Source organism: Paenibacillus sp. B-A-8 (assembly GCF_048572915.1).
GTDB lineage: Bacteria > Bacillota > Bacilli > Paenibacillales > Paenibacillaceae > Paenibacillus_AQ.
This window is the reverse complement of the sequence record NZ_CP183882.1, coordinates 3,748,651-3,979,336: the sequence shown is the minus strand read 5'-3', so window position 1 is coordinate 3,979,336 and position 230,686 is coordinate 3,748,651. Positions and strand designations below refer to the sequence as shown.

Genomic DNA, 230,686 nt, shown 5'->3' with positions numbered 1-230,686 from the left:
CACCGTCATTCGCTGCTGGAATCACCGAATATACTGTTACGGTAGATCACTCCGTCGAGTCTATTGAGCTTATGGCGAAGGCTACCGATGCTAAAGCGGAGTTAACTGCTCAAGGACAATCCTATGCCAACGGAACCGGAATATCCTTTGAGCTGTCAGTTGGAGCAAATGAAATACCGTTTGCGGTGACGGCACGAGACGGCTCTACCAAGACCTATACCGTGATCGTGACAAGATCTGCCGCAGAAGAAGCGAGCGGCAGTACAGATTTGAGTGCATTGACATTGTCTAGCGGCACGCTGAGCCCTGCCTTTGGGTCGGAAATCACCGAGTATTCTGCGCATGTGGACAATGAAATAGCAAGCATTACAGTAACAGCAAGTGTATATGACAGCTCGGCCACACTTACGGTGAAGGGTAATCAGTCCATCAGCAGCCAACCAAGCGACATGATCAATCTGAAGGTTGGTAGTAACAAAATTCCAGTTGTGGTAACTGCGGTCGATGGGACCAGTAAAACTTATACAGTTGACGTTATCAGAGGTGCTGAGGAAGCAGCTAATCATGACCAGGATTTAAGCGCGCTGACATTGTCTAACGGCACACTGAACCCGGCTTTTAACCCTGAGGTAACCGACTATACTTCTAAAGTGGATAATGAAGTGTCAAGCATTACAGTAACAGCAAGTGTATATGACAGCTCTGCTTCCTTCACCGTAAACGGTACTCCGGCAGTGAATGGGCAAGCAAGCGGGACGATTAGTTTGAATGTTGGCAGCAATGTCATTCCGATTGTAGTGACCTCATCAGACGGTATCAGCAATACGTACACTGTGATTGTGACCAGAGCTGAAGCTGCTACAACGCAACCAACGGAGCCCTCTAATCCATCGACTTCGACAGGAGGGACGGATCAGGTTAATCCTTCGGTCAATAGCGGAAGAGTTCCGGCAAACGGTGGTGTACTAACTTTGAACGGAGTCAAAATTAATGTTCCGGCTGGAGCTATGGATAACGGGATTACGATAACTGTAACTAAACTAGAAGACACCGCTAACCTATTCTCCGGATCTGACTTGAAATTGCTGGGTGATATTTATGAGATCATCAAGAACAAGGAAGGGGATTTTGCTAAAGCGATTACGATCACACTGCCTTTTGACAAGACAAAAGTGGACTTTAACAAATCCATTGTAGGTTTGTACTGGTTGAACGAGCAAACGAAAAAATGGGTTCATCTGGACAATCTGCAAGTGGATCAGGAAAGTGGAACAGTGTCGGGAACGGTAACTCATTTCACAAAATTTGCCGTTCTGGTCTCTGAAAAAACAGTGGCTCCGAGCCCTTCACCGGATGTGGATTTCGTAGATATCAAAGGACATTGGGCTGAAATAAGCATCAGAGACCTGGTTAAACTAGGTGCGATCAATGGCTACCCGGACAATACATTTAAACCGGATAGCAAGATTACAAGAGCCGAATTCGTATCGATAATTGTCAAAGCCTTCGGGCTTCAGGCCGATGTTGGTAAAGTGTTTGGCGACACGAAGACGCATTGGGCTAATGAAGCCATTGCAACAGCGGCAGCACTGGGCGTTGTTAATGGCTATAACAATGGCAACTTTGGACCAGATGAGATCGTAACTCGTGAACAGGTTGCGACAATAGTCGTTCGCGCAGCGCAGCTCGTAGAAACAGATATGAGTATGAACTTCTCAGATAGTGCAAAGGTCTCCACCTGGGCTCGACCTGCGCTAGGAGCAGCTATTGCCGAGGGACTTCTCGAGGGTTATACAGATGGTACATTGAAACCGCAAGGCAGTACTACTCGTGCTGAAGCCGCAACCATCATTCTGAGAGCACTAACTTTAAAAAAGTAAATTCAGATTAGAAAAAGGCTGTTTCCCTGCAGGTATTCACCTGTAAGGAAACAGCCTTTATTAATGATTTGAGTCTTCACGAAGAGAAGAGCAGCTTATTGAATAGAGGCTGCATAAATTGCTTCTACAGATTTAGATAGGAGCGCGTTAAACTCATCGTTTGACTGCCCGGCACTTAGTCCTTGCGATAAAGCACGTGAGAAGCTGGCGATTAATCCTTGATTGTGGGCGAGCTTATCGTTGGCCTCAGCCTGTGTGTATCCGCCGGACAATGCGACAATTCTCAAAACATGAGGATCCTCCATTAATTCGCGGTAGAAGTTATTTTCTGTGGGTATGGAGAGCTTCAGCATGACCTTCACATCTTTGCCCAGCTTAGACAATTGAGCTGAAAGTTCTGCTTTTAACAGCTTTTCCGAAGCTGTTTTATCAGCGGTGTGGATATCGACCTCCGGTTCGATAATCGGAACCAGCCCCGCTTCTAAAATTTGCTTACCGACTTCAAACTGTTGCTCAACCACTTTTTTGATGCCGGAAGGATTCGCCTCTTTGATCACCGAGCGCATTTTCGTCCCGAAAATATTACGTTCGTTGGCCCGCTGTAAAAGGTCACTTAAGCCAGGAATTGGCTTCATGAGCTGTACCCCGTCTTCTGGATCGGCGAGTCCTTTATCGATTTTTAGAAAGGGTACAATGCCTTTGTCCTCCCAGAGATAATCAGCAGTATATTTCCCGTCAATGAGACGATCCATAGTGTTCTCAAATAAGATGGCACCCAGTATATACTTTGAATCAAATGCAGGGCTCTTGATAATGCGCGTTCTCATCTCGTGAACCAATTCGTACATTTGATCTTCATTGGAGTAACTGTCTTCTGTAACACCGTATTGCAGCAGCGCTTTTGGTGTGCTACCACCACTTTGGTCCAAGGCCGCTATAAAACCCTGTCCCGTCCGAATCCGATCCCATTGCTTCATATTCATGAAAAAATCTCCTTCCTTTCGTGAACTGAATGGATATTCATATGCTCTTTAATTATAACACCTAATATACTGGCCCTAAACAAGAGGCGAGTGAACCAGTGTGGTTACCTTCTAACATGAGCTGGACTCAATCATTGAAATTAGGTCATCTGAGTCCGATCCAATCTCGGCTTGGCTATGCGGGAATATAATGTTACGCCAAGATCATTCAAAGTGCTTACAAAGTGGCAGATACTCGAAATTGTGATGACGCCAACGTGGTAAACTTCGATCTGCATTAATCCACTAGTCTCTTCGAAGCATTCTCTGATAATGTTCCTCGAAACGTTCTCTTTTTATGCTCATTTCCCAAAATCGAGAACAAATAGCAATTCCCTTTCACGATGTCATTCATCCCAAAATGATTAAATACTTTAAGTTAGTTTGGAAATACGAGGGAGATTGAGTAAATGTAGCGACTGGAAATTTTATTCTTGTTACAAAGCGGCTGTGGTGATGGTTTTCGAAATTGTAAAGCGTGAGTTCAGATTCGCTAAAGCCGCGTTGGGCTTAAGATTTTCCTTTAATGAATGAGAATACCCGAGTAATTTAATACGAATAATCCAATAAGATTTTCTTTGTGACATAAATCATAATTACCATTTCTTAGCTTTGTGAAAATAATAACTTTTCGTAAATGTCAAAATGAGGTTGACGTATGAAAATATCAGTCGTATGATTGATTCTACTGAGTATGTTAGTAATTAAAAGTAAGTATATAAATAATATATAACAACAGGAGGAATGAAAGTGGAATCATCAACATTTGTGCTATTCGGCGCTACAGGAGATTTGGCAAAACGTAAAATCTATCCTGCACTATATAACCTCTTTTTAGATGGTCAAATTTCAGGTCCTCTTTCCGTGATTGGATTAGGAAGAAGAGAAGTTTCAAACGAAGCCTTCCGTAAGCAAGTACTGCAATCCTTACAGACGTTTTCTAGACAACCAGCGGTTGATTCACCGCAATTGCAGGTGTTCTTGGAGGCTTTTGAATATAGCGTTCTAGATGTAGGGAATACAGAAGATTACTTGAAGCTGCTGGAGCATGTACAACGTCGTGAGCAGCTATTCAATATTCCGGAGAACCGGATGTTCTATTTGTCAGTGGGGCCTGAGTTTTTCAAGGAAATCGCAGCTAATATTCACTCAAGTGGTCTGGGTTCTACGAAAGGCTGGAAACGTCTGATCATTGAGAAGCCTTTTGGTACAGATTTGAAATCAGCTAGAGAGCTGAATGATAGCTTGAATGCTGTATTTACTGAAGAAGAAATCTTCCGGATTGACCACTTCCTAGGTAAACCGATGGTTCAGAACTTGGAAGTCCTGAAGTATTCTAATCCAGTGCTAAGAGCGCTGTGGAAAAATAGATATATTGCGAATGTTCAAATTACGGCGAGTGAGACTGTCGGTGTTGAAGAACGGGCAGGCTATTATGATAAAGCTGGCGCACTTCGTGATATGTTCCAGAATCATATGCTGCAGTTGATGATGATGATGGCGATGCAGCTTCCTAAGGGCAGTACACCTGAAGAAATCCGCGGGAAGAAAATTTACGTCATGGAGCATCTCATTCCAATTAGCAAAGATGAGGTTAATAAACATGTTGTCCGTGGACAATATACAGAAGGTGAAATTAAAGGGAATGCTGTGGCAGGTTATCTGAATGAGCCGGGAATTAATCAATCCTCGCAAAATGAAACATTTATCGCAGCGCGTCTATTTATAGATGATCCGCTATGGAATGATGTACCCTTCTACGTTCGTACTGGGAAGAGAATGAAGGAGAAATCCACACGAATTGTTATTGAGTTTAAAGAACCGTTTAATGATAGTAATAACTTGAATAAAGGAAATGACGTACCGAATTTACTGATTATCGAGATTGGACCGAATGAAGCCATTACGCTACAACTTAACACGAAAGATCAGCTGCAAAAAGGAAAGCTTGAGCCTGTCCGCGCTACTTATGAAGCGGGTACCTCTGATGTTCCGGAAGCCTACGAGAATCTAATCTTCGATGCGCTTCGTGGAGATGCTACCTTCTTTGCGCACTGGAGAGAAGTTGAACTGTCTTGGCAATGGGTTACACCTATCCAAGAGGCAATGGAAGAGGGGCTTATGCCACTTCACACATATGCTTCAGGTTCTTATGGTCCAGATGCGGCTATGGAGCTATTAGGTGAAGATCGCTGGTGGTTCGATGAGGCAGCTGAGCAGTCAGAAGAACTCACAGCTCAGGCTGAAGTTGCAGCAACGCAGGAATCTATACGGCCAGGGGCGTAAGCCCCTGCCTGTTTTTTTTGAGAAAAATAGCTAATTTACATCACAAGAATCTATATATCGGAGGGGAATTATATGAAAGTAGGATTAGTTGGATTAGGAAAAATGGGCTTCAATTTGGGCCAGAATTTGCTGGATCATGGACATGAGGTTGTCGCATTTGATTTGAATGCACCTGCTGTGGAGGAAATGAAAGCTAAAGGTGCTAAAGGGGCAGTAACGCTTCCTGAGTTAGTACAACAATTGGAAACACCTAGGATTATTTGGATCATGGTTCCACATCAGGTTGTGGATTCAGTCATTGCTGAGCTTACACCTTTGTTATCTAAAGGGGATATTGTCATTGAAGCGGGGAATTCACATTATAAAGAGTCAATTCGCCGATATGAGCAATTGAAGGAATACGGAATCAGCTTTATGGATGCAGGTACATCCGGAGGGATGGAAGGTGCGCGTAACGGAGCTTGTTACATGGTTGGCGGAGATCCAGAAGCTTGGGAGGTTGTGGAGCCCATTTTCCGTGATACGGCTGTAGAAAGCGGCTTTTTATATGCCGGTAAGGCTGGTAGCGGCCATTTCCTAAAAATGGTGCATAACGGTATCGAATACGGCATGATGGCTGCCATAGGTGAAGGCTTTGAGGTATTGGAGAAGAGTGAGTTTGATTACAACTTTGAGGAAGTCGCTCGGGTATGGAATCATGGCTCCGTCATCCGGTCTTGGCTGATGGAACTGGTTGAACGTGCGTTCTCGAAAGATGCTAAATTGGATGAGATCAAAGGGATTATGCACTCCTCCGGTGAAGGCAGATGGACGCTCGAAACTGCATTTGATTTGCAAGCTGCAACGCCCGTAATCGCGATGGCGTTATTAATGCGCTACCGTTCTCTTGAGACGGATACCTTTACTGGCAAAGTAGTGGCTGCTCTTCGGAATGAATTTGGCGGACATGCCGTTGAAACGAAGTAACTAATGTTAATCATTAGCCCGAATTTTCTCGCAATTGATTTTGCGGTGAGATTTGGGCTTTTGTTTTGCGAAAATTAATAAATGGAGAGAATAGATCGAGTACGACTTTAATGTTAATAACATATTTTAGAATTAGATGGGGAATTTAATGATACAAGGGGGAATGAACATGCGAAGCGGAATTCATGAGAGACTTCATTTTCTGTATAAATTTCTGCATGCGCCCCGACAATTAGGAAGCGTTACTCCCAGTTCGCGCTGGCTGGCAAAAACGATGCTCAACGCCATTCCATGGCAACAGATGAGTAATATAGCTGAGCTGGGTGCGGGTACTGGAGCGATCACTAGGTTTATTCCAAACGGGGAAAAGACCGAGATGAACGTGCTTCTGTTTGAAAAGGATACGGATTTTCGTCAACAACTACGACTTGATTACCCTGACCGAATTTTCCATAATGATTGTTTGCGATTAAGGCTTGCGCTTCATAATAGCAGGTTGGAGAAGTTAGACTGCATTGTAAGCAGTTTGTCTTTTCGAAATTTTTCAGCCTCAGATCGGACGCTTTACATTGAACAAATTACATCCTCTTTAAAAGAGGGCGGGTGGTTTATCGCGTTTGAATATTTTCCTCAAATGAAGAAGGAATTAATGCAGCATTTTGAAATTGTGAGTGCTAAATGGGTGATGCTGAATTTCCCGCCGGCTCTTGTATATATTTGTAGGAAAAAGGCTTCTACACAAGTAAAGCAGGCTGATCATACTACTTCTTCAAGGGATGTAATTTCAGTTCCCCAGGTTTATACAGAAAGATAAGGATGAGAATTCGACAAATGCCGTTACCTATAAATCGCTAGGGAACGGCATTTTTAAATTAGGCTAAGTATGTTCTTACCCTCAGTTAATAGAGAACCTCAATATTCTCCTCGTTCAGACGTTTCAGCCAAGCTTCAGAAGGCTTACGGTCTGTGATTAAAAAATCAATATGGCCAAGCTCAACCAGCTTTGTAAAAGCCGTCTTATCGAATTTGGTGTGATCCGCCAGGAGAACGACCTTATTGGCTTGCCGCAGCATGTACTTCTTGAGCTCGCACTCAGGTTCGTTGGAATCTGTGATCCCTCGCTCCATATCAATTCCTTTGCAACTGATCACCGCAGTATCCACATTGTATCTTTGAATGGTGTCATGGGCTACCGGTCCTACCAGTGACAACGAACGGTAACGAAGTGAACCGCCAGTAGAGATAATATCCATCCCTGAATTCGAGAACTCATGCAAAATATTAATGGAGTTTGTGATGATGGTTAGATTGTTTTTGTTGCCGAGTAATTTTAGAAATTCAAAAGCTGTTGAGCTTGGATCTACCATAAGTGTATCTCCATCATTGATTAAGTCGAGCGCTTTCAGGGCAATCCCACGTTTAATATCTGTATTCAGCGCATTACGTGTCACAAAAGGTAAGTCCTCATTCGTATGACGATTCAGCATAGCACCGCCATAGGTACGACTAAGGATGCCATCCTTCTCAAGCTTCTCTAAATCTCTGCGAATCGTCTCTTCTGTGACCTCAAACATTTTGCTTAGATCGGAGACTAGTACTCGTTTATCTTGATGGACAAGATCGATTATTTTTTTACGTCTTTCGGCTGCAAGCATAGGAATCACCTTTCCAAAGCTATATTTAACAATCATAACGTTAAATATCTGTGTTTTGCAATAAAAACAACGTATATATATCTGTATTTGCCAAAAATATTCACAAAACAGATATAAAACAAACAAAAACAACATAAATAATATTTAATATGTTGACAACAAAGATTTCTGAGCATACGATGAAAGAGGAAAAGAAATCCTTTAAGAGTAGTCGAGTTAGGGAGATTCCAGAGCCGGCCGGGTTACGATTCAGGGGCCAGCCAGAGGCGTTATAGACGAGAAAATATACTCTAGCTTGCAGAGTAAGTGAATTAATTTGATGTTGATGAATTCACATTAGGAGGCTGGTCATAAAATGAGCACACATGTGTTTTACGTTCCATCAATCAATATTATGGGCAAGGGATGTTTGCAGGAAATTGGTCCTTACATTCAAGAACTGAATTTGAAGAAGGCACTTGTAGTCACAGACAAATTCCTAATGAAGAGCGGCATTGCCGGTAAGTTGCTGGCAGTATTGGATGAAGCGGGGATTGAATATGCCGTCTATGATGAAGTGAAACCTAATCCGACCTGTAATAATGTTCATAACGGGGTGGATTATCTCCAAGCACAGAATTGTGACTATCTGATCTCCATCGGCGGTGGTTCGCCACAGGATACGGCCAAGGCGATTGGGATTATTGCCACGAATGGCGGTCACATCAAAGAATATGAGGGCGTACACAAGTCGAAGCATAAGTCGTTGCCGATCGTTGCAGTTAATACTACCGCTGGCACTTCAGCAGAAGTAACGATTAACTATGTAATTACAGACGAAGAACGTAAAGTGAAGATGGTAATGGTAGATAAGAACAGCATTGCTACCATCTCAGTTAATGATCCAGAGCTTATGGTAGATAAACCCGCTGCACTTACGGCAGCAACAGGAATGGACGCTTTGACGCATGCAATTGAGGCATTAGTAACGCCAGGAGCATATCCGGTAACTGACGCTACGGCACTAGCCGCAGTGGAGATTATTTTCGCTAACTTGGCCCGTACCGTGAAGAATGGCCATGATATTGAGGCTCGTGAGCAAATGGTGTATGCGATTTTCTTAGGCGGTCTTGCTTTCAATAATGCAGGTCTTGGATATGTACATGCGATGGCGCATCAGCTTGGCGGTGTATATGATCTGCCACATGGCGTATGTAACGCAATGTTGCTTCCTTATGTGGAAGAAGAGAATGCCAAATATGTACCCGAGAAATTCAGAGCTATTGCAAAAGCGATTGGATTAAACGTTGAGGATCAAACCGATAAGCAGTGCGCTGACTTTGTCATCGAGTCGATCAAAGCGTTGTCTACAGAAGTTGGAATTCCATCTAAACTATCCGAGCTTGGAGTGGAAGAGGTCGATCTTGATCTTTTAGCAGAGAACTCCATGAAGGATGCTTGTGCACCAGGTAATCCTTTTATTCCTACGAAAGAAGAAGTCATTGCACTTTTCAAAAAAATACTATAAATCATCCCTTACTATAGGAGATTCTTTATGAATAATCATATCGCCGTCGATATTGGAGCCTCTAGTGGGCGGCTAGTACGCGGAATACTTCAAGAGGGTGTTCTCACCTTAGAGGAAATTCATCGGTTTAGCAATCGTTTTACAGAACAGGAGGATTCCTGTTTCTGGGACATCGATTATTTATTCGAGCAGATCATTATAGGGCTTCAGAAAGCCAAGGCTCAAGGCATCACAGCGTGTACGCTGGGTATAGATACTTGGGCTGTAGATTATGTACTTGTGGATGCAGAGGGAAACCGTGTTCAGGAAGTTTTCGCTTATCGTGATCGTAGAACCGATCTGGCTATGGATGAGGTGGAAAAGTACATTTCAGCACAAGCCATATATGAAAAGACTGGAATCCAGAAATTATCTATCAATACGTTGTACCAGCTATATGTTCATAGTAAAGAAGAATTAGCTGAGGCAGATCAAATTCTACTCGTGCCTGATTATATGTATTACAGACTAACCGGTCGCAAAATCAATGAGGTTACTAATGCATCAACAACACAGCTGTTGAATCTGGACAGTCGAGATTTCGACGATGATCTGTTGAAATTTCTAAATATTAAGAGAGAACAGTTTGCTACATTGACTGAACCGGGAGTGGTTCTTGGTCCTCTCGACGAAGCTCTAGTACAGACTTATGATCTTCCAGATTGCCAACTGATCTGTGTAGCCACACATGATACAGCGTCTGCAGTGCTGGGTGCGCCTCTCCAAAAGGACTCCGCGTATATTAGCAGCGGTACATGGTCTTTACTGGGAGTAGAACGAACTCTGCCTCTTAATTCTATGAAGGCCATGCAGGCTAACTACACCAATGAATGGGGCGCCTACGGCTCCTACCGTTTCCTCAAAAATATTATGGGCCTTTGGCTCATCCAAGAGGTTCGCAGGCTGATGGACGGACGTTACAGTTTTGCGGAGCTAGCAGAACTTGCACAAGGAGAGGAAGGCTTCCAAAGCCTGATCTCTTGTAATGATCCAAGATTTCTCAATCCGGTAAATATGATAGATGAAATCCGTAGTGCTTGCTCAGAGAGTGGGCAGCGCGTTCCAGAAACACCGGGCCAGTTGGCCCGCTGCATTTTTGATAGCTTAGCATTATCGTACTTTACTTCCTTGGAAGGATTAGAAGAGCTGATAGAAAGCCGTATCGAGGTTCTGCAGATTGTTGGGGGAGGTGCTAACAACAGTCTGTTATGCCAACTGACTGCTGATGTTATAGGCAGAGAAGTGAAGGCTGGCCCAACGGAATCCACAGCGCTTGGAAATATAGTGGTGCAGATGATTAGCACGGAAAGCATTTCGGATATTCATGAAGCAAGAGAAATTATCGGTCAATCCTTTGAGATAAAGTCGTATACACCGCGCCCGACCGCTCATCTTGAAGACATTCTAAGTCGGTGGAAAGAGCTTCAGTTGTCCACAATACAATATCAAATCTAATTAAATTAAACATACGTTATATGATTTTAGGAGGAACTACAGCATGGACCAGAGTATTATCACTAGTTATAATGAAGCCAAAAAATTATACGCAGCCCATGGGATTGATGTGGAGAAAGTGCTGGAGCGGCTCGCGCAAATTAAGATTTCCATCCATTGCTGGCAGGGCGATGATGTACAAGGGTTTCTTTTTAAAGATAAAGAACTAAGCGGGGGAATAGCAGTAACAGGAAGTTATCCCGGTCGAGCTGGCACGCCAGATCAATTGCGCCAAGATTTAGAAAAGGCATTATCCCTCATTCCAGGCAAGCACAAAGTAAATTTACATGCGATCTATGCAGATACAGATGAAAAAGTTGATTTAGATGAATTGGAGCCACGCCATTTCCAATCTTGGGTAGACTGGGCGAAGGAGCGGGGGCTGGGACTTGATTTTAACCCTACTTGTTTCTCACATCCTAAAGCTGCAGACGGTTTTACGCTAAGTCACTCGGACGATGAGATTCGTAACTTCTGGATTAAGCATTGTAAGGCTTCTCGCACGATTGCCGAGCATTTTGGTAAAGAACTGGGTCAACCTTGCGTGACTAATTTTTGGGTACCAGATGGATTTAAAGATACACCAGTCGATCGTTTAGCTCCAAGAGTGCGGTTAAAAGAGTCACTGGATGAGATTTTTAGTGTGGAAATAGATCCTCTCTATAATATTGATGCTGTAGAAAGTAAATTGTTCGGAATCGGTTCTGAGAGTTATGTGGTTGGTTCACATGAGTTCTATATGGGCTATGGTTTAACTCGCGGCAAAGCTATCTGTTTGGATGCCGGACATTTCCATCCTACTGAGATGATCTCAAATAAGCTATCTTCGATTCTTATGTTTAGTGAGCAGCTGCTGCTGCATGTAAGCAGACCCGTCCGCTGGGACAGTGACCACGTTGTAACTATGGACGACGAGCTGCTAGAAATCGCCCGTGAATTGGTACGTGGGGATTTACTCTCCCGAACGAATATAGGATTGGATTTCTTTGATGGGAGCATTAATCATATTGCTGCTTGGGTGATTGGAACACGCAATACTATTAAGGCGTTACTTCGCGCAATGCTCGAACCTGTGGAAGAACTGAAGCGAATCGAGTGGTCTGGCGATTACACTTCACGACTAGCTTTGGTGGAAGAATTCAAATCGTATCCGTTTGGAGCCGTGTGGGATTACTACTGTGCTTCCCAAGATACACCCGTTCGGGAGCAATGGCTGGCTGAAGTGAAGAGTTATGAACAGGAAGTTCTGTTTACAAGATAGAGCGTTAGAGTGGATATGAGAGCAACATATACAAAGGAGAGATTGACATGAGTACATCCGTATTAGAATCCAAAGGGTATATTGCAAGCAGTGAGGCTCCGTTTATTCAGGAAATGTCAGAGATTACTCGTCATATGTGGGAGCTAGGCTGGGATGAGCTAAATGGTGGTAATGTCAGCTATCTGCTGGATGAGAATGAGGTTGCAAAATATATTAATGTGTTGGAGCCGCTTCGTACCATTAAGCTTACCTTTCCGGTAAAGGAATTAGCGGGCAAATACTTCATCGTGACGGGGTCAGGCAAATATTTCAGAAATGTGATCAAAGACCCGGAAGCGAATCTTGGTGTGCTTCGTGTTAGCGCTAATGGGGAAAGCGTAGAAGTGTTATGGGGATTACGGAACGGAGCTGTACCTACTAGTGAATTGGCATCTCATTTCATGAGTCATATTGAACGACTAAAGGTGGACCCTACACATCGCATCGTATTGCACACACATGCTACGAATGTTATCGCAATGACTTTCACCCATGATCTGGACGAATTAAAGTTTACAAAGACGCTGTGGGAAATGTGTACAGAGTGCCTTGTTGTTTTCCCTGATGGCGTCAGTGTTATTCCGTGGATCGTTCCTGGAAGCAGTGAAATCGGCCGCGAAACCGCTAAGAAAATGAAGGATCACCGCTTAGTGATCTGGCCGCAGCACGGGATTTTCGGCACTGGCTCCACTATGGATGCTACCTTCGGTCTTGTGGAGACTGTTGAAAAGGCCGCAACGATCTACAACCTGATTGGCGGGAGAGAAATTAAACAAAAGATCACGGACCAACAGCTGTGGGATTTAGCTAAGGCGTTCGGAGTAACACCTAAAGCTGGTATTCTTGAGGTTTAAGCATTTCATAGATATAAGAACCGGGCATTCGCAGATTTTGCGAGGTCCGGTTTTTTATGATTTTTTCTTAAAATTACGCATTGAATTTATGAACAGAATTTAGTAGCGTTAATCGTACAAATTGTCACAAGGCTTAATAAGGAGATCATATGAACAAAGTTCTTATCATTGGTATTGTAGCTAGTGGTAAAACCACATTGGCAAAGCGATTATCTAACAAAACAAATATTCCTTGGTATGAATTGGATGCCATTGTTCATCATCAGACACCGGAAGGAAGGAGGAAACGCTCACCAGAAGAACAGGTTGCGGTGATTATGGAGATTGATCAGGATGGAGCTTGGATTTTTGAAGGCACGGATCGGGAATCCTATCAATGTCTATATGAAATGGCAGATACAATAATTTTTCTTGATACACCGTTGTGGAAGCGTAAAATTAGAATTTTCGTTCGGTTTCTTAAGCAGAAAATGGGCATTGAGAAGTGTCATTATAAATCGGATATTAGGATGTTAAAAAAGATGTATCAATGGACACAGGATTTAGAAAATAATCGATATGAGTTTGAAGCGAAGTTGCTGTTATATCAGAAGAAAGTTATCAGATTATACGAAAATAAGGAACTTTAAAATTTGTGTTTTCCATCTTTTGGGTACATAATTAAACTTACTTTAAGTAATCAATTAATCAAATGGAGGTAATTTATGAATACTGAACTTTTATTCACATCTTTGCAAGTGGGGAATCTTTTATTAGCGAACCGAATCGTCATGGCACCAATGACACGCGTGTACTCACCGGATGGTGTACCGGGAAGTAATGTTGCGGCATATTACCGCAGACGGGCAGAGGGTGGAGTAGGATTGATCGTTACCGAGGGTACAGCCATTAATCATCCTTCGGCAGTCAGCCACGCCAATATCCCCAATCTACATGAAGAAGCAGCGTTAGAGGGCTGGAAGCAGGTTGTAGAAGAGGTTCATGCAGCTGGAGGTAAGATCATTCCCCAATTATGGCATGTGGGAATGACACGTACGAAAGGGGAAGGACCAAATGTTGAAGCCCTTCCTCTAGGTCCTTCAGGTCTGGATTTAGCAGGAGAACCTGTAACAGAGCCACTGACTGCAGCTGAAGTAGAAAGCTTAGTCTCAGCATTCGCACAAGCGGCTACGAACGCCAAAAAAGTGGGTTTTGACGGGATTGAGATTCACGGCGCCCATGGTTATCTGATTGACCAGTTCTTCTGGGAAAGAACTAACAAACGGACGGATCGTTACGGTGGCGATTTGGTAGGCAGAACTACATTTGCTGTAGAGATTATTGAAGCGTGCCGTAAAGCGGTTGGACCAGATTTTCCGATCGTGCTACGCTTCTCTCAATGGAAATTGGGCGCATATGATGAGAAGCTGGCAAAGAATGCAGATGAGCTTGAAAGCTTCTTAACACCGCTAAGTAACGCAGGTGTAGATATCTTTCATTGCTCCACTCGACGCTTCAGCCAACCTGAATTTGAAGGATCTGAGCTTAATCTTGCTGGCTGGACTAAGAAGATCACAGGAAAACCGTGTATTACGGTGGGTTCTATCGGTCTTCATAGTGATTTTTTCGCAGAAGACAAAGCTCAGCAGTCTGGAGATAATATAGAAGAACTGCTGGAAAGAATGGGACGTGAGGAGTTTGATTTGGTTGCTGTTGGTAGGGCGCTGATAAGCGATCCAGCTTGGCCTGCCAAAGTTCAAAGCGGTGCTATAGATGAGATCATACCATTTACGGCGGAATCGACAAAAACTTTATTATAAAGTTAGAAATTTAACATTGGTTTCTTTGTATGGTTAGTGGAGAAAGGCCGCCCTTTTGATAAAATCACTAGAGTCACACAAACATTGCAAAAGAGGCGGCCTAATAATAAAATATAATCGTTTTAAAGGTTCGGAATAATGCTTGTTATGTACAGCCCTTTTTATAGAATAATTTTCATTAAGGCTTAATATGATCATAGATATTAAAAAGCATTATAGGTTAGGAGGATATAGGTTGATAGATATCACAGAAGTCTTCATTGATACTCTAGCACCTAACAGTGCTGCGATTAAGAACGGGCAAGGGCTAGTTAAGAAGAAACGATTCGTCCAATTGAATCAGTCGGAAGACGGAGTGGTTCTGTTTGGTGAATGCGGAGGCAGCGGTAGCAGCAACTATTTTCCATCTGCTGATTTTGTTGTTTCTGACAGACCGGTAATGCGCTGTACTTGTCCAAGTAGGCAGATCCCATGTAAGCATGTTCTCGGATTGCTTTATGCCTATGTAGGCAAGGAGATCTTCGTATCTGCAATGATTCCTGAGGAGCTTGCCGCTAAACGGGAGAAGATGAGTAAGCGTGAGGAACGTAAGTCTGAACTTGTTGCAGAAGGAGCTACTCCTAAGCCTAAGAAAGTGAATAAGTCCGCACTCAAGAAGAAGATTGGAGCTCAACTGGAGGGCTTAGCTGTACTTGAGAAACTGACTCTATCGCTTATACGCGCAGGTCTCGGAACTCTAGACACTAAACGTGTTAAAGAAATTCAGGAGCATGTGAAGATGATGGGCAACTTTTACTTAACCGGAGCACAGATTGAGTTAAGACGATTAGCCTTATTACTATCCTCTCCTGACAACCGTGAGAAGACCTATACATTAGCTATTGAGCAACTAACAAGAATTCATGCGTTTATCAAGAAAGGTCGCGCACACCTAACGATGAAGCTTGAGGACACGGATATGGCTTTGAATTATGACTCTACGATAGAAGAATGGCTTGGACATGCTTGGCAGTTAACGGAGCTTAAGGAATTCGGTCTAATGAGTCAGGATGCGGAGTTGATCCAGCTTTCATTTGTCAGCTATGATGATGCAGCCAGACAGGAATATGTAGACTTAGGCTTTTGGATAGAAAAGTCAACGGGTGATATACATCGTACCCTACAATATCGTCCTTATAAAGCAGCTAAGTATATTCATGAAGAAGATAGCTTTACCGAAGTTGCAGTCATTCCTTCCTTATATTATTACCCCGGTGACCGTAATCGACGGGTCCGATTTGAGAATATGTCAACGCGCCCGTTAAGCAATCAGGATTTGGAATGGATTGCCGCTACGGCATCTCGTTCTTTTTCTGAAAGCTTCAAACAAATTAAGAATCAGTTAAAGAATCCGCTAGCAGACAAGAACCCAGTGTTGTTGCTACATGTGAATAAAATAAGTAAGTCTCAGCAAGATCAGTTCGTTATTACGGACGTAGCGGGTCAGCATCTAGTGTTAGATCAAGTAGCAGCACTCGACCAGGACACACTGCCGCTGCTTCAATACTTTGCATCTGATCAATTATCGGACACGACGATGCTACTTATGTTTGAACACCAACTGGATACAGGACGATTGAAAGCGCAGCCTTTAACACTTATCAAAGGGAAGGAAATGATTCGACTCTTATATTAAAAAATAGGGTTAGCGCTATACATAATGGGGGGAATGTCCATGAGTACAGCATTACTACAAGAGCTTCATCAAGAAGTAAAGCGGCTTTATATCGCTGGAAGTGAGCTCGCTGCTGAGGATTTCCGCTTAAAGCGGCTATTGCCACAGTTTCAACAGTTAGGCGAACGTGCTCCCATATTCAAAAGATTAGGTGAGGGAATCGCTTTAGTCATTGCATCGGAACCTTCCGAAGGATTTTCATCGGCTCAGCAGCTGCAAGACCTAAGTGTGCTACTCAGCTCGGTGCTGCATACTCAGGGAGTAACTTCTCCTGACGGCGAATTGTTGGAAGTACAAGTTCATCCATTAAGATTACCTACCCAGTTCTCATATCGCAAGTTGTCAGCCGTACAGTTGGCACTAAGTACTCGTGGCGGAGGACGATATGAGATTATAAAGGAAGCTTATGAGGCTGGACTATTTCAAGATCTCCGCATGATTCATCCCACGATAGCAGCTCTCCAAGATCCATATGTTGAGATTGCAGAGCTAGTGATGAAGCAGATACTGCCGGCCTATGGACCTCAGATTATTCCCATCCTCAGGGATCAATTTGATCTGACAGGAGGAATAGTAGAGACGAGAAAGCTGTACGTAATTGCTACATTAGGTGGTGATAGCGTTCAGGATCTGGTCTATCAAGCTGCAGGTTCAGGATCAGAGGATGTTCGGGCCATGGCTATTTCTCTGCTTGCGGGCAAGGAACGATATGAAGAAGATTTGCTAGCTTGGAGTAAAGATAAGAAGAAAAAGATTCGTGAAGCTGCCTATAATGCGCTGGCTAAGAGTGAATCGGCGAGTGTGCTGAATCGGTTATATGAGGCATTTACCGGAAAAGATAGTGAACTGGTCGTCCCTGCACTGAGGCAGTGTCAAGCCCAAGAGCTCACGAACCGACTTGTTGAAGAGGTCTCAGGTATGCTTCAAACTGTCCCGGAAATGAAGGACGATAAGAAAAAAATAGATGGATTATGGAACAGGGTAGTCCATTATATTAGGGTACTATCTTATAAAAGTAGTCCTGAACTAGAAAAATTATATTTAAATGTACTTGAGCAGTATCCATTATATATGAACCAGTTGAGCTGGAATGCATTGATCGAAGAGGCGACCTCCTATTTAAGACAGATTGACTCTGCGGAAGCTAAAGGTGCATTACAACGAACACTTGAGCGGAATCTTATCTACTTTAGAAACAACAGACGATACGTAAATGATGTTTTCAAAGACGCTTATCTCTTGTTTCCACCGGAACGAGTGTATGAACAATACGTTGATGTTTTAAGGCATTATGCGCCATCTTCAACTAACCATGCTTCTTCTATGGCGCAGCAATTGCTGCGCACAATATCTGAAATTGCAGTTCAGCGATATCATGGAACCTATGATGCAGTTTGGAACTCACCTGCAGACCAGATTCAATATATGTATAAGATCGAAATGCAGTCGTCTGAGGTACTGGCTATTCAATGGGATTCACGCTGGCTTGATCTTTTTATAGAGCTGGATCAATACGAGCTGGTAAGTGCCTTTGCACGGCCGGGACATCCTAAAGCAATGCAGTATTTGCTTCGTAAATTGACTGATAATCCTGAATTTCGCCATCGGTTTGCCAATATTCTCTTGATGGGTTTAGAGCGTTCGGGGATAAGTAAACAACGCCTGCAAGAGGCTCTCCTAGTAGCTTTGGAAGATGACAGAAATACAGAATGTCGATTAATTGAACCGTATACGTTTGAGCAGCTATGTCAGCTTCCAGCAAGTTTTGCGAGTCGAATAATAACTGTTCTACCTCGATTCAGTGAGGTTGCAGAAGACCAACTTGAGTATGTCATTCGCCTCATGCAAGGACCATCAATCCCAATAGAAGAGGTGTAGCTAACGATGAGTCAAGAACTATTACAAGATATTATGAGGCTTCCAGCAGAAAGATTGTATGCACAGGAGTTGGAAGCGCTTCGTAAAGCGGACACTGGTAAGATACCGGCAGGATGGCAGATGTCGCCTCAATCTGTCCTGAAGTTTATAGTTGGCGGTAAAGCAGGGAGTACCGAGATTACACCTAAGTACATTGGTAACAAGCGATTAATAGAGATGGCGATAGCAACACTGGTAACCGATCGTGCATTGTTATTAATTGGTGAGCCGGGTACAGCCAAGTCATGGTTATCTGAGAATTTATCAGCAGCTATCTATGGACAATCAGGACTGGTCGTGCAAGGTACTGCGGGTACGAGTGAAGAGCAGGTCCGTTATTCTTGGAACTACGCGATGCTGCTTGCACAAGGCCCAACTCCGGAAGCGTTAGTAAAAAGTCCCATCATGCGAGCAATGGAGGATGGGGGCATCGCACGTTTCGAGGAAATTTCTCGGTGTGCATCGGAGGTACAGGATGCGTTGATCTCTATCTTATCAGAGAAGACAATTTCAGTGCCTGAGCTAGGCAAGGAGATGAGTGCTCGTAAAGGCTTCTCAATTATTGCAACAGCTAACACAAGAGACCGTGGTGTCAATGATATGTCAACTGCCTTGAAGAGACGGTTTAATATTATTGTTCTTCCGGCGCCTGCGGATTTGTATACTGAAGTAGAGATTGTGAAGAAACGGGTCCGTGAAATTGCTTCCTCCTACGATTTACAAGCTGCACTTCCTGCAGATGAGGCTTTACATAAGGTCGTGACGATCTTCCGTGAGCTGCGCAGCGGGATGACCTTGGATAAGAAGGAGAAGGTGAAGTCTCCAGCAGGTGTAATTTCCACAGCTGAAGCGATCTCACTCTTAACGAATAGTATGGCGCTGGCCGCAAGCTTCGGTAATGGAGAACTGACAGACGAGGATCTGGCCGCCGGACTGCAAGGTGCCATTGTGAAGGATGATGATAAGGATCAGCTTGTCTGGAGAGAGTATCTCGACAATATAATGAAGAAACGCGGCGCAGATTGGCGGGGGTTATATACGGCTTGTAAGGAGATGAACTAGTGGAGAGCGAAACTACTGGAGCTGGCGTACATTTTTTTGGGGTGCGGCATTTGTCTCCTGGTGGTGCGCAGCATCTATTAAGCTACCTTGATGAGATAGAGCCCACAGCTGTTTTAATTGAAGGGCCAGCAGATGCTACTACTGAGATTCGCCATATCCTCAACACGACAACCAAACCTCCGATAGCTATTTTAGCGTTTACGGAAGAAGTTCCTGTTCGTACAGCCTTATGGCCGCTTGCGGTATATTCCCCCGAATATCAAGCGATGAAATGGGCGGAGCAGCAGGGAGCTCATACAGCTTTTATAGATTTACCCTCTTCAGTAGTTATCGCGTTGCAGGATATACGAACCCGCAACAGAGCTTCTGCTAAACAGAGCGAGGGATCCGAAGTTAACGATTCAGAAGAGAAGGATCCGGAGGATGTTTCTCTCTATGAAAGAATAGCAGAGCTGGCTGGCGAGCTAGATTATGATATGTATTGGGAGCGCAATTTCGAACACAACACCAACAAGGGTGCATATCAGGAAGCGATCATTTCTTTCTCATCCCAAATGCGCCAGATGTCGGAAGAGAATGAAAGACATAACAACGTAATAGAATATGCGCACAACACGATTCGTGAAGCTTATATGCGTCGTCAGATTCAGGATACAATCACCGCCGGTCATCAACCACATAAGATCGTTGTTGTATGTGGAGCTTACCATACAGCGGCACTTTCTGATCTGGCCACCGGTATGACAGATGAGGAGATAGATGATCTTCCTTCACTAAATACCAAGCTAACTCTTATGCCCTATACTTATTATAAACTATCTTCCTTGTCAGGCTATGGAGCAGGGAACCTGGCACCTCATTATTATCAAATGATGTGGGAACGTATGATGAACGGTTCACTTGATGACTTACCGCATCACTATCTGTCTACTGTAGCTAGATACTTGCGCAATAGCGGGACACATCGCTCTACAGCAGAAATTATTGAAGCTGTGCGCTTAGCAGAGTCATTAGCTGCCCTTCACGGTGGAAGTGCGCCGACGTTAAGAGATTTGCGAGATGCGGCACTGACCTTGCTGGGGCGTGGAGAGCTTAGCGTAATCGCTGAAGCACTTGCTCGTACAGATATCGGTACTGCTATTGGTGAGCTGGCAGAGGGGATTAGTCAGACGCCAATTCAGGATGATCTGAATCGGCAATTAAAACGCTTGAAGCTTGAGAAGTATAAGACCCCTGTAGCAAATGATCTTGAATTAGATCTCCGGGAGAATCGAAGAGTGTCTTCTGAGGAAGCGGCTTATCTGGATTTAAACCGTTCTTTTCTTTTTCATAGGCTCAGAACACTTGGAATCGATCTAGTGAACATAAGAGCAAGTGGTCAGACTGGCGCAACATGGGCAGAGCATTGGGTCATGAGGTGGTCTCCTGAAGTCGAGATTCAAGTCGTTGAATCTACGCTGCTTGGAGAAACGATTGAGATTGCTTCAGCCTATGTATTGCAGCAAAAATTAGATCACAGCAGTACAATTGCGGAAGCGTCGGCACTTATTCGAACGGCTTATGAGTGCGGGATGCTGAACCAGATGGAAGCAGGACGGCAAACACTTCAGCGCTTAGCTGTTGATACCAGAGATGTAGTGCAAATCGCTGCGTCCATTCATGAGTTATCCCTTCTGATTCAGTATGGCGACGTTCGCCGGATAGATACCAAGCCGCTTATTCCGCTGCTAAAACAATTGTACAGACGAGCGTGTCTGTTCTTGCTGGATGCGAGTCAATGTAATGATGAAGCATCAGGTGAGATGCTAAAAGCTATGAACATACTGAATCAGACAGCTATGGAGCATAGTGAGGAAGTCGATGAGCTGTTGTGGATACAAGAGCTGAAGCATTTATCGGAAAGAGATGACTGCAATCCGCGCTTGTCTGGAGTAGCATGTTCCATACTGTTAGAACGTAATGCGATAACTGCACAGCAATGTTCAGAAGAAGTATCGAGACGACTGTCACCGGGTATTCCTGCAGATCTTGGAGCAGGCTGGTTCGAAGGCATGTCTATGCGTAATCGATATGTACTTTTATCCCGATTAAGTCTGTGGGAACAATTGAACGAGTATATTAATTCTTTGGATGATGATGAATTTGTGCGTGCTTTAGTGTTTTTGCGGCGAGCCTTCAGTACCTTTGAGCCAAGAGAAAAGACTATGATCGCTGAGTTGCTAGGTGAATTGTGGGGCGTGAACACTGAGCAAGCTGCTGAGATTCTGACGGGCGAGCTGAAGGAGGCCGAAGCAAAAATGATTGAGGATTTGAATGATTTTGACTTTGGAGATATATGACAATGAGTACTTCAGTAGATTCAAGTGTTGTAGCTCGCTGGCGGCTTATTCTTGGCCAATCCGCAGAAGAACAGTTGACCGTTTCTAGCGGAAACACAAGTATTCACCTGTCCGAAGATGAACTCATCATGGATCAGGCGCTGGCCGCTATATATGATGAGACGAGTGAGATTGGAAATAGCGGCACTGCTAACACTGCTGCCTCCGGACAAAGAGGAGCAGGATCAGGTAAATCTGCACCTCGGTTGGCGAAATGGTTTGGAGATGTTCGCAATTTTTTCCCTGAGGATATCGTCTCGGTTATTCAACATGATGCAATGGAACGGAAGGGCTGGAAGCAGCTATTGTTTGAACCGGAAGTTCTTGCAACAGTGAAACCGGATATACAGTTAGTAGGTACACTCCTCTCCCTTAAAGGAAAGATTCCTGAGAAGACAAAAGACACTGCTCGCCTGTTAGTGAAGGCAGTTGTAGATGATCTTGTTAAGCGAATGGAGGAGGACCTTCGTCGGGCGGTGACGGGTGCACTGAATCGCAGACAGCATTCTCCATTGCCTTCACTTAGTGGCATAGATTGGACACGGACGATAAAACGCAATCTGAAGCATTATGATGCAAAACGGCGGCAGATTATCCCTGAGAAATTCTACTATTATGATCGGGCTAGACGCAGCAAGGAATGGACAGTCATTGTGGATATCGATCAGAGTGGTTCTATGGCAGAATCTATTATTTGGGCTTCAGTTGTGGGTTCGATCTTTACAAGCATCCCTTCATTAAGTACTCGAGTAGTTGTATTTGATACAGAGGTCGTTGATCTGACTGAGCAATGTGCGAATGATCCTGTTGACATGTTGTTTGGGATTCAGCTAGGCGGTGGTACAGATATACAAAAATCTGTTGCTTATTGTGAACAATTTATTGAGCAGCCGAAGAAGACCTTATTTATTATCATCTCTGATCTGTACGAAGGCGGGAACCAAGCGGGTTTAATCCGTCGTATGCGTCATCTGAAGGAATCAGGTGTCAGAACGATGTGTTTACTCGCTTTATCTGATGAAGGCAAGCCTTTCTACGATGAGCATGTGGCTAGATCCTTGACTCGCGATGGAACGCCTTGTTTTGCGTGTACACCTGCATTGCTGCCACAGTTAGTAGAAGGTGCGCTAAAAGGACAAGATCTTTCTGAATTAGCCAAGAAACTTGGAACGAAAGGAATTTAACTGGAGATATCATTTTACAAGTTCATAAAAAGTGTTCTTCAGACAAGAACTGTGTTTCATTACAGCTTTTGTGGCGTATATAGAATCATACCCCCCTTTATACAATAGAATTTGGCCCTGTCGCTCGCCGGCAGGGTATTTTTTTATGGGAGTCATAAGGATAGCTATTACTTGACCTATTTGAAATTTTCTTTTAGAGTATGCTCTGCACTCTCCCTGTGGTAAAATAGACCTGATTTTTCGAAAATATAGGAAAGTTAAGCTTCACGCTTACATTATCCTTATATTCTTGCATAAACGGTACCGTCTCTTTAGGGAGGTCAAAGGCGTTTATGCTTGATAAACCTAGATCAGTGCATATAGGGATTGACATCTAAGATGGAAGTAATGTTACAGGATGTGCTATAATTTTATATTGGGTTAAAACATCAATGAGCTACATTTTAAATAGAGGACGTGAAAACAGCATGACTAAGGGGAACCACAACTCACCGGACTTAAAATCCGGCAAGGGTTCGAAGGATTATTCGAAATATTTTGATTTTAGTGACGCGAAGGTAATTAGTCAAGAAGAAGGTAAGATTACTTACCGGATTAAAGGAAGAAATGTACAAATTAATAGTCAGCCTGATTACAAAGAAGGAAAACGGCGTGGCAAGGAAGAAATAGAAGTGCATTATGATTTCGAGATTCCAGAAGAAATGCACAATTTCGGAGTAGACAAATATTATCATATAACGACTTACGGCTGCCAAATGAATGAGCATGACACGGAAACGATGAAAGGCCTTTTGGAACAGATGGGCTACAAAAGTGTCGATGACCGGAATGATGCGGATATCATTCTCTTAAATACTTGCGCGATTCGCGAGAACGCCGAGGATAAGGTATTTGGAGAGCTTGGTCATCTTAAGAACTTGAAGATTGAGAAGCCAGGTCTTTTGCTGGGCGTGTGTGGCTGCATGTCGCAGGAGGAAGGCGTAGTCAATCGAATTATGTCTAAGCATGGATTCGTGGATATGATCTTCGGTACGCATAATATTCACCGACTGCCACACCTCATTAAAGAAGCTGTATTCAGCAAAGAGCTTGTGGTGGAGGTATGGTCTAAGGAAGGCGATATTATTGAGAATTTACCGAAGAAACGCGAGGGTATGCGGGCTTGGGTAAATATTATGTATGGCTGCGATAAGTTCTGTACGTACTGTATCGTACCCTTTACACGGGGAAAAGAACGCAGTCGCCGTCCGGAAGACGTCATTGCTGAAGTAAGAGAGCTTGCGCGTCAAGGCTTTAAGGAAGTCACTTTACTGGGGCAGAACGTAAACGCATACGGTAAGGATTTTACAGACATTGATTACACCTTCGGTGACCTGATGGATGACATGCGTTTGATTGATATTCCGCGCATTCGCTTTATGACATCGCATCCGCGTGATTTTGACGATAAATTAATTGAAGTACTAGGCAAAGGCGGCAATCTGGTGGAACATATCCATCTACCGGTTCAATCGGGAAGCACTGCTGTACTTAAGAAAATGAGTCGCAAATATACTCGTGAAGCTTATCTGGAGTTAGTTCGCAAGATCAAGATAAGTGTGCCTAATGCAGTGTTGAGTACCGATATTATCGTTGGTTTCCCTGGAGAGACGGATGAGCAATTTGAAGATACTCTTTCGCTAGTGCGCGAGGTTGGGTATGATATGGCATATACGTTCATTTATTCACCTCGTGAGGGTACTCCTGCAGCTGCTATGGAGGATAATGTACCTATGTCGGTGAAGAGCGAACGTCTACAAAGACTCAATGATCTCATTAAAGAGAACAGTCGGATCATTAATGACCGTATGTTAGGTGAAGTCGTTGAGGTGCTGGTTGAAGGGGAGAGTAAGAATAACTTTGAAGTCCTTTCCGGCCGTTCCCGTGCGAACAAGCTGGTCCATTTTGAAGGTCCGAAGGAGCTTATTGGCACATTTGTAAAAGTGAGAATTACAGATACCAAAACATGGTACATTAAAGGGGATATTGTGGCAGAAGCTGCAGCTGTTCATTAATCATCACATACGAATGGGGAGATGGCTTGTGAGTACAGAGGAACAACGTTTGAATAAATATGGAATGAAGACTTATAATACCCGTGACTTAATTGTACGCGAGGATATTATGGGCAAAGCTAAAGAACTAGCTACATTAATTTCAACTAGTGAAGAGGTAAAGCATTTTCAACAGGCGGAACAAAAAATCTTGAACCACGAGCGGGTACAAAGCCTGATCGCCACGATTAAGAAAAAGCAGAAGGAGATTGTTGCCTTCGAAAGCTTTAATAATAAAGATATGGTAGCTAAGATCGAGCGTGAAATTGAAGTGTTGCAGGATGAAATTGACGGCATTCCAGTCGTGAACGAATTTCAGCAGAGCCAGAGTGACATCAATTATCTACTCCAGCTTGTAATTTCCGTGATTAGAGATACTGTTTCGGAAAAAATTAATGTGGAAGCCGGCACCGAAGCGCCTCCGACCACATGCGGATAACCCACACTCAGTTAAGGGGGCGGATGCAGATCCGCCCCCTTAAGTTTCACACTATACATAATCCTTATCTTTCTATGTCCAGCTGTTGATTTTAGAAGTTAAGGTTTGGTACATTTAAAGATACGAATCAGTAAAATTATAGCTTCGGAAAAGGATGGGGCAAATATGAGCGAAAATGGGGAACAAACCTATAACGCCAAAAAATATCGTACACCGGACGGAGTTCCGGCCGACATCGTAATGTTTACACTGACCAAACGCGAACGTAAGACGGTCACGAAGACGCTTCCCTTACGTGAGCTTAAGGTAATGTTAATTAGACGAAAGAAATGGCCATGTGCTGGAATGTGGGCTCTCCCTGGCGGTTTCTGTCAGGAGGATGAGTCCATTTATGCTGCCGCTACCCGTGAGCTCAAAGAAGAGACTGGTGTAGATGGCGGTCATTTGGAATATCTGGGCGTTTACAGTACACCTGGTCGCGACCCTCGCGGTTGGATTATCAGTCATGCCTTTTTCGCCTTGGTGGAGGAATGGATGCTGGAGCAAAGACAAGCTTCGGATGATGCTGGCGAGGTAGGGTTATTTACGTTGCAGGAAGCGCTTGAAGAGCTGGAGCTCGCTTTTGACCACCATGATATCATCAAGGATGCATATTTGCGTATTCAACAACAAATGCTGCAAACTACGATTGCAAGACAGTTTTTGCCTAGGCATTTTACCCTTAGTGAGCTCTATCAGGTGATACAAACGGTAGTGCCGGAATTTAAGGAACCGAATTTTATCCGTAAAATCACTTCAACACGTAGTCGTCAGGGTATATTAAAAGAAGTAAGAGACGAAGAGGGAAATGCGCTTAGTTCAAATCAATACTCCCAGCGTCCAGCTCAGCTCTATATGTTCACAGATCATGAGCCTTTGTTATCCATTTATACGTAGTGGCTTAAATCAGGAGAGGGGATTAATCTCATGAGAGCACTAATAGTGATCGACTTTACTAATGATTTTGTTAATGGAAATCTACCTGTTGGTCAGCCAGCCGTAGATATCGAGCCTAGGATCAGCCAGTTAACTTCAGCGTTTGTACACAGTGGCGATTATGTTGTTATGGCCGTGGATTTGCATGAAGAGAATGACACTTACCATCCGGAGAGCAAGCTATTCCCTCCTCATAATGTACGCGGGAGTGACGGACGAGAGTTGTTCGGAAGCTTGAAGTCTGTATATGAGCAGAATCGCGAATCCATCTATTGGATGGACAAAACGCGCTATAGCGCCTTTAGTGGAACAGATCTGGAGATCAAGCTGCGGGAACGAGGCATTACTGAACTTCATTTAATTGGGGTCTGCACAGATATTTGTGTACTGCACACAGCAGTGGATGCCTATAACAAAGGGTTTGCTATTACAGTGCACGAGGATGCGGTAGCCAGCTTTAATCCCGGTGGACATACTTGGGCATTAGAACATTTCCGGGGAAGTTTAGGAGCAGACGTTGTTAAGGCATAATACTAGAACAGAACATACACATATAGCAGCGTAGATATTAGGAGATGAGGACTTGAGAAGAGAACTTGCGCTACATACGGATAAATATCAGATCAATATGATGTACGCTCACTGGGTGAATGGAACTCATAAACGGAAGGCTGTATTTGAGGCTTATTTCCGTAAGCTACCTTTCGGTAACGGCTATGCTGTATTCGCAGGGTTAGAGCGTATTGTTGGTTATATCGGCGGCTTGCGGTTCACCGAAGATGATATCCGTTATTTGTCGGAGCAAGAAGAGAACTATGCTCCCGCTTTTTTGGAGGAACTGTTACAGTTTCATTTTCAGGGAACCGTTCATTCGATGAAAGAAGGCGCATTGATTTTTCCGGATGAGCCATTAATCCGTGTGGAAGGGACAATTATGGAGGCTCAGCTGGTGGAGACAGCCATCCTGAACTTCATGAACTACCAGACGTTGATCGCTACTAAGGCTTCACGAATTAAGCAGGTGGCTCCGAATGACATCTTGCTGGAGTTCGGTACCAGGCGTGCGCAAGAAGCCGATGCAGCGGTGTGGGGGGCTAGAGCGGCCTATATTGGCGGCTTTGATGCTACTTCCAACATGCTGGCAGGCAAAATGTTTAGTATTCCGACTAAGGGAACACATGCACATTCCTGGGTTCAGAGCTTTGGCAGCGAGCAGGAGGCTTTTGATGCCTATGCTAAGGTGATGCCGGACGAAGTTACGCTATTGGTCGACACCTTCGATACACTCCGTAGTGGGGTGCCTAATGCAATCAATACAGCCAAGAAGCTGGAGGCACAAGGTAAGAAGATGGTCGGTATCCGTTTGGATAGCGGTGACTTGGCATATCTATCCCGTCAAGCGCGTAAGATGTTGGATGATGCTGGCCTGGATTATGTGAAGATAGTCGCTTCCAACGATTTGGATGAGAACACGATCATGGATCTGAAGCTGCAAGGCGCAGCGATTGATACGTGGGGTGTGGGTACACAACTAATCACCGCCTCTGACCAGCCCTCTCTGGGTGGCGTCTATAAGCTGGTGGAAATTGAGTCCGCTACTGGAGAAATGATCCCGACGATCAAGATTTCTTCCAATCCTGAGAAAGTATCTACGCCTGGCAAGAAGGACGTATTCCGGATTATCGGTAAAAATGGCAAAGCGCTTGCGGATTATATCTGCTTTCCAGAAGAGGAAGCTCCACGTAACGGTGCGCGGTTGAAGCTGTTTAATCCGCTGCATCCATACATGCATAAGTATGTCGAGCGTTACGAGGCATTGCCTATGCTAGAACCGATATACGTTAACGGATTCCAAGTGTATACTTTGCCGGATTTGAATGAGGTTCGACGTTATCATCGGGAGCAAAAGGACCTATTCTGGCCGGAGTATCAACGTAAGCTGAATCCCGAAGTATATCGGGTGAATTTGAGTGAAAAGGTCTGGACTAGCAAGCAGCAATTAATCGCTGAGCATATACGACCGGATATTGAATAGATTTTGCAGGATTAATTCTGTCAACAATGTTAACGCGGGAGAGTGATATACCCGCGTTTTTTTTGTTTTTTCAGAGGCTTGTAAATAAGGAGGAGAACTTAATGGAAAAGGGGAAGCTTGCTTTAGCGCTGAACAGAAACGTTAAACTAGGCCAAATCATTACTTTCGGCACGTATTCACAATCAAAGGATGGTAAAGCACTGCCGATTGAATGGCGTGTTCTCCATAACTCTGGTAGTGAACTGATTGTTTTGAGTGAATATATTTTGGACTGCAAGAGATATCAAGGCAAGAGCGCAGATATTAAATGGCGTGATTGCGTGGATATTACGTGGCACGACTGTGATTTGCGTGAGTGGCTGAACGATGAATTCTATAACAGCGCATTCAATGCTGCCGAGAAGGAATTAATAAAGACGACCCTTTGCTCAGATAACGGAGAGGGTACCCCAGATACAGAGGACGACGTTTTTTTGCTTAGCGTTGATGAGATAAAGGCATTCTCAGTGATACACGGAAAAGAACTACGGCGTGCGGTTGGCACGGAATTTGCTAAAATGAAAAAGCACGATGGATGCAGCTTATACGTATATGATAAAACGGATAAAGATAACTATATAATCAAAGACGGCGAAGAGCTTGGCTGCTCTTGGTGGTGGCTGCGAACACAGGGAAACAAACCTTCGCGTGCATTTTTTGTCGGACCGAGTTACAGTATTCGCAGCTATGCGAATGTCAGTGTAGCCCGTGACGGTGTGCGCCCAGCAATAGTAATTAATCTTCCATGATTAAGGATAACTGCCCTAGAGTGGCATCAATAAAAAGGTGTATCCCTTGATCTTCACATTAGTGAAGAGAAGGGATACACCTTTTTGTGATAAATCAGTCCGAGTTAAAAATTTTAGTTCTTTTTCTTGAATTTTAAGAACGACCAAATCGTAAGCATCAACACGACTGCCAGACACGTACCTATACTGATACGGTTCTGAGCATCGAAGAGGAAGGAAACCGCGATTACCGCTAAACAAGCAAGTGTTAGAACGGTTATATAAGGGAATCCCCATACCTTAAAGGTGGGTTCTTTCGGATAGGACTTTCTCAGTTTAAGTTGTGACATACAAATGCTGATCCATACGAGAATAACCACAAAGCCTGGAACAGCCATTAGTAAACGGAACAGGCCATCTTGCGCGAAGTACGCTAGCATGGATCCAATAACAAGAACAACAGCACAGAGCTTCAGACTGTTGATCGGTACACCTTTTGCAGAGGTTTTAGCTAAGCTGCGTGGTGCTTCGCCCTGTGATGCCATAGAGTGTAGCATCCGGGTGGCGCCATAGATACCAGAATTGGCAGCAGAGAGCACTGCTGTAATCAGAATGAAGTTCATGACGTGATCGGCACCCTTAAGTCCTGTAGCGGCTAACACTTGAACAAACGGGCTTGTATGCTCATTCAGTTGATTCCAGGGTATTAAGCCACAGATGACTAAAATCGGTAATGTATAGAACAGAATAACGCGTAGAATGAAGCTTTTAACAACCTTAGGTAAGACCTTTTCTGCATCCTGTGTCTCCGTCAGGGTAAGTCCGATTAACTCAGACCCGCCGTATGAGAACATAACGACAAGAAGGGCAGAGAAGATGGGGGCCCAGCCTCTTGGGAGAAATCCACCATAATCCGTAAAGTTGTGTAAGTAAGGAGTAGCCTCAGACATTGGTAACAGTCCGAAAATTAATGAGCTTCCTAAGATAATGAAGATGATGATCATAGCGATTTTGATTCCGGCTAACCAAAACTCCGTCTCTCCATAACCACCTACACTCATCATGTTGATGCCGATAATCAAAGCTCCACTTGCAAGACTAAGCAGCCATAATGGAACATCTGGTAACCAGTATTGCAAGAAGCTGCCTGCTGCCAGCACTTCAATCACACAGACGGTCAACCACATGAAGCAATATAACCAGCCCACGATAAAGGAGAGTCGTTCTCCAAAAGCCTCACGAATGAAGTCCTTCATGTTCCTATTCGGGTAAACCGTAGCCATTTCCGCTATGGCCCCCATGACCACTAAAAGTAGCAAACCTGCTAAAACATAAGTAAGAATAACCGCAGGTCCAGCAATACTTATGGTCTCAGAACTTCCTTTAAAAATCCCCGTACCGATTACTCCGCCCATCGCCATAAAGCTGATATGCCGAGGAAGCAATTTCTTCTGTAATGATGCTTCGTTTGACTTCACAATTAATGCCTCCTAAGCTGTCTTCGAAAAATTACACCAAGCATCAGTTTATCCTGAAACGGACTAGTTGAAAAGTAAAAATAACACATATTTTTTTGCATAAGGGTGACTTTTCACTCGAGTGTGATATTTAACATGTAGAATATGATAAATATTCGTTATAAAATAAGAAGAAATTTTAAGTTTTACACTCTTTACCCCATATTTAATCCATTCATGAATAAATCGATTTTTTCTGAAGCTTCTTTTCTTCCTTTCATGGTCACGTGTAAATAAGCCTTTTTACTAATGCATTGCTATGTCCAAAACGTTTATGAATCATTTCTATGTCAACTCCGATTTCTGCTAATAGAGAAACGTGTGTGCTATAGAATACATATACATAATGTTCCAAATGAATTAATCTATTCACATGACTAATGAAAACTATCAGTACAGAAATACATACTTTTCTGTGGGGAATCCAGCAATTCTATGGATCACAATACTGGGCTTGTTGCTACTAGGATTTGTTTTGCTTTATTTGATTCAGAAATATCGAAAGAAGAGAAAATGAGAAGTCATGAGTAGTTATTCAAAGTATTGGAGAATGATAGAGAACATACAATGAGTAACCAGACTAGTGTCGGAGGTGTGCTTGTTCACCTTGAAATATACTTAACCAATTAATAATTTGGGAGGGTATTATGATGAATTATGGATTTCAATTTTCGTTGAAAGGCTTTTTATTGTACGCATTACAGCTGCTTCCTAATATAATCTGGATGTTAATGCCTCCAGCAAATAATGTGCTTACTGAAAACAGTTCCGTCTATAAAATATTGAATATTATAGAAGGAATGTTTGGAGTCTTGACGGTTATTCTTATGATTGTTCTGATAAACAAAGGCGAAGGAAGTAACAGCAACCTTTACATCGGACTGGCGATAATGTTTTTGGCAGCTTATTATATTTCTTAGGTTTTCTATTATAATGGGGTGGTTGCTCCATGGTTACTGATATTAGGAATTGCATGCATGCCGCCTTTGTATTTCTTTTTCGTCGGACTTTGGATGAAAAACTATGTTCTCCTCGTTCCTTGTGCTATTTTTGGAATCACCCATATTTTGATTACTACCATGAATTATTTGAGACCGTAAATTATACTTATGAAAACTGTGACCATACCTGATTCGTCAGGAATTAGTTTGAAATAAAGCATACATAAAATAACCCGCTGGGCTTTTGCCTGACGGGTTTCTTCTTGTTTATACATTGAACTCCGTAATTTAGATTTCGTAGATGGTAGTGTTTTTTTCTTGCACTATGGAAAGACTTTAAAGCAGGATATACTATCTTGTAGATTTGCAATAAGGTTGCTGTAGACCCACACGATATCCGTCTGCTAAGTTATTATTTATATCAGAAAAAAGGTTGTGAAGCTCTTGAATGGTTCGAAAGTTGCTTTCCTATCTGTACTTAGCAACACATTTGTCGTTCTTCTAAAACTCATTGTAGGCATTGTTACAGGTTCTGTGGCAGTTATTTCGGAAGCGATCCATTCTACCTTAGATTTAGTAGCCTCGTTAATAGCATTCTTTTCGGTCCGAATATCGAGCCGTTCTGCGGATAAAACACACCCTTATGGGCACGGCAAGGTGGAGAATATTTCAGGGACGATTGAAACCTTACTTATTTTTGTAGCAGGAATATGGATTATTTATGAGTGCATCCATAAAATATTGAATCCAACCGACATCGAGCTTCCCTATTTGGGAATCATTGTGATGGTGGTCGGGGCAGGACTCAATTATGTCGTTTCCCGAAAGGTTAAGAAGAAGGCAGATGAACTCCATTCTGTTGCAATGAAATCTAATGCCCTGCATCTTCTGACTGATGTTTTCACATCTTTGGGCGTAGCGGCTAGTTTATTATTGGTCACCATTACTGGATGGACAATATTGGACCCAATTATCGGAATTATTTTAGCTTGTTATATTATGAGTGAAGCCTACAAGCTCCTCAAGGAATCCTTTCCGCCTTTGCTGGACGCACGACTAACTGATGAAGAGGAAATCGAGATCTTACGTATCATTGAAGTATTTAAAGAAAGATTTATTGAAATTCATGATTTTCGTACCCGTCGATCTGGTCCGGAAGAATATGTGGATTTCCACCTTGTCATCCCTTCCTCGATGGATATCAGTACGGCTCATAAAATATGCGATGAAATTGAACATGCCATTAAAATAGCTTTCAAACATGCTCAGGTGTTGATACATGTTGAACCAGAGGAAGAGCTGTTAAAAAATCAACCGCAGACTCATTAAGAAGGTGATAAAAATCTTGTGAGCATTAAGAGAGCTAGTCCAGGATCGTCTGAGTGACTGAGATAGAAGCGTCCTGTCAACCTTAGAAGGATGAGGTGTATGAAAGGGCTGTTTAGATCCTCTGGTGGATAGACATCTTGTTACCCATTTACCCAAGCGCTATAGGGGGGATTGCATATCCTAAGATGTACTCAAATGCAGAGGAGGAATTATAATGAGCGAAAATGTTGCTGGTGTTGGATATGGAGGCGGTATCGGAGGTGCCTTTACATCTACTGGTGCAATCTTAGTATTGTTTATCCTCCTTGTAATTATTTCTAAGACAATCCTGCTATAAGATGTTAGCGGAAGTCTGAGGTGTTTAATCCGTCAGCCCAAACTGCTGACGGATTTTTTTTACATTGATTTAAGAACGTATGTTTGGTTATGATGAAAACGAATGTTCTTATTCTGGAGGCTGAATATGCTCAGTAACACGGCACGGAAGACTCCTGAGACAGCGATTATAGTTGAAGGTAGGGAAAGGCTGAACCCGTGATTCAAAAGGGTCCAGACAGTGACATATTAGATACAGTGAGGCATGGACGGCAGTAGCACTGATTACTGGACGATGAAATAGGGGAGTTTCATGGCTGGAAAACTCGAAGATAATGGACTAAGGGAGGGGAGCCGAATGATTATACCAGAGCATAAACAGTGTATTCTTTCTGATTCGCGGAATGAGATTCGTAGCGAACTTAATCTAGATCCTCAAGTGTTAGCTGAGATATCTCAGGTACTAGCTCAATCAATGGAGGATCATAGTCCGATAACACTCACACTATTTGACCAAGTTAAAGATAAAGAAATACGTGGTATTGTAATGCGAGTAGATCAAAAATTACAGCAGATTAAATTGAGAACAAGTGATGATGGTTGGGAATGGGTTGAAATAGTTGATGTTATAGGAGCTTTTACATAGTAAAGCCTCAGGGTAATCCTGAGGCTTTTTCTTATTTAAGAATGTACTTACCCTAACCCGGAAACTATATCCCATCCACCGTTTTAAGGGAGAGAATCTTTTCATTAGAATATTTCCTGTAATTCTGAACGGCTCTTTTGATACTCAGGAAAACTTCCTTTACCATAAACGGGAAGAGGTTATTGATAGTTTCAAATGTGGAATGTGATGAATTTAACATCTTAATTTTTAATTTTATTGCTAAATATAAGTAGCTAAATATGCTTAGGTAACACATGGAAAATGCAAGATTTGTCACTTCGCAACTTGCAAAATCAAGATACAATCGTTGAAAAAGTCAAAAGGATATTATACTGATGACATTCTGAAAGGGGCTATGTCGGTGGTACAGTTACCAAAAGTGAACGAACTCGGTTTTTTTGAGATTCGTCTGGAATCAATTGGAGGGCTAGGCGCGAACTTAGCTGGTAAAATGCTTGCAGAAGCAGGCGTTGTCGGTGCTGGAATGAATGGAGTGAGCTTTTCATCCTATGGTTCTGAGAAAAAGGGATCAGCGGTAAAAGCGCATATCCGTTTTTGTGATTTGAATACGCATATTCGTGACACTTCACCGGTAGAACGACCTCATGTCGTAGGTATATTCCACGAAGCGTTGGCAAAGACCGTCAACGTAACTAGCGGAATTTATGATCATAGCACAGTGCTAGTGAACTCAGCCAAGTCACCGGAGGATTTGAAGGCTTCTTTAAATATGATGGCAGGAACCATAGCTGTTGTTGATGCCACAACGATCGCATTAGATGAGAAGAACCGTGTAAACATGGCAATGTTAGGCGCATTGTTCCGGATGTGTGATTTCTTGGATCCTGAAATTATGAAGGGTGTTATCGAGAAATCTCTTGGAAAAAAATATCCGCAGGCTGTTCAATCTGCACTAACTACTTTCGAACGTGGATTTAATGAAGTTACTTTCATGCATTTCCCTTTGCCTGAAGGTGCGGTTATGCCTGAGTTCGTCCGGTCCGATATTTCGGCCTTAGGTTATGAGACACAGCCTATTGGCGGTACCATTACGAATCCTGGCAGCAGCTTTTTAAAGAATCTCAGCATTTCAAGATCCGGTTTATTACCTCATTTTAAATTAGATGATTGTATTCATTGTGCACAGTGCGATACGGTATGCCCTGATTTATGTTTTGTTTGGGAGGAGCAGCCTGATAAGAAGGGGCGTCCGCAAATGTTCCTGCAAGGCATTGATTATCAATACTGTAAAGGCTGTTTAAAATGCGTAGAAGCTTGTCCTACAACGGCTTTGTCTGGCGAACGCGAGGAAGATGGCTATGCAGAAAGTCATACTGTCCGGCATATTTTTGATCTCGTTACCGAGGCCTAATTAACGATGGAAAGGTGGAACACACGTGGCTATAGATTATGAAAAAGAAGTAGGCTCAAAGAAAGTAGAGCAGAAATTCCTATATGAATCCGGCAATGAAATGGCGGCTTATGCTGCCCATCAAATAAATTATCATGTCATGGGTTATTTTCCGATCTCCCCATCGACAGAAGTGGCTCAATTTCTAGATACGATGAAAGCGAACGGTCAGCATGATATTATGCTCATTCCATCAGATGGTGAACATAGCTCTGCAGGAATCTGTTATGGAGCTTCGACGGCTGGTGGACGTGTATTTAATGCAACCAGCGCCCAAGGCTATATGTTCATGCTAGAGCAATTGCCGGTACAAGCTGGTACTCGGATGCCTATGGTTATGAATTTGATCTGCCGCTCGATTTCCGGTCCGCTTAATATTCACGGTGACCATTCTGATTTGTATTTTGCGCTAAATACGGGCTGGCCGATTCTAATGTGCCGTGATCCACAATCCGTTTATGATATGAACCTGATGGCATTAAAGCTAGCTGAGCACGCCAAAGTGAGACTTCCAGTAATGGTAGCATCAGACGGATATTTTACTTCTCACCAGAAACGCCGCGTACAAGCATTTACTCACCGTGAGGATGTTCACAAATTTGTCGGACCACAACCTCCGGCAGGCTTTACGGATACACTGGACCGCAATAATCCGGTTACCGTAGGTCCTTACATGAACGAACCTGATTATATCAACAACCGTTATCAGCAGTCGGTAGCGATGTACAATGCGGGTGAAGTCTTCGAAGAAATTGCTAAAGAATTCGCTGAATTGACCGGACGCCACTATCCAATGATCGAAGAGTATCGGATGGAAGATGCAGAAGTAGCGGTATTCTTGATGAACTCAGCGTCAGAGATCATTAAAGATGTGGTAGATCAGCTTCGTTTGCAAGGGATCAAAGCAGGTGCGATTTCACCGAATATGATTCGACCTTTCCCGCAGAAGCAAATGGCTGAAGCGCTGAAGCATGTTAAGGCAATCACTGTAGGAGATCGCGCGGATTCGGTTGGCGGTCACGGCGGTAATATGGTAAATGAGATTAAGGCAGCCTTGTTCACCTACGGTAACACTACTACAAAGGTTATTAGCCGTATTTACGGGTTGGGCGGTAAGGACTTCTATGCAGAAGATGGTCATGCGTTCTTCCAATTGGCAATAGATGCCGTTGCAGCAGATCGTGTTGAAGTTCCGTTTGACTACTATGGTCACAATCCAGGTACTCCGGACAAAGCGCCACAGCGTCTATTGAAGCCGATGAATTTTGATTCACTGAAGACAGGATTAATTACGGTAAAACAAGATGAAGCAACAGGAAAATTAAGTGTGCGGATACCCCCACTGCGGAGCTTGACGAAGAAACCTAAGCGGCTGGCACCAGGTCATGGCGCATGTCCGGGCTGTGGGATTTTCTCAGGTCTGGAGACGTTCTTCAAAGGCATTGAAGGGGATATCGTAGCGCTTTATCACACAGGTTGTGCGATGGTAACGACTACGGGCTATCCATATTCTTCTCATAAATCTACCTTTATTCATAACCTGTTCCAAAACGGTGCAGCTACCTTATCCGGTGTCGTAGAAATGTTCTGGGAACGCAAACGCCGTGGTGAATTGGACGGACTGGGGCTTCAAGACGACTTTACCTTTGTAATGGTAACTGGTGATGGCGGTATGGACATCGGAATGGGGCCGGCGATTGGGGCTGCACTACGCGGTCACAAAATGATTATCGTAGAGTACGATAACGAAGGTTACATGAACACAGGTGCTCAGCAGTCCTATTCCACACCACTGGGTCACCGTACCTCTACATCCAGCATAGGTAAGAATCAGCAAGGTAAAGTTACGCAGCATAAGGATACTGCACAAATCATGGCAGCTACTAACATTCCATATGTCTTTACAGGTTCTGAAGCTTACCCACAGGATCTTGTGAAGAAAGCGGCAAAAGCACAATGGTATGCTCAGAACGAAGGACTTGTGTACGGAAAAATATTGATCGCATGCCCGCTGAACTGGATGTCTGAAGATAAAGAAGGCACCAACATCGTTTCGTTGGCTGTTGAATCTTGCTTCTTCCCTCTATATGAAGTGGAGCACGGTTCTACGAATATTACGTACAATCCAGAGGATAAAGGCAAACGCGTTGAGCTCTCAGCTTGGTTGAAGACAATGGGTAAAACCCGTCATTTACTGAAGCCTGAGAATGAACCAGCTTTACGCAGCTTTGAGGCAGAAGTGGAGCGTCGCTGGAATCGTCTGAAAGCAAAACATGAGCATCCTGATTTGTAAGAGATAATGATAAATAACCCGGCAGATTCGTCTGCCGGGTTATTTGTATATAATGGTAGTAGGGAGGGATGATTCTATTGAGCTGGATTCTATGGATATGCTTTTTTGTTTCATTACTATTGTCTTATGTTGATCAGCGAAAGGCATTGAAGTTAAAAGACTGGATGATCATAATAGGGGCGTTTTTACTTTGTGAGTTCTACGTCAATTTATTTGGGTTGCTGATTCCTGTTGGTTTTATCATTGGATTGATTGTTATGAATAAAAAGAAAACATTTCTTTACTCAAAAGCACTACTATTTGGTTTGATTAGTGTTTGTGTTATTTTTTATGGCCCTAAGATTAGTTTGAATGAAATCCATGAGCTAACGAAGGCTAATAAATATACTGAGCAATTTAATAAGATTAAATCCGTCTCACAATTTTCCGTCGAATCAGATATAAATGATGTACTCTCGACGTCAGCAAATCATCTAAAAGATAAAAATCCAAACTCAGAAATTCCTGTAGACGACCCTCATGTAGCCTTTAGTATATGGGTTCTCCAGCATAGAAATGTAGCTCTTAAAGATTTAGATTGGTTATGGTATAAAGCTCCTTTAGAATTACATTATTATTGGCAAATTAATCGTCCCGATCCATTGGTTACTCTTGAATATGTTGTTTTTAATGAGGTTGGATACATGGGTGTTTTTGAAAGAGAGAATACGACTAGTCCTTACTATTTACGTATGATTTTTGAGTTTGATCGGTTGAAAACAAATAACCCACAAATCCCTTGATCATATAAAATGGAGGTTTATCACTAAATTACGTCTAATGAATGGATATTTGCGCGTACAAAGTGGTTATCGGACTCCAGGGCAGTTAGTTATTAGCTTGGAAAACAACAAAAAAGGCTGTGAGATTGGAATAATCCAAACTCTCCTGTCACTTGATAGGTTAGAACAAATTCCAGTTCCCTTTAACCCTAGCATGTTGTTCTGCCCTAAGCAAAAGATAGCGGGTACAAATAACAAGCCCTACACTACCCACAATTAATGCTCCTAGAGCCAACCACCAGGTGAACCCTATATTATCGTACAAAGCTCCCCGCACGAGAACTAGGCTATAGGTAACCGGAAAGAGAAGTGATAAACCGGTCGCCCATATTGGAAATACCGCTGGAGGAATCCGAACCCCGCCGAACAACTCCATAGGCGCTTGAAAGATGTAATATAACAGACCCGAATCTCGTGAAAATAGCGATATCGCACAGAGCAAAGCTCCCCAAATGACCGCAGAAATCATAATCAATGCTAATATAGGAAGTAAGACCCCCCAATGAATAGATGATACATCCGTTATAAAAAGGAAGGTTAGGCAGGAGAAGGCTGCAAACATCCATATACCGTGAAAAAGAGAGTATAAGGAACGCCCGTACAGAAATGCCATTTTGGAAGCAGGTGTTAAGAATATCATCTCCAATGTGCCGCCTTTGCGTTCCTGTTCGAATAGCCAGGCTGCCTGAACAACCGTCCAATATAATTGGAAGACGAGATAACCACTAAGCAGAAATAACGGAATTCGCCCGTCTGGAATTACCCTGGAGAGCGTGGAGCCTGCTCCGTTTCTAAAGGGCTGCATCGTAAAGTAGGAGGTCAGAAAGGTAAGCGCCGGCCAGAGAAGGAGTGAAAAAAATACTGCATGCCCCTTAACTCGGTTTCGATGCTGCTTCGTGACCTCGGCGCTAAGAGTTAGCCATAAACTGCTTAAGTTCATGAGACCCTTCCTTCCGAAAGAAGGATGATAGCATCTTCCAATGTAGGCTTCTCAGTAGCGAATCCAGTAATGCTTAAGCCGTGCTCAGTAGTCCAAGGTAGTAGTTCAGTAATCATGCGATCTGCGGAGGGAGTCATTACTGAGATTCGATGTGGCTCATCTGTACGTAGAGCTATTACTCCTTCAGCTTCAGCTTTGATAAGCTCTGCAGGGTGTATAAGCGTTCTTAGATGCTTCAAAAGCTTGGGACGTAGTGATTCACTCCAACCCGTTACATCCAAATGTGCAGTTTGTGAACCAGCGACTTGACGGACAATATGTTCCGGCTTGTCACAGAGCAGCAGTTCTCCACGATTTAGTACATAGACACGGTCACACAGCTCTTCGACCTCCTGCAAATAATGGCTGGTGAGTAGGATGCCTTTACCACTGTCAGATGCAAGTTTCCTCACAGTACTGCGAAGCTGCCTAGCGATTGGTGCATCTAGACCGAGTGTAGGCTCATCAAGGAATAAATATTGTGGATCGTTAATAAGTCCTCTGGCGATTTGCAGACGTTGTTTCATCCCTTTAGAATATTGTTCAACAGGCTGGTCAGCCGCTTCAGTTAGTCCAACTTCTTCTAGTAAACGATTCGATTCTCGTTCGATGTGAGAGGTGCTCATCCCATATAGTTTTCCGAAGTACTGTAAATTTTCTCTACCGGTGAGCCGCCAATATAACATTCGTTCCCCACCAGCAATCATATTTACTTTTTGTTGAATCACTTGTCTATTCTTCGTCATGGCCATTCCATCTACTTCTATATTACCTGAAGTCGGTTCAAGTAGAGTAGAGAGCATGCGGATCGTAGTGGTTTTTCCAGCACCATTTAGGCCAAGAAGACCCACAATTTCTCCAGGGACAATATTCAGAGACAGAGATTTTACTGCGGAGACGGATCTCTTCTCGGAACGGAACCAGCCTTGTCTATGCTTCGTTTCATAAATTTTAGTGACCTCATTCATAGTAATCACTTTGGTTTCACTCCTTCTCATACTAGAATCGTTCGAATAAGCCCCGTTCAACGCGATGATTCGTCCATAGTCCAATGGTTATGTACAGAATGCTTAACAATAAAATCGGGTAAAAATCATGAAGTCGGATCAATTCTCCAGTAAGCAACGTCCCCCGGAGGAGTTGAAGCGCATGGGTCAGCGGGAATATTTCACCTACAGTCTGTAATATCTCAGGTAAATACTGCCTTGGAAATTGAAATCCGCATAACAGAGCGGTAATCGTAAATAACGTATTTTGCACAATGAATGTGTCCCGTGTATAGAGCATTATGCTTCCTAGTACTAGAGCCATGGCAAAACAAGATAGTAAATATAGTAAACTTCCCAAGAGGATAGAAAACACATGTACAGAAGGTAAATGTAATCCGGCTAGAAGACCGAATGAGAGGACCACCAGCAACTCGAACCCACTCCGATATAACTGCTGAACTGCATTCCCTAGAAAATAACCGCTCCGACTAGAAGGGGAGAGTAGGAGTGCCTCTAGTGTACCTTCCCGCCATTCGGTAATGAGCGCTCTTGATACATTCATCATCATGCTGACGGAAAAGATGCTGAGTAAACCACCAATGATTACGAAGGTTAAATAGTCATTACTGCCAGCGTAGATTGCGAATTTTGAATCGACATCTCCTTTAATTAAGTAGACATATGAAAAATATGAGATTAGTACGAGATAGGCCCCTTCAATGATGTGTCCGAATGTAAAGGTCCAGGGAAAGGCTCTAAGATTGGCCTTTTGGTTCCTTTTTAGGGTTGCGATAGCGGTATGCCACAAACGAATCTACTCCTTTCAAATATATCATTGTTCCAGATATTGCCTTTGCAGAACGATTAGACTATCAAAGGATTCTTTATGGACTGAATAGAATAAATAGTTTCCCTTACGCTCAGACTTGGTGAATCCAGCTTCAGTAAGCTGCTTTAATTGTTTGGATACTGCAGCCTCAGAGATCCCCAATACTGGCGCAAGCTGTTTCGTACAATGAGGACCTTTCCACAGAATCTTCAAAATACGCATTCGTGTATCATCACTTAAGGCTTTGAGTTGACGCAGCAGGTCGCTTGGTGGACCGTCATTATAAGCTTGACCTGGAATATCGACGGTTAGAGGTAAGAATAAAGTATCCTCGTTCCAGCCAATAAGCAGGTGTGGGAATATAAATGAAGAAGGAAACACAAACACCTGCTGCAAAGTTTCATATGGAAAATAATAAGTATGTGCTTTTTGTGCGGTTAGTGTCCCATTCTCAGCTGAGAGGCGAGGGTGCAGCGTACGTAATGCTTTTTCCGGAGTGCGACTGGCTGAATCTTGAAAATGAGCGGCAGTGGTATTCATCCAAGGCTGGATATAGTCCCATTCCTGACGAAAATAATCTTGTTCATAAGTAATTAATGTTTCGATCAGTAGATTTCGTACACTGCCTAAATTCTCGATCAAAATCTGCATAGGTGCATTGATTAAAGCTCCGGAATTACTGCTATCCGAACCACACAGGGCTTCCACAATCGTACTTAATGTGACTTTTTGGTTCATCATTAGATACACAAATTCCGCATCTGGAAGTTTACACAGCATAGTGATCCCTTGCTTGCAAGAAATGGGGGCACCTGTTTGATCTGGAAGATCTAAGAGTGCTATCCAGCCGTCAGACAACTCTCCTAAGGACAGGATGTCCTGTTGGAGTGCGATAGGCATTGTTTTCTTGAGAGATAGCGCCCACTGCAATCGTTTCGGATGGTGCTCCGGTTGATACAAGACATGCAGACTGCATAATAATTCGTGAAAAGGGCTGACAATCGTTTTAATTTTTCGATTTAATGTTGGGAGTGAGCTCATCTCGTTCCTTTCCGATTAACCGTTTGGTTAATCAAAAACCACTTTCGCGTAAAGTGTTCAAAATTATAGGGGCAATGGTCGATATTGTCAAATATTTTCTGCAAAAAAAAGCGAGAGAAGACCCATTGCATTTAGCACGGGGCTGTCTCTCACTTATTGGGGACTTTTAATAGTGTTGTGAAGTAGAGTTATCTTCCGCCTCTTGGCATCATGGAGTTGTCAACAAATACATCTTTAACGGAATAGGTGTAGCAATGACGTGGTACGGGTACACAATGGTGACGTCTAACGATTTCAACAGGATGAATCACATTTACTACTTGTGGGTGGAAGTGATCTTGATAAATGACCTTAGGTGGGTCAGTAACGGTTTGGGCCGGGCATTTTGGACAATCAGACATTTCCTTCAGCTCCTTTTGTGTGTGGACTTACCGTATTATACGCACAGAACAAAAGCCTGCTTGGTTGTTTGTCTATTGTATTTAAAAATGGGTATTAGCTTAACGCTTGTAAATTTCACGCATGACATGGCGAAGTTCGGGGATAATTAACCGTTCCATAGCCAGCTTTACGGCTCCAGTAGAGCCAGGCATCGAGAAGATTGCGGTCTTTCCCATGGTGCCGGCAATGGCTCGACTAAGAATGGCAGCTGAACCGATGTCCTCTGTGAAGCTTAGCATCCGGAAAATCTCACCGAAGCCAGGTAATGTTTTATCTAGCAAAGAGGCAACAGCTTCATAGGTCGTATCCCGTGGAGAAATCCCTGTTCCACCAGTCAGGAGTACCGTTTCTATTCCGGCATGGTCGACACATTTATACAATAGCTCACGAATATCCTGATAATTGTCTTTTGTAATGGTGCTGCCTATCACTTCATACCCGGCTTCTACGAGCAAAGATTTAATCAAAGCTCCTCCGGTATCTGTTTCGGTAGTCCTGGTGTCCGAGACAGTAATGATATAGCAGGAAACGGTTTGTGGCGCTTCTTTCCGATGTTCTTCAACAGATGACAAATGGCTCAACTCCTAAATTAGAGATGTTTTCATGATAGGGTATGGCTGAAATAAAGACAAGCTGACTTAGACTTACAAAAAGCACCTGGAATTTTCGGTACCGCTTGCGTGCTTCGCGCGCATGTAGTACACTCGCTACACATAACTGTAATTTGCTGGGGAGCGATGAAACATGGAACAGGTCGTACCTGTGTATATATTGTCAGGATTTCTGGGAAGCGGCAAAACAACACTGCTGCAGCGTCTACTAGATCATTGGAAAAATCAAGGTTCACGTCCTGCAGTAGTGATGAATGAACTGGGTGAAGTGAATTTGGATGGATTGCTAGTTGAGCAAACTGTCCCTATGGCAGAACTGCTTGGTGGATGCATATGCTGTTCTTTCCGAAGTGATCTCAGTACAGAGCTGGCTACTCTGATCAAGAAGGAGTCTCCAGATGTCGTAGTGATTGAGGCAACAGGCGCCGCGAATCCGCTGGAAATTGTGGATGGCGTAACCGAGATTTCGTTATATCAAAAAGTAGAGCTGAAAAGCTTGATCACCGTCGTTGACGCCGCGCATCTTCTGGAACTGTATCGCGCGCAGCAGGGGCAAACGTATCGTTTGATGCAGGAGCAGATTCGCTGCGCTTCTGTCTTGTTATTAAATAAAATTGACCGTGTAACCGCAGAAGAGGCGGAGGAGGTTAACGCTGTACTGCGGAAATGGAACGCTTATGCACCCATTCTGCCAACTGTACGTTGTGAGGTGGATACGGAGGAACTGCTGCGTGATGCAGGTGGAGTTCTTACAGATGCACAATTGGAAGAGACTGAGGACGCGAGTGTAAGCTCATCACATCATGAAGATGAACACACTACTAGTGGCACACATGCTACTCACGATCATGTTATGGCGTACACACATTATTTTAAACGTCCAGTAAACAGTGAGGAATTCGAACAGTTTGTTAAGGAACTGCCGCGTGATGTTTATCGAGCTAAAGGTATTGTGACCTTTAATGACACTTCCAGCCGGTTTCTTTTCCAATATGCCTATCGTGAAGCTGATTTTATGAAAATTACACCACAAGGCGAAGTGCCTGACGTAGCGGTATTTATCGGTGAACATTTCTCATCTAGCGAGCTGCGCACTAGGCTTCTGGAGATGGAAGGACGTAACTACGTTCGTCCTAGTACAGTTAAGAGAAGCCTATAATCAGATCTCCTTGTCAGAAGTTGTAATGGTTCATTCCTAATCTTGTAGGTTAATAGTATCGCATACCCTATAAAAATACAGGAGGTTTAAGGCTATGACCCGAATTCAATATCAGGAGTGCATTGACGCTTGTTTGGAAAGTATGAATGCCTGTAATTATAGCTATGTCTCAAGCCTAAAAGAATATGATCTTGCTTCTCTACGTGAAAGCATGCGGTTAGATCGTGAATGTGCGGATATTTGTTCTTATGCCGTACAAGCGATGACTCGCCAAAGTCCGTTTGTAGCCGGAATTCTTCGTCTGTGTGCCGAAATTTGTGAAGCCTGTGCAGATGAAAGCAGCAAGCATATACATACACATTGTCAGGAATGTATCGATGCCTGCCGTAGATGTGCTGAGGCGTGCCGTTTGATTAGCGATGCGGTTGAAGTATACGCGTAAGATTGTATACTCAAACTAACTATATATAAGCAAATGACCAGACCATTGCTGTGGATGTACAGCATGGTCTGTTTTTCTTTTTAGCACAAGGTTAGATTTATTTTTGTTTCTTGAAGAGGAAATATGTAGTGAACTGGAGAATTAACAGTAGATGTGAAGCGAACATAAACTTCTCCAAATCACCTGGATAATATCAGTTTATTATAGCTCTGGCAGACCGTACAGAAGTGGAGGGGAAAGATGAAGCATACACAAGTACCAGAGAGTGAACAATCAAAGGAGTTATTTGCATATTTTGGACTGGCAGTTTATTATGGTCAAGCCCTAGAACAACAGTTGACCAATTTGTTATTGCTCACCAAATTATCTCAAGGCAAAGCGCCCACAGAAGCAGACCTGACGGATCTGTATCAGCGAAAACTCAGCAATTCACTCGGTCAACTCATCAAAGAAATCCAGCATCACTTTCCTTTCTCAGAGCAAGAAACCGCTCAGCTAGAAGAAGTGTGGAAACAGCGAAACCATATTGTTCACGATTATTTCAAGGAACGGATACAAGAAACGTTTACCCCCGCTGGAAGGGCAAAAATGATCGAGGAGTTAAAACGATTCAAAAATAAAGCTAGAAGGCTTGAAATCAAATTACAAGGTTATTGCACAGAAATGTTCACGAAGCTGGGGTTAGAAGAGGAGAAGTTGTTCTAATAACCCTTCTAATCCGCAGCCCTCTACAACCTCCGGTCTAAATTGAATCTTAGAAGCTCTAACGCAGCGTGAGAGTGCAGATAAAGCTTCGCCTAATGCCGGAAGCATCTCTGGCGTTAGGTGCTCACCCGGTTCCCACCACCAATTCACAATGTTCAATGTTTGGCTCTTCTTATCCATCACCGGTTCAAATCTCCCAATTAAACGATCATTATACAATAAAGGCAGTACATAATAACCATACTCCCGTTCCAAGGCGGGTTTATAGACTTCCCAGCGGTAATGAAATCCGAATAATTGGCGGATTAATTCTCGATCCCATAACAAGTTATCCAGTGGTGCTAATACCGCCGCAAACGAATAATTTGATTGACGCGCATCTTCTTCAGATTCCTGTAGTAATACAGCTTCTAAAGATGGCGCGTCTATGCTACGGATGTAGAGTGGAAGCTTAATACCTTCCACTAGAACTTCCCTGAGACTATCCGCTATTAACAGCCTTTGAATCGCGGCAGTACGTTCTTTGCTCTTCAGACCGGAAATCCCTAGCCAGCCGTCTCCGGATTTATTCCATAACAGTCCGATGCTGCCTATTCTACGCAGCACATACCAATCATGAAATTGTTCATCAGTGGGGTTAGGATCTTCAGTGTTTAAAAGATGATGAGGAAGCAAGCGTTCTGAGAAATCGTAATAACGGCGGGTATGAACACGATGATGAACGACTACTTCACCCCAAAAGTACATACTTTCCAACGCGGCCCGAGTTAACCTAGCTGGAGCCCAAGCCCAATCTACCTTGTCCTTACCATCTAGATCCAGAGAGGAGAGAGGCCCGCGCTTCAATAACTCTTCACGAACCTGCGCTACTGTAACCATTACAGGTTCATTTGCCTGATGGTACGAGGCTGATGCATCTCTTCTGCGTTTAAAAAAAGGCCAGTCCTCTGTACAATAAATGGACATGTTCTTGTCCCAGCCATCTAATAATAGTCTGTCCTGATACAGAAGCTCCTGGGCTTGTTCGGGTATGAACCCGGGAACTCGTGCTTGGAGAACAAGCTCATGGTTATGGCCTGCGATGTTAAGTGGATCATATTGAATACAACCTACGTGACGGACATAATCATAAATGCTAAGTTTACCGGCAGGAAGTGCACCTTTAGTTAACTTTTGGTGAGCCAGGAGAAAAAGTCGAGCTTGCTTCTTAGATACTGTGTATGTACGCATCAAATGCCCCCTTGACCTTTATGTATTATTTTTCATTTTACAGAACAAATGTTCTAATATCAAGTATATAAAAACCCTGAATCACTGGATGTGACTCAGGGCATATTTTACATTTTCTCTAACGATGGTTGCAAGCTACCTAATGAAGGTCTTGAGGGTGCACCATTATTATTGTCTATACTGTTAGAACCAGCACCTACTTGTAGCTGGTACATTCGGAAGTATCTACCGCCGAGTGCCATTAGCTCATCGTGACTACCCCGTTCGACGATCTCTCCGTGATGCAGAACAAGAATCTGATCTGCACTGCGAATGGTCGATAGACGGTGTGCGATGATGAATGTGGTGCGACCTTTTTTAAGAACTTCTAGTGCATCTTGAATGACGCTTTCTGTCTCCGTATCGATATTGGAGGTGGCTTCATCAAGAATTAGAATAGCTGGGTCGAAGGAGAGCGCTCTGGCAAAAGAAATTAATTGCCGCTGTCCTGCGGATAAGGTACTCCCTTTTTCAATAACGGGTTCATCAAAACCTTGAGGAAGGTGAGCTAACAATTTATCAGCTCCGACTTCCCGTAAAGCCCGTTCTACCCGTTCGCGTGAGATTCGTTCATCTCCTAGGCTGACATTGGAAGCAATGGTACCAGTGAAGAGGTAAGGGTCTTGAAGAACAATCCCCATGTGATTGCGCAGCCACTGTTTCGGAATATCCGTAACCTTCTGGCCATCAATCGTGATTTCCCCTTTTTGCGGATCATAGAACCGGAATAACAAGTTGATAATCGAGCTTTTACCAGATCCGGTGTGACCTACTAGAGCAACAGTTTCTCCCGGGCGTGCTTCAAAGGAAATATCGCGAAGGACGAAGTCTTTTTTGTAGGCAAAAGATACATTCTTAAACTCCACTTTTCCTTTATAACGCGGCATGGAACCATCGGTAACATTCTCCCCGGGCTCATCCATAAGTGTAAAGACACGACCCGCAGATACCATAGAAGTGTCGAGGTTTGCGAGTTGATTCACCATACCCGTAATCGGTTGGAACAAACGTCCAAGCACATCGACGAAGGCGTACAGCACACCTAAAGATACAAATGTAGAACCCGTAATACTGCCATGTCCGAAATACCAAAGCACCATCACAAAAGAGAGACTGCGTAGAGAGTTCACCAGGTTGTGGGAGGTAAAGGCATTCAGATTCAACATTTTATTCTGATATTTCAAGTAGTCATCGTTCAGATTCTCAAATTCTTCACCAAGCTGCTTTTGACGGCGGAATATGCGAACGATGGACATTCCTTGAATCGATTCATTAATGATAGCGTTGATCTCACTCAGGCGTGAGCGGATGATCGTATTGTATTTTGTTGCGATTTTACGATAAAGCACGATCCAAAGAATAAGAATCGGGATGATGAACAAGCTGATCAGACCTAGTCGAACGTCAAGCAAGAACAAGGCGATGTATACGCCAGTAATATTAATAATACCGGTACTGAAATTGGAGAGAACCGCAATAAAGAGATCCTTAATCGCCTCGGTATCATTAGTAACACGTGACACTACCTTACCTGCTGGCAGGTTGTCAAAAAAGTAAACCGGAAGTCGCTGAATATGCGCATACACATCGGTTCGCAGCTTTCGGATTACCTGATTCGCCGAAGATTGCAGCCAATAAGTCTTGCCGAATTCGGCAAAGATCGAGATGACTAGGAAGATAGCGTACAAACCGACCAGCTGATAAATTCCTGGAAGCTCAGGTTTGTAAAAATCGAACAGCTCATCTGCTGATAGTTTAACCGCAGGATAGATGGCTTCATCTTCACCGCGCGTGATATGCATTTCACCATTGCTGAACTTTCGCTCACCATCAGGCTGTGTTACAGCTTCATTAATAAAGTAAAAGGTTCTTCCCTCTTGCAGAATGCGAATTTCTTGACCCTTAGCTTCCCCGGGTTCAAAACGGTCTCCGCGTTTGTAATAAGTGTTGTTATACTGAACCGCCTCATCTGGAGACGTAGTACTAAAATAAGGCTTTTCGATGGCCAACATATGATTGTCAATCATACTTTTGGCGATAAATGGGCCTGCCAGTTCCGCCGCTACCCCGATGGAAAGGAGCAGAAGAGCTGCGATAAAGGTTTTTTTCGCAGTCAATGCGTATTCAAGCAGGCGTTTGCCTGTACTCTTTGTCAACGGTGACACCTCCTAAATGTTTTGCATAATCATAGCTAGTATGTCTTTTAATCATTCGATAAATTATTCTCTACTTGCTGCCGGTCATACTGCTCACGATACCAACCATTCATATCCAGCAGCTCTTGGTGCGTGCCACGTTCCACGATATGTCCGTTATCCAGTACGACGATAATGTCGGCATGTTGAACAGCTGAGAGGCGGTGCGTAGAGATTAATGTAGTCTTTCCTGCACGCTCTTGTCGGATGTTCTCGATAATCTGAGCTTCGGTACGAGCGTCAACAGCGGATAAGGCATCGTCAAGAATCAGAACATCTGGATTTGCGATAAAGGCTCTGGATAAGGATACACGTTGCTTTTGTCCACCGGATAAGGATACTCCACGTTCACCCACCAATGTATCTAAACCATCGGATAATGTTCCTAAGTCATTTTGGAAGGCGGCAGCTGTGATAGCTTTCATGATCGTATCGTCATCCGCGTTGTCTAGACCAAATTGAATATTCTGACGTACTGATTTGGAGAAAAGGATCTGCTCTTGAGGAACATAACCCATCCAGCTGTGTAGCTGATCCAATGAAATCTGTTGAATCGGAACTCCAGAGATGAGGATTTCACCATTACCTGTCGGATATTCACGAAGCAGCTGTTTGAGGAGCGTTGATTTACCGCTTCCCGTACGACCGACTACACCTAGTGTTTGCCCTTGGTTCAAGGTCAGACTGACATTGGTTAGATTGTCAATCGTCGATGAGGGATAACGGAATGTCACATCGTTTAGTTCAATTCGGGTAGGATTGGCAACATGAACCGGTTGTGCAGCACTCTGAACATCCGCTTTGGAGTTTAGGGTCTCATCAATACGTTCGAGAGAGGCACCACCACGTTGCATGATGTTAATTAGCTCTCCAATGGCGAACATCGGCCACACAATCATCCCGAGGTACATATTGAAGGAGACAAGATCACCTAGCGTGATCTGATTTCGGAACACAAGATAAATCCCATAGGTAAGACCGATAATGTAGCTGAGCCCTACGCAGAACCGAATCGTCGGTTCGAAGAAGGCATCGACACGGGCGACAGCCATGTTCTTGTTGTATACATCTTCAGTAATATCTGAGAAACGTTTCTCATCGAGTCTTTCTTGTACATAAGCTCGGATAACTCGAACACCTGAGACAGATTCGAGAACCTGATCATTCATATCCCCGAATGCATCTTGTGCTAAACTGTAGCGATCATGGATAGCCTTACCATAAAAAATCATAGCTATTGCAATTAATGGTAATGGCAATACTGCTGCAAGAGTCAGCTTCCAGCTGACAAGAAAACCCATTGCGAACAATACGACTGTGAGGTAGATCGTAGAATCCACCAGTGTGAGCATCCCAAATCCAACGGTAGCTGAGACAGCTCTGATATCGTTGGTTGCCCGGGCCATCAGGTCGCCGGTTCTATTGCGTTCGAAAAACGATGGGGTCATGGTCATCAAATGATTCATAAATCTCGAGCGCAGTAGGCGCTCTACGAGGTTGGAGCCTCCGAATAATTTGTGCATCCATATGTAGGTAATCCAATAAATGACTAGCAGCAAAAGGAGGATCATACCGATATATTTGGCTAATGATGCTGTAGTTATCGAACCGCGTACTATGTCGTCAATGGCATTGCCTAGTAGGCGTGGGGGGAGTAATTCAAGAACACCAACACCAATTAGTAAGATCAGGCCAATCAGGTAACGCTTTTTTTCTCGGCGAAAGAACCAGCCAAGATTGCGGAGAACGGAGAACAAGTAAATCCCTTCCTTTCGAGTTGAAGTAATAGCTGTGACGTTGAAAAAAGCAGAAGTGGTTATCTCTACAGCCAAGAAAAAAACGACGGTGCCGTCCTTTAAAGATGACAACCGACAAAAAAGGCATATCATCCGAAAACGGACGATATGCCTGTAATTTACAGCTATCATGCGCACGGTGCTATACAGCACCAGGCATGCGAGAGACCTTCAAGAACTAAAGTTATACGATCAATTACACTCGCAGGGAACTTCAGGATGGTTTCACCACTTGGGCTGCTTCGGTATTCGGTTGATTGGAAATTCCAACAATAGTGATATGATATGGCTGTAACTTCGTAAACACCGCGCTCACCCCTTTCAATGATTTAATAATAACTACTGGTAATAACTAGTAGACCGTTAGTTATGTTCAGAGTTTATCACTCGCTTCGCAAAGTTGTCAAACTAATTTTTGAGGAGCTTGGGAAAACATTAATTGTATAAAGGTATTTGAATATCGATTCATTTTCAGTATGATTAGACTATACAAAGGAGCTGAGAGAGATGAACATGGAAATTAGTCAAGCAGCGGCAGCTTGGTTTAAAAGAGAACTGGATCTTAACAATGGAGACTATATTCGTTTATTTCCCCGTTATAGCTCGGGAGGCGGACTTCACCCTGGCTTCTCACTGGGTATCGCAACAGAGGCGCCTGGACGTCCGGCTATTCAAGTTGAACAAGAGGGTATTGTGTTCTACATGGAGGAGCAGGACTTATGGTATATGGAAGGTTATGGTTTAACTATTGTGTATTCTGAGGCAGAGGATGACATTGAATATAAGTATGAAGCCAAGTCAGTGCCTGATAGTGTACAGATTTAACTGACTTAATTTTGTTTATTAACTAATGATGAAAAGCCCTTGCCAAAAGGCAGGGGCTTTTTCTACGTTGATATAATCAGTGCGAATTGCGGAACGTTTCTTCCTCCATAGCAAAATCAAAATCGTCAATGTCGTATACTTGAACTGGGACTCCACCTTCAATAATGCGTTGAATCAGCTCGAATTGGTCAGTAAGAATAGGCACCTTCTCACGTTGAGAGGACAATAGCAGCTCTGTTTCGATTGGATCGAACGTTTCTCCATAAACTGCGGTATCCATGCTGTTAATGATGGTGATTTTTGATTGTCCACCGAGAAGAATTCCAGAGCTTTTTGCCCAAGGAACGGCCAGACAACGGTTGATTTTTTTAGCATTAAGCGGCTCTTCGAAATAGGCTATCAGCTCACCAATTTTGAGTTTGACATGCTTGTCATCATCTGGACGGTTCATTAACGGATCATCACTGTCCCGCAGTTCGTATAATTCCATTACGGTCGTATAAGGCACTATATATTCTACAGGGCTGCTCGATATGAGAAGCTGGCCGTAAATCGCCATCATGACGGCTTCCGTCACAAATTGTCTAGACATCTTTATCCTCCTGAAGTTCGGGTACTGCTATCGTACTTATGGACTTAAAAATATAAAAACACTGTAGAGCGCAAAAGTCAACTGTACTTAAGCAACTCAGTAAAGAGAAAGGACAGAATATTCCTGTGAAGCAATGGAAATCATATTTTACTTTCGTACGTCCTTACATGAAATTGATTGTGTTTACGCTATTTATAGGTATGATCAAGTTCAGCATTCCATTAACACTGCCAATGATTCTGAAATATGTAGTCGATGACCTGCTGATGAACCCTGCCATGAGCGTCGAAGAGCGGGTATCCCAATTGATGCTCATCCTCGGAGGCGCATTTGTTCTATTTATAATCGTGAGAGGACCGGTGGAGTATTACCGTCAGTATTTTGCTCAGCTGATTACAAGCAAGGTATTGTTCGACATGCGGAATAAGCTATACAGTCACTTACAGCGATTATCACTCCGGTATTATCAGAATACAAAAGTGGGCGAAGCGATTTCAAGATTTATAAATGATGTGGAACAGACCAAAAATTTAGTAGAAGTCGGAATGATGAATGTATGGCTGGATTTATTTACGCTAGTGTTTGCGCTTGGTTTTATGTTTTATTTGAATCCAGTGCTGGCGCTAGTATCTATCGCTGTCCTTCCGTTCTACGCCTTTGCGGTAAGCAAACTATATAAACGACTTAAGAAGTTAACCAAAGACCGTTCACAAGCTCTGGCAGGTATTCAAGGCTATCTTCATGAACGGATTCAAGGCATATCGATCATTCGCAGCTTCACCATGGAAAAAGTGGATCAGAAGCAGTTTGAGGATATTAACGGTAACTTTCTCAAAAAAGCGATGGCTCAAACTCGTTGGAATGCGATGACCTTCGCGATTATCAACACACTAACGGATATTGCACCACTGCTAGTCATCGGGTACGGCGGTTATCAAGTGATTCACGGCAATTTGACAGTGGGAACCTTTGTTGCTTTCTTTGGCTATCTTGACCGGATGTATGCGCCGCTACGGCGATTGATTAATTCTTCGACAGTGCTAACACAAGCTTCAGCTTCTCTTGAACGGGTGCTTGAGCTGCTGGAAGAGCCTTATGATATCGTGGATAAACCGGGAGCGAGACCTCTCACGAATGCACGAGGTGAAATTGATTTTCATAATGTATGGTTCAAATACAACGAAGAGAATGATTGGGTACTGAAGGATATCAATTTAAGTATCAAACCTGGGCAGACCGTCGCTTTTGTCGGAATGAGTGGTGGTGGGAAGTCCTCTCTCATCAGCTTGATCCCGCGATTCTATGACATCAGCAAGGGTAGCCTTAAGATGGATGGCCAGGATATACAAGATTTGACGCAAGAGAGTTTGCGAAGAACTGTTGGGATGGTGCTTCAAGATAATTTCTTATTTAGCGGATCTGTACGAGATAATATTTTGTTTGGTAATCCTAATGCAACAGAGGAAGAAGTCCTCTCGGCGGCAAAAACTGCCAATGCGCATGATTTTATTGAGCAGCTGCCGCTAGGCTATGACACAGAAGTGGGAGAACGTGGAGTGAAGCTGTCCGGTGGGCAAAAGCAACGGGTGGCCATTGCAAGGGTGTTTCTTAAAGACCCGAAGGTTCTCATCTTAGACGAAGCTACATCAGCGCTGGATCTGGAATCAGAGCATTTAATTCAACAAGCGCTGCAATCCCTCTCGTCGGAACGGACCACACTAATTGTTGCGCATAGACTGTCTACCATTACACATGCTGATCAGATCGTAGTACTTGAGAACGGTGAAATCACAGAGCGTGGTACACATGAAGAACTAATGGGGATAGATGGGAGTTATGCGAGATTGTTTAACGTACAGCATTTGGATACATGATAAGATATATCATTATAATAAATTACTTAGGTGGTCTTCTCGGGAGAGAGGGCCACTTTTTTTAAACTCTATTGAGTCTTTTTGGATATCACATGCGTCTAAAAAATATAAGCAACATGAAAGGTAGTGAGAACTTGAATACAACAGAGCTGGAGGAAAAGGCGATAGCGGGTGATGAAGACAGCTTTACTGCATTGATAGAGGGGATGCAAGAGCGTCTTTACCGTATGGCATACTCCTATGTGAGGAATAAGGATGATGCGCTAGAGATTGTGCAGGAGACCGTCTATAAAGCGTATATCTCTGTTCATAAACTACAGCAACCTCAATATTTTAAAACTTGGCTGACAAAAATAGCCGTCAATTGTGCCTTAGACTTTATCCGGAAATCTAAAAAAATCGTGTATATGGAGAAAAATCCCGAAGGCAGCTACGCTTCAGAACCCATAGAGGATGTCATTGATCTTCAGGAGGCGTTAAGAGTCCTTGATAAAAGATCAAGAATGATTATTGTGATGAGATATTTTGAAGACTTGCCCATAAAAGAAATTGCCGGGGTATTAGACATGCCAGAGAGTTCAGTGAAAACCGTCATCTATCGGGGATTAGGAAAATTGAAAATTAATATGAAGGGGAGTGAGTACTTTGGATAATCAAATGGAACGTTTACAGAAAGCATACAACGATATTGAAATCCCTGAAGAACTATCACAAGCCTCTCGTAAAGGTATTGAAAGAGGAAAACTTCATAAACAACAGAAAAGAGGAATAAAAATGAATGGATTAAAATGGACAGGGTCAGTTGCAGCAGCAGTTATTATTTCTTTTACAGTGGGCGTAAATACGGTGCCAGCCTTCGCTGATAGTATGAATGATGTGCCAGTGCTCGGTAAGCTGGTAAGTGTTTTGAAATTTACGGATGGAAGTGCAGGAGGCGGCACGATTCAGGATGGAGTAGATGTTAATTTCATTTCGTTGAAACATCAGAAGAACAGTGATCAAATGATTTTAAACTTCGCGAATTCGGACAATACACAAGATCTTGCAAGCTCTTATAACGTAAAATTCACTGACAATCCTTATACAATGACCGTAACCGTGAGTGGGGCAAGGAACTTCTCAGCTGTTAAAGATCTTGAGACATTAAAAGAAAGCAAGTATGTTCAAGATGCTTATCCTTTAATTACATTGGATGACTCGATGATACGTTTCAATGTGACCTTCAAAGAGCCAGTTGCTTATGAGGTAAAGGAATATAAGGACCCGGCACAGGTGGCGATTACATTGATGGATAAGAAGGGTGACGTGGGGGAAGGAGCTTCTATCTATTCACTTAGAACGGTCTCAGCGCCTTCTGGCGAGAGTCAAGGCATGGCTGAAGAGATGTTATTCGGGTTAAAAGACGTGCGCGTATTAAAGGATCAGAAGGGATTATTCCTAGTGGAAGCTGGCTATTTCAATTCTGAAGCAGAGGCGTTGGCCCAGCTGGAAAAAATACAAACAGAGTATGGTATTAGTGATTTATTGTTTGTAGAAAAACGATCATCTCAGGAAATTCCACAGTCCATTTCTCAGGCTGAATAAAAAGAAAGTAGAGCAGCGATTCTCTCGTAGTGGAGAATCGCTGCTCTACTTTTGTGTTCAATCGTTGATCACCTTTTACATTTTGCCAATCAAGAGCGATAATATACCGGCTGCGATAAGCGGTCCTACAGGGACACCCTTGAACAATGCAACGCCTATCACTGTTCCGATCAGGAGACCCGCAACAACTGTGGGCTGGTTGGTCATAAGGATAGCTCCTCGCCCTCCAAGATAAGCGACGAGAATACCGATCGCAATTGCAAGAAGTGACTTCCAGTGAAGGAAGGATTGACCGACCATTTGTAGCGATATTTTTCCGCTGGCCAAAGGTGTCATGACCCCGATCGTAAGAATGATAATCCCGAGGGTTAAACCATATTTTTCAAGCCAAGGGAAGGTCTGCTGCAGCCCAAGAACTCTTAGCAGTAATAGGACGACCATTGCTATTGTTACAGGGGAATTACTGCTTATAATACCTAGCGCAGCAAGTCCAAGCAAAAGCAAAGAGGTCATGTCCATCTTAAACGTTCAACTCCTTATTGTGAGAACTTCGCTTCGAAAGAATATGATCAGCGATAAGTTTACCATGCCCACGTCCTGTCTCAATAAATACTTCATTCGCATTCCGACCTGATGCGATTACTCCTGCAACATAAAGACCTGGAATATTACTTTCCATACTGGAGGGGTTAAAAGCTGGCTTATCCATATCGTCATCCATAACTACTCCCGCTGAAGTGAGAAGCACCCGGCTAGGGCGGAAGCCTGTCAAAGCAAGGACGAAATCATTATCTATGGATTTCTTATCTCCATTGTGACTTGTAACGATGACCGAATTAGCCGTAATTTCAGTCACACGTGATTCCAAATGAAGGGTGATCCTTCCCTTTTGTACCATCCCTTCAAAGATTGGCCGAACCCAAGGTTTAATATTCGAGGAAATGCTCTCACCACGATAGACCATATCTACTGTAGCTCCAACACGCATAAGCTCCAGCGCTGCATCTACGGCGGAATTACTTCCACCTATTACTGTAACCTTCATCCCTGTATATGGATGGGCTTCGCCGAAATAGTGGGTAACCTTAGGAAGCTCTTCACCTGGAATACCGATCATATTCGGTTGATCAAAATAACCTGTAGCTATTACTACATTCGCGGTAATCCGTGTTTGATGCTCACCCCGCATATTGGACGTATGTACAGCAAAGGTTCCATCCTCCAAAGGCTCAATGGACGTCGCTTCTTCGTAAGCGGCTATATCTAGACCATACTGTTTCGCAGCCCGGCGGTAATAGACAAGTGCTTCATGACGGTACGGTTTATCATTAGTCGAGGTGAAAGGAACGTCTCCGATCTCCAATAGCTCAGCTGTACTGAAGAATTGCATATTTGTTGGATACAAATAAATGGAGTGAACAATAAAGCTTTTTTCAATAATGAGACTGGACAGTCCTTGGCGTTGGCATTCAATAGCTGCCGAGAGGCCGCAAGGACCTGCACCGATAATAATTACATCTTTCATACAGCGGGTTACCTCCTGATTGTTACTATCTTTTCTTTAAATCCTACCCTAAATTCATTCATTTTGCCATAAGCGTAGGATTAAACATAATAACCATTGCAACCGTAATGTTGATTGTTATATAATTAGATATATATCTAATGAGAATATAGCTTACGAAAGTGAGGAGTGTGATTCCGATGCAGTTGGAAAAAATAGTGAACTATCATAAAGCTTTGGCTGACCCAACACGTTTGCGTTTATTGCTGCTTCTGTCACAAGGAGAAATGCATGGACAAGCGCTGGCTGAAAAATTGAATTTATCGCAACCGACAGTAACTCATCATGCTGCGAAATTGCGGGAAGCGGCTTTAATTAAGGAGCGGCGCGACAAGAATACCGTTTATTTTAAGTTGAATCCGGAGTTCATTAGTAGTGGCGCTGAGGCTTCACTTCAGTTTATTTTTTCGAAAGGAGCGAGAAATATGGAGGAGAAATCACCTGAGAATAGTCTAAAAGAGTCTGTGCTTCGTAATTTTTTCTCGAAGGATGGACGGCTACGGCAAATCCCGGCACAGTATAAAAAGAAATTGATCGCCCTTCAGTACATGGTTGAGAAGCTAGAACCTAGGGTAGTTTATACTGAAAAGGAAATTAACGAGTTTATTAAGCAGTTTCATGAGGATTTTGCTACCATTCGGCGTGAATTTATTATGCATCAGTTTATGTATCGAGAGAATGATAAATATGAGCTTAATCCCCGAGAAATATGGACTCGTTGGGAAGATGTCAAATAATGATCATATAATTGTTAACAATTTGTGTCGATTGGAAATATGCTGATTAAGAAGGAGGAATTCGAATATAATAGAATTGTAAGCGTTAACAAAGATAGTTTTTCGAAAGGAGACTTGTCTTATGTTTTTCAAACGCATAAAAAAACAACCCCAATCCGATCACATTACCGTTACCTTGAATCAAGTCAAACAGGCAATCAGACAATTTGAAGAAGATATGCCTGCGCTCATTAATAGAACAGCCTTAATCCTTGACGACAAAAGAATAGATTTGAGTCGACTAAAACGATATTTAGGTGGAGTTCCAGACCAGAATTTCTATATGTCACGTGAGACATATGAAGTTTTCGAGGAAGAAGATAAGCTGGTTCCCTATTATCTTGATATGGTTCAGTCTGCTGTCGATAATTACATCAGTGATACAGGTCAGCTGCCTCTTGTTGAAGATTCTTGGTTGCCAGAGGTTCATTATCGATTGCTGGCCACAGAAAGTTATCTCAAAGAAACCCCTCCTTTCCCACTGTATATCACAGAAGAGGAAATGATGCTGACACATCGAGCGGAGCATTTTGAGTAAATGAATAAATCTAATATAAATCTTATAAAGACTGTTCGGTAGAAGGGGAGACAGCTAATCCTTTTTACAGAATGGTCTTTTCATTGTCTTAAAAGGCATAGTACAATAGATTACTGAAAGTTCAATTCTTAAAATCAACAGCATATAAGGGGAATCGCTTGATGAAAGAAGTACAAGCCATATTATTTGATTTGGATAATACTTTAATGGATCGTGACAATACATTTCGCAGTTTTTGTACTCAGTTTGTGCAAGATTTTCTAGGACATTTGGAACCTGCGGAAGCGCAGGATGTAATAGAGGATATGATCTATAGAGATGCTGATGGATACCGTGATAAAGACGGATTTTTCATTGAGCTAAGCGAGATACTGCCATGGGAAACGCCAGTTACAGCTGAGCATATTCGTGCGTATTACGATGCGAGCTATATCAATCATGGCGCAACGATGAAAGATGCTGTAGATATTCTGAAGTACTGCAAAGACCGTGGTTATATTCTTGGTCTCGTTACCAACGGCAAAGTAGAAATTCAGAATACCAAAATTGATACACTTGGCCTACGAGAGTACTTTAAGGTTATTGTCATATCCGGAGAAGTAGGAATTGCTAAGCCCGATCCTAAGATTTATCAACTTGCATTAGACAGACTGGGGGTTACTGCTGATCAGACATTGTTTATTGGAGATCATCCAGTGAATGACATCTGGGGTGCTGGCAAAGCAGGACTTCAAGGGATTTGGCTGCAAAGGAAACATGCCTGGGATGATCAATTAGACATTCAACCTTGGAAGATGATTCGTGAGTTGAATGAGCTTAGGTCTATTTTGTAATCATATAGAAATTTGTAGTTGACATTATAAGGCAGAACCGATTATGATAACAACATCTTATTTCGGAAGGAGACGATGTTTTATGACAGTTTTAAATGTAATGAACTCAACTGTTGTGGATACGTGTCTTCCGGGAACAGCGGCTGCCGAATAAGTTATTCGTGCAGTTTAGCAGATAAGCTCTATTACGCTTATTAGAGTCGCGGGAACCGTATTGGGTCCGGCGGCTTTTTTGCGTGTATAGAACCGATAGGATTTTGTAGTTAAATGCCTATTTGTCTATATATCGCACGGGAAAATGAACTTATCCTAGCCTTTACGATAAGACACTTTTCTGATTGTGTATGCACTTCCTGTCCTTTTCGTCCTAGAAGAGTACAAGAAGTGTGGACCGCCGCCGGATTCTTAAATTCCGGCGGCTTTTTGTGTTCTCGGAAAATGCTGGTAGGACAAAAAAATAAACCTTTAACAGATCTTTAGGAGGATTCAAATGACTAACATACAGCAATATGGTTGGAATGAAAATTGGAGTTCAAAATGGGATGAAAGATGGAAAGAGTCGGAGAATAATAAACAGTTAGTTCCCGGACGAATTGTAGGTGATTTCGGAAGTAAGTATAGAGTAATGACTGATATGGGAGAGACATGGGGTGAACTATCAGGAAAGCTGAGACATACATTTGTGGCTTCAGGTGACTTTCCTGCGATCGGTGATTGGGTAGCACTTTCAATGCAGGATGGGGGGGAGCATGGGATTATACATGGGTTATTGCCTCGACATAGTGTCATCTCACGTAAGGTAGCAGGTAACACACAAGAGGAACAAATTGTTGCTTCGAATGTAGATACCTTATTTCTGGTCAGTGCTTTGAATGATGACTTTAATGTTCGGCGGATGGAGAGATACCTGATTATGGCGTGGAATAGTGGGGCAAATCCAGTCATTCTGCTGACCAAAGCGGATCTTTGTTCAGATGCAGATCGTAAAATCGCGGAAATGGAAAGCGCCGCCCCAGGTGTATCAGTTCATGCAGTTAGTGCACTGCAGGATAATGGCCGTGAGAAACTGCTGCCTTACATCGGGAGTGGACAGACAGTGGCTCTAACGGGCTCATCAGGCTGTGGTAAATCAACGATGGTCAACTGGCTATGCGGAAAGAACCTTCAGCTTACACAGGATGTTAGAGAAGGAGATAGCCGCGGACGCCATACCACTACTCACCGTGAATTGTTTGTTATGCCGGACGGAGGAATTATTGTGGACACACCAGGGATGCGTGAGCTACAGCTCTGGGAAGATGAAGGTGGATTAGATCTGGCGTTCAGTGATATTAGCAGTTATGCTGCAGCCTGTCGGTTTAGTAATTGCAGCCATGAACGTGAAGAGGGCTGTGCAGTGCTTGAAGCGGTTCGAACTGGTGAGCTGGAAGAGAAGAGACTGCTAAACTACCGAAAGACTCAGCGGGAGCTGTTGTACCAAAGCACCAAAGAAGTGAAGTTTAAGAGAAAAAGTGCTGCTTCCTCAAAAGTTAGTTCTTCAAGAACCAGAGGATACGGGTGGCGCAAAGAATTGGATGAGTATTAGAAGAATTGCTAAAGACAGTAACATTGACAGTAGTAATTTACTAATAGGAAAAAAATTCAAAAAGGGTGACCCTGTGCTCAGGGTCACCCTTTATATTGAATTTGCTCTTATAGGCTTGTATTAGAACGATGCAGCAGTTTCCTTAGCCAATTGTAATCCGTTCTCAATGATTTCAGCGGATTGTGCAGGAAGTTGGTTGTGACCTTCGATGATTACTTGTGTAATATCTTTGATACCCCAAAGGTTAAGGTTACCAACGATGAAGTTTACAGCCATTTCAGCACTTGCTGCAGGGCCTTCGGAATAAATGCCACCTCTAGCGTTCAGAACGATTGCTTTTTTACCTGTCAAAAGACCAACTGGACCTTCAGCAGTGTAAGAGAATGTTTTACCAGCTTGGCAAAGGTAATCGACATAAGTATGCAATACAGCTGGTACGGTCATGTTCCACAGTGGGAAACCGAATACTACTTTATCAGCAGCAATAAACTGTTCCAAATATTTATTTACTACAGCAGCACCTGCAGCTTCTTCAGCGGTTAGTTCGTAACCTTGAGCAGCTTTGTACATACCAGTGATCAGGGTATTGTCGTAGTAAGGAAGTTGTTCTGCGAACAGATCAAGTTCAGTGATTTCATCTTCTGGATTGTTAAGTTTGTAGTTCTCCAAGAATTCATTGTAGAGCTTAACACTTACGGATTGTTCTGCTGGACGGTTGTTTGCTTTAATAAATAGAACTTTAGACATTATGATTGCTCCCTTGGATGTGTGTATTTAATATTAACTATAAATAATATAGCATGTATTCTTTTGTTTGTAAATTATTTTTTTGTAATAGTTTTTTGGGAATTGAGGAGTTTAATAAAAGTGCTAAAGTTTAAAAAAAAGAATTTCCGGTTAATAAACATACAAGGAAACAGGAAAAATTTCCCTATATCCATGAGTATCTGAATGAATTAAAAGGAGCGATGGACATGTCCATTGATCGGTTTATCATTAAGAAATTGGATAGCTGTCACGAAGAGCATACACGCCAAAATTTAGTGAGCCTCTTTAAGCTTCGAATACAGAAGGCTGAAAAAGCAGAAGATAAGAACTATAAGATTAGCTGAAATTGACTTATACTCGTAATTCACTAAATCTGCAAAATTAAAAACAGCAAGTCTCATTCAGAGACTTGCTGTTTAGTCTGCTAAAAGGTGAAAAAACTTTACAAAAAAACTACCCCTCTATTAATAGAGGGATAGCGCCAATGAATCATTCTCACTATAACTGTGCAATATAGCCTCAGAGCCTTTAATTTCGATACTAATCAGAGAATTCAGGCATTTCTGGATGGCATTTTTGCCCTTTTGAATTTTGAGCTCCAACGTACTGTTAAGTAATCTAAGTACTTTCTGAGTGGGCTGTTTATTTTCTGTTGTGAAATACACAGGTACAAGTTTGTTCTGAAAAGTGATGAGCATTCTCATTTTGAAGACACCTCGCTAAAAGTATTTCATGTTAATGATAATACCCTTTGTTTCTTAATTTTACCTTAAAATTAGCTTATGATAACATAAAGATTGTTATATTAATATACATATATATGTAATACAGGAAGGATACAATGATGTGAATGACAATGGAGTAACGGATTTAACGCATTTTTTATTTCCAGATGGGATAGAGGGGGAAGTAATAAGGGATCAGTTACATAAAGCTTCTACCGCAGACCGGATCTGTAGATTGAAATATAAAGAAAAGGAGAAGATGAAGGACCTTTGTCTCCAAGTACATAAAGATCGAATATTAGTAATCTGCAATAGTAAACCAGAATCCCTGCCCTATGAATTAAAGGACGAAAGTGAAACGGTGAGCTTTTGTCTTCAGCTGTTCGAATGTGTGAACACGAAGGAGCTCTACAATCATGGGATTCCGGCATTACTAATGTCAAAAAAAAGATTTGAAGAGCTGAGAAGAAGCTCTTGCTCATCCACGTTGCAAATGCTTTCAGATTGTTTAGCCGCAGAGACAGGGGATGATGTACATTCCATCCAACTAGCACGGGTGATGAAGTGCTTCATGGCAGAAGGAGAATTACGACTCTGCACATCCAGTGATAGTGGATGGATGTTTCAAAAAGCTCGCTTCATGGGTGATCATTCCAGTGGCTGGTTGCTACGAATGAGCAGCGATCCATCCAAAGACTGGCTTATAGCCCTCCCGATTACAAAAGCTCAATTATGCGGTTCAGTAACAAAATGGGTGTTGCATGCCTCCTCATTTCTTACTCCACAATAGCTGTTGAATAAGGAGGGAGGGTGAGTTGATCTGAATTCAAGGTCGACTTGATAGTAATGGTCTTTAGGATCTTGGAATAAGAGAAACCCTCGACATTGGGATGTAGAACAATGGTTTGTTCTTTTCCAGTAAGGTTATGAACGACGAGCACCTGATTCTGTGTTGTTAGTCGTTCGTAAGCCATAACCCCGGTATTGCCAGATGCATAGTCACGGATACCTCCATCCCGGAGCGCTGGGACCTCATTTCTTAATGCAATGAGTTCGCGATATCTTCCAAGCAGTGAGCTACTGTCATTTAACTGGCTCTCAACATCAACGTTGATCGCACCCGCATTATTACTTCCCGGCTCCCACGTAGTCTGCCCCTCTCCTTGATCGGCTGCCACCCATCTCATAGGCTCTCTAAGGCCTTCATCTGGTTTCACACCTAGCATTCCAATTTCTTCACCATAATAGATAAAAGGATTTCCGGGCAAAGTTAACAGTAGGGCTGCTGCCATTTTTGCATGATTTGGGTTGTTGTCTAATTGACTCATGACTCTGTTTTGATCATGATTCGTTAAGAAAGTAGCATCGGTAAAATGATTGTCGGATATTTTGGAGTACAATTTATACGTTCGCTCTAGCGTAAAGGCAGTCCCGCTGTCTTTTTCAGTTTTTACAGAATTGACTAGTGTTTCTGCTAAACCAAAGTTAAAGCTTGAGTCAAAGGCTTGATCTAAATAAGCCCCGACGGTGACAGCAGAATTTTCCCATACCTCACCCACTATATATGCCTCAGGATTAACTTCATTCATGGCTTTGCGGAACTCCTGCCACCAGGATACATTTTTAGCCGTAGTAGCCTCAGTTTTGTCACTCAACAGATCTTCATAGATATGCTTCGCAGCATCCAGTCGGAATCCGTCCACACCTTGCTCGAGCCAAAACTTTCCGATGTCCTTCATTTCCGTACGAACCTCAGCATTATCGAAATTTAGATCTGGCATGCCTTCCCAAAAGCCGCCCAGATAATGACTGCCAAGTAAAGGATGCCACGCATTGCCTCCGCCCGAAGCGCTGGCTCCGCTTGCGGCACGGCCTTGATCTTCAGCCCAGACGTACCAATCTCGATATTTGCTATCTGTGTTTTTAGCCGAATCTACGAACCATGGGTGTTCTTTGGAGGTATGATTCACAACCAGATCCATAATGATTTTAATTCCTCGTTTATGCGCTTCTGTAATAAGCTCTTGAAAATCCTCAAGTGTCCCATAATCAGGATTTATCGAACGATAATCGGTTACATCATAGCCATGATAGCTTGGCGATGGGTTGATGGGCATAAGCCAAATCCCACCGATTCCCAAATCGTTGTTGGTCTCAGGATTCCCGTCATTTAAGTAATCTAACTTTTGGGTGATTCCTTTGAGATCTCCGATGCCATCCCCGTCTGAATCATAGAAGGAACGAACAAATAATTCATAATAAACCGTAGAGGGCTGTTCGTCCACCGTAGCTATGACTTTTGTAGCTTGAGGGGTAGCGGGGGGGTGAACTGAGTCTGTTTTAGGGGAAGGAGAAGCAATGGATGCTTTGTTGCCTGCATCTCCAGAACAACTGGTCAGCAGTAATGCGGTTAGGCTAATGCCTACCAGACTAAATATTATGTTTTTTTTGGTTATGGATGTAGCACCTTTATACATATGAACTAACCCCTTTTACCGCAATTTTCCGATACAAAAAATAGAAAGCGTTTTATTTCCTATAGTACTCGAATGCATCCCTTTTGGTAAAACGTTTGCACAGATACAAAAACAGCAAATTAATCGATATTTATCCATTATTCCAATGAAAATTGCTAATATCATGGTTATTCTTGGATTTCCCTATGTTATTGGAGGTTTTAACCTTTTTGTAGGCATCTGCATATGCTTTAAGCAAGGGCGAAGGACCCGGTAAGAAAGGAGAATGAAGAATGAAGATTAGGAAAAAGCTGTCATTGTCGCTCATGATCATTACTTTATGCTTTTCAGTGCTTGCCGGTTGCGGCGGAAAGTCAGAGATGGTGAAGGTAAAGATTGGTGAAGTCACACGTTCTGTCTTTTATGCACCCGAATATGTTGCTTTATCACAAAATTTCTTTAAAGATGAAGGACTTGACGTAGAACTACAGACGATCCCCGGTGGAGATAAAACTATGACTGCACTCCTCTCTGGCGCCATCGATGTGGCATTGGTAGGTTCTGAAACCTCTATTTATGTGTATCAGCAGGGCTCAGATGATCCAGTCATTAATTTTGCACAGCTGACTCAGAGGGATGGAACGTTCCTGTTTGCCCGTAAAGCTGACGGTGAGTTTAACTGGGATAAAGTGAAGGGGTCTACCTTCCTTGGTCAAAGAAAAGGCGGAATGCCACAAATGGCAGGCGCGTTTACTTTATCGAAAAAAGGAATAGATCCTGCCAAAGACATCACCTTGATCCAAAATATTGACTTTGCCAATATTGCAGGTGCTTTTGCTTCAGGTACTGGCGATTATGTGCAGTTGTTTGAACCTCAGGCTTCAATCTTTGAACGTGAGGGACGAGGGGAAGTAGTGGCTTCGTTTGGAGTCGAGAGCGGCTATTTACCGTACACCGTGTTTATGTCTAAGAATAGCTATATTAGTAAAAATGGAGACACGGTACAGAAGTTCACGAATGCGATCCAGCGTGCTCAGCTTTGGGTGAAAGAACATAGCCCTGAAGAAATTGCAGATGCGATTATGACTTATTTTGATAAAACAGATAGAGACATCGTGGTTTCTGCAGTCAAACGATATAAGGAACAGGATACCTATGCGGTTAATCCAATTATAGATAATGAAGAATGGAACAATTTGCTTGATGTCATCGATCTTGCTGGCGAGCTTAAAGAACGCGTTCCCGCTGACAAAATAGTGAATAACAGTTTTGCTGAGAAAGCTGAGAAGAATATAAAGAGTAGCACTTCAAAATAAGAGAGAACCAAAGATCCTAAATAAGATGTGTAAACATGAAGGAGGGGCTGACAATGCTTCCAGTAGTGCAATTAAAGGGAGTAACGCATGCCTATCTTGGCGACCGTGAAGCTTCACTGGCCGTTGAGGACCTGAACCTTAATGTCGAGCAGGGAGAGTTCGTTAGCCTAGTAGGTCCAAGTGGTTGCGGCAAGACGACTCTCCTATCGATTATTGCAGGACTGCTGCAGCCATCTCAAGGCGAAGTATTCGTAAACGGTCAAACCATTACGGGGCCTTCACCAGAGGTTGGGTATATGCTGCAGCAGGATTATCTTTTTCCTTGGCGGAGTATACTGGACAATGCGATTTTGGGTCTGGAGCTGACTGGAAGCTTGAACGAGGAGAGCAGAAAGCGGACCTTGGAGCTGCTTAGGGAGATGGGCTTAGAGGGAAAAGAGCACGCTTATCCTTCTCAGTTATCAGGTGGAATGCGGCAAAGAGTGGCTCTGGTGCGTACCTTGGCTACAAATCCTGGACTACTTCTACTAGACGAGCCGTTCTCGGCGCTGGATTATCAGATTAAATTACAACTGGAAGATTTGGTCTCTGAGACCTTACGCAGCAGAGGAACGACTGCAATATTAGTTACGCATGATCTATCTGAGGCTATTGCAGTAAGCAGCAGTGTTATTCTTCTACAACGAAATCCGGGGAAGATCCGCAAAGTATTCTCAGTGCCAGAGCAAATCCGAACAGCACCTCCGCTGTTTGCACGTGATCAGCCAGGCTTTTCGGAGCTTTTTCATGAGATATGGCAAGAGATGGAGATTGCAGGGAGGGAAGGCTAATGAAGCATACGAAGCAATCGGGGTTATTAGCTTCCCGTGAACAGTGGCTACAGCAAATGCATGGCGATTATAAGAAAACGAAGCACCGGTGGCGCAATCGAGTGAATGTTGTAAGGGGCAGCCTGTTACTATTGTTTTTTGTTCTCTGGGAAGCAGGAGCAAGAATGGGCTGGATTGATGAGCTACTGTTTAGCTATCCTACAAAAGTCTTTCGCCAAATCTGGGAAGATATGGTTAGTGGGAGCTTGTGGCCGCATCTGGGGATGACGGTAGGTGAGACTGCGGTAGGCTTTGTACTGGGAACGCTGTTAGGGACACTGCTGGCTGTGATTATTTGGTGGTCTCCTTTTTTATCAGCAGTACTTGATCCGTATATGGTCGTATTTAACAGTATGCCGAAGGTGGCGCTGGGGCCGATTTTTATCGTCATGTTCGGGGCCGGATTCACTGCTATCGTTGTTACCACTTTATCTATAACGGTGATTATTACGACGCTTGTTGTTTACAACAGCTTTTGCAGTGTAGATCCGAATCTGGTCAAGGTGGTTCGTTCCTTTGGAGCTTCCAGAGTTCAGGTGTTCTTTAAAGTGATTCTGCCTGCTTCATTCCCAACGGTGGTGTCCACCCTCAAGGTGAATGTGGGGATGTCATGGGTAGGGGTTATTGTAGGGGAATTTCTAGTCGCGAAATCTGGTCTGGGCTATCTGATTATTTATGGCTTCCAGGTATTTAACTTCACTCTCGTGATGTCCAGTCTTTTGATTATCGCGGCAGTGGCAACGGCAATGTATCAAATAGTGGTATATCTAGAGAAACGATTGCTATCAAGACGATGATCCTTATGTAATATTGTGTCCGTACACAAAATCTTGTAACATGTCTATATCTTTACCTATATATTGGATAGTGTTTGTAAGGAGAGATAGGGTTATGGGATTTCGTGTGATTAAAACAGCAGCAGCTACTTTATTATCCGTACTAGTTGCTTCTGCAGTGGGTATACCTAATGCACAGAGTGCAGGCTTGTTGGCAATTTTAGGTGTAGAGGTTACTTTGAAAAGGAGTTTCCGAACGATAACGGCTCGTTTTTTAGCCTCGCTCGTGGGACTCTTTTTTGGCTGCATCCTATTCTGGCTTCTAGGGTTCCATTACTGGGTACTTGGGCTGTATGTACTCGTAGGCTTTCCGATGATCGTGAAGTCTGGCTACAAAGAGGGGATCGTCACCAGCTCGGTTATCGTATTTCGCGTGTTTGGACAAGCTGAACTGTCGCTCCATGTCCTGCTGCAGCAAATTGAGCTTTTGGCTATAGGACTAGGTTCAGCAGGATTGGTAAACTTGGTTTACATGCCTCAGACGGGTGGAGTTATTTATGGGATCCGTAAGGAAGTGGATCGTTATTTCTCAGTTATTTTTACTCAGATGGCCCGTACGCTTCGTGACCCTTTGTATATTTGGGACGGTAAAGAATTAATTGATGCAGATAATGCAGTGCAGCGGGGACTAACGGCAGCTACCCGTGAGATGGAGAATCATGTTATTCATCCTGATGAAGCATGGAATGTCTATTTCTATATGCGGAAGGAGCAACTGGAATCGATTCAAAGTATGATGCAGCTGCTGTCTCAAGTGTATCGCCACTTACCACATGGGGAGATGGTTGCCGAATTGTTCGACCAGCTTAGTGGGGATGTGCTTGCAGAGGAATATACTGGACGAACTGAACATCTGCTGGACGAGCTAACACGAGAATTCGAAGAAATGGATCTGCCAGAGACACGTGAGGAATTTGAAGTACGGTCAGCTATTCTTCAGTTATGTAGGGAATTGGCACTTTATTTAAAGATCGCTAAGCGGCATAAAATACCGGTCAGTTACAAGCCGGAGAAACGTCTTAGCATACGAAAAAAAGCTTAAACTGAGGCTTTAATAAAGTGAAGTATTAACTATCTCTGTCAAAATCACGATAAGATATGTATGAACTAAAAGTTAATCACAAGATAGGATTAACGATTTTATGGTGAGTTCAAATAATAGCAGGAAGTTCGGTAGTCGAATTTTCCGCATTGGCAGGTGAGGCGTATGGACAAAGTTATGGAATCATTTATCGGAAAACAACTTATAGCTAACCTTTTTAATGACAAAGGTGTATTTGTTTTACCCGCATTGACTTTATTAAGTGCTGAGCATATACGATTAATCAGTCAACATAAGATCACGTTAGAGTCACATGACGTCGTGCAGCTGGACAGCGCGGAGTTTTTCCAACTAGCCATTGATGATTGCACAGCTGCAATAGAGAATATTTTTGAACAGATTCGACATAACAAAAACAAAAGAATTCCTATGCTTGAAGTTAGAAATGAAGTCATTCCGTTTATACAGCAGGTAAGTGAAAAAAATGATTTTTATGGCGTATTGGCTGCATTGCAGTCCAAGGATGATTATACATATAGACATAATGTAGCGGTTGGCATTTTATCTACTTTGCTAGGGAAATGGCTAAAATTAAAGCCTGAGGATTTGAGTATGCTGACGATCGCTGCGACTCTGCACGATATCGGCAAAATGAGGATTCCGGATGAATTACTAACTAGACCGGGCCCGTTGACCAATGAAGAGTATCAGCTTATGAAAAAGCATACGACTTATGGTTACGAGATGATCCGTGACACTATTGGAACCAATCATATGCAAGCGCTCGTCGCCCTGCAGCATCATGAAAGAATGGACGGCAGCGGTTACCCGTTCGGCGTTCTTGGAAATCGGATCACTGATTTCAGTAAAATTGTTGCTGTCGCAGACGTGTTCCATGCAATGACATCCGACCGTTTTTATCGTAAAGCATCCCCTCTATATGAAGTATTGTTGCAAATGGAGGAAAATGTGTTTGGTAAGCTTGACCCTTATATTTGTAGAGTCTTTATTAATAAGTTAATGCAGTCAATGATAGGGAATGAAGTGGAATTGACAGATGGACGGACAGGAAAAATCATAATGATTCTTGCTACGGATCCACTGCGCCCGCTCGTGAATATTGATGAGGACTTTATTGACTTAAGCAAACATAGATCACTTGGTATTGTACGCGTAATCCCGCAATAGCGCGCTTTATAAGGCTTTTTTAACATTCAGGATAGATATGTAATAGGCTGGACCATTTTTATAATCTACTCATATCTGTACAAATTTTGAAATAAAATGAACTATGAGTCTTCTGATAAGACCTTTTGGAGGGCTTACTCAAATAAATTTATAGACTAACAATCAACAAATGCCTAGAACCTGCATACACTTGATAGTGAATGATTGTATGGAGGAGGTTTAAAGATGTCATTAAGCCATAAACGTCAAACAAGGGAGATCATTACGAAGGCAATTTGCGGCAAAGGTCGTAAGTTCTCTACAGCAACCCATACCGTGACTCCGCCACATCATCCGACTAGTATTCTGGGGGCTTGGATTATCAACCACCAGTACGAAGCGGTTGCCGCCGGGAACGGAATCGAAGTAATTGGTACTTACGATGTAAACATCTGGTACTCGTACGACAAGAACAAGCAGACCGAGGTAGCTAAAGAAACGGTCTCCTATGTGGAGCTCATTCCGCTCTCGTACCTGGACACGAGACACCGCACTTCTACCGTTGAGGTCTCTGCGGAGGCAACGCAGGAACCCAACTGTGTAGAAGCGGGCGTATCGCCAGGCGGAGGCAGTGTGACACTTCGCGTAGAGCGCGAATTCGAAGTGGAGTTGGTGGCTGAGACCAAAGTCCGTGTGTATGTTACTGAGCAAAGTGATGATCCGGAAGACAAGGATTATGATTTTGACGGTGATAGCTTCGATTACGATGATCTGGACCCTGACAATCTGGATGATGAACTGTAAGGAAGGATGCGCCGCCGCTAACTGAGTATCGATGGGTTATGGTCCATTATATGTAGGAGGGGCGGCGGCGTAGAGGGCGAATGCCCTCCTTTTTTTTATTTATTTTTAGGAAATCGGATGCATTTAGTGAGAATCGGTTCGAATTCAGGGAAGTAAGATGTGAAGGAGTTAGTGCTGAGCTTTCAATCTCGGGTGGAAGGGATGGAGGGGCGAGAAAAATGAATGAAGGCTATAAAGTGTATTCGGGATTGTCAGCAGCGCAGAGAGAGTCTAGGTTACTTAGGAGTGGTATTGAAGCGACGTTGTCGTCTGCAAAACAGATCCTGTCGCGAAAAAAAGGCACAAAAACATCTATACAGACGCAGAGAAACCAGACCTCTGATGAAAGAACTCGTTTAGCCGATACATATGGTGCTCCGTCTTTCGAAAAGTCTCATAAACAGTGCTATAACATACTCGTATATAATCTGAACGTTCTTCAGATCACTCCACTTGGAGCAGGTTTAGGGATGCGAGCAGCCTTAGATGTGTTTTCCGGGGCATTAAATGAGGATCGCTTGGATAACAGTGAATCAATGAGCAGTGCCTCAGGAGAGTGGCGCGGGGTGATGAAATTGCTTCAGCGTATTGCTGTTCGAACTTTATACAGCTTGGGGCTGGATAGTGGTGAAGTACTATTGAGGGCAATGGGGAACCGGAGGTATGTTGTGGAGAGAGTTACTCCACTTTTACAGAGTTCCGGCAAATCATTGCCTGAGCCATATCGTTCCGCGGCATTAGCGCTGGAACGGAACCTTGCTCTGGAGCAGCCAGGCCGCAGCGGCCTGCTCATGGGCATGGACCCGGAGTTCATCATCCTCCGGGAATCCACCGGCCGCGTCGTGCCTGCGTCGCGGTACTTGCCCACGGACGGCGTCGCTGGCTGCGACGCCGGACCTCCGGGAACGCGGGGCGTGTTCCCGGTCGCCGAGCTGCGCCCCCAGCCGCGCGGGGAACCGCGCGCGCTGCTGGCGCAGCTGATGTCCGCCGCGGCCACGGCGGACCGGCTCATCGCTGACCGCACGCTGCGCTGGCGGGCGGGAGGCATGCCGCTGACGGGCTGGGCCCTCGGCGGCCATTTGCACTTCAGCGGCGTGACGCTGACAGCGCCGCTGCTGCGCGCGCTCGATAACTATCTCGCGCTGCCCATGCTTTTGCTTGAGGACGTCCGCGCGGGAGCGCGTCGTCCTCGTTACGGCGTGCTCGGCGATTTCCGGACTCAGCCGCATGGCGGCTTTGAGTACCGGACCTTGCCGAGCTTCCTGGTATCCCCGGTCATCGCTAAAGGCGCGGTCTATCTGGCTCATCTTATCGTGAGCCATTATGAAGACCTGACGCTGCGCCCGCTCGACCGGGAAGACCTGCATATCGCCTACTACGTCGGCGATAAATCCCCGCTGCGCGACGCAGTACCCCCTCTGCTGGCGCAGCTACGCGCTCTAGGCGGCTACGAGATGGCCGCCCAACACATAGAGCCTTTGTTTCAATATATCGCCGCTGAACGAACGTGGGATGAATCTCGCGATATCCGTGAGCTTTGGTGCAGCAAAGTTAAAGGTTGAGCTTATTTATCAAAATATCAGTAAGTATCAGTTTTTCACATATCCCTTATATCTAATATTTCTCGCATGAACGTCTTGGGCGCCTAATAAGGGCGCCCAAGGCGTTCATGCTTGTCTACATGTACATGATGCTCCAAGAACCGATATCCTGAAATCCAAGACGTTTGTAAATAACCCCGGCATGAGGGTTGTCATAAAAGAGGCATAAAGATTTCCCTTCATGGAGCAAGTCTGTACATAGCTGTGCAACTACGCTTGTAGCTAATCCTTGCTCTCTGAATGCTTGATGCGTGGCAACCCCTACGATCATAGCCGACATGGAATTTTCTGCCGATGTTGAGGCTGTTGCAATTACCTGATCTTCACGTTTCATATAATACGTGCGGCCTGTACCACTCGCCAGTGTTTTACGTAGGCTAGTTCTCGATCCGTCCCGACTGCTTTCAAACTCTTCAATAGTATCCGTAAGCGAGCAAATCGCTTCTACATCCTGAACGGTTGCCTTTTTTATGTTTTCAGTAGATGAATTGGATGCTTTAATTTTCGGATTCATTTCCTTTAGCTCAGAAAAGTACAATTGCTTTTCTTGTTTAAAGTCAACCACTCCGTCAAAGGCTTTTACCACTTCGGTTACACCGGAAATCATATGAATATCGTTATCTTTTCGCATGATTGTAGCAAATCCCTCGACATCAAACGGCCCATCTGCATAGGGAAGATAGCTTCTATAAAAACGCAAAAGAACGGCTTTCATTCGACCATTCGTTGAATCTATCTCCCCCCATAATGTCATGAAATCCTGTTCAAACCCGAAATTCTCTACATCTCCGATGATAAATAAATTAAGAGCCGGCTCTTTCCGCAGCAATGCCATTAGTAGTTCCCGATCATCCTCCGTGAGTCTTCGTATCATCTGATATTCTCCTTTGATTTTCTTATGAGTTGACACTCTGTGTTAAGATTTTACAATATTAAAATGCAGAAGAATATACCTCTTTCTAAGGAACAATGGATGCTTGAAAAATAAACAAACGGTAATACCCATTATGCCTTAGTAATTGTGTGAGATTTCTTAATTTTTTACCTGAGGATTGAATAGGATGAGCTTCCATGAGGTCGCAGGGTGACTTTGTACGCCGACTTTCTGTTATAATGGAGGACAGCAATAAATAGGCATGGAGGTTGACCATGGCACAATATACGCCGATGATTGAGCAATATTTGAAAGTAAAGGAAGGGGCAAAGGATGCCTTCCTATTTTTTAGACTGGGCGATTTTTATGAAATGTTCTTTGAAGATGCCATTTTGGCTTCCAAGGAGCTTGAAATTACGTTGACAGGTCGCGAAGGCGGGGGCGCAGAGAAGATCCCGATGTGTGGAGTACCTTATCACGCCGCCGAGGGTTATATTCAGCGTCTGATTGAAAAAGGATATAAAGTCGCCATTTGTGAGCAGTTAGAGGATGCTTCCGTCACTAAGGGAATGGTGAAGCGGGATATCGTACGTGTCGTGACACCGGGAACGGTTATGGATGGAAAAATCATTGCCGACAAAAGTAACAATTATCTCGTTTGTGTAACCGAAAGTGATGGGATGATGGCGTTAGCCGCTTGTGATTTAACAACAGGTGAATTGTATGTTACTTCAGTTTTATCTGGTGGAGAGTGGCTGCGCGATGAGATTGGTATTTATGAACCGGCCGAGATCATCGGAGACCCAGCTTTATTGGAACTTTTACGCAGTGAAACGCCTCTGTTAGCGAAGCCTGTGGTGTACACACCTTGGGAGAAACGCGAGGAGGAACTGGCACGCCGTCAATTTGGTGAAGCTGCATGGGTACGTTTGGAGAAAGAACGCGGACAATGTCTAGCGCTGCTGATCTCCTATCTAAACGAGACGCAACGACGTTCAATGGGACAGCTTAGTCAAATTTCCCCTTATGAACCAGGCAATTATATGATTCTTGATCCCTTCACGCGCCGAAATCTGGAACTTACTGAGACGGTCCGAGAACGATCTAAAAAAGGATCTCTCCTGTGGCTTCTAGACCGTACCGAAACATCCATGGGTGCGCGCTTGTTACGTCGTAGAATTGATAAGCCGCTATTGCAGCGAGCTCCGATCGAACGTCGCCTAGAAGCGGTTGATTATTTGTACAATCAGTTTATTGTTCGGGAGGACCTGCGTTTAGCGTTGAAGGAAATTTATGATTTAGAGCGGCTGGTAGGTCGAATTGCCTTTGGTAGTGCGAATGGTCGTGACATGAATGCTTTGAAGCTATCGCTGGCACAAATCCCTGCTTTGAAGGAAATATGTATGACTTCGGGGTCTGCAACCTTACGCGAGATTGGTGCGAGTATGGATGAATGCGCCGAGATCCGGGAGGATATCGACCGAGCAATTGTAGAGGATGCGCCGGTGTCCGTACGAGACGGAGGTATTATCCGCTCTGGTTATCATGCCCGGTTGGACGAGCTGCGGGAAGCTAGCAGTAATGGTAAACGTTGGATTGCTGAACTGGAAGCGAAGGAACGACAAGTTACTGGCATTAAATCACTGAAGATCGGCTATAACAAAATCTTTGGTTATTTTATAGAAATTACCAAATCCAATCTGGCCGCGTTGCCGGAAGGGCGTTATGAACGTAAGCAGACACTTGCAAATGCAGAGCGTTTTGTTACACCAGAGCTTAAGGAAAAAGAAGCACTGATTCTTGAAGCGCAAGATAAAATGACAGATTTGGAGTACAGCCTGTTTACTGAACTGCGTGATCGAATCAGCAGCCAAATACCACGATTGCAGAATCTTGCAGAAAAGGTAGCGGAAATTGATGTGTATCAATGTCTAGCAGCTGTGAGTGCAGAGCATCGCTTCGTGAAACCAGTCCTATCCGATGGGTACGATCTTCGACTTGAAGGCGGTCGCCATCCTGTCGTAGAGGCTGTGTTAAAAGACTCGGCGTTTATAGCAAACGGAAGTACGCTCAGTAAGGAAGAGGGAAATATTCTTTTGATCACTGGTCCTAATATGGCTGGAAAAAGTACCTATATGCGTCAGGTTGCACTTATTTGCATTATGGCTCAGATTGGCTGTTTCGTTCCGGCATCCAGTGCAGAAGTACCTCTTATTGATCGGATCTTCACACGTATTGGGGCAGCCGATGATTTGATCGGAGGTCAGAGTACATTTATGGTAGAAATGGCCGACATTCAGGTCATGACAGAGAAAGCAACCGCCCGGAGTTTGATCATAATAGATGAACTTGGTAGAGGAACTTCGACTAGTGAGGGTATGGCGATCGCACAGGCGGTGATTGAGTATGTGCACGATACCATTTCTTGCAAAGCATTAGTTTCAACTCATTTTCATGAGTTGGCTCACTTAGAAGAAAGTCTTAAAGGGCTTAAGAATTATTCTATGGCCGTTCAAGAGAGTGGCGATAAAGTAAACTTCCTGCGTAAGCTCGTTCCGGGAGCGGCAGACAGCAGTTATGGAATTTATTGTGCACGTCTTGCCGGGCTTCCTGAAGGCATTATTGATCGTGCTTACGGTCTGCTTCAGAGCATCGAGCAGGCAGCGCATCCGGGAGGCTCCTCAATACATTATGGCGGTGGACTAGAGAGTCATGCCGCTGTAAAAGAGATCGCAACAACATCATCTATCCAACATTCCGATAGCCTTATCGCTGAAACGTCAGGAATTCCTGCGGATTCTTTCGTAGGAAATGAAGTTGTTCAATTGTCTATCTTTGGTGAGGAAGAACCGCGTAAGAATCGCAAAGGTGGAAATCAGGCGGCAGTAGGATCTGAAGTACAAGAGAACCCTGCAATAAAAGAATTTATCACTTCTGTACGTAACGCAGATCTTATGAATATGACTCCGCTGCAGGCTATGAGCCTGCTGAATGATCTGAAGATGAAAGCGAAGGATCTTTAATAATTGATTGCCTAAATAAGAGGTGAATGAAATTGGCCAAAATTCATATATTGGACGAGCATATTGCCAACCAGATTGCTGCGGGGGAAGTTGTAGAGCGGCCAGCTTCTGTCGTGAAGGAGTTGGTTGAGAATGCTATTGACGCCGGAAGTACAAGAATTGAGGTTTCGGTTGAGGAAGGCGGCTTACAGAGCATTCGAGTAAAAGATAACGGCTCAGGGATCGAGCCTGAGGATTGCGAGACCGCTTTTTATCGCCATGCTACAAGTAAAATCGCTAATGGGCGAGATTTATTCCAGATTACTAGCTTAGGGTTCCGTGGGGAGGCACTTCCCAGTATTGCGGCGGTATCCAAAGTCTCTCTTCTCACGGCTACTGCCGATGACGGCAAAGGACGCTTGATCGATATTGAGGGTGGTAATTTAATTCGGAATGAAGATTCCCCTTCGGGTCGTGGGAGCGATCTAGCGGTGCGTGAATTATTTTTTAATACGCCGGCAAGGCTGAAATATATGAAGAGTATCCAGACGGAGCTTGGTCATATATCGGATGCCATGTATCGAATGGCGCTAGCGCATCCGGGGATTTCTTTTACCTTGCATCATAATGGCAATCAGCTGCTGCACACGCTTGGTAACGGTGATCTGCTGCAAGTGATCGCAGCAGTATACGGGACTTCCGCAGCCAAGGCTATGCTGCCGATTACGGCAGAGGACTTGGATTATCGTATTTCCGGTTATATAAGCCGTCCGGAATGGACACGATCAAATCGGAATGCAGTGACTACCATTGTTGGAGGACGCTATATTCGCAGCAATGGTCTGAACGCGGCGATCATGCGTGCTTATCATACTTTGCTTCCGATAAACCGTTATCCGCTGCTGGTGCTTGAACTGGACATGCATCCTTCACTTGTGGATGTCAATGTTCATCCGGCTAAGCTAGAGGTTCGATTTAGTAAAGAGAACGAGCTTTACTCATTTGTTGAACAAGAAATCCGTAAAGTATTGCTGGGACAAAGTTTAATACCCCGTCCTGGTAAAGAAACCATCGGACCAAAGGGCAGTAGTTCCTTTATACAGGAACAGTTTGCTTTTTCCAAAGGAACAGTTCCGCCACCGCCATCGGTTGACGGAGGCAAGGATTCAGTTCCTCAGGGAGCTGGTAGTTCCTTCAGTAGACAACAAACATCAAACGTTGAGCTTAACGCCCGTGAGTTCAGGCAGGAGGGGCTGACTGATCATCCAATGACTCGTGAAGCGGCTCCATCTTATGGGTCGGGTTATCAGCCTTCCTCTTCACAAGGACGTCAAAATAATGTGAGCAATAACTATACGAATAGTTATCAACCGCAACAAACTGCTTCATCACAGAAGCAACTGCCTTCTGTTGAAAAGCTGTGGGCTCCGCCGCAGCAGCAGGAAGAACCAGGACTCCCTGCCTTCCCGGAATTAAATTATATCGGGCAGCATCATGGAACTTATATTATCGCTCAGAATGACGGTGGGCTGTATCTCATTGATCAACATGCGGCTCACGAACGAATAAATTACGAATTTTTTTATGAGAAGTTCGGACGACCTGAAGATGCTTCTCAGGATTTACTTTTGCCGATTACACTTGAGTTTACCCCTTCGGAAAGCCGTCAACTTAGTGAACGTCTGCATTGGTTTCAGCAGGCTGGAGTGTACCTTGAGCATTTTGGGGGACAGACATTTTTAATTCGATCCTTACCCTATTGGTTTCCTGAAGGCGAGGAAAAAGCGATCGTTGAAGAAATGGCGGAGTGGGTCTTAAGTGAACGCTTGATTGACCTTGCGAAGCTGCGTGAGAAATCATCAATACTCTGTTCATGTAAAGCTTCTATCAAGGCTAACCAGAAACTAACAGAACAGGAAGTCGAGGCATTGTTGTCTCGTCTGGCAGCTTGTAAGCAGCCGTATACCTGCCCGCATGGGCGGCCGATTGTAATTTCTTTTTCATCCTATGATTTAGAGAAATTGTTTAAACGGGTGATGTGATTGTAAGTCTCCTTTTAGAATGTTTTTAAGATGAACTTATATAGAAATTTGTTGTAAGTATGACTGGAGGCAACATGATTATAACTACGGGTTATAGCCCGATAATGGAAATTGTAGAGCGAGCTCAGAATCTCGCAGAGAGAACGGGCTGTAATTACGCTCCACGGGAGAAATTCTCCATACCCAAGCTGGTGGAAAAGTACGGAGATGAGGATATTCTAATTCTTTCTCAAGAAGCTGTTCGTTTACACCGATTAGGGATGGAGCCGATGGAGTTTCACCCGAGCATGGGGTTCGTTCGCGCGAAACGGATTCTGAAGGGTGATATTGAACCGATGATTGTCGCCGCTCGAATGCTTCCCGGAGATAGTGTATTAGACTGCACAGCCGGCCTAGGCGCTGATTCCTTGCTGTTTGCTGTACATGGTGGTGAGTCCTCTGTAGTTACCGCTCTGGAGAGCTCATTGCCGCTGTACGCACTGCTCTATGAAGGAATGCGTCACTATACCTCTGGGCAAGTATTGGTGAATGAGGCGTTACGTAGAATTAAAGTCGTGCATAGTGAGCATTTGGACTACTTACGAGCTCAACCGGATCGAAGTATTGATATAGTTTACTTCGATCCGATGTTCCGTGTGCCGCTTACGGGTTCTGCTTCAATTTCTCCGCTGCGGCAGTTTGCTAATCAAGCTGCTTTATCTCTGGAGAGTGTAGCTGAGGCAGTGAGAGTCGCTCGTAAAACGGTTCTTTTGAAAGAGAAAGCTTTAAGCGGCGAATTCGAACGTCTTGGTTTTACAGAGCTGCTTCGGAGCAACTCTAAAACATCGTACGGGGTGATACACATTGACAACTAAAGAGAGACATAAGGTTCTGGTCTTATTAGGACCAACAGCCGTAGGTAAAACCAGGTTAAGTCTGGAGCTTGCGGCCGCCTATAATGCAGAGATCATTTCTGGCGATTCGATGCAGGTTTATCGTGGTATGGATATTGGTACAGCTAAGATCACTCCAGCTGAAATGATGGGAATTCCCCACCACCTAATCGATATTCATGATCCACAGGACCCATATTCTGCAGCTGAATTTCAGGAGCAGGGCAGCAGACTGATCGAGGAGATAAGCAGCCGTGGGAAACTTCCATTTATTGTAGGGGGGACGGGTCTATATATTGAATCCTTGTGTTACGGATTTCAATTCTCTGAAGCTGTAGCTGATGAAGCGTTTCGAAAAGAACAAGATCAATTCGCAGAAGTGCATGGAGCGCTTGCACTGCATGCCAAACTTGAAGCGGTTGATCCAGTCAGTGCGGCGAAATTGCATCCAAATGACCGTCGAAGAATTATCCGGGCACTGGAAATTCATCACCAGACAAACACCACTCTGTCCGCTTCACATGCCGCTCAAAAGAAGGAGTCACCCTATGACTTATGCCTTATCGGTTTGACAATGGACCGGAAAATACTATATAAACGTATTGAGGACCGAATTGATAGCATGCTTGCGGATGGTCTTGTTGCTGAGGTAAAAGGACTGCTGGATAACGGTTACAGCAGAAGCCTTGTGTCCATGCAGGGGTTGGGCTACAAGGAAATTGCCGCTTACCTCGCAGGAGAACTGACGCTAGAGGAAGCTGTGGTGCTGCTTAAACGCGATACTCGCCGATTCGCCAAAAGACAGTTGTCATGGTTTCGCCACATGAAGGAAATCGAGTGGATCGATGTCGAAGGTGAGCAAAACTTTTCTGAGAATTTCTCAAAAATACGTGCTATAATAGCAGGAAAGTTTCTCTCAGGTCTTGAATATACTTCTGAACAATATAATTGAACCATTGGGGGTACGTCATATGAACAAGTCCATTAACATCCAAGATACATTCTTGAACCAACTACGCAAAGAAAATATCCCTGCTACTGTATATCTGACCAACGGTTTTCAAATCCGGGGAATTATTAAAGCTTTCGACAATTTTACAATCGTTATTGATAGTGATGGGCGCCAGCAAATGGTGTATAAGCATGCGATATCCACATTTACACCACAACGCAGTGTGTCACTCATGCAGGACAATAGTAACGAAGAATAACATTTATCAAATTTGAAGTGAAACCTTTCTTGTTTATAAATCGTTTGAATAGAGAGTGCGAGAGCAACCTGAGAAGGTTGTTCTTTTCATTCAGAGCAGTCCATACATGATTTATCAAGGAAGGGAGTCAGGAGGCATCATGTCTAGAGATGATTCATCAAGGACGAATAACAATAGAAATAGAGGATCGTCCAGTTCCAATTCTAATTCAAAATCAAAACCGAAAAGTAAAAAGAAAAAGAAATTTTTAACGAAGAAGCGTGTGCTGTGGAGCTTGTTCTTTGCTACAGCGTTGGCCATTTTCTGTGCACTGGGCGGTTATCTGTTCATTATGCTGAATGGTCAAAAACTTCTTCTTGAGAACCAAGATAAGCTAACCGTTAATGAAACTACAAAAGTATATGACCGCAATGCTAATTTAATCGGTGAATTATCGCTTGAGAAAAGTGATCCTGTAGAGTATGAGAAGATTCCTCCGTTATTGATCAATGCCTTTGTGGCTACAGAAGATAAACGCTTCTTTGAGCATTCTGGTGTGGATTTATGGTCTATCGGCCGAGCAGCAGTAAAAGATATTGCTGCACGCAGCATGGTAGAAGGTGGTAGTACCATTACTCAGCAGCTGGCCAAAAACATCTTTTTGACACGGGATAAGACATTTTTCCGTAAAGCGACTGAGGTATCCATTGCTGTAGCGTTGGAGAACCAGAAATCTAAAGAAGAGATCATTACCATGTACCTGAACCGAATAAACTTTGGGGGTACGATCTACGGAATTAAAGCGGCATCGGAAAGATATTTTGGCAAGAGCGATCTGAATGAGCTTAAGGTTTGGGAAATTGCGACATTGGCTGCGATGCCTAAGGGACCGTCTCGTTACAATCCATTGCGCAACCCAGAACTTTCAAAGGAAAGACGAGCAGTAGTGCTTCAGCTCATGTATGAACAAGGATATATTACGGAGCAAGAAAGAGACGAAGCGCAAGCCGTGGATTATAATTATAAGCCGCCTGAAAAGAAACAGCGTTACCAAGCTTTTATTGATTTCGCAGTGGAAGAAGCGGAAGAGAAGTTTGGCTTGTCTGAGGATGATCTGAATATTGGTGGTTACAAGATCTACACCACGATGGATAAGCACGCTCAAGAAACCGTAGAGGATGCTTTTGCAGACAGTGATAACTTCGAGAAGAGTGTAGACGACGAGCTGGTGCAAGGTTCTATGACCATCGTCAATCAGGAGAATGGTGGCATCGTCGCACTTCTAGGTGGACGGAATTATGAGAAAAAAGGTTACAGCCGTGTAACGGGCAGCCGACGTTCTCCAGGTTCAGCTTTTAAACCAATCGTTTCTTATGCTCCAGCACTGGAAACTGGAAAATACAACATGAATTCTACGCTTAGCAACGAGAAGCAGTGTTTCGCGAACTATTGCCCAACTAACCTTCACGGGTATTCTAAGAGTATCAGCATGAGTGATGCTATACAGAAATCAGAGAATATTCCTTCGGTCTGGTTGCTTAATGAAATTGGAGTGAATACCGGATTTAAATTCGCCAAGAAATTAGGGATTGGACTGGAAGATGAGGACAAGAACCTCTCACTGGCTCTCGGAGGTATGAGCAAAGGAACGAATACACTGGAAATGGCACAAGCCTACAGTGCTTTTGCAAATGGCGGTGAACTACGAGAATCCTATTCGATTAAATCGATCACTGATAGCAGCGGAGAGACTGTCTTCAAAGCCAATACAACTCCTGAACGTGTAATGAGTAAGGAGACGGCTTATCAAATGACCGAGATGATGCAAAAGGTTGTTGAGAGTGGTACAGGTAGAAAAGCAAGGATTGACCGTCCTGTTGCTGGTAAGACCGGTACAACTCAAAGTGGATATTCTGGAATCAGCTCGAACCGTGACGTATGGTTCGTAGGATACACACCAGAATGGACAGCAGCTGTGTGGATGGGTTATGACAAGCCAAGTAAGAAGCATCTGCTTAAGAATAGCAGTGGGCTTGCCGCAGCATTCTGGGGCAAGGTGATGGAGGAAGCGTTAAGGGATGTTCCTAAGAAGTCTTTCCCACAGCTAGATAATGAAATTGCTCCTGAGCCTACTGAAACACCAGAACCCGCTCAGAATGTTAGTGGTCTTACAGCAGCCTATGATCCATCTACGATGACAGTAAACCTGGGCTGGAAGGCAGTTCCTGTTGCAGGTGTGGAATATCGTATATATCGTAGAGAGACCTCTGAGGCAGATTTTGGCTTATTGTTAAATACGGTCACGACTAGTGCAGGAGATTTTAGTGCAATGCCTGGGCTGGTTTACGAGTACTATGTTACTTCTTATGATCCTGCAACCCAATTGGAAAGTGAACCATCAAATGTGGTTACTGTCTCTGTGCAGGATGAGATGCCAACACCTGAGCCGACTATTGATCCTAATCTTCCGACACCAACACCTGAAGATGGTGGGGACAATGGCTGGGATAATGGTAATGGTGGAAATAATGGTGGTGACAACAATGGAGGCGGGAATAATGGTGGAACAGGTACCTTGCCTGAAATCACTACGCCTCCACCGTCAGCAACACCGATACCTACTGCGCCACCGGATGTACCTTCTGGAGGCGGAACCTCAGGGAATGACAGCGGTAATTCAACGACGAGCCCTGATCAAGAGGTTGGCCATTTGAATGGAGATTCTTCTGTTCAATAAACACCTTAGAATTTATGAAGTTAAGCTATTCTTTACCCGAAGCTGTCTCAAAAGTAGTGAATGCTACTAATGAGACAGCTTCTTTTATTTGAGCAGGATTAATATGTTCCTTGAAGAGGATGGTTCTCGAAATGACTGTTGTTCAACCATTTCAGCTACATTACCAATTACAACTCCTTAATTTGCGAATTCTATTGTGATAATAATTGGTTGTATTTTACGGGATGTTTTGAGTGTATCCGCTAAATGTGTTAAGCTGAAGAAACCATACTGGAGAGGGTAATTTCTATGAAACGTAAATTCGGAGACCGGGCCAACTGGCGCCGGATTACGCGTCGCCATTTTGCCTGCCGCTATGTGGAGAGCCGGGAATTCAGCGGATATATTACGCTTTATACCATCTACGGGCTTAAAGAACCACTGTGGAAGAGCTATGGACGGCATACATATCGTATTGCGGATAAAGGTTATTCCTGGCTGCAATATTTCCCCAAAGACAGTCACTATATTGTGACGGCTATGTTCGACGAACGGCAAAATATCATTCAATGGTACATAGACACCTGCAAGGTGCAGGGCGTCACAGACCAAGGCGTTCCATGGTTTGATGATTTGTATCTGGATGTGGTTGTGCTTTGGAACGGCGAGGTTTTCTTGCTTGATGAGGATGAATTAGAGGAAGCGCTGGAGAGGGAAGATATTTCCGAGAGTGATTATAAACTCGCCTGGGAGACAGCCAATACTATTTTACGCGGCATCGATGCTCATGCTTTCCCTTATTTCTCACTATCTTTGAAGCATCGTGCCGAATTATTTCATCATGGAGAATTCAGGAGGAAATAAAGAAATGGAATGGTACGTCTACGGAAGAGGGTCTTCCCCGATTCGGATTGTTTCCAAAAAACGCAGATTCTGGTCGAAACGAACGTTGCTTATCGCTTTATCGATTATTGTGATTGCTGGATTGTTGTGGTGTGCTTATGCGTTAAACAATATTAATAAAGCTGCCACGACAGATCCTATGCAAAAGGCGGAAGTTGGGATCATTCTTGGCATGTCGATGTGGGGGGATGAGCCAAGCCCTGGACTCAAGGAAAGACTGGATTACGGACTGAAGCTTTATGAAGAAGGGATGTTCCCGCATCTTATTGTTTCTGGTGGTTTAGATAAACCTGATTTACAATATACCGAAGCTCAAGGAATGCGTAATTATTTGGTTGCTAAAGGCGTGCCGGATAGCGCCATTTTTGTAGAGAATGAAGCTACCAGCACTTACGAGAATCTTTTGTATAGTAAAGAGATTATGGCGCGTGAGAGCTTGTCTTCAGCGATAATCATTACGCATACCTATCATGGGTGGCGGGCTCATGAAATTGCTGACGAGCTTGGATATGTGAAACCTGAGCTGGGACTTACAGAATCCACCGTACTTTCGATGACAAGACATAAAACACGTGAGATTCTAGCCTATACGAAATGGAAGCTTCAGCAGCTATTCCTGTGATTTGTCCAAAAAATCCCGAATCTTCTAATAACACTTCATTTGATGGAATAGACTTGATAAGAGAAGTCAGCCCTGGATAATGAGGTGATACCGATGAGCGGACGCGTAGCAGCGGCCAGTGGACGGGAGGAAGAAAGACCGTCTCGACAAATCAACATTGTATTGCGGAGTCAAGAGCCTCCGGCTATAACTCACCCTACTGGAGAGAGTCGGCCACTGCCTCCAAAAAATCACGGCCACACTAGCTTATTCCAAGAGTTAACACAAGAATTGGAAGGTTTAGTGGGTCTGGACAATATCAAAGAGCTAGTCTTTGAAATCTACGCTTTATTACAGATTGCACAAATGCGTGCTGAGGCAGGACTTGCAAGCGGTGGGCAAGCATATCACATGGTTTTTAAAGGGAATCCCGGAACGGGTAAAACAACAGTAGCTAGAATCGTAGCCAAGCTGTTCCAACGTATGGGTGTGCTGACCAAAGGACATCTCATTGAGGTGGAGAGAGCTGACCTTGTCGGCGAATACATTGGTCATACTGCACAGAAGACTCGTGATCTGGTGAAAAAGGCTTTGGGCGGCATTTTGTTTATTGATGAGGCTTATAGCCTTGCTCGTGGCGGGGAAAAGGATTTTGGAAAAGAAGCGATTGATACGTTGGTCAAGGCCATGGAGGATCATCGCAGTCAATTTATACTTATCTTAGCGGGGTACTCTGGGGAGATGGAGTATTTTTTGATGAGTAATCCTGGATTGCCTTCACGGTTTCCAATACAGGTAGAATTTCCTGATTATACGATCGACCAACTGTTGCAGATTGCTGAACTAATGGCAAAGGATCGCGACTATATTTTGATGCCACAGGCGATACTCAAGTTAAAGCAGCATTTGTTAGTAGAGAAGACGGAGAGTCTTCATGCTTTCAGTAATGCGCGGTATGTTCGCAACGCCATTGAAAAAGCTGTTCGGGGTCAGGCTGTAAGACTGCTTAACCAGTATGAAAGTACCAGCCCAGGCAAGCAGGAATTAATGACGCTTCGAACTGAAGATTTTAAATTATGATTTACAGGAAACTATCACCGTCATAAGGAGCATGACATACATGGCAATAACTACGCATGATACGGAAACAGATGTACAAGATCGAGCGATATTGGTAAGTCTCGTCACAGATAAAATTAAAAGAACAGGAATTGATCCAGAGCTTTCTCTGCAGGAATTAGTGCAATTGGCTGAAACGGCAGGTGTTGAAGTACTGGATGTGCTGCGTCAAAACAAGGAAACGCCTGATTCTAGATGGTTTATTGGTAAAGGTAAAGTAGAAGAGCTACGGATGGCTGCTGATGCTCTCGGAGCAAATACAGCTATCTTTGATCAAGAATTGTCCGGAGCCCAAGTACGGAACCTTGAGGAGGCTCTGGATCTTAAGATTATTGACCGGACGCAGCTTATTCTGGATATTTTTGCGGGGCGTGCGAAGACGCGAGAAGGGATTATTCAGGTTGAGCTGGCACAATTGTCCTATCTGTTACCCCGGCTTTCTGGCCAAGGCAAGAACTTATCTAGACTAGGTGGCGGGATTGGGACCAGAGGTCCGGGTGAAAGTAAGCTGGAAACCGATCGCCGGCATATTCGTGATCGGATTACGGAGCTGAAGCGTCAGCTTGATGAGGTAGTTAAGACTCGGGAGCTACATCGGGAGCGTCGCCGCAAGGCGGGAGCGGTGCAAGTCGCACTTGTTGGGTATACGAATGCAGGGAAATCAACGCTGCTTAAGCAACTTACCGATGCGGATGTCTATATTGAAAACCAGTTGTTTGCCACACTGGACCCTACTTCACGTGTTCTTGAACTAGCAGGTGGTAAAGAGGTTGTGCTCACGGATACTGTAGGCTTCATTCAGAATCTTCCGCATGATCTAGTCGCTTCTTTCCGTGCAACGCTGGAGGAAGTCAATGAGGCCAATTTGGTGCTGCATGTGGTGGATGCCTCTTCACCAATGCGTGAGGAGCAGATGGAGGTTGTTCAAACCATTTTGCAGGACTTAGGTGCAGCTAGTACTCCTCAAATCGTACTTTTTAATAAAATCGATCTGTGTCAGCCTGAACAACTGGAAATGTTGCCAACAGGTACAGGGTACTTGAAGATCAGTGCATTTAATCCTGAAGATTTAACTCGGATTACCGAAATGATCGCCGATGAACTGGCTGGCGACACACTCAACTTCCGTATTCCCGGAGACCGAGGTGACATTTCTTCCTTGCTCTATAGGGTGGGTGAAGTTCTGGAAACGACTTATGACGAGAACGATGTGCTCTATAACGTTCGTCTCAACAAAGAGGATTATGACAAATGGGGTTATATGCTTGCTGATTTTGTGGACCAGCAGTAATCTTGTCAGTTATTCCTAAAGTGGAAATGCTGCGTATATAGGTATAAAATAATAGCTAATCTAGAAAGCGTCAGTTAACTGCCGCTTTCTGTCATTATGATGGCAAGTAAATGTAAGGAGCGAATAAGAACGAATGGTAGTTTTTGCAGAGGATATTTTGAGCGCGGCAGAGGCCGCAGAAGTTGAAATAGAAGGCGCTGTCAAAGCCCTTGATCGTATTGTAGATAAGAATCAGTGGAAGGTTATAGAAGCGTTCCAGCGTCATCAAGTCAGTGATTTTCACTTTGCCGGTTCAACGGGGTATGCGTATAATGACCGTGGCCGTGAAGTGTTGGATCTTGTCTATGCTGACGTTTTTGGTGCGGAATCTGCTTTGGTACGCCCACATTTCGCTTCAGGAACACATACGATATCAACAGCTCTATTTGGTGTGTTACGCCCAGGAGATGAGCTGCTGTATATCACAGGACGTCCGTATGATACCCTACATAAGGTAATTGGACATGCCGGCGATGGGACAGGCTCTCTCGCTGATTTTGGGATCACTTATCGAGAGGTTGCTCTGACGGCAGAAGGAAAGATTGATTGGGATGAGGTAGCTCTCTCTATTAACGAAAATACTAAAGTGATTGGAATCCAAAGGTCACGAGGGTATGATTGGCGTGCTTCTTTCACAGTAGCTGAAATTGGTGAGATGACTTCGAAGATAAAGTTGATGAAACCGGAAGTTATTGTATTTGTAGACAATTGCTATGGTGAGTTTACCGAAGAGCTTGAGCCACCACAGGTTGGTGTAGATCTGGTAGCAGGTTCGTTAATTAAGAACCCAGGTGGCGGTATTGCTGAGACCGGCGGTTATATCTGTGGTCGACAGGATCTTGTGGAATTGGCGGCTTATCGACTAACCGCTCCTGGTATCGGTGGTGAGGTAGGGGCTATGTTAGGAACAACTCGTGGCCTTTACCAAGGATTGTTTATGGCTCCGCACACTGTAGGGCAAGCACTAAAAGGGAGCATTTTTGCTGCATCAGTATTTCAGCGCTGCGGGTTTGAGACGAAGCCAGCGTGGAATGAGCCTCGGACAGATTTAATTCAGGCGGTTTCCTTTGATGGTCCAGAACACTTAATTGCCTTTGTTCAGGGCATTCAGCGCGCTGCGGCTGTAGACAGCCATGTGGTACCAGAGCCTTGGGATATGCCAGGTTATGAACATCCTGTTATTATGGCGGCAGGTACGTTTATTCAGGGTGGAAGCTTGGAGTTATCTGCAGATGCACCTATACGTGCTCCTTTTATTGGGTACATGCAAGGTGGATTAACTTATTCACATGTGAAATATGGCGTTTTGATGGCGCTCCAAAGTATGCGTGATAGAAAATTGCTGTAAGAATATCTCACACACCATTGACACGCTGTATTAGGAAATGTACAATGAGATCAGAAAAAGATCATTGGAAGGTTGGATGAGTCATGGGTGATGAAATCCGCAGAAATATGGCACTATTTCCTATTGGAATTGTAATGAAGCTGACTGATCTGTCTGCAAGACAAATTCGTTATTATGAGCAGCACAGTCTGATCGTACCAGCACGCACGTCGGGGAATCAGCGGTTGTTCTCTTTTAATGATGTTGAGCGCCTATTAGAAATTAAAGCTCTGATAGAGAAGGGTGTTAATATTGCTGGCATTAAGCAAGTGATGAATCCTGTCTCTAAGGAATCCGAGGAAGCAACTGTTATTACTCCTGATACAGAGGTTAGACGTAGAGAGCTATCCGATTCCCAGTTACACCGAATGCTGAAGCAAGAACTAGTTTCCGGTAAAAGACCGGGACAAGTGTCTTTGATTCAAGGTGAGTTATCCCGGTTTTTTAATAAATAATAATATATAGAAGTTTGAAAGGGAGAGGATCACATGAGCTTTTCTAAAGAGGATATTTTACGCATTGCCAAGGAAGAGAATGTTCGTTTTATTCGTCTGCAATTTACGGATCTATTAGGTACTATCAAGAATGTTGAAATTCCAGTTAGCCAATTGGAAAAAGCACTTGATAACAAGATGATGTTTGATGGTTCTTCCATCGAAGGTTACGTACGGATTGAAGAATCCGATATGTATCTCTTCCCTGACCTTGATACATGGGTTATCTTCCCTTGGGTGACAGATAGTCGTGTAGCACGTCTGATTTGTGATGTTTACATGCCGGATGGAACACCTTTTGCTGGAGACCCACGTGGTATCCTCAAGCGTTGTCTGAAGGAAGCAGAAGAAATGGGTTTCACAGCTATGAACGTTGGACCTGAACCTGAATTCTTCCTGTTCAAGACAGACGAAAGAGGCAATCCAACTACGGAATTGAATGACCAAGGTGGTTATTTCGACTTAGCGCCAACAGATCTAGGAGAAAACTGTCGTCGTGAAATCGTATTGACCCTTGAAGAAATGGGCTTTGAAATCGAAGCTTCTCACCATGAAGTAGCATCCGGTCAGCATGAGATTGACTTTAAATATGCTGATGCGATTACTGCTGCTGACCAAATTCAAACCTTCAAGCTGGTTGTGAAGACGGTAGCCCGTCAACACGGCTTGCATGCAACCTTTATGCCTAAACCATTGTTCGGTATCAACGGATCTGGTATGCACGCTCACCAATCCTTGTTCAAAGGCAAAGAAAACATGTTCTACGATGAAAGCGACAAGTTGGGTCTGAGCAAAACTGCTCGTTACTACATGGCAGGTATTTTAAAGCACGCTCGTGCTTTTGCAGCGATTACTAACCCAACAGTGAACTCATACAAACGTCTTGTTCCTGGTTATGAAGCTCCTTGCTACGTAGCTTGGTCTGCAAGTAACCGTAGCCCGATGATTCGTATCCCGGCTTCTAGAGGCCTTAGCACACGTGTTGAAGTTCGTAACCCGGACCCAGCAGCTAACCCATACCTCGCACTTGCTGTTATGTTGAAAGCAGGTCTTGACGGAATTAAACGTAAGCTTGATCTTCCAGCTCCAATTGACCGTAACATCTATGTGATGTCTGAAGAAGAGCGTATTGAAGAAGGTATTCCAAGCTTGCCATCCGATTTGAAAGAAGCACTTAGCGAAATGATCCGCAGTCATGTTATTACCGAAGCTCTCGGTGAACATGCTCTGGCTCACTTCTACGAGCTGAAAGAAATCGAATGGGATATCTATCGTACACAAGTTCACGAGTGGGAAAGAGCGCAATACATGACTCTTTACTAGGACTGTTAAACCCTTAACGCTAATGGCGTTGAGGGTTTTTTTTATGTGGCAAGGTTAGGAGGTTTTGTGGAGGATTATGTGAGTCCATAAAGTGACCATACTCTAACTTGTCAGGAAATACTTTGAATTAGAGCATACATAAAATGACCCGCCAAGCTATTGCTTGACGGGTCTGTTTTTCTTATACGATAATCTTTGAAAACACCGGACTCCGCAGCATACCTGAATTAGCCCAGTTTCTCATTCTCACTTTTGCTCCATAGCACAAGACAAGGATATTGGACGATTCTACCATCATCAATTCGAAAAAGTGTTAAGAATTAAAATAATGGAACCATAATGCATAATTAATCGTATCCAGTAATAGTAAGGGGATGGATATAAAAGTAAAGTTAGGAAATGACTGTGTTAAGTGAGTGCAATGAATTAATTATTAAGAAATCATCATAAAGAACATACATAGAAGAGTATCAAAAATATAGAGCTGATAAAGAACAAAAAAGATAAACGACAGCAGATTACACAATGTTCTCGCAACTGGGGTAGTACCGCTTGGTCTGTCCGAAGTAAGTAGAAATATATTCACAACGAAATGGAGCTTTAATATTCACCAGAGTATGGCGGCATTTTGGAGATTAGCCAGTTATCGCATCTGATCGATTTGATGTGAATCATTGGAAGGAGATATTCGATTTGAAAAAATGGAGAAGATCGGTATTATGGCTCATTCTTTCCGTATGCATCCTCGTGTCAGGGGCCTGCTCTATGAAGCCTCCACAGCAAGCGGCCTCGAAGGCAAATAATCAAGAGATCGAGAATGCATCAAATTCGCCTACTATGAAAGACGTAACAAGTGATGGCGCTCGTGGTTTCATGTGGGAAGTGAAGAATAACGGAACGACGGTTTACCTCGTAGGATCAATACATCTTACGGATGATAACTTCTACCCCCTGCATTCGAAATATGAGAAAGTTTTTGCAGAAGCGGATTATTTGGGTCTTGAAATTGATTTTACCAAAGCCCCTGATGAAGAGCAGCAGAAGAGGATTGTGGATATGATGATGTATAAGGATGGCACTACACTAAAAGATCATGTATCCAAGGAAACGTATGCGAAAGTAAAAGAGTTTTTGATGAAGAACGGTTTGAAGGCCAACGCGTATGATGCGTTTAAGCCTTGGCAGGTGGAAGGAAATATTTCAGTTATGGCGTTGAAGGCTGACTACAACATAGAAGAAGGAATTGATCTGTATTTTCTTCAGAAAGCCCTTGAACGCAAGATCCCGGTAATAGGACTAGAAACTCAGGAATCCCAGATGGGGGCCTTAGCTGGCTTCTCTAAGGAGCGGCAGGAGAAGAGTCTCAATACTACGCTAGACGATTATAATTCTGGCGTCATCAATGATCCAACAGACGAATTGATAGAGATGTGGAAGAAAGGCGATGAACAAACGCTGCTCAAAATAACTAACAGCCTATATAGCGATCCAGAATACGGAAAAGTGATGCTGACTGATCGTAATATAGGTATGGCTGAAAAGATTGAAGGTTACCTAAATAGCAATAAGGAAGAAGAGTATTTCATTGTCGTTGGTGCTCTCCATTATCTGGGTGAGTATGGAATCATTGAACTGCTTGAGGATAAGGGCTTTACCGTCGTGCGTAAATAAATAGCTTATCTACAGTTACTCTCAAAACTAACATAATTGTAGGTGATGGAATTATTCTCTGGAACATTCCAAGGCAATACATAACTCTTTACTATATCCGTCAAACCCTTGACACCATTGGTGTTGAGGTTTTTTTATGTTTGGTAAACCTGTTTCGGTAGGTTAGCTACTGGATAATTTCCAAAAAACTGATTATTCTCCCAAAATTACATATAATAATGATAGACTAAGTAGTAAATACGAGATTCTCATAGGTAGGGTTGATACGGAACTAATTTTCATTTAAATAGAGCTCTGCATTATTTTGATTTATGGAATTTATGTTGGAACTTTAGAAAGGAATAAGAATGACTGATTATACAAATGAACTTAATGATTTAAAATTTGCGTATAAACAAGATTCAACGAATCCATTAATAGCCAATCAACTGGCGATAGCTAGTATGGAAGTTAATGATTATTTAGAAGCTTTTAAACTCTTCAAGAGGAATGCTGAAATAAACCCTTCTGAACAGTCATTATCTAATTTGGCTTACTTTTATTTTCATGAAGGAGAGCCGGAGATCGAGAGTGGTGGATGGATCAATCGTGAAGAAGATGCGATTCTATTATTAGAAAGAGTAATGCTGCTGAATCCAAAGTCAGAAGTTCCCAGTGCAATGCTTGGTCAATTTTATTTTGCAAAAGAGAGATGGAATGAAGCGGAATCAGCGCTAGAACGATCTTTTAGTGTTAAGCCAACCTTTCTAAATCAATATAATCTCGCAGCATCTTTATTTCAATTGGGACAACTGGAAGAAGATTCAGAGTACTATTGGAAGGCTCATCAGGTTAAAAATGAATGCTACAGCTACTGGGCATTGTATTATTATGCTGTATGTAAAATTAAGACAGGTTCTTACCCAAAAGAGGCTATTGAAGAGCTTGTGAGGTCTATGGATGATAAGAATTCAGAGATAGATAAGGAAGGGTTAGCAGACATTTATTATGAACTGGATCAGTATACTAACGTGGTCAATGCTTATGAGGGAACTAAATTATGGGTCAGTCCGAACTGGGTGCTTCGCTATTTGTATGCCAACGTTCAATGTGGATTTTTGGATAAGGCTAAGGACATTCTGAACAATGCCTTGGTTAAGATTAATGAAGAATTAATTAGTTGCATAACGGATGAAGATGAAGATTTTACTCCAGAAGATCGCGAAAGATATAAGTTGGAACTGGAGGCTGATAAACGGGATTATCTTAGAGGCTATGATGATATCCTACATTTAAATTATCGTCCTAGTATGAATTTTACGGCATATGTTGAATCAAAATGTTATTTATTTGGTTGTAAAAGACATGACAATCCTGACTTCTTAGAATCCTGATTAATCATTGTTGCTTAAATTTCCAATCAAATGATATGGTATGCACAGTTTTTGAGGATAAGGGGGCTTAATAATGGTGAAAATTTTTAATGAAAATACAGTTTCTTTTAAACAAAAGTTATCTCCGATCCCTGAGTTTGCTTGGCATACAAGTGAGAGGCTGGCTGAGGTTGCTAATTCTAAACATCTTGTTTTCGACATTAGATCGCTAGATCCAGATAAATATTCCTTTCCTTATCATTTTCATAGAAATGCTGAAGAGATATTTGTGATCTTAGCAGGAAAAGCAATGTTAAGAACTCCAGAGGGTTTTACTGAGGTTAGTGAAGGCGATGTGATTTTTTTTGAAATGGGACCGGAAGGTGTGCATCAACTTTATAATCATACGGAGGCACCTTGTAGGTATCTTGATCTTCGATCAAATCAGGGCATAGATGTTTGCGAATATCCTGACTCAGGTAAAATTAACATTCTCCCATATCAAGAGATCTATCAAGCGGATGAGCAGGCGGACTATTATAAAGGTGAAGAACAGGTCCGAGAGAAATGGAACGGAATGGAGGATCGCTCTTGATGGAAGATCGATGGTTCACAGTTACGGAAATTGACCCGACAACGTATGCGATAAGTGAATATGGTCATTGGGAAAAGGTGCATTCGTTTTTGCTGTTAGGAAAAGAACAAGCTGTATTGATTGATACAGGATTAGGCATCGGTAATATAAAAAGAATCACAGATCAGTTAACGGATTTACCTATTGCTGTTATCACCACACATGTGCATGCAGATCATATAGGCAGTCATGGACAATTCGATACGATCTATGTTCATAAAGAGGATGAGGATTGGCTGATGAATGGAATACAAGGCTTGTCCCTTGCCCAGATCAGAAAAGATATGAGCAGAGACCTTACGCTAACTCCACCTGAATCCTTTGATCCTAGTACATACACGCCATTTCAAGGTAAACCGACAGCTCTATTGCAAGAGGGAGATGTGCTTGACATAGGAGGGCGTAAATTAGAAATTTACCACACACCGGGTCATTCACCAGGCCATATAAGCGTCTTTGATCATGCCAAAGGGTATCTGTTTACAGGGGATTTATTGTATGATGTTACACCTGTTTATGCATTTTATCCTTCGACTAGTCCGGAAGATTTAGTGGCTTCTTTAGAAAAGATTGCGCACATTGCAAAGGTGACCCAAGTATTCGGCTCTCATAATACGTTAGGTTTAGATCCATCTATTTTGCATGAAGTAAAGCAGGCGGTTCGTGCTTTGCGTGAACAGGGACTTGTCGCACATGGTACGGGGATTCATCGGTTTAATGGGTTTAGCGTGCAATTCTAATAAAAAGATAGATGTTCTGTTGATGTAGAAATAGAAATACGTTGATGGTTTTTAAAAACAGTAAAACGGCCTCAAAGAGGACCGTTTTTTTGTAGCTTGTGAGCTTGTAGATTTCATCTGTTGGAAATAGAGATATTAATTGAGAGGAAAGAGGTAGTGGAGTAATGTTACCAACAACTGAAGCTTTTGCAACATCGATGCGTTCCTATTCGAATTATATCCAAATGCCTTGGGGGAGATTGTTCTACCTGACCGCCTGGCATCAAATTGAAAATCACATCCTTTTAGAAAAGAAGCCATCGATTTTAGATATCGGCTGTGGGTTTGGGATAACTAGTCATGAATTTGCCAGAAAGGGGTACAGAGTAACCGGAATAGATCCGACGACGGAGATGATAGCGAAGGCTCAAGAGTCTGCGATGAAAGAAGGTCTCAGTATTTCTTATAGCGTAACTACGCTACAGGATTCAGATGTGTTGGCGGAGCGTTATGACTGGATATTTTGCCACAACGTGCTTGAATATCTTGAACATCCCAAAGAAATGTTAATGGACATTAGTAAAAAACAATCTGCAAAAGGAATGCTCTCTCTGATCGCTCATAATCCTGTGGCCAAGGTGATGAAGAAAGCCATTATGAATAAAGATCCTCAGGGAGCTCTAGATAGCATTGGGAATATGCGAGAATATAGTGGCATTATTCAAACAGAAATTACGATCTATACGAATGATCAATTGGCGGAATGGCTTGAGAATTGCGGATACGAGATTAGATGGACTTACGGAATACATAATATCTATGGATACATAGCAGACAATGAAGTGAAAATGGATGAAGATTGGAATAAACACATGGTGGAGCTGGAGCTTAAATTAGGCAGTGAATCACCATATAAAGACATAGCGATTTTCACACATCTTATTGCGGAAAAAATCAGATAATTATTCGGATACGATCGTCCTGAAAAATGCATGCAACTGCTGTACTTGGGAGTAAGCTTCTTTATACTGATTGTCGGATTGTTTAATTGGCAATAAGCCTGGCAAGAAGGAGATACTATACACAGGCATTTCACTGCTGTTCATATATATTTTAAGCGTAAGTTCCTCAATAACACTAGCCTCTTCGTCAGCGCTATTAAGCACATTAATATTCGCACTTGAAGCGGTTGCTTTGCTGCTTTGTTGTCTTTTGGATACTTTTGAAAGGGTTAGTGCATTAACAACAATCTCTGATCCCATTACATTATCGAAGGAATACAGCTTTGCTATAGCTTTTTTACGTGTTTTCGGATCGCTACTGCCTATGGCTATTTTCTTATAGGATTCGTTAAGGGCGATCAAGTGAGATTGATTGGGTGGAATGAACGTTTTGGTGAATATGATGTTAAAGGATGAGATTGCGTTTAACAGCTTTGAAAGATCTGAAGAAGTAGATAGCTTTTTCAATTCTAGAAAACCGGCACTAAGAATTAAGACAACTCCTATAATACCAAATATGTATATCAAGAAAATCAGCATGGAATCACACCTCCTAGTTATCTCAGCAGAGCAAGATTTATTACTTAATGAAAGATATGCCTTAATCTTCTCGACTAGTATCTGCTAAAAGTGAAATTCGTTGAAATATAGGAACAATTACAGCATTAGCAAAAAAAAGCACCCTGAGATCCGCCTTTAATGCATGCTAGGGCAGTTACTGAGTGCTTAGATGAGAGTTATTAATGTAAATATGTCAAAATTATAAGAAATTGAAAGCCGTAATTTGATCGGTATACACAATTAGCTGCTTGTATTCGATCGATGATTCATAGTTAGCATAGGGTCTTACAGAAACATCATTGAGGACTACAAAGTTATAGCTGAAATTTTTATCGGGATGTTCCGCACCTAAATAAGATATGTATTCATCTACAATGACATCATCCATTAGAGATTTAAAGTCAAAAACATCCTCTTTATTGGAGGTGGAAGGGGAGATGGTCCCTTGAATACTGCCGAATGAGGTGAGTAGATTTACTTTTTTTCCACTAGCTTGATCGTTATTTAACAATAATCCTGAGAGTTTAACAAGTGCATCGACTTTAAAATCGACGAGGGTTCTTATTTTGGAGTTGTTCAAAACCAGACACTTCCTTTCTATTTGAAAACCTGTTAACATTATTCGACATATAACCACATAATTCCTATTACGCCATCAAAAATACTTAAATACAAACACACCCCATTCATTGAACCATGAGTGAAGTGTGTTTATTTATGGATAGATTTAATTCCTGATCGTTACTTGAGTTCCAATCGGAACAATCGCAGCTAGTGCTAGCACATCCTCATTGTACATCCGAATACAACCGTGGGAAACTTCGTGACCTATCGAGGAGGGATCATTATTTCCATGTATTCCATAGTGAGGCTTAGATAGACCCATCCAAAAGACCCCAAATGGACCACCTGGATCGGGTTCTTTGTTAATAATAGTGAAGTCACCCAAGGGTGATTGGGTTAACATTTTACCGATTCCGACGGGGAAACCTCTGATCACAATGTTGTTATCAAGAAGATACAGCATACGCTGGGTCAGATCTACAATAATTCGGTAATTTGGCATTGCGCAACACTCCTTTCTAATAGGATATGAGCAGAAAGCCTAAACGGTTATTAATAGAAAATGGCCATTTTAGCGTATGCGAACGCGTGTTCTAGTATGGATAATTTGAGTTAGAAAACAAAAAAAGGCTGTTCCACATTTGTGGAACAGCCTTTGATATTACAGAAAACAGTATCATTATGCTTCTCGTAGAAACGGATACCGTCCTTTAATGGACGGTATCCGTTTTGGCTTGGTAGGAGTGCATACTTAGTGGATATCTCGAAATAATCCGATAACTCTGCCGAGAATGGTCACGCGATTAAGGCGAAGAGGCTCGTACGCCGGATTCTCCGGCTGAAGACGTATATGATCACGTTCTTTATAAAAGGTCTTAACGGTAGCTTCATCTTCTTCGGTCATAGCTACAACGATATCTCCGTTATCAGCTGTCTGTTGTTGACGGACAATAACATAGTCACCATTCATTATCCCAGCTTCGACCATACTGTCACCTTGAACCGATAACATAAATACTTTGTTATCTCCAACATAGTGAGTTGGAAGCGGGAAGTAGTCTTCAATATTCTCAGTAGCAGTGATAGGAACCCCGGCGGTAACCTTACCTACGACAGGAATGCGTGCGACGGTTTGTGCGAAATGATGGACATTCTCGGAATCCTCTTGGCCAAGCAATTCTATTGCACGAGGCTTCGTTGGATCTCGACGGATAAGTCCCTTCTTCTCTAGCCGATCCAAATGACCGTGAACTGTGGAGCTGGAAGCAAGACCAACAGCTTCTCCAATCTCCCGAACGGAAGGAGGATAACCCTTGCTGCGGACTTCGCTACGTATAAATTCCAGGATCGCCAGCTGGCGACTTGAAATCTTTGACATTGGAATCAACCCCATATAGTAATGTTTGGGAAAATTATAACATAGAACTACCGTTCGCACAAACATAAGTTCTAACTATTATAAATATTAATTCGAAAGAGTTAATAAATGGTAGTCTCGTATTGATAAAGCGAACTTTAAAACAATGATCAGCTGGATTCTTTTTATAGATGATAGGGTGATTTACTCTTTTCAAAAAAAGAGAACAATTGTTCTGAAATAGTATTGAACAAAACACATGTTCGTGTTATTATAATTTCAAAAGTAAGAACAAGTGTTTGGAGGATGATATTCATGTTAAAATACAGTACATACCGTAGCATCTACGATAAAGCCCCCGTGGTTGAATCTTTAGGACATAATCCTGTTACCCGTTATTCAGCTCAGATTAAAGAGATTACAGCGCTTTTGCTTGAAGGATTGATGCGTTTGTTCCGGAGAGATTTTGTTATTAAACTTACATTGATCATTGTGCTCGTACTATCAGGACTCACAGTAGTAGGTAATGTATTTGCAGGATCTACTACTTTAATGAAGGATGAGAAGCGCGTAGTGGTTGAACGCGGAGATACACTTTGGAGTATTGCTCTTGAGAATAAACCATCGGATATGAAGACGGCTGTATATATAGAAGGAATTAAAAAATCTAATGGCATTAAAGGCAGTCAGATTAATGCTGGAGATATTCTCAGTTTACCTATTTATTAATATTCTAAGAACATAATAGAAGGACATAAAGAGCTTGCAGGGAGTAAACCTTGACAAGCTCTTTTTCTCATGGCAGAGTTAGAATTAATTTATATGGGGAGGGAAAGTTTTGAACATTGATGAGTTGGTCGCGCGTATTAACGAATTGGCACGCAAACAGAAGAGCGTAGGCCTTAATCAAGAGGAAACGGCGGAACGCGCCAAGCTTCGTGAAATCTATTTGGGGAATATTCGCAATAACTTCCGAGCACAATTGAATACGATTGAATTGGTCGATAATGATGAGCATGAACAAGGTAACAAGGGGCTTAAGCATTAACACCCTGTTCCTTTTCATAGATACTACTGGATGACTAGGGGGAACGCATATGGCCCGTTCTTGGGAAAGAATGGTTCAACGTAACACACAGCAAATTAACAAGCAAAGAAAGAAACAGGGGAAGGAAACGATTTACGCATCAAAATCCAAATCTCCTGGCAAGAACAGTGAAACCTTTAAAGGCCGTAACATTGCATTTCCAGTAGTGTTATTAGTGCTTGGTACTATGTTTTGGATGATTGGTTCGGTAGATCAGGCCAAAGGCAATGGTATGCTGATGAATTGGCTAGGAGTCGTTTTGTACTACTTACTAGCAGCACTTCTGTTTTTCCGACGTCCGTATTTGAAGGTGGAGAATGCTAGACTATCCACTATAAAATTCAATCGCGAACGCTATTTACCAGCTTCTGATATTGAGAAAATTATCCTTTCGCGTGGAGCTGTTGTTATTAAGCATAAAGGCAAACGCACGAAATGGATTTTTACCAGACTTATGAATCGTTATGATACAACTGCGATGGGGACTCGACTGGAAGCATTCGCAAAAGCTCACCAAATTGAAGTAGTTCACGAATAGAAATTAACCAGCCATGGGAGAGGGAGACCTGTAATGCCAATTTCCGCTGTACTATTTGACCTTGATGATACACTGCTCTGGGATGATCGGAGCGTCAATGAAGCATTTCGTTCTGCATGTGAAGCCGCTGGGGATACGATTGATCCACAAGAACTGGAACTTGCGGTGCGTAAAGAAGCCATAGCACTATATGAATCATACGAAACGAACCCATTTACAAAAATGATTGGGATTAATCCGTTTGAAGCACTTTGGGGGAACTTTACTGCAGGTGAACAACCGGAATTCCGTCAATTGGAGCAGCTTGCACCGGGATACCGTAAAGAGGCGTGGCGTCGTGGTCTTGCAGCACTTGGTGTAGAGGACGAAGTTCTTGCTGAGACATTAGCAGCCAAATTTGCAGCAGAGCGTAGAAATCGGCCTTACATCTATGAAGAAACAATTCAGGTGCTCGAAGAACTGAAGGGAAAAGTGAAGTTATTGCTTTTGACTAACGGATGCCCTGCATTGCAACAAGAGAAACTAGATGGTGTACCTGAAATCGTTCCTTTCTTTGATCATATCGTAATTTCCGGAAGCTTCGGCAAAGGAAAGCCGGATAAGGATATTTTTCTGCATGCTCTAGAGCTTCTAGATATTGCACCTGAGCAAGGGGTTATGGTCGGTGATAAGCTTACAACGGATATTCGTGGTGGGTTGGCAACAGGTTTGACTACGGTTTGGATTAATAGAAAAGGCAAACAGCCGGATCCGGAAATTCAGCCGGATTATGAAATCAAACATCTTGGAGAGCTTCTTTCATTAGTCCAATCTTTATAAAGTAGAGTAAGAGGCTTTGAATCATTGAGCCTTAAGAAGGCAGTAGGTTCCTGGGTTACTAGGAGGCTTACTGTCTTTCTTTATATCTACATATTGCTTTTTAAAATTGATGAAATTATCTAGTATATGATTTTAGTCACAAGAGTTAAGCTGAATTGATATGAAATACTGAAAAACCAATAATAATGTGTATAATAGATGGAGAATGTATAACATGAATTGGTAGATTCTTAGTACTCAAATCGGCTGGGAGGACTCTATATGAAGATTTCAAGAACAATCGTTCCTTTATTATTAGGTGCAACACTTTTAGTTCTGGGAGGATGTTCATCAGACCAAACCAAACATTCTGGAATACATAATATGAACATGAACATGGACATGTCTATGGAACCTATCAAAGTTGAGTTACATTGGAGTCCTGAAGAGGTTGTTGTAAATCAGAAGGTGACCTTTGAGGCTGTGGTGACGCAAGATAACTTGGCGGTGGATGATGCGAAAGAGGTTCTATTCGAAATTGTGAGTAAAAATGATAATGAACAGAAAATTGAACTTAAAGGGAAGCTAGTTGGTGATGGAGTCTATCAAGCAGAAGGAACACTTGAGATAGAAGGACAATATATTGTTACATCACACGTAACTGCTAGAACTCAGCATTCTATGCCTAATAAGGAACTCTCTGTGAAACCATAATTAAAAGAATAGTAATGATATCCTATAATTACAGATAATGCAGAGTGGAAAGGAAGGCTTTCCGAAATTCCTTTATTCTGCTAAACTTACTCTAATGTTTTACTGGGGGGACTATACGTTGGCTAAATATACACTTGAGGAAAGCTTACAACAAAGAATATTAATTCTAGACGGTGCAATGGGCACAATGATCCAACAGGTGCCTCTGACAGGTGAGGATTTTGGTGGGGAAGAATTGGACGGTTGTAATGAAATGCTAGTATTAACCCGTCCAGAAGTGATTCAGACGATTCATGAGCAGTATCTCGAAGCAGGTGCTGACCTCATAGAAACGAATACCTTTGGTGCAACGTCTGTTGTACTTGCCGAATATGATATTCCGCAACGGGCACGCGAAATTAATCTGGTTGCAGCGAAGCTAGCTCGCAATGCCGTTGATAAATATGATACACCTGATCGTCCTCGATATGTCGTAGGCGCAATGGGGCCTACAACAAAGACGCTCTCTGTTACAGGAGGAGTCACTTTCCAAGAGCTCGTTGATAGCTACGAGGAACAGGCAGTCGCATTGATTGATGGTCAAGTGGATGCGTTACTGCTAGAGACCTCTCAGGATACTTTGAACGTGAAGGCTGGAAGTATAGGCATACGTAATGCGTTTGAGAAGACAGGCATCAAATTGCCAGTAATGATTTCGGGGACGATAGAGCCGATGGGTACCACGCTTGCCGGTCAGAACATCGAAGCCTTCTATATTTCTTTAGAACATCTCAAGCCTGTCTCTATTGGTCTGAACTGTGCGACTGGCCCTGAGTTCATGCGGGATCATATTCGTTCGCTTTCTGCAATCTCTTCAGCGGCTGTGAGTTGTTATCCGAACGCTGGGTTGCCAGACGAGAATGGACATTATCATGAATCTCCTGATTCTCTTGCGCGTAAAATTGCTGCGTTTGCAGAAAAAGGATGGCTTAACATTGCAGGGGGTTGCTGCGGAACGACACCGGAACATATCCGTGCTATGTCGGAGGCACTCTCACAATTTCCTCCACGACCGCTTACAGGGAATCATCCACCGGCACTTTCAGGTATTGAGCCTATCTATATCGAGAACGACAACCGACCATACATGGTGGGTGAACGTACGAATGTATTAGGTTCGCGTAAATTTAAACGTCTAATCGTCGAAGGCAAATATGAGGAAGCTTCAGAAATTGCCCGTGCACAGGTGAAGAGCGGTGCACAAGTCATTGACGTCTGCGTGCAAGATCCGGACCGTGATGAGATTGAAGATATTAAACTTTTTTTAGAATTAGTTGTAAAGAAGGTTAAAGTTCCTCTAATGATCGATACTACCGATCCTAAGGTTATTGATCTGGCACTACAGTACTGTCAAGGTAAGGCTATAATTAACTCCATTAACCTTGAAGATGGTGAAGAAAAATTCGAGCTGGTTACTCCTTTGATTCATAAGTATGGTGCAGCTATCGTTGTAGGAACGATTGATGAGACAGGACAAGCAATCAAGGCTACAGACAAACTGGAAGTGGCTAAACGCTCCTACGACTTACTTGTGAATAAATACGGATTAGCTGGAGAAGATCTTATTTTCGACACGTTGGTATTCCCTGTAGGAACCGGAGACGAACAATATATTGGCTCTGCCAAAGAAACCATTGATGGAATTCGGTTGATCAAAGAAGCCCTTCCAGGTGTTCACACGATCTTGGGGATCAGCAATGTTTCTTTTGGATTACCGGAAGCAGGACGTGAAGTGTTGAACTCAGTATTCCTTTATGAGTGCACTAAGGCCGGTTTGGATTATGCGATCGTAAACACCGAGAAGGTAGAGCGTTATGCTTCTATCCCTGCTGAAGACCGTCGTCTTGCTGAAGAATTGATTTATAATACGAATGACGACACACTTGCTGCTTTTGTAGCCGCCTTCCGAGGAAAGAAGGTTGAGAAAAAAGAGAAAATTTCTAATCTTTCGCTAGAAGAGCGTCTGGCTTCTTATGTGGTTGAGGGTACTAAAGAAGGTCTCATTCCTGACCTTAATGAGGCGCTTACTAAATCAGGACCTTTGGAAATCATCAATGGACCGCTAATGGCTGGGATGTCAGAGGTTGGACGGTTGTTTAATAACAATGAACTGATTGTTGCTGAGGTGCTGCAAAGTGCTGAAGTAATGAAGGCTTCAGTTGGTCATTTGGAACAGTTTATGAAGAAGGATGAGACATCGGTAAAAGGTAAGATCATGCTTGCTACTGTAAAGGGCGACGTACATGATATAGGCAAGAACTTAGTGGAGATCATCTTATCGAATAATGGTTATCAGATCATTAATTTGGGTATAAAAGTACCACCTGAGTCCATTATCGAAGCGTTTCGTCGTGAAAAAGCTGACGCGATTGGATTGTCTGGGTTACTCGTAAAATCGGCACAGCAGATGGTGCTGACGGCACAAGACTTACGTACGGCTGGGATTGATGTACCTATTATGGTAGGCGGTGCTGCCCTGACGCGAAAGTTCACCAAAACACGTATACGTCCGGAGTATGATGGTTTAGTACTGTATGCTAAGGATGCTATGGATGGCCTAGATATTGCTAATCGGCTTATGAACCCTGTTGAACGGGAGAAAATTGCCGAGGAAATTCGAGTAGAAGCGGAATCTGCAGTAGCAGTTGCTCCTAAACAAGAGCTTCCTAAGTTAACTAGAGCAGTTCGCTCCAAAATTTCACCAGATGCACCTGTATTTGTTCCGCCAGACTTAGAGCGTCATGTAATTCGTAATTATCCATTGGGGCATATTATCCCTTATGTGAATATGCAAATGTTGCTCGGTCATCATCTGGGTCTACGTGGTTCTGTAGAGGCGCAGTTAGCTGCTGGTGACGAGCGGACTGTTGAGTTGAAAGGTACTGTAGATGATATTCTACATCAAGCAATGCTGGAAGGTACGATTACTCCACATGCGATGTATCAATTCTTCCCGGCACAATCAAGTGGTAACAATATCATCGTGTATAATCCACAGAATACGGCCGAGATTCTGCATACTTTTACTTTCCCAAGACAAGGTGTTGAGCCTTATCTCTGTCTAGCGGACTTTTTGAAGTCGGTCGACAGTGGGATTATGGACTATGTTGGATTCCTCGTGGTGACTGCGGGACACGGTGTTCGTGAGCTCTCTACAGCACTTAAGGAGAATGGTGATTATCTACGCTCACATGCCTTGCAGTCTGTTGCACTTGAAGTAGCGGAAGGACTAGCGGAGCGTGTTCATCACATGATGCGTGATACATGGGGCTTCCCAGATCCTGCGGATATGACCATGAAGCAAAGACATGGAGCAAGGTATCAAGGGATTCGTGTATCCTTTGGTTATCCTGCATGTCCGGATCTGGAAGATCAGGGACCACTCTTTAAGCTATTATCCCCCGAAGATATCGGTGTCCACCTTACAGAAGGCTTTATGATGGAACCCGAGGCTTCTGTGTCGGCAATGGTATTCGCCCATCCAGAAGCGCAGTATTTTAATGTAGAGAAGCTGTAATTCTGTCATTTATTCACCCGGTCTGTAAGGGGATTGTATCCCTATCAGCGGAACCTCCCGTAACTGGGGGGTTTTTTGCTGGAAGAAGGACGTTTAGAATAGACAAGAGAGGGTTCAGCCAATAAGAAGAGGGGAGGAAAAAGGATGGAATTATATTTTTTGGGTACGAATGCAGGGGTACCGACTCTGCAGCGCAATGTAACGTCGATTGCATTAAGACTACTGGAAGAACGCCGTAGTATTTGGATGTTCGATTGCGGAGAAGGAACTCAGCATCAGGTTCTTCGTTCACCGATTCGCCTAGGAAAACTGGAAAAGCTATTTATTACTCACTTGCACGGAGATCATCTATTTGGCCTTCCAGGTTTGTTATCGAGTCGTGGTTATCAGGGAGGGACCTCGCCGTTAACGGTTTACGGACCACCTGGATTGAAAGCATACTTAGATATATCCTTAGCTGTGAGTCAATCTCGTATTCCATACAAAATTGAGATTGTCGAGCATACCGGAGGAACGGTATTCGAGGATGATGGCTTTAAAGTGGAGGCGGCATTATTAGAGCATCGTATTGACAGCTATGGTTACCGGGTAACGGAAAAGGATAGTCCTGGGAGCCTCAATACGGAATTACTTAAGAGTTATGGTTTGAAACCTGGACCGATATATGGAAAATTAAAAAAAGGTGAAGATGTTATAACGGACGAAGGTATTCGTATCTGCGCGGCTGATGTTGTCAGAGAGCCTAAAAGAGGGCGTATTATTACGATCTTAGGTGACACAAGACCTTGTTCTGGAGCTTTAGAACTCTCACTTGATGCAGACCTTATCGTTCATGAAGCAACCTTTGGGCATGATCTGGCAGAAATGGCTTATCAGTACCATCACAGTACAGCACGTCAAGCTGCAGAGCTAGCAAAGGAAGCCAATGCAGGTCAACTATTGCTCACTCATTTCAGCTCTCGGTACAGCTCGTCTGAGGAGTTGATTCCTTTGCTGGAAGAAGCTGAGCTCGTTTTTCCAGAGACATTGTTAGCTGAAGAATTCAGCACATATCCAATTTATCGAAGACAAAACGGGCAATTGGGGAAATGATTATTTTCCGGGAAAGCGCAGGAAATGACAGTCCTATGCTAAAAAATGCTGGCTGAGACTCTCGTTCGATTTCTTTCGACGAAGTGTGTTAGATTTAAAGTGATCACAGCGTGGAAGACGTACGAATGGCAGGAAATCTTGCCGAATACCAGCGGGCAATACGACCAAACCCAAAGGATATTGAACCATTCCAAATTCAAGCTGGGCTTAGGTTTATCGTCTATTAATATCATTATTTATTTACCACATTAATTAAATTTCTTATGGAAATAGAGGGATTTATAATGGAACAGATTAAAGGGTTATTGATTGATCTTGACGGTACGTTATATCATGGGCATAAAATGATTCCCGGTGCTGATTTACTGATTAAAGGATTACGTGACGCAGGCATTCCTTTTCTATTTGTTACCAACAATTCATCGCGCACAGCGGCTAATGTGGCTGCTCACTTATGTGGAATGGGAATCGATGCGAAAGCTGAGGAGGTATGTACCTCATCAATGGCGGCCGCGCGTTACATAGCTGAGGAATCACCTGGGGCTGCAGTGGCGATACTTGGAGAAGAGGGTTTGCGTGAGGCCTGTAACGAAGCGGGGCTTCGCATCGTGACAGACTCACCTGACTATGTACTGCAAGGTATTGATCGTTCCTTCAACTATACGTCGCTCTCACAAGCTTCGCGTTGGATTCTGGGAGGCGCAAAGTTTGTACTCACCAACCCGGATTTAATGCTGCCATCAGATGATGGCGTCATGCCGGGGGCAGGTACCATTGGTGCAGCCATTGAGGCTGCTAGCGGTGTGAGTCCGGTAGTAATTGGCAAGCCGGAATCTCATCTAATCAAATTCGCGACAGATCTTCTTGGTATCGAGCCTGAACATGCAGTGGTTGTCGGTGATAATATGCGAACTGATATAGCTGCTGGAGTAAATGCGGGCTGTAGGACAGTTCTTGTATTTACAGGATTAACAAATGCCGACAATCTTGACCACTATAAAAATCTTACCGGGATCTCACCGGATGAAATTTGTGCCGATTTAACTGAACTTAAAACGTTTCTCGGTGTATAATAGCTAGGATCTTATTACTTCACCAACTTAGAGGGGACGATGAGCTATGCCGGAACTGCCGGAAATGGAGAATTATAGAAAGCTGCTAAGTCAGCATATTATAAATGTGCCAATATCTGATGTGATCGTGAACAGAGAAAAGTCAATTAACATGGAAACAGACGCTTTTAGAAAAGCATTGATCGGCGCACGTGTTGTTTTTGTTGAGCGGCGTGCCAAGTATATTTTGTTTCACCTTCATGATGGACGAAGACTACTTTTACATTTGATGCTAGGTGGACTGCTTTTTTATGGTACAGAGGAAGAACGTCCGGATCGAAACACACAGGTTGAAATCGCATTTGGTGATCATATCCTTTACTTCATAGGACTTCGCTTAGGGTATCTGCATTTGCTGTCCGTTAAGGAAAGCGAAGCCACAATGGGTAAGCTTGGACCTGAGCTGTTGGATCGTCGAATGACACTGGAACGATTCACAGGACTATTAAAGGGACGGCGAGGTGCGCTCAAAAGCCTGCTGGTAAATCAGCATGTGATGGCTGGAGTCGGAAATTGCTATGCCGATGAGATTGCTTTCGAAGCTAGACTTTTACCTTCTGCACAAGTTCAGAATTTAACATCGGATTCTATAGCCCGCCTTTATGAGAGCATCCAAAAAGTACTGACTGAGGCTACTGAAATTGGTGGGTACATGGAAATGCCTTTTATGACTGGGGATACAGTTACAGGATCATATAATAATCAATGTAAAGTGTATGATCGTGAAGGCGAACCTTGCCTTCGTGATGGGGGAACCATTATTAAAACAGAGCAGACTGGACGCAAAGTATTTTATTGCCCAGACTGTCAGTATGAAGAATAGTCCCAAAATAGGGGCTCATGTTAGCATTCGCGGTGGATATGGGAGAGCTGCCCGATTTGCTTGGGAGAGCGGTGCAACATGTTTTCAATATTTTCCTAAAAATCCGCGTAGTTTGAAACTTAAACAGGTGGATGTCCGAGATACGAGGGATTGTGCGCACTATTGTCAGGAAAAAGGGATCGATTCGATTGCGCACACACCTTATGGGATTAACATGGCGGCTGGTATAGAGGATGTTACTCCGCGAAAGGTTTATGTAGCTTCTCTCTTAAATGATTTGGAGATTGCAGAAGCTTGTGGTTCATTAGGCATCGTTGTACATTTTGGACATTTTGGTGGAATGGAGCCGTTACAAGGCTATCAAAATATTATACAATGTATGAATGAAGTGCTGCAGTCCTGGGATGGCCGTGCTAAGCTCCTAATTGAGAATCAAGCAGGCAACCATGGAACGGAAGGAATTACACTTGAAGAACTCGTGAAAGTTCGAGAGCTCAGCCAATTTCCGGAGAACATAGGATTCTGTTTGGACACCTGTCACGCTTACGCAGCCGGTATCTGGAACCCTGAGCGAACGGAAGACTTCCTTGAACGAGGAGAGCAACTCGGATTTTGGCCACATCTTGTTGCGGTTCATTTAAATGATTCTAAGTTTCCTTTCGACTCAAGACGTGACAGGCATGCTGGAATCGGACAAGGACATATTGGAGAGCAAGGGCTGAAAAGCTTATTGTCCTCCGAGCTTTTACGAAGCTCAGCTGTTGTCATGGAAACTGAGAAGGGTGCGGATGGCAGTCATCGAAAAGAAATTGCTACTGTGCGTGGTTGGTTTGAAGCGGAGGCGTAATTGTGATTCATATCTATATGGATGATCTTCGAAAGGTACCGAAAGGGTTCGCTCTGGCTCGTACGACGGAAGAATGTCTTCTGATGCTGCGTGAGTGTGAGGTGGATATTTTATCACTGGATTACGATATGGGGCCGGATGATTATTCGGGTGGAGAAGTTGCTAGACGGATCGTACTGGAAGGACTATATCCCCGAGAAATTTATTTGCACACTTCCAGTCTATGGGGGCGAAGAGAAATGTTTGAGATCTTATACACGGCAAAACCTGAGGGGATGCTTTTGGTAAATGGCCCCCTAAGTTCTGATAAGCTTCGTGATATCTCCAAGGAGACGGAATTGAAATGAAGGAAATGCAGGAAGTAGAATTACTGGACGCGCTCAAGAGCGCTGGAGAACCACTTGTAGTATTTTTACACACTCCATTGTGCGGTACTTGTAAGGCTGCTGAACGAATGTTAGAAGTGGCGGCCCATCTTTTACCCCCTGAACTCCAGATGGTTGCAGGCAATGTGAATATGCTCCCCAATCTTGTAAGACATTATCGTATAACCAGCGTACCTGCGCTACTAGTGGTTTCTGCAGACCGGACAGATGATCCGAATATTTATTATTCAATGGTTTCAGTTGAGCGGGTGCTGGAATACATAAGGGGTGTTATATCATAATCATTTCATTACAACATTTATCTCTTCGTAGGGAAGAAAGCTTAATCTTGGATGATGTGTCGCTAGAAGTTAAGGAAGGTGAGAACTGGGTCATTTTGGGCCGGAACGGTTCTGGTAAAACAACAATTCTAGAGATTGTGACAGGTTACCTGTTTCCTAGCAAAGGGACTGTAGAAGTGCTGGGTTATAAATATGGGCAATGTGATGTACGTGAGGTTCGTAAAGAAATTGGTTATATCGGTCCTTCCTTGATGGAAAAGATGTCTTTAAATGATCCGGTGTGGGAGGTCGTAGCTACAGGGGCTTACGCTTATTTGCGTTTTTACGAGACGATCCCTACCGAAGTAAAAGAGAAAGCAATCAGTATGCTTGAAGATATGAATCTAGGCAATATGGCATTTCATCCCTTTGGGACCTTGTCACAGGGAGAACGTAAAAAAGCCATGCTGGCAAGATGTCTTATGGCTGACCCTAAGCTATTAATTATGGACGAGCCTTGTGCGGGCCTTGATCTATATGAAAGGGAAAAAATGCTGGCTGAAATAGATAAGCTGAGACAGCGTAATGTTTCTGTAGTGTACGTAACTCACCATGTGGAAGAAATTGTCCCGCTTTTCACGCATGTTGCATTAATTCGTGAGGGTAAGCTAGCTGGATCTGGACTGAAAGAAGAAGTATTAACGAAAGAAATGATCTTGGCCACTTATGATATTCCTGTTGATGTTGAATGGGATAGCGGTCGTCCCTGGATTAAAATTAGACCTGGAGGCAAAACGATTTGAACGATTTTAGACAAGATACCGAAGAGCAGACCATCGCTCCGGAAGAAGTAGTGTATTCCCGATATATTTGTACAGCTAATCACGGCTTTGCGCCTTATGCGCAAGAAGAGCTTCGCCGTTTATTCGGTGCTGTGAAGAGTACTTTGCTGTTGCCGGGAGAAATCTTTTTGGCTACATTGCAATGTGAACCGGAGGAAGTAACGCGCCTACTCACTCAGAACCTGCCTATTTTCCTGCGTCATATACAGCCTGTTGAGTTTCAGGATGAAGGAACCATGGAGGCACTACAGCGTTTGGCAGTCTATTTAAGTCGACGCAGCGAGCTGGAAGGGGAGAAAGTATCCCTGAACGTTCGTAAGGGGGATCCTTCCTTCTGGCAGGACAGTCCGGGAGAACTTCGTGAATGGCTCCAAGAGCAGTTGCAGAGCTTAGGCGCAGAATTTACAGTGCAAGATCCAGCCTGGGTCATTTCTGTCTACGCTGACGGGAATGCCTTATATGCAGGTGTATCCAGACCAGAAGCGAATTTATCTAGCTGGAATGGCGGCGCCATCCGTTTTCGTAAGGAAGATGGACAAATCTCACGCGCTAAGTTCAAGCTTATGGAAGCTGAGAAGGAGTTTGATATCCCTTTTTACAGCTTCCGTAATGCGTTAGATATTGGCGCTTCTCCAGGAGGGTGGACTTCTTTCTTGCTGGAACGTGGAATGAAGGTTACGGCGGTTGACCCTGCATTAATGCATGAATCCCTACGTAATTATCCGGGTTTGAAGATCCTTCGTAAAAACGCTGGAGAAGTGAAATTCCGCGATAATGAATTTGATCTGCTCGTTTGCGATATGAGCTGGAGTCCTAAGCTGATGGCGAAGCTTGTAACTGGGCTGCTACACAGCCTGTCGCCGGGTGGGACAGCTATTGTGACCGTAAAACTGATGCATAAGAAGCCGCTAGCGATGATCAAGGAAATTATTGCGATGTTTGAAGGAGAGCGGATGCAGATTCAGCGTGCCAAGCAGCTATTCCATAATCGTGATGAAATTACGCTTTATATGATTAAGTACTAAATCAAACAAAATTCTAAATTTCTAAGGGAAAGCATCCCGTTATTAACGTGACCGTATTTTGCGGTAAGACGTTAATGGCGGAAGCTTTCTCTTTTTTTTACGAAAAAGGGGGATTTAAATTGTATTTTGAGACAAAGCTTAAGATTGGACAGGTTATTAATGACAGATACAGAATTACGGATCTGATTGGATCAGGTGGGATGAGTATTGTTTATCTTGCGGATGATTTGCGCCTAAAGGGTAAACGATGGGCTGTAAAAGAAAGCTTGTGCTTAGATGAGCTTCATTCTGATATCCAAGCAGAAGCCGATATGTTAATCACTCTAGACCACCCACGTCTGCCTCGGATTGTCGATTTCTATCTTCCAGATCGAGAAGGGTATTCCTATTTAATCATGGACTATATTGAAGGCGTGAGCTTAAATCAGTTAATGAAGGACAATCCCGGACCTTTGCCATGTAACTTCATCGTTAAAGTGGCTAGACAGCTATTAGAGGTTCTTCAGTACCTACATGATCATCATCCACCGATTATTTATCGTGATCTCAAGCCTTCAAATATCATGTTGACGCTGCAAAAAGAACTGATGTTAATTGACTTTGGGGTCGCTCGAAGCTACAAGCACGGTATCTCCGAAGATACGGTTAAGCTTGGTACAGTTGGCTTCGCGGCACCTGAGCAATATGGAAGCGGGCAAAGTCAGCCGGTATCCGATTTATACGGGCTCGGAGCATTAATTCTCTATATGGCAACTGGAGGGCAATGTAGCCATTGGGAGTACGGGATGGAGGATCGGCTATATAATTACATGCCAGCAGGCATTATTCCAATCATAAGACGCTTATTAAGACATCTCCCAGAGGAGCGATATCAGAATGCAGGAGCAGTTCTTAAGGCGTTAGATCGTGTGGAATCCGAAATGGACCGTGAAAATGATCTAACAGCAGTAGTCCCGTTTCCGCTAGAAAAGGGAAAATCGATCGTTATCGCTTTACTCGGAGTAGCTTCAGGTCTTGGAACAACACATACTTCATTTGCTGTGAGTAGCTTACTTGCACAGAAGGGGTCTACTGCATGGGTTGATTGTTCTATGAATTCATCGATTTTTGATCGCATTCGTAGTTTGTTATATGCACAGATTGCAACTGTCCCATATACTGACGAACAATCTGCTTTTTCATGGAAAGGAGTACATTATTGGAATCGTTCTGTTGACAGGGAAATGGCTGATCTACTGAGTGGAAACTATCAATTTGTGGTGTTGGACCTGGGCACTGGCGAATATGGAGGGGCTCTTGAAGAGTTTAAACATAGCGATCTTCCGCTTTTAATTGCCTCAGGTGCAGATTGGAGAATCGAAGAGTTGCTTCTATGGATTAGGCGAAAGGGAATACAGGCTGAACCGAATTGGAGAGTGGGATTACCGCTCGCTGAACACTCCTCTACACAGCTGCTACAAAGCGCTATTGGGACAGCCAAAGTTTATGGACTTCCTTTTCAACAAGATCCATTCAAGCCCAAGGGGAAGTTGGCGGATGTCATTAATGAAATAATTGAGGGATTATTAGATGCGCCTATTAAGGTGAAAAGTCGTGTTTTTTTCAAAAAAAATGCTAAATGAAGGGGTTCTGTATGTTTTAACGGCTCACTCAACGAACTTTTAATTCAGTGTTGCGCTAAAGTGTGTTAAAATATATATTTATACGTGTTTTAAAAATATAATAAAGTATACGTTTTACACTATACTTTATTCTTAGATTTCTCGTATAAACGCTTACCGTCCTATGGAGACGCCGAAGGCATTTTTGCTTGTTTACGCATTATTTAAGTATAGATAGGAGCTTGCTGAGAATTTATGAGTTTACTTAGTGTAGAAGACGTTTCCCACAATTTTGGGGATCGGACGTTGTTTAAGAATGTTTCTTTCCGGTTGTTACCTGGAGAGCATGTAGGAATTGTAGGAGCAAATGGCGTAGGGAAATCAACGCTTATGAATATTTTGACAGGGAAACTGTTGAAAGATAGTGGAAGAGTAGAGTGGACACCTCGTGTCCGTTATGGCTATTTGGATCAGCATACCATCTTAACACCAGGTAAAACCATCCGTGATGTATTGAAGGACGCTTTCTTGCCGCTTTTAGAGCTGGAACAGGAAATGCTGAAGATCACTGAGCAGATGGGGGACGCTTCTCCTGAAGAGTTAGAGGTTTTACTTGAGCAAATGGGGGACATCCAGGAGCAGCTGGACATCGGGGATTTTTATTTAATTGATGTGAAAGTGGAGGAAATGGCGAATGGCCTAGGCTTATCCGTCATTGGACTTGACCGTGATGTCGCTTCTTTAAGTGGGGGCCAGCGCACAAAAGTCCTGTTGGCGAAGCTACTGCTTGAGAAACCAAACGTACTGTTGCTGGATGAGCCTACCAACTATTTGGATGTTGAGCACATCGACTGGTTAACTAACTATTTGAAGCAGTATCCATATGCATTTATTTTGATCTCCCATGATACGGAATTCATGAATAAAGTCGTAAATGTGGTCTATCACCTGGAGTTCGGCAAACTTACTCGTTATACTGCAAATTATGAGAAATTCCTGGATATGGCTGAGATGAACAAGATTCAACATATAGATGCTTATGAAAAACAACAGGATTTCATTAAGAAGCAAGAAGATTTCATTCAGCGTAACAAAGCCCGTGCCTCCACATCTGGTCGGGCGAAGAGCCGTGAGAAGCAATTAGATCGTATGGATCGAATTGATCGCCCAGAAGAAGCTGCTAAGCCGACCTTTAAGTTTAAAGAGAGTCGTGCCAGTGGCAAAACAGTCTTTGAAGGCATTGATTTCGAGATTGGCTACGACCGTCCGTTGCTACCTATGCTGAATATGACCATTGAACGTGGAGAGAAAATCGCTATCGTTGGTTGCAATGGTGTGGGTAAATCGACGTTATTAAAGACCATTCTCGGAGTAATTCCAACATACAGCGGTAAAACTTATCTTGGAGATTATCTGAATTCAGCATACTTCCAACAAGAAGTGAAAGCAGCTAATCTTACACCTATTGAGGATGTATGGAATGAATTTTCTAGTCTAACTCAGAATGAAGTGCGTGGACATCTAGCTCGTTGCGGTCTGAAAAATGAGCATATTACACGACCGCTTAGTATGCTGAGTGGTGGCGAACAAGCTAAGGTACGTCTTTGTAAGCTGCTGATGCGTGAGAGCAACTGGGTACTGTTCGATGAACCTACGAATCACCTTGATGTGATTGCCAAAGCTGAGCTGAAGCGGGCACTGCAAGAATATAAGGGTACAGTCCTGCTGGTTTCCCATGAACCTGAGTTCTATGAAGATTGGGTTACGAAAATTTGGGATGTAGAGCAGTGGTCAGCTGTACAAGTATAGAATCAACATCTTTCCGGGGAATAGCAGACTATCTGCTGTTCTCCGGTTTTTGGATACAGGGAGGGGAATCGATTGATCCATACAGAGGGGCGTGAAGACCGTTATTCTCGTCAGGTGCGGTTTACGCCATTTGGTGAAGAAGGACAACAAGGGCTCGCGCAGTCTAGTGTATTAGTAGTAGGAGCGGGTGCGCTTGGTACCGGAATTGCAGAGACGCTGGTACGCTGCGGGGTCGGGAGGATTATTTTAGCTGACCGTGACTATGTAGAGTGGAGTAACCTTCAAAGGCAACAGCTCTATACCGAGGCAGATGCACTAGAACGTATGCCTAAGGCTGCCGCTGCGCTGAGAAGACTTCAACAGATTAATTCTGAGGTTGTTATTGAATCCCACGTTATTGATGTCCGTGCAGAGGAGCTGGAAGGGCTCATTTCAGGGGTTGATCTAATCATGGACGGTACGGATAATTTTGATACTCGGCTCATTATTAATGATATGGCACAAAAACACGCTATTCCATGGATCTATAGTGCATGTGTAGGCAGTTATGGAATAACATATACGATTTTGCCAGGAGAAACCCCATGTCTCCATTGTCTCTTAGGGACAGTACCTATAGGAGGGGACACCTGTGATACTGTAGGTATCCTTCCGCAAGCTGTACAATTAGTTACGGCAAATGCTACTACAGAGGCGCTAAAGCTACTGGGAAAGCGTAAAACACAATTAAGAAACAAATTATTAACGTTCGATGTGTGGCGGAATGAACACCATGAAATTGGAGTGAAGGCTGCTAAAAAGGAAAACTGCCCTTCTTGTGGGAGTCATCCGATTTATCCCTATCTTACGGCAGCAAATACCGAACGAAGCGATGTTCTTTGCGGGAGAGATACCGTACAAATCCGTCCTTCGAGACCACAGAAGCTTAACTTGCAGGAAACTGCGAATCGTTTGTCTCGTTTAGGAAGCGGAAGCGTGGACAGCAATGCTTATCTGGTTTCTTTTATAGAAGGGCCTTATCGAATGGTTATTTTTGCGGATGGCAGAGCCTTAATTCATGGGACTAAAGATATTGCTGCTGCTAGAAGCTTTTATCATCGATATTTTGGATAAAGAAGCGCTAAATAGGTGTTCAGACCATTTCTAAGGAATGGTCTTTTTGTTTTCCGGGAATTCTATAAGTACCGCAGTGTTGCTAGTGCAAGTCATATAGATATGGGGGAGCTTTGTGATTGAGCAAATAATATGGTATATGGCTGATAGCACTAGTAGCGAAGAAGATCGAGTCGTTATTCAAAGTGTGCTACAAGATATTGGACTTGAAGCAACAAAAAGCGAAGATCCCGAGGATCTCCGCTTAACCATATCAAAAGTAGAACCGGTACTGCTGCTTGCTGAGTTATACGAGGTGGGGACTTGGGAAGGCTGGGATATTATTTCCGCTGTAAGAGCAGAGGGGATGATACTCCCGGTAATGGTGATTTCCGGCGAACAATCTGAATCTGGAACTGGGGCGGTTTCGGCATTCTCAGCCGGGGGTAATGAGTATATGACCAAGCCTTTACATACCGGTGAATTCAAGTACAGAATTCTAAATTTATTAACCCTTACTGGACGGCGTCGAAATTTAAACCAACTGTTGAGAGTCGATGGTTTAATGCTCGATCCCAGTCGCAGATTTGTAAGTCGCGAAGGGATCGAGTTAAAGATGACGCCCAAGGAATTTGATCTATTGTATTATCTCGCTGCAAATCAGGGAATGATATGTTCCCGTGTCGAGATACTTAAGGAAGTATGGGGTTACCAATTTCACGCAGATACGAATGTTGTTGATGTTTACATTAGACATATCCGTTTGAAAGTTGATAAAGGTCACCGGAACAAGTTAATTCATACTGTTCGCGGAACAGGATATGTAATGAGGGCGCCCGAAGGCGGCACCACATCCTGAGACTTTTTCTCTATTATAGTTTGAACTCTACTACAGAGCTGTTGTTTACAGTACGCGGCGAGCCTTTAAATAAGTTTTTTTCCAAGTACCGGAGTTAAGATCGGAAATCGTAACACCTGGCTTACCGTAAGTGTGCAGAATTTTACCGTTGCCGGCATAAACAGCTACGTGAGTAACGTTTTTGCCAGTTGCTCTGCTACCGCTTGAGAAAAATACGAGATCGCCTACACGAAGATTCGCTTTAGATACGGCTGTTCCTTTTTTGGATTGTTCTGCAGCCGTACGAGGCAGTGTTACGTTATATTGTTTAAAGATATATTTAGTAAAAGAAGAGCAGTCAAAAACTTTAGTAGTAGATGTGGATGCACCGAATTTGTAAGGCACTCCCATATATTTCTTTCCGAGATTCACTATGCTTTGACCTTTAGACACCGAAGCAGCTTCAACTTTAGTTGCTCCTACGCCTGTTGCCATCATTGTTCCTAAGCCCATTGTAGTAACCATTCCTATAACAATCGCTTTTTTAATCCATTGTTGTTTATTCATGTTGTAGTACCTCCAAGGTGTTAGTCTTTGTTGTTGTGTTTGTCTGTCTTGCTTGCCTGATTCGTAGTATAGCAGGTTATCTATTACATAAAAAATGGTAGAGGTGCAATAAAGTGAGGCTGGGTATGGGTTGGAAGCGTTATATTAAAAATTCATTAAAAGTTACAAAAAATTAATAATTTGATCTGTCAGGATATAAAAAAAGCCGAAAAACCCTTGGTATATAAGGATTTTCGCGGCTTATTTCAATTTGCTATAAAAGTTACAATGATGTTTCTAAAATGCAAAAAGGGAGCATTTTTACGTTATACACGTGCCATATGTAATTAATCTTTACTCTGAATAATCAGCAACAATCCACTTCGGATGGAAACCGTTCCTGAGGATGAAATCAGTTTATTACTTACGCCAAGAGATTGTCCAAGCTTCAGTGTAGCGTCAGTCAATGGATATTGAAAACCTTCAAGGGTAATCCCCGATACTTCTGGGGTTAAGGGTAGCAAAGAAACGTAGGTGTAGCCTAAATCGTTGATAACAGCCTGGGATCCTGTAAGGGTTATATAGTTATGAGTGTCCATGACGTAGCAGTTGATTTGACGTTGAAGGGCTCTTGTCATCATTTGAATGCTAGCCAGAGAATGATCAATTCTAGTCCCTGTAACACCTAATAGTAGAATAGAATCAGGTTGCTGATCTATTGCAATATCGAGTGCCATCTCGCTATCTGTTAAATCCTTGTTCACGGCATCACAGGTGACGGTCTTTTTACTTAGGTTCTCAATATCTTGAAGTGCCTCAGGCGAAACGGAATCAAAATCACCTACTGCTATATCTGGTGTATATCCGTGTGAAATGAGAAACAATGCCCCTTGATCCGCACCGATAATAAAATCATCTTCATCTAATAGATCGAAATAATCCGGAGATAATTCACCACCGGCAAAAATAACGATGCGTTTGGATGACATAACATCCATTCCTCCTCTTAAACCTCTAGTTGAGTATCCTGTCCAGTATAATGCAGATCGAAAGGTTGCACAATTGACCTCGACAACGCTAAAATGAGAGTGTGTGATCTTTTGAGTATAATTTCACATATATTTTAGGTTTAACAACCAGGAGGTGAACGAAAATCGTAAGAGTACTGTTTGTATGTCTAGGTAATATTTGTCGATCACCGATGGCGGAGGCTGTTCTACGGCATAAGATTCATGAACGAGAATTATCAGACAAGATTCTTGTAGACTCTGCGGGAACTGGTGACTGGCATATTGGGAAAGAACCGCATGAAGGAACGAGACGTATCCTTGATCATAATGGTATTAGCTATGAGAATATGATGGCGCGTCTAGTTAGCAGTGAAGATTTTCAAAAATTTGATTATATCGTCTGTATGGACAAGTCTAATGGAGAGAATGTTCGAAAGGTTCCAGGAGGAAATGACGCTGATCTAATGTTCTTCATGGATTTATTGCCTGAGGAGGAACTGCGTGAAGTACCAGATCCGTATTTTACAGGTAATTTTGAACAGGTGTATGACTTGATCAACGCGGGCTGTGACATATTGCTGGAAAGAATGATAAGAGAAAAGCTGTAACCCAATTTGGATTACAGCTTTCTCGTTATGATTCATATGGTAAATCGAGGAAAGTTGCTGGATTAAACTGTAAGCGCAAACAAGTAATCTACATACTGTTCTTTAGATGTTCACTATTTACTACTATCAACTGGTCATTATGCGTTTAAGAAATAGAGTAGAGACTCTGGTAGCTCTTTCTGCCAGAATCCCCAGAGATGACGTCCGTCCTTCTCTCGGTAGGATACGGTTGCTCCGCGTGATTCAAGCAATGTTTTGGTTTCTCGATTCATCTGAACAAAATCATAAATGCCGGTATCCGTTTTGTAGTCAGTCTCCTGAAGACCAACGACCATATTAATGTTGAGCCAGGAAAGATCCTCTTCTTTGGCCAGCATTTCGCGGGACTCAGGATAGAAAGCCCCGGAAAGGCTGATGATACGTGTAAAGATCGCAGGATAAGCAAGTGCAAGATGGAGCGATACACTGCCCCCAAGAGAGTCACCTGCTAGGATTCGTTCGTCCGGAGTACGGCGTACAGGATATTTTTGTTCAATGAAGGGAATAATCTCTTCGGAAAAGCAAGATAAGTACTGCTTGAATCTGCTGCCAAACGGCGCATATTCTTGAGTCCGAACAGCGACGTCTACTTCGACACCTACAATTATGAAGGGCTCCACGTCTTCTTCTATAATAAGACGTCCAGCAAGTGTAGCGATGCGGCCAAAGTTAAAGAATTCTTCTCCGTCTTGGCAATACACAACGGGATAGCTCAAGACTTCGTTGTAGCCGGGAGGGAGATAGATGCGTAATTTGCGTTCCTCCTGCAGATGTTCACTCCAAAGCGTTTCTTTTACAATTGTGCGTTTCAGAAAAACAGAATCGCTCATAGTTGCCACGTCACCTTTCTTGTCGAATTTTGCAATACACAACGGTTTGCTCTAAAATAAATAGCTGAGTAACTGTGTGATTAATCATTTACTTGTTCCAAAAGCTTTAAACTGTTATATAAAAATATATCACCTGTTATACATACAAAATTTAAAGAAATATAAATTTTATAAGTATTTCTTTGACGAAAGTAACCAAACAGGTGTATAATAATATTATAACAGAGGCAGCTGATATTCAAATTTTTTTATTGAGGTGAAGATAATGAGTAAAGTTCCTTATGAAGTGTATACAGAGGACGTCGAGGCTCTAACGGTACTTTCCCCGGATGGAGAAATTATCAACAAGGATAAAATGCCTGATTTAACCGACGATCAACTGAAAGAAATTATGTATCGTATGGTATTTACCCGTACTTGGGATGATCGTGCAGTAAATCTTGGTCGTCAAGGCCGTCTTGGTTTCTACGCACCGGTATCCGGTCAAGAAGCTACTATGATTGGTAGCGAATTCGCTTTGGAAAAAGAAGACTTCTTATGCCCAGGCTACCGTGATATTCCGCAGCTAGTATGGCACGGACTTCCATTGTACCAAGCATTCCTATATTCCCGTGGACACCAACATGGTGGAGCTATTCCTGATGGCGTTAATGTATTGATGCCACAAATTATCATCGGCGCGCAAATCCTGCACGCTACAGGAATTGCAATGGGCTTTAAATTGAAGAAACAAAAGAGTGTTGCAATTACTTACACTGGTGATGGCGGTTCTTCTGAAGGCGACTTCTATGAAGGCTTGAACTTTGCTGGTCGCTTTAAACTGCCTGTTATCTTCTTTGTTCAAAACAACGGTTACGCGATTACGACTCCGTTCGCAAAACAAACAGCTTCCAAATCGATCGCTCACAAAGCGGTTGCAGCTGGTATTCCGGGAATCAAAGTTGACGGCATGGACATCTTTGCGGTAATCAGTGCTGTTCGTGACGCTGCTGAGCGTGCACGTAATGGTGAAGGTGCTACATTGATCGAAGCTGTAACTTACCGTTTCCGTCCACACTCCCTTTCTGACGATGCAAGTAAATACCGTTCGAAAGAAGAAGAAGGACAATGGAGTGAAAAGGATCCAATCAACCGTCTTGCCAAGTATTTGGAGAAGAAAGGTCTTTGGACTGAAGAAGATACGCTGCGCGTGAAAGACGAAGCGAAAGCTACTGTTAACGAGCAGATTAAAAAAGCTGAACAAACCGAAAAAATGACAATACCTGGCTTGATCGACAGCATGTTCGAAGTAACACCTAAACATCTGGAAGAGCAAAAAGCCGATTTTGAATAAGGGGGATATCAGGCAATGGCACAAATGAATATGAAAGAAGCGATCCGCGACGCGATGCGCGTTGAACTGAATCGTGACCCTAACGTTCTTATCTTCGGAGAGGATGTTGGTAATGTAGGTGGCGTTTTCCGTGTAACGGAAGGACTGCAAAAGGAATTTGGCGAAGATCGTATTTTTGATACTCCACTAGCTGAGTCCGCTATCGGTGGTTTGGCATTTGGTCTTGGTGTACAAGGCTTCCGCCCAATTGCAGAAATTCAATTCGTAGGTTTTATCTTTGAAGCACTTGATCAGATCGTCGTTCAAGCGGCACGTCTGCGTTGGCGTTCTGGCGGTAAATATAATGCTCCAATCGTATTCCGTACTCCTTTTGGTGGCGGAGTTAAGGCTGCTGAGCTTCACACAGACTCACTTGAAGGTTTGATTGCACAAAGCCCGGGTATTAAAGTAGTAATTCCTTCAAACCCATATGATGCTAAGGGACTTCTTATCGCGTCTATCCGCGACAATGACCCTGTATTCTTCATGGAGCATTTAAACCTTTACCATGCGTTCCGTGCTGAAGTACCAGAAGGTGAATACACTGTTGAACTTGGCAAAGCTAACGTAGTTCGTGAAGGTACTGACGTTTCGATTATTACTTACGGGCTGATGGTACATACAGCTACCAAAGCAGCCGAGCAACTCGAAAAAGAAGGCATTAACGTTGAAATTATTGACCTTCGTACTGTAAGTCCAATTGACATCGACACTATTGTAGCGTCTGTGAAGAAGACTAATCGTGCTATCGTAGTACAAGAAGCTCAAAAGAGCTCCGGTGTTGCTGCTGAGGTTATTGCACAAATTAATGAAAAAGCATTGCTGCACTTGGAAGCGCCTGTGCTTCGTATCGCAGGACCTGACACAGTGTATCCATTCGCACAAATTGAAGATACATGGCTTCCAAACCCTGCACGTATCATTGCAGGCGTGAAGAAAGTTTTGGATTTCTAAAAAAAATTCTATGAGAAACGGTTGTCATCCATATAGGATGACAACGTCGTTTCTTCTTCTAAATTCTAATCATAAGGTCAGTCCCAATTTCACAAGGAGGTTTTCAAAGTGGCAAAGTTTGAATACCGATTCCCTGAACTAGGTGAAGGTTTGCATGAAGGTGAAATCATCAAAATGCATATCAAAGCCGGTGACAAGGTAACGGATGATGATATCGTAATGGAAGTTCAAAATGACAAGGCGGTAGTTGAGGTACCTTGTCCAGTGAACGGTACTGTGTTGGAAGTTCTGACTAAAGACGGTCAAGTATGCCGTGTTGGCGAAGTTGTAGCAATTATCGAAGCTGAGGGCGATGTGCCTGAGCAAGAAGGTCATGCTGCTGAAGAAGCTCCAGCTGCACCTGCACCTGCTGCACCAGCTCCTGCGAATGCTAAATCAGCGAACTTTGAATATCGGTTCCCAGAACTGGGTGAAGGTCTGCATGAAGGTGAAATCATCAAAATGCATATCAAAGCCGGTGACAAAGTAACCGATGATGATATCATCATGGAAGTTCAAAATGACAAGGCGGTAGTTGAAGTTCCTTGTCCAGTGAACGGTACTGTATTGGAAGTTCTGACTAAAGACGGTCAAGTATGCCGTGTCGGCGATGTTGTAGCTATCATTGCTGCAGAAGGTGACGTTCCTGAACAAGCCGGTCATGCAGCTGCAGAAGCAGATGTAGCAAAAGGCAGTGCAGATACAACTTCTTCCCCTGCAAGCGGATCTGTTAGTGCAGCACCAGCTCCTGACCGTGATGTATTGGCTACACCTAGCGTTCGCAAATTTGCTCGTGAGCAAAAAGTGGATATTTCTAAAGTGAACGGAACTGGAAAAGGTGGCAAAATCACTCGTGAAGACGTTGAAGCATTCCTGAAAGGCGGTTCAGTACCAGCAGCATCTGCAACACCAGCAGCGGCAGCTTCTGAAGCTCCTAAGGCTGCTAAAACCGAAGCTAAAGCACCAGCAGCAGCGGCGAGCGGTAATGTTAGTCTTGAAGAAGAACGTGTACCATTCAAGGGCATTCGTAAGGCGATCTCCAATGCAATGGTTAAATCGGCTTACACTGCACCGCACGTTACCATTATGGACGAAGTAGATGTTACTGAACTGGTAGCATTCCGTACACGTATGAAACCAATCGCTGAGAAAAAAGGCGTTAAGGTTACTTACCTTCCGTTCATCGTTAAAGCATTGGTTGCAGCTTCCCGTCAATTCCCAGCACTCAACGCTATGATTGATGAAGAAGCAGGCGAAATTGTCTACAAGAAATACTACAATATCGGTATTGCTACTGATACACCTAACGGTTTGATTGTTCCAGTTATCAAAGACGCTGACCGTAAGAGCATCTGGATGATCGCTAGCAGCATCACTGACCTTGCAGTTCGTGGTCGTGACGGTAAATTGTCTGCTAACGAAATGAAAGGCAGCACGATCTCTATCAGTAACATTGGTTCTGCTGGCGGTATGTTCTTTACTCCAATCATTAACTTCCCTGAAGTGGCTATCCTCGGAACTGGCCGTATCAGTGAAAAAGCAGTTGTGAAGAATGGTGAAATCGTAGTTGCTCCTGTAATGGCGTTGTCACTCAGCTTTGACCACCGTATTATCGATGGTGCGACTGCTCAAAACTTTATGAACTACATTAAATCGCTGCTCAATAATCCTGAGCTGCTGGTTATGGAGGTATAATTATGGTAGTAGGAGACGCTTCTCTAGATATTGACACATTGGTCATTGGTGCAGGTCCTGGTGGGTATGTGGCGGCAATTCGTGCCGCCCAGCTCGGCCAAAAGGTCCTCATCGTGGATAAATCGGAACTCGGCGGTGTATGTTTGAACCGTGGTTGTATTCCTTCTAAAGCACTGATTGCTGCTGCACATCAGTTCGAATCTGCTAAGCATGGTGAAGTTTTCGGTGTTACAGCTGAGAACGTTAAAGTGGATTTTGCCAAAACTCAAGAGTTCAAAAACGGCGTAGTTAAGAAAATGACTAGCGGCGTGACTAGCTTGATGAAGGGCAACAAAATTGAAGTATTTAACGGCGAATGCATGTTTATCAGCGACACAGAAGCGCGTGTGTTCAATGATCATGAATCCCCACGTTACCGCTTCAAGCACTGTATCATTGCTACAGGTTCCCGTCCGATTGAATTGAAACCTTTCCCATTCGGTGGACGCATTTTGTCTTCGACTGAAGCTCTGGAACTTCCAGAAATTCCGAAGAGCATGATCGTAATCGGTGGTGGTTACATCGGCGCTGAGCTTGGTCAAATGTACTCCAAATTTGGTACTAAAGTAACAATTATTGAAGGATTGGATACTGTACTTCCAGGCTTCGACAAAGATATGACTCGTCTTGTTGCGAAGAACATGGCCAAAACTGGCATCGAAATCGTAACTAACGCTAAAGCTGAAAGTGCTGTACAGAACGACAAGGAAGTTACCGTGAAATATTCTGTTGGTGGCGAATCCAAAGAAGTAACTGCGGATTACTTGCTTGTTACTGTAGGCCGTCGTCCTAACACAGACGGTGAACTTGGTCTGGATCTGATCGGTCTAGAGCTTGACGATCGCGGATTGATCAAAGTTGATCACCAAGGTCGCACAAGCATTCCTAACATCTTCGCTATCGGCGACGTTGTTCCAGGTCTGGCATTGGCACATAAAGCTTCTTACGAAGGTAAGATTGCCGCAGAAGCGATTGCAGGACTTACATCTGTTGTTGACTACAAAGTCATCCCAGCAGTTGTGTTTACAGATCCTGAGTGCTCTAGCGTAGGTCTAACAGAGAAAGAAGCAAAAGACAAAGGCTACAAAGTGAAAGCTGGCAAGTTCCCATTCGCAGGGAATGGCCGCGCCGTATCTTTGAACAGCCCAGAAGGTTTCATCAAAATTGTTGCTAACTCCGAAAACAACCTTGTGCTTGGTGCACAAATCGTTGGTATCGAAGCTTCTAACTTGATCGCTGAACTTGGTTTGGCAATTGAAATGGGCGCAACACTTGAAGATATCGCTTTGACTATTCATGCGCATCCAACCCTTGGCGAAATTGTCATGGAAGCTGCTGAACTGGTTGAAGGTCATCCTATTCACGTAATGAAATAATTTCTCTACCCAATTGCTCTAGCAGGCACAAAAAAGGCGGAACGCATTTGCGTTTCGCCTTTTTGAGTTTTTCACTTATTTTTGAAAATAGATATAATGGGAGGAGATGAAGCAAATTGAGCGAATACACTATAAAAATCAATCATCCGTATTTAAAAAACTTATATAGGGAGGACAAATGATGAAACCCAATAAGTTAAAGCCTGGTGATGAGTTGCGGATCATCTCACCTGCCAGAAGTCTGTCATTAATTGCTGCTGAACAAAGGAAAATAGCCAAAGAGCAGCTACAGCAATTAGGATTTCGGATATCATTTTCCGTAAATTCCTTTGAGAAGGATGAGTTTGTTTCCTCTTCAATTGAATCTAGAATAGAGGATTTGCATGAAGCTTTTTTAGATCCGAATGTTAAAGGAATTCTTACGACTATTGGTGGCTTTAATAGCAATCAACTGCTACGTTATATCGATTACTCACTGATTGCAGAGCACCCTAAACGATTATGCGGGTATTCAGATATTACGGCTCTAAGTAATGCAATTTATGCCAAAACAGGATTAGTTACTTATTCCGGACCGCATTTTTCAAACTTCGCTATGCTTCACGACAATGAATATACCACCCAATATTTCCGCAAGCTGATGATGGACAATAAAGAAATATTGGTAAGGCCATCTAAGCATTGGAGTGATGATGAGTGGTATTTGGATCAGGAGAACCGTGTGTTTATCAGAAATGAAGGTCCATTCATTATCAATGATGGAGAAGCGCAAGGGACGATTATCGGCGGGAACCTTTGTACGTTAAATCTTTTGCAGGGAACGGAGTATATGCCTAGTTTAAATAATTCGATTTTATTTCTCGAGGATGATTATGAATCATCGCCTGTAACCTTTGATAGGGATTTACAATCGCTGATTCATCAACCAGATTTTCAGCATGTCAAAGGAATTGTTATTGGCAGATTCCAACAAGGATCACGCATGACAAAGAATTTGTTGACCAAAATCATAACATCGAAAGAAGAGTTATCAGATATTCCTGTGATTGCGGACGTGGACTTTGGGCATACATCTCCTATGATTACTTTCCCTATAGGTGGACAAGCCTCACTTCGTGCCTATGGGGTTAGAGTAGAGTTAAGGATATCGGAGTAGTGAAGTCCTCATATTATTAAATAAATTTTAAAAATATCTTACCTCCTACAAAAATCGGATTTTTCAGATATAATATATGAGGTGAAATATTACGGAGGTGCAGTAAATTGACGAATGAGTTAGAACAAACCTATTTGGATTTTCTACAATATATTTTAGATAACGGTGTGACAAAAGAAGATCGTACCGGAACAGGCACAATTAGTGTATTTGGTTATCAAATGCGATTTGATTTATCAAAAGGCTTCCCACTATTTACAACAAAACGTACACCGTTCCGCTTAATCGCAAGTGAATTATTATGGTTTATTAAAGGCGACACAAACATCCGTTATCTCCTGAAAAACAATAATCATATTTGGGATGAATGGGCTTTCAAAAGATGGGTTGAATCAGATGAATATACTGGTCCAGATATGACAGACTTCGGGAATCGTTGTTTAATTGATGAAGATTTCAATCAAGTTTATCAAGCAGAGATGAAAGCATTTTGTGATCGTGTCTTAGAAGATGATGCGTTCGCAGCGAAACATGGTGACCTGGGGAATGTTTACGGTAAGCAATGGCGAAATTGGACATCTTCTACAGGTGAATCCATTGACCAATTACAAGATGTTATTCATCAGATCAAAACAAACCCTGATTCCCGTCGATTAATTGTTAGCGCATGGAACCCAGAAGATGTTATAAATGCTGGGGCAAAAGGGAGTAAAGCGGCGTTACCACCTTGCCACGTTATGTTCCAGTTCTACGTTGCAAATGGTAAATTAAGCTGTCACTTGCTGCAACGCAGTGCGGACTCTTTTCTTGGAGCTAACTTCAATATCCCTTCTTACTCATTACTTACTCATTTAATAGCACATGAGTGTGGTCTAGAAGTAGGCGAGTTTGTATATAGCATTAGTGATGCACATATTTATTCAAATCATGTTGAACAAGTTAAAGAGCAATTATCAAGAGACTTAAGACCATTACCTACATTGGTTATTAATTCAAATAAGAAATCACTTTTTGATATCGAGCTGGAAGACCTAGTTATTGAAGGGTACAATCCGCACCCTTCGATTAAAGCGCCGATCGCAGTATAACGTTATTGTCATAAATCAAGATTTTTTGTTCTTTATAGGCAGGAAGGAGCGTGTTTCGTGAGTATTACTTTAATTTGGGCAATGGGCACCAATCATGTCATTGGAAAAGATAATGATATGCCATGGCATTTACCGCTGGATTTCGCTTATTTCAAAGCAGAGACACTAGGAAAGAGAATGCTTATGGGCCGCAAAACGTGGGATTCCCTTGGAGGGAAGCCTCTGAAGGGCAGAACAAGCTTAATCATGACAAGAGATACAGATTATGCTCCTGTAGGCGCAGAGGTTGTAAACACGCTTGAGGAGGCTCTCAGAGAGGGTAGAAAAGACGATGAGCTGATGGTAATCGGTGGTGCAGAAATTTACAAACTGATGTTACCTTATGCTGACAAGTTGTTGTTAACCCAAATTGAACAGGATTTTGAAGGGAATACCCGCTTTCCTGATATTGACTGGAGTGTGTGGAAAGAGATTTCCAATAAGAAGGGAATACGTGATGAGAAGAATCCGTATGATTACCGTTTTCTTGTTTATGAACGTACGGAATAGCAATAAAACGTTTTCTCTGACATAACATGTGAAATAGTACAAAAAAACAGTAGATTAATCCATTACTGTGCAAAAGTAATGAGTGCTACTATAATTAAAATTAGAAATGATAATCTACAGGTATAGAATGTGCAGGTACTTCATTGCGCTGCTCACGACCATACGAAGCCGCAATATGCTACAATGTACTATACTTCAACACGAAGAGAACGGATGGGGGAAACGTAAACATGTCTACACCTACAGGTTTTATGGAGTATAAACGGCAGCTCCCAGGGGATCGGGATCCTGAGCAGCGGGTAAAAGACTGGGAGGAGTTCCACCATCATTTATCCGAGGACGAGCTTCAGACACAAGGAGCGCGCTGCATGGATTGCGGAACTCCTTATTGCCATACAGGAATTGATATGGCTGGAGGAACCTCAGGTTGTCCAGTTCACAATTTAATTCCGGAGTGGAATAATTTGGTGTACCGCGGACTCTGGAAAGAAGCATTGGAACGCCTGCATAAGACGAATAATTTCCCTGAGTTTACTGGGAGTATTTGTCCTGCTCCTTGCGAAGGCTCTTGCACAGTGGGTCTAATTGGACAGCCGGTAACCATTAAGACCATAGAGCTAGCTATTATTGATAAAGGTTTTGAAGAAGGCTGGGTTGTACCTAATCCTCCAGAGAAACGTACAGGCAAGAAGATTGCAATCGTAGGCTCTGGGCCTGCTGGACTCGCAGCAGCTGCACAACTTAATAAGGCTGGACATACTGTAACTGTATTTGAACGCAGTGACCGCATCGGCGGTCTGCTCACATATGGCATTCCGACTATGAAACTCGATAAGAGAGTTGTGCAACGTCGTGTAGATTTATTAGCCGCTGAAGGTATTAATTTTGTAGTGAATACAGAGATTGGCAAGGATATTCCTGCGCAGCAGCTTGTTGATGAGTATGATGCAGTCGTTCTGTGTGGTGGAGCTACTAAGGCACGCCGCTTTAACGTTGAAGGTAGTGAGCTTAAGGGTGTAATGTATGCTATGGACTATTTAAATGGTACGATTAAGAGCTATTTGAATTCCAACCTTGAGGATGGCAACTATGTGTCCGCTGAAGGTAAAGACGTGATCGTCTTGGGCGGTGGGGATACAGGTTCTGACTGTGTTGCCACTGCACTTCGTCACGGCTGCAGCAGTATAACTCAATTTGGCACACATGAAAAAGCACCGTTGCAACGTGATCCGATAGCTAATCCTTGGCCACAATTCCCGAATGTATACACGCTGGATTATGCGCAAGAAGAAGCCAAAGCCATTTTTGGGGATGATCCGCGTGAGTTCTCTATCATGACCACTAAATTTGTCGGTGATGAAGAGGGGAATTTGAAAGAACTTCACACCGTCCAAATTCGCCGGATTGTGGATGAGACAGGTCGTAAGATCTATCAGCCGGTTCCAGGCACCGAAGCTGTATATCCTGCTCAACTTGCTCTGATTGCCATTGGTTTTGATGGCCCAGAACAAGATATTATTCAAGAGCTCGATCTTGAAACAGATCGTCGTTCAAATGTGAAAGCACGTTATGGTAAATTCAATACGAATGTAGACAAAGTATTTGCTGCTGGTGATATGCGCCGGGGTCAGAGCTTGGTGGTTTGGGCTATCAACGAAGGTCGCGAAGCTGCACGTGAAGTTGATAAATACTTGATGGGGTCAACCGTTCTTGTTTAGGGATTAGGATAATAATTGTTTAAAAAGCCGTTACTCCAGCAGTTTATCTGCTGGAGTAACGGCTTTTTAATAAAGAGAAGCTTGACGTAAATATCAGTATCATATAAATTAAATACATTATTCACATGAGAAAAGCATTGACCAAGGATCTACGATTCAGAAAGCGTTAGAACAGAGAGGGAACCCACCGGGTGAAAGGTTCCTCAAACACGTGTGAATGGTATCCTGCCTTGGTAGCTGTAGCGATAATATCTACTAACCCGCTACCGGAATCGACCGTTATCCGATTTGAGGATTGCCAAATCAGAATGGATCACATGTTGATCTGGCAGTTGAATAAGGGTGGTATCACGACACATTCGTCCCTGACGAATGTGTCTTTTTTGCATTTAGAGAAATGATTTAAGGGGGAGACAATATGCGTCAAAGCAATTTATTATTAACAACTCTTCGTGAGGTGCCTACGGAGGCGGAGACAATCAGTCACCAGTTATTGCTGCGTGCGGGGTATATCCGCCAATTAGCTGCGGGAGTGTATACCTATTTACCTCTTGGACGGCGGGTTCTGCGGAAGATAGAAGCGATTGTGAGAGAGGAGATGGATCATTCTGGAACTCAGGAAATTCTAATGCCATCCATGCAGCCTGCAGAACTATGGAAAGAATCAGAACGTTATGATGTATATGGTAAGGAGTTGATGACTTTTAAGGATCGTCATGAGCGGGAATTCATACTCGGTCCAACGCATGAAGAAGTAGTAACCTCACTTGTGCGAAACGAGATCAGCTCTTATCGTAAGCTTCCTATTACCGTTTATCAGATTCAGACTAAGTTCCGAGATGAACGGCGTCCGCGTTCTGGATTGCTAAGAGGCAGAGAGTTCTTGATGAAGGATGCGTACTCTTTTGACATAAGCTTAGAAGGACTTGATCAATCGTACCTCCAAATGTACGAAGCTTATCATCGAATATTTAAGCGTTGTGGACTGAAGTTCAGAGCTGTACATGCAGATTCTGGTGCGATTGGTGGGGAAGGGGGAAGCCATGAATTTATGGCACTGGCTGATATCGGGGAGGATACGATTGCTGTTTGTTCCTCTTGTGATTACGCAGCGAATTTGGAACAGGCAGAAGCCATACAGTCTAATAAGAAAGAATTGAGCTTCGAATTATCTGAGTTAGAGAAATTCCACACCCCTGATCTTCGTACTATTGATCAATTAGAGCAGGAAATGGATATCCAGCCAGAACAAGTGATGAAGACACTAATTTATGAAGGAAACGGACAATTCTTTGCTGTAGTGGTTCGAGGAGATCATGAAGTAAATGAGATAAAAGTGAGTAAATATTTAGGTGCGACGGAGATTAAGCTTGCTGACTATGATGCTGTGAAATCCTTAACGGGTGTAGAGAGTGGGTTTGTGGGGCCGGTGGGTTTGACACTACCTGTACTAGTTGATGCTACAGTGTCTGGAATGACCCAGGGGATTGCGGGAGCAGGAGAAAAAGATTATCACTTCCGTAATGTTGTACCGGGTAGAGATTTTGGGCTTGAACATGTGGGGGATTTCCGCAATGTAGCAGAAGGTGAAGCTTGTCCACAATGCGAGGATGGCGTGCTTCATTTTCAACAAGGAATAGAAGTTGGGCATGTCTTTAAATTAGGTAGCAGATATAGTGAGAAGCTTGGAGCTTCCTTTTTAGATCGTTCTGGCAAAAGTCAGCCTATGATCATGGGTTGTTATGGAATTGGGATCTCACGTCTATTGTCCGCGATTGTAGAACAGAATCATGATGATCAAGGAATCATGTGGCCAGTTGCATTGGCACCTTATCAGGTTCATATTTTGATCATGTCTGTTAAGGACTCGGAGCAACTGGCAGTTGCAGAGGATCTATATGTTCAGCTTACTAAGCTCGGTTTTGAGACGCTGCTGGATGATAGGGATGAACGTGCTGGCGTTAAATTTAAGGATTCAAGCTTGATTGGTATACCTGTAACGCTAGTGGTTGGTAAGGAAGCAACACAGGGAAGGGTGGAGTATCTAGAAAGAAACACAGCAGGAAAAGAGGTCCTAGAGTTAGTCGAAGCAGTTACTCGTATCCAAGCGATCTTTTCACAGCTGAATTAATTTCTATAACTCAAACCTAATACCATTGTTCAGGGCGGGAGAGTGCTGGCGGTAATTTTGTATAGTCATCGCCTTTCGCCGCATTAATCTGAGCTTGAGTTAGAAAAATACTTTCAGTTAGATTAGCGCCTCTAAGGTCAGTATCACGGAAATCTGCTCCTATGAGATCGGCACCTCTAAGATCAGCATCTCTAAGATCTGCAGCAATTAAATAGGCTCCACGTAAGTTGGCGCCTCTGAGATCAGCACCTTTGAGGTTAGCACCAATAAGATCGGCACCCCGGCTGAAAGTTCTCGAAGATTTTTTTAGTTTACGGCGAGCTTCAGTACGTACAAGTTCACTGACTTGCAGCAGCAACAGATTTATTTTTGCTCGATGAGCGTCAACATTTACTTTTAGTAGGGATTCAGGGTTAAGTAAAGTGAGTTGTTCCGTCTCATCGAGTGCTGCTTGCAGCTCAACATGGATAGTATGGGTGACTTCTAAGTTTAAAGATTCGTTTAGATACCATAACAATTCGTGTAAATGCCACATGGCCGGAAATACCTCGAACATTTGCTTCGCAGTTTTTGGATTCGTTCGCCAGTCCTCACCAGTATATGTAACCTGAGAGAGCTTTTGCCCAGCGCCAAAACAGTCATATACCGTACAACCACGAAATCCTAGTGTTCTTAAATCTGTATGTACACCACAGCGAAAGTCTGATTGTAGGTTATGACACGGCTGGCCGGCTGCTTTATCCATAGCAAAATCAACTGAAGCTGAAAAAGGCAAGGCGGCACAGCACAAACCGAAGCAGTTCTCACATTCTGCTTTAAGATAGTGGCCGTTTCTGTCCGTAAAAGGTTCTGTGAATTTGTGATTCTCGGGCACGGTTTCATTCCTCCGATTTATAATTCAGTTTACCAAACTATTCTAATTCATAGAAAAGACTAAGTGAAGTCTGAATTTTAATAGCCTTCTAACCTATCCATTAAAAAAATCCGAGGTTAATGTTATAATAGAATACTGGACGCATTTTGGACTTAAGAACGAAAAGGTAAGGAGCGATTGTTTTTGAAGACACTCATTATTGCGGAGAAACCGGATATGGGGCGGAATATCGCCGCCGCAATAGAACCGAAGGCCAAAAATTACCGTTCCTATCTTGAAGGGGAGCAGTACATTATTACGTGGGCAATAGGGCATCTAATCGGTTTGGCCGAGCCGGATGCTTATGATGTTAAATACAAAAAGTGGAACATTAATGATCTGCCCATTATTCCAGACCAGTTCAAACTGGTGCCTAATGCGCGGACGATCGATCAGCTGAAGGTAATCGGAGACCTTGCGAAACGAAGTGACCTTTTAGTGAATTCATGCGATGCGGGGCGAGAAGGGCAGCATATCTTTTCACTTATTCAACGCCATTTAAAGCTGGAGCATCCTGTGAAGCGACTATGGATCTCGGATTTGACGCCAGAGACTATTCGCAAAGGATTTCAGGAGCTGAAGGATGGATCGGAATATGAGAATCTAACGAAAGCGGCAAAAGCACGCAGTGAAGCGGATTGGCTCATTGGTATGAACGGATCACGTGCTTTTACTACAAAGCATAATGTGCTGCTGTCCGTGGGTAGAGTTCAAACGCCCGTGCTTGCGCTGATTTACGATCGTCAGAAGACAATTGAGGCGTTCTCCTCCCTTAAGTTTTTTGAGGTGGAGGGACATTTTACTCAGAATGAAATGACCTATAAAGGGATGTGGCAGGGAGATCGGCTGACTGATGGAGAGAAGGCGGAAGCGCTAGCTGCCAAGGTCAAAGGAAAACCGGGCCGGATTGAGTCCTACGAGGTCAAGGAAACGAAAGAGTATCCGAATAAGCTGTATGATTTAACGCTGCTGCAGCGGGAGGCGAACGGAAAGTACGCATTTTCCGCAAAAAAGACGCTCGATATTGCTCAAGCATTATATGAAAAGCATAAGGTGATCTCTTATCCGCGGACGAACTCCAACTATGTTACCGAACAGAATATTCCTGAGATGCATAAGACCTTATCAGCGCTGCAAGGGACGGCTTATGATGAATGGGTGAAGGGTGCGAATCGCAATCTGGTTCATAAAGGGAATAAATTCATCTGTAACCCCTCGAAGGTCGAGGATCACCACGCGATTTTGCCTACATATCGTAAAGCATCAGGACTTAGTGTAGATGAGGGAAAGCTGTATGATTTGATTGTACGGCGCTTTTTGTCTCAGTTTTATCCGGCAGCGGAGTATAAAGTGCATACCGTGATGACCGAGGTAGAAGACGAAAAGTTTAAAACCACAGTCAAGGAATTGTTAAGCCTAGGTTGGAAGGTCATTTATGCCGACCAGAAAAAGGATAAAGCCAAGTCGTCTAAAGGTAAAAACAAGGATGATGAGGAAGACGAAGAAATTGAAGTGAATGAACCGTTCGCTATCGCTCCAGCAGATGAAGTGATCTGTAGTGATGCTGTCGTTAAAGAGAAAGATACACAGCCACCAAAGCACTATACAGAAGGTACGCTGCTAAGAGCGATGGAAAGTGCGGGCAAGCAGATTGAGGATGAAGAGCTTCGCGATGCCATGAAGGATTCAGGGCTAGGAACTCCGGCTACCCGCGCAGCAACTATAGAACGGCTTAAGAATGTAGGATATATTGAAATGCAAGGTAAAAAAATTGCCATCACGCAAAAAGGACGCACAGCGATTGAGCTGATACGTGGAGCGGGCATTGAGCTGTTAACTTCGCCTGAAATGACCGGACAATGGGAGCGTCGCTTGAACGAAATCTCCAGAGGAACGGCGTCGGACGGACAGTTTATGGAGAATGTAAAAAGATTCGCTTGTATGATCGTCGATAAAGTACGAGTACAATCTCGGGCGTCCAAAACCTCTTTTGAAGGGGAGACGCCTTCTGTCAATACAGGTGCTAAAGGTCGAGGCGGTGCAAGCACAACCCGTAAAACCACTGAAAAACCTACGGCACCGCGAAAACGTAAGGCAAGTAGCGAAGCGGAAGCTGTAAATTCAGGGCCTAAAATTATCGGAAACTGTCCACGTCCCGGCTGCGGCGGTATGATTTTTATGGGTAAAAAAGGCTACGGCTGCTCTCATTACAAGGAAGGCTGCAAATTCGTGATCTGGAAAGAGAACCATGGTCGTACACTCACGGATGCGCAAGTGAAAGCCTTGATTGAGAAAGGTCGGACGGGCAAGCTAAAGCTAACCAGCGAAGACGGTACGCCACTTGAAGGCAAATTAGTGCTTCAGAATATGGATACAGGCCAACTAGCAGTAGAGTCATAGCCGATCGGAAAGAATGTATGTACGGCAAAAAGGTGTCTTCAGCCATGTTGGATACGTGGCAGAGACACCTTTTTTATTCGCTAATTATTCAGTAGCTTTATCTAATTGCGCTTCAATCGCTGCAGTTAGCCCTTCATAGGAGGAGTCTGGAAGTAGGGCACCATTTACCATAAATTTAGGTGTACCATTAACCCCGTAGGATCCCGCAATTTTGAAGTCTTCTTTGACGTCGAACATGTAGGTATGATTCTTGAGATCTGTCTCGAATTGTGCATAGTCAATGCCTTCAATGTTATCTTTGACGAAATTTAGAATGAACTTCTGTGTGGCCCATATTTTGCTCTCATCACCTTGATTGGCATATAGCTTATGGAGGTATTCCCAGAACTTCTCGTTGCTTTGCTTATAGATGGCTTCACCTGCACTTGCCGCTAGATAGGAATCTCGATCCAAGAAGGCAAAGTTCATGAAGAAGAGTTCAACTTTTCCGGTCTCCACATAGTCCTTAACAAAAGTATCCAGATATTTCTCTGTCCAATTTTTGCAGGCGGGACATTTGAAATCTGCGAATTCGATAACTTTGATTTTGGCATCAGGACTACCAAGATGAGGTTGCTTTTCATATTTCAGCCCGTCAACAACAATGCTCCCCTTCACATCGGTGTAGTTAGGTAGTCCCTCAGTACTGTCCGTCTTGTCATTCAGAATAAAGACAATAACAGCGACAAGGATTACTACTATTACGCCTAAGAGCATGGGAAGCATCGGTTTGTTAGTTCGGGAATGGTTGGACTTCACGTTCTTGTTCATATCTCATCTCCTACCTCATATGGGAATTATACAAAAATAGTATAATCATCCTAGAGATAGAGTGGATATGTCATTTGTAACAATGTCTAAGTTTACGTAGCACCTAGAGTTTCTGCAGGGTAGCTGTACGAATAACAGGAGGCACCTCATGGATGGAGGAAATGGTCTTCACAGCTTGCTGCATCTCTTGCTCCAGTTCTATAAGGTTGTAACTCCATTCATTCTGCTGCTTTAGATAGATACTGTTAATGCCTGCGGTCACTGCTGGGAGTACATCTGTACGTAACGAGTTACCAATCATCCAGGTACGTTTGCGGTCAAACCCTTGTGTAGTCAAAATATTTTCAAGTGCCTCAACATTTTTATGTTGACGAATATAGATCCGATCATCAAAGTAAGCATCCAGCTTCATTTGCTCTATCTTACGTTGTTGGATCGTATCGTCTCCACCTGTGTACAGGAATAAATGGTGACCGTCCTGCTTCAACGTATCGAGCGTTTCAACCATGCCGGGATAAGCTTCGATTTCTTGGTCGTAGACACTTAGTCCGAGCTTGTGTAATTGCTGTTCTTGAAAACGGTCTGTCGGGCGATTATATTTAGCACAAAAATAACGGTAGGTAGCGATTAGGGATTTAGGGAAATTATCGCTGGCAAGACCACTTGTGTTGACCGTGTGCACATCAATTTCTATTTGTTTGTTGCGTAATTCACTCGTGCTCGGTCCAAATTCATTAAACCAATCTGTCATCAGCTCAAAATATTGCCCTAAAATCAAATCAAAGTATTTGTTGCAGTGAACCAGTGTATCATCTAGATCGAAAATCACCTGTTGTGTCATGTATTTCATATCTCTCACTCCTTGGATCTGTATCTGTATAGTGGTCTATAGGTAAATATAAGACTCTAGGAACATTTGAAGCTCTGAGGCGCCATCTGGACGAATACTGAAGCGTTCGTCTTGTTCACCTCTTAGATGGATGCGGAGTAAGCCGGCTACTCGTAGAATCATAAGGTGGTGCATGAGCATTTCTCTGGATTGATTGAGATCGGATTGCATCTCCCACAATGACTTTGGTTCATGTGCGACATAGCGGAGTAACCGAAGTCTGGTGGGGTCGGAAAGCGCCTTAGTCATGCGCAACAGCACCATAGGGGGTTCATTTTCGTCTTCTAAAGGCACATCTACAGGATACTGTACGATCACCATAGTTTTGTAGAAGCAGTAGGTGTTAATCGGACGATTATGAACAGTTGGCAATAATACAATCGTCTTTAGATCCTTAATCTCCTCGAAAACTACACCGCCTGATGCGTATTCAATTAAAGAAATGGGGTCCATTTTGCTTTCAAGCATTTTTTTCTCAGAAGCATCTTCAATTAATAGCGGTAAAATTTTGTGCTCCACATGGCGGAAGTATTGTTCGTACCAGAGACGCAAGAGTGGACTATAGCTGCTCCGGATCCGCAATGCATCTTCAATCGTAAACTCTTGAATGAGGGGAGCAATCTGCTGATAACATTCTTCTATGGAAGCGGAATCCAGATCATCGAAGAAATGCAGCACTGAGGTTGCAGGTCCTCGAATGTAAACCCAGGCATACAGCACATCATAATCCGTAAAAGGCCACTCAGCGGCTTGCATTAAAGCTGTTACCTTATGAGAAGAAATGCGATCTTCCACATCACTTATCCAGTGGGGACCAATATCCAAATTGGAGATCCATTTTCTAGTTACATATAACATAAAACTGTCTAGCAGTTCATACACCGGCGATACGTCGATCTTTAATTCGTACTCCATGTCTCATGCACCCCCAGGAAATCCGTAACATCTTCATATTATCTCTTGTTTTGAAGAGGGTTGTCCACTATAATGTTCGGTGTTTGCCAATTGGCGTTAGATCAAATTAGCGTTATTAATCTTAGGGGGATATCATCTGTGTCAGACCGGCCAAGAGTATCTATTCGCAGTAACAGCAAAATGAATTTCATGATTCTTATTACCGCTACCATAGCGGCTGGACTCAGCCAAGGAATGCTGCTTCCCGTATTATCCATTCTATTGGAGCAGAAAGGAGTTTCCTCTTCGCTTAATGGACTAAATGCAGCGGCTCTATACATAGGATCATTCGGAATGACCTTGATTGCTGAAAGAGTTCTCGGAGCGATTGGATTCAAAAAATTGATTGCTGGCGGGATCAGCCTAGTCTTAGTAAGCTTACTTCTGTTCCCCTTTTTTCCTGGCATCAAAATATGGTTTGTATTGCGTTTGCTTGTTGGTGTTGGTGATGCAGCTATCAATTATGCCGCACAGCTATGGGTACTGCTAATGACGCCTGCCGAGCATCGCGGACGAAATCTATCCCTGTACGGGATGTCCTATGGCCTGGGCTTTAGCTTGGGACCGCTGGGAATTAGCCTGCTGCGATTTGGTCAGGCAACACCATTTATAGTTCTAGCATTTCTTTTTTTATTAGTCCTAATACTTGCCGTTACAATGCTTCCAGATTCCCGCCCAGATAAAGTTGAGAGTGGAGAAAGTCAGGTACGCCGGTTTGGACGTTGTTACAGTTTAGCCTGGTTCGCTTTAATTCCTGCACTCCTATACGGTTTCATGGAAGCGAGTTTAAACAGTAATTTTCCAGTGTATGGCCTCCGGATCGGTTACAGCACGGATCAAATTGCAGCCTTATTGCCTTTTGCAGGTATAGGGGGACTGTTGTTACAATTCCCACTAGGGCTCTGGAGCGACCGTTTTGGTCGAAAGAAGGTATTGATTCTAACCGGGATTGGAGGCGGAATTGCCTTCGCATTGCTGCCGCTAGCAGGAGACCATTTTAAAGTGACTATGGTACTGCTGATGATTGCAGGTGGACTTGTAGGTTCCTTTTTCTCATTAGGGCTAAGCTTAGCTGCGGATATTTTACCACGACATCTACTGCCTGCTGCAAATGTGGTTGCTTCTTTTCATTTTAGTATAGGCAGTATTATAGGTCCAGGTATCGGCGGTTTGCTCATGCAAGTCGGCTGGGGCGGGGGGATTTTCGGTTTGATGGGCGCTTTATATATCATGTTCGGATTGCTTGGGTTATTTTTCTCGCCACGGCAAAAAATTTGAGGTAAGATAAGAACGAGTGCTCGCATGGAAATTCATCTGGCTTTCAGAGTACACTATAGATTATAGATAAAGACAGGGAGAGGCTGAACTATGATCACAGTTGAACACTTAGCCAAGGCAGTTGGGGAAGATAAAAATCCAGTTCTACAGGATATAGGCTTTCAATTAGAACCGGGTGAATTCGTAGCAATACTTGGAGCTAGCGGGAGCGGTAAGACGACTTTACTGCGCTGTTTAGCGTTGCGTGAGAAATGGGATAGAGGGAATTTTAGAGTAGACGGTACAGATATTATGGCGAGTGCCTTTACAGGTAAAAGAAAGATCCGCCGCGAGTGGGCTTACCTGGAGCAGAATGCAGAGCTCAATCCGAACCGTACTGCATTGAAAAATGTACTGATCGGCCAGTCCGCGCAAACGCCTTTATGGCGAATGGTTACTGGGATGGTACGTTCAGATGATTATATGGGTGCAATGGATGAATTGGATGCCCTCGGCCTTCTGGATAAGGCGAAGATGAAGGCGAGCCAACTTAGTGGTGGTGAAAGGCAGCGTGTAGCAATTGCGAGAGCATTGACTCATGGTGCGAAAGTGATTTTAGCGGATGAGCCGGTAACGGGATTAGATCCTAAGTCCGCAGAGAATGTGTTGGAAACATTGCGGAAGCTGTGTAAAGAAACTGGCCTTACAGTTATAACTGTACTTCCGATAGAATTAGCCGAACGTTTTGCTACTCGTCTTTGGGTACTAGAAGATGGCAGAATTAAGCATGATATAAAGGGGCGTAGGTTAACGTTCCAAGAACGTGCAAATCTTTAAATTTTGGACACGGATAAGGAAAAGAGTGATGAAGTTGAATATGAGAAGTCTTAGGTGCTTTGTAGCCGCAACGCTGACTTTATCCGTTTTGTCGGGTTGTACTTTCATCAGTGATCCTGTTTCTAAGATGAAATCCCCACAATTGTCTGCTGACAAAGCAACACTTATGGCTGCTATTAATTCACTTAAGCCAGCGGGGTCCACGTTGATTCGACCGACCAATGACGAGGATAGTACCATCTTTACTGAGGATCTCAATAAGGATGGAATAATGGAGACACTAGTGTTCTATAAGACACCTGGAGAAGCTGTAGAGATTCACGGGATGATCTTGGAGAAACAAGGCGACACCTGGGTCAAAAAGCTTGTATTCGATGGTGACGGAACTGTGCTGGAGTCGGTTGATATAAAGGACATGACAGGTGATGGGAAGCTTGAAATTGTTACCGGATATTCACGAGGTGAAGAAAAGGGGCTAGTGGTCTATAGCTATTCCAGCGGTTCATTGGTAGAGTTGCTTTCACATCCGTATACAAAATATATGATTGATGATCTAAACGGAGACGGAATTGAAGACATCACCGTTGTTTATTTTAAAAGAAATGAATTTTCGACCATTTCAATCTATCAGTACAATGATGATGGCTTTAAGGTTCTCGATAAACTTGATGATATAGACCCTTATTTTAACAATTATTACAATATTGTTGCAGGAAAAATCTCGGAGGATAAAGAAGGAATCGTATTGGATGCTGCAGTGGATTCTCAATCTGCTTATTCCTCGATTGTTCTTATGGAGAATAATAAGCTGCGTGTGGTTTTACCAGGTGATGCGCGGACTTATAAAGATCGACGGATTGCAAGCGAAGATATTGATCATGATGGCATTATTGAAATTGGATTGCTTGAGGTACCCAAAGGGTGGGAGTATTTCGATCCAGCTGAAATTCCATACTTTACCTCCTATTATAAATGGGATGGAAAAGACGGGCTGACCTTCACAACCCAGCTATATCATGATCCATCGGATCGATTCAATATTAATTTTTCTCCAGAATGGCATGAGAAGGTGACGGTTGATACGAAATCGGTTTTGGATGAGAACCTTAAGTTCATCATGTCTGATACAGGTGAGACGGTTGCTGAGGTTGCTTTCTTTTCTCCTTCTGAATGGGACCGGGTAAAGAATGACGGTTGGGATCTTCTTGCACGTGATGCAGCTAAGGTTATCGCCTACCGCGGTAAGTTAGAACAAAGTACAACAACGGAAGGAAGTAATAAAATTGCTTCCCCTATAGAAAGGAAGGGAATAGATGAGTAAAGTACTGATACTGGAAGATGAGGAGTCTATTCGTAGTTTTATTGTTATCAACTTGAAGCGTAATGGTTTCGAAGTGATAGAGGCTGCGGATGGGCATGAAGCTCTTCACAAGTTAACCACGATTCCTGATATTGATATCGCCCTATTGGATGTAATGGTTCCAGGTATTGATGGATTTGAAGTATGTAGACGAGTTAGAGAAACCAATGAACGTTTGGGTATTATTTTTCTGACTGCCAAGGTTCAAGAGCAAGATAAAGTGTATGCTTTATCCGTAGGTGCTGATGACCATGTTAGTAAGCCATTCAGCCCGACAGAACTGATAGCTAGAATTCAATCCTTGCTGCGTCGAGTGAACGTTCATCGTGAACAGTCAGCGAAGGTCTCTTTTGTTTCAGGTCCTTTCACCCTGGATCTAATTTCCAAACATTTCAAGCGTGATAATGAAGCGATTGAACTGACGCCAACGGAGTTTTCATTAATTCAATTCTTTCTTGAAAAAGAAAATACACCGCTCAGCCGCGATCTTCTGCTGGATCATGTGTGGGGTAAGGAGTATATGGGTGATCCCAAAATCGTGGATGTGAATATTCGTCGTCTGCGCCAAAAGATAGAAAATAATCCGTCGGAGCCAGAATTTTTGCAAACGGTATGGGGACACGGATATAGATGGAAAGGCCAAGTACAATGATTAAGAAGGGGATGCGCAGGCAAATCGTTCTACACTACATTCTTGTAGTTTTTTTGGCGCTTCTCCTTGTAGAAGTTATCTTCTTGCTTGCCATCAGAACGTATTATTATGACAGTGTTTATAGCAAGATAAAAAACCACATTACCATGGCAGAGACGTTCTACCATAAATATCAGTTAGGTGGCGATAACAATTCGAACCAGCTGCAAGAGCTGCTGGATAGATTTTCGCTGAACAATACCGAACTGGAAGTATTGACCCTGAATGGGGATATGATTACCAGTTCAACTGGTTTTCAGCCTGACCGTACGATTACAACCAGTGACGTCCCAGAAGCAGTAGGAGGCAGTATTGGCCGCTGGGTAGGGCGCCAGAGTGGTACTAACGAGAGCGTTATGGCTGTATCTAAAATGTTACAGATTCACGGCCGTGATACGTATGTTCTAAGGTATCTTACTTCACTAGAAGGCATTAACAACGACTTGCTTAATCTTACATTACTGTCGATTGGAATAGGTGCAGCTGTCTTGGCTGTTGTTATCGTATTCAGCTTCGGACTTGCCAATTCTATCGTAAAACCGCTCAATAACATTACGGCGGTTTCAGCCCAGATGGCTAAGGGCAGATTTAATGTGCGAATTAAGGGGAATTACAAGTTTGAGATTGGTGATTTAGCTTCAACGCTGAATTATATGGCTCAAGAAATTGTGCGAAGCAATCAGATTAAGGATGATTTTATTTCTTCTATTTCACATGAGCTACGAACACCACTTACGAGTATCAAGGGCTGGAGTGAGACATTGATCTCTGGCGGCTATGATCCGGAGGAGACGAAGCTTGGTGTTAGTATTATTTCTAAAGAAAGTGAACGACTGATTGGTCTAGTGGAGGAGATTCTCGACTTTTCAAAGCTGCAGCAGAACCAAATGAAGCTATCCATTGGGATTGTTGACGTGAAAGTGTTACTTCAGGAGACGATACTGAATATTTGGGCTAAGGCGGAGAAGAAGCGTATCCACTTGCTTCTGGAATGTGAAGATGGGATCTATGTTAAAGGCGATGCTAATCGTCTAAAGCAAGTGTTCTTGAATCTGGTAGATAATGCTGTGAAGTTTTCCCATGAGGACTCCAGTATAGAATTGTCTGCGAAGAGACTGTCCTCAACTGAGACTGCTATCATGGTTCGTGATAGTGGAATTGGGATTAGTGAAGCGCATATCTCCAGAGTTAAAGACCGATTCTTTCAAGTGGATGCACTCAATGGGGGAACTGGCTTGGGGTTAGCGATCTCACAGCAGATTGTAGAACTTCATAATGGGACACTGGATATGGTAAGTGAGCTTGGAAAAGGGACGGAAGTTACCGTAATCTTACCACTTACTGAGAAACCACCTGAGGTCGTTTCAGATCAAGTAATGCCAAATCAAGCTATATTACCTGATTCAGATGTCTAGGGGGTATGGAAATGGATGTCTTGGGGAACTCAATTAGGATTGTTCGCGGAGAACCCGACCGGACAGGTGATATCTTAAGTATACTGCAGGAAGCAGCAAATTGGATGGAGCTAAACGGGATTAAACAATGGACTCCAGGACAATTCAATGAGTCTGATATTGCAGGCTATTTTAACGACAGGCATGTTTATCTTGCGCTTGTCGATGATGTTGTAGTTGGAATGTTCACGTTACAATTTACTGACCCTCAATACTGGGGAGATAAAAATGATGAGGCCTATGCTTATTTGCATAAGCTGGCTGTAGCGGGTACACATCGCAGTCAGGGACTTGGGAAGCATATGCTTATGTATGCTGTGGTGCTAGCTAAAGAACTTGGGTGCAGAGGACTCAGATTTGATACCGTCGCACACAACATTAAACTCAATCGTTATTATCAAAGCATGGGTTTTCATTACATGGGCACTAACGATATGGGAAATGGTCGTTTAGTGAACCTTTATGAGCATTTTGAGGAGACACCTGATCTCGATCGTCTGATTCTTAGATTTATGTCTGAATCGGACTTTGAACACTTGAAACGATGGAGTTTATCACCTGATTATCTGAAGCAGTGGGCTGGACCTTCACTAACCTTCCCACTTGACGATGACCAGCTTACTAAGTATTTGAGTGGAGCTAATCATCCAGCGAATTCTGACCGCTTGATCTTTTGTGCGGTGCATGAAGCTACTCTAGAGGTCGTGGGTCATATCAGCTTTTCAACCATAGACCGGTCTAATCGATTTGCACGAATAGGTAGGGTAGTTGTAGATCCAGATTGTCAGGGTAGAGGCTTTGGAACAAGGATGATGAATGAAATGCTTCGGATTGGATTTGAGAGCATGGGGATGCATAGACTTTCCCTGGGTGCATTTGCTTTCAACACTGTTGCCTTGAAAACTTACGAAGCCGTGGGCTTTAAGCGGGAGGGCGTTCAACGTGAGGCAGCGCTGTTTGGGGATCAATATGTAGATTGTGTGGAAATGAGCATGTTAGATAGAGAATGGACAGCACTTCAAAATTCATAAGATTAACCTCTAACAACCGAAAGGGCTGTTGCTCTGGTCATGATCGACCAGGACAACAGCCCCTTTTTATAAATATAAGGATATATAAGTTTCACACTATACATTATCCTTATATTTCTCGCATAAACGCTTACCGTCCATTTGGGACGCCGAAGGCGTTTTTGCTTGATAAAGTATTTTTCTATATAATGGTTTTTATGAAGGGAGAACTTCCCGTAGACGTCCTGTCTTCTCATAAACATCCTGAAATAGACGGGAGGGTTGGTTCCGAACCGCTGGCTTTGGAGCTACGGTCTCATAAGGCCCAACGACTACAATATTATTTATACTTCCCTTGATGACAGTCCCATCCTTAATAATTGCACCTTCGCCAATAATGGCATTTTCAATCTGTACTCCACGCCCAATGCGGACGCCAGGCATAATAACACTTTGTTTAATCTGGCTCATTTTGCCGATTTCTACACCGTTGAAGATTACAGAACGTTGTAAGCTGCCTTCTTGTGTGCAGAATTCATTCACGAGTGAGTCCGTTGATGGGATCTGAACACGTGGTTTATGGACAGATAGCTTAGTCCGGCGGATCCGGCTGTACATCGGCCAATGTGCTTTGTCGAGCTTCATGCCATTGTTTTTTTGCAGAAGGTCCATGTGAGCTTCCCAGAGACTACCCACAGTTCCAACATCTCTCCAGTATCCTTTGAAGCGGTAAGCGAATAAATCATCATTCTGATCAAGCATCGTTGGTATAACATCTTTACCAAAGTCATGACTGGAATTCGGATTAGCTGCATCCCGCAACAAGTGCTCCTTCAGATAAGCCCACTCAAACAGGTAAATACCCATGGAAGCCAAATTACTTTTAGGTACTTTAGGTTTTTCCGCAAACTCAGAAATTTTTAGTTCATCATTTACGTTCATTACGCCAAAACGACTGGCTTCATCCCACGGTACTTCCATCACGGAGATGGTGGCTTTTGCAGCTTTCCCTACATGATATTCTAGCATTTTCCGATAATCCATATGGTAAATATGGTCACCGGATAGAATGAGTACATGTTCTGGATTGCAGCTATCGATATATTCAATGTTCTTATAAATCGCATCAGCAGTTCCTGTATAGCTATCTCTGCCTTCAACACCGGAAGGAAGCAGGGTGACGCCTTTGTCCTTTTGACTATGTAAGCCCCAAGGTTCACCTTCTCCGATGTGATCATGCAAGGATTCAGCTTCATACTGTGTCAGGACACCTACTGTATCAATTTTGGAATTTACACAATTACTTAGTGGGAAATCAATAATTTTGTACTGTCCACCGAAAGGGACTGCAGGCTTAGCCATACTGGAAGTTAAGGGAGCCAATCTACGGCCTTCCCCTCCTGCCAAGAGCATGGCGATACAATCTTTTTTGTTATTCATTTGTTATCCCTCCCATTATTTTGTCAATGCTTGTAATATAAACTTACGACAAGCACTTGAAACGACATAGGTGAAGTATATTGCTGTGTAAAAAGAAAAATTACAATTAATATTTCTTTATCAGAAAATCTTTTGTTTTCACATCAAATCATTTTCAAAATGGTAATATTCGGTTAATGTAATAGGTACAAGCATTCAAAAAAGGTGGTGTAGAATTGGCTGAAATAGCAACAATCGATACCCTTCCGTCAGCTGCTGATATTTATTTGTTCCATGAGGGCACCAATTATCGCAGCTATTCTATGCTGGGTGCGCACACTGCCGCTGAAGAAGGCGTTACGGGCGTGCGCTTTACCGTGTGGGCTCCTCATGCGACATATGTAGGACTAGCTGGTGATCATAACGGCTGGGATGGAACACAGGACATGGACTCGTTATATAAGATACCCGATTCAGGATTTTGGAGTCGTTTTTTTCCGGGAATAGAGCCGGGAACTTTTTACAAATACAGGATTGTTGCCAGTGATGGCTCAAGCTTCCTTAAAGCTGATCCATTTGCCTTCAAAGCTGAGGTTCGCCCGGCGACTGCATCCGTTGTTACGGATCTCAGTGGTTACCGATGGGGGGATGCGGTATGGCGGAGAAAGAGTAAAACTCCATATCATCAACCGATGAACATTTATGAGATGCATTTTGGAACTTGGCGTCAAAAAGAAGACGGAGAATTTTACAGCTATAAAGAAATGAGTGAATTATTAATTCCTTATTTGGTGGAAATGGGCTATACCCATGTTGAGTTTATGCCGCTGGCGGAGCATCCATACGATTTATCTTGGGGCTATCAAGGAACGGGGTATTTCGCGGCGACGAGTCGATATGGTGAACCCCACGAGTTGATGTATTTAATCGATCATCTGCATCAAGCTGGAATAGGTGTGATTCTGGATTGGGTTCCGGCTCATTTTGCAAAGGATGCTCACGGTTTAAGAATGTTTGATGGTTCACCGCTTTATGAATATGCAGATCCGATGTTGGCGGAAAAACCAGGCTGGGGAACTCTTTCCTTTGATTTCAGCAAGCCAGAGATTTCTTCGTTTCTCATCTCAAACGCTCTCTTTTGGTTTGAGTATTATCATATTGACGGAATGCGTGTAGATGCGGTTACCAGCATGCTTCGTCTCGATTTTGAAAAGCAGGCTCATCAATATCGGCGGAATGTGAATGGTGGTCTTGAGAATTTAGAGGCCATTAAGTTTATTCAGAACCTGAATAAAGCGATATTTCAGTATTTTCCTAAAGCATTGATGATGGCAGAAGAATCCAGTGCTTGGCCGGGAGTTACTGCACCCGCTCATGAAGGTGGCCTAGGTTTCAATTACAAATGGAATATGGGATGGATGAATGATACATTGGGCTACATAGAACATGATTTCTGGGGGCGTCCATATCATCATAATTTATTAACTTTCCCAATATGTTATGCTTATGCCGAAAATTATGCATTACCGCTATCGCATGATGAGGTTGTACATGGTAAGAAGTCGTTGCTCGACAAAATGCCGGGTTCTTATGAACAAAAGTTCGCAGGACTTAGGCAGCTGCTTGGTTATCAAATATCCCATCCCGGAAAGAAACTCCTGTTTATGGGAGGAGAATTTGGTCAATTTATCGAATGGAAGGATCAGGAACAGCTGGATTGGCTGCTGCTGGACTATGAGAGCCATCGCGGCATGCTAGCCTATACTGCTGCTCTTAATAAATTGTATCGCTCGGAGAAAGCTCTGTGGGAGCTTGACCATTCTCAAGAGGGTTATCAATGGATTGATGCAGATGACAATGAGCAAAGCGTAATTTCATATATGCGTAAAGGTAAGAAGCCTGGAGATACCTTACTGTTTATCATCAATTTTCAACCTGCCCAGCGTCAACAGTATCGTATAGGTGTCCCACGTCAAGGGACTTATGAAGAAATCTTTAGCTCGGAAGGTGTAGCATTCGGAGGCTCGGGTATACACAATGCACCTCAGAAGAGTAAAAAGCTGGAATGGCATAATCAGGTGAACAGCATAGAGCTAACATTACCGCCTCTTAGCTTCCTAGTGTTTAAGAAAACAGCACGAGTGGGTAAGAGTAAAGAGGCAAATGAGTAATAGTTCAAAGCAAGTATAGAGAATCCGTACACTTTAAAGGGGGAAATAATCATGAAAGTTTTATTTGCCGCAGCTGAAGCTCATCCATTTATCAAAACGGGTGGCCTGGCCGATGTCATTGGGGCATTACCTAAAGCGCTGAAGGGTGCCGGGGTGGATGTACGAGTGATTTTGCCTAAATATCGTGGGATTCCTGAAAAGTTTACTTCGAAAATGGAACATTTAACGGAAGTTTATGTGCCAATCGGCTGGCGTAATCAATACTGTGGGATCGAACATATGGTTTATGACGGTATTCCGGTATACTTTATCGACAATGAGTACTATTTTGGGCGGGACGGAATTTACGGATATATGGATGATGGTGAACGCTTCGCGTTTTATAATCGTGCGGTGCTGGAGTGCCTACCGGCTATTGATTTTCAGCCTGATGTCTTGCATTGCCATGATTGGCATGCGGCTGTGATCCCAATGCTGCTTCAGGGACATTATCGACACAATCCATTTTACAGCGAAATGCGAAGTGTATTTACTATACATAACCTGTTGTATCAGGGAGTGTTTCCTTATGAGGTGCTTGGGGAGCTATTAGGTCTCGACAGCAGTTATTTTGGAGGCGTGGAGTATTACGGGAATGTGAATTTCTTAAAAGGTGGCATTGTATACAGCGATCGTGTCACCACAGTTAGTCCAACCTACTCAGAAGAAATCCGGACCCCATATTATGGTTATGGGCTGGATGGATTGTTAAATGCGAGAGCGGATGTGTTAAGCGGTATTGTGAATGGGATTGATACGAAAAGTTATAACCCTGCAACAGATACAAGTCTTGTTACACGTTATCGTTCTAATCTGGCTAAGAAAACGGAGAACAAGCTAGCCCTGCAAGAGGAATTAGGATTACCTGTGGATGCTAATATCCCTATGGTTGCCATGGTTACTCGTCTTGTGGATTCCAAAGGCTTAGATCTGCTTACTCGAGTATTGGATGAGCTACTCTATAATGATGACATTCAATTTGTTCTGCTGGGAACGGGGGATGAGTCCTATGAGCGTTGGTTCAAGGAGGCAACTTGGCGTTATCCAACAAAGTTATCTTCACAAATCCTGTTTAATGATGCACTCTCACGCAAAATATATGCCGCTAGCGATATCTTTCTCATGCCTTCCAAGTTTGAACCTTGCGGGATCAGTCAACTTCTCGCATTGCGCTACGGAAGCATACCAGTAGTGCGGGAAACGGGTGGTTTAAATGACACTGTCCAAGCCTACAATGAAGAATCCGGTGAAGGTAATGGCTTCACGTTTAGCAACTACAACGCCCACGATATGATGTTTACGCTTCGCCGAGCGATCTCTTTATATAAGCAGCCTGAACACTGGAAAAAGATTACGAAAAACGCGTTCGCTGGCGATTACAGCTGGAATGTATCCGCTCAGCAGTACATTGATATTTATAATGAAATTACGGATTAAAGGTTTATCCTAATCTCTAACAGTTTAATAAGGAGTACTCTTGAAGTTTGGCTCATACTTCAGGAGTACTCTTTTTTATGGGAAAAAGGGAAATCTAGCCGCATGATTTGGTTAAGTTAGGGAATAGTAAAAATGTATAAAATTATATAAAATTTGAATAAATGTTGAATAATTATTTTCTGAACAATGAATCATTTGCTTTGAAACCCAATAAAAGGAAGTTATTGTCACAATTATGCCTTTGCATATTCATGCGTTCTGATTTATAATAAGTCGGTCAAAGAGACAACTTGGATTTTTTTCATAAGAATAGGGGAGATATAGAAATGAACAAATGGGGTAAACTTGGTTTAGGTATGATATTAGCGGTAGGTCTGTTATCAGGCTGCGGTCAAAATAAAAATGATAATGATACCGCTGCAACTGGTAATGCTAATTCCGGTGGGGCTACTAAGAAGCTTACAATGGGAACAAGTGCTGATTTTCCTCCATACGAATTCCATAAAGTAGTAGACGGTAAAGATACTATCGTGGGCTTCGATATCGATATTGCTAAGGAAATTGCTGCTGATATGGGCGCTGAACTTGTAATTAAGGACTTGCCATTCGATTCACTGCTAAACGAATTGTCCAGCGGAAGAGTAGATATTGTAATTTCTGGACTGAGCCCAACTGAAGAACGTAAAAAGGCAGTTGACCTTTCAGACATTTATTACAAAGCTGAACAAGCCATTGTTGTGCGCGAAGCAGATAAAGATAAATACGCCACTATGGACGCTGTAAAAGGTACAAAAATTGGTGTGCAGACTGGATCGATTCAAGAAGAAATCGCTAAAGGGATAGAGGGAGCTAAGATCACTTCTCTTGGTAAAATCTCCGAAATCGTTCTACAATTGCAATCTAATCGTGTAGATACTGCTATCATTGAAGGACCTGTCGCCAAATCATTCGTTAAGAATGTTCCTGGTCTTGTAATTACTGATGCTAAGCCGGAAGTTGAAGACGATGGTTATGCAATTGGTATTAAGAAAGGCAATAAAGAGCTTTTGGATCAAGTAAACAGCACACTGACACGTTTAAACTCTGAAGGTAAAATTGATGAGTATGTGACGGCAGCTAGTGAGCTTGCAGATAGCACGAAGTAAAGAAACAACGGATATTTTTTAAGTCTGCTAAAGTAAATTGTATGTGTATACAGAAAATAGCGGCAATAGCTATTTTCTATTTTTTTGGAGATGGGAGGATAGGTTATGGATATTACTTTATTTAAAATGGCTTATGATTATCGTGATTTTTTCCTGACCGGTTTGCAGTATACTTTGTTACTTGCCGTTCTGGGTGTCTTCTTTGGTTTTATTCTAGGAATTATCGTTTCATTGCTGCGTATGTCCAAATGGGGTGTGCTTCGCTTCTTGGCAACAGCCTGGGTAGAATTCCTTCGTGGCACGCCTATGCTTGTACAACTTTTCCTAATCCACTATGGATTGGCTACGTTCGGTATTGAGTTTACACCGATTCAGTCGGGGGCAATCACTTTATCCATTAACAGTTCTGCTTACCTTGCAGAGATTTTCCGTGCTGGGATACAGGGGGTAGATCGCGGACAAATGGAGGCAGCCCGTTCGCTTGGAATGAAGCAAGGGATGACTATGCGTCATATTATTCTCCCTCAGGCACTGAAAAGTGTTCTTCCGGCAATCGGAAATGAATTCATCACCATTATCAAGGAATCATCGATTATTTCTTTTATCGGCGTTACGGATTTGATGTTTCAAGCCCGTACGGTTACAACGATTTCATACGATGGTATGACACCACTGGTAATAATCGCATTTATGTACTTTGTACTGACATTTACGCTATCCAAGATCCTTGGCAGATTGGAAAGGAGGCTGAATACCGATGATCGCCGTTAAGAACTTGCAAAAAAATTATGGGAAGCTGGAAATTCTCAAAGGGATTGACTTGGAGATTCATAAGGGTGAGGTCGTCGTTGTGATCGGACCGAGTGGATCGGGTAAAAGTACCTTTCTGCGTTGTTTAAATCTACTGGAGCAGCCAACAGGTGGCGAAATCACGTTTGAAGGTGAATCGATTACCTCGAAAAAACACGATATTAATGTCACACGTGAGAAGATGGGGATGGTATTTCAGCAGTTTAACCTCTTTCCTCATAAAACAATTCTGCAAAATATTACTCTCGCACCCATTAAGGTGAGAAAGCAGCAGCAGGCTGAAGCAGACAAATTTGCAATGGAGTTACTGAAGACTGTAGGACTGGAAGATAAGAAGGATGCTTATCCAGCTCAGCTTTCCGGAGGACAGAAGCAGCGGATCGCGATTGCCCGTGCGCTGGCGATGCAGCCCCATGTGATGCTCTTTGACGAGCCAACCTCAGCACTTGACCCAGAGATGGTCGGTGAGGTGCTGGAGGTTATGAAGAAGCTTGCAGAAGATGGGATGACAATGGTCATAGTTACGCATGAGATGGGCTTTGCCCGCGAAGTGGGCGACCGTATTCTATTTATGGATGGCGGCGTCATTGTAGAGCAGGGTACACCGGCACAAGTCTTCGGGAATCCTCAACATGCACGTACGCAGGATTTTTTAAGTAAAGTGTTATAATAAGTTAAAATAAAGCGGCACTCGGACAAGTTATCCGGGCGCCGCTTTATTTTTTTAACAGTTGCGTTAATTGAGGATATAATGGACTGAGTTCATTTATTTATGTAAACCATGTATAATAGATGGTCAATCAACTTGAAAAGGAGTACATACATAATGAGAGATGATCTGCGCCGGATAGGCATTATCGATATTGGTTCTAACTCCATTCGTCTTGTAATCTATGATACAACGCCGGAGGGAGGCTATAAGATCATCAAGGAGTGTAAGTACTCTGCACGTCTTAGTGAGAAGATTACGAAGGAAGGTCGACTGGAGCAGAAGGATATGGAGACCATTATTCCTGTCTTGCGTCAGTTTAAGGAGATCTGCAAAGCTTTTGAAGTGGAGACTATACGTGCGGGTGCTACAGCGGCAATCAGAAACGCAGCTAACTCTAATGAAATTATTACTTTCTTGTCAGAAGCTTCTGCGATTCCAATAGAGGTTATTAGTGGTCATCAGGAGGCTTACTTTGGCTTTTTAGGTGTCATAAACGCTTTTAATGTTGAGGATGGTTATGTCATAGATATTGGTGGCGGCAGTACTGAAATCACACTTTTTCGCGGACGCCGTTATCAACATAGCATTTCATTTCCATTTGGAGCGGTGAATACAAACCTGATGTTTGGACAAGGCGGTAACTGGAACGGAGATCAGATTCACAAGCTGGAGACTTTTGTTCTGGGGAGATTGGTAGAACATGATTGGCTTAACGCAACAGCGGGTCTTCCGTTGTTTGGACTGGGAGGGACGGTGCGTTCGTTAGGCAAGCTGGATCAAAAAACGAGAGCATACTCATTACCTAACTCGCATGGTTACACCATGGCTAGTGAGACGATTGAGCATTTTATGAACACATTACCTTCAATGCCTTACGATAAACGTAAAGATTTAGATGGGCTGTCTAAGAGCCGAGCAGATATCATTGTATCCGGGTTAATTATTTTCCATACGGTATATCAGTATATTGGTGCTAGCCAGGCTGTAATCAGCGGTGAAGGGCTCAGAGAAGGCATGCTTCATGATCTACTGAAGCCGGAGCAACCGGTGCGAGACAGTGCGCTTGAATACAGTTTAAATACGATCATTCGGTTTGATATTCGTACCTCTAAACGGTATTTGGATCATATCAACAAGCTTGCGCTAAGTCTGTTTGATGCATTCAAGGATGAGGAGAATAAAGCTGAACATGAGATGTTGATTTATGTATCCATCATGCTGCATCGCACGGGATCTAACATTAACTATTATCAATCCAAACGTCATACCCTGTATTGGCTAATGAATTCACCGATTCGTGGGCTAACACACCGTCAGCTTATCTTATGCGCGATGATTGCCTCGTATAGCACAAAAAGCCGGAAGCAGAAACTGTCCCAAATGTATAAGGACATTTTACTGCCTTCCGACGAAGAGTGGATTCATAAGCTCGGATCGCTTGTTCAGCTAAGTATTGCACTGGACAGCACCGAGATCGGGATTGTAAGTGGCTTGAAAGCTAATCTACACGGCAATTCACTTCATCTGGACCTTGAGGGCGCCTCAGCACTTCTGATCGGTCTAGAGGACATTGAGAACGCCTTAAAAGCATTTAAGAATGCTTGGGCGGTAAAGGTAAAACTCGGGTTCCCTTCCAACGTGTAACATCCATAGCTGCGAACTGGCTCCGGAAAGGGGCCTTTTTGTCGTCTGGTTGCTCGTAATATCCGTTAGGCTGTAAGAAGCTGGCCTTCACATTATCTTTAAGGGATAGTTCAAGAATCTTAACTATCTGTTTACGAATATTGCTGTCTTTGACTGGGCACATCAGCTCAATCCGGCGGGTTAGGTTTCTTGTCATCCAGTCTGCACTGGATAAATAAACCTCAGGCTTTCCACCATTTTCAAAATAGTAAATTCTTGAATGCTCCAGAAAGCGGTCGACAATACTGCGAACCGTAATGTTCTCGCTCAAGCCTTCAATCCCTGGACGAAGACAACAAACTCCCCGAACGATTAAATCGATCGATACACCGGCCTGTGCAGCACCATATAAATCGTCAATGACTTGTTGATTGGAAAGAGAGTTCATTTTGGCAATGATACGTGCAGGTCTACCAGCTGCAGCATGCTCCGCTTCACGGTGCATCAGCTTTTGTAAGGAAAGACTCATATTCGTCGGAGCAACAATAAAGGAGTTCCAGTCAAAATTGGCGGAATAGCCAGTCATTTGATTAAATAGCTCAGAAGCATCGAGTCCAATATCGCTTTGAGCGGTAAATAGACTGAGATCCGTATATACTTTGGCGGTACTGTCATTGTAGTTTCCTGTGCCTACATGCACGTAGCGACGTAATTCTTGACCTTCCTGACGGACGATCAAAGTAACTTTGGCATGCGTTTTGAGTCCAACTAAACCATAAACGACATGACATCCGGATTTTTCGAGTTGGCGAGCCCAAGCGATGTTACGTTCCTCATCAAACCTGGCCTTTAACTCTACAACCACAGTTACCTGTTTCCCGGATTCAGCAGCATTAGCGAGTGCAGTGATCAGCGGAGAGTTTCCACTAACCCGGTACAAAGTCATCTTAATGGCCATCACCTGTTCATCCTCTGAGGCTTGAATGATAAAGTCCGTCATCGCGTCAAAGGATTCGTAAGGGTGGTAGACTAGGACATCCCGCTCACGCAATACCTCAAAGAAATCCTCATTTTCTTCAAATTCAGCAGGGTAGACGGGCTCGATACTTGGATAGTTTAAGTAACCAAAGCCTTTAATACTTCCAGCGAAATTACGAAGGAAACTTAGATCTAGTGGACCTTCAATTTCGAATACGAAGTCCTCCAGTTCAAACTCAGCTTGCAGCTGTTCCAAAGCATAAGGATGAATGCCTTTTTGTACTTCAAGTCTTGCTGGGACACCGCGACGACGCTTGCGAAGCTCTTTTTCAATCTCCTCTAGAAGATCCTCGGCCCCTTCTTCGTCGATCGTGAGATCAGAGTTGCGGGTCAAACGAAATTCACTAACAGCAACAGGCTCGTAACCACTAAACAATGTTTGAATGTGATGACGAATGACATCCTCTATAAATACGAACTGCCGTTTCTTGCTGTTTGATCGGTGCGGAAGAGGGATACATCTCGGCAGATTTGATGGAATTTGCAGAATTGCAAAAAAAGGCTCCTCTTCAAGGCCATTCTTACGAGTAAGAACTACTGCTAAATAGATGAATTGGCTATGCACGAGTGGAAACGGTCGACTCTGGTCAACAGCCATTGGTGTAAGTACAGGATAGATAATATCCCGGTAATATTGTTCTATGGACTGTTCCTGTGCATGAGTGAGATCCTCATAATCCACAAAAACGATTCCTTCTTTATGCAAGCTCCGTGAAATATCACGGAAAATCCGGTATTGATCGGCAACAATTTTGGTAACTCTCTTAATGAGACGTTTATATAACCCGGAAGGGGTGTAGCCAGTGAAATCTTTTTTCGTATACCCCGCCCGGATTTGATCTTGAATTCCTGCTACTCGAACACTTATAAATTCGTCCAGATTACTTGAGACAATAGCCAGAAATCTAGCGCGTTCCATAAGCGGGTTATCTGGGTCTTGCGCTTCTTTAAGCACGCGTCGGTTAAACTCGATCCAGCTCAAATCTCTATTGAGGTAAGCAGTGGCTGGACTGCTTTGGTTGTTTTTATTCTCTTCTGTATTCATGAGACCTCCAAATATGATTCGTTATCTATATCTAATCTATTTATCATATTCTATCATTCTACTATTGGATAAAGCATGAAATGTTAACGCTATGTAAAATCTTCGGGAAATTTATATGATATTTTTCGAAAAAGTGTCATGAATCTTTATAAGAAGTTTACATAACAAAAAATATGTTAACTGAAATCTGAAAAGATGACAAAATTGAAACTTGATATTTCGTAATGGTAACAATTACATAGGCACAGGTTACAAAATTGTGATATATTAAGTCCTGTCAGTTTTACAAAAGACCACAACACACCATGAAATCACACGGGATGTACATAGGTACTCAAAATGTACACGAGCGTATACGGAAGTCATACCGTTCACGCCCATCTAATGAGGAGGCAATTGTGAAGAACAAATTTAGAACAATTAAAGCCCTTGCTGCAGTAATGGGAATCAGTGCATTGTTGCATGCTGTACCAGCACATGCAGACAGCGTTCATATCGCTAAAGAAGGCAATACTTTTTATACTTTATCCAAGCAATACAATGTAGGTATGAATGAATTAATGAAAGCAAACCCAAACGTTGCAGCACTTAATATTTACGAAGGTCTTGAGATTACGATACCTAGTAAAATGCAGGCTGAGTCCGTAACCACAACTACAACTACAACTGACAATTCACCAGTGATTACACCAAATCTGAATGTAAACTCAGGGACCAAAACAGTTGAAGCATGGGGTAAGACCTTTAATTATGACAAAACGATTCAAGTTAAAGCATCAGCATATTCTTCAGCAAGCAGTGAGAACGGCGGATGGGGTGCTGTAGATTATTTCGGAAATCCTCTCAAGCTTGGTACTATTGCAGTTGATCCAAATGTGATTCCACTCGGTACCAAAGTGTTGGTAACAGGTCATTCACATGATGGATTGCCTAAAGATGCTTTCTTAGCTACGGCAACAGATGTGGGTGGTGCTATAAAGGGTAATCGTATAGATATCTTTATCCCTGGTAGCCAAAGCTTTGTATCATCTTTTGGTTATCAATATGTACAATTATACATTGTTAAATAGAGAGATAAAAATAGAAAGACTTATATAGATAAAAAAGAGATATGAAAAGTTCTAAAAAAGATAAATAGGAAACGGAGGGAGTCCTTAGCGGCTGCCTCCGTTTTTTTTAGAAAATATCATTAAGTCTATGTTTGTGGGGATTCTTTATTTACTTTTGGACACCTGTAGTAATTGAGGAACAGTAACGAATGTATAACCCCGTTTGCGCATAATAGTGATTACTTCAGGCAAGGCTTGAATCGTTCCTTGTAGTTGACTACCAGGACCGCCTCCACCGTGTTGAAGAATAATCGCTCCTCTTCCAATATGAGCTAGAATGTTATTTCTAACTTGGTTTTTGGAAAGTCCCTTCCAGTCCAAAGAGTCCACATTCCAATTCACCAGCGTGTAGCCATGATTTTTTGCCCACTTTAACTGTTGTTCACTGATGTCCCCATAGGGTGGGCGAATTAGACGAGGTTTATATCCCGCCAAGGTCTGTATAATATTTTCGGTCTTAATGATTTGTGTCCGAAAATCATTCATCTCTAATTTCACAAACTGAGGGTGGTTATACGAGTGATTACCAATCGCATGACCTTCTCTAATCATCCTTTTTACCAACGCTGGATGTTTTTTTGCTCTACTTCCCACCACAAAGAAGGTTGCCTTGACATGATATTTTTTTAGGATGTTTAGCAATTGGGGGGTAAATCTTGGATCAGGAACATCATCAAAAGTAAGTGCGATAACTTTATTCCGAGGTCCACTTGTCTTAAAAGTTTCTGGATATTTGTGTAATAGCTGACTTAACGTCAGACCTTTTGTGTTCTTATTGTTGTTAAGCGTCGAACTATTTGTAGCAGCGCTACCTGCTGAAATTGCCTTATCTTCGTCTGAAACGGGTGCGCTTTGTGTTTGTTCTTGCGGAGTTTTCTGACTCTGCACAGGCGCTGACGCAACCTCTGAAGAATAGGTTGGGAATAGCATAGTTATGATTGTTCCTAATATTACAAGCAGTTTCTGACCTCTCCGTTGAAAATACATCCCCTCTGCCTCCTTTACTACCTGATCACCGTCATATTCTTAATTGTTATCTCCATAGATGGGTAGATTTATGCTGCTAACCATACAGTTTGAGTTAAGATTTCTTGGAGTTACTAATGCGTGTATACTAATAGAACGGGGAATTCCCGAGCCAATTATAGATTACGGAAGGATGGAGACATGAATGTCTGATTTGTTTGCACCGTATGAATTGAAGGGGTTATCGCTGAAGAATCGTATTGTTATGCCACCTATGTGCCAGTATTCGGTGGATAAAGAGGATGGTATCCCTAATGATTGGCATTATGTTCATTATGTAAGCCGTGCTATTGGTGGTACAGGATTTATTATCGTGGAAATGACTGGCGTACATCCAGACGGTAGAATCACTAATCGAGATACAGGAATTTGGAGTGATTCACAAATTGATGCTTATCGTAGAATCACAGATGGTGTACATGCCTATGGATCAAAAATCGCAGTTCAATTAGGACATGCTGGACGGAAAGCCGTGGATGCAGAGCCGCCAGTAGCTCCATCAGCAATTCCTTTTGATTCTAAATCTAAAACGCCACAGGCTCTTTCTAAGGATGGGATTTTAGAGTTGATCGAAGCTTTTCGTGAAGGTGCGCGCAGAGCTGTGGAGGCAGGATTTGATACGGTTGAAATTCATGGTGCACACGGTTATTTAATTCACCAGTTTCATTCACCATTGACCAATATCAGAAAAGATGAATATGGCCAAGATCCTGCGCTGTTCGGAGAACAAGTAGTTAAAGCTGTCCGAGAAGTAGTTCCTGTGGACATGCCATTGATTATGAGAATATCTGCTAAGGAATATGTAGAGGGCGGATATGATGCTAATTATGCCCTGGATATTTGCCGCCGGTATAAGAATGCTGGTGTGGATATGTTCCATGTTTCTTCAGGTGGGGAAGGTCCAATAGGTTCAAATGGCGGGCCCAATGCCGGACCTGCTTATCAAGTGGATCTGGCAGAGTTTATCCGCAGTGAATTACAGGTGCCAGTAATTGCAGTAGGGCGGCTTGAATCTTATCCTGAGGCACAGTCCATTGTCGCGGAAGAACGGGCGGAGCTGGTAGCAGTTGGCCGTGGGATGTTAAGTGATCCCTATTGGGCTTTACATGCGGAAGAAGCGCTTGGAGGCGTGCATAACGTACCCAAACCTTATGAACGTGGGATCTGGAAAAAAGGATAGCTCGCTTTGAATGTGAAGTTTGTCACAGATTTTATGTTCCTTCTAAGGCAATCTTAATAAAGATAAAATTTGAAGGAGCTTGATAACGTGGGGATGGTTTTAAGTAACGATAGGCTAACAGACGGAGTGTACCACCTTAAGGTTGAAACGAATAGTGGCGGTAAAATGGGTCAATTCTACATGTTACGGGCATGGGGAGCTTATCCCATCCTTTCCAGACCGTTAAGTATACATGAAGTGAACGAAGATAGTATTGAATTTTTATATCACGTAGTAGGGGAAGGTACAGAGATATTTTCTCGTTTGACTCCTGGTGATTCTGTGGAGCTTGAAGGACCTTTTGGTACGGGATTCCCGCTGGTAGAAGGGAAGGTTGCACTTATCGGTGGTGGGATCGGAATAGCGCCGCTATATTATTGTGCAAAGCAGCTCCCCGGTTGTGATGTCTTTCTAGGATTTAGTCGGGAGGCTTATCGGACAGAAGCCTTTCGTCCATTGGCTGCCGAGCTTACAGTAGATGTAGGCGGATTTATTTTGGATCGTGTAGACTTTAGTCAATATGATCATATTTTTGTCTGCGGTCCGCACCCAATGCTTAAAGCTGCACAGCTTAAAGGCATAGCAGCTGAAGAGGCAGGCAGCAAAACAAAAGTTTACCTCTCTCTAGAGAACCGAATGGCTTGCGGTATTGGTGCTTGTCTTGTCTGCAGTGTTTCATGTCGTGATGGACAACGAAAAGCCTGTGCAGACGGACCTGTGTTCCTTTCAGAGGAGGTGATTTTCCATGACTAAGATGAGCACAACAATTGCAGGCGTGCATTTTAAGAATCCGATTGTAATGGCTTCAGGCACATTCGGCTTTGGTCGTGAGTACGGAAAGCTGTATGATGTATCTTTACTAGGTGGAATCTCAGGCAAAGGGCTCACCCTCCATCCAAAAGCAGGTAATCCTGGCACTCGAGTATATGAGACAGCCTCTGGTATGCTGAATAGTGTAGGATTGGAGAATCCTGGTGTAGCCGCGTTCTTGGAAAAAGAATGCCCTTATTGGGAAACACTCGATACCGCTCGTTTGGTGAATCTTGGGGGCGGGACGCTTGAAGATTACGTACTTGGAGCAGAAATGATCCAACGTGATGCTGATCTGCGATCAAGCTTAGGTAAAACAGCTGTTGATATGATTGAGTTGAATATTTCCTGTCCAAATGTAAAAGAGGGTGGAATCGCATTTGGGATCAAGACTTCTGAAGCTCAAAAAGTAGTACAAGCTGTTAGACGTGCTACTAAGCTGCCACTTGCGGTAAAGCTGTCTCCAGGTGCTGAGAATATCGTTGAAATGGCGCAAATGTGTGAGGAAGAGGGAGCAGATGCCGTCTCTCTGATTAACACTATTTCCGGTATGAAGATTGATGTGAGACGGAGAAGCAGTGTGTTTAATAACTTGTATGCCGGACTGTCCGGACCAGCAATTAAGCCAGTGGCTTTGCGCATGGTGCATCAGGTTGCTCAGAACATATCTATTCCGGTGATCGGAATGGGGGGCATCACCACAGCTACTGATATTATTGAATTTATTATGGCAGGTGCTTCGGTAATTCAGGTGGGAACCTACAATTTCATGAATTTAAGAGCGGGTAGTCAGCTTGTTGAAGAGCTTGAGCAATTCATGGTGCAAGAAAATATTCAATCCTTGGATGAAATACGTGGCATTATATAAAGTAGAGTAGTGAGGAGATACTATTGGCTTCTAACAAGATTAATCCTGATGATATTGAGCTGACGGCGACGGCTGTCGGACGTGATCTCTTGCTCGTAATTTGTGGTGGCGTTCATCATATCGGAGCGTCAAGTACGGCTTATCTAAATGGAGATCAGGTTGAGGTGCAAACCTCTGCGGTTCCTCACCATAAAGAGCACACGATAAGCGAATCAATTGCGGTCAAGGTAGCGGAGGCGCTGAACAAGACGGTCACAGTTGTTATGGGCATTCATTACGACGAGATCACGAAAGAAGGCATTATGGAAGTCGTAGAAATTGTAAATAATAAAGTTAATCAATATTTAGCGCAACAAATTTGAAACGGGATTGGCAATTCTGCGTAAAAGATATCAAGTGAGTTTTTAAATTATCTTTTGGAGGAATGAAACCATGTCTATATTTAAAAGATTGCGCGATTTAACGATGTCTAATGTGAATGCGATTATTGACAAAGCAGAAGATCCAATTAAAATGACGGATCAGTACATTCGTGATATGACCGAAGATTTGGAAGATGCAGAAAAAGCGGTAGCGGCTCAAATTGCTATTGAAAAGAAATTCAAGCAGCTGTATGAAGAACAGGAAGCGCTTGTTAACAAACGTACACAACAGGCACATGCTGCAGCTCAAGCTGGAAACGTTGATCTCGCTCGCCGTGCTCTGGAAGAGAAAAAGGCTGCTGAAGCTAAATTGGTAGAATACAAAGCTAGCTTCGATCAGAACAAAGCCTCTGCGGATAATCTTCGTGGGAAGCTTGACGAAATGCGCAAGCAACTTACTCAAATGAAGAACAAACGCGAAAGCTTGGTTGCTCGTTATAATGCTGCCAAAGCTCAAACTGAAATTAATAAAGCGATGAGCGGCTTCAGCTCTGATTCCGCATCTGCTGGTCTGAAGCGTATGGAAGAAAAAATGCTGCAAGCAGAAGCTCAAGCAGAAGCCAGCAACGAAATGAGCTCGGGCAACAAATCACTTGATGATGAGTTCGAGAAGCTGAACAAAGATCAAGCAGTAGAAGATGAATTGGCTGCTCTGATGAAACAATATGAGAAGCAATAACATTTGATCTTAGCCGATTCACGGCTGATGTTCACAGGCGAAGGGGAGACAGGAATATCGTTTCCACTTCGCTTTATCTATGCTTATGACAGGCATGCAAAATGAATAAGCGGGGGCTATTTGAATGGATTTCCATATCCTGGTGTCCATGGTCGTGTGGACGGTGAGCGGTGCGGTGTTACTGTTTGTGCTAATGTTTGTGGATTCACTTTTCACTCGATACAATGATCTAGAAGAGTTAAAGGCTGGAAATATGGCAGTTACTACACGTTTTGTGATGAAGCTATTAGCACAGGCATTCATTTTATCGTCATCGATAGCTGCATCTAACAGTTTGCCAGATGCTTTGTTGGTCTCGATTGTATCTTTTTTTCTTTTGCTTATATTGGAAAGAACGGTCCGTCTTCTCTTAGCTAAATGGGGGAATCTGGACCTGGATCATGGGACACAGCTTGGCAAAATTGGATACGGCTTATTATCAGGCTCACTGCAAATTACGGGAGCTTTAATTATTTCTGCATTTATGTAGGGGGAATGATCAAATTGAGTATATGGAAACGTATAGGTAATCTTTTCTCCAAACCAGTGACTCAGGAAGTACAGAAAAGTATGCTTAATTTGTCTCCCGGAGACATCTGTGAAGTATCACTCGTTACCTACGAGGTAACCGGCAGGACTCATAATCGTGGACGAAACGCAGTAGTACTGACGTTAAGAGATGGTAGTCAAATTGCCTATTTGCATATTGAGGAGCGGGAACAGCTACAATATGGTTTGTATAAACCTATCGATGGGCGCTTAGATAATCCTGCTGAAGTTCCAACAACTCTTGAACTGGATGATTATACATTTTTTCTGGAGGAAGAGTATGAAGGATATGTTGCTGTTGCTGGTCAAACCCCTTTTATGAATGGTGGAGAACAGCATGTATGGCAATATCAGTCAGACGATTCTCGGCTTCTGCGTGTGGAATGGCAACATGGACGGTTCATGCTTTATGAAGGAGAAAAAGTAATTCCTGGTGATGTGAAGGTAATTAGAGCATCCTAGAAATGAATCGTAGAAGATGTGATCTTGTGATCGCATCTTTTTTTGTGCAATTTTGTAGTTGAAATAGGTAAAGGATTTTGCCGTTTCCGCAATTCATTTATCTTCAGGATGTCTCATGTTAAAATAGTACCTATTATACTGAAAAATGGACGATTTAGAGCGGAGGCATTTGTATGGAGGATCATAAATTTCAGCGCAGAGCACTTCAAGTAAAAGAGGCACAAGCTAAAATAATCAAATTCGCTAATCCGTTAGAGCCACAGAAGGTCCCGTTGAATGAGTGTTGTGGTCGCTATTTAGCTGAGGAAGTAATTGCTCCGCATCCTTTCCCAGCGTTTAACCGTTCAAGCATGGATGGATATGCGATTATCGCAGCGGATACGAATCTCTGTGTAAATGGACAAGTCGTATGGTTAGAAATGGTGGACAATATTCCATGTGGTGCTGTGCAATCTGTAGATATTACTTCGGGAACAACAGCAAGAATAATGACAGGGGCACAAGTTCCGTCAGGGGCAGATACTGTAGTAATGCTGGAAGTAACGGAGACACGTGTGGAGGATGGAAAGACTTTCGTTGGTATTCGTAAAAAGCAGGAAGCGAAGTCTAATATCACACCGATGGGGATGGAGTTAAGTCCTGGCGAGCTAGTGCTGCCAGCGGGACGATTAATCTCTGCGGGGGATATCGCTGTTCTGGCAGCGTTTGGTATACATACAGTGAAAGTCTATCGTCGGCCTAAGGTGGCAATCTTTGCGACAGGAACAGAGCTGCTAGAGGTACATGAACCGCTACAGCCCGGAAAAATTCGAAACAGCAACTCACCGATGCTTGAGGCTTTAGTCAAAGAGGCAGGCGGGGAGCCAGTGATGCTGGGATCCATTGTGGACGATCTGGAGCTGGCCCGAAGTAAAGTGCAGATGGCGCTGGAAACTTATGATTTTGTAATCACAACGGGTGGTGTATCGGTAGGAGATTATGATATTATGGGCGATTTGGTACGTGAACAGAGTGGAGATATGTTGTTTAATAAAGTGACGATGCGTCCGGGGAGCGTTACCACTGCTGCTGTTAGAGGGGGAAAGCTGCTGTTAGCCCTATCAGGTAATCCAGGTGCTTGTTTCGTTGGGTTTCAATTGTTCGCACGTCCGGTTATCAGATTAATGCAAAGCGCCTCACAACCCTTCTTGCCTGAATGGAGAGCTACACTTGGTGCAGATTATAATAGAGTAAATAACTTTACCCGATTTGTTAGAGCACGATTAGAGATCCGGGATGGTAGTCTTTATGCTTTTCCAGCAGCTATCGACGAATCTTCTGTGACGGTCACGATCAAGGATAGCGATTGTCTGATAGTTGTTCCACCAGCGGAAAATGGAATATCTGCGGGAGCTAAAGTAACTATTATCAAGCTTCCTGGAGAAATTCGCGGATAGGATAAACATGAAATGTACTTTTAACATTAATAATAGAACGGAAATAGCTAATTAACTAATATGCCAACGATATTATTTACAACATTTCAACATATGAAAAATTCACAATATAAAAGCCAATAATCTAACATAATGCTAATCTGATCAGTCTTTCTATACCATGTAAAAAGAGAACCGGCCACACCTTTTCCATAAAAATCGGAGGAGGTATGGCCGGCTTTTTGCGAAAAATTAACTGTCCAAACGACGTTCAATCGCCTCAGACATCGTTTTGTCTGTGAGGTGAGCATAGATTTCGGTTGTTTCTGTGGAAGCATGCCCGAGCTGTTCTTTTGTTTTATAAATATCATTTTGCAGATAATAGTCTGTAGCAAAAGAGTGACGAAGCTTATGTACCGTTAAATAGGGCTTACCAAAACGTTTTGCGTATTTAATAATCATTTCTTGAATGGCCCTTTTGGTCATACGTTTACCTTCTTGACGTCCGTTGGGCAAAGCGATAAACAATGCTTTTTCCCTCTTTGGTGTTTTATAACGAGATTGACGCAGGTTTAGATAAAGAGCTAAATCATCCTTTGCTTGTTCACGAAAATAAACAGGGGTTTTGAAGGTTTCATCATTATTCCCTTTTCGAGTGACATAGAGTAGCTTGTTGTTAATATCCAGATCATCCACGTTCAGATTGACTACTTCAGATACCCGGAGGCCAGAATTAAGAATTAAGCTGGCAATACAGGCGTCGCGTTCACGATTTAATTGAAAAGAATAATAAGCCTGCTTGTTTCCTTCAACATCTCGTCCATATCCTTCAAAAATATAACCCACGAATTCCAGCAGTTCCTCATCTTCTAGAATCTTGCCCTTTAATTTAGCAGCGGTATCCTTAGGCTTATGCGTTCGTTTAACTTCTACCTTGGCCATAATATTTCGTTTAAGCAAAGGATAGAAATTCTCGTCCTCAGCGATTTGACTTAAATAATGAAATAATGAGCGTAATGCAGACAGTTTACGAGATACGGTTACACGTGTATTTGTTCCCTCTGCACGGGTTGTGAGATGCAGACGGTATCCAACAATACTATCCATATGCAGGGTTTCTAATTCAAGTAGCGTGATCTCTGTATTGGAGCTGGCTTGAGAGAGACCTTCGGCACGTAGCCATCCGAAAAAGGACTCATAGTCCCGAATATACTCCAGGAGGGTGGAGGGGGATAGATCAGGACGTTTATAGTCAATGAACTGCTGAACGAACCAAGGCATGAGAGGTAGCTTTAGATCCAGTTTTTTACGGTCATCGTTCTTTTGAACGCTCATGTGATTCACCTTTTTCCATAGTTTTCTTATAATTTCTTCCTTCTATCTTATCATGTTTTAGCCCCTATGGGCTTTGATCAGAGTTAATTAAAAGGGGGGAACTTGCTCCTAAAGGAACTAAGTTATATGATGTGAAGTAAACATAAATGGCAGAGGTGCACCTAATGGAACTTGGAATGGAGCTGGTTCCCAGAGAGCGGAAACAGACGATAAGCAAACTTATGCAGTTTTATTTATATGATTTCACCCGTTATCTGGAGCTTGATGTTGACCAAGATGGAATATATCCGTCCTATCCGGGATTAGAATCATTTTGGAGTAGTGGCGACAATAAATTTGCATATTTGTTCAAAGTGGACGAGCATATTGCTGGTTTTGCTTTGGTAGAACGGTTGCTGCGCAATCCCGAAGGGCAATTTTATATGACAGAGTTTTTTGTAATGCAGAAATATCGCCGGAGCGGAGTGGGAACCTGGGCTGCACATAAGTTGTTTGACATGTACCCAGGTGATTGGAAGGTGTCACAGGTACGTGCGAATACGCCTGCTCGTAATTTCTGGCAAAGAGTGATTGGGGAGTACACAAATGGAGAATTTCAAGAGCGTTATAATCCGCCTCAAGGCAATCCGAGCCAATACTTCAACACCTTAAATAATAATAGAGTTAATAATTGAAAAGAAAACAATGGTATTGAAGTCAATCTAAATGAATGGTTATCTTATGATAGTTAAGTTAAAAGCACATCAAGTTAACATAATTATGATTATGTTAACTAAATTAATAACCCAACGATCTCAGCAGGATTGTTTGGGTTATTTTTGTTCATTTCACCCAAGCACAGATGGGGATTTAGCATATCTTATGATGTACTCAATTACAAAGGAGGAGTTAAAATGGGCGAATTCGCAGGCGGATACGGTGGATTTACTTCCACAGGAGCAATTCTGGTTCTGTTTATCCTGTTGGTTATCATCACTAAAACTCTTTGTCTGTAATCCTTTAACTTCATGAATAAGGGTTCCTCCGTCAGTCTATATGGACTGGCGGATTTTTTATGTCTGGATATTACATTAACTGGGCGGGATTTGTGTGTGATTTACTATATAGAAAATAATAAAAGAACTTATATATATTTAACAGTGTTCAATAATTAAACGATGTTCAAATTATGAGGAGACATTAAGATGAATAAAGAACAACGGCAAATGCGTGAACGTGAGAAAATGAAGAAAAGGATTTTACAGGCCGCGGCTTTGTTGATTGCAGAAGAAGGTATTGAGAAGCTTTCTATTCGCAAAATTGCAGAGAAAATCGAGTATTCACCGGGAATTATTTATCATTACTTCCAGGGTAAAGATGAAATTGTGGTGAGATATTTGCAACAAAAATATACAGATATGGTCACCGAGCTTCAGTCCGTACAGCGCAAGGCGGAGCATGAACTGCCACCAGAGAAGCTTTTGAGACAATCGCTTGAGCAATGGATCAGGATGACCCTTTCGACAAGTGTAGAGTACCGTAATGTAATGCTGAACGATACACCGGCTGTTCTTAGTTACACAGCTGTTCTATTCAAGGGAGCTGCTCAGGAGCGTAAAGCGATTGGTATGCTCTGCCAATGTTTATCTAGGTTCGGATCGAAAGAACTCCATAAGGAATCTTCTATAGAGCTCACTGCTCAAGTGATATGGAGTGCTGCATTCGGATTAATTATGCGTTTGATTGTAGAAAAGGATTTGCCTGAAGAACAGGTCGAAGCACTCATTTCTTGTTATTTGGATTCAATGGTTTCTATAGCAAACAGGTAAATAAGTACACCTTTAACACAGTAGGAAGATCAGAGCGTGAAGGGGAGTGATTAGAATGAAGACAATTATTATTTATACTTCCAAATATGGATGTACGGAGAAAGCGGCTTATTTATTGAAAAATCAGTTGGGTGAAGAGACTGAAGTAGTCAATTTGATGCTTGCTAAAGAGCCGGAATTAGAGCGATATGATACGGTCATCTTAGGTGGATCTATTTATTATGGGAAAATACAAAAACAAATGATGGAGTTTACTTCAAAATATCAAAATGAACTAAGTAAGAAGCGCGTTGGATTATTTATTTGTGCAGGAGCGAAGGGGGAGCAGGCCGCACAGGAATTGAAATCTTCATTTCCAGAGAAGCTGTATGACCAATCAATTACAAAAGAAGTGTTCGGAGATGAGATTTATGAAGAGAAGTTCACTTTATTAGATCGATTGGTTCTGCGGATGGTAAAAGGGAAGGGCATGAGTGTAAATGGGTTATCCAAAGAGACGATAGAGAGGTTTGCACTTGCGATAAAACAGAGGTAAAAGCGTGTGGAGAGTCGACTTCTTGAAATCAGTTAACATAATAATTATTATGTTAACTGATTCGTATTTCTGCTTCCAATTATCATTAGCTACCTAAATTTGAAGCATATAATCCCTTTCGCAGCCTTGTGAAATAATAGCCTTTCATGAACAAGCACCAAGTATAGCTTTTAAAAAAGACTATATTCTCACAATAATTCTGTAATTTCATCATATGAAAAATTCACAATAGATAATTCAAATTCCAATACTCACCCCAGCCACTATCATAAATCATATACGTAAACTCACCCTACAAATAAACCCCATGAAAAAGGATATAACACCCCTTGATCCATTTATACAAGCTTTTTTCCAATCCTAATGGCTAATTCTATTGCTTGCAAGGCAGCGTCAAACTCAATTTCTGATAAAATACCATTCTCTAGACAGTGGAGTGCGTGCTCCAAACTTTTTTCATAGGGATTAGCTGGTTCTGACAAAAGCTCCTGTTTACCTAAAGGGGTAAGTTCAATTAATGTGCTCTCGATTGATCCATTCATGTGGTCACTTTCTTGATAGACAAGCTTGCCTCGTTCAAAATAAGCCTCATAACCCACGGAAAAAGGATACGAGGTAGGCATCTGTGAAGAAACAACGATCTCAACGGATACATTAGATTGTTGAAAAGTTACACGGACTAAGGCTTGATCACTTTTACCACCATCGGTTCCCCAAACGGAGTGCGGCTCCGTAGATCCCAGCATCCAGGTCACAAAATCCAATTCGTGAATCATAAGATTGGTTGCGATGGCATGTAGACCGAGGTCTCCCCACAAAGGAGGCGTTTCTCTTTTTAAGGTGAGGGATAAAAGCTTTCCGTATTTCTCCTTATTGGTTACTTCATATAGATATTTGTACGCAGGATCGAATTTAATAAACTGGTTGACGAGGATTCGCGAATCATATAATTGTTCGGCTTCCTTCATCGCATAGGCATCTTCTAAATTGTAGCAAACCGGTGTCTCACAGAATACATGTTTTCCATTCTTAAGCGCATCGACAGCATATTGCCTATGTAAAGCAGAGGGCAAACAGATATCAATCACATCGATGGTGGTATCAAGCATAATGTCGTCAATATCAGTAGTGATTTCAACGCCTAAAGACTGTTTTAACTCCTGCAGCTTCGCTTCGTTTCTGCCATAGATAATTAATTTGTCTACTCGATCCATTTTTGTCCATAACTGCGCATGATAAGCTCCAAATCCAGTTCCCAATACGCCAATATTCATATGCATCAGCTCCTTTATGTATTGAACTAATCATAACCTTCTATTGTTGACAACAGATTGGCAGGAATTATGATGTATACTTTAAAAAAGAAAAAATTGGAGGATCCCCATGCGCTTGCACCGTTTAATCGCAATTTTATTATTAGTAGAATCAAGAGGGAAGATGAAGGCCAATGACCTAGCTCAAGCCTTGGAAACCTCCGTACGCTCTATCTATAGAGACATTGATGTACTAGCTGAAGCTGGAATCCCACTGTTATCCACGCCGGGACCGAATGGTGGCATCTCCTTAATGAAGGGGTATACAGTTAACTTAAGTCAGCTTCATGAGGAAGATGTAATCAATCTTTATCTAACTGGAATGGGGATCCATACTGGCGGTCATACTCATTCCGGATTAAAGCTTAAGACAACCTTGCTGAAATTAGAAAAAACATTACCCGCTTCCTATCAGACAGATATCCAGAAGGCACAAAAGCGGTTTTATTTCGATAATACGCCGTGGTGGTCAGAACGTTTAGAAATCCCTTGTCTGGAATCGATTAGAGCTGCCGTATGGAGATCTCATAAACTATGGATTGAGTACCACAAGATTAACGGAGTCATATCAAACAGGAAATTACAGCCCTATGGTCTAGTTGTGAAAAAAGAAGAGTGGTATCTTATTGCCTACTGTGAAGACGCCGAACAAATCCGCACGTTTAAATGTGAGAGAATCGCCACTACACAGCTTATAGAGGAAGAGTATGCTATCCCTCAGGACTTCTCTTTAGAAGGGCACTGGAAGCAGCAGGAGAGGGAATTTAAACAAGCTTGTAAAGAGGAAGAGATCTACCCAGTATTGATTAGAACGAATAAGAGCCGAGTGGCTTCTATACACGGGCTGGAGATCATGAATAGGGTAGAGGAAGGAGATCAAATAACCCTTACTGTAAATATGTATAACTATGAAAGTGCATGTACGAATGTTTGGGGGATACTTGGACAAGCAGAGATTATGGAACCTTTGAAACTGAGACAATATGTGAAGGAACAGGTGAATTTGATACAGGGGGTTTACAATTAGCATGATTTTTTTGTGAAAAAGAGACCGTCTCGATTGCATGTTCTGCAGTGAAACGGTCCCGCTCTTATTGTGAAAAAGTTTGACGGATTTTAAATGTTTACATAATAATTAATATGTTAACTAACGGTAGGTGATTTCAAAATATCCCTTAAGTTTAATGAATTAACCATTTATGCACTAGTGTCAACATCAAGAGATAACTTCTCTCTAGCAGCAAGCCTTTTGTGCGCTACGATTAGAAAAGGAAGTCCTATAGCCGTGGTTAGAGCAAGTGGTAGGAAGATCGTAAGGCCGTTCTGGGCTCCATAATGATCTAAAAGTACACCACCGAAGATAGGCGCGATTACACTCCCTAAATTGTTAAATCCAATCGTTCCAAAGTACGTACCTTTCATTTCTGGCTTCGCGATCCGATCAATTAACATGTCCATCATCGTGAAGAGTAGTACTTCTCCTATTGTAAACAGAACAACACTGAACATAAGAAGGCCTACACCTTCTGCCAAACCAACTAAGAGAAGACTAAGTGCAACGCAAATATTTCCAAGAATCAAAGGTACAATCGGTGAGAACTTACTAGCAGTACGTACGATAGGATACTGTACCACGAGCACTGTAATGGCATTGAGTGACAACATATAGGAGAATAATTGCCCACCATTTGTGAAATGGGTGTTCATTGCTAAATACTGCGCCATAGTTGAGCCGAAATGTCCGTATCCAAGCACACAAAAGATAGTACCGAGTAGAACTGGCAAGAAGACACGGTCTCTACCGGTTATTGCCAAGGCTTCAAGTAAACGTGGTGGTTCAGCTTGAGTATGACTCTGCATGGTTGAATGATGCAATTTGAATTGGACGAATAATACAAGCCCGTATGCAACGTATACAATCCCAGCGATCATAAAGGGAAACGTAGACTCGGCAGAACCGAGCTGCACTCCAATAATCGGACCAAAGACAACACCAAGGTTGATCGCAGCATATCTAAGATTGAATACAAGCAGCTTACTTTCAGCTGGAGTAATGTCGGATAGAAGCGCCCGTGAAGTGGGCTCAAACACGGATCTGCATAATCCGTTCAAGGTGTTGACCAAGAAGAATACCCACAGATGTTGTGCAACAGAGAATCCGAAGAATACTGCTGCCCAGCCAAATACGGAGATTAACATGACGATTCTACGGCCTACAATATCTGAAATGTATCCTCCATAGAAGCTAGCCATTACGCCCGCCAGTGAGCTAACGGCTACGGTAATTCCCGTTTGAGTGGGGGTAGCTCCAAGGACCTGGGTTAAATAGATGGATAAGAACGGAATGCTCATAGAAGTTACTAAACGTCCGAACATCGTACCGATAATGATAGTCCATGCAAGTGGGTGAACATGCCTTAGATGCTGATTCATAATTGAAAAGGTCTCCTAATCTGGTAGCTATAATATTAGTACTGCATATTCATTGATGATATATGTATAATTATAATGATAAAAGGGGGAAGTAAAAGTGTAAGAAATACTTAAAGTGTTTCACCTTTAAAGGAGTGAATGATCGTGGACCAAATAAGTAATCATTTTTTATGTTTAGCAATAGCCATCCCATCCCCAATAGATATAGGGGAAGCTATTCCTGTCACCATAGATAGACTGGCTACGATTCTGTGCTGTACTCCTCGTAACGTAAAGTTTATTCTTCGAAAGCTTGAAGAGCAGGGGTTTATCCATTGGCAGCCGGGAAGAGGGCGTGGAAATATCTCGCAGTTAACTTTTCTTCGAACGATTGAAGAGGTGCTGGAGGACAGCTTTCAGGAACTCATTAGTAAGGGGAAGATTAAGCAAGCTATAGAGCTATTAAGTCGTGGCCAAGTTAGTGACCCATTAAAGGAACGGTTATTAATGGTGTTAAATAAACAGATGGGCTTCCGTAGTGAAACAGAGTCAACATCAGGATTGGACGTCCTGCGAATTACACGTAACCGGCATATGGAAGAGCTAGATCCAGCTTATGTATACACCGCGTTTGAATCCTATTTACTCGGACAAATTTATAGCACATTAGTTTCCTATGATGCAGGAAGTGATACTTTTCTTCCTGGTCTGGCTCATATGTGGGAAGCCAATGAAGATTGTACAAGTTATATTTTTTATCTCCGTAAAGGTGTGCGATTCCATCACGGCAGGATAATGACCTCCAAAGACGTAAAAGAGACATTTCAACGCCTTATAGATTTGAAGAGTCCAGCATTGAGCCTATACAAAGATATAGAACGAGTAGAGCTTGAAGGAGATCACAGGATCCGGTTTGAGCTGTCTCGTCCCAATCTCTTTTTTCTACACATGTTCAGCTGTATTCATATGTCGATTCTTCCTTATGATATAGATCTCGCTAATGAGGTGAGCGGAACTGGACCCTATCGTTTATTAGATCTAAATGAAGATGTACTAGTCCTCGCGGCATTTGATTATTATTACGGTATACGTCCGCTACTAGATCGTGTAGAAATCTGGTATTTGCCAGAACAAGCTTCAAGTGAACGATTGTATGATCTACCAGACTCCGTTCAGGAGGGTTTATTACCAAATATCATCTGTAACCACAGTATTGACTACCCTGCTTTGGGATGCCGATATCTCTTATTCAATTTCTATAAGGAAGGAGTTCATCAACATCAATTTTTTCGGCAGGCCATGAGAATTCTTTACAGCCGAGAGACTTTAATTAAGGAGTTAGGAGGGAACCGTAGTACTCCTGCTGACAGCTTTTTACCTTGGGAGAGCAGTAAGAGAAGCATTGTTGAACCTGCCTTGGAACAAGCGAGAGATCTTCTAGTAGCAAGCGGCTATCAGGGAGAAATCTTAACTTTAGCTACAAAGGATAAAAAAGAAGAGCGAGAAGAAGCGCTGTGGCTTCAAGCACGAGCAGCTTCAGTAGGCCTGCAAATTGAACTGTATTTATTCAATGAATTTAACTCAGCAGACATAAAGAACACCGCCGAAATCCTCCTTGCTGAAGAGGTTCTAGAAGATGATTGGCAGTGGGGGATGGTTAACTACTTTAATAATAAACTTAATTATCTATTTTCTCTGCTGAGAGACGACCAGATCTTGTTATTCTCAGAGGTACTCACTGATTTCACGCAATCCCCTAAGGAAAACAGAATAAAATTGCTGAATCAGGCAGAAGGTGTGCTTAGGGACAACTATTGGGTGCTATATGGTTGTCATATGAATAAAAAAGCGCAGCTAAATCAAAGCTTGTTTGGTCTTCACACCAGCTCATTCGGATTTCTGGATATCTCAAAATTGTGGATCAAAACTACTAGTCTTTAAGAAGAGTAGGGACGTGGATGGCGTTTATGCTTGTACAGTGATGTTTTCTTTTGCTATACTTTCCAGGGAGGCTGTATCGATTAAATCATCGAATGGCGCTCTAATAGGTTTTGAGATATGAATAGAAATATACTTGTAGCCATGGAGGTGAACTCGTTGGATTTTGCTCTGATCCGTAAGGACCGAGACAAAAGAACGGTCGATACTTGACTCTTTTTTTGCCTTTCGGACCTGTTTAGCAAATAGCTAAAAGGTCTTTTTGTTTGTTCAAATTAAGGAAAAAAAGGGGAGATTATCATGCGATTTCTTATCGTGGGTGCAGGAGCTATAGGTGGATATTTCGGGGGGCGTTTAGCTCAAAAAGGAGAAGATGTTACTTTTCTTGTTCGTACTGCCAAACAGATTCAGTTAAAAGCAGACGGGTTGATCGTAAAAAGTGTTCACGGTGATTTTCAGACTTCTGTACGAACGATTTCTAATGAGGAAGAAACAGAACCTTTCGACTGCATTATTATAGCGGTCAAGGCATACCATTTGCCTCAGGTGATGAATGACATCGAACCCTACGTGGGTGAACATACAGTTATCCTCCCGCTCCTCAATGGTTATGATCATTTTAGCATTTTGCAGAATCGTTTTGGTCCAGAACATGTATTGGGTGGTCTTTGTTATATAGAAACAACTCTAGATTCAGCAGGTACTATTGTCCAAAGCAGCTCGTTCCATAGTATTGTCTTTGGTGAATGGGCAGGTGGTGAGTCCGAACGAACACAGTTGCTTCTGAGCCATTTGGATAATGCTGGTTTCACAGTGACATTAAGTTCTGACATTCAGCGTGAAGTGTGGCAAAAATATATATTTGTTGCTAGTTTAAGTGGGATTACAACCTTAATGGATAGCTCAGTTGGACCTATTTTGGCATCTCCAAAGGCACGTGCTATCTATGAGCGACTTCTGCAAGAGATTGTGAGCCTGGCTCAAAATGCTGGAATGCCTGTGGGACCGGAAAACACAGCTTCCACGATGCAAAAGATGCTTTCTGTGTTGCCCGAATTTACTTCATCCATGCATCGGGATATGCATAAGCAATTACCAGTAGAAGCAGATCATCTGCATGGTGCTCTTCTGGCTATGGCTTTAACGGATCAAGATGCGTATCCGGTTCTCGAGACCGTGTATGCCCGTTTGAAAGTATATGAAAGCGTTAATGATATGAGATGATTTAAATTAAATCACAATAGGGAGCTGGTAATTATGCAGGAAACGAATCAAAAGATAATGACTTTTCTTATGTTCGAAGGGAAAGCAGAAGAAGCTATGAATTTCTATACTACCTTATTTGATGATTCTGAAGTTATTAGCGTTAAGCGCTATGGAGCGAACGAAGCAGGACCTGAAGGGAGTGTTGTGCAGGCTTCTTTTTCTTTACATGGACAAGTATTTATGTGTATAGATAGTTATGTTCAGCATGGGTTCACCTTTACGCCAGCGATATCCTTATATGTAAATTGTGAGAGTGAAGCTGAAATTGATCGGGTCTACGAATCATTAGCGCAAGGTGGACAGGTCCTAATGCCACTTGGAAGCTATCCGTTTAGTCCGAAGTTTGGTTGGGTAGCGGATCGATTTGGTGTGACCTGGCAATTAAATCTTCCAGGGAATGCATAACGATGAAGTGTTGCGAGGTTATATACCAAAAGTAGGTTTTCTACGATTAGAGACACTCACTCTCCATTTTTAAACCGCAAAAAGGTCAAAAGAGCAGCAATTCTCCCGTAATTGGAGAATTGCTGCTCTTTGTTTTTGGTCATAGCAAGTGAAAGTCAACCGACCTCAAGTGTCACTTTTTCCATACTGTCAGAAGAAAATAAAGTATTCTCTTAGTGCTTAGGTTTTCTTAGTGCTTAGGTTAAGATATGTCCCCTGTTTAAGCACTACATTCTACCCACGTACGTTCTTTAAAAGGTGATTGGAAATGAAATATAATGAGGAGGTCGTAGCCCAAGCGAAGGCGCGGGAGCGTTCTTTTTATTGAACTAACTGGCAGTTTAGTTGAAAAAGTAATAATAAAAAAGTGCTTATTAAAAAGAAGAAAAACCTTAACTCGTTACAAATATGAAAGCAGCCGCTCATTGAGATCGGCTGCTTGTTCATCTAACTGGCGGTTAATCTATTTTAAACTTGTCTTTATATTTTTCTGCAAACTCTTTAAACGAAGTTAATTTGATATTGTAAGTCTTTAATAAATCTATATCTACATTATAACCAGCTACGTTATTCCATTGTTCACCTCGTACAGCTAATGGATGAATTCCTTGCTCTAATGCTTCTTCAATACCAAGTGTTGTGATTTTAAGTTCTTTTCCTGTTACCTCCGAGATAATCTCGGCAATTTTTTTGTATGACAGCGATTCGGCAGCTAACTCAATATTATGTTTATTGAATTTTTTAGGATCTGCAAAGGCTGCACAAACAAAAGAAGCAAGATCTTCAATTGCAATGTGATCTATAGGTGTATCCGCAAACGTAACCGTTTTTATTTCCCCTTGTTGTAAATCAGGATACATGAACGCAGATTTTTCAGCAGTGAAATTTTCCATAATACATGCTGGTTTCACGATAGTCCATAAAGGAAAACCTGCTGAACGAACAGCTTCCTCTATATCCCACTTATCTGTCCAGTATTTTTCAAACCAATAACCTGTTCCCCAATCTGGGAAGTCATTATATCTGCTTGTGGCTGCAACGGAAGTATGCACAAATTGTTCTACGCCACTTTTTATTGCACTTTGAATTAATGCAAAAGCCTGTTTTCTCTCTCGATCCGTTTCATTGGTATCTATTCCAGAAATCGGAACTGAAAAAACAGCATCGACATTTTTCATAGCATTTTCCAAAGAGGATGTGTCATCAAAGTTACCTACTACAGCTTCAGCACCTTTTTGAATAAGTGCCTGGGCTTTAGTAGAATTTTCATCTCTAACTAAAATACGAACTTTAAATCCCTGTTTTAATGCTTCATTTGCAACAGCGCCTCCTTGTAATCCAGTAGCACCCGTAACTAAAATCAATTTTTGATTGTTAAGATTCATTTTTATAACACCTTTCATGGGTATATTTTTAGTTTCGTTGTAGTTTATAGAGCTCAGCAAGTTTCTCATACAATTTTAATCGCGTATCAAAGCCTTCTTGGGCAGTTGACACGATGAGTTCTTGGACACCTAGGGTATCCGCCAAGAAGTCCAATTTCGGCTTCAATTCGCTCCACGTACCTATTACTATCGTAGATAAAAACGATTGCGCTGCTTGATGATGAGCTTCAGAAAACCGTAACTCATGTGCCTTCAGTGGATCAAAACCGTTGAAGTACCCTAAGCTTTGTAAAAATTTTAAACTTAGGATTTTTTGTTGATAATCTACTTCTTTATCCGTATCTCCGCCGATTACTGAAACACCTAAAATAACATCTGGTGCTGACACGCCATGATTTGCTTGATAAAGCTTGCGATACAAAGAGATGGCTTCTTTTGCCCCTGCGGGATTGAAATGATATGCAAAAGAGTAGTTGGCTGCTTCAATTGCCGCAAGTTGGGCACTATAAGGACTGGACCCTAAAATCCAGATTGGCGGAAGTGGTGTGTCTTGTGGCATCGCAATGATCTGGGCAATTGAATCATTTGGCAACGAATCTGAAGGATGGTCATATCCTCTTAATTCACGAAGCAATTCTTGTAAATCATCTGCGTTTAATGAATTCATAGAGCGACGTAAGGCAAGCGCAGTTTTACTGTCAGTTCCAGGTGCACGGCCCACACCCAAGTCAATGCGATCTGGGTAGAACGTCTGCAGTAGTTTGAAGTTCTCAGCTACTTTTAACGGAGAATGATTGGGAAGCATGACGCCACCTGAACCAACCCGTATGCGCTGCGTATTCGCAGCTATTTGACCGATTAACAGTTCGGGTGAAGCGCTGGCTACGGAGGAAAGATTATGATGCTCCGTGACCCAAAAGCGTTCGTAACCTAGTTCATCCGCTTTACTCGCTAGTTTAACCGAATTTATTAACGCTTGTTTGGCTGATGTTTCATGATCGACTGGAGCCATATCCATTATAGATAAACGTTGAACCATGTTCTGCCTACATCCTCCTTTTTTATTAATTGTTTTCACGTCCATATTGATAAGGTACTCCTAAATGCTCACGTAAAGTTGTTCCTTCATAATCCTTCATGAAACAATTATTTTAAAACCACAGCAAAGGTGGTACTATTACCTTAATTCTTATAATCTATAATAACAAGTACTGTTATTTTTAATAGGTACTATGTTTTTTGATAGTAATGAGATTTCATTTGGCTATTTTAGGAGGAGAAATGTGACTAAAAATACGAAGTTCCATACACCTGACTGTGGTTTAACAAAAGTCCAACAAATGTTAGGAGGAAAATGGAAACTTTTACTACTATGGTATCTTTCAGAGGGGCCTAAACGTTTTGGAGAGATCCGTCGATGTTTCCCGATGACTACTGAGGCCATGTTGACAAAACAGTTGAGGGAACTGGAGCAGGATAAATTAATCCATCGTGAAGTATTCAAGGTAGTTCCGCCAAGAGTAGAGTATTCATTGACAGATTTGGGATTGAAATTTTCTCCAATTATAGAGGCAATGTATGATTGGGGGGAAGAGAATTTGAAGGATTAAACCATAGTCGCTAAACACAATAGCTAATGGCGAACGTTAGTTAAATAATTTGGCTTTTACCACTTTGAGTAACATACTAAAATACTTTAGTACCAGTTAACCTCTGAGTCTAATGTGGAGCTTAGAAAGACTTCTATAAAGTATTTGTGGTAATTGGTACTGTATTCGAAGGAATTAGCCCTTAATAGGCGGATATATAATTGTGCAATGACCTCTCAGTGAACAACCGCCCAGAATAGGTTTGGAGCCGGCAGGTCATCCTCCTGGACTTCTTTAACAGAAATGAGGCGCTCCATGTTTTTGGCGCTGCACATTTAATGACTATTCAACCTGTCGATATGACAGGTTTTTTTGCATAGAAAACTAAGAATTTAACAGAAAAAGCAGGAAATTGCTTTTAGAAAGGGCTGGGTTAATCAGTAGCTTGGAAGAAGGGAGAATTGGAAATGAAGCATTGGGCTTTGTGATATAATATGGTAAAATATTCAACTCCGCAGAGACTATCCCACATGTAGCGTCATCTTTCAGAGAGATTACCTCTCAAATAACCGTTGTTTGCGGAGCACCTGGATTTGAAGAAAACCCAAGAGGAGGAAAACAGAAATGAAGAAGAAGGTTGTTACAACTTTAAGCGGTACCATGATACTTTTAGTGGGCATGGGCACAGGTGCTTTCGCTAGCTCGCAGCTTCAAGAAATTAAAGCGTTGTTAAACGGGGAATTAAAAATCAGAGTGAACGGGGAGATTACCCCTCTCAAAGATGGGAATGGCAAAGCGGTACTTCCCATTACTTATAAAGGAACTACGTATCTTCCGGTACGATCTGTTTCTGAGCTGCTGGATGTTCCGGTGAATTATGACGGGACAGCCAAAGAGGTGATTATTGGCGAACAGCAGGCAGGCGTTCCCGTGAAGCAGGAGGATTTTAACACGAGTCTGTATACCAAGGACCCTGCACTGACCAAATACGGCGGCAAGAATTATAAGGAAGTTCTATACAGCGCACCTAATTCCAATATTAAATATACCGCGCTCAGCCCTAACGGCAAATATCAGAGGCTTGTTCTGCAATTCGCTGCAATCGGCAAGGAAGTGGAGTCTCTAGAAATTAGAGATAATGACAAGAATGTGCTCCTTAAAAAAGTAGAGAATATTTCACCTAATAGTGATCTCCAGACGATTGAGGTAGATATTTCTGGAGTAAAGAACATCGCAATAAATGTGACACAAGCTGTTGACGGAGGGTTCATTATTCCGCTTGATACTTCAATTTACAAGTAAAATTAAGCAGCGAAGCCCACAATGCCCGTATAGGCGTAGTGGGCTTATTTTCACGTGAGATTACATAAGATTTTTTCTCGTTCTTCTGCAATGAAGAGATTTAAACCCATCGTCCGTTATATGTGGACAGGCTTAGAGGGTATGTGTCGACTCGAAAAATAAAGTTGTAGACTGGCATGGCGATTAGCAAACGGCTGAGCAGCGCGCCTGCAACTCGTGTTCATGGTTCTTTCGGATGTAACGGGGCGGGCCGCGATCGGTATGCCGACGACAAGAATGTGTTCGCCGGTGGGCCATTTAAAGGGACATTACTCAGTCTACTAATTTATTTTCTTCGAACACATGCCGCGAAGCGACGTACGGACAAAGCATAGCCTTCCTCGCAGGATTTCCTGGGCTTGGTATACTGAATGTACAAAAGAAACCTCTTCTTTAAAATGGTTGTGTGGCAACTCCATTTTCCCGCTTACACAGCGGAGAACGGACTGATTGTGGAAAAGCGATAGCAGTCGCCTTTGTGTCCCGATTTTAACCGCTAAGGGGAAATGAAAAAATCTGGATACAAAAGCGATTGGAACAACGGTCCGTTCGCGGAGCGTCTTTATGGAGCGCAACCGTCTATCTGACTACAAAAACAAGGGATCTCCTAAGCAGCCATTTCATGGCTTTTGGGACAGCCCTTAGAAGAACGGATTTAATTACATTGCTGAACTATAGTTGTGCCCTCATTAGTTATCGTGACAGTTGAATAACCAGATAGATACTCTGTATAACCGCATACCGTTTCTTGGGTGGATCGTCCTTTTGCGTCAGTATATTTAAGGTATATAGAACCTTCACCACTTAAGCTCAGTGTAGGTTTGAACTTTTTCGTTGCACCTTTTTTGATGGGATTTGTAAATAATTCCTTGGAGTCCGTATGCAATAAACCTATTTCAATAGAGCTAATTTCATCATCCGACTGATTATTTACAGTGAGCAAGAAACTCTTAAATGGAGTTAGAATATTTGATATCGTACCGATCCCTAAAGCTATTACAATACCCATTGAAAATATAGAAATGCCTATAAAAAATCGTCTCTTCATTATTTAGTCCCCCTATGTAAGTAAGACAGGGTTCACGAGATAAATGTTACAGTATATAAGAATTAATTATAACTATTAATTAACAGGTGAAATTGGAAGAGGTATGCTAACCTTGATGTATAAATATAAATTCATTTGAAAAGGGGTTTTGTTTTGACAAAATCTACGCTTCTTTCATCAGAAGGATTAACGATTCGTCATTTTGAACAAGGGGATATGCCATTACTGGGGGAGTTATATAACTCGGTTACTTCGCGGGGAAATGCTGTTTTTTGGTGGGTTGGTGATGAGGAAAACTGGGAGAATGTGTACTGCGCCTTTGAAAATGGGAAAATGGTTGCCAAAGGTCAAGTAGAGATCATAAATATTGTGCCGCCTGGGCGCTCAGATGAAAGCAGACATTCGATCTATTTAAATTTGAAAACAATACCTGAACGAGAAGAAGATTATGATCTATTGGATAGTTTGTATCAAACGCTCCTTTTGAGAGCACTTGAATTAAAGGAAACTTTACCAGCAGAGCATAAAACGACGCTATGTGTGGGGAATAACGCATCCGAGATCGCAAATACGTTATTTTTTGAAAAAGAAAAGGGCTTCTGTCTATACAATAGCTTATTTAAAATGAATCATAATCTTAATACTTCCTACACTGTACCTGAACTGAAAAAGGAATTTGAATTTGCAACTTGGATGATGGAGACGCCGCAAGAAGAAGATCATTATTTAGAATTAGAAGCTGAGATTTGGCCAGAAACCCCACTTGGGAAAGAAAGACTATCTCAGTTTAAGCAAAATCCGCTTTGGAACTCTATGGTTGTTCGAGAAGGGGAGAGGGTTGTAGGCAGCTTGATGGTATGGCAGGAAGAGAAAGGTGGGTATGTTGAAAATGTTTTTGTACTTGAGCCATGGAGAAGATTTGGAATTGCTAAGTACATGCTTTCTCAAGCGTTAAATTATTTCAGAACAAATGGACTTGACGAAGCTTATTTAATGGTGTTAACAGACAATGATTCTGCATTGCATCTTTATGAATCTGTCGGATTCAATTTAGTAAGTGAGGAAAGACGTTATCGTATAGAACTCCCATAGGTTTTTGAAGTTGAGGATTACTAAGCAAAGTGTGATTCAGTTTCATCGAGGTTCGATGACAGGATTGCACTTTTTTAGTAATCCATTCGCCTTGTAATAATGATGACAGGAGATCCTCTGAACAATTTTGTTCAATTACTGTTAGTTACTTGTTTACCCTCGCATTTCTTACACACGTTAACCTTTTCGCCAGAAAGACCTTTTCCGATGTATAAAAGCTTAATACGAGTGCTGCCGCAGATCAGGCATGTTCCTCTACCTCGGGATGGCATTCGCCAAAGTGCTTTACCGCGTTTATTTTTGGACATAAATAGCCCACCTTTGCGATTGATACCCTATCTTATGAGCGAGGCAACCTTAAAGTTCGGAGAATGAAGCTTATAAATTCCTTTGTGATTGCAGACAAAATTATGAATAATAAGGGCGAAAAACGCCCTAAAAAAATAGCGCATAACTTAAATTATACGCTGTTTTGATTCTAAGACGTTTTTTTAAGGATAGATCACCACTTGGACGAGTAAAAAGGAGGTATTTTAAGGGTTTTTTTATAAATAACGGATGTCGATATCTCTAAATTTTCCTGATGACATTTTTGGCATTCTGAATTGCAATGAGCCTTGTTTATAAGTTCCTCTGCTCTGATCCGGATTGACTGGAATGGGGAGTGGGATGATCTCGCTATGATCTTTTCTAAGACCGCTTAATTTGATTTGTGTTCGATTAATTTGTGCCCAAATACTTTCCGGGTGAATTCCACTTGGAATACGAATTTTCGTGATCAAGTAATTATGTGTGTCTAGATGCTCAAATTGCAGACTTGAGGTTTCGTTCGTAAATGACGAAGAGGTCGCTGCGGTAGCTTCTTTAATTATTTTTTCAACATAACCATCGATCTGGCTTGGATCCAGCTTCCATTGCTCTTCAAGCGACTTTAAGGATAGTTTTTTCTTAAAAAAGGGATCTTCGTTCATCCAATCTAAAGGGTTCGATTTATTTGGACTCATGAACGCTGAACCTCCTTCATTTTTTATCTATTGTATGGTCGTATGAATTATTCAGTGACATCTGGGCGAATATCTACATAGAATAGGTTATCATTCTGAAAGGAGGAGTGGTTTGGTGGTTTCAATCATCGGTAACATTAAAATCAACAGCGTGGGCCCTAGTTCCACAGTTTTAGTAGGAAATACAGCATCCGTCATCTTGAGCAGTAACTCCAAAATCTATGCCGGTGCCAACTCCTTCTCGATAGGTGACTCCATAGGTACAAACATTACGAATAATGCAGCCAGCAGTACGAACACGATGGATTCAGATGTGGTGGATCAAGTATCGCCTCCTTAAGGGTGGGTTTACATGAATATTACGGTGTATCAGTGCATATCGGTCAATCATCTAAAAATTGGTACGATCTCTAATTCATCGGTTCTGCAGATCGGCACTTCCGGCCGAATTAATGCCTTGTCTCATAGTTATCAGTCTAGTGACGTTCCAGAATCTCCTCCTGCACCATTACCAGGGGTAAGTGATTCGCCTCTTGTACGTTTGCCTCCGCCAACTGAACTATATACAGGCTAGAATTAGGCGCTTATCCTTCGCATACAATAAACCATAGGAGGGGGTTGTATGCACCCGTATTATGTTCAACAAGTCTTTAATACATTAAGATTACAATCAGAAAAGATTCAGCAGCTGGAGAAGCAGCTCCAAGATTTAAAAGGGGATGTAGACAGCATAAAGAACAATAAAGCTGCAAGTATAGGACCTATAAATTATCATTTTGAACAATTGAAAATCGAGAAGCTGGAAGGCACTTTAAATATAGGCATAACACCCAATGAGGGAAATAATCTGGATGAAGCGATCGTCAATGGAAAACCTATCGGTCAGCAAGAAGAAGGGGCACCAACTGCAACCGCCTTATCGGATAAGATTCGTCCAGAGATTCTGAAGTATGTCCAAGAGGAAGTCCCTTCACAATTTTCACGGTTAGAAAAAGAGCAGAACTTAAGTATTGATGAGAACTATATCCAAATGGTAACTCAGGATCTGCTGAATCAGATGGATGGCCGAATTAACGACTATGTGAGCCAGCTGCCTACCTCAGAGGAAGGGCGCGGATACACAGAAGAGGAAAGTGCTTCTATTGTAAAACAAATCAAACGAGATATTGTTACGGCGATAGAGCGGCATTTGGAAATAAATATAACTGGAAGGCGGGAACCACATGAAAGTAACCGTGATTAACAGAGAAATAAATGTAAACGCAGTAAAAGTGGTTTCGATATCAGGTTCTTCGGTATTTTTAGTAGGGGATACCCAGACGATTAACTGTTCTTCGGCGTTTGACAGCGTGATAGAGTATGCTCCCAGTGCTCCAGATCAAGTCCAAAAAGGCAGTGAATAAATGCACACCTCGCGTATACAAGATGTGTACATCAATAATCTGTCTGACAGTTCGATTTTTTTATGTGGATCTGTAGAGCGGATTCAGTCCAAATTCGTGGGAAGTAAAGAAAATTATCTATATAACATAAAAGAGATTAACAGCAATAATAGAGAGGCTACACCCTTAGAGATCCCACTCACGGCATGGTCGAAGCAAGTGAATGAAGATGAAGTTGAGATTTTGAATGATTCCGAGGCTTCAACGATTAATATGCAATATATTAGAATTTTATCGATTGGGTCCGGGACGACCTTTCAGATTGGAAATGGCGGTTCTGTTCATTTGGAGAGTCGAACGAGTGAGTTTAAGCGAGAATTAGCTTCAAAAGATGAGGCGTAACAGCATCTGTAAGTTCTAGAAGCAAAGAGGTCTCGAAATGCTCTTGCAGCCAGCCAATTGCCTGCTCGCCGTATCGGTTGGGCGTAATTGTTGTTTCTTATAACATTAGTTAACATAATCTTAATTATGTTAACTAATGAAAACATCGGTGTCCCATAAGTAAATATTTTACACGATGGAAGGAACTTTAGTCACGAAAGTGTCCCCTAAGGATGGTTAAGAGTCAATAGAAGAAATGTCAGGAATTCAATGTAGAAGGTAACGACCGTCAACGTAAGTATTCATCAAAAAAATAAGTGTCCCAGAAGCCATTTCATGGCCTTTGAGACACTCCCTCATGTAGAAAATGTCGATGGACTTATTAGTTTTAGAAGCCTTCACGAAGCCAGGTAGTCGCCAACTTGATGGCGGCTTTTTTGGCATTGGTTTCTGCTAAAGGATTTAACATCACAAAATCATGTATGATCCCTTGAAAGCGAACTGCTGTGACAGTGACGCCAGCTTCACGTAATTTGGCAGCATAAGCTTCACCTTCATCACGTAGAACATCTGCTTCACCCGTTATGACTAGTGCTTCAGGCAGATCGCGTAACTGCTCTACACTGGCACGAAGCGGGGAGGCTGTGATCTGATTCCGCTCGGCTGAGTCAGTTGTATATTGATCCCAGAACCATTTCATTCCGTCACGCTGTAGGAAATATCCTTCGGCGAACTCATGATAGGATTCGGTATCAAATGAGGCATCAGTTACCGGATAGAACAATAGTTGTTTCCCTATTTTTGGGCCACTGCGTTCTTTTGCCATAAGAGTAACGGCTGCTGCCATATTCCCGCCGACACTATCACCACCTATGGATAGCTTGGTAGCATCAAGGGCATGATCACTGCCCTGTTCAGCGATCCATTTTAGAACAGCATAGATTTCTTCAATTGCGTTAGGATATTTAGCTTCTGGAGATAGGCTGTAATTTGGGAATACGACTGCTGCCTCCGCGCCAACAGCTAATTCACGGATTAAGCGATCATGGGTATGCGCATTGCCAAATACCCAGCCTGCACCATGAATGTATAGGATGACTGGCAACGATGCGGTAGAGGAGCTAGGGGGCCGAACAATTCTAACAGAAACATTACCGTTAGGTCCTCCTGGTACCATAAGATCTTCGATATCGACTTCAGGCTTATTAATCTCACTGGATTGTACTGTATCTACCGTCTCACGACCTTTTTCTGGTCCAAGATCAGGAAGGAACGGAGGTTTTGAATTATCATCGGCAAATTTCTGCGCTGCTGGCTCGAGAATGATCTTTGGTTGATTTGGCATGATGTATCGTCTCCTTTGTCTGGTCATAGTATAGTTTACCCTCTTCATTCCATAACCAACTAAACGAACGCTGAAACGTAAGCTTTTTAATTACTAGCTAGAAAAATGCAAGTATAGAAGGAAGATTTCTTTGATTCGCTCATGTACATGAACAGATAAGCTGAGTAAAATAATGGAAGAATATGAGGTTTTAAAAAGGATATAACCTTGTAATAAAAGGAGGCGTGCAGATGGGGTATGTTGAATCACTTCGAGAACTGGTTGGAAATAAACCTGTAATTTTGGTAAGGCCGAGTATAATAATTATTAATTCTTCAGGTGAACTATTATTAGTCCAGCATGAAGATGGCACCTGGGGAGTTCCTGGCGGGTTAATGGAGCTTGGTGAATCAGTAGAAGAGTGTGCTAGACGCGAAGTCAAGGAAGAGCTTGGTATAACGATTAAGACGCTTCATTTAATGGGTGTGTTTTCTGGAAAAGAACTGTATACAAAATTAAGGAACGGCCATGAGTATTACAATGTTATTATTGGATATATTTGCACAGACTATGAGGGGGTTATTCAACCAGACGGAGTAGAGGTTCTTGATGCTAAATTTCATCACCCGCTTCAGCTCCCTGAAAGAATTGACCCATTTATTAAAACCAAGATTAAGGAGAATATTGGAATCATATCAAATTTTTAAAAAAATAAAGTGAAAGAAACCCGTAACCGATCCTGATAAAGGACTGGTTACGGGTTTCTGATATTCATAACACTTTTCGTTGACCGTCATATATTTCATTACTTAAATCCTTTATTCCGGTAACCCCTTGTTTATGTTTAAGACGAAAGATCAAAATAAACATCAAAGTAATAAGTAACGGATAACCTATCGCCCAGCCTGTAAAAGGAAACACGGCAGCAGTAGCTAGAAAAGAGATCCAGCTAATCGTCACACCTAATCTGCTCCCCTTGAGTAGACGTATCCCCGCAGCACAGCCTCCGATATAGGTTAGAATGAATGTCGCATTCGGAAACTGAATCAAAGTAGTGATTGATATCGATCCGCTGCCGTACAGTGACATCACCGTCACGAAACAGAGGAGCAGGAAAGCTATCCCGCCGATTGGGGTATGATACTGTTTGGATAGTCTACCCATCCATTTCGGCGCATAGCCCTGACGTGATAACGCATAAGCCACACGTGAGGCCGCACCGGCATAAGCGATAATGGTGGCAGTACAAATGAATAGACCTGTAAGACCTGCGATAAATCCTCCCCAGCGTCCAAGAGGCTGGCTGATGATCCAAACGAGCGAAGTGCTTGACCCACCTTTAAGATAGCTTTGTGTACCAACTGTTGCTAAAGCTGATAAGAAATATAGAATACCTACAATAGTAGCAGCGATGGTCACACCTTTAACTGCAGCTCGCTGTGGGTCTTTGAACTCCTCAGAAAGATGTGAGACAGCCTCCCAGCCAATAAAACACCAAAATAAGATTGCTGCAGCCTGACCAATGCTCATCCATCCATGTGGGACAAAGGGTGTGAAGTGTTCCACCTCCATCCGTGGAAGTGCAGTAGCAAAGGAGAAGACGAGAACAGCTACAATTGCAATTACTACGGCAATTTGTACCTTTCCAGCCACTTGCATGCCAATCCAGTTAGTAATTAGCCCAATGGCTAACATCACTGCAGCGATAGTAATTCTCGCAGGTTCATTCCAGCCCATTGCGGCTGTCATGTAACCAGCACCGGTCAGTGCAGCGACAGGCGCACCAATTGGAACGGACATTAGGAAGAACCAGCCCACTAAAGATCCAGCTTTAGGTCCGAAAGCAAGGGTAACGAAGTGTGACACGCCTCCTGCGTTAGGAAATTTGGCAGAGAGCAGTCCCATCGATAAGGCCATTGGCAATATCAATAACGTCATAAATCCCCATGCCAGTAATGAAGCGGGACCAGCCATTTCTGCAGCCAGCCCGGGCACGATTAAGACCCCCGAGCCCAATACAGCGCCGATATAAAGAGCTATGGCTTGGGGCATGCCGATGTTTCTTTGTAATGTGTTTGAACTTGAATCTTTCATGATTTTTAATCCTGCTTTCATTGTCTTTTGTTATAGAGTAGCAGATAATAGAACCATTGGAAAAACAGATTTTTTGAATAGTATCCATTCGAAATTCCGATGGGTAACTATTATTCAGGGGGCACGTATGGAATCACGTCATCTTTTTACCTTTATAGTCGTAGTGGAGACGGGTAGCTTCACACGCGCTGCACAGAAGCTTGATTATGCACAATCCAGTATTACCGCACAGATCCAAGCGCTAGAGACTGAAATAGGTCAGCCTTTATTCGATCGGATCAGTAAAAAGATCATCCTAACCGATGCAGGCCGCCGTCTGCTCCCATTCGCTCAAGAGATCTCCAGAATGCACTCTCTAGCGGAAGATGCTCTTCGCTCCGAGAGTGAGCTAACAGGGACTTTAAGAATTGGCGCACCTGAATCTCTGGCTGCTTTTCGCTTACCAGGCATTATCAAGGAGTTTCGCACGAAATATCCGAAGGTCCAAATTATTTTGAAGCCTGGGGTCTGCTGGGAGCTAACGGACTTAGTCCGCTCCGGTGAACTGGATCTGGCCTTCTTATTGCAACCAGAGACAGAAGATAAAGATCTGAACATAGAAACACTGGTGCATGAACAAATGACCTTGATCGCCCCACCAGATCACCCCTTAGTGAGTCTTTCAGAGGTAGAGCCGGTTCATCTTAAGGGAGAAACGATATTGCATACAGAAACGGGTTGTAGCTACCGTACTTTGTTTGAACATCATTTAAACAGTCATGGAGTATTTCCTGACCCTACGTTAGAGTTTTGGAGTATTGAGGCGATCAAGCAATGTGTTATGGCGGACCTAGGTATCGCTTTTATTCCACTGATTACAGTGAACAATGAATTAGCGGAGGGAAAGTTAGCTAGTTTGAATTGGAATGATGAATCGCAGCGTGTGGCTACTCAAATAGCCTATCATCATAAGAAATGGAAATCACCTGTACTAACAGAGTTTTTAAAGACTGTACAAAAGCACGCTGAAAAATGGAGTACTTAAGTATAAATCTTGTAGCTATTCTATGGTACAATAGATTGTCGAAATCAAGGGAGGCTCGAAGCCATGAATGAGTGGAGTGAAGACTACGAAGAGGGGCTTGAGGCTTTTTTAATCTGGATGAAGGATGCCGGTTACACTCCCTATACGCAGAAATCCTATTTAGTAGATGTAAGACAGTTCTTAGAAAGTCTAAATGGAAAAAAGCTTGAATCGGTAAAGAAGTTACATGTTATTTCCTTTCTTACGTCTGTGCGTGAACGTGGAGTAAGTGATGCTACCCGTAACCGGAAGCATGCCTCTATTAACTGTTTTTTTAAGGCATTAATTGAACTGGAATTACTTCTAACCAATCCTGCAGCTGGGATCAAGAAATCTAAGACAGAGATCAATCGTGAGCCAGTCTACTTAGATGAAGGTGATCTGGGGCGATTTTTATCTTCTATAGACGGGAAGTACAAAGGCCGTAATTTAGCAGTTTTTTTACTCATGTCCTATATGGGGCTTCGGGTGGGGGAAGTCCACACGCTGAATTTAAGTGATTATAATGTAGAAAGGCATTCACTTCGAGTGTTTGGTAAGGGACGTAAATGGCGTAATGTACCGATTCCAGAGGATGTGGTCCCCTTTCTCGATCTGGCAATAGAAGAACGGCTAGAACCTTGGCGCAGTAAAGAAGAGGCTATGTTCATTTCACAAAAGGGACGCAGGCTGTCCATTCGCGGTATACAGCAAATCGCTGCGGACACCTTCGAGCGTTTCCAAAAGGATGTGCCTGCTGCACAACGTCGACCATATTCCAGCCACAAGCTTCGACATTCCTTCGCTACCATGCTGTTACGAAAAGGGGCGGATCTGCGAACGGTTCAGGAACTGCTCGGACACTCTTCTATTCAGACTACAACGGTTTACACGCATATCACGAGCCGGGAGAAGGAAGAAGCCATGTCGAAATTGCAAGTCCAGATTTGATAGAATTCAAAGTGCATTTTTTTCGTGAAAAAGGGACTATCCCAGTCATGAGTCATGACATTCGGGACAGCCCCAATTCTTGCTTACAGTTCTAGCTTAGCAATCTCTGCCTTAAGCTTCTCGGCAGATTTCTGGAATAAAGCTTTTTCTGTCTCATTTAGTGGAAGATCTAGTACTTCTCGTACACCGGAGCGATCTACGATACAAGGGGCACCAAGGTAGACATCCGAAACGCCATTATAATTATTCAATAAAGTAGATACGTTCAACACAGAACCTTCATTATGCAGAATGGAGACTACAATTCGATCAAGTGCTAGTGCTATTGCGTAAGAGGTAGAGCCTTTGGCATCAATAATTTCATAAGCGGCATTCTTAGTATCCTCGAAAATTTCATTTTGTTCTGCTTCATCAAAACCAAGATCGATTCCGGCAACATTCGCTAGACTCCAAACAGGAAGTTCTGAGTCTCCATGTTCCCCGATAATCTGTCCGTGAATACTGCGAGGATCAATTTCTTTATGGCGGCCGATCAGGTAGCGAAATCGTGCACTATCCAACACTGTTCCGGAACCGATGACTCTTCTGCGATCAAATCCGCTTATTTTTAAAGTGGCATATGATAAAATATCTACCGGGTTAGTAGCAATAAGTAGTATCGCATGTTGATTGTATTTTGTTATTTTTTGAACGATATCTCGGAAAATTGAAATGTTTTTGCGGAGCAGATCTATCCGGGTTTCACCCGGTTTTTGTGATGCACCGGCCGTAACAATGATGATATCCGCTTCACGGCAATCTTCATATGTACCAGCCCATAGCTTCACACCACCAACAAAAGGCATGCCGTGATTCATATCCAACGCTTCTCCAAGTGCTTTCTTTTGATTAACGTCAATAAGTACGAGCTCAGGCATACGTCTCCGTAGCAATAATGTATAGGCTGTTGTTGTACCAACTGCTCCAGTACCAATGACTACGACTCGATTGGGTTTCGGGGGCATGATATCATCTCCTCAGTATTTTAAATTTTTGGTATTTAATCTTGTCCATCATAATCGCTAACGTTATTGTTTTCAAGCAGGTCTTATTTAATGCATTACCCCATTTTGGGCATACTAAATAGAAATTCTCTAAACAATTTGACAACAAGACTAGACAGGAGAGAATGTAAGAATGGATTTATTTCGCAAAAAACCGTTAATCGCACCTTCAAACTCGGGTGCAACCAAGTTAAACAAAACACTTGGTGCACTAGATCTAACCATGCTAGGTGTAGGAGCGATCATCGGTACTGGTATTTTTGTAATGACAGGCGTAGCGGCAGCAGAACACGCTGGTCCTGGGCTTGTGATTTCATTCCTGTTAGCCGCTTTTGCGTGCGTGCTATCAGCCCTTTGTTATTCAGAGTTTGCTTCGACCATCCCGGTCTCCGGAAGTGCCTATGCTTATAGTTATGTAGCATTTGGAGAATTACTCGCTTGGATTTTAGGCTGGGATCTTGTGTTAGAATACGGCGTTGCAGCAGCGGCAGTTAGCAGTGGGTGGTCCGGTTATTTACAGGGTCTTTTAGAGGGATTCGGGATACATATTCCTACAGCACTATCTGGGGCTTATAATGCGGAAGCGGGTACCGTTATTAATTTACCAGCAGTAATTATCATCTTACTAATTTCCTACTTACTGACACGGGGAACTAAAGAGACTGCTCGTTTTAATGCCATTATGGTAGTTATCAAAATTGCTGTAGTACTTTTGTTTATCGTAACGGGATTCTTCTATGTTAAGCCAGAGAACTGGACTCCATTCCTACCGTTTGGCTTTCAAGGTGTCGTGAATGGTGCGGCAACGGTCTTCTTCGCCTACATAGGGTTTGATGCATTATCGACTGCAGCAGAAGAAGTAAAGCGACCACAGCGGGATTTGCCAATAGGGATAATTTCATCTCTTGCTATCTGTTCAGTATTGTATATTCTAGTTTCACTCGTATTAACGGGTATTATTCCTTACACGGACCTCAATGTAAGTGATCCTGTTTCTTATGCGCTTCGCGTCGTAAATCAGGACCTGATAGCGGGACTAATCTCGGTAGGGGCTATTGCAGGAATGACCACAGTGCTGCTCGTGATGCTGTTCGGTCAAACTCGACTGATATTTGCAATCTCACGGGATGGACTTTTGCCAAAAGGATTATCTAAGATTAATGCTAAAACTCAAACGCCTATTCGTAGTACATGGATGGTTGGTATCATTATAGCAGTATTAACTGGCTTCATACCTTTGGATCGGTTGGCTAATTTAACAAGCATTGGAACACTGTTTGCCTTTTTTGTCGTTTCTTTGGGTGTAATTGCCTTACGGTATATTCACCCCAATATGAAAAGAGGGTTCAGAGTACCCTGGGTACCTTTCATTCCGTTGCTAAGTGCGGCAACATGCGGATTTTTGATGTATAATCTAGGAAGTGAGACATGGATTGGATTTCTTATTTGGACGGCTCTTGGGCTTCTGATCTATTTTTTATACGGCTACCGTAATAGTAAATTGAATCATAAATAAGAATCGAGACGAGAGGAGAGAGGGCATTGACATCTAGGACTGCTGGATTGAAAACACTAAGAATGTTTCTGATGCTATTTTTTTTAGCGTGGATAGTCTCGGCATGTTCTTCACCACCACCGGAGCCTTCTCCACAGCCACAGCCAACAGAAGCACCGGAAGAAGGACAAACGATTACTCTGATTACACCACCTGATAACAATACTAATAATGAGAGTGCCCCGAAATATCAGGTTCAAACAAGAATTACGGGCTTTCATTTGCTAAGCGAGACAGTGGGCATGGTCTGGGGTGTTACAAAAAATGAGCTTCGTTTGTACATTACCCGTGATAATGGAGCGACATGGGCTAATATTTCTCCTGCCCCAAATGTACAGTTCCTTTCCACGCCCGTCTATGGAAAAGGCATCTTTTTTACGGACCCTAATCATGGTTGGATTATAAGAAGTGCATTTGGTACGACAGAGAACATTGTGCTGCGAACCACGGATGGTGGTCAGAGTTGGAAGATCTCATCACTAGGCGATGATAATGATGTATCTTCCGTTTATTTTAATTCTCCGACCCAAGGATGGCTGATGACCTCTTCGAAAGCTACTCCTAACAGGGAGAGCAAGGCCCTTTACTCAACTTCAGACGGTGGTGCCACGTGGGAAGAAGTGATGCAGAATGAACAATATAATCCGAACCTTCCAAATCATTCGATTCCGTTCACAGGTGTAAGTACTGGAATGATATTCAAGAACCGTGTAGAGGGATTTGTGACCCTGCAGACAGGTGCTCTTCCAAAGATCTTTATGACTAAGGACGGTGGTCAGAGTTGGAATCCGGGATCACCTTTTTTGGTAAATGAACAACTGGAAAGCTGTGACAGAGTGATTACTGGCAAACCAGAGTTCTTCGATGCTAGTAAAACTAATGGCTGGATGTCTGTGGGCTGCCAAAAAGATAAAGATAAGACGATTACTTACCACGGTTACTTTACAGCTAATGGTGGAGATAATTGGAAATTTGCACCTTTTGAATTAAAGAGTTCAACCGAAGGAAATCATCAGAGTGCTCCTACATTTCTGAATTCCCAAGTCGGTTGGGCCATCATCGGTGACACCCTTTACCACACTGTTAACCAAGGGAACACTTGGCTCCCCCTTAAGGAGAGCAATGTTCTGCAGTCAAAGCTTGAGGAATATCCTGAGACGATTAAGATGCAGTTTATTTCTCCAGAGGTCGGCTGGCTTTTGATTGAGAAAAAAGAACAAAAACGCTCACTCCTCTTACAAACCACTAATGGTGGGATTAGTTGGCGTGTGATGTAAAGTGAAGAGGGGCTGTTTCTTAAGTGGTGGACGCTACTTTTGGGACAGCTTCTTTTTTTGTGTATAAGGGATGAATTCCCAAAACTACGTATTTTTGATTAATTGAATATAAGGAAAAAACTTAATTAAAATTTTCTTTAAAGATGTGAAAAAAATCACATGACATTTGAATGATCGTGTGATATATTTAACACATAGAACAAGTTCAAATTTTCACAAACTCAACTTTCGAATAGGAGAGATTACAATGAAAACTTTTGAAACAGATTATATGACAAGAAACCTGCTGCAACTTTGCTACAACTGTGATGACGCTCACCTGTGTGAAACAGAAGAACAATGCAGAGCATGCTGGGCAGATAACGGAATGTTAGACGATCAGACTGACGAAACAAAGCAATTGCTAGACCTCGTTCATGCTTAATCTGATCACTCAAAACTATGATTAAAGACCACTTCATTTCTTGAATTCTAAGAAAAAGAAGTGGTCTTTTTGCATGAAGTCTCATTAATTTAATGCTTTCTTAACTAGAAGAGGCATATACATGTACAGAAGTGCCCGAAGCTAAGGAAAAGTCGGAATTACATGGGTATGAAGGGGGAAAATGTCATGGGAATGGGCCCGGATCTTTCATGGATGTTTGATTTCTCTGGAACAGTGATGCCAATATTTCTCATTGTAATCGTTGGTATTCTTGCAGTATCAGCAGGCAGGGGTTTGCTTCAATGGAGCCGGAACAATAGCTCACCCATGTTAACCATTCCTGCCCGTATCGTTAGTAAACGAAGTGAAATAAGACAGCAGCAGACTCAAGAAGATAATGGTTCAAGTCGTACAAGTACAACGTACTACTTAACGTACGAATTGAATGGTGGCAATCGAATAGAATTTAAAGTAGATGGTCATGAATATGGAATGAGTGCAGAAGGCGATAAAGGCATGCTTACCTATCAAGGTACAAGATATCACGGATTTGAGCGACAGCCACAATATTCCACTGCGGAGTAGCCATTAGCATACTTTAATTCTAAATCCATCCCCCTTTTCCTTTTAGTGGAACAGGGAGATGGATTTTTATTTGCGACTATTAAGAATGATGCAGAAAGTAATCGACTGTAAAATTAGGCGTGAGCTGTCACCAGTTAGGCGAATGCACATACAATACAGCATGCAGTTAAGAACGAGGTTGCAAGCTAAAAGCAACCCCAAGGAGGAGACAGCGTGGCCGTCATCAAAACGAACTCGGAAGATGTGAAGGTGCTAGCGCGGTTGATGAGAGCAGAAGCTGAGGAAGATGGAGATCTCGGCATGCTTATGGTCGGCAATGTTGGTGTCAATCGGATTCTTGGCAATTGCCTCGATTTTTTGAACATTCGTACTGTGAATGACATGGTCTATCAAAGTCCAGGAGGATTCGAAGCCCCGCAAAAAAGCTACTTCTATCAACGAGCGAGAGAAGCAGACATCCGTCTTGCTAAACGTGCAATTGCAGGTGAAAGAACCTGGCCAGCGACCAATGCTTTATGGTTCTTCCGTCCTGTAGGGGATTGCCCTCCAACCTGGTATAACCAACAAAACACAGGCCGCTTTAAAGCTCATTGTTTCTTTACTCCGACTGGAGAAGATTGCCCAGCTGTATTTATTGGCAATTAGCAGGGGAACTGTGCAAAGAGAATTACTCAACTTATGAGTAATTCTCTCAGTAAGCTAGTTTTAAATTCTTTGTTGTCCAAAGGGAGCAACTGCTCCGATAAACATTTAGGAGGTTTCATTAAATGATCGTTCAACCATACCGTCCCGTCACTTATACTATTGGTAGTGTTTCTTCTTCAGGTATGCAAATGCCAATGTCTACAGGAATGCAAGGAATGCAAGGGATGCAAGGCATGGGTAGCATGCCGCCACAAGTTAGCAGCGGAAGTCCGATGACACCAGGAGGGGTTGTAGTTCAAAACCCACCTCAACAGTTTGAACAATCGTATATCGAAAATATCTTCAGACTGAATTTAGGCAAAGTAGGTACATTTTATTTTACTTACGAAAATAACAAAGAGTGGAATGCCAAAGTTTACAAGGGTGTACTGGAAGCTGCGGGCCGTGACCACATTATTATTAGTGACCCAGTAACAGGTCAACGTACTGTATTACTTATGATTTATTTTGATTATGCTACATTTGATGAACCCCTTACTTATCAATACCCTGGTGTCATTGGTAATCCTCCTACAACAAGAAACTGTCGCTAATCAAGTCCTAATATTTGTGGATGAACCCCAACACTTAACGGTGAGGGGGTTTTCTTTATACAGACAGATATTTTGGAATAATAAGGGGAATAAAGACCCATTTTTTTTCGAAAGGACACGCATGCTTGCGGTTTGCCCCAATATATTAATATAATAAAGTATATATTCAAAAACGTGATTCCAGACTGGAGATGAAACCATTGGGAAATTGATACTGAAAGGAACAACTGGCAAGCTTCTTGCCGATACTCTGAAAAAACGAAGGAGGTGGGCCTATCCATCCGTACGGAGAATGATGGATAGGATTATAAATTGAGCGACCCTTTACCCGGTATATTACACGTAGGTCTTATTATTCTGTTGGTATTGTTAAACGGATTTTTTGTTTCAGTCGAATATGCAATGGTAAAAGTACGAAGCGGTAGAATTGATACCCTTATTGAAGAAGGTAGTAAAAAAGCTTTAAAAGCGAGAAGCATCGTACGCAACTTGGAAGGTTATCTATCCGCCTGTCAACTTGGTATTACTTTGGCTTCGCTTGCGCTAGGATGGCTAGGTCAACCAGCTATAGCTAACCTTGTTGGGCCATTATTAGGAAGTATAGGTTTTGGGGTAACCGCAGTTAATGTTGTATCTTTGATTATTGCTCTAATGTTTATCACTATCTTGCATATCGTACTAGGTGAACTTGCACCTAAGACTATTGCTGTTAACAAGGCTGAATCTGTCCTCTTGCTAACATCTGGACCGATGAATGTGTTTTACAAGATCATGTATCCAGTGATATGGATCGTAAATGGGCTAGCACGCGGTTTATTACGGATCTTCCGTTTAGCCCCTGCTTCAGAGCTGGGGACGGCGCATACGGAAGAAGAGATCCGTATTATCATGCAAGAAAGTAATAAAAGCGGCTTTATCGATAATACCGAAATGGCTCTAGTTGACAATATTTTTGAATTCGTGGATACGATGGCCCGTGAGATCATGATTCCTCGGACAGAAATGATCTGCCTGAATAATCATCTTCCAACGGAAGAGAATCTTGAAATTGCTTTTGATGGAATGAGGACGCGTTATCCAGTCTGTGATGGAGATAAGGATCACATTCTTGGCTTCATTCATATCAAGGACTTAATTAGGGATCGTGAACAAAGCTATAATAAGTTAATTCGTCCTATACTAACCGTACCAGAATCTATTCAGATTAGTGCTCTGCTGAAAGTCATGCAGCGTGCGAAGACACAAATCGCCATTCTGATTGATGAGTATGGTGGAACATCGGGAATGGTAACACTGGAAGATATCATGGAGGAAATTGTAGGAGAAATTCAGGATGAGTTCGATGAAGAGCGTCCTGGTGTTGAGAAGCTGGGGGAGGATGAACACTCCATCGACGGCTTGATGCTTATTGAAGAGATCAATGATCTTTTGGGTCTCCACATGGATACTGAGGATTATGATACGATAGGCGGTTGGCTGTATTCTAAACTGGAGGTTAATCCACCTCAAAAAGGGCAGTCTGTAGAATTTGATGATCATCTGTTTATTGTAGAAGAAACGGATAATAAGCGGATTTCTCGAATTAAGCTACTGAAGTTACAGCTATTGACTGAAGAAGCTGGTGCATAACGAACTTATTTATATTTATTAAGACACAGGGCTGTAGCCTTGTGTCTTTTTTTACAGTGTATTTACAGTATTGTTTGCCAAAAAGAGATTAAAAATTATATAATTTTAAATGTATATGATAAAAACTACATTAGTCCACAGAGGACAGAAAGGAATTCTCCTTGAGTAAACCTAATAAAAGTACAAGCGTTCCCCAGCTAAGCAAACAAGAGAAACGGCGGGTAGAACAGGAGCAACAAAAGCAGAAGACGAGAATTTTAATTATTGGTTCAATTGCTTTAGTAGTCATCATTTTTGTTGGATTGTTTATGTTAGCTTCGAAAGATGCCGCAAAAAATGCCACTACGGGAGAACCAGTGGAATTCAATTACAGTGAGCTACCTAGAGTCGGTAAAGAGGATGCACCTGTTAAAATTGTTGAATTTGGTGATTTAAAATGTCCAGCGTGTTCCCAATTTGCAACTTCAGTTAAACCGAAGATTGTTCAAGATTTTGTCAACGAGGGAAAAGCAGCGCTCTACTTTGTAAATATGGCTTTCGTTGGTCCAGACTCTGAGACTGCCTCACTTGCTGCATTATCTGTATATCATCAGAATAAAGATGAATTCTGGAAGTTCTACGATGCTGTATACGCACAGCAAGGTGATGAGAGCGAAGAATGGGCAACTGAAGATTTCTTAGTAAGCCTTGCGGAGAAAGAGAAGTTAGCTATCGATTACGAACTGCTGCGTAAAGATATCAAGGATCGTACGTTTGCAGATGACCTAAATAAGGGCATGCAGCTAGCTACTGAAGCAGGGGTAACTACAACGCCATCCCTTTACATCAATGGAGTAAAGACTGCGGATCCATTTAACATTGAAGCGATTTCAACTGAAATTAATGACGCCGCAAAAGCTGTGGAGGCAAAGTGACAAAGTTCCTATCTTTTTGCAAGCGTAACTGCCTGTATCTGGCCTGGTTCGTCTCTTTAGTTGCTGTTGCCGGTAGCTTGTATTTGAGCGAAGTATTGAAATATGAACCTTGTAAGCTTTGCTGGTTCCAGCGAATTTTCATGTATCCTCAGTTATTCCTCTTGGGAATTGCAACGTTTCGAGGGGATAAACGGATAATCCCTTATGTACTTCCACTAAGCTTGATTGGTGGCAGTATCTCGATCTATCACTATGCGGAACAGAAAATTCCTGCGTTAAGTAAAGTTCTTCCTTGTACAATTGGTGTTCCTTGTAATAAGGATTACTTGAACTTTTTTGGATTCATTACGATACCATTCCTTGCGTTAATCGCTTTTGCTTTAATTAGTATTTTACTTTGGTACGGACGTAAGGAAGAAGAAGTGATGGAGTTAGATACAGAGGAAAGTTTAGGATTTTGATTTTCTAACTTTAAGTGATCCGAAAAAATGTGAAAAGTGATTAAAAACACGATCCAGAGGGATAATTGAAGAGAATGAAAGAGAGCATCCAATAAGACGCTGTATTTGCGCTTACTGGATGTTTTTTCATTCTTTTTTCATTTTTTTCAACGCTTTACTGTAACCACTTTGTAGACTAATATTAGACCTTGTGAGAAGTTGAATATGCGCTGAGTTTTCTTAGGAAAAACGGGGGAACCAAACTTGGCATTCGTGCCAATGGGGTGAATCGGAATGGGTCAATTGGACTTAAACCGTAGGGCTATACCACAGCCCGAATCCGCCAGCTAACCTCGTAAGCAAAGGTGGGATAATGACCATGCATAGCATGCGGATCATTTCCGTATGCTATTTTTAGTGTCTGCATTTATGAAATCCACCAATGAAAACAGCGCGCGGAATTTCCGTTTCAGCTCCCAAAGAAAGGAACTGTATCCACCATGGTAAGCAAGGTAAAACGACTATTGATCGGGCGTCCGATGAAGTCGAACGAACTCGATCATGAAAAGTTATCCAAGGTTAAAGCACTGGCTGTCCTGTCTTCTGATGCGCTCTCGTCTGTAGCCTACGGAACGGAACAAATTCTGATTGTACTAGTGGCTGCAGGGTTTACTGCCATCTGGTATTCCCTGCCAATTGCATTAGCCGTATTGGGCCTGCTGGCCATCCTGATTTTATCCTATCGGCAGACGATCTACGCTTATCCTCAGGGAGGCGGAGCTTACATCGTTGCCAAGAGTAATCTTGGTGTTCCGACAGGGCTTTTAGCAGGAGGGTCTTTGTTAGTGGATTACATTCTGACCGTTGCTGTTAGTGCGTCGGCAGGGACGGATGCGATCACATCGGCTTTTCCAAGTCTTCATAATCACACCGTTCTTATTGCAGTATCCGTTATTATTCTTCTTACTTTAATTAATCTTCGCGGAGTTACAGAATCAGCTTCATTCATCGCAATCCCAGTGTATTTGTTCGTGGTGTCGATTGTAGTGTTGATTATCTCCGGTATTATTAAATATGCAGCAGGTGGCGTGCATGCGAATGTCCCTGAAATTGGCGCTGCTGTTTCTAATGTTAGTTTGTTTCTACTATTAAAAGCCTTCAGTTCTGGCTGTTCGGCTCTTACGGGTGTAGAGGCTGTATCTAATGCTATTCCAAACTTTAAAGCACCTGCAGAAAAGAATGCAGCCAAGACCTTAATGGTCATGGGAGTTATACTTGGATTTATGTTCACAGGCATCACACTCCTGGCGTATTGGTACGGCATAGTGCCTGACGAAAAGGCCACAGTTGTTTCTCAGATCGCTGAATCGACCTTTGGTCGCGGAACTTTATATTTTTTCATTCAAGGTATCACAGCAGTAATTTTGTTCTTGGCGGCAAATACGGCATACTCAGCGTTCCCGCTGCTTGCATTTATGTTTGCAAAAGATAAATATATGCCGCATGCTTTTATGGTTCGTGGTGACCGTCTAGGCTTCTCCAATGGTATTATTTTTCTAGGTGTTCTGTCAGCACTGCTTGTAGCTGCATTCCACGGAAATACAGAAAGCCTGATTCCTCTTTATGCGGTTGGTGTCTTCATTCCATTCACATTGTCACAGCTAGGAATGATGGTTCATTGGTTTAAAACCAAACCAGCGGGATGGAAAAAAAGATTTGTTGTAAATACCATTGGTATGCTGACTACATTGACGATTACGCTTATTTTTATCATCACTAAATTTTCAAGCGTATGGATGGCTTTCATTTTCTTACCTGCTGTAATGTTCGTGTTCCACCGGATTCACAAGCACTATTTGAACACTGCAGATCAGCTTCGTATATGCCCGAGTACAGATAAACCTTTGATTAAAGGCAGCACGGTTGTTGTCCCTGTTGCCGGTGTAACACGTGCTGTACTGCATTCCATTAGCTATGCCAAGTCTTTAACGGATAATGTTGTAGCAGTATATGTTGGATTTGATGAAGAGGACATCCAAAAGATGGAGCAACGGTGGGAGGAGTGGAACCCAGGTGTACGCCTGATTGTACTTCGTTCCAGATATCGCAGTATTATTCGTCCGTTACTGAAATTTATTGATACAGTGGAGTGGAAGACCGCAGCAACGGATCATATCACGATCCTGATCCCACAATTTATCACTAAGCATTGGTGGCAAGCTGTACTTCATAATCAGACCAGCTTTTTAATCCGTTCTTACCTAATGAATTCAAAAGATGTTGTGGTAGCGACTGTCCCTTATCATTTGAATAAATAGTGAACCCTTAAGGAGAGGCTATATCCGGAACGTTCGGAATATAGCCTTTTTTGTATTTTAAAGAAGGAAATTGTTACAAATCCACAAAATTTAAAATTTATATGTTGACATAGAGAATGAGAATCAATATCATTTAAAAGTGAGACAGAGACAGTCAACATCTTTGAGAAAACATAGCTTGTACACACTAGGAGGGTATTAAATGTTTTGGTTTAACAGAAAAAGATTTGGAAGCATGAAATTAACGATGGTCGGATTAATGGTGATGGTGCTATTTTTATCCGCTTGCGGTAATAATAATTCCGGTAACGCATCAAACGCAGGATCAGAGTCTACGGCAGCACCTACTGCTGAAGCTACAGAAGCTCCTGCAGCGCCTAAGACGTTAACGGATGCAATGGGGCATGAAGTAACGATTCCGGCTAATCCAACGCGTGTACTGGGTTCTTATTTGGAGGATGCTCTGGTAACTCTGGGCGTGACTCCAGTAGCACAATGGTCCGTACCGAATGGTGTTCAGGATTATCTGGCCGCTGAATTGAAAGATGTGCCTACCATTAGCTACGATCTTCCGCTCGAGGCAGTAACCAGCTTTGCTCCGGATCTTATTCTCATCCCATCGGAGTCTTCTGTACAGAACGGTATCTACGACCAACTGAATAAGATTGCACCGACCTATGTGATTGGGGATGAACTAAATCAAGATTGGCGTAAATCGCTGCTCAAGATTGGTGAAATTCTGAACAAGACCCCTGAAGCAGAGAAAGCCATTAAAGAGTATGAAGACAAAGCGGCTGCTGCGAAAGAAGAGCTTGAAGGAGCTATTGGTCAAGAGTCCGTGGCGATTTTATGGTTGGTACAAAAGAACTTCTATATTGTAGATGAAACACGCAGTAGTGGTGCTGTGTTATACACAGACCTTGGTGTAACGCTGCCTAACTTAGTAACAGAAATTCCTGTTGGTACAAGAGCTACTTGGAATCCAATCTCGCTAGAGAAGCTTTCTGAGCTGACGGCAGATCATATTATTCTTGTAAACAGTGATAAGACTGAGGGTTCGGAGATCCTGGACAGTGCAATTTGGAAAGGTATCCCGGCTGTAAAAGCTGGTAATGTGCATGAAATGAGCTCAACAAGCAGCTGGTTATACAGTGGTGCGAACGCTGGCGGCAAAATTATTGATGATGTGTTAGAAAGTCTTGTGAAATAAAAAGTCGTAATTCACCATGAATGAGACTGATCTTTTGGTGGGGAAGGGCGTGCAGATCAAGTATCTTAGGATACTAAGATCTGCACCATTTTTTTATAAACCATTCCCATATTACGGAAAAACTACTCCTACAATTGTACAACCTAATTTTTTTTGCGATAATGAGAATGATTGTTGTTATCATATAGACTAATGTAACTATCGATTAAGGAGACGACTCATGGTTTCACCCTCAGATTTCGCAAATCGCAATAAAAATGATACAAAAAAAGCTCTACATACCCGACCGGCAGCTGCAATGGGTATTCTAGTGATTGGACTTGCTGCTATTGCCTTTGGACTGGCACTTTCGGTCTCGGTGGGTGCGGCAAATATCAAGCTAGCTACGGTATGGGAAGCAATATTTCATTTCAATCCAGATTTACAGCAACATCAGGTGATAAGAGAACTGCGATTTCCACGCGCGATAGCAGGTGCTATGGTCGGTGCTTGCTTCACAGTAGCAGGGGCAATCATGCAAGGCATGACAAGAAACCCGCTGGCGGATTCAGGTCTGTTAGGCTTGAATGCGGGAGCAGGTGTAGCGCTGGCCATAGTTTTTGCTTTTGCACCTTCGCTCTCCTTCACTTCACTTATGTTGTTTTGTTTTATAGGTGCCGCTGTAGCCTCATTTATCGTATTCGGAATTGGGTCGCTATCTTTTAATGGCCTTACACCGTTACGTTTAACGCTCGCAGGCTCTGCGGTAAGTGCATTACTGGTTGCTGTTAGTCAGGGTATAGCTATTCTTTTTAACTTATCCCAGGATATTGCCTTCTGGCTGGCTGGAGGAATGGGTGGGGCGAGCTGGACTCAGATCAAGATTATTTTTCCTTGGGTGTTCGTGGCATTAATCGCAGCGATGATATTATCGCGGTCCGTCACTTTGCTCAGCTTAGGAAGAGAAGTTGCTGTTGGTCTGGGGCAGCGGACAAGATTAGTGCAGTTGGCATGTATGATTGTTGTAGTCGTTCTTGCCGGAAGTGCAGTCTCAATGGTTGGCCCGATTGCTTTTATAGGACTAATTATTCCACATGTTACACGTTATTTCGTTGGTGTAGATTATCGCTGGATTATTCCTTGCTCGGCGATTCTAGGGAGCTTATTGATTATCTTTGCGGATATCGCCGCTAGAATGATAAATGCACCTTATGAAACGCCGCTAGGCGCTTTAATAGCCATCATCGGTGTACCTTTCTTTATTTACTTGGCGAGTAAGCGTAAGGGGGAGCTGTAATGCACAGATTAACCCTTTCTCCTAATGAAAAAGAACGCCGCACACGCGCCATTACAGTGTTATCGCTGCTTGCCATTTTGATCGTTGTTGTATTTATTGTCAGTATGAATACAGGATTTATGCGTCTATCCCCCCGGGAGGTATTACATACACTGCTGGGAGATGGAACTCATCAGCAAAAGCTAATTTTATTTGATTTCAGATTACCTCGCATCGTTATTTCATTGTTAGTTGGAGCGGGCTTTGCAGTGTCAGGCTGTATCTTACAAAGTCTCGCTCGGAATGCACTTGCTGAACCGGCTACGCTGGGCATTAGTGCGGGTGCAGGTTTTGCGGTAATCATTTTCATCTCGTTTTTTCCGGCTACAACAGCAGCTCCGGTATTCGTTTTGCCGCTTTTAGCGCTTGGAGGAGCTAGCTTAACCGCCGCTTTAATTTATATTCTTGCATATCGGAAAGCAGATGGTCTGTCTCCAACAAGGTTGATCCTTATCGGGATTGCGGTCGCTGCCGGAATCAATGCTTGCCAGCTTGTGTTAGCCCTTCGGCTTGATCCTAATAATTATCAATTTGTAGCGACTTGGATCGCCGGGAAAATATGGGGTGGCGATTGGAGATTTGTCCTTGCGCTGCTGCCTTGGATAGCGATTCTGTTACCGTTCGCCTTCTATAAGGCCCGTATTCTTAATGTATTGAATCTAGGAGATCATACTTCATTAGGACTTGGAATGCGCGTGGAGAAGGAACGTATTCTCCTTCTGGTAACAGCAGTAGCACTTGCCGGCTCCTGTGTCGCTGTAAGCGGAGGGATTGGCTTTGTTGGTTTAATTGCACCACATCTAGCCCGCAAGCTTGTGGGACCCCGTCATCAGGTATTATTACCGGCTAGTGCTTTGACAGGGGCACTCCTTATGATTACTGCGGATACCATCGGAAGATGGGTTCTGCAGCCTGCAGAAGTTCCAACAGGCATCGTGGTTGCGATCATTGGTGCACCTTACTTTTTGTATTTACTCGCCAAATCAAAAGTGTAAAACTAAGCTCTTTCTTACGAAGCAAGATAAATTATGTAGTTCATTCTAGGAGCATAGCTTCATAAAACTTTTAAGGAGTGGTTAACATGTCAGAACGTTTGAATACAGAAGAATTAAGTATTGGGTATGCAGAGGCTACAATTGTTAAAGGTTTGAACTTATCCATCCCTACGGGAAAAATCACCGCACTAGTGGGCGCTAACGGCTCTGGTAAATCAACAATTCTTAAAACTATGGCCCGGATCATGAAGCCTAAGAGCGGCAGCGTGATGCTGGACGGCAAATCGATCCATAACTTTTCTACGAAAGAGGTAGCTCGTCAGCTTGCGATCCTACCGCAAAACCCAACGGCTCCAGACGGACTAACGGTCTCTGAACTTGTCAGCTATGGTCGCTTCCCGCATCAAAAAGGATTCGGCACAATGACAGCTGAGGATCTCAGCATTATCTCTAACGCTATCACTGTTACAGGTATGGAGTCTTTCCATGACCGTCCGATTGACCGCTTGTCCGGAGGACAACGTCAGCGTGCTTGGATCGCAATGGCATTGGCACAAGAAACAGACATTCTATTCCTGGACGAACCAACAACATTTCTAGATATGGCGCACCAGCTTGAAGTTCTACAGCTACTGCAAAAGCTGAATGAGGAAGAAGGCCGTACCATTATTATGGTAGTGCATGATCTGAATCATGCTACTCGTTATGCGCAGCATATGGTAGCTATTAAGTCCGGTACTGTGGTTAGTGAAGGCTCACCTACTCAAGTTATGACACCAGAAGTACTGCGGGAAGTGTTTGGAATTGAGGCGGATATTGTTCCAGATCCACGCACCGGTGTGCCACTGTGCCTTCCTTATGAGCTTGCAGCCTATAAAGCGGTGTAAACATAATTGAAAATCATACAACGAACAGGCTCCCGTCATTGACAAGGGAGCCTGTTCGTTGTTACAGTTGTGGTTGCCTACAATTCCATGATACCACTACTTAAAATAGATCAAAGAACCATCATTTTCACATGGTTAAAGGAGCATGAAACATGAATATTGACAAAATTCAAGATGACCTAGAGCAATTAATGACTGCAGGAATAGTGAAGAGTCATGAAAACTTAAAAGATCACGTGTATACCAAAATGGGCGGCAAAGCTGATATTTTGGCGGCACCAGCTACTTATGATGAAATTCAAAAGATCGTTACATATGCTGAACAAAATGGGATAACCCTTACGGTACTTGGGAACGGCTCTAACGTGATTATCCGTGATGGAGGTGTGCGTGGGATCGTTCTGCAAACGGCAGGACTAACCGGAATGGGAATTCGAGATAATCTCTTGTATGCGGAGTGCGGCGCCAAGATTATTGATGTTTCCAGATATGCGCTGGAAATGGAGCTTACGGGTCTTGAGTTCGCCTGCGGCATTCCAGGAACGGTTGGTGGAGCGTTATACATGAACGCAGGTGCTTACGGCGGAGAAATTAAAGATGTACTGCATAGCGCGTTGGCTATAACTAAGAGCGGACAATTAGTGACTCTGCAAGGGGATGAGCTGCAATGGGGTTATAGAAAAAGCGTGTTCGCAAGCGGTGAATACATCGTGCTTGAGGCCAATTTTGCTATGACTTCTGGTGATGCGTTAGCCATCAAGTCGAAAATGGATGAACTTACTTACCTGCGTGAATCGAAGCAGCCGCTTGAGTATCCATCCTGTGGGAGTGTCTTTAAACGTCCTCCAGGTCGTTTTGCGGGTCAGTTAATTCAAGAGAGTGGCTTACAGGGAACAAGAATCGGTGGTGCTGAGGTATCCAAGAAACACGCAGGATTTATTGTAAATGCAGATAATGCAACCGCCAGTGATTACATCGGGTTAATTCACCATGTAAGATCGACTGTGAAGGATAAATTCGGGGTGGAGCTGGAAACTGAAGTGGAGATCATTGGAGAAGAATAACCTCTAATTAGTAAGAGCCCACAGATTACTGTGGGCTCTTTTGCTGTTATCACTTATGGTTCAATCCACTGATAGGGTGTATTTAGCTCTATCTGTAGTTATTTCCGCCTTGTGATCACCTATATCCTCAATACGAAGCCCGTCAATAGCTAAGTCATAGGTGGAATGTGGTAGAGATACTAGCTCACCATCAGCGTTTAAAGTGCTGCCAAATCCTTTTAATATTAATGCACTCCCTAGATAATCATCGATAACATCCTCCGCACTCCGGAACTCAACTGCCTCCAGATTAAAATGAATTTTATCCAGATCACGAAGCTCTTTCTTTTCAATAACAATGGTTTCATTTACATGACTGTTAACCCAGTCCATCAATTTCTGTATGCTTTGTTCCATAAGATGATCCCACCTTTACTTCAAAGATTATTAGGTTTAAGTTACCCTTTTTGTAGGATTTGAATCCATATTTTTGCCACATCTGAGCGAAAACGAACAAAGGATGGTGCTAAGCTATAGCGAATGTTACAGAATAGCAACAGCAGAGATAATCCTCTACAACCAGAATAAGGATAGATAGATATTAACTATTCGAAAAAGGGGGTAGTGTCATTTGATTCAGCTAACAGAGGTCTCCAAGTATTATCAGGAGAGGTGTGCGGTTGATCGAATAACTTTTGCAGTGGAGAAGGGAGAGGTCTTTGGGTTTCTAGGTCCCAATGGTGCTGGTAAGACGACCACGATGCGAATGATGACGGGTCTTCTTCAGTCTACAAGCGGAGAAATTTTAATTAATGGCATGAATATTTTACGTCATAAAAAAGAAATTCATGCCCAAATTGGCGTTGTTTTCGAGCTTCCCAATCTGTATATGCGTTGTTCTATCCGAGATAATCTAGAGCTGTTTGCTGACCTGTATAGGGTAGCAGCCAGTCGGGTGAATGAAGTCATGGAAATTCTTCAACTGTTAGATAAGGAAAAAGCTAAGGTAAGTAGCTTGTCTAAAGGCTGGAAGCAGCGTGTCCTAATCGCCAGAGCATTATTACATAAGCCTCAAGTGTTGTTTTTAGATGAGCCTACGAGTGGATTAGATCCAAATTCAGCCTCACTCATTCGTAATCACATCAAGAAAATTCAAGATGAAGGTACAACTATTGTCTTAACAACGCATGATATGCACGAGGCAGAAGAATTAAGCGATAGAGTAGGGATCATGCACGCTGGTGCATTGGTGGCACTTGATGAACCCCATAGCCTTAAAACCATGTATGGTAAACCAGAAATTGAAGTGAAATATCAGCAGGATGGAGAAGTGATTATGAAATCCTGGCCGATAGCAGAAGCGTCTACAAAAGATCATATTTATCAGCTAATGTCTAATCATCAAATGATAAGTATGCACAGTAAAGAGGCTTCGCTGGCAGATGTATTTGCTGCCTTGACGGGAAGTGAGTTAAGTTGAGTTATCCGTTATGGAAGCTGTTTAAGCATGAGTGTAAGGATATACTACGTAATCCAGCGACTGTAATTCTAATTGTGTTGCCTATATTTATGGCAAAAATAATCATCACTGTAGTGGACAAGAGCGGTCTAGATTTCATGCTTCTTTCAACTTGGATCTTGTTTGCGCAAGTAATGGTTGGAATCATGATTACCGGCCCAGGATTAATTGAGGAGCGAGAGAGTAAAACTTATGATGCACTGTTGATCTCACCGTTAAGCAGAGGTCAGATCATTATTGCTAAGGCGGGTTCTGTTCTTGTCTTTTCGTTATTTTCACAGCTGATAGTTTATGTACTTAATCAAGGGTTGAACATAGATTTATTGTCTTCGTTGATATATATGTTATTGGGTGGAATGATCTTTGTACAAGTTGGAATTATCATCGGATTAAAGGTAAGTTCCTCCAAAAATGGCTCGGCCATCAGCTCTGCATTTATGGTTCTTTTTTTCTTGGTGGCTTCTGTTTACTTAGCTCTTCCAGAATGGACTTATCCGATCTTTGCAGCTTTGCCGAGTATTGAAATCACCCAGAACTTGAACAGTATTCTTAATGGAGAAGGGATATTGCCTGTAGAAAGTCTGCTGTTGCTCATATGGATTGCAGTGCTTTCGGTTTGGATTTGGAAGATCGAGAAAGAGTAGAACTTGTCAGGAGCAGGCCACCCGTGGTATAGTTCAAGACGCAATATGCTTAAAGAAGAAGTCTGCACGGATTGTGCAGGAGAGGTTCGCGAACTCCCTCTATAAAAAACTAAGAGTATATTAAACCGTATAAGCGGATGCTGTCCTTTACCCGGACGTTGCTTCCGTTTCTTCTTAGTGGAGCCAAGTTTTCGAAATCTCGTTCTTCTTTCCATTACCGGCCAAGGCCGAAGGAAAAGAGAGGGGTTTTTTGTCGTGTCAGAAGGAAGATTAAAAGAGGAAATGCAAGAAGTCACTTTGCTTGGTAATCAGGGAACGCAGTACAAGTTTGGTTATGATCCAGACATTCTAGAAGTATTTGATAATAAGCATCCTGGGCGTGATTATTTTGTTAAATTCAACTGCCCTGAGTTTACTAGCTTATGTCCTGTTACAGGCCAGCCGGATTTTGCCACACTGTATATTTCGTATATTCCTGAACAGAAGATGGTGGAATCTAAATCATTAAAGCTGTATTTATTCAGCTTCCGTAACCATGGTGACTTTCATGAGGACTGTGTCAACATTATTATGAATGATCTGATCTCACTGATGGACCCACGGTACATTGAGGTATGGGGCAAATTCACTCCGCGTGGCGGCATATCTATTGATCCTTATTGCAACTATGGAAGACCGGGTACGAAGTATGAGGCGATGGCGGAGCACCGCTTGATCAATCACGACCTCTATCCGGAAAAAGTGGACAACCGCTAATCCCAATAAGTTGATAAGGAGAGATTAAGATGAATAAAAAAGCACTAGTTGTATTCAGCGGCGGACAAGATAGCACCACTTGCCTGATTTGGGCATTGAAGCGTTTTGAGGAAGTGCAGGTAGTTACCTTCAACTATAATCAGCGTCATGCGGCTGAAATCGAAGTTGCTACAGAAATAGCAGCTAAGTTTAATGTAAAACAGCATATTCTTGATTTGGGACTGCTGAATCAACTGGCACCAAATGCTTTAACACGGCAGGATATTGATATTGTGGCTGGCGAAGGCGATGACCTTCCAAGTACGTTTGTGGACGGACGAAATCTGTTGTTTTTATCTTTTGCCGCAATATTAGCTAAACAGTTAGGTTATTCCCATATTGTTACTGGAGTCTGCCAAACGGACTTTAGCGGATATCCGGACTGCCGTGATGTCTTTGTGAAATCATTGAATGTTACGCTGAATTTATCTATGGACTATGAGTTTGCAATACACACTCCACTGATGTGGCTGGATAAAAAAGAAACGTGGAAGATGGCCGATGAACTGGGTTATTTTGATTATGTTCGCGAACACACTCTGACCTGTTATAACGGCATAATTGGCAGAGGTTGTGGAACTTGTCCAGCATGTCTATTACGTCAGCGGGGACTTGAACAATATGAGGCGGAAAGAACGGAGGTCCGTTCTTAATGCTTAACGAGGTCTCAGTCTGCAAAATATTTACGTTCGACGCGGCGCATCAGTTAGTGGGTCACAAAGGGAAGTGCAGTAACCTGCACGGTCATACGTATAAGCTCGAAGTAGTGCTTAAGGGCAAACCTATGACCGCGGAAGGCCATTCGGACGAAGGGTTTGTAATTGATTTCAGCGATATCAAAACAACAGTGCAGCAAAGCCTTGTAGACCGTCTAGATCATGCTTTTCTCGCTATGGGAAATGAACCTGTGTTAGAGACGTTAACGAATACGGGTTCCAAAGTAGCTTTGCTGTCTTTCCGGACCACCGTTGAGAATATGTCTTCATATATAGCATACAAGCTTAAGCAAGCGGGGCTTCCCTTGTACGCTGTAAAGCTATGGGAGACACCAACCTCTTGGGCAGAAGTGCTGGCTGAAGATATCCCTGAGGATGGACCATCTTACCGCTTGTATGGAGGCTGTGATTGTGAGTAAGATTCCTGTAATTGAAATCTTCGGTCCGACCATTCAAGGTGAAGGTGCGGTAATTGGTGTGAAGACTATGTTTGTCCGCACCTATGGCTGCGATTATCGCTGTGGCTGGTGTGACTCCGCTTTTACTTGGGATGGTTCGGCTAAGGATAAGGTTCGAATGATGGCCTCGGATGAGATTATGAATGAACTTATAGCTATAGCTGGAGATAATTTCGACTGTGTTACGATTTCAGGCGGCAATCCTGCTTTAATTGGTGATGGGATGGGCACTTTTATTAACCTGCTACATGAGCGAGGGATACAAGCTGCAATAGAAACTCAGGGCAGTAAATGGCAGGAATGGTTCAATGACGTGGATGTGCTGACCATTAGTCCGAAGCCGCCAAGCTCAGGGATGACAACGAATTGGGAAATGCTAGATAACATCATGAGTAAGCTGGAGAATCTGGGCCGTACCACACACAGTCTTAAAGTCGTAGTGTTTGACGATAAGGACTTCGGTTATGCAAAAGACATTCACCATCGATATCCCAATGTGCAGCTCTATCTGCAGCCTGGGAATGATGATGTCACTGAAGAGGGTGACATTTCTGCTCGACTTTTGGGGAGGCTGGAATGGTTGTTTAATAAAGTAATCTTAGATCCTGAAATGAATAGAGTGCGTGTACTACCACAGCTGCATGCTTTAATCTGGCATAATAAGCGTGGCAAGTAAAAAGGGGTGTAATGTAATGGGTGTCTGCATAGCAGATGCCCTTTTTTTGTTGATTTGAGTCTTTAAAAAGGTAGATAGAATGTCCCATAATCTGGTATGATTTTCATAAAAGTTATAGGAGGTACCTAATGGGAAATTTAACTGCACTGTTAATTATTGATGTTCAAGAAGCTATGTTCTCCTATCCTGATCAAAAGCTGTACGATGAAGAGGGTGTGATGGAGAGAATTATTTCCCTTCAGCATAAGGCTAGGGTGGCAGGTACTCCAATTGTTTATATTCAACATACGGAAGATGAGGAATACACAAAAGGTACGCCCACATGGCAGATCAGTCATCGTATCACACCGCAGGAAGGCGAAGTTATTGTGGAGAAGCCTACTTGGGATGCTTTTCACCAAACCGTGTTGCAAGATGAGCTACAGAAGCTCGGGATCACGAATCTGGTGATTTGTGGGATGCAAAGTGAATTCTGTCTAGATACAACGATAAGACGCGCATATAGCATGGGATAGAAAAGTGTGCTGGTTTCAGATGCTCATAGCACCTTTGATAGCGGGGTTCTGAGTAGTAGAGAGATCGTTAAGCATCATAATGCGGTAATTGGAGGTAGATTCGCCCAGTTACGAGCTGAAAGCGAGGTTCAGTTCTAGATGAATACCCCACAGGCTGCCATGAAACCTATTCAGCGTTCTCGACTTAGACTATTTGCCGGAAAGCGATATTTTATTTGGAAAAGATACTTGAAATGGTGTACTGATCGCGGCAAGATGGCGAAGCAGCGCACTAGTGATATTTTATCTTATGAGGCCATGACTCACGCTACACCGTTATTACGTAGTCTTCGGAATGTAGATATGGTGCTTCAATATAATAAAATAACAAATTTACGGCTGGCGATCGCGAAACTGGATGGACTCATGGTGCGGCCGGGGGAGACGTTTTCCTATTGGAGATGCATCGGCAAGCCCAGTAAGCGAAAAGGTTATCTGGAAGGTATGGTTCTGCATTATGGCGGTTTTCATTCTGGAGTTGGCGGGGGGCTATGCCAGTTGTCTAATCTGATCTACTGGATGACACTGCATACTCCTCTTACGGTTACGGAACGGCATCGGCACAGCTATGATGTATTTCCAGATGAACAGCGCACACAGCCATTTGGAAGCGGGGCTACCTGTTCTTATAATTATTTGGATCTTCAAGTGAAGAATAACACGAATCAAACGTATCAATTAAAGCTCTGTCTGGATGACAGTCATTTGCATGGGGAATGGAGATGCGATGAGCAGTCCCTTTATAAATATGAAGTGTACGAAAGTGATCATCGGATAAGCCTAGAACCATGGGGCGGATATATTCGTAGCAATAAGATCAGTCGAAAAATATTCACACGTACAGGCGACCTAGTTGGAGATGAAGCTGTAACGGATAATTATGCGCTTATGATGTATTCTCCGCTTCTTCATGGATAAGAGGATAGGGCTTAGGGTTATAACATAGAAAGACACGTTATCGTTCTACCCTATGCCATACTTCAAAGGAGCGGATTAACAGCATGATAGCATTAACCTACCAAGGGAAGAAGAAAGTGAAAGTTAAAGAGGTTGCTGATCCGAAGATTGAGAAAAAGGATGACATTATCGTACGAATTACCTCTACAGCGATTTGTGGCTCAGATCTGCACATTTTTAACGGTGAAATTCCAGGTATGCATGATGATTATGTTATTGGCCATGAGCCCATGGGGATTGTTGAGGAGACCGGTCCAGACGTAACTAAAGTCAAGAAAGGCGACCGGATCATTATTCCCTTTAATGTAGCCTGTGGTCAGTGCTACTTCTGCCAGCATGAGATGGAGAGTCAATGCGACAATGCTAATGACGCCAAGGATACAGGCGGGTATCTGGGTTATTCCGATACTTATGGGGGCTTTGCAGGAGGGCAAGCCGAATTACTGCGGGTTCCTTATGGTAATTTCGGTCCTTTTGTTGTTCCTGAGGATGCAGAAATGGAAGATGAGAAAATTCTTTTCTTATCTGATATTGTGCCTACTGCTTGGTGGGGCGTAGAAAGCGGCGGAGTGAAGCCGGGGGATACAGTCATTGTTCTCGGCTGCGGGCCTGTTGGACTGCTTACTCAAAAGTTTGCCTGGATCAAAGGCGCCTCAAGAGTCATTGCGGTTGATCATATTGGCTACCGTCTGCAGCATGCGAAGCTGACAAATAATGTAGAAATTTACAACTTTGAAGAGATTAAGGATATTGAAGCTCATTTGAAGGAGATAACACATGGGGGCGCAGATGTAGTTATTGACTGTGTAGGTTTGGATGCCAAAATATCTGCTTTGGAGAAAGTGGAGACCACGTTGAAGCTACAAGGAGGCTCACTCAGCGCATTTAGAATGGCCTCGGATATCGTACGTAAATTCGGAACTATTCAGCTTGTGGGGGTTTATGGACTTACTTACAATATGTTCCCTTTGGGTCATCTATTTGAACGCAACATTACTTTGAAAATGGGACAGGCTCCAGTGATTCATTATATGCCTTTACTTTATAAGATGATTAAAGAGAATAAATTTGATCCTACAGATATCATTACGCATCGCTTGCCTATCAGTAAAGCGGAGCATGGCTATGACATTTTTAGTGAGAAAAAAGAGGATTGCATCAAGGTGGTTCTGAAACCTTAGGCTTTAAGAAGCATGAGCTCTCGTCAGAAATGACATTGCTTATGCTTTTTTAGAGAAATCTAATGAAAATAGATGCATTTTTTCACGGTCTGCGTTAAATTAACATAAGTGACTTAAGATATTGAAAGGACGCGTACCATGTGAAGCTTAAAAAACTGCCACTTCCTATTCCAATTTTAATGTTGATTGGGATTGTGGCCATCTCTTTTTCTGCCATTTTTATCAAGTGGTCTGCAGCACCAGCATCTATACAAGGAATGTATCGGCTGTTGTTCACCTCGCTGCTGATGTTGCCTTTTGCAAGACCATACAGCGGAGCAACGTTCGCGCTTCGTAAAAAAGACTGGATCATGCTAGTGCTCTCAGGCTCTATGCTAGCGCTACATTTTTTGCTTTGGATGGGCTCTTTGAAGTATACTTCGGTAGCTAGTTCAACAATGATCATGGCGCTGGAGCCCGTGTTTATAATGCTGGGCGTTTATTTTTTGTATAAGGAAAAAACAGCTGTGTCTGCTATTCTAGGGTTGAGTATCGCTATTGGCGGAGTAGTATTTATCGGCTGGGGAGATATTGGAATCTCTGCGGATAATCTTAAAGGTGATTTGCTATCGGTTGGAGGAACAGTCGCGGTAGCTGTGCATATGCTTATCGGTCAAAGGCTTGTAGTGCGCATGCCCTCATATTTGTATAGCTTGATAGTATTCTTGTCAGCGGCTGGCGTGTTTGCCATTTACAATCTGATCATGGGGATTTCCTTCTTCAACTATCCTGCAAATGAGTGGGGAATCTTCGTTTTGCTAGCAGTGGTTCCAACGGTGTTCGGGCATATTTTATTTAATTGGCTGCTTCAGTATGTATCCGCAACTACGGTATCTATGAACATCTTAGGAGAACCAGTGGGGGCAAGTATCCTCGCGTATCTGCTCTTGGGTGAACAATTAACTGCGCTACAATGGGCAGGTGGACTTTTGGTTATGTTTGGACTTGGCGTATATTTGTATACTGGAAGAAAGAAAACGATTCAGGTGGCAGAAGCCATTCAGAATGCTTCATAACAGATATTTTAATCATAAAGGGGTCGCAAGGTATGGAAGAACAAGATCAAAATTTAGAATTGCATTCTGGAAAAGGCATTGGGCCAACAAGTGAGGAACTATGGAACGAAGACACGTACACAGCTTGGGTTGCTCGATTTGGTACACCGTCAGAGGCAGCAGCAAAGTTAATTAAGGAACCAAGTGCAAAGCTGTACCCGCTCTCTTCTTATTTTGGAGATGTACAGGGTAAAAAGATGATGAATCTCATGGGATCAAACGGAATGAAGGCAGTCGCTCTGTCATTACTCGGGGCGGACGTAACTGTTGCCGACTTCTCGGAGGCTAATGCGCGTTATGCTGCTGAACTCGCTCAAGAAGCGGGTGTTCAGCTAAACTATATCGTATCGGATGTTCTGAAGCTTCCAGATCACGTACTGGATGGTTCATATGATATCGTATTTGCGGAGTTAGGGATTGTTCATTACTTTACCGACCTTGCTCTTTTTATGGAAACAGTCCACCATTTACTTTCTCCTGGTGGGATTTTTATTCTGCGCGATTTCCATCCTGTGACGACTAAGCTTATATCCTCTAAGGGTTCTACAGCGAAGGTTCGCAAACACAAAGTCAGCGGTGACTACTTCGACACGACATTGGAAGAAAAAAGAGTCTCATACTCTAAGTATTTGCCTTCAACAGGCAAACCAGCAGGCGAACAGGAGCATAGCGTGGTATATTGGCGTCGCTGGACGCTTGGAGAAATTGTAACAGCCGCTGCCAGTTCCGGACTTGTGATCCGTCAATTGGTTGAAGAGCCTAATCTATCCTCGGACGTTTATGATAAAGGAATACCAAAGACATTCACCTTGGTGGCTGGTAATGGTCAGAACCTGTAAGAGTATGTGTTTACACGTTACAATAACCTTATATTTCTCGTAGAAACGGCTGCATCGTCCCTGAGAGGACGATGCAGCCGTTTTTTCTTGTTTAAAACATAAATTTTTAAACTTTTTTACGGAGAATATTCCATTACATTGGAAACGTATAGGTAATACAATAATTTTACATTAAACATTTGAAAGCGGTTACTTTACGGAGAGGCATTCATAAAGGATTTGAGGTGGTTATGAAATGGACGAAGTATTACTACGAATGACGGGGATTGATAAATTTTTCCCAGGTGTTCATGCATTGAATCAATGTCAATTTGAGCTGAAGCGTGGGGAAGTTCATGCCTTAGTTGGTGAAAATGGCGCAGGGAAGTCTACCCTGATGAAGATTGCAACAGGGGTGTATTCCAAGGATTCGGGTCAGATGTGGTACAAGGGATCTGAGGTGGAGATTGTCAATACACGCGCTGCACAGGAACTCGGGATCAGTATTATTCATCAGGAACTGAATCTAATGCCGCATCTTACAGTGGCCCAAAATATATTTATTGGCCGTGAGCCGCGGAAGGCACTGAAATGGTTCGTTGATGATCTGGAGTTAAATCGTAAAGTGCAGGAATTGTTTAATCAAATGAATCTAAAGCTGGACCCGAAGAGCTTGGTCTCAGACCTGACGGTCGCTAACCAACAAATGGTGGAAATCGCCAAAGCCTTGTCCTTTAATGCGGAGGTACTGATCATGGATGAACCAACTGCAGCCCTGACAGATACGGAAATTAACGAGTTGTTTCGGATGATCGAGAAATTACGATTAGAAGGTGTAGGGATTATATACATCTCTCACCGCATGGATGAGTTGAAACGGATCACAGACCGCATTACAGTCATGCGGGATGGATGTTATGTGGATACTGTTCGGACGGATTCGGTAACGATTGATCAAATTATCAGCATGATGGTTGGTCGTGAACTGTATCAAACGTCGAAGCCAACGGTTTCGTTGCAGACACAGCAAGTCGTATTAGAGGTTCGAAATCTATCCAGTGGACAGTTGTTAAAGGATATTAGCTTTCATCTGAATAAAGGTGAGATTCTGGGCTTCGCTGGGTTAATGGGTGCTGGACGTACTGAGGTTGTTCGTGCCGTATTTGGGGCTGATCCTATCGATAAGGGTGAGATTAGGCTACATGGAAATACGGTTCGTATAAAACAGCCTCATCAAGCGGTGCAGCATGGCATCGGTTATTTATCTGAAGATCGCAAACGATACGGATTGCTTGTAGATATGGACATTAGCATGAATAATGCAATTGCTTCCTTCTATAAATTCCGTAATGTATTCGGATGGATGAGAGATAGGGAGATGCGAAAGTCCGCGGAGCAGCATGCGGAAGCACTAGCAACTAAGACTCCAAGTGTAAGTCAAAAAGTCAAATTCTTATCCGGTGGCAATCAGCAAAAAGTAGTTATCGGGAAATGGTTAACGAGAGATTGCGATGTGTTGATCTTCGACGAACCAACACGTGGTATTGATGTAGGAGCGAAAAGTGAGATCTATAAGCTGCTTGATCAGCTAGCGAGTGAGGGAAAGGCGATCATTATAGTCTCTTCAGATCTACCAGAAATTCTAAGAATGAGCCATCGCATTATTGTTATGTGTGAAGGACGTATAACTGGTGAACTACTCGCAGAAGAAGCATCGCAAGAAGCGATAATGAAATATGCGACGATGCGTTCATAATCGTTCAAGAGTTTATCGGAGGTGTCAAGGTCATGAAGATCGCAGATAAAGGGATTAGTCAGTCTATTGGCTCTAAGCAAGCCGGGGCGCAATCAGGGTTTAAACAAAAATTGTTAGCATTCGCAAGTTTGATCATACTGGTCATCGTATTTTCAATAGCATCAAGTAACTTTTTTCAATTTTCTAATTTAGTCGGGATCCTCGTCTCTACAGCTGTAATTGGTGTATTAGCACTAGGAGCAACCTTTGTAATTATTACGGGTGGAATCGACCTTGCTTTGGGTACTGTGATGACCTTTTCCTCTGTGATGGTTGGTGTCATCATTACATTCTGGGGTCTACCCGTTCCACTCGGAATTGTAGGCGGGATTCTAGCTGGTGCACTATGCGGATTTATAAGTGGCTTAATGGTGGCGAAGATGAACATTCCACCATTCATCGCCACTCTAGCAATCATGATGGTCACTAAAGGATTATCACTTGTTATAACGGGTGCCAAGCCGATTTATTTCAATGATGATCCGATTTTTGCCAAGATTGCAATGGGGAAGATGATCCCAGGCATTCCGAATACTATCATTATCTTCCTATTGCTTGGGGTTATCGCAAGTATCATTTTGTCGAAGACGATTATTGGACGCTATAACTTCGCCCTTGGCAGCAATGAAGAAGCAACTCGCCTATCAGGTGTGAATACGGTCAAATGGAAGATTGTTATCTATACTATCACAGGAATTTTCAGCGGAATTGCTGGTATCTTGATGGCATCTCGACTAAATTCAGCCCAGCCGTCACTTGGCACTGGTTATGAACTTGAAGCTATAGCAGCTGTCGTTATTGGAGGCACATCTTTGAGTGGGGGCGTAGGTTCAATTCTAGGTACGATTATTGGTGCGCTAATTATGAGTGTACTGACGAATGGCTTACAAATTATGTCCGTTGCTCAGGAATGGCGGACAGTCATTGTCGGTGTTGTCATCATCATAGCAGTATATGCTGATATTCTTCGCCGACGGAAGCAGTGAACGAGGTATTATCTCCATACGGAGTGATATACAAACAAATGACGAGGGGGAAGATTAAATGAAACAACGTCGAAGAGGGATTATCTTGCTTGCCAGTTTGTTACTGGCTACTACCTTACTTGGTGCTTGTAACAACAGTGATAGCAAAAAAAGTGCTTCCGGTTCAGACAAACCATACATCCCAGTCATTTCAAAAGGCTTCCAGCATCAATTCTGGCAAGCGGTGAAGCAAGGAGCCGAGAAGGCTGCGAAGGAGTTTAATGTTGAGATTACGTTTGAAGGACCTGAAAACGAGAGTCAGGTAGATAAACAAATTGAAATGTTGCAGACGGCTCTAGACAAGAAACCGGCAGCCATCGCATTAGCAGCTCTAGACAGCAAAGCAGCGATTCCATATCTGGAAAAGGCAAAGGAAAACAATATTCCAATCATTGGCTTTGACTCCGGTGTAGATAGCGATATTCCTGTAGCAACAGCAGCGACTGACAATAAAGCGGCAGCAGCTTTGGCAGCTGATAAAATGGCTGAGTTGATCGGCAAGAAGGGTAAAGTAGGTCTAGTCGTACATGACCAAACGAGCAGCACAGGTCAACAGCGTCGTGATGGCTTTTTAGAACAAATGAAAGCGAAATATCCCGATATTGAAGTCTTAGAACCGCAATATGGCGGTGGAGATCAGTTGAAGTCCACGGATCTTGCAAAGGCGATGATGCAGGCAAATCCAGACCTTAAAGGGATCTATGGCTCAAACGAAGGATCTGCAGTAGGTGTGGCTAATGCGGTAAATGAATTGCAAATGGGTGGAAAGATTGTGGTCATCGGATTTGACTCCGGTAAACAGTTAATGGATGCTATTCGAAGTGGTGTTGTGGCCGGCGCTGTTACACAGGATCCCATTGGTATCGGTTATCAAGCGGTGAAGGCAGCAGTGCAGGCGATTAAAGGGGAAACCGTAGAAAAGAATATTGACACCGGGTTTCACTGGTACGATAAGAACAATATAGATTCCGATGAGATCAAACCTCTGCTGTACGAATAGAAGAGATTAATAATAGAGGTTGCCTCAAGAAGGCAACCTCTATTATGCTTATCCCCAAAGGTAAACTTTTACATTATAAGTAATCGATGAATTCATAGCTGAGGAGGTGTTGGATGTACAAGATTATTCTAGTTGATGATGAAGATGAGGTTCGTGAGGGGATTAAACAGAAGATAGCATGGAATAACCATGGTTTTGAACTTGTTGGAGATTTCGATAACGGCAGAGATGCTCTTGATGCAGTAGAGCAGTATCGACCGGATGTGATTATTACAGATATTTGCATGCCCTTTATGGATGGACTAGGTTTGGCCAAAGCTGTAATGGAAAGATACCGGGACATGAAGGTCATTATCGTAACTGGTTATGAAGACTTCGAATACGCCAAGCAGGCTATATCTTTGAAGGTGACTGAATATTTGTTAAAACCGATCAATGCTCGTGAGTTTGCCGAGTATCTAAGCAAAATGAAGCAGGATTTAGATGAAGAGCATTTACAAAAGGCCAATATTGCTAAGCTTCGCATGCAATTAAATCAGAGCTTTCCTTTGTTACGCGAACGATTTCTAGAGAAGCTTGTTACTACTCGAATGAGAAATGAAGAGATCGAGAATAAAATGAATTATTTCCATATACAGCTGCGGGGTGCGGTTAACCTTGCAATCGTAATAGATATAGAAATTGAGAATCGGAGCCTGGATATTGCTTCAGAGGCTGAGCTGCTACGCTTTGCCGCTTTTAACATTGTGCAGGAACAACTTGAAAAGGAGCAGGGCGGTGTGGTGTTTCAGACGAGAGATGGTAAACTCGCCGCGATATTATCAGGGGATTCCGAGGAGATCGAAGTCACAACACAACTTCTTGCGGATCAAGTACAAACCAGTTTGAACAAGTATTTGAAGCTGACGGCAACCATCGGCATCGGTAGAAAATACGCTGGCTTGCAGCAAATTCCACAATCCTTTCAGGAAGCGATTTCATCCATAGAATACCGATATCTATTAGGCATAGATAAGGTTATCTCCATACAGGATCTTGAGTTTGGCAAAGGATTGGATCAAGCACACTTCTCTTCATGGGAAAAAGAATTCATATCCGCGTTGAAGACCGGTAAAGCATCAGCGATCTCGGAGGTCCTCTCAAAATGGTTTCAGGAGCTAAAGAGCAACAGCTCTTCTATAGAAGATTGCCGCAGTAGCATCTACCAAATGCTCGTCTCTCTAATGAACTATGTGGTCGATATCGGATTCCCAAATACAGAGCTTGTTTCGCATAATATGTTTGCTGAGGTTGCAGCCCTTAAGACTTTAGATGAAGCAAGAAATTATTTAGAGAGAACTTGCCATGAGCTGATACTCAAGTTATCGGAACAAAGAACAACCGTCAGAACCTCTCAGATGAAAGCAGCAGAAGCTTATATTCGGGAGAATTATTGTAATGACAGCTTTTCACTTAATGAGCTGTGCAGCCATATTTTTATGAGCATCAGTTATTTCAGTGCGACTTTTAAACAGCATACTGGAGAGACTTTTATTGAGTATTTGACTCGCCTCCGTTTGGAAAAAGCTAAAGAACTCCTTACCGTCACACAGTTGAAGACTTATGACATCGCTGCTAGAGTTGGCTATGCTGATCCTCAGTATTTTAGTGTGATTTTCAAACGTAATGTTGGGATCACACCGAAGGAATATCGACAGCGAAAGAAGGAGAATCTTCTTCTATGAAACCTCATCGTTTCTTCCGAAGTCGAAGTATTCATAATAATATCGCCATTTCTTTTTCACTTCTTATCCTCTGTACGACTATAGTGCTGAGCTATACTTCATATCGACTTTCTTCTGCTGCTGTTATGGGGAATTCTGTAGCTTATACTTCACAATTAATAGAACAAGTAAAACTGAACATTGAAAATTATATTAGTAACATGGAGAGTATTGCTGCTCTGGTGTTAACTAGCAGTGATCTTGAGAGATATGTAAAAGGTTCGAGTTCGGGACAAGGAGGTAAAGTCAAAGATAAGCAGTTAGCCAGCCAATATCTTCGATCTGTCGTCCAATCCCGCACCGATATTTCTTCAATAGTGTATGCAAGCTGGGAGGGGATAACGGTGTCGGATCGACTGGACGCAGTTTTGAAACCGCTTCCTGAATTGATTACCCAAGAGTGGTATCAGCAAGCAGTGAACCAAACCGGTGTAGCTGTCTCCTCCTCACATGTTCAGCACATATTTCAGGATGAATACCGATGGGTAGTGTCGATCAGTAGAAAGCTTTCAGATACCTTTTCAGAAATGGAAGCAGATCGACAGGGTGTGCTGCTTGTGGATCTTAATTACAGCGTGATTAACAATTTGTGTAAACAAATCGAACTGGGAAAGCGCGGTTATGTATTCATTGTGGATCCCTCAGGGAGCCTAGTCTATCATCCTCAACAGCAGCTGATCTACTCGCAACTCAAGTTTGAACAATTGGAAACCGTTCTTGGGATTAAGAGCGGCTCGGTTACGGTGAACACAGGGAACGAACAGAAGCTATACACCGTGGATACAACCAGCTTTGGCTGGAAGATTGTGGGGGTTACCTATCCGGATGATCTGGTTGCAAACAAACAGCAGATGCAAGGGACGGCTGCCTTGTGGGGAGCTGTAAGCTTGATCTTTGCCATGGCAATTTCCGTGCTTCTTTCTTACGCACTGACTAAGCCGCTCAAGAATTTGGAAATCAACATGAAAAAGGCTGAACGCGGAGAGTTCGACATTCGCGTGGAGATTGAGAGCACGAACGAAATCGGCAAGCTTGCCCGAACATTTAATTTGATGATTATGAAGATTAAAGAGTTAATGAGCCAGATTGTTATGGAGCAAGAAATGAAACGCGTGAGTGAGTTGAAGGCACTACAAGCACAGATTAAGCCCCACTTTTTGTATAATACCCTAGACTCAATCATCTGGATGGCAGAGACCGGAAAGATGGAGGAGGTGGTGGAAATGACCTCATCATTATCGAAGCTGCTGCGTTCTACAATCGGTGAGGGTGAGGAATTGATCCCGATCGCACGAGAACTAGAACATATTCGGCACTATTTAACGATTCAGAACATGCGCTATCGCCATAAATTCACTTATTCAATAGAGGTGCAGGAAGATATTCTTAAATGCAGTATATTGAAATTAGTCCTTCAACCCTTAGTTGAAAATGCGATTTATCATGGGATAAAACATAATCCTGAGCAAGGCCACATCCTGATTAGGGGAAAAAGAGAGCACAACGATATTACCATTCAGATAATTGACAATGGTGTAGGCATGAATCCAGAGCAGATGGGCAAGTTACTGCTTCAAAAAGCAGATTACAGGATGGGTAGTGGAGTAGGTGTCGCGAATGTGAACCATCGCATTCAGCTTTATTTCGGAGATCATTACGGTTTGTCTTTTGAAAGTGAAATGGAAGAAGGGACGACGGTCACTTTAAGAATTCCTGCGCTCTATGAGGAGGAGAATCCATGAGCTCACTATGGTCAAAAATAGGCCTGTCCGCTCTATTGTTATTCTTCATAATAGCGCTCGGGTGGGTAGGTTATCGTATGTTTACGAATGAGCTTGATCCAAAAGTCAGAACCATTATCTACGTTCCTAAGACTATCGACACCAGTATTGAATTCTGGGAGGTAATGAAACAAGGTGTAGCGACTGCAGCCAAGGAATTCGGTGCAGATGTCCATACGATAGGAACAGATACCGAGCTAGATGTGGATAAGCAGATTCAACTGCTGGAACAGGCGATTGAGGAGAAGCCCGATGCCATTATTTTAGCTGCTACCGACTATTATCGTCTCGTTCCGGTTGCAGAGCAGATTAAGGCTGCGGGTATCACTCTTATTACAGTGGATTCAGGACTAAACGGCGGTGTATCAGAAAGTTTTATCGCCACAGATAATTACGAAGCAGGACGTAAAGCAGCGCAGAAGTTGATTGAAAATATTCATAGCGACGATAAAGTCGCCATTATGAATTTTGTACCTGGCTCCGCTACAGCTATTGAGAGGGAGAAAGGGGTTCGTGATGCTTTATCTCAGAATGGAGTAGATCATGTGCACGATACCCTTTATAGCAACGGTTCTTCACAGAAGGCATACCAATTAACTGTTGAACTTCTAAAGAATCAGCCGCAACTGAAGGGAATCATTGGCTTAAACGAGCCATCTACATTAGGAGCGGGTCTGGCAATTATGGATTTGGGCTTAAAATCAAAAGTGAAGCTGGTGGGGTTCGACAATTCCAGTAGTGAGGTTCATTTGCTGGAGAAGGAAATTATGCTGGGCACGGTGATTCAAAAACCTTTTACCATGGGGTACCTGGCCGTGAAAACTGCACTTGAAGTCGTTTCAGGTCATAAAGTAGACTCTGTTATGGATACAGGCTCCGAATTCATTACGAAGGAAAATATGTATACAAGCGAGAATGAAAAGTTAATGTTTCCTTTTATAGAATAAAAAAAGGAGAGTCCAAAACCGTTAAGGCTTTGGACTCTCTCTTTTGTAAAAGTATAAGGTTTCATAAGTTGTTTAAAATGTCGGCAAAAGACTGCTGTAACGGCGTTAATATATGATCTTTTCGCCACGCCAGAACAAAACCACCGCTTTCAGGTAAAACTCCCGGTAGAGGAGCATAAGAAAGACGACCTAATTCAAGTTCTGCTTCAATGCTAGCTTTAGAACAAATTCCTACGCCACCCCCCTCGCAAACTAACTTCTTTAGGGTCTCAGGTGAGTTCAACTCGGATCGGTTCCATAAACGAAAATGATTTAATTCTGCCCATTGATCTGCAAATCCCCGTAAACAAGAGCCAACCTCATGCTGAATCCAAGGTTCCAGTGCGATCTGTTCTGGTGTTAATTTTTCTATAGTTTCGAATGGATGACCAGATGCAAAAATGAGCACAGGCTCGTCGCGGACAATGAGCTGAAAGTTAAAGGATTCATCATACCAATCAGGAGTGTGTAAAATAGCCATTTGAATTTCTCGGCTTCGGAGTCGTTCCTTTAACAAAGAATCACTTTGGATCGTCATGGAATTATTAATCCCCGGATATTGTTTCATGAATTGGATTAACGCTTTAGGTAAAATATAAGTTGCAGGAATATAACTTGCTTCCAGCTTCAATGTACCTTGTGAAGGGGAAGCAAACTGTTTAACAGTGCGTTCAGCTTCAGACGTAAGTGAGACTATCTTAAGTGCATATTGATAAAGCGCCCGACCAGCATCTGTAAGCAGTACTCTTCCACTTCGATATAGGAATAAAGGCGTTCCAAATTCATTCTCTAGATTCTTCATATGAAAAGATACAGTGGGTTGTTTAAGGCCTAACTCAGCAGCTACGTCGGTTACTTTCTTATATTTTTCAAGTAGGATAACGATCTTTAATTTCATAATATTCATGACTTTCCTCCGCACAAAGCTTAGTTGAATAACAAATTATATGTCCATTATAGATTAAATCTATACATATATATAGTTTCTATTGGTATTTTTATCGTTGGCTTTACAAAGTTAAGAAGTTTCTCTAACGAACGAGCTCTAGAATAAGAAGAGTCAGAGGGGCCAAGAAGCTCCCGACAACAACATTAACATATGCGTACAATGCAATTTTACAGTAAACAAGCATATGGGGGCCAAAGCTCCACAACACCATGTTAAAGCTTTCGAAGCCAGTTCCGTATGAACTGTATGAGGAAGCCGTGCTAACAAAACATTTAGGAGGAGACAAAACAATGCAATTCAAAAAATCTTGGGTTATGACTTTGGCTTTAACAAGCGTACTGGCACTTTCGGCTTGCGGTAATGGTGGGGCAAACAACACGGGAGGAAACGCTGCAGCTACAAATGAAGGTAGCGGCGCTAAAATAAGTGGTTCGATTCTAGCTTCAGGTTCAACAGCACTACAACCATTGGTTGAGCTGGTAGCCGAGAATTTCATGGATAAAAATGCTGGTGTGGACATTCAGGTTCAAGGCGGCGGTAGTGGTACTGGTCTTACTCAAGTAGCTGAGAAACAAGTAGATATTGGTAACTCTGACGTATTCGCAGAAGAAAAACTAAAAGATGCAGATGCAGAAAAAGCGGCAGCTCTTGTAGATCATCAAGTAGCAGTAGTAGCGATCGCAGCAGTAACTCATCCGGATGCTGGTGTGGACAGCTTGACTAAGCAACAGCTTATCGATATTTTCACAGGAAAAGTTACAAACTTTAAAGAAGTTGGCGGAGCGGATCAAAAAATCCAAATCATCAACCGTCCAGGCAGCTCCGGTACTCGCGCAACCTTTGAAAGCTTTGCACTTGGAACTAAAACTGAAGATATCCCAGGATCGATTCAAGAAGATTCCTCCGGTACTGTTAAGAAAATGATCGGAGAAACTCCAGGGGCTATCGGTTATCTGGCTCTTTCATACCTTGATGATTCAATCAAAACACTTAGCCTTGATGGTGTAGAAGCATCTGTAGACAATGTTATTTCTGGTAAATATCCAGTATGGGCTTACGAGCACATGTACACAAACGGCGAACCAAATGAAACAGTAAAAGCATTCCTTGACTTTTTCTTGACAGACGAAGTACAAACAGGTGAAGTCGTTGAGCTTGGATACATTCCAGCAGTAAAAATGCAAGTTACTCGTGACGTTGCAGGAAATGTTACAGCTAAGTAATTCACTTCTAAGTAATTTGTAAGGATTAGAATCTCAAGTGATTAGAGGCGGATACATCTGCCTCTCTTTTCACTTTAGAAAGAGGGAGCAATTGAGGGTGAAACTAAAGAACTCACGCATCGAGAAACATCATATTGAAGATTTTGTGGGACGTACATATATGTCCTTCTGTGTACTGCTATTGATAACAATCATTGTATCGATGGTATATTTTGTGGCGTCTAAAGGTATTTCAACTTTCACAAGTGGCGATGTTAGCGTTACTGATTTTCTATTCGGAACAAAGTGGTCACCTGAAGCAGATACGCCATCCTTTGGTGCTTTTCCGTTTATCACTGGATCCTTCTTAGTTACTCTTCTTGCAGCATTGATTGCTAGTCCACTTAGCCTTTGCGCTGCGCTGTTCATGACTGAGATTGTCCCAGGATGGGGCAAAAAATTGCTTCAGCCTGTAATCGAGCTGTTGGCAGGTATCCCTTCAGTTGTGTATGGTTTCATCGGATTAAGTGTTATTGTACCGTTTCTACGCAACAACCTGCCTGGTCAAGGCATCGGGGTAGCTGCAGGCGCGCTTGTGCTCTCGGTCATGATTCTTCCGACGATTACAAGCGTGGCTGCAGACGCGCTGGCTTCATTGCCGCAAAATTTAAAGGAATCCTCCTATGCGCTTGGTGCCACCCGGTGGCAGACGATCTCTCGAGTGATTATTCCGACAACGTTTCCTGCTATTATGACTGGTATTGTACTGGGGATGGCACGTGCATTCGGTGAAGCCCTTGCTGTACAGATGGTTATCGGGAATGCGCCATTCGTACCAAAATCACTCTTTGAATCAGCTTCTACCCTGACGAGTGTAATCACGCTTGGAATGGGGAACACAACCATGGGCTCTGCGCACAATAATGCTCTGTGGAGTATGGCACTGGTTCTTATGCTGATGACCTTTGTATTTGTCTTCTTTGTGAGACTGCTTGAAAGGAGAAATAAGATTTGAAGCCGAGAACCGTAAATAAAATTGCCACAAGCCTTATTGTGTTTTTCGCATTGCTCATCGTAGCTATTCTGGTTGGTCTATTAGGATATATCCTCTTTCGAGGTCTTAGTCACATTAGTTGGGATTTTCTATTCTCTGCACCGCAAAAAATTCGAGCAGGTGGAGGAATTGGCCCTCAGCTATTCAACTCCTTATTCCTTTTGGTACTCACGCTAATAATTACAGTACCTCTTGGACTGGGTGCCGGTATTTACATGGCTGAATATGCTCGTCCAGGGAAAATCACCGGCTTTATTCGCTTAATTGTTGAGGTATTATCATCGTTCCCTTCAATCGTAGTCGGCTTGTTTGGTCTATTGCTGATTGTTAACTATTTTAATCTTGGCTTTTCCTTAATCTCTGGAGCACTGGCATTGACGGTCTTTAATCTACCGCTGATGGTTCGGATTACTGAGCAAGCTTTCCGTAGTGTTCCGAAGCAACAAAAAGAGGCTGGTTTTGCACTAGGATTATCCAAGTGGAAAATCGTAACCTCCGTGTTGTTTCCAGTAGCATTACCAACAATTATTACCGGTACTATTTTGTCCGCTGGCCGTGTCTTTGGGGAAGCAGCCGCGTTGATGTTCACTGCAGGAATGAGTAGTCCAAGACTAGATTTCACCAACTGGAATCCACTTAGTCCGAACTCACCACTGAATCCTTTCCGTCCAGCTGAAACACTGGCTGTTCATATCTGGAAGGTAAATAGTGAAGGCCTTGCTCCTGATGCCGCGCAAATTGCTGCGGGAGCTTCAGCAGTACTTGTAATTATGGTGTTAATCTTCAACTTGGCAGCACGTTATTTCGGTAGATTTATTTATCGTAAGCTTACAGCTTCAAAAAGAATGAACTAATTCCTAAAAACTAAAGTAGAGATGTAGGAGGAGTAATCGATGGGAACGTCGGCAACAGCAGTGCGTGAATCTTTTCAAACCGAGGACCTGAGTATTTTTTATGGAACATATGAGGCAGTAAAGGGGATTAGTCTTCCTTTTGCTGAAAATACGGTTACTGCACTGATCGGCCCATCCGGCTGCGGTAAATCAACCTTTCTTCGTTCACTGAACCGTATGAATGACGAAATCTCCGGATCAACAACCAAAGGAAGCATCTGGATAGATGGCGTTGATATTAATGCTCCTGGAACAGACGTGATCAAACTGCGTCAGAAGATCGGGATGGTTTGGCAAAAGCCGAATCCGTTCTATAAATCCATTTATGATAACATCGCCTTTGGACCTAAGTACCATGGTGTTAAAGGAAAAAAAGCACTTGATGAGATCGTAGAGAGCAGCCTTCGTAAAGCAGCATTGTGGGATGAAGTGAAGGACCGTTTAAAAGATTCAGCATTAGCTTTGTCCGGTGGACAACAGCAGCGTCTTTGTATTGCAAGAGCGTTGTCAGTTAACCCACAAATTCTACTCTTGGACGAACCAGCCTCCGCACTAGATCCGGTTTCTACTGGTAAAGTTGAGGAGCTCATCAAGGAGTTAAAAGAAGAGCTTCGCATTGTAATTGTGACACACAACATGCAGCAAGCTGCACGGATTTCTGATTATACGGCTTACTTTTATCTTGGATCTCTTGTAGAATACGATAAGACGGATAAAGTCTTTACAAATCCTGAGAATCAAATGACACAAGAATATATCATGGGTCGTTTCGGCTGAAGCCTTTCAACATCGTTCCTTAGGGAACGGTGTTTTTTTGTTTCTATTATTTGCAAAAAGCCAGATAGATACTGTATCATTAATGATAATGATTATCATTATTACTATAGGGAGTGGATCTCATGACACAAACTCAACCGACTCAAAAGAATAGCGTAGCTGAAGTAATAAGAGAAAGACGCTCTATTAAGCTTTTTAAAAAAGATCCACTGCCACAAGGTCTATTAGAGGAATTGTTAAATGTAGCTGTATGGGCGCCCAATCATGGGGTGCGTGAGCCGTGGAGATTTATTGCTTTTCAAGGTGATGGTACAAAGTTCTTGGCTGAAGCGGCATTTGCTTTCGTGAAACGTGCTTTTTCTGATCCTGAAGTGGCTGCTAAGCGAAAAGAATATATCTCAAATATTCCTTTAACGTTAATTGTGGTGATGCCTGAAGATCCTCGGCAGAGAGAGTGGGATGAGGATTTTGCAGCAGCGTCCGCACTTGTACAGAACTTTCAGCTAGCGGCTTGGGAACAAGGCGTAGGCACGATTTGGAAGACCGATCCTTACATCAATAATCCTGATTTCCGCAGCAAAATTGGCGTGAAGCCAGGTGAGAAAATAATTGCCATGATTCATGCCGGATATCCGGAAACCGTGCCAGACAGCCGTCCACGGACGGATGCTTCGGAACTACTGCAGAT

General features: G+C 42.8%; 219 protein-coding genes and 2 riboswitches (2 of these 221 running past the window's edge). Of the genes, 173 read left to right on the top strand and 46 right to left on the bottom strand.

What is annotated here, in order from left to right; all coding sequences use genetic code 11:
* Window positions 1-1,880, top strand: partial view of a cadherin-like beta sandwich domain-containing protein gene (locus ACN6MV_RS17805; RefSeq protein ID WP_419884525.1) — the end only. The gene continues 2,776 nt to the left of window position 1, outside the view; the window shows 1,880 of its 4,656 coding nt (coding positions 2,777-4,656); its start codon lies beyond the left edge, outside the window; the stop codon is at window positions 1,878-1,880.
* Between the two features lie 95 nt (window positions 1,881-1,975).
* On the opposite strand, the gene ACN6MV_RS17800 is transcribed toward ACN6MV_RS17805, so the two are convergent.
* Window positions 1,976-2,863, bottom strand: a complete 888-nt coding sequence (locus tag ACN6MV_RS17800) for a fructose bisphosphate aldolase (RefSeq protein ID WP_419884524.1) — start codon at window positions 2,861-2,863, stop codon at window positions 1,976-1,978.
* A gap of 789 nt (window positions 2,864-3,652) precedes the next feature.
* Here ACN6MV_RS17800 and zwf point away from each other — a divergent pair.
* The 3 genes from zwf (at window position 3,653) to ACN6MV_RS17785 (ending at window position 6,968) form a co-directional block, all read left to right on the top strand.
* Window positions 3,653-5,188 (top strand): glucose-6-phosphate dehydrogenase, encoded by a 1,536-nt coding sequence (gene zwf / locus ACN6MV_RS17795; protein ID WP_042128481.1) that lies wholly within the window; start codon window positions 3,653-3,655, stop codon window positions 5,186-5,188.
* A gap of 72 nt (window positions 5,189-5,260) precedes the next feature.
* A complete protein-coding gene (gene gnd, locus ACN6MV_RS17790; protein ID WP_042128478.1) occupies window positions 5,261-6,154 on the top strand; it encodes a phosphogluconate dehydrogenase (NAD(+)-dependent, decarboxylating) in 894 nt (297 codons plus the stop codon).
* A 169-nt stretch (window positions 6,155-6,323) separates the two neighbouring features.
* Window positions 6,324-6,968 carry a class I SAM-dependent methyltransferase gene (locus ACN6MV_RS17785; RefSeq protein WP_419884523.1) on the top strand — a complete coding sequence of 215 codons (645 nt, stop codon included), beginning with the start codon at window positions 6,324-6,326 and terminating at the stop codon, window positions 6,966-6,968.
* A gap of 85 nt (window positions 6,969-7,053) precedes the next feature.
* Here the strand turns inward: ACN6MV_RS17785 and ACN6MV_RS17780 are convergent, their stop codons facing one another.
* The gene (locus tag ACN6MV_RS17780; protein WP_339286876.1) at window positions 7,054-7,809 is read right to left on the bottom strand and encodes a DeoR/GlpR family DNA-binding transcription regulator; all 756 of its coding nucleotides are present in this window, start codon (window positions 7,807-7,809) and stop codon (window positions 7,054-7,056) included.
* A gap of 355 nt (window positions 7,810-8,164) precedes the next feature.
* Here ACN6MV_RS17780 and ACN6MV_RS17775 point away from each other — a divergent pair, with 355 nt between their 5' ends.
* The 17 genes from ACN6MV_RS17775 to ACN6MV_RS17695 all read left to right on the top strand — a co-directional run bounded on the left by ACN6MV_RS17775 (window position 8,165) and on the right by ACN6MV_RS17695 (window position 29,387).
* Window positions 8,165-9,316: an iron-containing alcohol dehydrogenase gene (locus tag ACN6MV_RS17775; RefSeq protein WP_419884522.1), complete on the top strand. Its 1,152-nt coding sequence runs from the start codon at window positions 8,165-8,167 to the stop codon at window positions 9,314-9,316.
* A 27-nt stretch (window positions 9,317-9,343) separates the two neighbouring features.
* Window positions 9,344-10,810 (top strand): rhamnulokinase, encoded by a 1,467-nt coding sequence (gene rhaB / locus ACN6MV_RS17770; RefSeq protein ID WP_419884521.1) that lies wholly within the window; start codon window positions 9,344-9,346, stop codon window positions 10,808-10,810.
* A 43-nt stretch (window positions 10,811-10,853) separates the two neighbouring features.
* A complete protein-coding gene (gene rhaA, locus ACN6MV_RS17765) occupies window positions 10,854-12,110 on the top strand; it encodes an L-rhamnose isomerase (protein WP_419884520.1) in 1,257 nt (418 codons plus the stop codon).
* A gap of 47 nt (window positions 12,111-12,157) precedes the next feature.
* Window positions 12,158-13,003 carry a rhamnulose-1-phosphate aldolase gene (rhaD, locus tag ACN6MV_RS17760; RefSeq protein ID WP_042128469.1) on the top strand — a complete coding sequence of 282 codons (846 nt, stop codon included), beginning with the start codon at window positions 12,158-12,160 and terminating at the stop codon, window positions 13,001-13,003.
* Window positions 13,004-13,152: 149 nt separating this feature from the next.
* Window positions 13,153-13,632 carry a hypothetical protein gene (locus ACN6MV_RS17755; RefSeq protein WP_419884519.1) on the top strand — a complete coding sequence of 160 codons (480 nt, stop codon included), beginning with the start codon at window positions 13,153-13,155 and terminating at the stop codon, window positions 13,630-13,632.
* A gap of 75 nt (window positions 13,633-13,707) precedes the next feature.
* Window positions 13,708-14,802 carry an NADH:flavin oxidoreductase gene (locus tag ACN6MV_RS17750; RefSeq protein WP_419884518.1) on the top strand — a complete coding sequence of 365 codons (1,095 nt, stop codon included), beginning with the start codon at window positions 13,708-13,710 and terminating at the stop codon, window positions 14,800-14,802.
* Between the two features lie 235 nt (window positions 14,803-15,037).
* The gene (locus ACN6MV_RS17745; RefSeq protein WP_042128463.1) at window positions 15,038-16,477 is read left to right on the top strand and encodes an SWIM zinc finger family protein; all 1,440 of its coding nucleotides are present in this window, start codon (window positions 15,038-15,040) and stop codon (window positions 16,475-16,477) included.
* A 39-nt stretch (window positions 16,478-16,516) separates the two neighbouring features.
* A complete protein-coding gene (locus ACN6MV_RS17740) occupies window positions 16,517-18,394 on the top strand; it encodes a HEAT repeat domain-containing protein (protein WP_419884517.1) in 1,878 nt (625 codons plus the stop codon).
* 6 nt (window positions 18,395-18,400) lie between these two features.
* Window positions 18,401-19,495, top strand: coding sequence for an ATP-binding protein (locus tag ACN6MV_RS17735; protein ID WP_042128459.1), 1,095 nt, complete (start codon window positions 18,401-18,403; stop codon window positions 19,493-19,495).
* Window positions 19,495-21,834, top strand: a complete 2,340-nt coding sequence (locus ACN6MV_RS17730; RefSeq protein WP_419884516.1) for a DUF5682 family protein — start codon at window positions 19,495-19,497, stop codon at window positions 21,832-21,834. The genes ACN6MV_RS17735 and ACN6MV_RS17730 overlap by 1 nt, the downstream gene beginning before the upstream one ends.
* A 2-nt stretch (window positions 21,835-21,836) precedes the next feature.
* Entirely contained in the window at window positions 21,837-23,057 is a 1,221-nt protein-coding gene (locus ACN6MV_RS17725; protein WP_419884515.1) for a VWA domain-containing protein, read from the top strand.
* Between the two features lie 467 nt (window positions 23,058-23,524).
* Entirely contained in the window at window positions 23,525-25,111 is a 1,587-nt protein-coding gene (gene miaB, locus ACN6MV_RS17720) for a tRNA (N6-isopentenyl adenosine(37)-C2)-methylthiotransferase MiaB (protein ID WP_419884514.1), read from the top strand.
* A 28-nt stretch (window positions 25,112-25,139) separates the two neighbouring features.
* A complete protein-coding gene (locus ACN6MV_RS17715; protein WP_042128451.1) occupies window positions 25,140-25,589 on the top strand; it encodes a RicAFT regulatory complex protein RicA family protein in 450 nt (149 codons plus the stop codon).
* 165 nt (window positions 25,590-25,754) lie between these two features.
* On the top strand, window positions 25,755-26,525 hold the full coding sequence (locus tag ACN6MV_RS17710) for an NUDIX domain-containing protein (RefSeq protein WP_042128449.1): 771 nt from the start codon (window positions 25,755-25,757) through the stop codon (window positions 26,523-26,525).
* Between the two features lie 30 nt (window positions 26,526-26,555).
* The gene (locus tag ACN6MV_RS17705; RefSeq protein WP_042128448.1) at window positions 26,556-27,095 is read left to right on the top strand and encodes a cysteine hydrolase family protein; all 540 of its coding nucleotides are present in this window, start codon (window positions 26,556-26,558) and stop codon (window positions 27,093-27,095) included.
* A gap of 52 nt (window positions 27,096-27,147) precedes the next feature.
* Window positions 27,148-28,599 carry a nicotinate phosphoribosyltransferase gene (locus ACN6MV_RS17700; RefSeq protein WP_076283476.1) on the top strand — a complete coding sequence of 484 codons (1,452 nt, stop codon included), beginning with the start codon at window positions 27,148-27,150 and terminating at the stop codon, window positions 28,597-28,599.
* A 101-nt stretch (window positions 28,600-28,700) separates the two neighbouring features.
* Complete coding sequence (locus ACN6MV_RS17695) at window positions 28,701-29,387, top strand: DUF6273 domain-containing protein (RefSeq protein ID WP_419884513.1); 687 nt, start codon at window positions 28,701-28,703, stop codon at window positions 29,385-29,387.
* Window positions 29,388-29,500: 113 nt separating this feature from the next.
* Here the strand turns inward: ACN6MV_RS17695 and ACN6MV_RS17690 are convergent, their stop codons facing one another.
* Window positions 29,501-30,844: an amino acid permease gene (locus ACN6MV_RS17690; protein ID WP_042128446.1), complete on the bottom strand. Its 1,344-nt coding sequence runs from the start codon at window positions 30,842-30,844 to the stop codon at window positions 29,501-29,503.
* Between the two features lie 686 nt (window positions 30,845-31,530).
* On the opposite strand from ACN6MV_RS17690, the gene ACN6MV_RS17685 reads away from it, so the two are divergent.
* From ACN6MV_RS17685 to ACN6MV_RS17655, 7 genes are all read left to right on the top strand, one after another.
* Window positions 31,531-31,803: a hypothetical protein gene (locus tag ACN6MV_RS17685; protein ID WP_419884512.1), complete on the top strand. Its 273-nt coding sequence runs from the start codon at window positions 31,531-31,533 to the stop codon at window positions 31,801-31,803.
* Between the two features lie 465 nt (window positions 31,804-32,268).
* Window positions 32,269-33,153, top strand: a complete 885-nt coding sequence (locus ACN6MV_RS17680; protein WP_042128442.1) for a cation diffusion facilitator family transporter — start codon at window positions 32,269-32,271, stop codon at window positions 33,151-33,153.
* 214 nt (window positions 33,154-33,367) lie between these two features.
* Window positions 33,368-33,490 carry a YjcZ family sporulation protein gene (locus tag ACN6MV_RS17675; RefSeq protein ID WP_212567867.1) on the top strand — a complete coding sequence of 41 codons (123 nt, stop codon included), beginning with the start codon at window positions 33,368-33,370 and terminating at the stop codon, window positions 33,488-33,490.
* Window positions 33,491-33,826: 336 nt separating this feature from the next.
* On the top strand, window positions 33,827-34,114 hold the full coding sequence (locus ACN6MV_RS17670; protein WP_170880276.1) for a YolD-like family protein: 288 nt from the start codon (window positions 33,827-33,829) through the stop codon (window positions 34,112-34,114).
* Between the two features lie 382 nt (window positions 34,115-34,496).
* The gene (locus ACN6MV_RS17665; RefSeq protein WP_042128438.1) at window positions 34,497-35,507 is read left to right on the top strand and encodes a 2-oxoacid:acceptor oxidoreductase family protein; all 1,011 of its coding nucleotides are present in this window, start codon (window positions 34,497-34,499) and stop codon (window positions 35,505-35,507) included.
* Window positions 35,508-35,532: 25 nt separating this feature from the next.
* Window positions 35,533-37,839, top strand: coding sequence for a thiamine pyrophosphate-dependent enzyme (locus ACN6MV_RS17660; protein ID WP_419884511.1), 2,307 nt, complete (start codon window positions 35,533-35,535; stop codon window positions 37,837-37,839).
* Between the two features lie 77 nt (window positions 37,840-37,916).
* The gene (locus ACN6MV_RS17655; RefSeq protein WP_419884510.1) at window positions 37,917-38,621 is read left to right on the top strand and encodes a hypothetical protein; all 705 of its coding nucleotides are present in this window, start codon (window positions 37,917-37,919) and stop codon (window positions 38,619-38,621) included.
* Window positions 38,622-38,781: 160 nt separating this feature from the next.
* On the opposite strand, the gene ACN6MV_RS17650 is transcribed toward ACN6MV_RS17655, so the two are convergent.
* From ACN6MV_RS17650 to ACN6MV_RS17625, 6 genes are all read right to left on the bottom strand, one after another.
* Window positions 38,782-39,600, bottom strand: a complete 819-nt coding sequence (locus tag ACN6MV_RS17650) for an ABC transporter permease (protein ID WP_339286854.1) — start codon at window positions 39,598-39,600, stop codon at window positions 38,782-38,784.
* Complete coding sequence (locus ACN6MV_RS17645) at window positions 39,597-40,607, bottom strand: ABC transporter ATP-binding protein (protein WP_419886774.1); 1,011 nt, start codon at window positions 40,605-40,607, stop codon at window positions 39,597-39,599. The genes ACN6MV_RS17650 and ACN6MV_RS17645 overlap by 4 nt, the downstream gene beginning before the upstream one ends.
* A gap of 31 nt (window positions 40,608-40,638) precedes the next feature.
* A complete protein-coding gene (locus ACN6MV_RS17640) occupies window positions 40,639-41,436 on the bottom strand; it encodes an ABC transporter permease (RefSeq protein WP_419884509.1) in 798 nt (265 codons plus the stop codon).
* A 24-nt stretch (window positions 41,437-41,460) separates the two neighbouring features.
* Complete coding sequence (locus tag ACN6MV_RS17635; RefSeq protein WP_076118786.1) at window positions 41,461-42,498, bottom strand: ArsR/SmtB family transcription factor; 1,038 nt, start codon at window positions 42,496-42,498, stop codon at window positions 41,461-41,463.
* Between the two features lie 188 nt (window positions 42,499-42,686).
* Window positions 42,687-42,899, bottom strand: coding sequence for a hypothetical protein (locus tag ACN6MV_RS17630; protein ID WP_076118784.1), 213 nt, complete (start codon window positions 42,897-42,899; stop codon window positions 42,687-42,689).
* 99 nt (window positions 42,900-42,998) lie between these two features.
* Window positions 42,999-43,511, bottom strand: a complete 513-nt coding sequence (locus ACN6MV_RS17625) for a MogA/MoaB family molybdenum cofactor biosynthesis protein (RefSeq protein ID WP_081389814.1) — start codon at window positions 43,509-43,511, stop codon at window positions 42,999-43,001.
* A gap of 172 nt (window positions 43,512-43,683) precedes the next feature.
* Here ACN6MV_RS17625 and ACN6MV_RS17620 point away from each other — a divergent pair, with 172 nt between their 5' ends.
* From ACN6MV_RS17620 to ACN6MV_RS17610, 3 genes are all read left to right on the top strand, one after another.
* Window positions 43,684-44,709, top strand: a complete 1,026-nt coding sequence (locus ACN6MV_RS17620) for a CobW family GTP-binding protein (protein WP_419884508.1) — start codon at window positions 43,684-43,686, stop codon at window positions 44,707-44,709.
* A gap of 94 nt (window positions 44,710-44,803) precedes the next feature.
* The gene (locus ACN6MV_RS17615; RefSeq protein ID WP_042128424.1) at window positions 44,804-45,151 is read left to right on the top strand and encodes a four-helix bundle copper-binding protein; all 348 of its coding nucleotides are present in this window, start codon (window positions 44,804-44,806) and stop codon (window positions 45,149-45,151) included.
* A gap of 240 nt (window positions 45,152-45,391) precedes the next feature.
* A complete protein-coding gene (locus ACN6MV_RS17610) occupies window positions 45,392-45,856 on the top strand; it encodes a hypothetical protein (RefSeq protein WP_042128422.1) in 465 nt (154 codons plus the stop codon).
* Here the strand turns inward: ACN6MV_RS17610 and ACN6MV_RS17605 are convergent.
* The 3 genes from ACN6MV_RS17605 to ACN6MV_RS17595 all read right to left on the bottom strand — a co-directional run bounded on the left by ACN6MV_RS17605 (window position 45,833) and on the right by ACN6MV_RS17595 (window position 51,077).
* Window positions 45,833-47,086 (bottom strand): winged helix-turn-helix domain-containing protein, encoded by a 1,254-nt coding sequence (locus ACN6MV_RS17605; RefSeq protein WP_419884507.1) that lies wholly within the window; start codon window positions 47,084-47,086, stop codon window positions 45,833-45,835. The two genes, ACN6MV_RS17610 and ACN6MV_RS17605, sit on opposite strands and share 24 nt — an antisense overlap.
* A 107-nt stretch (window positions 47,087-47,193) precedes the next feature.
* A complete protein-coding gene (locus tag ACN6MV_RS17600; protein ID WP_139328502.1) occupies window positions 47,194-49,281 on the bottom strand; it encodes an ABC transporter ATP-binding protein in 2,088 nt (695 codons plus the stop codon).
* 47 nt (window positions 49,282-49,328) lie between these two features.
* Window positions 49,329-51,077 carry an ABC transporter ATP-binding protein gene (locus tag ACN6MV_RS17595; RefSeq protein WP_042128416.1) on the bottom strand — a complete coding sequence of 583 codons (1,749 nt, stop codon included), beginning with the start codon at window positions 51,075-51,077 and terminating at the stop codon, window positions 49,329-49,331.
* A 546-nt stretch (window positions 51,078-51,623) separates the two neighbouring features.
* On the opposite strand from ACN6MV_RS17595, the gene ACN6MV_RS17590 reads away from it, so the two are divergent.
* Window positions 51,624-51,941: a HesB/YadR/YfhF family protein gene (locus ACN6MV_RS17590; RefSeq protein WP_042128414.1), complete on the top strand. Its 318-nt coding sequence runs from the start codon at window positions 51,624-51,626 to the stop codon at window positions 51,939-51,941.
* Window positions 51,942-52,017: 76 nt separating this feature from the next.
* On the opposite strand, the gene ACN6MV_RS17585 is transcribed toward ACN6MV_RS17590, so the two are convergent.
* A complete protein-coding gene (locus tag ACN6MV_RS17585) occupies window positions 52,018-52,533 on the bottom strand; it encodes a hypothetical protein (RefSeq protein WP_042128412.1) in 516 nt (171 codons plus the stop codon).
* Between the two features lie 125 nt (window positions 52,534-52,658).
* On the opposite strand from ACN6MV_RS17585, the gene ACN6MV_RS17580 reads away from it, so the two are divergent.
* From ACN6MV_RS17580 to ACN6MV_RS17570, 3 genes are all read left to right on the top strand, one after another.
* On the top strand, window positions 52,659-54,407 hold the full coding sequence (locus ACN6MV_RS17580) for an ABC transporter ATP-binding protein (protein WP_419884506.1): 1,749 nt from the start codon (window positions 52,659-52,661) through the stop codon (window positions 54,405-54,407).
* A gap of 134 nt (window positions 54,408-54,541) precedes the next feature.
* Window positions 54,542-55,060 carry a sigma-70 family RNA polymerase sigma factor gene (locus ACN6MV_RS17575; RefSeq protein ID WP_042132244.1) on the top strand — a complete coding sequence of 173 codons (519 nt, stop codon included), beginning with the start codon at window positions 54,542-54,544 and terminating at the stop codon, window positions 55,058-55,060.
* Window positions 55,053-55,991: a hypothetical protein gene (locus tag ACN6MV_RS17570; protein ID WP_042128408.1), complete on the top strand. Its 939-nt coding sequence runs from the start codon at window positions 55,053-55,055 to the stop codon at window positions 55,989-55,991. Before ACN6MV_RS17575 ends, ACN6MV_RS17570 begins: the two co-directional genes overlap by 8 nt.
* 75 nt (window positions 55,992-56,066) lie before the next feature.
* Here ACN6MV_RS17570 and ACN6MV_RS17565 read toward each other — a convergent pair whose 3' ends face one another.
* Window positions 56,067-56,510 (bottom strand): DUF441 domain-containing protein, encoded by a 444-nt coding sequence (locus ACN6MV_RS17565; RefSeq protein ID WP_042128405.1) that lies wholly within the window; start codon window positions 56,508-56,510, stop codon window positions 56,067-56,069.
* A 1-nt stretch (window position 56,511) separates the two neighbouring features.
* A complete protein-coding gene (locus ACN6MV_RS17560) occupies window positions 56,512-57,516 on the bottom strand; it encodes a YpdA family putative bacillithiol disulfide reductase (protein ID WP_042128403.1) in 1,005 nt (334 codons plus the stop codon).
* Between the two features lie 179 nt (window positions 57,517-57,695).
* Here ACN6MV_RS17560 and ACN6MV_RS17555 point away from each other — a divergent pair, with 179 nt between their 5' ends.
* The 4 genes from ACN6MV_RS17555 (at window position 57,696) to rsgA (ending at window position 61,287) form a co-directional block, all read left to right on the top strand.
* Complete coding sequence (locus tag ACN6MV_RS17555; protein WP_042128401.1) at window positions 57,696-58,292, top strand: metalloregulator ArsR/SmtB family transcription factor; 597 nt, start codon at window positions 57,696-57,698, stop codon at window positions 58,290-58,292.
* A gap of 121 nt (window positions 58,293-58,413) precedes the next feature.
* A complete protein-coding gene (locus ACN6MV_RS17550) occupies window positions 58,414-58,869 on the top strand; it encodes a DUF3939 domain-containing protein (RefSeq protein WP_042128399.1) in 456 nt (151 codons plus the stop codon).
* Window positions 58,870-59,030: 161 nt separating this feature from the next.
* On the top strand, window positions 59,031-59,702 hold the full coding sequence (locus ACN6MV_RS17545; protein ID WP_042128397.1) for an HAD family hydrolase: 672 nt from the start codon (window positions 59,031-59,033) through the stop codon (window positions 59,700-59,702).
* Between the two features lie 490 nt (window positions 59,703-60,192).
* Window positions 60,193-61,287 carry a ribosome small subunit-dependent GTPase A gene (rsgA, locus tag ACN6MV_RS17540; RefSeq protein ID WP_419884505.1) on the top strand — a complete coding sequence of 365 codons (1,095 nt, stop codon included), beginning with the start codon at window positions 60,193-60,195 and terminating at the stop codon, window positions 61,285-61,287.
* Between the two features lie 120 nt (window positions 61,288-61,407).
* Here the strand turns inward: rsgA and ACN6MV_RS17535 are convergent, their stop codons facing one another.
* On the bottom strand, window positions 61,408-62,034 hold the full coding sequence (locus tag ACN6MV_RS17535) for an FMN-dependent NADH-azoreductase (protein ID WP_042128394.1): 627 nt from the start codon (window positions 62,032-62,034) through the stop codon (window positions 61,408-61,410).
* Window positions 62,035-62,261: 227 nt separating this feature from the next.
* Between ACN6MV_RS17535 and ACN6MV_RS17530 the strand changes: the two genes are divergently transcribed.
* Window positions 62,262-62,399: a hypothetical protein gene (locus ACN6MV_RS17530; protein ID WP_170880275.1), complete on the top strand. Its 138-nt coding sequence runs from the start codon at window positions 62,262-62,264 to the stop codon at window positions 62,397-62,399.
* 120 nt (window positions 62,400-62,519) lie between these two features.
* On the opposite strand, the gene ACN6MV_RS17525 is transcribed toward ACN6MV_RS17530, so the two are convergent.
* The gene (locus ACN6MV_RS17525) at window positions 62,520-62,759 is read right to left on the bottom strand and encodes a hypothetical protein (RefSeq protein ID WP_042128392.1); all 240 of its coding nucleotides are present in this window, start codon (window positions 62,757-62,759) and stop codon (window positions 62,520-62,522) included.
* 142 nt (window positions 62,760-62,901) lie between these two features.
* Between ACN6MV_RS17525 and ACN6MV_RS17520 the strand changes: the two genes are divergently transcribed.
* Entirely contained in the window at window positions 62,902-63,570 is a 669-nt protein-coding gene (locus ACN6MV_RS17520; RefSeq protein ID WP_339286836.1) for a hypothetical protein, read from the top strand.
* Here the strand turns inward: ACN6MV_RS17520 and ACN6MV_RS17515 are convergent.
* A complete protein-coding gene (locus ACN6MV_RS17515; protein ID WP_419884504.1) occupies window positions 63,557-65,257 on the bottom strand; it encodes an alpha-amylase family glycosyl hydrolase in 1,701 nt (566 codons plus the stop codon). The two genes, ACN6MV_RS17520 and ACN6MV_RS17515, sit on opposite strands and share 14 nt — an antisense overlap.
* 272 nt (window positions 65,258-65,529) lie before the next feature.
* On the opposite strand from ACN6MV_RS17515, the gene ACN6MV_RS17510 reads away from it, so the two are divergent.
* From ACN6MV_RS17510 to ACN6MV_RS17480, 7 genes are all read left to right on the top strand, one after another.
* On the top strand, window positions 65,530-66,552 hold the full coding sequence (locus ACN6MV_RS17510; protein ID WP_042128388.1) for an ABC transporter substrate-binding protein: 1,023 nt from the start codon (window positions 65,530-65,532) through the stop codon (window positions 66,550-66,552).
* A 53-nt stretch (window positions 66,553-66,605) separates the two neighbouring features.
* On the top strand, window positions 66,606-67,382 hold the full coding sequence (locus tag ACN6MV_RS17505) for an ABC transporter ATP-binding protein (protein WP_042128385.1): 777 nt from the start codon (window positions 66,606-66,608) through the stop codon (window positions 67,380-67,382).
* Entirely contained in the window at window positions 67,382-68,218 is an 837-nt protein-coding gene (locus ACN6MV_RS17500; RefSeq protein ID WP_419884503.1) for an ABC transporter permease, read from the top strand. Before ACN6MV_RS17505 ends, ACN6MV_RS17500 begins: the two co-directional genes overlap by 1 nt.
* A gap of 94 nt (window positions 68,219-68,312) precedes the next feature.
* On the top strand, window positions 68,313-69,299 hold the full coding sequence (locus tag ACN6MV_RS17495) for an aromatic acid exporter family protein (RefSeq protein WP_042128381.1): 987 nt from the start codon (window positions 68,313-68,315) through the stop codon (window positions 69,297-69,299).
* 165 nt (window positions 69,300-69,464) lie between these two features.
* Window positions 69,465-70,487: an HD-GYP domain-containing protein gene (locus ACN6MV_RS17490; RefSeq protein ID WP_052414631.1), complete on the top strand. Its 1,023-nt coding sequence runs from the start codon at window positions 69,465-69,467 to the stop codon at window positions 70,485-70,487.
* 225 nt (window positions 70,488-70,712) lie between these two features.
* Window positions 70,713-71,270, top strand: a complete 558-nt coding sequence (locus tag ACN6MV_RS17485) for an outer spore coat protein CotE (protein WP_042128379.1) — start codon at window positions 70,713-70,715, stop codon at window positions 71,268-71,270.
* A gap of 218 nt (window positions 71,271-71,488) precedes the next feature.
* A complete protein-coding gene (locus tag ACN6MV_RS17480; protein WP_419884502.1) occupies window positions 71,489-72,871 on the top strand; it encodes a putative amidoligase domain-containing protein in 1,383 nt (460 codons plus the stop codon).
* Between the two features lie 115 nt (window positions 72,872-72,986).
* Here the strand turns inward: ACN6MV_RS17480 and ACN6MV_RS17475 are convergent, their stop codons facing one another.
* Window positions 72,987-73,784, bottom strand: coding sequence for a GNAT family N-acetyltransferase (locus ACN6MV_RS17475; protein WP_042128377.1), 798 nt, complete (start codon window positions 73,782-73,784; stop codon window positions 72,987-72,989).
* Window positions 73,785-74,059: 275 nt separating this feature from the next.
* On the opposite strand from ACN6MV_RS17475, the gene mutS reads away from it, so the two are divergent.
* From mutS to ACN6MV_RS17385, 18 genes are all read left to right on the top strand, one after another.
* Window positions 74,060-76,807 (top strand): DNA mismatch repair protein MutS, encoded by a 2,748-nt coding sequence (gene mutS / locus ACN6MV_RS17470; RefSeq protein WP_419884501.1) that lies wholly within the window; start codon window positions 74,060-74,062, stop codon window positions 76,805-76,807.
* 32 nt (window positions 76,808-76,839) lie between these two features.
* Complete coding sequence (gene mutL / locus ACN6MV_RS17465) at window positions 76,840-78,828, top strand: DNA mismatch repair endonuclease MutL (RefSeq protein ID WP_419884500.1); 1,989 nt, start codon at window positions 76,840-76,842, stop codon at window positions 78,826-78,828.
* Between the two features lie 74 nt (window positions 78,829-78,902).
* Window positions 78,903-79,682, top strand: coding sequence for a class I SAM-dependent methyltransferase (locus ACN6MV_RS17460; protein WP_419884499.1), 780 nt, complete (start codon window positions 78,903-78,905; stop codon window positions 79,680-79,682).
* Window positions 79,672-80,652, top strand: a complete 981-nt coding sequence (miaA, locus tag ACN6MV_RS17455) for a tRNA (adenosine(37)-N6)-dimethylallyltransferase MiaA (protein ID WP_375103105.1) — start codon at window positions 79,672-79,674, stop codon at window positions 80,650-80,652. Before ACN6MV_RS17460 ends, miaA begins: the two co-directional genes overlap by 11 nt.
* A 19-nt stretch (window positions 80,653-80,671) precedes the next feature.
* Entirely contained in the window at window positions 80,672-80,911 is a 240-nt protein-coding gene (gene hfq, locus ACN6MV_RS17450; protein ID WP_042128368.1) for an RNA chaperone Hfq, read from the top strand.
* A gap of 139 nt (window positions 80,912-81,050) precedes the next feature.
* A complete protein-coding gene (locus ACN6MV_RS17445) occupies window positions 81,051-83,627 on the top strand; it encodes a PBP1A family penicillin-binding protein (protein WP_419884498.1) in 2,577 nt (858 codons plus the stop codon).
* Between the two features lie 288 nt (window positions 83,628-83,915).
* The gene (locus ACN6MV_RS17440; protein ID WP_042128364.1) at window positions 83,916-84,470 is read left to right on the top strand and encodes a DUF402 domain-containing protein; all 555 of its coding nucleotides are present in this window, start codon (window positions 83,916-83,918) and stop codon (window positions 84,468-84,470) included.
* Between the two features lie 4 nt (window positions 84,471-84,474).
* The gene (locus tag ACN6MV_RS17435; protein WP_419884497.1) at window positions 84,475-85,131 is read left to right on the top strand and encodes a YdcF family protein; all 657 of its coding nucleotides are present in this window, start codon (window positions 84,475-84,477) and stop codon (window positions 85,129-85,131) included.
* Window positions 85,132-85,224: 93 nt separating this feature from the next.
* Window positions 85,225-86,190: an AAA family ATPase gene (locus ACN6MV_RS17430; protein WP_042128361.1), complete on the top strand. Its 966-nt coding sequence runs from the start codon at window positions 85,225-85,227 to the stop codon at window positions 86,188-86,190.
* A gap of 40 nt (window positions 86,191-86,230) precedes the next feature.
* Window positions 86,231-87,520, top strand: coding sequence for a GTPase HflX (gene hflX / locus ACN6MV_RS17425; protein ID WP_341113283.1), 1,290 nt, complete (start codon window positions 86,231-86,233; stop codon window positions 87,518-87,520).
* Between the two features lie 133 nt (window positions 87,521-87,653).
* Window positions 87,654-88,907, top strand: a complete 1,254-nt coding sequence (locus ACN6MV_RS17420) for an aminotransferase class I/II-fold pyridoxal phosphate-dependent enzyme (protein ID WP_042128357.1) — start codon at window positions 87,654-87,656, stop codon at window positions 88,905-88,907.
* Between the two features lie 83 nt (window positions 88,908-88,990).
* Window positions 88,991-89,401, top strand: a complete 411-nt coding sequence (locus ACN6MV_RS17415) for a MerR family transcriptional regulator (protein ID WP_042128355.1) — start codon at window positions 88,991-88,993, stop codon at window positions 89,399-89,401.
* Window positions 89,402-89,434: 33 nt separating this feature from the next.
* Window positions 89,435-90,763 (top strand): type I glutamate--ammonia ligase, encoded by a 1,329-nt coding sequence (gene glnA / locus ACN6MV_RS17410; RefSeq protein ID WP_042128352.1) that lies wholly within the window; start codon window positions 89,435-89,437, stop codon window positions 90,761-90,763.
* Between the two features lie 693 nt (window positions 90,764-91,456).
* Window positions 91,457-92,434, top strand: coding sequence for a TraB/GumN family protein (locus ACN6MV_RS17405; protein ID WP_419884496.1), 978 nt, complete (start codon window positions 91,457-91,459; stop codon window positions 92,432-92,434).
* Between the two features lie 347 nt (window positions 92,435-92,781).
* Complete coding sequence (locus ACN6MV_RS17400) at window positions 92,782-93,807, top strand: hypothetical protein (RefSeq protein ID WP_419884495.1); 1,026 nt, start codon at window positions 92,782-92,784, stop codon at window positions 93,805-93,807.
* A gap of 73 nt (window positions 93,808-93,880) precedes the next feature.
* Window positions 93,881-94,381 (top strand): cupin domain-containing protein, encoded by a 501-nt coding sequence (locus ACN6MV_RS17395; protein ID WP_419884494.1) that lies wholly within the window; start codon window positions 93,881-93,883, stop codon window positions 94,379-94,381.
* Window positions 94,381-95,160: an MBL fold metallo-hydrolase gene (locus ACN6MV_RS17390; protein WP_419886773.1), complete on the top strand. Its 780-nt coding sequence runs from the start codon at window positions 94,381-94,383 to the stop codon at window positions 95,158-95,160. Before ACN6MV_RS17395 ends, ACN6MV_RS17390 begins: the two co-directional genes overlap by 1 nt.
* Window positions 95,161-95,324: 164 nt before the next feature.
* Window positions 95,325-96,101, top strand: a complete 777-nt coding sequence (locus ACN6MV_RS17385) for a class I SAM-dependent methyltransferase (protein ID WP_419884493.1) — start codon at window positions 95,325-95,327, stop codon at window positions 96,099-96,101.
* On the opposite strand, the gene ACN6MV_RS17380 is transcribed toward ACN6MV_RS17385, so the two are convergent.
* The 4 genes from ACN6MV_RS17380 to lexA form a co-directional block, all read right to left on the bottom strand.
* Window positions 96,102-96,680, bottom strand: a complete 579-nt coding sequence (locus ACN6MV_RS17380) for a hypothetical protein (RefSeq protein ID WP_419884492.1) — start codon at window positions 96,678-96,680, stop codon at window positions 96,102-96,104.
* Window positions 96,681-96,900: 220 nt separating this feature from the next.
* Window positions 96,901-97,281, bottom strand: coding sequence for a hypothetical protein (locus ACN6MV_RS17375; RefSeq protein WP_419884491.1), 381 nt, complete (start codon window positions 97,279-97,281; stop codon window positions 96,901-96,903).
* 147 nt (window positions 97,282-97,428) lie between these two features.
* Window positions 97,429-97,767, bottom strand: coding sequence for a L,D-transpeptidase (locus ACN6MV_RS17370; protein WP_076118728.1), 339 nt, complete (start codon window positions 97,765-97,767; stop codon window positions 97,429-97,431).
* A gap of 249 nt (window positions 97,768-98,016) precedes the next feature.
* Complete coding sequence (lexA, locus tag ACN6MV_RS17365) at window positions 98,017-98,643, bottom strand: transcriptional repressor LexA (protein ID WP_042188849.1); 627 nt, start codon at window positions 98,641-98,643, stop codon at window positions 98,017-98,019.
* Window positions 98,644-98,937: 294 nt separating this feature from the next.
* Between lexA and ACN6MV_RS17360 the strand changes: the two genes are divergently transcribed.
* The 18 genes from ACN6MV_RS17360 (at window position 98,938) to ACN6MV_RS17275 (ending at window position 117,063) form a co-directional block, all read left to right on the top strand.
* Window positions 98,938-99,351 (top strand): LysM peptidoglycan-binding domain-containing protein, encoded by a 414-nt coding sequence (locus ACN6MV_RS17360; RefSeq protein ID WP_042128336.1) that lies wholly within the window; start codon window positions 98,938-98,940, stop codon window positions 99,349-99,351.
* A gap of 109 nt (window positions 99,352-99,460) precedes the next feature.
* On the top strand, window positions 99,461-99,670 hold the full coding sequence (locus ACN6MV_RS17355; RefSeq protein ID WP_042128334.1) for a DUF896 domain-containing protein: 210 nt from the start codon (window positions 99,461-99,463) through the stop codon (window positions 99,668-99,670).
* A gap of 49 nt (window positions 99,671-99,719) precedes the next feature.
* Window positions 99,720-100,247, top strand: a complete 528-nt coding sequence (locus ACN6MV_RS17350; protein ID WP_042128332.1) for a hypothetical protein — start codon at window positions 99,720-99,722, stop codon at window positions 100,245-100,247.
* A gap of 33 nt (window positions 100,248-100,280) precedes the next feature.
* Window positions 100,281-101,066 (top strand): HAD family hydrolase, encoded by a 786-nt coding sequence (locus ACN6MV_RS17345; protein WP_042128330.1) that lies wholly within the window; start codon window positions 100,281-100,283, stop codon window positions 101,064-101,066.
* 261 nt (window positions 101,067-101,327) lie between these two features.
* A complete protein-coding gene (locus ACN6MV_RS17340) occupies window positions 101,328-101,759 on the top strand; it encodes a FixH family protein (RefSeq protein WP_419884490.1) in 432 nt (143 codons plus the stop codon).
* Window positions 101,760-101,937: 178 nt separating this feature from the next.
* The gene (gene metH, locus ACN6MV_RS17335; RefSeq protein ID WP_419886772.1) at window positions 101,938-105,315 is read left to right on the top strand and encodes a methionine synthase; all 3,378 of its coding nucleotides are present in this window, start codon (window positions 101,938-101,940) and stop codon (window positions 105,313-105,315) included.
* Window positions 105,316-105,459: 144 nt separating this feature from the next.
* Window positions 105,460-106,407: a ribonuclease Z gene (gene rnz, locus ACN6MV_RS17330; protein WP_042128323.1), complete on the top strand. Its 948-nt coding sequence runs from the start codon at window positions 105,460-105,462 to the stop codon at window positions 106,405-106,407.
* Window positions 106,408-106,691: 284 nt separating this feature from the next.
* A complete protein-coding gene (locus tag ACN6MV_RS17325) occupies window positions 106,692-107,480 on the top strand; it encodes an HAD-IIA family hydrolase (protein WP_375103091.1) in 789 nt (262 codons plus the stop codon).
* A 46-nt stretch (window positions 107,481-107,526) separates the two neighbouring features.
* Window positions 107,527-108,342: an Fpg/Nei family DNA glycosylase gene (locus ACN6MV_RS17320; protein ID WP_419884489.1), complete on the top strand. Its 816-nt coding sequence runs from the start codon at window positions 107,527-107,529 to the stop codon at window positions 108,340-108,342.
* Window positions 108,332-109,189 (top strand): deoxyribonuclease IV, encoded by an 858-nt coding sequence (locus ACN6MV_RS17315; protein ID WP_042128316.1) that lies wholly within the window; start codon window positions 108,332-108,334, stop codon window positions 109,187-109,189. The genes ACN6MV_RS17320 and ACN6MV_RS17315 overlap by 11 nt, the downstream gene beginning before the upstream one ends.
* Before the next feature lie 2 nt (window positions 109,190-109,191).
* Window positions 109,192-109,536: a cyclic-phosphate processing receiver domain-containing protein gene (locus ACN6MV_RS17310; RefSeq protein WP_076118716.1), complete on the top strand. Its 345-nt coding sequence runs from the start codon at window positions 109,192-109,194 to the stop codon at window positions 109,534-109,536.
* On the top strand, window positions 109,533-109,856 hold the full coding sequence (locus ACN6MV_RS17305; RefSeq protein WP_042128312.1) for a thioredoxin family protein: 324 nt from the start codon (window positions 109,533-109,535) through the stop codon (window positions 109,854-109,856). Before ACN6MV_RS17310 ends, ACN6MV_RS17305 begins: the two co-directional genes overlap by 4 nt.
* The gene (locus ACN6MV_RS17300; protein ID WP_042128310.1) at window positions 109,856-110,638 is read left to right on the top strand and encodes an ABC transporter ATP-binding protein; all 783 of its coding nucleotides are present in this window, start codon (window positions 109,856-109,858) and stop codon (window positions 110,636-110,638) included. Before ACN6MV_RS17305 ends, ACN6MV_RS17300 begins: the two co-directional genes overlap by 1 nt.
* The gene (locus tag ACN6MV_RS17295) at window positions 110,635-111,702 is read left to right on the top strand and encodes an SAM-dependent methyltransferase (RefSeq protein WP_042128309.1); all 1,068 of its coding nucleotides are present in this window, start codon (window positions 110,635-110,637) and stop codon (window positions 111,700-111,702) included. The genes ACN6MV_RS17300 and ACN6MV_RS17295 overlap by 4 nt, the downstream gene beginning before the upstream one ends.
* Before the next feature lie 119 nt (window positions 111,703-111,821).
* A complete protein-coding gene (locus ACN6MV_RS17290) occupies window positions 111,822-113,324 on the top strand; it encodes a serine/threonine protein kinase (protein WP_339286803.1) in 1,503 nt (500 codons plus the stop codon).
* Between the two features lie 234 nt (window positions 113,325-113,558).
* Window positions 113,559-115,112, top strand: coding sequence for an ABC-F family ATP-binding cassette domain-containing protein (locus tag ACN6MV_RS17285; protein ID WP_042128304.1), 1,554 nt, complete (start codon window positions 113,559-113,561; stop codon window positions 115,110-115,112).
* 72 nt (window positions 115,113-115,184) lie between these two features.
* Entirely contained in the window at window positions 115,185-116,225 is a 1,041-nt protein-coding gene (locus ACN6MV_RS17280; RefSeq protein ID WP_419884488.1) for a ThiF family adenylyltransferase, read from the top strand.
* A 115-nt stretch (window positions 116,226-116,340) separates the two neighbouring features.
* Complete coding sequence (locus tag ACN6MV_RS17275) at window positions 116,341-117,063, top strand: response regulator transcription factor (RefSeq protein ID WP_419884487.1); 723 nt, start codon at window positions 116,341-116,343, stop codon at window positions 117,061-117,063.
* 45 nt (window positions 117,064-117,108) lie between these two features.
* Here the strand turns inward: ACN6MV_RS17275 and ACN6MV_RS17270 are convergent, their stop codons facing one another.
* Window positions 117,109-117,609, bottom strand: coding sequence for a C40 family peptidase (locus ACN6MV_RS17270; protein ID WP_339286799.1), 501 nt, complete (start codon window positions 117,607-117,609; stop codon window positions 117,109-117,111).
* 326 nt (window positions 117,610-117,935) lie between these two features.
* The gene (locus ACN6MV_RS17265) at window positions 117,936-118,577 is read right to left on the bottom strand and encodes a thiamine diphosphokinase (RefSeq protein ID WP_419884486.1); all 642 of its coding nucleotides are present in this window, start codon (window positions 118,575-118,577) and stop codon (window positions 117,936-117,938) included.
* 164 nt (window positions 118,578-118,741) lie between these two features.
* Between ACN6MV_RS17265 and ACN6MV_RS17260 the strand changes: the two genes are divergently transcribed.
* On the top strand, window positions 118,742-119,206 hold the full coding sequence (locus ACN6MV_RS17260) for a low molecular weight protein-tyrosine-phosphatase (protein ID WP_042128296.1): 465 nt from the start codon (window positions 118,742-118,744) through the stop codon (window positions 119,204-119,206).
* 137 nt (window positions 119,207-119,343) lie between these two features.
* On the opposite strand, the gene ACN6MV_RS17255 is transcribed toward ACN6MV_RS17260, so the two are convergent.
* A complete protein-coding gene (locus ACN6MV_RS17255) occupies window positions 119,344-120,075 on the bottom strand; it encodes an alpha/beta hydrolase (protein WP_042128294.1) in 732 nt (243 codons plus the stop codon).
* 265 nt (window positions 120,076-120,340) lie between these two features.
* Between ACN6MV_RS17255 and pdhA the strand changes: the two genes are divergently transcribed.
* The 9 genes from pdhA to ACN6MV_RS17210 all read left to right on the top strand — a co-directional run bounded on the left by pdhA (window position 120,341) and on the right by ACN6MV_RS17210 (window position 132,192).
* Complete coding sequence (gene pdhA / locus ACN6MV_RS17250) at window positions 120,341-121,408, top strand: pyruvate dehydrogenase (acetyl-transferring) E1 component subunit alpha (protein WP_042128292.1); 1,068 nt, start codon at window positions 120,341-120,343, stop codon at window positions 121,406-121,408.
* A 15-nt stretch (window positions 121,409-121,423) separates the two neighbouring features.
* A complete protein-coding gene (locus tag ACN6MV_RS17245) occupies window positions 121,424-122,401 on the top strand; it encodes an alpha-ketoacid dehydrogenase subunit beta (protein WP_042128290.1) in 978 nt (325 codons plus the stop codon).
* Window positions 122,402-122,509: 108 nt separating this feature from the next.
* A complete protein-coding gene (locus ACN6MV_RS17240) occupies window positions 122,510-124,135 on the top strand; it encodes a 2-oxo acid dehydrogenase subunit E2 (RefSeq protein ID WP_042128288.1) in 1,626 nt (541 codons plus the stop codon).
* Between the two features lie 2 nt (window positions 124,136-124,137).
* Window positions 124,138-125,550, top strand: a complete 1,413-nt coding sequence (lpdA, locus tag ACN6MV_RS17235; RefSeq protein WP_042128286.1) for a dihydrolipoyl dehydrogenase — start codon at window positions 124,138-124,140, stop codon at window positions 125,548-125,550.
* Between the two features lie 181 nt (window positions 125,551-125,731).
* Window positions 125,732-126,706, top strand: a complete 975-nt coding sequence (locus tag ACN6MV_RS17230) for a S66 family peptidase (protein ID WP_419886771.1) — start codon at window positions 125,732-125,734, stop codon at window positions 126,704-126,706.
* A gap of 107 nt (window positions 126,707-126,813) precedes the next feature.
* On the top strand, window positions 126,814-127,794 hold the full coding sequence (locus ACN6MV_RS17225; protein WP_042128282.1) for a thymidylate synthase: 981 nt from the start codon (window positions 126,814-126,816) through the stop codon (window positions 127,792-127,794).
* Window positions 127,795-127,851: 57 nt separating this feature from the next.
* Entirely contained in the window at window positions 127,852-128,343 is a 492-nt protein-coding gene (locus ACN6MV_RS17220; RefSeq protein WP_042128280.1) for a dihydrofolate reductase, read from the top strand.
* A 230-nt stretch (window positions 128,344-128,573) separates the two neighbouring features.
* Complete coding sequence (locus ACN6MV_RS17215) at window positions 128,574-130,061, top strand: glutamate synthase subunit beta (RefSeq protein ID WP_042128279.1); 1,488 nt, start codon at window positions 128,574-128,576, stop codon at window positions 130,059-130,061.
* Window positions 130,062-130,479: 418 nt separating this feature from the next.
* A complete protein-coding gene (locus ACN6MV_RS17210) occupies window positions 130,480-132,192 on the top strand; it encodes a proline--tRNA ligase (protein ID WP_419884485.1) in 1,713 nt (570 codons plus the stop codon).
* A gap of 16 nt (window positions 132,193-132,208) precedes the next feature.
* Here ACN6MV_RS17210 and ACN6MV_RS17205 read toward each other — a convergent pair whose 3' ends face one another.
* Window positions 132,209-133,066 (bottom strand): pentapeptide repeat-containing protein, encoded by an 858-nt coding sequence (locus ACN6MV_RS17205; protein ID WP_341113236.1) that lies wholly within the window; start codon window positions 133,064-133,066, stop codon window positions 132,209-132,211.
* A 183-nt stretch (window positions 133,067-133,249) separates the two neighbouring features.
* Here ACN6MV_RS17205 and ACN6MV_RS17200 point away from each other — a divergent pair, with 183 nt between their 5' ends.
* Window positions 133,250-135,505, top strand: a complete 2,256-nt coding sequence (locus ACN6MV_RS17200; RefSeq protein WP_419884484.1) for a DNA topoisomerase 3 — start codon at window positions 133,250-133,252, stop codon at window positions 135,503-135,505.
* An 84-nt stretch (window positions 135,506-135,589) separates the two neighbouring features.
* Here the strand turns inward: ACN6MV_RS17200 and ACN6MV_RS17195 are convergent, their stop codons facing one another.
* From ACN6MV_RS17195 to ACN6MV_RS17185, 3 genes are all read right to left on the bottom strand, one after another.
* The gene (locus tag ACN6MV_RS17195; RefSeq protein WP_419884483.1) at window positions 135,590-136,315 is read right to left on the bottom strand and encodes a DsbA family protein; all 726 of its coding nucleotides are present in this window, start codon (window positions 136,313-136,315) and stop codon (window positions 135,590-135,592) included.
* A gap of 103 nt (window positions 136,316-136,418) precedes the next feature.
* Window positions 136,419-137,165: an HAD family hydrolase gene (locus tag ACN6MV_RS17190; RefSeq protein WP_042128270.1), complete on the bottom strand. Its 747-nt coding sequence runs from the start codon at window positions 137,163-137,165 to the stop codon at window positions 136,419-136,421.
* Between the two features lie 36 nt (window positions 137,166-137,201).
* The gene (locus ACN6MV_RS17185) at window positions 137,202-138,119 is read right to left on the bottom strand and encodes an ArsR/SmtB family transcription factor (protein ID WP_419884482.1); all 918 of its coding nucleotides are present in this window, start codon (window positions 138,117-138,119) and stop codon (window positions 137,202-137,204) included.
* A gap of 162 nt (window positions 138,120-138,281) precedes the next feature.
* Between ACN6MV_RS17185 and ACN6MV_RS17180 the strand changes: the two genes are divergently transcribed.
* The 6 genes from ACN6MV_RS17180 (at window position 138,282) to ACN6MV_RS17155 (ending at window position 144,788) form a co-directional block, all read left to right on the top strand.
* On the top strand, window positions 138,282-139,436 hold the full coding sequence (locus tag ACN6MV_RS17180) for an MFS transporter (RefSeq protein WP_042132237.1): 1,155 nt from the start codon (window positions 138,282-138,284) through the stop codon (window positions 139,434-139,436).
* Window positions 139,437-139,526: 90 nt separating this feature from the next.
* On the top strand, window positions 139,527-140,252 hold the full coding sequence (locus ACN6MV_RS17175) for a phosphonate ABC transporter ATP-binding protein (RefSeq protein WP_076118691.1): 726 nt from the start codon (window positions 139,527-139,529) through the stop codon (window positions 140,250-140,252).
* Between the two features lie 40 nt (window positions 140,253-140,292).
* Window positions 140,293-141,573 (top strand): hypothetical protein, encoded by a 1,281-nt coding sequence (locus tag ACN6MV_RS17170; RefSeq protein WP_042132236.1) that lies wholly within the window; start codon window positions 140,293-140,295, stop codon window positions 141,571-141,573.
* Window positions 141,566-142,264 carry a response regulator transcription factor gene (locus ACN6MV_RS17165; protein ID WP_042128265.1) on the top strand — a complete coding sequence of 233 codons (699 nt, stop codon included), beginning with the start codon at window positions 141,566-141,568 and terminating at the stop codon, window positions 142,262-142,264. The genes ACN6MV_RS17170 and ACN6MV_RS17165 overlap by 8 nt, the downstream gene beginning before the upstream one ends.
* Window positions 142,261-143,718, top strand: a complete 1,458-nt coding sequence (locus ACN6MV_RS17160) for a sensor histidine kinase (RefSeq protein WP_042128263.1) — start codon at window positions 142,261-142,263, stop codon at window positions 143,716-143,718. Before ACN6MV_RS17165 ends, ACN6MV_RS17160 begins: the two co-directional genes overlap by 4 nt.
* An 11-nt stretch (window positions 143,719-143,729) precedes the next feature.
* Window positions 143,730-144,788 carry a GNAT family N-acetyltransferase gene (locus ACN6MV_RS17155; RefSeq protein WP_419884481.1) on the top strand — a complete coding sequence of 353 codons (1,059 nt, stop codon included), beginning with the start codon at window positions 143,730-143,732 and terminating at the stop codon, window positions 144,786-144,788.
* A 195-nt stretch (window positions 144,789-144,983) separates the two neighbouring features.
* Here the strand turns inward: ACN6MV_RS17155 and ACN6MV_RS17150 are convergent, their stop codons facing one another.
* Window positions 144,984-146,207, bottom strand: a complete 1,224-nt coding sequence (locus ACN6MV_RS17150; RefSeq protein WP_042128261.1) for a glucose-1-phosphate adenylyltransferase — start codon at window positions 146,205-146,207, stop codon at window positions 144,984-144,986.
* A gap of 215 nt (window positions 146,208-146,422) precedes the next feature.
* Here ACN6MV_RS17150 and glgB point away from each other — a divergent pair, with 215 nt between their 5' ends.
* From glgB to ACN6MV_RS17120, 6 genes are all read left to right on the top strand, one after another.
* Window positions 146,423-148,357 (top strand): 1,4-alpha-glucan branching protein GlgB, encoded by a 1,935-nt coding sequence (gene glgB, locus ACN6MV_RS17145; RefSeq protein ID WP_419884480.1) that lies wholly within the window; start codon window positions 146,423-146,425, stop codon window positions 148,355-148,357.
* Between the two features lie 51 nt (window positions 148,358-148,408).
* Window positions 148,409-149,833, top strand: a complete 1,425-nt coding sequence (gene glgA / locus ACN6MV_RS17140) for a glycogen synthase GlgA (protein WP_076118685.1) — start codon at window positions 148,409-148,411, stop codon at window positions 149,831-149,833.
* 326 nt (window positions 149,834-150,159) lie between these two features.
* Window positions 150,160-150,978 (top strand): transporter substrate-binding domain-containing protein, encoded by an 819-nt coding sequence (locus tag ACN6MV_RS17135; RefSeq protein WP_042128255.1) that lies wholly within the window; start codon window positions 150,160-150,162, stop codon window positions 150,976-150,978.
* Window positions 150,979-151,083: 105 nt separating this feature from the next.
* On the top strand, window positions 151,084-151,749 hold the full coding sequence (locus ACN6MV_RS17130) for an amino acid ABC transporter permease (RefSeq protein WP_042128253.1): 666 nt from the start codon (window positions 151,084-151,086) through the stop codon (window positions 151,747-151,749).
* Window positions 151,736-152,458 (top strand): amino acid ABC transporter ATP-binding protein, encoded by a 723-nt coding sequence (locus ACN6MV_RS17125; protein ID WP_419884479.1) that lies wholly within the window; start codon window positions 151,736-151,738, stop codon window positions 152,456-152,458. Before ACN6MV_RS17130 ends, ACN6MV_RS17125 begins: the two co-directional genes overlap by 14 nt.
* A 156-nt stretch (window positions 152,459-152,614) precedes the next feature.
* Window positions 152,615-154,144 (top strand): Ppx/GppA family phosphatase, encoded by a 1,530-nt coding sequence (locus ACN6MV_RS17120; protein ID WP_419884478.1) that lies wholly within the window; start codon window positions 152,615-152,617, stop codon window positions 154,142-154,144.
* On the opposite strand, the gene ppk1 is transcribed toward ACN6MV_RS17120, so the two are convergent.
* Window positions 154,092-156,206 (bottom strand): polyphosphate kinase 1, encoded by a 2,115-nt coding sequence (gene ppk1, locus ACN6MV_RS17115; protein ID WP_042128248.1) that lies wholly within the window; start codon window positions 156,204-156,206, stop codon window positions 154,092-154,094. The two genes, ACN6MV_RS17120 and ppk1, sit on opposite strands and share 53 nt — an antisense overlap.
* A gap of 398 nt (window positions 156,207-156,604) precedes the next feature.
* Here ppk1 and ACN6MV_RS17110 point away from each other — a divergent pair, with 398 nt between their 5' ends.
* Entirely contained in the window at window positions 156,605-157,276 is a 672-nt protein-coding gene (locus ACN6MV_RS17110; protein WP_042128246.1) for a 3D domain-containing protein, read from the top strand.
* Between the two features lie 144 nt (window positions 157,277-157,420).
* On the opposite strand, the gene ACN6MV_RS17105 is transcribed toward ACN6MV_RS17110, so the two are convergent.
* The gene (locus ACN6MV_RS17105) at window positions 157,421-158,302 is read right to left on the bottom strand and encodes a polysaccharide deacetylase family protein (RefSeq protein ID WP_076118680.1); all 882 of its coding nucleotides are present in this window, start codon (window positions 158,300-158,302) and stop codon (window positions 157,421-157,423) included.
* Window positions 158,303-158,486: 184 nt separating this feature from the next.
* On the opposite strand from ACN6MV_RS17105, the gene ACN6MV_RS17100 reads away from it, so the two are divergent.
* The 8 genes from ACN6MV_RS17100 to glp all read left to right on the top strand — a co-directional run bounded on the left by ACN6MV_RS17100 (window position 158,487) and on the right by glp (window position 164,825).
* The gene (locus ACN6MV_RS17100; RefSeq protein WP_042128242.1) at window positions 158,487-159,521 is read left to right on the top strand and encodes an NADH:flavin oxidoreductase/NADH oxidase; all 1,035 of its coding nucleotides are present in this window, start codon (window positions 158,487-158,489) and stop codon (window positions 159,519-159,521) included.
* A gap of 87 nt (window positions 159,522-159,608) precedes the next feature.
* Window positions 159,609-160,313, top strand: coding sequence for a dihydroorotate dehydrogenase electron transfer subunit (locus tag ACN6MV_RS17095; protein ID WP_139328501.1), 705 nt, complete (start codon window positions 159,609-159,611; stop codon window positions 160,311-160,313).
* Entirely contained in the window at window positions 160,306-161,238 is a 933-nt protein-coding gene (locus ACN6MV_RS17090; RefSeq protein WP_042128240.1) for a dihydroorotate dehydrogenase, read from the top strand. The genes ACN6MV_RS17095 and ACN6MV_RS17090 overlap by 8 nt, the downstream gene beginning before the upstream one ends.
* A 23-nt stretch (window positions 161,239-161,261) precedes the next feature.
* On the top strand, window positions 161,262-161,600 hold the full coding sequence (locus ACN6MV_RS17085) for a hypothetical protein (protein ID WP_231573789.1): 339 nt from the start codon (window positions 161,262-161,264) through the stop codon (window positions 161,598-161,600).
* A gap of 70 nt (window positions 161,601-161,670) precedes the next feature.
* Window positions 161,671-162,339 (top strand): PspA/IM30 family protein, encoded by a 669-nt coding sequence (locus ACN6MV_RS17080; RefSeq protein WP_042128238.1) that lies wholly within the window; start codon window positions 161,671-161,673, stop codon window positions 162,337-162,339.
* 124 nt (window positions 162,340-162,463) lie between these two features.
* Complete coding sequence (locus ACN6MV_RS17075) at window positions 162,464-162,868, top strand: DUF350 domain-containing protein (RefSeq protein WP_042128236.1); 405 nt, start codon at window positions 162,464-162,466, stop codon at window positions 162,866-162,868.
* 14 nt (window positions 162,869-162,882) lie between these two features.
* Entirely contained in the window at window positions 162,883-163,389 is a 507-nt protein-coding gene (locus ACN6MV_RS17070; protein ID WP_042128234.1) for a DUF4178 domain-containing protein, read from the top strand.
* 173 nt (window positions 163,390-163,562) lie between these two features.
* Window positions 163,563-164,825, top strand: a complete 1,263-nt coding sequence (gene glp / locus ACN6MV_RS17065) for a gephyrin-like molybdotransferase Glp (RefSeq protein ID WP_076118677.1) — start codon at window positions 163,563-163,565, stop codon at window positions 164,823-164,825.
* A gap of 231 nt (window positions 164,826-165,056) precedes the next feature.
* Here the strand turns inward: glp and xerS are convergent, their stop codons facing one another.
* Complete coding sequence (gene xerS / locus ACN6MV_RS17060) at window positions 165,057-166,139, bottom strand: tyrosine recombinase XerS (protein ID WP_042128231.1); 1,083 nt, start codon at window positions 166,137-166,139, stop codon at window positions 165,057-165,059.
* A gap of 164 nt (window positions 166,140-166,303) precedes the next feature.
* Here xerS and ACN6MV_RS17055 point away from each other — a divergent pair, with 164 nt between their 5' ends.
* The 4 genes from ACN6MV_RS17055 to ACN6MV_RS17040 all read left to right on the top strand — a co-directional run bounded on the left by ACN6MV_RS17055 (window position 166,304) and on the right by ACN6MV_RS17040 (window position 168,482).
* The gene (locus ACN6MV_RS17055; RefSeq protein ID WP_076118673.1) at window positions 166,304-166,813 is read left to right on the top strand and encodes a GNAT family N-acetyltransferase; all 510 of its coding nucleotides are present in this window, start codon (window positions 166,304-166,306) and stop codon (window positions 166,811-166,813) included.
* A gap of 219 nt (window positions 166,814-167,032) precedes the next feature.
* A complete protein-coding gene (locus ACN6MV_RS17050) occupies window positions 167,033-167,134 on the top strand; it encodes a sporulation protein YjcZ (protein ID WP_197069683.1) in 102 nt (33 codons plus the stop codon).
* Window positions 167,135-167,323: 189 nt separating this feature from the next.
* Window positions 167,324-167,947 (top strand): TetR/AcrR family transcriptional regulator, encoded by a 624-nt coding sequence (locus ACN6MV_RS17045; RefSeq protein WP_076118671.1) that lies wholly within the window; start codon window positions 167,324-167,326, stop codon window positions 167,945-167,947.
* A 55-nt stretch (window positions 167,948-168,002) separates the two neighbouring features.
* Entirely contained in the window at window positions 168,003-168,482 is a 480-nt protein-coding gene (locus ACN6MV_RS17040; RefSeq protein ID WP_339286769.1) for a flavodoxin domain-containing protein, read from the top strand.
* A gap of 338 nt (window positions 168,483-168,820) precedes the next feature.
* Here the strand turns inward: ACN6MV_RS17040 and ACN6MV_RS17035 are convergent, their stop codons facing one another.
* A complete protein-coding gene (locus ACN6MV_RS17035; protein WP_419884477.1) occupies window positions 168,821-169,756 on the bottom strand; it encodes a Gfo/Idh/MocA family protein in 936 nt (311 codons plus the stop codon).
* A gap of 109 nt (window positions 169,757-169,865) precedes the next feature.
* Here ACN6MV_RS17035 and ACN6MV_RS17030 point away from each other — a divergent pair, with 109 nt between their 5' ends.
* Entirely contained in the window at window positions 169,866-170,822 is a 957-nt protein-coding gene (locus ACN6MV_RS17030; protein WP_042128221.1) for a helix-turn-helix transcriptional regulator, read from the top strand.
* 170 nt (window positions 170,823-170,992) lie between these two features.
* On the opposite strand, the gene ACN6MV_RS17025 is transcribed toward ACN6MV_RS17030, so the two are convergent.
* On the bottom strand, window positions 170,993-172,228 hold the full coding sequence (locus tag ACN6MV_RS17025) for an MDR family MFS transporter (protein ID WP_419884476.1): 1,236 nt from the start codon (window positions 172,226-172,228) through the stop codon (window positions 170,993-170,995).
* Window positions 172,229-172,372: 144 nt separating this feature from the next.
* On the opposite strand from ACN6MV_RS17025, the gene ACN6MV_RS17020 reads away from it, so the two are divergent.
* The 3 genes from ACN6MV_RS17020 to ACN6MV_RS17010 all read left to right on the top strand — a co-directional run bounded on the left by ACN6MV_RS17020 (window position 172,373) and on the right by ACN6MV_RS17010 (window position 175,816).
* On the top strand, window positions 172,373-174,148 hold the full coding sequence (locus ACN6MV_RS17020) for an ABC transporter substrate-binding protein (RefSeq protein WP_419884475.1): 1,776 nt from the start codon (window positions 172,373-172,375) through the stop codon (window positions 174,146-174,148).
* 297 nt (window positions 174,149-174,445) lie between these two features.
* Window positions 174,446-175,369: a ketopantoate reductase family protein gene (locus ACN6MV_RS17015; protein WP_419884474.1), complete on the top strand. Its 924-nt coding sequence runs from the start codon at window positions 174,446-174,448 to the stop codon at window positions 175,367-175,369.
* A gap of 33 nt (window positions 175,370-175,402) precedes the next feature.
* Window positions 175,403-175,816, top strand: coding sequence for a VOC family protein (locus ACN6MV_RS17010; protein WP_042128213.1), 414 nt, complete (start codon window positions 175,403-175,405; stop codon window positions 175,814-175,816).
* A gap of 497 nt (window positions 175,817-176,313) precedes the next feature.
* Here ACN6MV_RS17010 and ACN6MV_RS17005 read toward each other — a convergent pair whose 3' ends face one another.
* Window positions 176,314-177,240, bottom strand: a complete 927-nt coding sequence (locus tag ACN6MV_RS17005; protein ID WP_419884473.1) for an NmrA/HSCARG family protein — start codon at window positions 177,238-177,240, stop codon at window positions 176,314-176,316.
* Between the two features lie 28 nt (window positions 177,241-177,268).
* Window positions 177,269-178,324, bottom strand: a complete 1,056-nt coding sequence (locus ACN6MV_RS17000; RefSeq protein ID WP_419884472.1) for an LLM class flavin-dependent oxidoreductase — start codon at window positions 178,322-178,324, stop codon at window positions 177,269-177,271.
* A 199-nt stretch (window positions 178,325-178,523) separates the two neighbouring features.
* Here ACN6MV_RS17000 and ACN6MV_RS16995 point away from each other — a divergent pair, with 199 nt between their 5' ends.
* The 3 genes from ACN6MV_RS16995 to ACN6MV_RS16985 all read left to right on the top strand — a co-directional run bounded on the left by ACN6MV_RS16995 (window position 178,524) and on the right by ACN6MV_RS16985 (window position 180,505).
* Entirely contained in the window at window positions 178,524-178,850 is a 327-nt protein-coding gene (locus ACN6MV_RS16995) for a winged helix-turn-helix transcriptional regulator (RefSeq protein WP_419884471.1), read from the top strand.
* 603 nt (window positions 178,851-179,453) lie between these two features.
* A complete protein-coding gene (locus tag ACN6MV_RS16990) occupies window positions 179,454-180,131 on the top strand; it encodes a hypothetical protein (RefSeq protein WP_419884470.1) in 678 nt (225 codons plus the stop codon).
* A gap of 176 nt (window positions 180,132-180,307) precedes the next feature.
* Window positions 180,308-180,505 carry a hypothetical protein gene (locus ACN6MV_RS16985; protein WP_419884469.1) on the top strand — a complete coding sequence of 66 codons (198 nt, stop codon included), beginning with the start codon at window positions 180,308-180,310 and terminating at the stop codon, window positions 180,503-180,505.
* A 320-nt stretch (window positions 180,506-180,825) separates the two neighbouring features.
* Here ACN6MV_RS16985 and ACN6MV_RS16980 read toward each other — a convergent pair whose 3' ends face one another.
* Window positions 180,826-181,218, bottom strand: a complete 393-nt coding sequence (locus tag ACN6MV_RS16980; protein ID WP_339286756.1) for a hypothetical protein — start codon at window positions 181,216-181,218, stop codon at window positions 180,826-180,828.
* Window positions 181,219-181,371: 153 nt separating this feature from the next.
* On the opposite strand from ACN6MV_RS16980, the gene ACN6MV_RS16975 reads away from it, so the two are divergent.
* Window positions 181,372-182,310: a GNAT family N-acetyltransferase gene (locus ACN6MV_RS16975; protein WP_419884468.1), complete on the top strand. Its 939-nt coding sequence runs from the start codon at window positions 181,372-181,374 to the stop codon at window positions 182,308-182,310.
* Between the two features lie 131 nt (window positions 182,311-182,441).
* On the opposite strand, the gene ACN6MV_RS16970 is transcribed toward ACN6MV_RS16975, so the two are convergent.
* Window positions 182,442-182,618 carry a hypothetical protein gene (locus tag ACN6MV_RS16970; RefSeq protein ID WP_167348469.1) on the bottom strand — a complete coding sequence of 59 codons (177 nt, stop codon included), beginning with the start codon at window positions 182,616-182,618 and terminating at the stop codon, window positions 182,442-182,444.
* A 237-nt stretch (window positions 182,619-182,855) separates the two neighbouring features.
* Window positions 182,856-183,314: an Hsp20/alpha crystallin family protein gene (locus ACN6MV_RS16965; RefSeq protein ID WP_042128207.1), complete on the bottom strand. Its 459-nt coding sequence runs from the start codon at window positions 183,312-183,314 to the stop codon at window positions 182,856-182,858.
* Window positions 183,315-183,429: 115 nt separating this feature from the next.
* Between ACN6MV_RS16965 and ACN6MV_RS16960 the strand changes: the two genes are divergently transcribed.
* The 5 genes from ACN6MV_RS16960 to ACN6MV_RS16940 are packed head-to-tail and all read left to right on the top strand — an operon-like array spanning window position 183,430 to window position 185,098.
* Window positions 183,430-183,654 carry a spore germination protein gene (locus ACN6MV_RS16960; protein WP_036687577.1) on the top strand — a complete coding sequence of 75 codons (225 nt, stop codon included), beginning with the start codon at window positions 183,430-183,432 and terminating at the stop codon, window positions 183,652-183,654.
* Between the two features lie 12 nt (window positions 183,655-183,666).
* Window positions 183,667-183,888 (top strand): spore germination protein GerPB, encoded by a 222-nt coding sequence (locus tag ACN6MV_RS16955; protein ID WP_081954099.1) that lies wholly within the window; start codon window positions 183,667-183,669, stop codon window positions 183,886-183,888.
* Window positions 183,889-183,936: 48 nt separating this feature from the next.
* Window positions 183,937-184,557 carry a spore germination protein GerPC gene (gene gerPC, locus ACN6MV_RS16950; RefSeq protein ID WP_419884467.1) on the top strand — a complete coding sequence of 207 codons (621 nt, stop codon included), beginning with the start codon at window positions 183,937-183,939 and terminating at the stop codon, window positions 184,555-184,557.
* The gene (locus ACN6MV_RS16945) at window positions 184,538-184,717 is read left to right on the top strand and encodes a hypothetical protein (protein ID WP_042128202.1); all 180 of its coding nucleotides are present in this window, start codon (window positions 184,538-184,540) and stop codon (window positions 184,715-184,717) included. The genes gerPC and ACN6MV_RS16945 overlap by 20 nt, the downstream gene beginning before the upstream one ends.
* A complete protein-coding gene (locus ACN6MV_RS16940; RefSeq protein WP_076120489.1) occupies window positions 184,718-185,098 on the top strand; it encodes a spore germination protein GerPE in 381 nt (126 codons plus the stop codon).
* Between the two features lie 367 nt (window positions 185,099-185,465).
* Here ACN6MV_RS16940 and ACN6MV_RS16935 read toward each other — a convergent pair whose 3' ends face one another.
* Entirely contained in the window at window positions 185,466-186,422 is a 957-nt protein-coding gene (locus tag ACN6MV_RS16935) for an alpha/beta hydrolase (RefSeq protein ID WP_419884466.1), read from the bottom strand.
* 230 nt (window positions 186,423-186,652) lie between these two features.
* Here ACN6MV_RS16935 and ACN6MV_RS16930 point away from each other — a divergent pair, with 230 nt between their 5' ends.
* Window positions 186,653-187,108: an NUDIX hydrolase gene (locus tag ACN6MV_RS16930; protein WP_419884465.1), complete on the top strand. Its 456-nt coding sequence runs from the start codon at window positions 186,653-186,655 to the stop codon at window positions 187,106-187,108.
* Window positions 187,109-187,172: 64 nt separating this feature from the next.
* On the opposite strand, the gene ACN6MV_RS16925 is transcribed toward ACN6MV_RS16930, so the two are convergent.
* Window positions 187,173-188,495 carry an APC family permease gene (locus ACN6MV_RS16925; RefSeq protein WP_419884464.1) on the bottom strand — a complete coding sequence of 441 codons (1,323 nt, stop codon included), beginning with the start codon at window positions 188,493-188,495 and terminating at the stop codon, window positions 187,173-187,175.
* Between the two features lie 127 nt (window positions 188,496-188,622).
* On the opposite strand from ACN6MV_RS16925, the gene ACN6MV_RS16920 reads away from it, so the two are divergent.
* Both ACN6MV_RS16920 and ACN6MV_RS16915 read left to right on the top strand, forming a co-directional pair.
* On the top strand, window positions 188,623-189,519 hold the full coding sequence (locus ACN6MV_RS16920) for a LysR family transcriptional regulator (RefSeq protein WP_042128192.1): 897 nt from the start codon (window positions 188,623-188,625) through the stop codon (window positions 189,517-189,519).
* 63 nt (window positions 189,520-189,582) lie between these two features.
* On the top strand, window positions 189,583-190,488 hold the full coding sequence (locus ACN6MV_RS16915; RefSeq protein WP_042128190.1) for a tyrosine-type recombinase/integrase: 906 nt from the start codon (window positions 189,583-189,585) through the stop codon (window positions 190,486-190,488).
* An 83-nt stretch (window positions 190,489-190,571) separates the two neighbouring features.
* Here ACN6MV_RS16915 and ACN6MV_RS16910 read toward each other — a convergent pair whose 3' ends face one another.
* Window positions 190,572-191,492: an L-lactate dehydrogenase gene (locus ACN6MV_RS16910; RefSeq protein ID WP_042128188.1), complete on the bottom strand. Its 921-nt coding sequence runs from the start codon at window positions 191,490-191,492 to the stop codon at window positions 190,572-190,574.
* A gap of 172 nt (window positions 191,493-191,664) precedes the next feature.
* Between ACN6MV_RS16910 and ACN6MV_RS16905 the strand changes: the two genes are divergently transcribed.
* The 15 genes from ACN6MV_RS16905 to murB all read left to right on the top strand — a co-directional run bounded on the left by ACN6MV_RS16905 (window position 191,665) and on the right by murB (window position 207,382).
* Window positions 191,665-193,047 carry an amino acid permease gene (locus ACN6MV_RS16905; RefSeq protein WP_042128186.1) on the top strand — a complete coding sequence of 461 codons (1,383 nt, stop codon included), beginning with the start codon at window positions 191,665-191,667 and terminating at the stop codon, window positions 193,045-193,047.
* 26 nt (window positions 193,048-193,073) lie between these two features.
* On the top strand, window positions 193,074-194,363 hold the full coding sequence (locus ACN6MV_RS16900; RefSeq protein ID WP_052414625.1) for a WD40/YVTN/BNR-like repeat-containing protein: 1,290 nt from the start codon (window positions 193,074-193,076) through the stop codon (window positions 194,361-194,363).
* A gap of 247 nt (window positions 194,364-194,610) precedes the next feature.
* Complete coding sequence (locus ACN6MV_RS16895; protein WP_170880345.1) at window positions 194,611-194,787, top strand: hypothetical protein; 177 nt, start codon at window positions 194,611-194,613, stop codon at window positions 194,785-194,787.
* Between the two features lie 192 nt (window positions 194,788-194,979).
* Window positions 194,980-195,372: a DUF2500 domain-containing protein gene (locus tag ACN6MV_RS16890; protein ID WP_419886770.1), complete on the top strand. Its 393-nt coding sequence runs from the start codon at window positions 194,980-194,982 to the stop codon at window positions 195,370-195,372.
* A gap of 213 nt (window positions 195,373-195,585) precedes the next feature.
* Window positions 195,586-196,017: a cell wall hydrolase gene (locus tag ACN6MV_RS16885; protein WP_042128184.1), complete on the top strand. Its 432-nt coding sequence runs from the start codon at window positions 195,586-195,588 to the stop codon at window positions 196,015-196,017.
* A gap of 182 nt (window positions 196,018-196,199) precedes the next feature.
* Window positions 196,200-196,610 (top strand): spore coat protein GerQ, encoded by a 411-nt coding sequence (gene gerQ, locus ACN6MV_RS16880; protein WP_371916527.1) that lies wholly within the window; start codon window positions 196,200-196,202, stop codon window positions 196,608-196,610.
* A gap of 312 nt (window positions 196,611-196,922) precedes the next feature.
* Complete coding sequence (locus tag ACN6MV_RS16875) at window positions 196,923-198,239, top strand: hemolysin family protein (protein ID WP_042128180.1); 1,317 nt, start codon at window positions 196,923-196,925, stop codon at window positions 198,237-198,239.
* 161 nt (window positions 198,240-198,400) lie between these two features.
* The gene (locus ACN6MV_RS16870) at window positions 198,401-199,153 is read left to right on the top strand and encodes a DsbA family protein (protein ID WP_419884463.1); all 753 of its coding nucleotides are present in this window, start codon (window positions 198,401-198,403) and stop codon (window positions 199,151-199,153) included.
* A complete protein-coding gene (locus ACN6MV_RS16865) occupies window positions 199,150-199,614 on the top strand; it encodes a disulfide oxidoreductase (RefSeq protein ID WP_042128176.1) in 465 nt (154 codons plus the stop codon). Before ACN6MV_RS16870 ends, ACN6MV_RS16865 begins: the two co-directional genes overlap by 4 nt.
* A gap of 197 nt (window positions 199,615-199,811) precedes the next feature.
* A riboswitch (cyclic di-AMP (ydaO/yuaA leader) is annotated at window positions 199,812-199,970 on the top strand.
* A 123-nt stretch (window positions 199,971-200,093) separates the two neighbouring features.
* On the top strand, window positions 200,094-201,911 hold the full coding sequence (locus ACN6MV_RS16860) for an APC family permease (protein WP_042128175.1): 1,818 nt from the start codon (window positions 200,094-200,096) through the stop codon (window positions 201,909-201,911).
* A gap of 202 nt (window positions 201,912-202,113) precedes the next feature.
* Window positions 202,114-203,121: an iron-hydroxamate ABC transporter substrate-binding protein gene (locus ACN6MV_RS16855; protein ID WP_339286733.1), complete on the top strand. Its 1,008-nt coding sequence runs from the start codon at window positions 202,114-202,116 to the stop codon at window positions 203,119-203,121.
* A gap of 220 nt (window positions 203,122-203,341) precedes the next feature.
* Window positions 203,342-204,397, top strand: a complete 1,056-nt coding sequence (locus tag ACN6MV_RS16850) for a FecCD family ABC transporter permease (protein ID WP_419884462.1) — start codon at window positions 203,342-203,344, stop codon at window positions 204,395-204,397.
* Window positions 204,397-205,431: an iron ABC transporter permease gene (locus ACN6MV_RS16845; RefSeq protein WP_339286730.1), complete on the top strand. Its 1,035-nt coding sequence runs from the start codon at window positions 204,397-204,399 to the stop codon at window positions 205,429-205,431. The genes ACN6MV_RS16850 and ACN6MV_RS16845 overlap by 1 nt, the downstream gene beginning before the upstream one ends.
* An 86-nt stretch (window positions 205,432-205,517) precedes the next feature.
* Window positions 205,518-206,318, top strand: coding sequence for an ABC transporter ATP-binding protein (locus tag ACN6MV_RS16840; RefSeq protein WP_419884460.1), 801 nt, complete (start codon window positions 205,518-205,520; stop codon window positions 206,316-206,318).
* A gap of 152 nt (window positions 206,319-206,470) precedes the next feature.
* Window positions 206,471-207,382: a UDP-N-acetylmuramate dehydrogenase gene (gene murB / locus ACN6MV_RS16835; RefSeq protein ID WP_076120503.1), complete on the top strand. Its 912-nt coding sequence runs from the start codon at window positions 206,471-206,473 to the stop codon at window positions 207,380-207,382.
* 60 nt (window positions 207,383-207,442) lie between these two features.
* Here the strand turns inward: murB and ACN6MV_RS16830 are convergent, their stop codons facing one another.
* On the bottom strand, window positions 207,443-207,778 hold the full coding sequence (locus ACN6MV_RS16830) for a hypothetical protein (RefSeq protein WP_076120504.1): 336 nt from the start codon (window positions 207,776-207,778) through the stop codon (window positions 207,443-207,445).
* Between the two features lie 214 nt (window positions 207,779-207,992).
* Between ACN6MV_RS16830 and ACN6MV_RS16825 the strand changes: the two genes are divergently transcribed.
* From ACN6MV_RS16825 to ACN6MV_RS16745, 17 genes are all read left to right on the top strand, one after another.
* Complete coding sequence (locus ACN6MV_RS16825) at window positions 207,993-208,841, top strand: ABC transporter ATP-binding protein (protein WP_419884458.1); 849 nt, start codon at window positions 207,993-207,995, stop codon at window positions 208,839-208,841.
* Complete coding sequence (locus tag ACN6MV_RS16820) at window positions 208,838-209,524, top strand: ABC transporter permease (RefSeq protein WP_156114814.1); 687 nt, start codon at window positions 208,838-208,840, stop codon at window positions 209,522-209,524. Before ACN6MV_RS16825 ends, ACN6MV_RS16820 begins: the two co-directional genes overlap by 4 nt.
* A 75-nt stretch (window positions 209,525-209,599) precedes the next feature.
* A riboswitch (PreQ1 riboswitch) is annotated at window positions 209,600-209,643 on the top strand.
* A 163-nt stretch (window positions 209,644-209,806) separates the two neighbouring features.
* Window positions 209,807-210,280, top strand: coding sequence for a preQ(1) synthase (gene queF / locus ACN6MV_RS16815; protein ID WP_036687775.1), 474 nt, complete (start codon window positions 209,807-209,809; stop codon window positions 210,278-210,280).
* Window positions 210,281-210,309: 29 nt separating this feature from the next.
* The gene (queC, locus tag ACN6MV_RS16810; RefSeq protein WP_339286721.1) at window positions 210,310-210,972 is read left to right on the top strand and encodes a 7-cyano-7-deazaguanine synthase QueC; all 663 of its coding nucleotides are present in this window, start codon (window positions 210,310-210,312) and stop codon (window positions 210,970-210,972) included.
* Entirely contained in the window at window positions 210,972-211,454 is a 483-nt protein-coding gene (locus ACN6MV_RS16805; RefSeq protein WP_042128160.1) for a 6-pyruvoyl trahydropterin synthase family protein, read from the top strand. Before queC ends, ACN6MV_RS16805 begins: the two co-directional genes overlap by 1 nt.
* Entirely contained in the window at window positions 211,447-212,169 is a 723-nt protein-coding gene (gene queE / locus ACN6MV_RS16800) for a 7-carboxy-7-deazaguanine synthase QueE (RefSeq protein WP_052414624.1), read from the top strand. Before ACN6MV_RS16805 ends, queE begins: the two co-directional genes overlap by 8 nt.
* Before the next feature lie 128 nt (window positions 212,170-212,297).
* The gene (locus ACN6MV_RS16795; RefSeq protein WP_419884455.1) at window positions 212,298-212,684 is read left to right on the top strand and encodes an isochorismatase family protein; all 387 of its coding nucleotides are present in this window, start codon (window positions 212,298-212,300) and stop codon (window positions 212,682-212,684) included.
* 138 nt (window positions 212,685-212,822) lie between these two features.
* Window positions 212,823-213,641, top strand: coding sequence for a VanW family protein (locus tag ACN6MV_RS16790; RefSeq protein ID WP_419884453.1), 819 nt, complete (start codon window positions 212,823-212,825; stop codon window positions 213,639-213,641).
* An 83-nt stretch (window positions 213,642-213,724) separates the two neighbouring features.
* Complete coding sequence (locus ACN6MV_RS16785; RefSeq protein WP_042128153.1) at window positions 213,725-214,861, top strand: zinc-dependent alcohol dehydrogenase; 1,137 nt, start codon at window positions 213,725-213,727, stop codon at window positions 214,859-214,861.
* 140 nt (window positions 214,862-215,001) lie between these two features.
* A complete protein-coding gene (locus ACN6MV_RS16780) occupies window positions 215,002-215,916 on the top strand; it encodes a DMT family transporter (protein ID WP_419884451.1) in 915 nt (304 codons plus the stop codon).
* A gap of 32 nt (window positions 215,917-215,948) precedes the next feature.
* Window positions 215,949-216,794, top strand: coding sequence for a class I SAM-dependent methyltransferase (locus tag ACN6MV_RS16775; RefSeq protein ID WP_042128151.1), 846 nt, complete (start codon window positions 215,949-215,951; stop codon window positions 216,792-216,794).
* A gap of 235 nt (window positions 216,795-217,029) precedes the next feature.
* A complete protein-coding gene (locus tag ACN6MV_RS16770) occupies window positions 217,030-218,529 on the top strand; it encodes a sugar ABC transporter ATP-binding protein (RefSeq protein ID WP_419884450.1) in 1,500 nt (499 codons plus the stop codon).
* 32 nt (window positions 218,530-218,561) lie between these two features.
* On the top strand, window positions 218,562-219,554 hold the full coding sequence (locus ACN6MV_RS16765; RefSeq protein ID WP_042128147.1) for an ABC transporter permease: 993 nt from the start codon (window positions 218,562-218,564) through the stop codon (window positions 219,552-219,554).
* A 58-nt stretch (window positions 219,555-219,612) separates the two neighbouring features.
* The gene (locus ACN6MV_RS16760) at window positions 219,613-220,593 is read left to right on the top strand and encodes an ABC transporter substrate-binding protein (RefSeq protein ID WP_042128145.1); all 981 of its coding nucleotides are present in this window, start codon (window positions 219,613-219,615) and stop codon (window positions 220,591-220,593) included.
* 113 nt (window positions 220,594-220,706) lie between these two features.
* The gene (locus tag ACN6MV_RS16755; RefSeq protein ID WP_419884447.1) at window positions 220,707-222,317 is read left to right on the top strand and encodes a response regulator; all 1,611 of its coding nucleotides are present in this window, start codon (window positions 220,707-220,709) and stop codon (window positions 222,315-222,317) included.
* Window positions 222,314-224,098, top strand: coding sequence for a cache domain-containing sensor histidine kinase (locus tag ACN6MV_RS16750; RefSeq protein ID WP_419884446.1), 1,785 nt, complete (start codon window positions 222,314-222,316; stop codon window positions 224,096-224,098). The genes ACN6MV_RS16755 and ACN6MV_RS16750 overlap by 4 nt, the downstream gene beginning before the upstream one ends.
* Window positions 224,095-225,084: a substrate-binding domain-containing protein gene (locus tag ACN6MV_RS16745; RefSeq protein ID WP_419884445.1), complete on the top strand. Its 990-nt coding sequence runs from the start codon at window positions 224,095-224,097 to the stop codon at window positions 225,082-225,084. Before ACN6MV_RS16750 ends, ACN6MV_RS16745 begins: the two co-directional genes overlap by 4 nt.
* Window positions 225,085-225,145: 61 nt before the next feature.
* On the opposite strand, the gene ACN6MV_RS16740 is transcribed toward ACN6MV_RS16745, so the two are convergent.
* The gene (locus ACN6MV_RS16740; protein ID WP_419884443.1) at window positions 225,146-226,030 is read right to left on the bottom strand and encodes a LysR substrate-binding domain-containing protein; all 885 of its coding nucleotides are present in this window, start codon (window positions 226,028-226,030) and stop codon (window positions 225,146-225,148) included.
* Between the two features lie 332 nt (window positions 226,031-226,362).
* Between ACN6MV_RS16740 and ACN6MV_RS16735 the strand changes: the two genes are divergently transcribed.
* The 5 genes from ACN6MV_RS16735 to ACN6MV_RS16715 all read left to right on the top strand — a co-directional run.
* Window positions 226,363-227,295, top strand: coding sequence for a phosphate ABC transporter substrate-binding protein (locus ACN6MV_RS16735; protein WP_042132223.1), 933 nt, complete (start codon window positions 226,363-226,365; stop codon window positions 227,293-227,295).
* A 91-nt stretch (window positions 227,296-227,386) separates the two neighbouring features.
* Window positions 227,387-228,289 (top strand): phosphate ABC transporter permease subunit PstC, encoded by a 903-nt coding sequence (gene pstC / locus ACN6MV_RS16730; protein WP_042128137.1) that lies wholly within the window; start codon window positions 227,387-227,389, stop codon window positions 228,287-228,289.
* Window positions 228,286-229,182, top strand: coding sequence for a phosphate ABC transporter permease PstA (gene pstA, locus ACN6MV_RS16725; protein WP_042128135.1), 897 nt, complete (start codon window positions 228,286-228,288; stop codon window positions 229,180-229,182). The genes pstC and pstA overlap by 4 nt, the downstream gene beginning before the upstream one ends.
* Before the next feature lie 39 nt (window positions 229,183-229,221).
* Complete coding sequence (pstB, locus tag ACN6MV_RS16720; protein ID WP_042128132.1) at window positions 229,222-229,998, top strand: phosphate ABC transporter ATP-binding protein PstB; 777 nt, start codon at window positions 229,222-229,224, stop codon at window positions 229,996-229,998.
* Window positions 229,999-230,120: 122 nt separating this feature from the next.
* On the top strand, window positions 230,121-230,686 hold the 5' portion of the coding sequence (locus tag ACN6MV_RS16715) for a nitroreductase family protein (RefSeq protein WP_042128130.1). The gene runs 37 nt beyond the window's last position; 566 of the gene's 603 nt are visible here — the first part of the coding sequence; it begins with the start codon at window positions 230,121-230,123; its stop codon lies off the right edge, out of view.

What these genes read in the sequence shown, in the direction of transcription:
- ACN6MV_RS17800 (WP_419884524.1), bottom strand. Translation starts at nt 2,863, where the DNA reads ATGAATATGAAGCAATGGGATCGGATTCGGACGGGACAGGGTTTTATA.
- gnd (WP_042128478.1), top strand. Translation starts at nt 5,261, where the DNA reads ATGAAAGTAGGATTAGTTGGATTAGGAAAAATGGGCTTCAATTTGGGC.
- ACN6MV_RS17785 (WP_419884523.1), top strand. Translation starts at nt 6,324, where the DNA reads ATGCGAAGCGGAATTCATGAGAGACTTCATTTTCTGTATAAATTTCTG.
- ACN6MV_RS17780 (WP_339286876.1), bottom strand. Translation starts at nt 7,809, where the DNA reads ATGCTTGCAGCCGAAAGACGTAAAAAAATAATCGATCTTGTCCATCAA.
- ACN6MV_RS17775 (WP_419884522.1), top strand. Translation starts at nt 8,165, where the DNA reads ATGAGCACACATGTGTTTTACGTTCCATCAATCAATATTATGGGCAAG.
- rhaB (WP_419884521.1), top strand. Translation starts at nt 9,344, where the DNA reads ATGAATAATCATATCGCCGTCGATATTGGAGCCTCTAGTGGGCGGCTA.
- rhaA (WP_419884520.1), top strand. Translation starts at nt 10,854, where the DNA reads ATGGACCAGAGTATTATCACTAGTTATAATGAAGCCAAAAAATTATAC.
- rhaD (WP_042128469.1), top strand. Translation starts at nt 12,158, where the DNA reads ATGAGTACATCCGTATTAGAATCCAAAGGGTATATTGCAAGCAGTGAG.
- ACN6MV_RS17755 (WP_419884519.1), top strand. Translation starts at nt 13,153, where the DNA reads ATGAACAAAGTTCTTATCATTGGTATTGTAGCTAGTGGTAAAACCACA.
- ACN6MV_RS17750 (WP_419884518.1), top strand. Translation starts at nt 13,708, where the DNA reads ATGAATACTGAACTTTTATTCACATCTTTGCAAGTGGGGAATCTTTTA.
- ACN6MV_RS17740 (WP_419884517.1), top strand. Translation starts at nt 16,517, where the DNA reads ATGAGTACAGCATTACTACAAGAGCTTCATCAAGAAGTAAAGCGGCTT.
- ACN6MV_RS17735 (WP_042128459.1), top strand. Translation starts at nt 18,401, where the DNA reads ATGAGTCAAGAACTATTACAAGATATTATGAGGCTTCCAGCAGAAAGA.
- ACN6MV_RS17725 (WP_419884515.1), top strand. Translation starts at nt 21,837, where the DNA reads ATGAGTACTTCAGTAGATTCAAGTGTTGTAGCTCGCTGGCGGCTTATT.
- miaB (WP_419884514.1), top strand. Translation starts at nt 23,525, where the DNA reads ATGACTAAGGGGAACCACAACTCACCGGACTTAAAATCCGGCAAGGGT.
- ACN6MV_RS17710 (WP_042128449.1), top strand. Translation starts at nt 25,755, where the DNA reads ATGAGCGAAAATGGGGAACAAACCTATAACGCCAAAAAATATCGTACA.
- ACN6MV_RS17705 (WP_042128448.1), top strand. Translation starts at nt 26,556, where the DNA reads ATGAGAGCACTAATAGTGATCGACTTTACTAATGATTTTGTTAATGGA.
- ACN6MV_RS17695 (WP_419884513.1), top strand. Translation starts at nt 28,701, where the DNA reads ATGGAAAAGGGGAAGCTTGCTTTAGCGCTGAACAGAAACGTTAAACTA.
- ACN6MV_RS17685 (WP_419884512.1), top strand. Translation starts at nt 31,531, where the DNA reads ATGATGAATTATGGATTTCAATTTTCGTTGAAAGGCTTTTTATTGTAC.
- ACN6MV_RS17675 (WP_212567867.1), top strand. Translation starts at nt 33,368, where the DNA reads ATGAGCGAAAATGTTGCTGGTGTTGGATATGGAGGCGGTATCGGAGGT.
- ACN6MV_RS17670 (WP_170880276.1), top strand. Translation starts at nt 33,827, where the DNA reads ATGATTATACCAGAGCATAAACAGTGTATTCTTTCTGATTCGCGGAAT.
- ACN6MV_RS17650 (WP_339286854.1), bottom strand. Translation starts at nt 39,600, where the DNA reads ATGAACTTAAGCAGTTTATGGCTAACTCTTAGCGCCGAGGTCACGAAG.
- ACN6MV_RS17645 (WP_419886774.1), bottom strand. Translation starts at nt 40,607, where the DNA reads ATGAATGAGGTCACTAAAATTTATGAAACGAAGCATAGACAAGGCTGG.
- ACN6MV_RS17635 (WP_076118786.1), bottom strand. Translation starts at nt 42,498, where the DNA reads ATGAGCTCACTCCCAACATTAAATCGAAAAATTAAAACGATTGTCAGC.
- ACN6MV_RS17630 (WP_076118784.1), bottom strand. Translation starts at nt 42,899, where the DNA reads ATGTCTGATTGTCCAAAATGCCCGGCCCAAACCGTTACTGACCCACCT.
- ACN6MV_RS17620 (WP_419884508.1), top strand. Translation starts at nt 43,684, where the DNA reads ATGGAACAGGTCGTACCTGTGTATATATTGTCAGGATTTCTGGGAAGC.
- ACN6MV_RS17615 (WP_042128424.1), top strand. Translation starts at nt 44,804, where the DNA reads ATGACCCGAATTCAATATCAGGAGTGCATTGACGCTTGTTTGGAAAGT.
- ACN6MV_RS17610 (WP_042128422.1), top strand. Translation starts at nt 45,392, where the DNA reads ATGAAGCATACACAAGTACCAGAGAGTGAACAATCAAAGGAGTTATTT.
- ACN6MV_RS17605 (WP_419884507.1), bottom strand. Translation starts at nt 47,086, where the DNA reads ATGCGTACATACACAGTATCTAAGAAGCAAGCTCGACTTTTTCTCCTG.
- ACN6MV_RS17590 (WP_042128414.1), top strand. Translation starts at nt 51,624, where the DNA reads ATGAACATGGAAATTAGTCAAGCAGCGGCAGCTTGGTTTAAAAGAGAA.
- ACN6MV_RS17585 (WP_042128412.1), bottom strand. Translation starts at nt 52,533, where the DNA reads ATGTCTAGACAATTTGTGACGGAAGCCGTCATGATGGCGATTTACGGC.
- ACN6MV_RS17565 (WP_042128405.1), bottom strand. Translation starts at nt 56,510, where the DNA reads ATGGACATGACCTCTTTGCTTTTGCTTGGACTTGCTGCGCTAGGTATT.
- ACN6MV_RS17560 (WP_042128403.1), bottom strand. Translation starts at nt 57,516, where the DNA reads ATGAAAGATGTAATTATTATCGGTGCAGGTCCTTGCGGCCTCTCGGCA.
- ACN6MV_RS17555 (WP_042128401.1), top strand. Translation starts at nt 57,696, where the DNA reads ATGCAGTTGGAAAAAATAGTGAACTATCATAAAGCTTTGGCTGACCCA.
- ACN6MV_RS17550 (WP_042128399.1), top strand. Translation starts at nt 58,414, where the DNA reads ATGTTTTTCAAACGCATAAAAAAACAACCCCAATCCGATCACATTACC.
- ACN6MV_RS17545 (WP_042128397.1), top strand. Translation starts at nt 59,031, where the DNA reads ATGAAAGAAGTACAAGCCATATTATTTGATTTGGATAATACTTTAATG.
- rsgA (WP_419884505.1), top strand. Translation starts at nt 60,193, where the DNA reads ATGACTAACATACAGCAATATGGTTGGAATGAAAATTGGAGTTCAAAA.
- ACN6MV_RS17535 (WP_042128394.1), bottom strand. Translation starts at nt 62,034, where the DNA reads ATGTCTAAAGTTCTATTTATTAAAGCAAACAACCGTCCAGCAGAACAA.
- ACN6MV_RS17530 (WP_170880275.1), top strand. Translation starts at nt 62,262, where the DNA reads ATGTCCATTGATCGGTTTATCATTAAGAAATTGGATAGCTGTCACGAA.
- ACN6MV_RS17525 (WP_042128392.1), bottom strand. Translation starts at nt 62,759, where the DNA reads ATGAGAATGCTCATCACTTTTCAGAACAAACTTGTACCTGTGTATTTC.
- ACN6MV_RS17515 (WP_419884504.1), bottom strand. Translation starts at nt 65,257, where the DNA reads ATGTATAAAGGTGCTACATCCATAACCAAAAAAAACATAATATTTAGT.
- ACN6MV_RS17510 (WP_042128388.1), top strand. Translation starts at nt 65,530, where the DNA reads ATGAAGATTAGGAAAAAGCTGTCATTGTCGCTCATGATCATTACTTTA.
- ACN6MV_RS17505 (WP_042128385.1), top strand. Translation starts at nt 66,606, where the DNA reads ATGCTTCCAGTAGTGCAATTAAAGGGAGTAACGCATGCCTATCTTGGC.
- ACN6MV_RS17500 (WP_419884503.1), top strand. Translation starts at nt 67,382, where the DNA reads ATGAAGCATACGAAGCAATCGGGGTTATTAGCTTCCCGTGAACAGTGG.
- ACN6MV_RS17495 (WP_042128381.1), top strand. Translation starts at nt 68,313, where the DNA reads ATGGGATTTCGTGTGATTAAAACAGCAGCAGCTACTTTATTATCCGTA.
- ACN6MV_RS17490 (WP_052414631.1), top strand. Translation starts at nt 69,465, where the DNA reads ATGGACAAAGTTATGGAATCATTTATCGGAAAACAACTTATAGCTAAC.
- ACN6MV_RS17485 (WP_042128379.1), top strand. Translation starts at nt 70,713, where the DNA reads ATGTCATTAAGCCATAAACGTCAAACAAGGGAGATCATTACGAAGGCA.
- ACN6MV_RS17480 (WP_419884502.1), top strand. Translation starts at nt 71,489, where the DNA reads ATGAATGAAGGCTATAAAGTGTATTCGGGATTGTCAGCAGCGCAGAGA.
- ACN6MV_RS17475 (WP_042128377.1), bottom strand. Translation starts at nt 73,784, where the DNA reads ATGATACGAAGACTCACGGAGGATGATCGGGAACTACTAATGGCATTG.
- mutS (WP_419884501.1), top strand. Translation starts at nt 74,060, where the DNA reads ATGGCACAATATACGCCGATGATTGAGCAATATTTGAAAGTAAAGGAA.
- ACN6MV_RS17460 (WP_419884499.1), top strand. Translation starts at nt 78,903, where the DNA reads ATGATTATAACTACGGGTTATAGCCCGATAATGGAAATTGTAGAGCGA.
- hfq (WP_042128368.1), top strand. Translation starts at nt 80,672, where the DNA reads ATGAACAAGTCCATTAACATCCAAGATACATTCTTGAACCAACTACGC.
- ACN6MV_RS17445 (WP_419884498.1), top strand. Translation starts at nt 81,051, where the DNA reads ATGTCTAGAGATGATTCATCAAGGACGAATAACAATAGAAATAGAGGA.
- ACN6MV_RS17440 (WP_042128364.1), top strand. Translation starts at nt 83,916, where the DNA reads ATGAAACGTAAATTCGGAGACCGGGCCAACTGGCGCCGGATTACGCGT.
- ACN6MV_RS17435 (WP_419884497.1), top strand. Translation starts at nt 84,475, where the DNA reads ATGGAATGGTACGTCTACGGAAGAGGGTCTTCCCCGATTCGGATTGTT.
- ACN6MV_RS17430 (WP_042128361.1), top strand. Translation starts at nt 85,225, where the DNA reads ATGAGCGGACGCGTAGCAGCGGCCAGTGGACGGGAGGAAGAAAGACCG.
- hflX (WP_341113283.1), top strand. Translation starts at nt 86,231, where the DNA reads ATGGCAATAACTACGCATGATACGGAAACAGATGTACAAGATCGAGCG.
- ACN6MV_RS17420 (WP_042128357.1), top strand. Translation starts at nt 87,654, where the DNA reads ATGGTAGTTTTTGCAGAGGATATTTTGAGCGCGGCAGAGGCCGCAGAA.
- ACN6MV_RS17415 (WP_042128355.1), top strand. Translation starts at nt 88,991, where the DNA reads ATGGGTGATGAAATCCGCAGAAATATGGCACTATTTCCTATTGGAATT.
- glnA (WP_042128352.1), top strand. Translation starts at nt 89,435, where the DNA reads ATGAGCTTTTCTAAAGAGGATATTTTACGCATTGCCAAGGAAGAGAAT.
- ACN6MV_RS17400 (WP_419884495.1), top strand. Translation starts at nt 92,782, where the DNA reads ATGACTGATTATACAAATGAACTTAATGATTTAAAATTTGCGTATAAA.
- ACN6MV_RS17395 (WP_419884494.1), top strand. Translation starts at nt 93,881, where the DNA reads ATGGTGAAAATTTTTAATGAAAATACAGTTTCTTTTAAACAAAAGTTA.
- ACN6MV_RS17390 (WP_419886773.1), top strand. Translation starts at nt 94,381, where the DNA reads ATGGAAGATCGATGGTTCACAGTTACGGAAATTGACCCGACAACGTAT.
- ACN6MV_RS17385 (WP_419884493.1), top strand. Translation starts at nt 95,325, where the DNA reads ATGTTACCAACAACTGAAGCTTTTGCAACATCGATGCGTTCCTATTCG.
- ACN6MV_RS17380 (WP_419884492.1), bottom strand. Translation starts at nt 96,680, where the DNA reads ATGCTGATTTTCTTGATATACATATTTGGTATTATAGGAGTTGTCTTA.
- ACN6MV_RS17370 (WP_076118728.1), bottom strand. Translation starts at nt 97,767, where the DNA reads ATGCCAAATTACCGAATTATTGTAGATCTGACCCAGCGTATGCTGTAT.
- lexA (WP_042188849.1), bottom strand. Translation starts at nt 98,643, where the DNA reads ATGTCAAAGATTTCAAGTCGCCAGCTGGCGATCCTGGAATTTATACGT.
- ACN6MV_RS17360 (WP_042128336.1), top strand. Translation starts at nt 98,938, where the DNA reads ATGTTAAAATACAGTACATACCGTAGCATCTACGATAAAGCCCCCGTG.
- ACN6MV_RS17350 (WP_042128332.1), top strand. Translation starts at nt 99,720, where the DNA reads ATGGCCCGTTCTTGGGAAAGAATGGTTCAACGTAACACACAGCAAATT.
- ACN6MV_RS17345 (WP_042128330.1), top strand. Translation starts at nt 100,281, where the DNA reads ATGCCAATTTCCGCTGTACTATTTGACCTTGATGATACACTGCTCTGG.
- ACN6MV_RS17340 (WP_419884490.1), top strand. Translation starts at nt 101,328, where the DNA reads ATGAAGATTTCAAGAACAATCGTTCCTTTATTATTAGGTGCAACACTT.
- metH (WP_419886772.1), top strand. Translation starts at nt 101,938, where the DNA reads ATGGGCACAATGATCCAACAGGTGCCTCTGACAGGTGAGGATTTTGGT.
- rnz (WP_042128323.1), top strand. Translation starts at nt 105,460, where the DNA reads ATGGAATTATATTTTTTGGGTACGAATGCAGGGGTACCGACTCTGCAG.
- ACN6MV_RS17325 (WP_375103091.1), top strand. Translation starts at nt 106,692, where the DNA reads ATGGAACAGATTAAAGGGTTATTGATTGATCTTGACGGTACGTTATAT.
- ACN6MV_RS17320 (WP_419884489.1), top strand. Translation starts at nt 107,527, where the DNA reads ATGCCGGAACTGCCGGAAATGGAGAATTATAGAAAGCTGCTAAGTCAG.
- ACN6MV_RS17315 (WP_042128316.1), top strand. Translation starts at nt 108,332, where the DNA reads ATGAAGAATAGTCCCAAAATAGGGGCTCATGTTAGCATTCGCGGTGGA.
- ACN6MV_RS17305 (WP_042128312.1), top strand. Translation starts at nt 109,533, where the DNA reads ATGAAGGAAATGCAGGAAGTAGAATTACTGGACGCGCTCAAGAGCGCT.
- ACN6MV_RS17285 (WP_042128304.1), top strand. Translation starts at nt 113,559, where the DNA reads ATGAGTTTACTTAGTGTAGAAGACGTTTCCCACAATTTTGGGGATCGG.
- ACN6MV_RS17270 (WP_339286799.1), bottom strand. Translation starts at nt 117,609, where the DNA reads ATGAATAAACAACAATGGATTAAAAAAGCGATTGTTATAGGAATGGTT.
- ACN6MV_RS17265 (WP_419884486.1), bottom strand. Translation starts at nt 118,577, where the DNA reads ATGTCATCCAAACGCATCGTTATTTTTGCCGGTGGTGAATTATCTCCG.
- ACN6MV_RS17255 (WP_042128294.1), bottom strand. Translation starts at nt 120,075, where the DNA reads ATGAGCGATTCTGTTTTTCTGAAACGCACAATTGTAAAAGAAACGCTT.
- pdhA (WP_042128292.1), top strand. Translation starts at nt 120,341, where the DNA reads ATGAGTAAAGTTCCTTATGAAGTGTATACAGAGGACGTCGAGGCTCTA.
- ACN6MV_RS17245 (WP_042128290.1), top strand. Translation starts at nt 121,424, where the DNA reads ATGGCACAAATGAATATGAAAGAAGCGATCCGCGACGCGATGCGCGTT.
- lpdA (WP_042128286.1), top strand. Translation starts at nt 124,138, where the DNA reads ATGGTAGTAGGAGACGCTTCTCTAGATATTGACACATTGGTCATTGGT.
- ACN6MV_RS17230 (WP_419886771.1), top strand. Translation starts at nt 125,732, where the DNA reads ATGAAACCCAATAAGTTAAAGCCTGGTGATGAGTTGCGGATCATCTCA.
- ACN6MV_RS17215 (WP_042128279.1), top strand. Translation starts at nt 128,574, where the DNA reads ATGTCTACACCTACAGGTTTTATGGAGTATAAACGGCAGCTCCCAGGG.
- ACN6MV_RS17210 (WP_419884485.1), top strand. Translation starts at nt 130,480, where the DNA reads ATGCGTCAAAGCAATTTATTATTAACAACTCTTCGTGAGGTGCCTACG.
- ACN6MV_RS17195 (WP_419884483.1), bottom strand. Translation starts at nt 136,315, where the DNA reads ATGAACAAGAACGTGAAGTCCAACCATTCCCGAACTAACAAACCGATG.
- ACN6MV_RS17190 (WP_042128270.1), bottom strand. Translation starts at nt 137,165, where the DNA reads ATGAAATACATGACACAACAGGTGATTTTCGATCTAGATGATACACTG.
- ACN6MV_RS17185 (WP_419884482.1), bottom strand. Translation starts at nt 138,119, where the DNA reads ATGGAGTACGAATTAAAGATCGACGTATCGCCGGTGTATGAACTGCTA.
- ACN6MV_RS17175 (WP_076118691.1), top strand. Translation starts at nt 139,527, where the DNA reads ATGATCACAGTTGAACACTTAGCCAAGGCAGTTGGGGAAGATAAAAAT.
- ACN6MV_RS17170 (WP_042132236.1), top strand. Translation starts at nt 140,293, where the DNA reads ATGAGAAGTCTTAGGTGCTTTGTAGCCGCAACGCTGACTTTATCCGTT.
- ACN6MV_RS17165 (WP_042128265.1), top strand. Translation starts at nt 141,566, where the DNA reads ATGAGTAAAGTACTGATACTGGAAGATGAGGAGTCTATTCGTAGTTTT.
- ACN6MV_RS17160 (WP_042128263.1), top strand. Translation starts at nt 142,261, where the DNA reads ATGATTAAGAAGGGGATGCGCAGGCAAATCGTTCTACACTACATTCTT.
- ACN6MV_RS17155 (WP_419884481.1), top strand. Translation starts at nt 143,730, where the DNA reads ATGGATGTCTTGGGGAACTCAATTAGGATTGTTCGCGGAGAACCCGAC.
- ACN6MV_RS17150 (WP_042128261.1), bottom strand. Translation starts at nt 146,207, where the DNA reads ATGAATAACAAAAAAGATTGTATCGCCATGCTCTTGGCAGGAGGGGAA.
- glgA (WP_076118685.1), top strand. Translation starts at nt 148,409, where the DNA reads ATGAAAGTTTTATTTGCCGCAGCTGAAGCTCATCCATTTATCAAAACG.
- ACN6MV_RS17135 (WP_042128255.1), top strand. Translation starts at nt 150,160, where the DNA reads ATGAACAAATGGGGTAAACTTGGTTTAGGTATGATATTAGCGGTAGGT.
- ACN6MV_RS17130 (WP_042128253.1), top strand. Translation starts at nt 151,084, where the DNA reads ATGGATATTACTTTATTTAAAATGGCTTATGATTATCGTGATTTTTTC.
- ACN6MV_RS17125 (WP_419884479.1), top strand. Translation starts at nt 151,736, where the DNA reads ATGATCGCCGTTAAGAACTTGCAAAAAAATTATGGGAAGCTGGAAATT.
- ACN6MV_RS17120 (WP_419884478.1), top strand. Translation starts at nt 152,615, where the DNA reads ATGAGAGATGATCTGCGCCGGATAGGCATTATCGATATTGGTTCTAAC.
- ppk1 (WP_042128248.1), bottom strand. Translation starts at nt 156,206, where the DNA reads ATGAATACAGAAGAGAATAAAAACAACCAAAGCAGTCCAGCCACTGCT.
- ACN6MV_RS17105 (WP_076118680.1), bottom strand. Translation starts at nt 158,302, where the DNA reads ATGTATTTTCAACGGAGAGGTCAGAAACTGCTTGTAATATTAGGAACA.
- ACN6MV_RS17100 (WP_042128242.1), top strand. Translation starts at nt 158,487, where the DNA reads ATGTCTGATTTGTTTGCACCGTATGAATTGAAGGGGTTATCGCTGAAG.
- ACN6MV_RS17090 (WP_042128240.1), top strand. Translation starts at nt 160,306, where the DNA reads ATGACTAAGATGAGCACAACAATTGCAGGCGTGCATTTTAAGAATCCG.
- ACN6MV_RS17080 (WP_042128238.1), top strand. Translation starts at nt 161,671, where the DNA reads ATGTCTATATTTAAAAGATTGCGCGATTTAACGATGTCTAATGTGAAT.
- ACN6MV_RS17075 (WP_042128236.1), top strand. Translation starts at nt 162,464, where the DNA reads ATGGATTTCCATATCCTGGTGTCCATGGTCGTGTGGACGGTGAGCGGT.
- glp (WP_076118677.1), top strand. Translation starts at nt 163,563, where the DNA reads ATGGAGGATCATAAATTTCAGCGCAGAGCACTTCAAGTAAAAGAGGCA.
- xerS (WP_042128231.1), bottom strand. Translation starts at nt 166,139, where the DNA reads ATGAGCGTTCAAAAGAACGATGACCGTAAAAAACTGGATCTAAAGCTA.
- ACN6MV_RS17055 (WP_076118673.1), top strand. Translation starts at nt 166,304, where the DNA reads ATGGAACTTGGAATGGAGCTGGTTCCCAGAGAGCGGAAACAGACGATA.
- ACN6MV_RS17050 (WP_197069683.1), top strand. Translation starts at nt 167,033, where the DNA reads ATGGGCGAATTCGCAGGCGGATACGGTGGATTTACTTCCACAGGAGCA.
- ACN6MV_RS17045 (WP_076118671.1), top strand. Translation starts at nt 167,324, where the DNA reads ATGAATAAAGAACAACGGCAAATGCGTGAACGTGAGAAAATGAAGAAA.
- ACN6MV_RS17040 (WP_339286769.1), top strand. Translation starts at nt 168,003, where the DNA reads ATGAAGACAATTATTATTTATACTTCCAAATATGGATGTACGGAGAAA.
- ACN6MV_RS17035 (WP_419884477.1), bottom strand. Translation starts at nt 169,756, where the DNA reads ATGAATATTGGCGTATTGGGAACTGGATTTGGAGCTTATCATGCGCAG.
- ACN6MV_RS17030 (WP_042128221.1), top strand. Translation starts at nt 169,866, where the DNA reads ATGCGCTTGCACCGTTTAATCGCAATTTTATTATTAGTAGAATCAAGA.
- ACN6MV_RS17025 (WP_419884476.1), bottom strand. Translation starts at nt 172,228, where the DNA reads ATGAATCAGCATCTAAGGCATGTTCACCCACTTGCATGGACTATCATT.
- ACN6MV_RS17015 (WP_419884474.1), top strand. Translation starts at nt 174,446, where the DNA reads ATGCGATTTCTTATCGTGGGTGCAGGAGCTATAGGTGGATATTTCGGG.
- ACN6MV_RS17010 (WP_042128213.1), top strand. Translation starts at nt 175,403, where the DNA reads ATGCAGGAAACGAATCAAAAGATAATGACTTTTCTTATGTTCGAAGGG.
- ACN6MV_RS17005 (WP_419884473.1), bottom strand. Translation starts at nt 177,240, where the DNA reads ATGAATCTTAACAATCAAAAATTGATTTTAGTTACGGGTGCTACTGGA.
- ACN6MV_RS17000 (WP_419884472.1), bottom strand. Translation starts at nt 178,324, where the DNA reads ATGGACGTGAAAACAATTAATAAAAAAGGAGGATGTAGGCAGAACATG.
- ACN6MV_RS16990 (WP_419884470.1), top strand. Translation starts at nt 179,454, where the DNA reads ATGAAGAAGAAGGTTGTTACAACTTTAAGCGGTACCATGATACTTTTA.
- ACN6MV_RS16985 (WP_419884469.1), top strand. Translation starts at nt 180,308, where the DNA reads ATGGCGATTAGCAAACGGCTGAGCAGCGCGCCTGCAACTCGTGTTCAT.
- ACN6MV_RS16980 (WP_339286756.1), bottom strand. Translation starts at nt 181,218, where the DNA reads ATGAAGAGACGATTTTTTATAGGCATTTCTATATTTTCAATGGGTATT.
- ACN6MV_RS16970 (WP_167348469.1), bottom strand. Translation starts at nt 182,618, where the DNA reads ATGTCCAAAAATAAACGCGGTAAAGCACTTTGGCGAATGCCATCCCGA.
- ACN6MV_RS16965 (WP_042128207.1), bottom strand. Translation starts at nt 183,314, where the DNA reads ATGAGTCCAAATAAATCGAACCCTTTAGATTGGATGAACGAAGATCCC.
- ACN6MV_RS16955 (WP_081954099.1), top strand. Translation starts at nt 183,667, where the DNA reads ATGAATATTACGGTGTATCAGTGCATATCGGTCAATCATCTAAAAATT.
- gerPC (WP_419884467.1), top strand. Translation starts at nt 183,937, where the DNA reads ATGCACCCGTATTATGTTCAACAAGTCTTTAATACATTAAGATTACAA.
- ACN6MV_RS16945 (WP_042128202.1), top strand. Translation starts at nt 184,538, where the DNA reads ATGAAAGTAACCGTGATTAACAGAGAAATAAATGTAAACGCAGTAAAA.
- ACN6MV_RS16940 (WP_076120489.1), top strand. Translation starts at nt 184,718, where the DNA reads ATGCACACCTCGCGTATACAAGATGTGTACATCAATAATCTGTCTGAC.
- ACN6MV_RS16935 (WP_419884466.1), bottom strand. Translation starts at nt 186,422, where the DNA reads ATGCCAAATCAACCAAAGATCATTCTCGAGCCAGCAGCGCAGAAATTT.
- ACN6MV_RS16930 (WP_419884465.1), top strand. Translation starts at nt 186,653, where the DNA reads ATGGGGTATGTTGAATCACTTCGAGAACTGGTTGGAAATAAACCTGTA.
- ACN6MV_RS16925 (WP_419884464.1), bottom strand. Translation starts at nt 188,495, where the DNA reads ATGAAAGATTCAAGTTCAAACACATTACAAAGAAACATCGGCATGCCC.
- ACN6MV_RS16920 (WP_042128192.1), top strand. Translation starts at nt 188,623, where the DNA reads ATGGAATCACGTCATCTTTTTACCTTTATAGTCGTAGTGGAGACGGGT.
- ACN6MV_RS16915 (WP_042128190.1), top strand. Translation starts at nt 189,583, where the DNA reads ATGAATGAGTGGAGTGAAGACTACGAAGAGGGGCTTGAGGCTTTTTTA.
- ACN6MV_RS16910 (WP_042128188.1), bottom strand. Translation starts at nt 191,492, where the DNA reads ATGCCCCCGAAACCCAATCGAGTCGTAGTCATTGGTACTGGAGCAGTT.
- ACN6MV_RS16905 (WP_042128186.1), top strand. Translation starts at nt 191,665, where the DNA reads ATGGATTTATTTCGCAAAAAACCGTTAATCGCACCTTCAAACTCGGGT.
- ACN6MV_RS16895 (WP_170880345.1), top strand. Translation starts at nt 194,611, where the DNA reads ATGAAAACTTTTGAAACAGATTATATGACAAGAAACCTGCTGCAACTT.
- ACN6MV_RS16890 (WP_419886770.1), top strand. Translation starts at nt 194,980, where the DNA reads ATGGGCCCGGATCTTTCATGGATGTTTGATTTCTCTGGAACAGTGATG.
- gerQ (WP_371916527.1), top strand. Translation starts at nt 196,200, where the DNA reads ATGCAAATGCCAATGTCTACAGGAATGCAAGGAATGCAAGGGATGCAA.
- ACN6MV_RS16860 (WP_042128175.1), top strand. Translation starts at nt 200,094, where the DNA reads ATGGTAAGCAAGGTAAAACGACTATTGATCGGGCGTCCGATGAAGTCG.
- ACN6MV_RS16855 (WP_339286733.1), top strand. Translation starts at nt 202,114, where the DNA reads ATGTTTTGGTTTAACAGAAAAAGATTTGGAAGCATGAAATTAACGATG.
- ACN6MV_RS16850 (WP_419884462.1), top strand. Translation starts at nt 203,342, where the DNA reads ATGGTTTCACCCTCAGATTTCGCAAATCGCAATAAAAATGATACAAAA.
- ACN6MV_RS16845 (WP_339286730.1), top strand. Translation starts at nt 204,397, where the DNA reads ATGCACAGATTAACCCTTTCTCCTAATGAAAAAGAACGCCGCACACGC.
- ACN6MV_RS16840 (WP_419884460.1), top strand. Translation starts at nt 205,518, where the DNA reads ATGTCAGAACGTTTGAATACAGAAGAATTAAGTATTGGGTATGCAGAG.
- murB (WP_076120503.1), top strand. Translation starts at nt 206,471, where the DNA reads ATGAATATTGACAAAATTCAAGATGACCTAGAGCAATTAATGACTGCA.
- ACN6MV_RS16830 (WP_076120504.1), bottom strand. Translation starts at nt 207,778, where the DNA reads ATGGAACAAAGCATACAGAAATTGATGGACTGGGTTAACAGTCATGTA.
- queF (WP_036687775.1), top strand. Translation starts at nt 209,807, where the DNA reads ATGCAAGAAGTCACTTTGCTTGGTAATCAGGGAACGCAGTACAAGTTT.
- queC (WP_339286721.1), top strand. Translation starts at nt 210,310, where the DNA reads ATGAATAAAAAAGCACTAGTTGTATTCAGCGGCGGACAAGATAGCACC.
- ACN6MV_RS16805 (WP_042128160.1), top strand. Translation starts at nt 210,972, where the DNA reads ATGCTTAACGAGGTCTCAGTCTGCAAAATATTTACGTTCGACGCGGCG.
- ACN6MV_RS16795 (WP_419884455.1), top strand. Translation starts at nt 212,298, where the DNA reads ATGGGAAATTTAACTGCACTGTTAATTATTGATGTTCAAGAAGCTATG.
- ACN6MV_RS16790 (WP_419884453.1), top strand. Translation starts at nt 212,823, where the DNA reads ATGAATACCCCACAGGCTGCCATGAAACCTATTCAGCGTTCTCGACTT.
- ACN6MV_RS16785 (WP_042128153.1), top strand. Translation starts at nt 213,725, where the DNA reads ATGATAGCATTAACCTACCAAGGGAAGAAGAAAGTGAAAGTTAAAGAG.
- ACN6MV_RS16775 (WP_042128151.1), top strand. Translation starts at nt 215,949, where the DNA reads ATGGAAGAACAAGATCAAAATTTAGAATTGCATTCTGGAAAAGGCATT.
- ACN6MV_RS16770 (WP_419884450.1), top strand. Translation starts at nt 217,030, where the DNA reads ATGGACGAAGTATTACTACGAATGACGGGGATTGATAAATTTTTCCCA.
- ACN6MV_RS16765 (WP_042128147.1), top strand. Translation starts at nt 218,562, where the DNA reads ATGAAGATCGCAGATAAAGGGATTAGTCAGTCTATTGGCTCTAAGCAA.
- ACN6MV_RS16760 (WP_042128145.1), top strand. Translation starts at nt 219,613, where the DNA reads ATGAAACAACGTCGAAGAGGGATTATCTTGCTTGCCAGTTTGTTACTG.
- ACN6MV_RS16755 (WP_419884447.1), top strand. Translation starts at nt 220,707, where the DNA reads ATGTACAAGATTATTCTAGTTGATGATGAAGATGAGGTTCGTGAGGGG.
- ACN6MV_RS16750 (WP_419884446.1), top strand. Translation starts at nt 222,314, where the DNA reads ATGAAACCTCATCGTTTCTTCCGAAGTCGAAGTATTCATAATAATATC.
- ACN6MV_RS16745 (WP_419884445.1), top strand. Translation starts at nt 224,095, where the DNA reads ATGAGCTCACTATGGTCAAAAATAGGCCTGTCCGCTCTATTGTTATTC.
- ACN6MV_RS16740 (WP_419884443.1), bottom strand. Translation starts at nt 226,030, where the DNA reads ATGAATATTATGAAATTAAAGATCGTTATCCTACTTGAAAAATATAAG.
- ACN6MV_RS16735 (WP_042132223.1), top strand. Translation starts at nt 226,363, where the DNA reads ATGCAATTCAAAAAATCTTGGGTTATGACTTTGGCTTTAACAAGCGTA.
- pstB (WP_042128132.1), top strand. Translation starts at nt 229,222, where the DNA reads ATGGGAACGTCGGCAACAGCAGTGCGTGAATCTTTTCAAACCGAGGAC.